The organism is Sphingobacterium psychroaquaticum, from assembly GCF_900177625.1.
Taxonomy (GTDB): domain Bacteria; phylum Bacteroidota; class Bacteroidia; order Sphingobacteriales; family Sphingobacteriaceae; genus Sphingobacterium; species Sphingobacterium psychroaquaticum.
This window is the reverse complement of record NZ_FXAU01000003.1, coordinates 346029-576714: the sequence shown is the minus strand read 5'-3', so window position 1 is coordinate 576714 and position 230686 is coordinate 346029. Positions and strand designations below refer to the sequence as shown.

The 230686-nt window shown below is 40.6% G+C and carries 205 protein-coding genes, 1 tRNA gene and 1 riboswitch (1 of these 207 running past the window's edge); of the genes, 79 read left to right on the top strand and 127 right to left on the bottom strand.

The features are described 5' to 3' along the window. From B9Y69_RS10885 to B9Y69_RS10835, 12 genes are all read right to left on the bottom strand, one after another. Positions 1-148 carry the start of a hypothetical protein gene (locus B9Y69_RS10885; protein ID WP_085472964.1) on the bottom strand. The gene continues 344 nt to the left of window position 1, outside the view, so 148 of the gene's 492 nt are visible here — the first part of the coding sequence; it begins with the start codon at positions 146-148; the stop codon falls past the left edge of the window. Between the two features lies 1 nt (position 149). After that, positions 150-308, bottom strand: a complete 159-nt coding sequence (locus B9Y69_RS19195; RefSeq protein ID WP_159451836.1) for a hypothetical protein — start codon at positions 306-308, stop codon at positions 150-152. A 50-nt stretch (positions 309-358) separates the two neighbouring features. After that, positions 359-781 (bottom strand): hypothetical protein, encoded by a 423-nt coding sequence (locus B9Y69_RS10880; protein WP_144036550.1) that lies wholly within the window; start codon positions 779-781, stop codon positions 359-361. A gap of 133 nt (positions 782-914) precedes the next feature. Continuing rightward, a complete protein-coding gene (locus tag B9Y69_RS10875; RefSeq protein WP_085472962.1) occupies positions 915-1451 on the bottom strand; it encodes a hypothetical protein in 537 nt (178 codons plus the stop codon). 42 nt (positions 1452-1493) lie between these two features. Continuing rightward, positions 1494-1931 carry a hypothetical protein gene (locus tag B9Y69_RS10870; RefSeq protein ID WP_144036549.1) on the bottom strand — a complete coding sequence of 146 codons (438 nt, stop codon included), beginning with the start codon at positions 1929-1931 and terminating at the stop codon, positions 1494-1496. An 11-nt stretch (positions 1932-1942) separates the two neighbouring features. Beyond that, on the bottom strand, positions 1943-2401 hold the full coding sequence (locus B9Y69_RS10865) for a hypothetical protein (protein WP_085472960.1): 459 nt from the start codon (positions 2399-2401) through the stop codon (positions 1943-1945). Between the two features lie 12 nt (positions 2402-2413). Continuing rightward, positions 2414-2701 (bottom strand): hypothetical protein, encoded by a 288-nt coding sequence (locus B9Y69_RS10860; protein WP_085472959.1) that lies wholly within the window; start codon positions 2699-2701, stop codon positions 2414-2416. After that, entirely contained in the window at positions 2695-3024 is a 330-nt protein-coding gene (locus tag B9Y69_RS10855) for a DUF6706 family protein (RefSeq protein ID WP_085472958.1), read from the bottom strand. The genes B9Y69_RS10860 and B9Y69_RS10855 overlap by 7 nt, the downstream gene beginning before the upstream one ends. A 1-nt stretch (position 3025) precedes the next feature. Beyond that, entirely contained in the window at positions 3026-3592 is a 567-nt protein-coding gene (locus B9Y69_RS10850; RefSeq protein WP_085472957.1) for a hypothetical protein, read from the bottom strand. Next, complete coding sequence (locus tag B9Y69_RS10845; protein WP_085472956.1) at positions 3585-4691, bottom strand: major capsid protein; 1107 nt, start codon at positions 4689-4691, stop codon at positions 3585-3587. The genes B9Y69_RS10850 and B9Y69_RS10845 overlap by 8 nt, the downstream gene beginning before the upstream one ends. 36 nt (positions 4692-4727) lie before the next feature. Continuing rightward, entirely contained in the window at positions 4728-5102 is a 375-nt protein-coding gene (locus tag B9Y69_RS10840; protein WP_085472955.1) for a hypothetical protein, read from the bottom strand. A gap of 12 nt (positions 5103-5114) precedes the next feature. Continuing rightward, positions 5115-5831, bottom strand: coding sequence for a hypothetical protein (locus tag B9Y69_RS10835; RefSeq protein WP_085472954.1), 717 nt, complete (start codon positions 5829-5831; stop codon positions 5115-5117). A 182-nt stretch (positions 5832-6013) separates the two neighbouring features. On the opposite strand from B9Y69_RS10835, the gene B9Y69_RS10830 reads away from it, so the two are divergent. Continuing rightward, complete coding sequence (locus tag B9Y69_RS10830) at positions 6014-6835, top strand: FRG domain-containing protein (RefSeq protein ID WP_085472953.1); 822 nt, start codon at positions 6014-6016, stop codon at positions 6833-6835. A 69-nt stretch (positions 6836-6904) separates the two neighbouring features. Here the strand turns inward: B9Y69_RS10830 and B9Y69_RS10825 are convergent, their stop codons facing one another. The 10 genes from B9Y69_RS10825 to B9Y69_RS10775 form a co-directional block, all read right to left on the bottom strand. Next, positions 6905-8467, bottom strand: coding sequence for a phage portal protein (locus B9Y69_RS10825; RefSeq protein ID WP_085472952.1), 1563 nt, complete (start codon positions 8465-8467; stop codon positions 6905-6907). 26 nt (positions 8468-8493) lie between these two features. Beyond that, entirely contained in the window at positions 8494-10008 is a 1515-nt protein-coding gene (locus B9Y69_RS10820) for a terminase large subunit domain-containing protein (RefSeq protein ID WP_085472951.1), read from the bottom strand. Further along, positions 10008-10757, bottom strand: coding sequence for a terminase small subunit (locus B9Y69_RS10815; RefSeq protein WP_085472950.1), 750 nt, complete (start codon positions 10755-10757; stop codon positions 10008-10010). The genes B9Y69_RS10820 and B9Y69_RS10815 overlap by 1 nt, the downstream gene beginning before the upstream one ends. Continuing rightward, complete coding sequence (locus B9Y69_RS10810) at positions 10750-11193, bottom strand: hypothetical protein (protein WP_144036548.1); 444 nt, start codon at positions 11191-11193, stop codon at positions 10750-10752. The genes B9Y69_RS10815 and B9Y69_RS10810 overlap by 8 nt, the downstream gene beginning before the upstream one ends. A gap of 8 nt (positions 11194-11201) precedes the next feature. Then, positions 11202-11834 carry a hypothetical protein gene (locus tag B9Y69_RS10805; RefSeq protein WP_085472948.1) on the bottom strand — a complete coding sequence of 211 codons (633 nt, stop codon included), beginning with the start codon at positions 11832-11834 and terminating at the stop codon, positions 11202-11204. Next, positions 11821-12693, bottom strand: coding sequence for a curlin repeat-containing protein (locus B9Y69_RS10800; protein ID WP_085472947.1), 873 nt, complete (start codon positions 12691-12693; stop codon positions 11821-11823). The genes B9Y69_RS10805 and B9Y69_RS10800 overlap by 14 nt, the downstream gene beginning before the upstream one ends. A gap of 367 nt (positions 12694-13060) precedes the next feature. Next, complete coding sequence (locus tag B9Y69_RS10790) at positions 13061-13465, bottom strand: hypothetical protein (RefSeq protein WP_085472945.1); 405 nt, start codon at positions 13463-13465, stop codon at positions 13061-13063. A gap of 173 nt (positions 13466-13638) precedes the next feature. Continuing rightward, complete coding sequence (locus B9Y69_RS10785) at positions 13639-13965, bottom strand: hypothetical protein (protein WP_085472944.1); 327 nt, start codon at positions 13963-13965, stop codon at positions 13639-13641. Between the two features lie 2 nt (positions 13966-13967). Then, positions 13968-14201 (bottom strand): hypothetical protein, encoded by a 234-nt coding sequence (locus tag B9Y69_RS10780; RefSeq protein WP_085472943.1) that lies wholly within the window; start codon positions 14199-14201, stop codon positions 13968-13970. Positions 14202-14438: 237 nt separating this feature from the next. After that, positions 14439-15101 carry a hypothetical protein gene (locus tag B9Y69_RS10775; RefSeq protein ID WP_085472942.1) on the bottom strand — a complete coding sequence of 221 codons (663 nt, stop codon included), beginning with the start codon at positions 15099-15101 and terminating at the stop codon, positions 14439-14441. Positions 15102-15218: 117 nt separating this feature from the next. Here B9Y69_RS10775 and B9Y69_RS10770 point away from each other — a divergent pair, with 117 nt between their 5' ends. After that, positions 15219-16325, top strand: a complete 1107-nt coding sequence (locus tag B9Y69_RS10770) for a hypothetical protein (RefSeq protein WP_085472941.1) — start codon at positions 15219-15221, stop codon at positions 16323-16325. Between the two features lie 2 nt (positions 16326-16327). On the opposite strand, the gene B9Y69_RS10765 is transcribed toward B9Y69_RS10770, so the two are convergent. The 8 genes from B9Y69_RS10765 to B9Y69_RS10725 all read right to left on the bottom strand — a co-directional run bounded on the left by B9Y69_RS10765 (position 16328) and on the right by B9Y69_RS10725 (position 22915). Further along, on the bottom strand, positions 16328-17062 hold the full coding sequence (locus B9Y69_RS10765) for an MBL fold metallo-hydrolase (RefSeq protein ID WP_085472940.1): 735 nt from the start codon (positions 17060-17062) through the stop codon (positions 16328-16330). Continuing rightward, the gene (locus B9Y69_RS10760; RefSeq protein ID WP_085472939.1) at positions 17062-18000 is read right to left on the bottom strand and encodes a recombinase RecT; all 939 of its coding nucleotides are present in this window, start codon (positions 17998-18000) and stop codon (positions 17062-17064) included. The genes B9Y69_RS10765 and B9Y69_RS10760 overlap by 1 nt, the downstream gene beginning before the upstream one ends. 175 nt (positions 18001-18175) lie before the next feature. Beyond that, positions 18176-18766: an NUMOD4 domain-containing protein gene (locus B9Y69_RS10755; protein ID WP_085472938.1), complete on the bottom strand. Its 591-nt coding sequence runs from the start codon at positions 18764-18766 to the stop codon at positions 18176-18178. Position 18767: 1 nt separating this feature from the next. Beyond that, positions 18768-20759, bottom strand: coding sequence for an AAA family ATPase (locus B9Y69_RS10750; RefSeq protein ID WP_085472937.1), 1992 nt, complete (start codon positions 20757-20759; stop codon positions 18768-18770). Positions 20760-20778: 19 nt separating this feature from the next. Then, entirely contained in the window at positions 20779-21630 is an 852-nt protein-coding gene (locus tag B9Y69_RS10745) for a phage antirepressor KilAC domain-containing protein (protein ID WP_085472936.1), read from the bottom strand. Next, positions 21627-21842: a hypothetical protein gene (locus B9Y69_RS10740; protein WP_085472935.1), complete on the bottom strand. Its 216-nt coding sequence runs from the start codon at positions 21840-21842 to the stop codon at positions 21627-21629. Before B9Y69_RS10740 ends, B9Y69_RS10745 begins: the two co-directional genes overlap by 4 nt. Positions 21843-21844: 2 nt before the next feature. Beyond that, a complete protein-coding gene (locus B9Y69_RS19100; protein WP_200811785.1) occupies positions 21845-22159 on the bottom strand; it encodes a hypothetical protein in 315 nt (104 codons plus the stop codon). 195 nt (positions 22160-22354) lie between these two features. Next, positions 22355-22915 (bottom strand): response regulator transcription factor, encoded by a 561-nt coding sequence (locus B9Y69_RS10725; protein WP_085472933.1) that lies wholly within the window; start codon positions 22913-22915, stop codon positions 22355-22357. Positions 22916-23035: 120 nt separating this feature from the next. Between B9Y69_RS10725 and B9Y69_RS10720 the strand changes: the two genes are divergently transcribed. From B9Y69_RS10720 to B9Y69_RS10710, 3 genes are all read left to right on the top strand, one after another. After that, complete coding sequence (locus B9Y69_RS10720) at positions 23036-23794, top strand: LexA family transcriptional regulator (protein ID WP_085472932.1); 759 nt, start codon at positions 23036-23038, stop codon at positions 23792-23794. Between the two features lie 44 nt (positions 23795-23838). Then, on the top strand, positions 23839-24234 hold the full coding sequence (locus tag B9Y69_RS19190) for a hypothetical protein (protein WP_159451835.1): 396 nt from the start codon (positions 23839-23841) through the stop codon (positions 24232-24234). A gap of 113 nt (positions 24235-24347) precedes the next feature. Next, positions 24348-24599, top strand: a complete 252-nt coding sequence (locus tag B9Y69_RS10710; RefSeq protein WP_085472930.1) for a helix-turn-helix domain-containing protein — start codon at positions 24348-24350, stop codon at positions 24597-24599. Between the two features lie 22 nt (positions 24600-24621). Here the strand turns inward: B9Y69_RS10710 and B9Y69_RS10705 are convergent, their stop codons facing one another. Next, on the bottom strand, positions 24622-25815 hold the full coding sequence (locus tag B9Y69_RS10705; protein ID WP_085472929.1) for a tyrosine-type recombinase/integrase: 1194 nt from the start codon (positions 25813-25815) through the stop codon (positions 24622-24624). A gap of 170 nt (positions 25816-25985) precedes the next feature. Here B9Y69_RS10705 and B9Y69_RS10700 point away from each other — a divergent pair, with 170 nt between their 5' ends. Then, positions 25986-27617: an ABC-F family ATP-binding cassette domain-containing protein gene (locus B9Y69_RS10700; RefSeq protein WP_085472928.1), complete on the top strand. Its 1632-nt coding sequence runs from the start codon at positions 25986-25988 to the stop codon at positions 27615-27617. Between the two features lie 50 nt (positions 27618-27667). On the opposite strand, the gene B9Y69_RS10695 is transcribed toward B9Y69_RS10700, so the two are convergent. Genes B9Y69_RS10695 through B9Y69_RS10685 form a run of 3 tightly spaced genes read right to left on the bottom strand, consistent with a single transcriptional unit; the run spans position 27668 to position 31398 of the window. Next, positions 27668-28315 carry an MgtC/SapB family protein gene (locus B9Y69_RS10695; protein WP_085472927.1) on the bottom strand — a complete coding sequence of 216 codons (648 nt, stop codon included), beginning with the start codon at positions 28313-28315 and terminating at the stop codon, positions 27668-27670. Between the two features lie 18 nt (positions 28316-28333). Then, complete coding sequence (locus B9Y69_RS10690) at positions 28334-30712, bottom strand: endonuclease MutS2 (RefSeq protein WP_085472926.1); 2379 nt, start codon at positions 30710-30712, stop codon at positions 28334-28336. Between the two features lie 14 nt (positions 30713-30726). After that, positions 30727-31398, bottom strand: coding sequence for a DUF4296 domain-containing protein (locus tag B9Y69_RS10685; RefSeq protein WP_159451834.1), 672 nt, complete (start codon positions 31396-31398; stop codon positions 30727-30729). A gap of 79 nt (positions 31399-31477) precedes the next feature. Here B9Y69_RS10685 and B9Y69_RS10680 point away from each other — a divergent pair, with 79 nt between their 5' ends. Genes B9Y69_RS10680 through B9Y69_RS10660 form a run of 5 tightly spaced genes read left to right on the top strand, consistent with a single transcriptional unit; the run spans position 31478 to position 35907 of the window. Continuing rightward, entirely contained in the window at positions 31478-32188 is a 711-nt protein-coding gene (locus B9Y69_RS10680) for a YggS family pyridoxal phosphate-dependent enzyme (protein ID WP_085472924.1), read from the top strand. Beyond that, positions 32166-32618: a GNAT family N-acetyltransferase gene (locus B9Y69_RS10675; protein WP_085472923.1), complete on the top strand. Its 453-nt coding sequence runs from the start codon at positions 32166-32168 to the stop codon at positions 32616-32618. The genes B9Y69_RS10680 and B9Y69_RS10675 overlap by 23 nt, the downstream gene beginning before the upstream one ends. After that, the gene (locus B9Y69_RS10670) at positions 32618-33448 is read left to right on the top strand and encodes a DUF3298 and DUF4163 domain-containing protein (RefSeq protein WP_085472922.1); all 831 of its coding nucleotides are present in this window, start codon (positions 32618-32620) and stop codon (positions 33446-33448) included. Before B9Y69_RS10675 ends, B9Y69_RS10670 begins: the two co-directional genes overlap by 1 nt. 11 nt (positions 33449-33459) lie before the next feature. Beyond that, positions 33460-34722, top strand: a complete 1263-nt coding sequence (locus tag B9Y69_RS10665; protein ID WP_085472921.1) for an aspartate kinase — start codon at positions 33460-33462, stop codon at positions 34720-34722. Further along, entirely contained in the window at positions 34723-35907 is a 1185-nt protein-coding gene (locus B9Y69_RS10660) for a class I SAM-dependent methyltransferase (RefSeq protein WP_085472920.1), read from the top strand. It abuts the gene before it with no gap. Here B9Y69_RS10660 and B9Y69_RS10655 read toward each other — a convergent pair. From B9Y69_RS10655 to B9Y69_RS10645, 3 genes are all read right to left on the bottom strand, one after another. Next, positions 35882-36613 carry a ThuA domain-containing protein gene (locus B9Y69_RS10655; protein ID WP_085472919.1) on the bottom strand — a complete coding sequence of 244 codons (732 nt, stop codon included), beginning with the start codon at positions 36611-36613 and terminating at the stop codon, positions 35882-35884. The genes B9Y69_RS10660 and B9Y69_RS10655 overlap by 26 nt on opposite strands. Before the next feature lie 406 nt (positions 36614-37019). Then, positions 37020-38093: a 3-dehydroquinate synthase gene (gene aroB / locus B9Y69_RS10650; protein WP_085472918.1), complete on the bottom strand. Its 1074-nt coding sequence runs from the start codon at positions 38091-38093 to the stop codon at positions 37020-37022. Positions 38094-38102: 9 nt separating this feature from the next. Beyond that, positions 38103-38309 (bottom strand): RNA-binding S4 domain-containing protein, encoded by a 207-nt coding sequence (locus tag B9Y69_RS10645; protein ID WP_085472917.1) that lies wholly within the window; start codon positions 38307-38309, stop codon positions 38103-38105. A 90-nt stretch (positions 38310-38399) separates the two neighbouring features. On the opposite strand from B9Y69_RS10645, the gene B9Y69_RS10640 reads away from it, so the two are divergent. From B9Y69_RS10640 to B9Y69_RS10595, 10 genes are all read left to right on the top strand, one after another. Continuing rightward, positions 38400-39593 carry a proline dehydrogenase family protein gene (locus B9Y69_RS10640; RefSeq protein WP_085472916.1) on the top strand — a complete coding sequence of 398 codons (1194 nt, stop codon included), beginning with the start codon at positions 38400-38402 and terminating at the stop codon, positions 39591-39593. Positions 39594-39928: 335 nt separating this feature from the next. Continuing rightward, positions 39929-40456 carry a GNAT family N-acetyltransferase gene (locus B9Y69_RS10635; protein WP_085472915.1) on the top strand — a complete coding sequence of 176 codons (528 nt, stop codon included), beginning with the start codon at positions 39929-39931 and terminating at the stop codon, positions 40454-40456. Between the two features lie 56 nt (positions 40457-40512). After that, positions 40513-40609, top strand: a riboswitch (TPP riboswitch). A 76-nt stretch (positions 40610-40685) separates the two neighbouring features. Further along, complete coding sequence (gene thiS, locus B9Y69_RS10630) at positions 40686-40898, top strand: sulfur carrier protein ThiS (protein WP_085472914.1); 213 nt, start codon at positions 40686-40688, stop codon at positions 40896-40898. 12 nt (positions 40899-40910) lie between these two features. After that, positions 40911-42725, top strand: a complete 1815-nt coding sequence (thiC, locus tag B9Y69_RS10625; protein ID WP_085472913.1) for a phosphomethylpyrimidine synthase ThiC — start codon at positions 40911-40913, stop codon at positions 42723-42725. A 2-nt stretch (positions 42726-42727) separates the two neighbouring features. Then, complete coding sequence (locus B9Y69_RS10620; protein ID WP_085472912.1) at positions 42728-43333, top strand: thiamine phosphate synthase; 606 nt, start codon at positions 42728-42730, stop codon at positions 43331-43333. Beyond that, positions 43306-44061 carry a hydroxymethylpyrimidine/phosphomethylpyrimidine kinase gene (locus B9Y69_RS10615; RefSeq protein ID WP_085472911.1) on the top strand — a complete coding sequence of 252 codons (756 nt, stop codon included), beginning with the start codon at positions 43306-43308 and terminating at the stop codon, positions 44059-44061. Before B9Y69_RS10620 ends, B9Y69_RS10615 begins: the two co-directional genes overlap by 28 nt. After that, complete coding sequence (locus tag B9Y69_RS10610; protein WP_085472910.1) at positions 44051-44692, top strand: thiamine phosphate synthase; 642 nt, start codon at positions 44051-44053, stop codon at positions 44690-44692. Before B9Y69_RS10615 ends, B9Y69_RS10610 begins: the two co-directional genes overlap by 11 nt. After that, positions 44667-45455, top strand: a complete 789-nt coding sequence (locus B9Y69_RS10605; RefSeq protein ID WP_085472909.1) for a thiazole synthase — start codon at positions 44667-44669, stop codon at positions 45453-45455. The genes B9Y69_RS10610 and B9Y69_RS10605 overlap by 26 nt, the downstream gene beginning before the upstream one ends. After that, a complete protein-coding gene (gene thiH / locus B9Y69_RS10600) occupies positions 45448-46566 on the top strand; it encodes a 2-iminoacetate synthase ThiH (protein WP_085472908.1) in 1119 nt (372 codons plus the stop codon). The genes B9Y69_RS10605 and thiH overlap by 8 nt, the downstream gene beginning before the upstream one ends. A 16-nt stretch (positions 46567-46582) precedes the next feature. Next, positions 46583-47290: a HesA/MoeB/ThiF family protein gene (locus tag B9Y69_RS10595; RefSeq protein ID WP_085472907.1), complete on the top strand. Its 708-nt coding sequence runs from the start codon at positions 46583-46585 to the stop codon at positions 47288-47290. Positions 47291-47453: 163 nt separating this feature from the next. Here B9Y69_RS10595 and B9Y69_RS10590 read toward each other — a convergent pair whose 3' ends face one another. Both B9Y69_RS10590 and panB read right to left on the bottom strand, forming a co-directional pair. Next, complete coding sequence (locus B9Y69_RS10590; protein ID WP_085472906.1) at positions 47454-48062, bottom strand: hypothetical protein; 609 nt, start codon at positions 48060-48062, stop codon at positions 47454-47456. Positions 48063-48070: 8 nt separating this feature from the next. Further along, entirely contained in the window at positions 48071-48886 is an 816-nt protein-coding gene (panB, locus tag B9Y69_RS10585; protein ID WP_085472905.1) for a 3-methyl-2-oxobutanoate hydroxymethyltransferase, read from the bottom strand. 178 nt (positions 48887-49064) lie between these two features. Here panB and B9Y69_RS10580 point away from each other — a divergent pair, with 178 nt between their 5' ends. The 11 genes from B9Y69_RS10580 to B9Y69_RS10530 all read left to right on the top strand — a co-directional run bounded on the left by B9Y69_RS10580 (position 49065) and on the right by B9Y69_RS10530 (position 59458). Next, on the top strand, positions 49065-49871 hold the full coding sequence (locus B9Y69_RS10580) for a phosphatase PAP2 family protein (RefSeq protein WP_085472904.1): 807 nt from the start codon (positions 49065-49067) through the stop codon (positions 49869-49871). A 53-nt stretch (positions 49872-49924) separates the two neighbouring features. Continuing rightward, the gene (locus B9Y69_RS10575; RefSeq protein WP_085473054.1) at positions 49925-50599 is read left to right on the top strand and encodes a response regulator transcription factor; all 675 of its coding nucleotides are present in this window, start codon (positions 49925-49927) and stop codon (positions 50597-50599) included. Further along, positions 50596-51903, top strand: coding sequence for a sensor histidine kinase (locus tag B9Y69_RS10570; RefSeq protein ID WP_085472903.1), 1308 nt, complete (start codon positions 50596-50598; stop codon positions 51901-51903). The genes B9Y69_RS10575 and B9Y69_RS10570 overlap by 4 nt, the downstream gene beginning before the upstream one ends. Before the next feature lie 152 nt (positions 51904-52055). Continuing rightward, the gene (locus B9Y69_RS10565) at positions 52056-52799 is read left to right on the top strand and encodes an RluA family pseudouridine synthase (RefSeq protein WP_085472902.1); all 744 of its coding nucleotides are present in this window, start codon (positions 52056-52058) and stop codon (positions 52797-52799) included. A gap of 10 nt (positions 52800-52809) precedes the next feature. Then, positions 52810-53409 carry a TlpA family protein disulfide reductase gene (locus B9Y69_RS10560; RefSeq protein WP_085472901.1) on the top strand — a complete coding sequence of 200 codons (600 nt, stop codon included), beginning with the start codon at positions 52810-52812 and terminating at the stop codon, positions 53407-53409. Between the two features lie 4 nt (positions 53410-53413). Continuing rightward, complete coding sequence (gene pyrF / locus B9Y69_RS10555; protein ID WP_085472900.1) at positions 53414-54247, top strand: orotidine-5'-phosphate decarboxylase; 834 nt, start codon at positions 53414-53416, stop codon at positions 54245-54247. A 202-nt stretch (positions 54248-54449) separates the two neighbouring features. Beyond that, a complete protein-coding gene (locus B9Y69_RS10550) occupies positions 54450-55130 on the top strand; it encodes a hypothetical protein (protein WP_234991200.1) in 681 nt (226 codons plus the stop codon). A gap of 10 nt (positions 55131-55140) precedes the next feature. Next, a complete protein-coding gene (locus tag B9Y69_RS10545; protein ID WP_134432302.1) occupies positions 55141-55734 on the top strand; it encodes an LEA/WHy family protein in 594 nt (197 codons plus the stop codon). A gap of 50 nt (positions 55735-55784) precedes the next feature. Next, a complete protein-coding gene (locus B9Y69_RS10540) occupies positions 55785-57101 on the top strand; it encodes a type IX secretion system plug protein (RefSeq protein WP_144036547.1) in 1317 nt (438 codons plus the stop codon). A gap of 13 nt (positions 57102-57114) precedes the next feature. Then, on the top strand, positions 57115-58542 hold the full coding sequence (locus B9Y69_RS10535) for an amino acid permease (protein ID WP_085472897.1): 1428 nt from the start codon (positions 57115-57117) through the stop codon (positions 58540-58542). A gap of 145 nt (positions 58543-58687) precedes the next feature. Continuing rightward, positions 58688-59458, top strand: a complete 771-nt coding sequence (locus B9Y69_RS10530; protein WP_085472896.1) for a methyltransferase domain-containing protein — start codon at positions 58688-58690, stop codon at positions 59456-59458. Positions 59459-59477: 19 nt separating this feature from the next. On the opposite strand, the gene B9Y69_RS10525 is transcribed toward B9Y69_RS10530, so the two are convergent. From B9Y69_RS10525 to B9Y69_RS10505, 5 genes are all read right to left on the bottom strand, one after another. Then, on the bottom strand, positions 59478-59927 hold the full coding sequence (locus B9Y69_RS10525) for a hypothetical protein (RefSeq protein WP_085472895.1): 450 nt from the start codon (positions 59925-59927) through the stop codon (positions 59478-59480). A 94-nt stretch (positions 59928-60021) separates the two neighbouring features. Further along, positions 60022-61626 (bottom strand): SusD/RagB family nutrient-binding outer membrane lipoprotein, encoded by a 1605-nt coding sequence (locus tag B9Y69_RS10520; RefSeq protein WP_085473052.1) that lies wholly within the window; start codon positions 61624-61626, stop codon positions 60022-60024. A gap of 11 nt (positions 61627-61637) precedes the next feature. After that, the gene (locus B9Y69_RS10515; protein ID WP_234991199.1) at positions 61638-64976 is read right to left on the bottom strand and encodes a SusC/RagA family TonB-linked outer membrane protein; all 3339 of its coding nucleotides are present in this window, start codon (positions 64974-64976) and stop codon (positions 61638-61640) included. 110 nt (positions 64977-65086) lie between these two features. Continuing rightward, complete coding sequence (locus B9Y69_RS10510; protein ID WP_085472894.1) at positions 65087-66181, bottom strand: FecR family protein; 1095 nt, start codon at positions 66179-66181, stop codon at positions 65087-65089. Positions 66182-66271: 90 nt separating this feature from the next. Then, entirely contained in the window at positions 66272-66829 is a 558-nt protein-coding gene (locus B9Y69_RS10505; protein WP_085472893.1) for an RNA polymerase sigma factor, read from the bottom strand. A 322-nt stretch (positions 66830-67151) separates the two neighbouring features. Between B9Y69_RS10505 and B9Y69_RS10500 the strand changes: the two genes are divergently transcribed. After that, on the top strand, positions 67152-68204 hold the full coding sequence (locus tag B9Y69_RS10500; RefSeq protein WP_200811784.1) for a hypothetical protein: 1053 nt from the start codon (positions 67152-67154) through the stop codon (positions 68202-68204). A gap of 27 nt (positions 68205-68231) precedes the next feature. Here the strand turns inward: B9Y69_RS10500 and B9Y69_RS10495 are convergent, their stop codons facing one another. The 3 genes from B9Y69_RS10495 to B9Y69_RS10485 all read right to left on the bottom strand — a co-directional run bounded on the left by B9Y69_RS10495 (position 68232) and on the right by B9Y69_RS10485 (position 72541). Further along, positions 68232-69389 (bottom strand): hypothetical protein, encoded by a 1158-nt coding sequence (locus tag B9Y69_RS10495; protein ID WP_200811783.1) that lies wholly within the window; start codon positions 69387-69389, stop codon positions 68232-68234. Between the two features lie 104 nt (positions 69390-69493). Next, on the bottom strand, positions 69494-70468 hold the full coding sequence (locus tag B9Y69_RS10490) for a hypothetical protein (protein ID WP_144036546.1): 975 nt from the start codon (positions 70466-70468) through the stop codon (positions 69494-69496). Between the two features lie 219 nt (positions 70469-70687). Then, entirely contained in the window at positions 70688-72541 is a 1854-nt protein-coding gene (locus B9Y69_RS10485) for an alpha-L-fucosidase (protein ID WP_234991198.1), read from the bottom strand. A 229-nt stretch (positions 72542-72770) separates the two neighbouring features. Here B9Y69_RS10485 and rnhA point away from each other — a divergent pair, with 229 nt between their 5' ends. Further along, positions 72771-73274, top strand: a complete 504-nt coding sequence (gene rnhA / locus B9Y69_RS10480) for a ribonuclease HI (protein ID WP_085472889.1) — start codon at positions 72771-72773, stop codon at positions 73272-73274. 18 nt (positions 73275-73292) lie between these two features. Further along, the gene (locus B9Y69_RS10475; protein WP_085472888.1) at positions 73293-74195 is read left to right on the top strand and encodes a DMT family transporter; all 903 of its coding nucleotides are present in this window, start codon (positions 73293-73295) and stop codon (positions 74193-74195) included. On the opposite strand, the gene B9Y69_RS10470 is transcribed toward B9Y69_RS10475, so the two are convergent. Continuing rightward, the gene (locus tag B9Y69_RS10470) at positions 74192-74926 is read right to left on the bottom strand and encodes an SIMPL domain-containing protein (protein WP_085472887.1); all 735 of its coding nucleotides are present in this window, start codon (positions 74924-74926) and stop codon (positions 74192-74194) included. The two genes, B9Y69_RS10475 and B9Y69_RS10470, sit on opposite strands and share 4 nt — an antisense overlap. A gap of 102 nt (positions 74927-75028) precedes the next feature. Between B9Y69_RS10470 and B9Y69_RS10465 the strand changes: the two genes are divergently transcribed. Both B9Y69_RS10465 and B9Y69_RS10460 read left to right on the top strand, forming a co-directional pair. Then, entirely contained in the window at positions 75029-77824 is a 2796-nt protein-coding gene (locus tag B9Y69_RS10465) for a S9 family peptidase (protein WP_085472886.1), read from the top strand. A 180-nt stretch (positions 77825-78004) separates the two neighbouring features. Beyond that, complete coding sequence (locus tag B9Y69_RS10460; RefSeq protein ID WP_085472885.1) at positions 78005-80194, top strand: glutamine synthetase III family protein; 2190 nt, start codon at positions 78005-78007, stop codon at positions 80192-80194. Positions 80195-80272: 78 nt separating this feature from the next. On the opposite strand, the gene B9Y69_RS10455 is transcribed toward B9Y69_RS10460, so the two are convergent. Next, positions 80273-81361: an SGNH/GDSL hydrolase family protein gene (locus B9Y69_RS10455; protein ID WP_085472884.1), complete on the bottom strand. Its 1089-nt coding sequence runs from the start codon at positions 81359-81361 to the stop codon at positions 80273-80275. A gap of 53 nt (positions 81362-81414) precedes the next feature. Between B9Y69_RS10455 and B9Y69_RS10450 the strand changes: the two genes are divergently transcribed. The 3 genes from B9Y69_RS10450 (at position 81415) to B9Y69_RS10440 (ending at position 83043) form a co-directional block, all read left to right on the top strand. Then, positions 81415-81972, top strand: a complete 558-nt coding sequence (locus B9Y69_RS10450; protein ID WP_085472883.1) for an NADPH-dependent FMN reductase — start codon at positions 81415-81417, stop codon at positions 81970-81972. A 111-nt stretch (positions 81973-82083) separates the two neighbouring features. Further along, positions 82084-82662, top strand: a complete 579-nt coding sequence (locus tag B9Y69_RS10445) for a DJ-1/PfpI family protein (protein ID WP_085472882.1) — start codon at positions 82084-82086, stop codon at positions 82660-82662. Next, positions 82663-83043, top strand: a complete 381-nt coding sequence (locus B9Y69_RS10440) for a hypothetical protein (protein WP_085472881.1) — start codon at positions 82663-82665, stop codon at positions 83041-83043. Between the two features lie 285 nt (positions 83044-83328). Here B9Y69_RS10440 and B9Y69_RS10435 read toward each other — a convergent pair whose 3' ends face one another. From B9Y69_RS10435 to B9Y69_RS10395, 9 genes are all read right to left on the bottom strand, one after another. Beyond that, positions 83329-84213: an AraC family transcriptional regulator gene (locus tag B9Y69_RS10435; protein WP_085472880.1), complete on the bottom strand. Its 885-nt coding sequence runs from the start codon at positions 84211-84213 to the stop codon at positions 83329-83331. Positions 84214-84321: 108 nt separating this feature from the next. Continuing rightward, complete coding sequence (gene pruA, locus B9Y69_RS10430; RefSeq protein ID WP_085472879.1) at positions 84322-85950, bottom strand: L-glutamate gamma-semialdehyde dehydrogenase; 1629 nt, start codon at positions 85948-85950, stop codon at positions 84322-84324. A 132-nt stretch (positions 85951-86082) separates the two neighbouring features. Continuing rightward, positions 86083-87810, bottom strand: coding sequence for a M64 family metallopeptidase (locus B9Y69_RS10425; protein WP_085472878.1), 1728 nt, complete (start codon positions 87808-87810; stop codon positions 86083-86085). 314 nt (positions 87811-88124) lie between these two features. After that, a complete protein-coding gene (locus B9Y69_RS10420) occupies positions 88125-88655 on the bottom strand; it encodes a DUF962 domain-containing protein (RefSeq protein WP_085472877.1) in 531 nt (176 codons plus the stop codon). Positions 88656-88724: 69 nt separating this feature from the next. Continuing rightward, on the bottom strand, positions 88725-91817 hold the full coding sequence (locus tag B9Y69_RS10415) for an efflux RND transporter permease subunit (RefSeq protein WP_085472876.1): 3093 nt from the start codon (positions 91815-91817) through the stop codon (positions 88725-88727). A 6-nt stretch (positions 91818-91823) separates the two neighbouring features. Then, complete coding sequence (locus B9Y69_RS10410; protein WP_085472875.1) at positions 91824-92921, bottom strand: efflux RND transporter periplasmic adaptor subunit; 1098 nt, start codon at positions 92919-92921, stop codon at positions 91824-91826. After that, positions 92922-94178: a TolC family protein gene (locus tag B9Y69_RS10405; RefSeq protein WP_144036545.1), complete on the bottom strand. Its 1257-nt coding sequence runs from the start codon at positions 94176-94178 to the stop codon at positions 92922-92924. It lies immediately after the preceding gene. A 72-nt stretch (positions 94179-94250) separates the two neighbouring features. Further along, positions 94251-95585, bottom strand: a complete 1335-nt coding sequence (locus tag B9Y69_RS10400) for a sensor histidine kinase (RefSeq protein WP_200811781.1) — start codon at positions 95583-95585, stop codon at positions 94251-94253. A 2-nt stretch (positions 95586-95587) separates the two neighbouring features. After that, positions 95588-96268: a response regulator transcription factor gene (locus B9Y69_RS10395; RefSeq protein WP_085472873.1), complete on the bottom strand. Its 681-nt coding sequence runs from the start codon at positions 96266-96268 to the stop codon at positions 95588-95590. 190 nt (positions 96269-96458) lie between these two features. Here B9Y69_RS10395 and B9Y69_RS10390 point away from each other — a divergent pair, with 190 nt between their 5' ends. Next, entirely contained in the window at positions 96459-97454 is a 996-nt protein-coding gene (locus B9Y69_RS10390) for an LLM class flavin-dependent oxidoreductase (protein ID WP_085472872.1), read from the top strand. A 31-nt stretch (positions 97455-97485) separates the two neighbouring features. On the opposite strand, the gene B9Y69_RS10385 is transcribed toward B9Y69_RS10390, so the two are convergent. Further along, positions 97486-98598 carry a peptidase associated/transthyretin-like domain-containing protein gene (locus B9Y69_RS10385; protein ID WP_085472871.1) on the bottom strand — a complete coding sequence of 371 codons (1113 nt, stop codon included), beginning with the start codon at positions 98596-98598 and terminating at the stop codon, positions 97486-97488. Between the two features lie 862 nt (positions 98599-99460). Here B9Y69_RS10385 and B9Y69_RS10380 point away from each other — a divergent pair. Then, entirely contained in the window at positions 99461-99952 is a 492-nt protein-coding gene (locus tag B9Y69_RS10380) for a helix-turn-helix transcriptional regulator (RefSeq protein WP_159451833.1), read from the top strand. Between the two features lie 315 nt (positions 99953-100267). On the opposite strand, the gene B9Y69_RS10375 is transcribed toward B9Y69_RS10380, so the two are convergent. Beyond that, positions 100268-102436 (bottom strand): peptidase domain-containing ABC transporter, encoded by a 2169-nt coding sequence (locus tag B9Y69_RS10375; protein WP_085472869.1) that lies wholly within the window; start codon positions 102434-102436, stop codon positions 100268-100270. A gap of 20 nt (positions 102437-102456) precedes the next feature. Further along, entirely contained in the window at positions 102457-103554 is a 1098-nt protein-coding gene (locus B9Y69_RS10370) for an HlyD family secretion protein (protein WP_085472868.1), read from the bottom strand. A 330-nt stretch (positions 103555-103884) separates the two neighbouring features. On the opposite strand from B9Y69_RS10370, the gene B9Y69_RS10365 reads away from it, so the two are divergent. Next, positions 103885-104535 (top strand): rhomboid family intramembrane serine protease, encoded by a 651-nt coding sequence (locus B9Y69_RS10365; RefSeq protein WP_085472867.1) that lies wholly within the window; start codon positions 103885-103887, stop codon positions 104533-104535. Here B9Y69_RS10365 and B9Y69_RS19185 read toward each other — a convergent pair. Then, entirely contained in the window at positions 104532-104672 is a 141-nt protein-coding gene (locus B9Y69_RS19185; RefSeq protein WP_159451832.1) for a hypothetical protein, read from the bottom strand. The genes B9Y69_RS10365 and B9Y69_RS19185 overlap by 4 nt on opposite strands. A 164-nt stretch (positions 104673-104836) precedes the next feature. Between B9Y69_RS19185 and B9Y69_RS10360 the strand changes: the two genes are divergently transcribed. Beyond that, positions 104837-105127 carry a helix-turn-helix domain-containing protein gene (locus B9Y69_RS10360; protein ID WP_085472866.1) on the top strand — a complete coding sequence of 97 codons (291 nt, stop codon included), beginning with the start codon at positions 104837-104839 and terminating at the stop codon, positions 105125-105127. 190 nt (positions 105128-105317) lie between these two features. Here B9Y69_RS10360 and B9Y69_RS10355 read toward each other — a convergent pair whose 3' ends face one another. Then, positions 105318-105584 carry a hypothetical protein gene (locus B9Y69_RS10355; protein ID WP_085472865.1) on the bottom strand — a complete coding sequence of 89 codons (267 nt, stop codon included), beginning with the start codon at positions 105582-105584 and terminating at the stop codon, positions 105318-105320. Positions 105585-105773: 189 nt separating this feature from the next. On the opposite strand from B9Y69_RS10355, the gene B9Y69_RS10350 reads away from it, so the two are divergent. Then, positions 105774-106496: an acyl-[acyl-carrier-protein] thioesterase gene (locus B9Y69_RS10350; protein ID WP_085472864.1), complete on the top strand. Its 723-nt coding sequence runs from the start codon at positions 105774-105776 to the stop codon at positions 106494-106496. A gap of 58 nt (positions 106497-106554) precedes the next feature. Here B9Y69_RS10350 and B9Y69_RS10345 read toward each other — a convergent pair whose 3' ends face one another. From B9Y69_RS10345 to B9Y69_RS10305, 9 genes are all read right to left on the bottom strand, one after another. Next, entirely contained in the window at positions 106555-107181 is a 627-nt protein-coding gene (locus B9Y69_RS10345) for a gluconate 2-dehydrogenase subunit 3 family protein (RefSeq protein ID WP_085472863.1), read from the bottom strand. Positions 107182-107192: 11 nt separating this feature from the next. Beyond that, positions 107193-108620 (bottom strand): Gfo/Idh/MocA family protein, encoded by a 1428-nt coding sequence (locus tag B9Y69_RS10340; protein ID WP_144036544.1) that lies wholly within the window; start codon positions 108618-108620, stop codon positions 107193-107195. Positions 108621-108635: 15 nt separating this feature from the next. Continuing rightward, complete coding sequence (locus B9Y69_RS10335; RefSeq protein WP_085472861.1) at positions 108636-110318, bottom strand: GMC oxidoreductase; 1683 nt, start codon at positions 110316-110318, stop codon at positions 108636-108638. A gap of 27 nt (positions 110319-110345) precedes the next feature. Next, complete coding sequence (locus tag B9Y69_RS10330) at positions 110346-111593, bottom strand: MFS transporter (RefSeq protein ID WP_085472860.1); 1248 nt, start codon at positions 111591-111593, stop codon at positions 110346-110348. Positions 111594-111673: 80 nt separating this feature from the next. Next, positions 111674-112591, bottom strand: a complete 918-nt coding sequence (locus tag B9Y69_RS10325) for a hydroxypyruvate isomerase family protein (RefSeq protein WP_085472859.1) — start codon at positions 112589-112591, stop codon at positions 111674-111676. Positions 112592-112609: 18 nt separating this feature from the next. Continuing rightward, entirely contained in the window at positions 112610-113566 is a 957-nt protein-coding gene (locus tag B9Y69_RS10320; protein ID WP_234991205.1) for an FAD:protein FMN transferase, read from the bottom strand. Positions 113567-113599: 33 nt separating this feature from the next. Beyond that, the gene (locus tag B9Y69_RS10315) at positions 113600-114913 is read right to left on the bottom strand and encodes a Gfo/Idh/MocA family protein (RefSeq protein ID WP_085472857.1); all 1314 of its coding nucleotides are present in this window, start codon (positions 114911-114913) and stop codon (positions 113600-113602) included. Between the two features lie 28 nt (positions 114914-114941). Next, positions 114942-115925, bottom strand: a complete 984-nt coding sequence (locus tag B9Y69_RS10310) for a formylglycine-generating enzyme family protein (protein WP_085472856.1) — start codon at positions 115923-115925, stop codon at positions 114942-114944. 81 nt (positions 115926-116006) lie between these two features. Then, positions 116007-116918 carry an AEC family transporter gene (locus B9Y69_RS10305; RefSeq protein ID WP_085472855.1) on the bottom strand — a complete coding sequence of 304 codons (912 nt, stop codon included), beginning with the start codon at positions 116916-116918 and terminating at the stop codon, positions 116007-116009. Between the two features lie 101 nt (positions 116919-117019). Between B9Y69_RS10305 and B9Y69_RS10300 the strand changes: the two genes are divergently transcribed. Then, positions 117020-118174 (top strand): acyloxyacyl hydrolase, encoded by a 1155-nt coding sequence (locus tag B9Y69_RS10300; RefSeq protein WP_085472854.1) that lies wholly within the window; start codon positions 117020-117022, stop codon positions 118172-118174. Positions 118175-118212: 38 nt separating this feature from the next. Here the strand turns inward: B9Y69_RS10300 and B9Y69_RS10295 are convergent, their stop codons facing one another. The 3 genes from B9Y69_RS10295 to B9Y69_RS10285 all read right to left on the bottom strand — a co-directional run bounded on the left by B9Y69_RS10295 (position 118213) and on the right by B9Y69_RS10285 (position 120181). Then, positions 118213-118770, bottom strand: a complete 558-nt coding sequence (locus B9Y69_RS10295; protein ID WP_085472853.1) for an NADPH-dependent FMN reductase — start codon at positions 118768-118770, stop codon at positions 118213-118215. A gap of 139 nt (positions 118771-118909) precedes the next feature. Next, positions 118910-119629, bottom strand: a complete 720-nt coding sequence (locus B9Y69_RS10290) for an AAA family ATPase (RefSeq protein WP_085472852.1) — start codon at positions 119627-119629, stop codon at positions 118910-118912. 12 nt (positions 119630-119641) lie between these two features. Further along, positions 119642-120181, bottom strand: a complete 540-nt coding sequence (locus tag B9Y69_RS10285; RefSeq protein ID WP_085472851.1) for a GNAT family N-acetyltransferase — start codon at positions 120179-120181, stop codon at positions 119642-119644. 234 nt (positions 120182-120415) lie between these two features. On the opposite strand from B9Y69_RS10285, the gene pdxR reads away from it, so the two are divergent. From pdxR to B9Y69_RS10245, 8 genes are all read left to right on the top strand, one after another. Further along, positions 120416-121840, top strand: a complete 1425-nt coding sequence (gene pdxR, locus B9Y69_RS10280) for a MocR-like pyridoxine biosynthesis transcription factor PdxR (RefSeq protein ID WP_085472850.1) — start codon at positions 120416-120418, stop codon at positions 121838-121840. A 75-nt stretch (positions 121841-121915) separates the two neighbouring features. Further along, the gene (locus B9Y69_RS10275) at positions 121916-122566 is read left to right on the top strand and encodes a 3'-5' exonuclease (protein ID WP_085472849.1); all 651 of its coding nucleotides are present in this window, start codon (positions 121916-121918) and stop codon (positions 122564-122566) included. 10 nt (positions 122567-122576) lie between these two features. Continuing rightward, positions 122577-124484 carry a DUF294 nucleotidyltransferase-like domain-containing protein gene (locus B9Y69_RS10270; RefSeq protein ID WP_085473048.1) on the top strand — a complete coding sequence of 636 codons (1908 nt, stop codon included), beginning with the start codon at positions 122577-122579 and terminating at the stop codon, positions 124482-124484. A gap of 131 nt (positions 124485-124615) precedes the next feature. Beyond that, positions 124616-124700 (top strand) — tRNA-Ser (locus B9Y69_RS10265). A 442-nt stretch (positions 124701-125142) separates the two neighbouring features. Continuing rightward, on the top strand, positions 125143-125781 hold the full coding sequence (locus B9Y69_RS10260) for a peroxiredoxin-like family protein (RefSeq protein ID WP_085473047.1): 639 nt from the start codon (positions 125143-125145) through the stop codon (positions 125779-125781). A 213-nt stretch (positions 125782-125994) separates the two neighbouring features. Then, positions 125995-126513 carry a Crp/Fnr family transcriptional regulator gene (locus B9Y69_RS10255; RefSeq protein ID WP_159451831.1) on the top strand — a complete coding sequence of 173 codons (519 nt, stop codon included), beginning with the start codon at positions 125995-125997 and terminating at the stop codon, positions 126511-126513. A gap of 97 nt (positions 126514-126610) precedes the next feature. Further along, a complete protein-coding gene (locus B9Y69_RS10250; RefSeq protein WP_085472847.1) occupies positions 126611-127132 on the top strand; it encodes a GNAT family N-acetyltransferase in 522 nt (173 codons plus the stop codon). A 33-nt stretch (positions 127133-127165) separates the two neighbouring features. Then, positions 127166-127894 (top strand): nitroreductase family protein, encoded by a 729-nt coding sequence (locus tag B9Y69_RS10245; protein WP_085472846.1) that lies wholly within the window; start codon positions 127166-127168, stop codon positions 127892-127894. A gap of 68 nt (positions 127895-127962) precedes the next feature. On the opposite strand, the gene B9Y69_RS10240 is transcribed toward B9Y69_RS10245, so the two are convergent. The 3 genes from B9Y69_RS10240 to B9Y69_RS10230 all read right to left on the bottom strand — a co-directional run bounded on the left by B9Y69_RS10240 (position 127963) and on the right by B9Y69_RS10230 (position 130616). Beyond that, positions 127963-128454 carry a cupin domain-containing protein gene (locus tag B9Y69_RS10240; protein WP_085472845.1) on the bottom strand — a complete coding sequence of 164 codons (492 nt, stop codon included), beginning with the start codon at positions 128452-128454 and terminating at the stop codon, positions 127963-127965. A 185-nt stretch (positions 128455-128639) separates the two neighbouring features. After that, positions 128640-129104: a cupin domain-containing protein gene (locus B9Y69_RS10235; RefSeq protein ID WP_085472844.1), complete on the bottom strand. Its 465-nt coding sequence runs from the start codon at positions 129102-129104 to the stop codon at positions 128640-128642. A gap of 24 nt (positions 129105-129128) precedes the next feature. After that, positions 129129-130616 carry an alpha/beta fold hydrolase gene (locus tag B9Y69_RS10230; RefSeq protein WP_085472843.1) on the bottom strand — a complete coding sequence of 496 codons (1488 nt, stop codon included), beginning with the start codon at positions 130614-130616 and terminating at the stop codon, positions 129129-129131. 185 nt (positions 130617-130801) lie between these two features. Here B9Y69_RS10230 and B9Y69_RS10225 point away from each other — a divergent pair, with 185 nt between their 5' ends. From B9Y69_RS10225 to B9Y69_RS10215, 3 genes are read left to right on the top strand one after another with little or no spacing between them, the layout of a single operon-like run. After that, positions 130802-131704, top strand: a complete 903-nt coding sequence (locus tag B9Y69_RS10225; protein WP_085472842.1) for a helix-turn-helix domain-containing protein — start codon at positions 130802-130804, stop codon at positions 131702-131704. A 53-nt stretch (positions 131705-131757) separates the two neighbouring features. Next, on the top strand, positions 131758-132405 hold the full coding sequence (locus B9Y69_RS10220) for a peptidylprolyl isomerase (RefSeq protein WP_085472841.1): 648 nt from the start codon (positions 131758-131760) through the stop codon (positions 132403-132405). Then, positions 132392-133540 carry a serine hydrolase domain-containing protein gene (locus B9Y69_RS10215; protein ID WP_085472840.1) on the top strand — a complete coding sequence of 383 codons (1149 nt, stop codon included), beginning with the start codon at positions 132392-132394 and terminating at the stop codon, positions 133538-133540. Before B9Y69_RS10220 ends, B9Y69_RS10215 begins: the two co-directional genes overlap by 14 nt. 20 nt (positions 133541-133560) lie before the next feature. Here the strand turns inward: B9Y69_RS10215 and tyrS are convergent, their stop codons facing one another. Beyond that, entirely contained in the window at positions 133561-134757 is a 1197-nt protein-coding gene (gene tyrS, locus B9Y69_RS10210; RefSeq protein WP_085473046.1) for a tyrosine--tRNA ligase, read from the bottom strand. Between the two features lie 466 nt (positions 134758-135223). On the opposite strand from tyrS, the gene B9Y69_RS10205 reads away from it, so the two are divergent. Continuing rightward, positions 135224-138586, top strand: a complete 3363-nt coding sequence (locus B9Y69_RS10205) for a DEAD/DEAH box helicase (protein WP_085472839.1) — start codon at positions 135224-135226, stop codon at positions 138584-138586. A gap of 9 nt (positions 138587-138595) precedes the next feature. On the opposite strand, the gene B9Y69_RS10200 is transcribed toward B9Y69_RS10205, so the two are convergent. The 3 genes from B9Y69_RS10200 to leuS all read right to left on the bottom strand — a co-directional run bounded on the left by B9Y69_RS10200 (position 138596) and on the right by leuS (position 142920). Beyond that, the gene (locus B9Y69_RS10200; protein WP_085472838.1) at positions 138596-139327 is read right to left on the bottom strand and encodes a DUF3307 domain-containing protein; all 732 of its coding nucleotides are present in this window, start codon (positions 139325-139327) and stop codon (positions 138596-138598) included. Then, entirely contained in the window at positions 139324-139914 is a 591-nt protein-coding gene (locus B9Y69_RS10195) for a hypothetical protein (RefSeq protein WP_085472837.1), read from the bottom strand. Before B9Y69_RS10195 ends, B9Y69_RS10200 begins: the two co-directional genes overlap by 4 nt. 222 nt (positions 139915-140136) lie before the next feature. Further along, positions 140137-142920 carry a leucine--tRNA ligase gene (gene leuS / locus B9Y69_RS10190; protein ID WP_085472836.1) on the bottom strand — a complete coding sequence of 928 codons (2784 nt, stop codon included), beginning with the start codon at positions 142918-142920 and terminating at the stop codon, positions 140137-140139. Between the two features lie 213 nt (positions 142921-143133). Here leuS and B9Y69_RS10185 point away from each other — a divergent pair, with 213 nt between their 5' ends. Genes B9Y69_RS10185 through B9Y69_RS10165 form a run of 5 tightly spaced genes read left to right on the top strand, consistent with a single transcriptional unit; the run spans position 143134 to position 146801 of the window. Continuing rightward, positions 143134-144012, top strand: a complete 879-nt coding sequence (locus B9Y69_RS10185; protein ID WP_085472835.1) for a cell division protein FtsX — start codon at positions 143134-143136, stop codon at positions 144010-144012. A 14-nt stretch (positions 144013-144026) separates the two neighbouring features. Next, positions 144027-144284 carry a DUF3098 domain-containing protein gene (locus B9Y69_RS10180; RefSeq protein ID WP_085472834.1) on the top strand — a complete coding sequence of 86 codons (258 nt, stop codon included), beginning with the start codon at positions 144027-144029 and terminating at the stop codon, positions 144282-144284. Continuing rightward, complete coding sequence (locus B9Y69_RS10175) at positions 144284-145078, top strand: undecaprenyl-diphosphate phosphatase (protein WP_085472833.1); 795 nt, start codon at positions 144284-144286, stop codon at positions 145076-145078. Before B9Y69_RS10180 ends, B9Y69_RS10175 begins: the two co-directional genes overlap by 1 nt. Next, entirely contained in the window at positions 145079-145801 is a 723-nt protein-coding gene (gene truB, locus B9Y69_RS10170; RefSeq protein WP_085472832.1) for a tRNA pseudouridine(55) synthase TruB, read from the top strand. Positions 145802-145823: 22 nt separating this feature from the next. Further along, entirely contained in the window at positions 145824-146801 is a 978-nt protein-coding gene (locus B9Y69_RS10165) for a bifunctional riboflavin kinase/FAD synthetase (RefSeq protein ID WP_085472831.1), read from the top strand. A 30-nt stretch (positions 146802-146831) separates the two neighbouring features. Here the strand turns inward: B9Y69_RS10165 and B9Y69_RS10160 are convergent, their stop codons facing one another. From B9Y69_RS10160 to recQ, 11 genes are all read right to left on the bottom strand, one after another. Then, on the bottom strand, positions 146832-147074 hold the full coding sequence (locus B9Y69_RS10160) for a hypothetical protein (protein WP_085472830.1): 243 nt from the start codon (positions 147072-147074) through the stop codon (positions 146832-146834). 167 nt (positions 147075-147241) lie between these two features. Further along, positions 147242-148027, bottom strand: a complete 786-nt coding sequence (locus B9Y69_RS10155) for a LytR/AlgR family response regulator transcription factor (RefSeq protein WP_085472829.1) — start codon at positions 148025-148027, stop codon at positions 147242-147244. A gap of 1 nt (position 148028) precedes the next feature. Then, the gene (locus B9Y69_RS10150) at positions 148029-149066 is read right to left on the bottom strand and encodes a sensor histidine kinase (protein ID WP_159451830.1); all 1038 of its coding nucleotides are present in this window, start codon (positions 149064-149066) and stop codon (positions 148029-148031) included. 274 nt (positions 149067-149340) lie between these two features. Further along, complete coding sequence (locus B9Y69_RS10145) at positions 149341-150981, bottom strand: PepSY-associated TM helix domain-containing protein (protein ID WP_085472827.1); 1641 nt, start codon at positions 150979-150981, stop codon at positions 149341-149343. Between the two features lie 4 nt (positions 150982-150985). Beyond that, positions 150986-151270, bottom strand: coding sequence for a hypothetical protein (locus B9Y69_RS10140; protein ID WP_085472826.1), 285 nt, complete (start codon positions 151268-151270; stop codon positions 150986-150988). Between the two features lie 5 nt (positions 151271-151275). Further along, positions 151276-151605: a DUF3325 family protein gene (locus tag B9Y69_RS10135; protein ID WP_144036542.1), complete on the bottom strand. Its 330-nt coding sequence runs from the start codon at positions 151603-151605 to the stop codon at positions 151276-151278. A 110-nt stretch (positions 151606-151715) separates the two neighbouring features. Continuing rightward, entirely contained in the window at positions 151716-152936 is a 1221-nt protein-coding gene (locus tag B9Y69_RS10130; protein WP_085472824.1) for a DUF4374 domain-containing protein, read from the bottom strand. Positions 152937-152962: 26 nt separating this feature from the next. Continuing rightward, a complete protein-coding gene (locus B9Y69_RS10125; protein ID WP_200811780.1) occupies positions 152963-155263 on the bottom strand; it encodes a TonB-dependent receptor domain-containing protein in 2301 nt (766 codons plus the stop codon). 170 nt (positions 155264-155433) lie between these two features. Further along, positions 155434-156144, bottom strand: coding sequence for a DUF4198 domain-containing protein (locus B9Y69_RS10120; protein WP_085472823.1), 711 nt, complete (start codon positions 156142-156144; stop codon positions 155434-155436). Between the two features lie 169 nt (positions 156145-156313). Then, a complete protein-coding gene (kdsA, locus tag B9Y69_RS10115; protein ID WP_085472822.1) occupies positions 156314-157129 on the bottom strand; it encodes a 3-deoxy-8-phosphooctulonate synthase in 816 nt (271 codons plus the stop codon). Positions 157130-157141: 12 nt separating this feature from the next. Then, positions 157142-159331: a DNA helicase RecQ gene (gene recQ / locus B9Y69_RS10110; RefSeq protein ID WP_085472821.1), complete on the bottom strand. Its 2190-nt coding sequence runs from the start codon at positions 159329-159331 to the stop codon at positions 157142-157144. Positions 159332-159432: 101 nt separating this feature from the next. Here recQ and B9Y69_RS10105 point away from each other — a divergent pair, with 101 nt between their 5' ends. From B9Y69_RS10105 to B9Y69_RS10090, 4 genes are all read left to right on the top strand, one after another. After that, positions 159433-160395 carry a KpsF/GutQ family sugar-phosphate isomerase gene (locus B9Y69_RS10105; protein ID WP_394365782.1) on the top strand — a complete coding sequence of 321 codons (963 nt, stop codon included), beginning with the start codon at positions 159433-159435 and terminating at the stop codon, positions 160393-160395. 113 nt (positions 160396-160508) lie between these two features. Beyond that, complete coding sequence (locus tag B9Y69_RS10100; protein WP_085472819.1) at positions 160509-160883, top strand: DUF1573 domain-containing protein; 375 nt, start codon at positions 160509-160511, stop codon at positions 160881-160883. 197 nt (positions 160884-161080) lie between these two features. Continuing rightward, positions 161081-162280 (top strand): pyridoxal phosphate-dependent aminotransferase, encoded by a 1200-nt coding sequence (locus B9Y69_RS10095; RefSeq protein ID WP_085472818.1) that lies wholly within the window; start codon positions 161081-161083, stop codon positions 162278-162280. A gap of 628 nt (positions 162281-162908) precedes the next feature. Beyond that, the gene (locus B9Y69_RS10090; RefSeq protein WP_085472817.1) at positions 162909-163499 is read left to right on the top strand and encodes a riboflavin synthase; all 591 of its coding nucleotides are present in this window, start codon (positions 162909-162911) and stop codon (positions 163497-163499) included. A gap of 45 nt (positions 163500-163544) precedes the next feature. On the opposite strand, the gene B9Y69_RS10085 is transcribed toward B9Y69_RS10090, so the two are convergent. Beyond that, on the bottom strand, positions 163545-165341 hold the full coding sequence (locus B9Y69_RS10085; RefSeq protein WP_200811779.1) for a chloride channel protein: 1797 nt from the start codon (positions 165339-165341) through the stop codon (positions 163545-163547). A gap of 7 nt (positions 165342-165348) precedes the next feature. Further along, entirely contained in the window at positions 165349-166290 is a 942-nt protein-coding gene (locus B9Y69_RS10080; RefSeq protein ID WP_085472816.1) for a hydrogen peroxide-inducible genes activator, read from the bottom strand. 114 nt (positions 166291-166404) lie between these two features. Between B9Y69_RS10080 and B9Y69_RS10075 the strand changes: the two genes are divergently transcribed. Next, entirely contained in the window at positions 166405-168573 is a 2169-nt protein-coding gene (locus tag B9Y69_RS10075) for a S46 family peptidase (RefSeq protein ID WP_144036541.1), read from the top strand. A gap of 39 nt (positions 168574-168612) precedes the next feature. Here B9Y69_RS10075 and B9Y69_RS10070 read toward each other — a convergent pair whose 3' ends face one another. The 6 genes from B9Y69_RS10070 to pdxH all read right to left on the bottom strand — a co-directional run bounded on the left by B9Y69_RS10070 (position 168613) and on the right by pdxH (position 175046). Then, positions 168613-170106 (bottom strand): M14 family zinc carboxypeptidase, encoded by a 1494-nt coding sequence (locus B9Y69_RS10070; RefSeq protein ID WP_085472815.1) that lies wholly within the window; start codon positions 170104-170106, stop codon positions 168613-168615. An 8-nt stretch (positions 170107-170114) separates the two neighbouring features. Further along, positions 170115-171170, bottom strand: coding sequence for a S66 peptidase family protein (locus tag B9Y69_RS10065; protein WP_085472814.1), 1056 nt, complete (start codon positions 171168-171170; stop codon positions 170115-170117). Between the two features lie 4 nt (positions 171171-171174). Beyond that, positions 171175-172512 (bottom strand): dihydroorotase, encoded by a 1338-nt coding sequence (locus B9Y69_RS10060; RefSeq protein WP_085472813.1) that lies wholly within the window; start codon positions 172510-172512, stop codon positions 171175-171177. A 184-nt stretch (positions 172513-172696) separates the two neighbouring features. Then, positions 172697-173887, bottom strand: coding sequence for an NADH-quinone oxidoreductase subunit D (locus B9Y69_RS10055; protein ID WP_085472812.1), 1191 nt, complete (start codon positions 173885-173887; stop codon positions 172697-172699). Positions 173888-173893: 6 nt separating this feature from the next. Then, positions 173894-174385: an NADH-quinone oxidoreductase subunit C gene (locus tag B9Y69_RS10050; protein WP_234991194.1), complete on the bottom strand. Its 492-nt coding sequence runs from the start codon at positions 174383-174385 to the stop codon at positions 173894-173896. 4 nt (positions 174386-174389) lie between these two features. After that, on the bottom strand, positions 174390-175046 hold the full coding sequence (gene pdxH / locus B9Y69_RS10045) for a pyridoxamine 5'-phosphate oxidase (RefSeq protein ID WP_085472811.1): 657 nt from the start codon (positions 175044-175046) through the stop codon (positions 174390-174392). 176 nt (positions 175047-175222) lie between these two features. On the opposite strand from pdxH, the gene B9Y69_RS10040 reads away from it, so the two are divergent. The 4 genes from B9Y69_RS10040 (at position 175223) to B9Y69_RS10025 (ending at position 179548) form a co-directional block, all read left to right on the top strand. Then, positions 175223-175789: a YqgE/AlgH family protein gene (locus tag B9Y69_RS10040; RefSeq protein WP_085472810.1), complete on the top strand. Its 567-nt coding sequence runs from the start codon at positions 175223-175225 to the stop codon at positions 175787-175789. A 62-nt stretch (positions 175790-175851) separates the two neighbouring features. Continuing rightward, positions 175852-177879, top strand: coding sequence for a M3 family metallopeptidase (locus tag B9Y69_RS10035; RefSeq protein WP_085472809.1), 2028 nt, complete (start codon positions 175852-175854; stop codon positions 177877-177879). 89 nt (positions 177880-177968) lie between these two features. Further along, positions 177969-178307, top strand: coding sequence for a DUF2853 family protein (locus B9Y69_RS10030; RefSeq protein WP_085472808.1), 339 nt, complete (start codon positions 177969-177971; stop codon positions 178305-178307). Between the two features lie 80 nt (positions 178308-178387). Then, on the top strand, positions 178388-179548 hold the full coding sequence (locus B9Y69_RS10025) for an MFS transporter (RefSeq protein WP_085472807.1): 1161 nt from the start codon (positions 178388-178390) through the stop codon (positions 179546-179548). Here B9Y69_RS10025 and B9Y69_RS10020 read toward each other — a convergent pair. The 3 genes from B9Y69_RS10020 to B9Y69_RS10010 form a co-directional block, all read right to left on the bottom strand. Further along, a complete protein-coding gene (locus B9Y69_RS10020) occupies positions 179513-180652 on the bottom strand; it encodes a DUF3810 domain-containing protein (RefSeq protein ID WP_159451829.1) in 1140 nt (379 codons plus the stop codon). The two genes, B9Y69_RS10025 and B9Y69_RS10020, sit on opposite strands and share 36 nt — an antisense overlap. Then, the gene (locus tag B9Y69_RS10015; RefSeq protein ID WP_085472805.1) at positions 180633-181691 is read right to left on the bottom strand and encodes a nucleoid-associated protein; all 1059 of its coding nucleotides are present in this window, start codon (positions 181689-181691) and stop codon (positions 180633-180635) included. The genes B9Y69_RS10020 and B9Y69_RS10015 overlap by 20 nt, the downstream gene beginning before the upstream one ends. A gap of 82 nt (positions 181692-181773) precedes the next feature. Then, the gene (locus B9Y69_RS10010; protein WP_234991192.1) at positions 181774-182679 is read right to left on the bottom strand and encodes a histone deacetylase family protein; all 906 of its coding nucleotides are present in this window, start codon (positions 182677-182679) and stop codon (positions 181774-181776) included. A 108-nt stretch (positions 182680-182787) separates the two neighbouring features. Here B9Y69_RS10010 and B9Y69_RS10005 point away from each other — a divergent pair, with 108 nt between their 5' ends. Next, the gene (locus B9Y69_RS10005) at positions 182788-183447 is read left to right on the top strand and encodes a YceH family protein (RefSeq protein WP_085472803.1); all 660 of its coding nucleotides are present in this window, start codon (positions 182788-182790) and stop codon (positions 183445-183447) included. Between the two features lie 233 nt (positions 183448-183680). Here the strand turns inward: B9Y69_RS10005 and B9Y69_RS10000 are convergent, their stop codons facing one another. The 17 genes from B9Y69_RS10000 to B9Y69_RS09920 form a co-directional block, all read right to left on the bottom strand. Beyond that, complete coding sequence (locus tag B9Y69_RS10000) at positions 183681-184886, bottom strand: purple acid phosphatase family protein (protein WP_085472802.1); 1206 nt, start codon at positions 184884-184886, stop codon at positions 183681-183683. Positions 184887-184946: 60 nt separating this feature from the next. Next, positions 184947-186683: a RagB/SusD family nutrient uptake outer membrane protein gene (locus tag B9Y69_RS09995; protein WP_085472801.1), complete on the bottom strand. Its 1737-nt coding sequence runs from the start codon at positions 186681-186683 to the stop codon at positions 184947-184949. 3 nt (positions 186684-186686) lie between these two features. Then, positions 186687-189956 carry a SusC/RagA family TonB-linked outer membrane protein gene (locus tag B9Y69_RS09990; protein WP_085472800.1) on the bottom strand — a complete coding sequence of 1090 codons (3270 nt, stop codon included), beginning with the start codon at positions 189954-189956 and terminating at the stop codon, positions 186687-186689. Between the two features lie 475 nt (positions 189957-190431). Then, positions 190432-191907 carry an alanine/glycine:cation symporter family protein gene (locus B9Y69_RS09985; RefSeq protein ID WP_085472799.1) on the bottom strand — a complete coding sequence of 492 codons (1476 nt, stop codon included), beginning with the start codon at positions 191905-191907 and terminating at the stop codon, positions 190432-190434. Positions 191908-192065: 158 nt separating this feature from the next. Further along, entirely contained in the window at positions 192066-193160 is a 1095-nt protein-coding gene (locus tag B9Y69_RS09980) for a serine hydrolase domain-containing protein (protein WP_085472798.1), read from the bottom strand. A 281-nt stretch (positions 193161-193441) separates the two neighbouring features. Continuing rightward, positions 193442-194575 carry a TlpA disulfide reductase family protein gene (locus tag B9Y69_RS09975; RefSeq protein ID WP_085472797.1) on the bottom strand — a complete coding sequence of 378 codons (1134 nt, stop codon included), beginning with the start codon at positions 194573-194575 and terminating at the stop codon, positions 193442-193444. 63 nt (positions 194576-194638) lie between these two features. Beyond that, the gene (locus B9Y69_RS09970) at positions 194639-196183 is read right to left on the bottom strand and encodes a RagB/SusD family nutrient uptake outer membrane protein (RefSeq protein ID WP_085472796.1); all 1545 of its coding nucleotides are present in this window, start codon (positions 196181-196183) and stop codon (positions 194639-194641) included. Between the two features lie 22 nt (positions 196184-196205). Then, on the bottom strand, positions 196206-199853 hold the full coding sequence (locus B9Y69_RS09965; protein ID WP_085472795.1) for a SusC/RagA family TonB-linked outer membrane protein: 3648 nt from the start codon (positions 199851-199853) through the stop codon (positions 196206-196208). Positions 199854-199960: 107 nt separating this feature from the next. After that, the gene (locus B9Y69_RS09960; RefSeq protein ID WP_085472794.1) at positions 199961-201127 is read right to left on the bottom strand and encodes a FecR family protein; all 1167 of its coding nucleotides are present in this window, start codon (positions 201125-201127) and stop codon (positions 199961-199963) included. A 98-nt stretch (positions 201128-201225) separates the two neighbouring features. Next, the gene (locus B9Y69_RS09955; protein ID WP_085472793.1) at positions 201226-201837 is read right to left on the bottom strand and encodes an RNA polymerase sigma factor; all 612 of its coding nucleotides are present in this window, start codon (positions 201835-201837) and stop codon (positions 201226-201228) included. Between the two features lie 89 nt (positions 201838-201926). Continuing rightward, the gene (locus B9Y69_RS09950) at positions 201927-202898 is read right to left on the bottom strand and encodes a Gfo/Idh/MocA family protein (RefSeq protein WP_085472792.1); all 972 of its coding nucleotides are present in this window, start codon (positions 202896-202898) and stop codon (positions 201927-201929) included. Beyond that, positions 202891-204099, bottom strand: a complete 1209-nt coding sequence (locus B9Y69_RS09945) for a M20 metallopeptidase family protein (protein ID WP_144036540.1) — start codon at positions 204097-204099, stop codon at positions 202891-202893. Before B9Y69_RS09945 ends, B9Y69_RS09950 begins: the two co-directional genes overlap by 8 nt. A gap of 44 nt (positions 204100-204143) precedes the next feature. Continuing rightward, complete coding sequence (locus B9Y69_RS09940) at positions 204144-205709, bottom strand: SLC5 family protein (RefSeq protein ID WP_085472790.1); 1566 nt, start codon at positions 205707-205709, stop codon at positions 204144-204146. Next, on the bottom strand, positions 205699-207084 hold the full coding sequence (locus B9Y69_RS09935) for a hypothetical protein (RefSeq protein WP_085472789.1): 1386 nt from the start codon (positions 207082-207084) through the stop codon (positions 205699-205701). Before B9Y69_RS09935 ends, B9Y69_RS09940 begins: the two co-directional genes overlap by 11 nt. A 1-nt stretch (position 207085) precedes the next feature. Continuing rightward, entirely contained in the window at positions 207086-207856 is a 771-nt protein-coding gene (locus tag B9Y69_RS09930; protein WP_085472788.1) for an SDR family NAD(P)-dependent oxidoreductase, read from the bottom strand. A gap of 16 nt (positions 207857-207872) precedes the next feature. Further along, the gene (gene dgoD / locus B9Y69_RS09925; RefSeq protein ID WP_085472787.1) at positions 207873-209051 is read right to left on the bottom strand and encodes a galactonate dehydratase; all 1179 of its coding nucleotides are present in this window, start codon (positions 209049-209051) and stop codon (positions 207873-207875) included. Between the two features lie 6 nt (positions 209052-209057). Then, complete coding sequence (locus tag B9Y69_RS09920) at positions 209058-210380, bottom strand: aspartate aminotransferase family protein (RefSeq protein ID WP_085472786.1); 1323 nt, start codon at positions 210378-210380, stop codon at positions 209058-209060. A 154-nt stretch (positions 210381-210534) separates the two neighbouring features. On the opposite strand from B9Y69_RS09920, the gene B9Y69_RS09915 reads away from it, so the two are divergent. Next, entirely contained in the window at positions 210535-211332 is a 798-nt protein-coding gene (locus B9Y69_RS09915) for an SMP-30/gluconolactonase/LRE family protein (protein ID WP_085472785.1), read from the top strand. A 27-nt stretch (positions 211333-211359) separates the two neighbouring features. Here B9Y69_RS09915 and B9Y69_RS09910 read toward each other — a convergent pair whose 3' ends face one another. The 4 genes from B9Y69_RS09910 to B9Y69_RS09895 form a co-directional block, all read right to left on the bottom strand. Then, positions 211360-211998, bottom strand: a complete 639-nt coding sequence (locus B9Y69_RS09910; protein ID WP_085472784.1) for a GntR family transcriptional regulator — start codon at positions 211996-211998, stop codon at positions 211360-211362. A gap of 60 nt (positions 211999-212058) precedes the next feature. Beyond that, positions 212059-214797, bottom strand: a complete 2739-nt coding sequence (locus tag B9Y69_RS09905; protein ID WP_085472783.1) for a hypothetical protein — start codon at positions 214795-214797, stop codon at positions 212059-212061. A gap of 61 nt (positions 214798-214858) precedes the next feature. Next, the gene (locus tag B9Y69_RS09900) at positions 214859-216472 is read right to left on the bottom strand and encodes a RagB/SusD family nutrient uptake outer membrane protein (RefSeq protein WP_159451828.1); all 1614 of its coding nucleotides are present in this window, start codon (positions 216470-216472) and stop codon (positions 214859-214861) included. Between the two features lie 11 nt (positions 216473-216483). Beyond that, positions 216484-219600, bottom strand: a complete 3117-nt coding sequence (locus tag B9Y69_RS09895; protein WP_085472781.1) for a SusC/RagA family TonB-linked outer membrane protein — start codon at positions 219598-219600, stop codon at positions 216484-216486. 361 nt (positions 219601-219961) lie between these two features. On the opposite strand from B9Y69_RS09895, the gene B9Y69_RS09890 reads away from it, so the two are divergent. The 4 genes from B9Y69_RS09890 to B9Y69_RS09875 are packed head-to-tail and all read left to right on the top strand — an operon-like array spanning position 219962 to position 224806. Further along, positions 219962-221482 carry a PQQ-dependent sugar dehydrogenase gene (locus tag B9Y69_RS09890; RefSeq protein ID WP_085473041.1) on the top strand — a complete coding sequence of 507 codons (1521 nt, stop codon included), beginning with the start codon at positions 219962-219964 and terminating at the stop codon, positions 221480-221482. Positions 221483-221488: 6 nt separating this feature from the next. Then, on the top strand, positions 221489-222715 hold the full coding sequence (locus B9Y69_RS09885; protein WP_085472780.1) for an Nramp family divalent metal transporter: 1227 nt from the start codon (positions 221489-221491) through the stop codon (positions 222713-222715). A gap of 10 nt (positions 222716-222725) precedes the next feature. Further along, a complete protein-coding gene (locus tag B9Y69_RS09880) occupies positions 222726-223748 on the top strand; it encodes an NAD-dependent epimerase/dehydratase family protein (protein ID WP_085472779.1) in 1023 nt (340 codons plus the stop codon). Next, a complete protein-coding gene (locus B9Y69_RS09875; protein WP_085472778.1) occupies positions 223748-224806 on the top strand; it encodes a dihydrodipicolinate synthase family protein in 1059 nt (352 codons plus the stop codon). The genes B9Y69_RS09880 and B9Y69_RS09875 overlap by 1 nt, the downstream gene beginning before the upstream one ends. Positions 224807-224885: 79 nt before the next feature. On the opposite strand, the gene B9Y69_RS09870 is transcribed toward B9Y69_RS09875, so the two are convergent. Beyond that, entirely contained in the window at positions 224886-227384 is a 2499-nt protein-coding gene (locus tag B9Y69_RS09870) for a cation-translocating P-type ATPase (RefSeq protein ID WP_085472777.1), read from the bottom strand. A 109-nt stretch (positions 227385-227493) separates the two neighbouring features. Beyond that, positions 227494-228090, bottom strand: a complete 597-nt coding sequence (locus tag B9Y69_RS09865) for a GNAT family N-acetyltransferase (RefSeq protein WP_144036539.1) — start codon at positions 228088-228090, stop codon at positions 227494-227496. 585 nt (positions 228091-228675) lie between these two features. On the opposite strand from B9Y69_RS09865, the gene B9Y69_RS09860 reads away from it, so the two are divergent. After that, the gene (locus B9Y69_RS09860; RefSeq protein WP_085472775.1) at positions 228676-230307 is read left to right on the top strand and encodes an ABC-F family ATP-binding cassette domain-containing protein; all 1632 of its coding nucleotides are present in this window, start codon (positions 228676-228678) and stop codon (positions 230305-230307) included. Positions 230308-230686 lie beyond the last annotated feature (379 nt).

The following is a 230686-nucleotide window of genomic DNA, read 5'->3' as shown; positions in this document are numbered from 1 at the left end:
CACCTGTTTTAAGCACTTTGGTGCGCTTCTTTGGTTTTGTGGCTATAGATAAGGCTTGAATAGAATTAGGCGGATATAGCACGCCATTAACCTCCACGTAGCCGCGTGACTTAATGTCTTTGATTAATGCCGTGCCCCAACCTTTCATATTAAACCCCTTTCCCTTCTGATATCCTTTTCCCTATATCAAAAAGGGAAATTGAACCGCCAACTGATTTTGAACCTGAACTATCTCCAACAGAACCACCTTCACCCGAATCCATATCGGGAATTACAGCATTATACATTAGGAGATTTCTCCATGACACACCCCATTTTACTGACTTTTCATCCCAACTGTAATACTTACAGATATTACCTACGAATGCCCAGGGACTGTGGGATCCAGGGTAAGGTTTAGATCCCTGATTTCTCGTATTGATCCCGTAATGCCGAAAAAAGTTTCGACGTCTAACCTCCGGTAGACTTCCAAAACAGCATCGTACAATTCAGAATTTGAAAATTGGTAGTTAAGGGCTTCATACAGCCATTGCGGAGGCTCCGACTCTGCATTGTGTATGCCAACGGCCAAAAACTCAATAAAGAGCGGGATATTGCCTTTCAGCATTTCAAACACCTCGCGATCGTCCGTCGTTCTTTCGGCCTTTATGTCGATTAGTGTGCCGAGCAATCTGTACACCGTAGCAGGCCACAGATCAGCGGTGTAAATATCTTTGTGTTTGGGAAGAATAAAAATAGCACTTAAGCATTTTTGCCAACGTGTTTTATACTGAACTTTCACTCTCTTTAGAAACGAGCGCTCACCAGTGATAGTTGAGACTATCTCTTTTTGTACTTTATTTGTCATATGGTTAGGAAAGTAAGCCCTACTCACCGCCTAACCTTCGGCTTTCGGGCTATTGAAATAATAATTGTTATCCTTCTGGAAGGGTCACGTCTACAAACTTGTAACCCCAAGGTGATACTGGACTACCAGTCCCATCTAAAGGTGTAGTGGTTTTTCCTGTAAAGCTCAATGCTAAGAATCCTGCTCTAGCAACATTGTTTTTAAAACCTGCAGATATTGCCGCTGAAGGAGCAACCCAAACCATTTTCTTACCTTCAAATGGCTTCGAGGTTAATCTGATTGCTAAATTGTGAATTTGGCGATTTTTGGCACTAAATTCGACCCCTGTAGCCCCAGCAACCCCATTAAAAAGCAAATTTGCATTGCTGATGGAAATATCGAGCGATGCTCCAGAAATTGCAGCTGGCTCTTCGTCTCCTTTTAAAACAAAACGAATACCATCAACATCTTCAACTCGAACATCAATAGTTGCTAATTCGGGGATATTAAGTGTAATACCTCCATCTTCAATATCTCTTAATTTTACCCAACCTGTTGTTGGGATGGCTCCGTTCACACCTATTGGGGCGAACTCCAAACTTTCGACACCTGTTACTGCTGCCATAGTATTTTTAAAATTATGACCATACGGCCGTTAATTATTCAGTTAATTTTTATCCTTACGTAAATAGAAATAGCGAACTACTATATTGTAATACCATTTGTTGCCATTGGGTATCACCTCGCCGGTAGAATCAAGATTCAAAAAGAAGTCAGCCCCGCGAAAACCATCTACAACATTCATCACATATCGGCCTATTTCCTCCATTCTTGCAATGTTTGGCTGAGTGTTATCACGGGAAGTCGGTGTTCCTGAACTTTGATTCTTCAGATTTGGTACATGGATATTTATGTTAAAAACACCTTCCGTCACCTGTTCAGCATTCGTCACTATGGTATTTAAAACGATATCCTCTTTGTCGGAATTAAGACGTTGGTTCATTAGCCTAATCTCTCCTGTCAAAGAGGTGTTAATCACAGTATCAGATAACTCTAATACCTCAACAATATCTTCCATAGCCCCGATGGCTGTCTTGAGATTCATATCTGCCATTCCTATTCAATTGTGCCGATTTCATTAAATGCTTGCTGTAAGATTTGGTCAAGTCCCATGTAAGCACCTCTTAAAACATCAAAACCTTTTGATTGAACCCAACTCGCATACTCCATTCCTGAAACCAAAACAACTGCATATCCCTGTGAAGGACGAAGCTCACTCAAAGCTGATTTTAATCCCTCACTGAGACCTGTTTGCTTGTCAGTTCCTACTGGACTCTCTTTAAAACTCTTGTGGACCACCTTACCATCCTTGGTAATTATAAAGCCGGTAGAGCTTCTAAGATTCCCAGTATGATCCTGGTAGGCGTCACCACCTTCAGAAATTTTGTTGCGTACAAGTTCAACGCTACGCTCTAACACAGCAGACAAATGTTTGATAGTCTCCTTCTCGATCTCCTTTTCCACCTCCTTCATCAAGGCGTTCATGTCCGTTGTAATTTGTAAACCTATATTCATAGTCTTTAAATTTTAACACCTCCCCAAACAGTGAAACGCTCCAACATGAAAGGAAAGGAGTTGTTGCTGGTAAATAAAGATCTCCCCTCTTTCGTTAATCGCATTAAAGACGGTTCCCAATAAAATAGACGGTGTACCATCTGGAAACGCAATGTCAAAAGAAACTTGCACATCGGTTCCATCTTTCATCTGGACAAACGTATTGCCCTTTGATGGTCTAAATCTGCATTCAAGCTCAACTAGCTCTCCGTGCTGGTTTTCAAACACCATTCTATCGGGATATTGCTCTGGTACTACCATAGGTCAGAAATACTTGTTATCGTTGCGGAATCATCCATTTCGTCCTCAACACCCCATCTTTTCAAAATCCCTTTGCGAATTTTAAGAAGACCCTCAATGCTGCGAGAGGTAAGCTGGTAATCCAACTCCTTAACGGATTCCGGGGAAAGCGATAAAACCAAGATTAGCGCTGCTAAGGCAAGGTCTACCCCGCGCCTACATTGTTCGTCTTGTGGCAAGTATTCGCCATCAGGATTGACACCTTGGTCAATCAAAACCTTCGTCACTGAGTTAGGCTTTACGCGGATACTAATATCGCTTAACAGCGCTTCTCTATTGGTCATATTACTTTACCTCCTTAACCAATTCGCGAGATACAAGGTCTTTTAAACGATCGGCGTCGAAGTGGGATACATCCGAATCGATTTCGAAAATACCTTCACCCTTTTGGTTGCCCCGAAACGCACTAACCACGACAAACTTTGCTGCCCCTGATTTCGATGCTTTCGACTGTTTACCGGTTTTAGCCAATTCAGCTTTTAGCTTTTCGTTTTCCGATTGGATCTTTTCAATTTCAGGCTTTAACTTTTCCTTGAAAGCTTTATGTTCCGCTTTTAAAGATTCGATTTCTGAATCTTTAGCAACCAATTCAGCTTTTAGCTTTTCGTTTTCCGATTGGATCTTTTCAATTTCAGGCTTTAACTTTTCCTTGAAAGCTTTATGTTCCGCTTTTAAAGATTCGATTTCTGAATCTTTAGCAACCAATTCAGCTTTTAGCTTTTCGACCTCATCATTTGAAGTATTCGGCGCTAAATCTAATTGCGCCTGATCAGTGGATTGAGTCCCTTCTACTGTAGAAGGAGTTGCCGGTGTTGTAGCTCCGGCTTTCTCGTTTTTGTTTTCGTTAGCCACCTGGTAGGATAGTTTTAAGTAAGAAAATAGACTTGCTGTTATTCAAGGTTGGAGTACAGTAAGCTGTACCTTTGGTAATAACAGTAATAGGGTCTTCTACTCCCCAAGTTTTGATTAACACGATGCCCGATTTGGTTTTTTGAGCCACCCCTGCTGCAACATACTCATCTGCTGAGGTTGTATGCTGTGTATTACCTAACTGTTCAGTAACAGAGAAGGTAACAACACCTTTTTCCCAACCGGTTACAACGGTCTGATTACCATTTTTCGATTCTTGAACCATTACCGATTCCCAAACTTTGAAAACAGGAAGACCTTTTGCACGTAAAGCACGGTTGATTTCTTCAATACCAGGTTCCTGTTGTAATCCTAACGCATTAGCAACATAAGTAGCTGTGAACTTTTGAACACCTGGGTTTTGTGCAACTTGCTCGATAGTTTCTTGCTCACACCACATGAATCTTGGTTCAGGAAGGTTTGCAAGTTTGGCCATTCGCTTGATTTTTTTGATATCCCCTATAATGTCAGCTGTCGGACTATTCCAGTCTACAGAAGCATTTACATTATTTGCAGCAGGAATCGCGAAATCGACATCAACAATTGATTGGATGCCTTGCTCGTTGTTTACCTGTGTAAGTTTGTATTTACCAGTAGATGCGATACGTTTAGCTAACCATTCGTTACGCGCTTCAACACCGTTACGCACAAACACTTGATCCTCGTAATGCCAATCAAGTACGCGCTGCGCGGCCTCTCTACGTGTTGGACCAGAAGGCAGACGGCGAACAGCATCTTCCAATTCACGAAGTGTATTGAAATCCGTTTCAACTTTATCGCGAGCAATCTCCAACTTAGGCATATCACCCTCAATTTTAGTCGGTAAATTGCGACCAAAACGAGGTGCACGGCTATTGAAGTCAACCACTGACGCCATTACTTTAGCACCAAATTGAGCCTCTACAGCTGACCATTTCAATGTAGGCTGGAATTGCAAAGGGAATGCAGCCTGATACTGAAGCGTTTCAAACGGATACGTCTCAACATAAGCTTGCGCATCTGCTCTGCGGAATTCCGGCACTAGTTCTTGTACATTTATCATTTATATGACTTTATGTTTTGTTTTAAATTCTGTTAATTACACCAAGGTGATACGCGGTAAGGCCTTAGCTAAATCAGCAGCAATAGTCTGCAATACCGATGGTAACGCTTTAATACGAGCAGTACCGCTAATTACTACACCATTTGCAAACGTATTGCCGCCGTCAGATACCTCTGAGGCTCGATGAGTCAAACCAATTGGCTTAATGGCCCCGTCAACAGCAGTCAACACCTTGCCTATTCCTGTTGCAGGATCTCGCCCCACCAAAGTACCCTCAGGTACATATCCATTTGGATAATCCGCTTTTTTAACATCGAGAATCAATCCTCCTGGAAGGGTATCAACAACGTTTTCAAAAACTACTTTTTGAAAGCCTTGGGTGCCCGTTCTTTTTACTCCAGTTAATCCCATTTAAAAAGATTTTTATGCGCCAGCTTTGGCTGCTGCCTCCACTTTGCGCTGTTCAACAATTTCTCTCATTGCAGGCGACACCTCGTCATCCTTCAATTTGCCACCACCAGCACCCCGAACAGGGGAATCAATTCCAAGACCAGCATCACTTGCAGCCTGAACTTCCTCAGCAACGTCTTGCTCCACTTCGGCCAGATAGTTAGCAAAGTCATCTTCACTATCTAATTTTAATCGGTCGAAATTTCGAAGTGTTTGCGCTTTGAATCGCTCAGGAGCGTCCTTCAATTTGGCTTCAAGTTGTTGGCGTCGTGATTGGGCTGTATTGCCGTTTTGAAGATTAACAACAGTTGTTGTTAAGGTTTCGATCACCTTATTTTGGCTTTCAACATGAGCCTTAAACCAAGCAGGCATTTCATCTCCAGAACCACCACCGCTTCCGCCTTCAGCCGCTGCTTTTTCCTCTGCTTCTTTTTTAGCTTTTTCAGCCTTTGCCGTTTCTGCTTCAGCGGCATTGTTGTCCGCATTACGCTTAGTATCGTCCAGCGCCGCCAATTCTTTGAAACTTAATACTTGATCTAGTTTGTCGATTTCACCGTCGATATCGTCCTCGTTAGTGATAATACCATCTAACTTGTCCGCTAGTCCGTTGATTCGAACATTTGAAAGATTGACACCCAATGCGGTTGCTTTCTCTTTCAATTTGGAAATGATTTTTGCTTTTAATGACATGTGTTTATGTTTAAAGGAGTCTAATCCGGAAAGCGATTCCGTGCTATCCTCGGTTAACTATTTTAAACACAAAATTAACCGTATGGATAAGTAGTTTTTAAAAGGTGATTTTGTAATTTGGGGGATTACAGAAAGATATATCTAGTTTTACTATTTTAGTAATACCGTACTAGACATATTATATGAATACAGAAATAATTGAATCAATAACACAATACATAGATAAAGTTAAATCAATAGATTTTGGTACTCACGCTTACAGTCATTACTTGTGGTTTAGAGCTGAAAATTCTAAGTATGAGGATACGTGCCTAACTCCTAACTTGTATAGGGAATATATACAGAATCCTAATGACGCTAGTGACTTTCACAAAAAAGATGCAAGCATTAGGGGTATTTTCAAAAATGAAGCGTATCAGTATCTAAAAGAATTTGATATTGTAAACAATGACCTTGGTACTACATTCATTATGCAGCATTATGGATCACATACGAGATTGTTAGATTGGACAGAAAATTCATTAATATCTTTATTTTTTGCAGTTGAGGATACAAACAGTAAAAACAATGCATTAATATGGATCTTAGACCCATTTATTTTAAATTCAGAAACAACAAAGATTGTTAATCACAACAATACTGAAGAACTTAAACTGTATGCATCAATTGATATCCAACAGGAGGTGTTTAACTATTTTGACATGGATATGCTGCATGCAAATGATGAAAAAATACAATACCCCATCGCTCTTAAGCCATTTTATATTGATGAACGCATGAAAAGGCAAAGCTCATGTTTCACACTTTTTGGATGTGAAATTAATGGCTTAACAAAACATCCATCTAAGGAAAACTTTCTCAAAAAAATAATAATTCCTTTTCAACATTTTAGACAAATTAAAAAAGACCTCTATAAACTTGGTTTCTCATATGATTCAGTGTATCCTGGTCTTGAAGGCATATCTAAAAAAATAGTGTATGCAATTAATGAGTCTCTTACTTAATGGGTATTTGAAGTAAAATTGCATGGTTACCGACATCAATGTCGGTAACCCTATGAATTTTTCATGTATCTAACTTTTAGGCAAGCCTTTAGTTACAGTATCTTCATCCTTAACTTGCTCAGCTTCCTCCTCCTGAATCTGCTTAAGTTCTTCCTCCGAGTTTTTGGTAAGGGGCGAATACTCAATAGCCGTTTTCTGGGAGATTACCTTTGCACCACCCGCAGCCTTTTGAAGTAAACCGACGGTTTCCGCATCGTCGTTAATCCGGTAAAGCGGAATATCAAAACCGATTGCCAGCGATTTAATAGCTGGGAGCAGACTTGTGTCTATAGCTCCACAAAAAGCAATCTGCAAATTAATATCTCGCTGGGTGCTCATTCCATACTCTCCGTCAATCTCATCGCGGGCGGCAAGGTGGGCGTCCATAAAAACGCGATCGAAAGCAACGCCGCTAAGAGCACCAAGGCCTTTCAAATCTTCCATAGCCATCTGTGGCGTTTGTGTACATGTGAAAACATAGTTCATAAGGGTGTCAAGCTCCATTTTGATCGCATCTGTTGCCTGGTCCCAAGTCACATACTTAGCGTCAGCTTTATCGCCGGTAATCTGAAGTGATTTACCTTGTTCTCCTTTTTCCAGCATTTTAGCACCAACATTTCCGAACATAGCAAACACCGGTGACGCGTGATAGTCGTTCGTGTCTCCCGCATTGGAGATCAAAGTTTCAATCCTCGCAATAGCGGATTGCACGGAAGCCCAGGGGGGCAAAGGCTTTGAATAGTACGTTACGGGAATCTTTCCATAAGAATGCGTTATTACAGAATCAACAATCCAACCGTTGTTGCTAGGTGTGGAAATGATTGTTTCGCCGGCTCTTGACTTGCGGAACTTATAGATATTTGTAGCCGAGTAGATATCAAATCGCTGGTCTTTATCGGTAGTTAGACCGGTAAAATCAGGATCCGAAACAATATCATTAAAGCTGCGTGAAGCTTGATAAATACGGCCAAAATAGATCATCTTGCCGTAATCGTCGAACACTGGCAAAAGGGTGTCTCCCAAATCTGGAGATAACACCTTACAACGCATTTTAAACTTTGCTTTTGGCGCGATGTCTCCCCAGTAGCCCGTTTCAACAGGTTCCGAAAACCAAAGCTTTGCAACCTGCAATTCACTAAGCATACGCCGAGCCACTTCCTTTTCTATGAAAGAAATCTTGTTATCATCACGGATTTTCTTCACCATCTGGTAAAGTCTATTCTCCTGATCATTTTGTGGATTAGCTTCTAATTGGATTTTAGATACATTCATAAACGACACACGACGCTTAACGATAAGCTCTTGTAAAGGCACTCCGATCCGGTTTACCTCGATACGCTTGGTATCATAAATCTTTTTGTTAGCCTTATCTAGAATTGGATTGCCCTCAGAGTCTTTTCTTAAACTTCGAACCTTCTTTTTAGGTCTATACCCTTCACCCTCATTAAATACATCGTGCTGCGTAACATCGTACTCCTGTTTTGCTGTTGCATAGGTAGGTGCCACAGTAGCCCCAACCGCTTCAACAATAGCTGGCAGTGCTGGAGTTGGCAGCTGCACTTCTTTCTTTGTTTCGTCTTTTTCTTTTACCATTAGTTTTTTGTTTAGCGGTTAGGGGGTTAGAATAAATCAAAAATTGAATCGTCGATTTCTTCTTGTACAGAAACTAAATCGAAGTATTTTCTCATTAAAATCAAATCTCGCCAATCCGGCGATCTACCTATTTGCTTTTTAACCTCTTCTTTTGGAAGGATCCTAAGTTTTCTTTCGTCATCAACTTTATAGGTTTTTAGCCAAGAGAACTCCTCGTTAATCTCCTGTTTATCAGATTCCGACTCTATACACTTAAGGAAAATGTTGTGCCCTGAAATATCATCAGCAAGCAAATAGGCACATTGTGTTTGTAGATTTTGGTAATTCTCTTTGTCTGGTGGCAACTCACCTCTACTATCTCCGTACATCCTAGTTTCATTCTCCCGGGCTTCATCTGTTACGATAGGTTTGGCATTATTAACGAACCCTAGAATACCACATAAATCGACTACACCACCACCTACGCCATCCTCATCAGCAATACATTGGTGCGCAGGGATGCCATACTTTGAGCGCATTGCATTAATGCATGCTTGAATATCCGTTGTTGATGATTTATCAAATGAATGATGCTCCATAAGAATCCATCCCCACCAAACACCTATCCTAGCCTTATCAGAACCAAATCGAGCAACATCGGCAGTTATGTACCATTTTGGTTTTACAGTTAAATTGTTGTATCGGTCCCACAAATGAATATTTGAGAACATAGCAAGCAAATCATCGTACTTACACATTGCATTTGGATCATCATCATACTCCCAATTGCCGTTTAAAAGACGTTCTTTCTTCGCTTTATCCTTAGTCCGTCGTAACCTTTCAACATAACCGTTATCGATGTGCGGATTGTCCTGAACAAAGGCCGCCAGGTACTTCATTAACTCTGGAAGCTTACCCTGCTTATTTGGAAGATAGAATGTTGTGTACATCCAGTTCTTCTTAGGGTTGCAGGTAATGAAAAGCTTACCGATAAGATTGTACTTTTCGTTATACTGACGGCCAATACGGGTTTTCAATACGTCATAGGCACCAAAATCAATCTCTCCACCTTCCTCTATCCATCCACCGGTATACTCTGTAGAACCAAATCTTTCATAAGCAGGGTCACGAGGTAAAAACTTAAGCTCTAACAAATCGATACGACTGCCATTTTTGAACTGGATAAAGTTCTTTTGTCCGTTGTACTTGAAGTCAATTCCGTTACGGATCCCATAAGCCGATGCGACTTTGAAAAAGGTTATTAGGGTTGATTCAGTGATACGCTTAAGCTCCTCACGGCCGATAAACCAACGTGTACCAGGGAAGTTAATGCATTGAAACATTAGCCAGCAGCAACCGGTCCATGATTTCGCGCCTCCTGCAGCACCACCATACAAAAACTCTTCCGTTACATTATCCGTTAGGATTTGAAGGGCTTGTTCCTGTTTTTCGTGCCTTCCCTTTGGCGTTTCGACAATAAAATCAAATATCCCTCGTTTGAAGGATATTCCTTGAAGATCTCTCACATCAAGGTTTGATAATATCAAGTCGACTTCATTCATTATTGCTTTTTAGCCAGCTTCATTAATTCGCGAATAGCGTCATCGCTTAGGTCGTTTGGATCAATTTTATTTTTATCATCAACCACCAAAGTATCAGTATACATTCCATTTACACGAGCAAGTTTATCAAGCATTCCATCAACAGGATAAAGTTCTACTTTGGGACCAAACTCTTTCATTTCAAAAGATTTGATTTTACCCGATTCTTTGTCAGATGCAAGCTTAACCAAGTCAAGACGGACCTCTTGAACAATTTCAAGTTCCATATCTTCAAAAATGGCATCAGGCTCACGCTCGAGACGAATCTCTAATCGCATTATTTCATCCTCTTGAGGCTCTAAACTTTCCAAGAATTTATCCATATCCTCTTCAATAAAACCTTTTCTCTCGGCAAATATATGCTGCCTTAAAAGAGATTCCTTCTTTCTGTCAATCAATTCTTGAAGAGGTTTTTTTACAGTTTTAGGCCGTTCAATTTCTATAACTTTGAAATAGTCATTAATATTGGATCCAGCAATGTCAGTCATCAACTTCATGACCTGATCAGCATTCATTCGTGAGTCCTTGAGTCGCGCGTCTATAAGCGCTTTTATCTCAGGTTTTTTCAATAATTCACTACCAATTGAATAAGCTGTCTTTTCGCTGTAACCTGCTTGAATAGCCGCTTTGGTGGCGTTAAAATGCATTAGGTAATAATCGATAAACAACTGTTGCTTAACGGTTAACCTCTTAGTTTGCTCCTCACTCATCCTTCACCTCCTTTACAAATCCATCAACTAGATGTTTAAACACCCTATCAACCTGATAAACCTCACGAGCCACCTTGATGCGATAAGATGCGCTCTGCTGGTTCACTCCAAGACTATTTTTGATAGCCAGGCATACGCCGTTTTCAACTTTCTCACTCAAAAGAATCGACTTTGGCGAGAACAGAAGTAGCACGCAAGCGGTAAACTGAATCTCCGAATTATGCTTTTTCTGACTAGGCTGAATCTTGTCGAATAGAGTTTTCAGTGCGGAATCGTCCATCTTTTGAGCCGTCAATTCCGCCCGATAATCCGCAAAGGGAACCTCGGGATTACGTTGCTGGGCCAATTTTAAAATGAATTTTTCCATGAAAGCAAAGCTATAAACAAAATTCAACTTAACCAAACGATTAAGTTTTAATTCAAAAAAGAACATCATTTGACATGTCATTTATCTTTGATAAAATTAATTTTGTTGTTAACTTTTCTTTCAATAAAATCCTCAATCGCAAATATTGATTTTCCAATTTTCAAGGCTCTAATGCCGATATTAATACCATACTTAGCAAAAAGATTATCAAATTGCTTCAGTGCCATTTTCTGAAATATTTCAGCTTTTGTTTGAGTTCTTGGCTCTATAGCTTCCGGTGAAAATGGTTTTTTGTCTCCTACAGCTTTTTTGATAGCGTCAATAACTAATGGATGATATCCATTTCCTATTGGATTATTTTTTACAATCTCCCTGTCTTGTTGAAGTCTAATTTGTTCAAATTCAGTCATTCGATCTTGATTGTAAACTTCCATCTTCTCTAATATCAACTGGCCATCCATCCTATCGTAAAAACTACCAAAATGACCCAACTTCATTTTATCAAAAAAAAGCTTAAGATCAGCTAAATTGAAATGTGGAAAATACTGAAGCGTGTACAATGCTGTTTGAGATACTTGTGAAGCGTTCATAATCTTTCCTACATTCAGAAACTCTACAAGATCAGTTATAAATTCAGCTACTACCATAGTAGCAATTTCAGGATCTTCTTTTCTAATTTTAGCAATTGACGGTAAATTACTTCGGATCACCTGTTGTATACTTCGATAGTCGTTCGGCAATAGCTTGCTGATTAGCGATCCTGAACTCACGAACTTCGTCAATTCTTTCTTGTCTTGATTGACTGCTGAAATTTGATTTTGCTTTTCCATTAAAATTTTTGTTTTCATTTTTTGACCAAGTAATTAATCTTCGCGATACGTCAAACACCTTTTCCATTTCAAATCGCATTTTTTTTCCGTCAGAATTTTTTTCTGTCCAATACCTCCAAAAGTCATTGAGCGTATCACTAGAATAATTTTCTTTGAATGGTTCAATTTTTAAACGAAATATTTCCAATCTAGATTCAATACTATTTTTTGTTTGCGTGGACGAAAATTCATTTTCGGCACTAACAAACTGTATAGATTCTTCTTTACATTCTTCTTCATTCTTTTCATTCTTAAGATTCTTTTCATTCTTGTTTGGTGTCGAACGCGTTTCATTTGCGTTTCCTTCCTGTTTCAAGTCTGTTTCATTTGCGTTTCCTTCCTGTTTCAAGTCCGTTTCATTTGCGTTTCTTGCATCTTGATAATCATCATAATTACAAACAGTTAAGCGTGTCGTCTTTAAAACATTTTCAGTTTTAATCATGCCGTCATCCTCAAGAAGAATCAAGAATCTTCTAACAGCAGATTTGTTCCAATTCCAACGCTTACCCCAACTATCTAAAGACAGTAAACTCTGCCCTCTGTTACAAATAATCAATGAATTTCCTATTACAATTTTAGAAGAACTATGATTGACATTAACTAGAATATCAATCCAAGCCTCATACTTAGAAAACACCCTCTTTTCAGAAAAAAGCCAATGCCCTTGGATTTTCCTATGTAACTTAATCCATCCTTCCATATTTAATATTCAAGTTGCTATTCATCTGAATTTTGGTAAAAATCATAGTTTACTATAGTAATAATGCTGTTTTTAGTACTAGTTTCGATTGTTATTTCGTTTGTTGATTTTAGTTTTTTTAACGATGTACGTAGTTGTTGAACTGAAAGAGAAGTTTCGAGCGATAAAACGTTAATTCCAGTCAATAATTGACCTCTTTTTATCGTATTTCCTTGAAATTTATTATCCTTAAAATTAGCCCTAATAAGAAGATGTAGGAATAAAGAACGTGTGTTAAGGTCTTTATACCATTCCCATTCTAAAAGGCTTCTATGGAGCTTTATCCATCCTTGCGCACTAGACATTATTACCTCCTTTACCTTTTTTTTTACCGTGAGAATTTAACATCGCATTTAAAAAAATTAAAATATATACTACGATCATTAAAAAGGTTTAGATTTAATTGTTTTATATGATGTCTGTTTTGTTCGTGTAATACTATTGTTGTTTGAACCATTGATCTTTCAATATTTCTATTAATTTTTTTCATTGCTTCTATCTCTATTTCTATATTTAACTTGCTTCTGATAGCTGTATCAATATGAGACTGATCTAAAGTGTCTCCTACAATTACTACATTAGAAGCTAATACACATCTAGGTTCAGTAAGCATACTTGTAATGATGGCAGAGGAATCTTCGTTCCTAATAATTTTTGGATTTTCTACATTTTCACCAGTAAATATGTGCAAACCGCCTTTTAAGATTTCATTAATTATTATTTCTCTATACATGATTATTAAGTTTTTTGATTAAAAAAGCCCTTGGCAGGAATCCCCAGCATCTCACAACCGGTTCATCCTATCAAGGGCTAAAATGTCTTTATACATTGCATGTATGTGAGATGATGCAATTAAGTAATTCAAAGCTAAACTAAATTCACAATTTAACCAAATGGTTATGTTTGTTATTTTAACAAATATGTTTTTGCCGTGTAAATCGCATCGCTAATACTCGAAAACACCTCTTTGCTAATTTTCCTTGATAAAGTCTTTAACAAAAGCTCAACCTCCCCTACAATATCAATCATTTTGTCCTGGATAGCTTCATTATCGACCAGCTCAATAAGGTCGTACAAAGCATCGATTTGCCTCCCTATAATGGAAATAAACATTGATACTTCAAATCCATACTCGGCATCATAAATACTCGCTTTAGCAAAAACATGACGTAGGTCTTCCCGGATAACTTCAACCTCGTTGATGTTACCAAAATTACTTGCAGTATGAACCATGGTTACGCTGCTTTAGAAAGTTGAGATTTTTTAAGGAAAAAAATAACAGTTTGTAGTTCGCAGATAGTATCGAAAACCTCTGCGTTATACTCTTCCGCTACTAAGTAATCAGGAAGCTCGCAAAGCGTCTCTATGACCGCTTTTAGTGATTTGATGGATTGTTCTAGCTCTTCAATTTTTGAAGCAATAGAGGGCGCCTGGATTGGCTTAATTGGGGTTGTTGTTATGTTTCGCATTTTATACAACTTATCGGCAACAAAAAGCCCTGCCGTGTGGGTCGCGAAACATAACAAAGCAAGTAGAAACTACTTAGAATTGTAACCACATCAACAGGGTTGATCTTATAGTTCAATACCTTGGTATTGATAAATATTTTTTTGTAAGTCTATTTTGGAAAGCTTCTTACACGCTTTGTTATGTTCGCTAATCCAAAGTTGATAAATATTTTTGAAATATGCAAGATATTATAAATATTAATCTCTAATTTTAATATCAGTAAATGTTTCTGTGATCTTATCAAATTTACCTAGCGCTTCACGTTCAACCACTAAACCTAGCCCATTCTTAGCTTTAAAACGCATTACTAATGCAATGTATCCACTATTTTTATTCATATACTTAGTTTCAATATACTCAAAACCATCGGGCTCTTGCAATTGATTCTTCACAAGCTTAGCAAAATCACTTCCTCTACCCGTAAATCTATTTAGAAATTGATCAGCAGGAGCACTCATTTTCGGATTAGGATTTAAAATGGGGTTTTCATGCAATTTATATCTTGTAAATGCTAAGCTACCATACTCTTTCATTTCTTGAGCCTCTAACTTATCCATAGATTTTTCATACATATGCTCAACTGAATCCAATTTATCTGACAATTTGTATTTTTTGTAAAAATCTTCTGCTCTAGATTGCACATCGAGAAATTGATTATCCTTAAAATCTCTTTTAATAACATTAAACAGCCGTAATTCATCTGAATTATCATTTATAGTTTGTTCCTTATTAGCAATAGATTCAGATTTAAGCGAAATATTATCTTCTGTATTTTCATATTCACTTATACCTTTTGACTTTTTCTCAACACAACCAACAAGACATGAACAAGCCATCAATAAAATCAATTTTTTTTTCATTCCTATACTTGAAATTAAAATTGCCCTAAGATAAGGCAAATACTAACTAAGTCTTAAACAATAATTTTAATAAATATAAAATATTCTATATTTTCAAGATTGATTAATTTATTTCTTATGGACAATAAATATATAGACGGTATAAAAACTACGGGGTTTATCTTAGAAAATGAAATTATACAAATACTAAAAAAAGAAAAGTGGAATATAATAAACAGTAAATACTATGAAGATGATATTGCTGATGCACCTAGAGAGATGGATATTCTAGGGTATAAAGTTGAGAAGGAAAAAGAGATTTTAGTTTATACCGTACTTCTTATTAGCTGCAAAAAAAGTGAAAATAATATTTGGGGATTAATTTCTAGACCAGGAAAAACTAGTGATCCAAATCATAACTATTGGCCAAACACAATTTGGTCCAATCATAAACCTATTCTCTATCAAAAAGGACAAAAAAATTTTAATGAAAACTACTATAAGTTTCATGAAGACCAAAAAACACATAACTTAATGAAACTACCCGATTTAGAAGTATTTGCGTTCCAAGAATTAAATAAAACTACAGGAAAACCGCAAAATGACAAAGCTATTTTTTCTTCAATTCAATCTCTAATGAAAGCCCAATCTTATGAAATGGGACTACTTGCGGGGCGAAAAAAAGAAAAATGTGTTTATCAATTCAATCTAATCTCAATTGTAGACTCTGATTTGATTAATTTCAATATTGAATCTAATAGTAAAATAACACAAAACTCAATTCAGACGGAACAATTTCTTTCGAGATATATTATTAAGAGAGAAGAACAGTTCTTTAGAATCCGTTTTGTTAAATCTGACTATTTTGAAGAAATAATTAAAGAATACAATAGATTGCATCTATCAAATATAAAGTTTTACAAAGAGCAGATATCTTTTTTTTATAAAGACGTTTTATATTCTTATGATAAAAAACAAATGATATATGAAGATTTTTTTTTCGAAATTTCGGAATACATTAATAAGGCAAGTAAATATAAATTAAATGAAGAAAATAAAATCCAATATCCATATTTAGCGAAATATAAAAGAACACTAGAAATAGGCATGACTGAAGATAAAAATATTAACAAGTTATTAAATGAAAACCAAATACTATTGACAAAAACCAAAGAGGCATTGAAAAAGCACTTTAATTATTCTGGAAATTTTATCTTTCATAGTGATGATTCACTTCCGTTCTAAATTTAGAACGGAAGTAAATCAAAGTTTTCAAGAGTCAGCCCTGCAGTAGCAATGCTGACAGTTTTTAAAGTTGCGTCCTCAATACGTTGTTTAAAAACCTTAGCGTCCGAGTTCCTATCGGACAAGTGGATAAGCACGATATTATTAACTGCCCGTAAATCGTTTGCTTTAAGTGTTTCAATACATGTTTCAATACTCATGTGGGATTGAATTACGCGGTTACGTAGAAACCTGTTTCCAGAAAGCTTTTCATCGATAATGTCTTGGCTATAGTTCGCCTCGATTAAGATGTTGTTTAAGCCACAGAATGAAAAATCGCAGTAAATAGTATCGGTTAAGAAAAGCGTGGTTCCCATTTCCTCATGCTTAATAAGGAAGCCGCAAGGTTCATTTACGTCGTGATGCGTATCAAAAGCTATTACAGAGAATGGACCTAGATTGAAAGCTTTACCTTTTGGTATCGCGATTAAACGATGGCTTTCGAACTTCAATCCTTTGATCGTTCCCACTGTCGCATAGACGTCAATCCCTGCTTTTACAGCATCCTTTGCGCCTTTGCAGTGGTCACCGTGCTCATGTGTAACCAAACTTCCTACTACCCTGCTTAAATCAAAATTCAAGGCTTGTTTAATCTTTTCGAAACGCACCCCACACTCGACAATAAGAGTGTTTCCCTCATTGTCGGTGAAAAGGTAGCAGTTACCATCACTATTGCTGTTGATGATGTGTAGACGCATTAGAAACTCATCTCAACTTGGTCGTCACTTGGATTGCTGTTCGGTTGGATCGCGCTTGGCGCTGGAATATCAACAGCCGGTTGAACTGGCGGCACTGTAGCTTTTACAGATGCTGGATTCAGTTCTTTGGTTTCAACAACTTCTGCATCCTCGAAAGATAATGCTTGCTTATTGGCATTCTTTTTAATTTCAGTCTGAACCTTACTTGCAGTTTCATCGAATGGCTTATCGTCATCCTTGTCAAACAAAATGCTATCATCTGACCCACGAATAAGCAACTTACACCCGCGGTTAATAACTGTTTTAATCGCCATTTGGTCAGTAAAGTTCTTATGAGCAACGCTGTTACCTTTAGATCCACCTTGCCCCCACGCCAATCTAATTTGTGTGATATTCATAATCTCAACATCCTTGGTGCCATCCGCTAACTCGTAGGCGAAATATGCCCCAACAACTTCACCGCCAATATTTTCCAAAGACTGCTTATGCTTTAGAATACGAGTACGGTAGGGAAATTCTAAATCAGTCTCAAATTCGAACTCATCACCTTTGAAAATTGCTCTTTGGTTATGACTAACTAACCCGCCATATCTTTTAGCTAGAACTAAGTTTCCGGTGTACTCTGGAGTAAATTCCAAAGTTTGCCCATAAGCAATAAAATCTCCTTGTTTTTTTAGAGGGGACAATCCCCATACCACCATTTTTAAAAGCGCATTAGCAATACTCTCTTTTGAGCACGATTGCAAAACGGGATTGCTATTCCGGTCCTTTGTTTCTTGAAGAATTAACATCGCGCTTTTTAAAGCATTTTCTGGACTGTAGTCTTTAGGAATTCGTAGCTCACCAGACTGTTGGAATGAGTTTACTTTTGCTAACACCGATGTAGTAATATTCTTTTCTTCTTGCTGGAGTGCTACTGCTGATTGTTGATTTGACATATTGATTTTTATTTTAAGTTTTTATAAATACACTGCTTTGGTTCATCCGCAACACGCGGCATTTTGATTTTGGCACACCACATTAAGACCGGATGTTCGCCCGGGTGCATGTATTTGCAACCCGAGCATGACACCGACGTGATTATTGGGTATGTCGTTGCTGGCTTTTTAGCCATTAGGCTCTTCTAAATTTGAATCCCTTTGTTTTACCAATTCGACCATTTAATACGCCAATGATAGAAGATGGATTTAGGTTAAATTCCCTTGCGGCCTCGTTGGAGCTCTCATGTCTAGATATTATTCGACCGCAATCGTCTATCCTGTAAATTGGTTTTGATCTAGGATTTGCAGCTCCGAACCTCCCATACATAGGATTTTTTTCACCTCTGAAATCAGAGTTTTTAACTCTACGTGATATTGCAGTTCCGTGGTTTATGTTATCTTTATGAGATATCCACTCAAGATTGGAAGCTGAATTATTTGACTTGTCCTCATCGATATGGTTAACTTCTAATTTCATATTACTATTTGGAATAAAATGTAATGCGACAAGACGATGTAAGCTAAACTGCTTTCTAACAGAATTTTTGCATAAGACAACAAAATGATATCCGTTTTTATACTTAGCGCATTTTAACATAGTGCTGACAAGTGATTTTTTCTTACCTCCTTTTTCTGTAACTACTCTTTCAATACTTTTAACATTACCCACATTACTCACTTGGTAATACCCTTCATATCCATTAATATCTGTCCAAACTTCCATACTACGCTACTCTTAGTTTTTCATCACCGGAAGACACAATTAAATTTATCACTTGAGAAGCTGTGTCTGGAATTACCGTAATAGACTCTCTATTATCTAACCAAATCGGAGCGATAACACCATAGTGTGCTGATAATGTTGAAATGATATCGATACCAACTAAGATTTTACCAGCAGTGTTAAGGTCTGAAAACGGCACGCCATTGTACGTTGTTTGGCAAGTCGGTTCCTCTCCGCCGTTAATTAGCGGTTTGAACAATTTGAATTTCGCGAACTTGAACATGCCGTTAACACGATTCTCCAATTCTTCGGACTTGGCTTTTTCGTATTTCTCAGCCGCGAACTCTTGTTTTTCAAGGGACGCAAGCTGTTGTGACATAGTTTTCTCCTGGTCCTTAAGCTCCTGAATACGCTTATCAGCCTTTGCAATAGTTTCAGACGTATTCAGTTTACGTTTTTCGGTATCTAAGTCAGCATTTACAGTTGCCTTTTTGATACGCAAATCACCGTAATCTACCGGAGTAGTCTCAAGTTGTTCTTGGAGCTCCGTGATTTTATTCATTTTAGTGACAATCGCATCGTCTTCCATTACGCGATCCTCGTAAGTCTTAACTACAACAGTTTTATTTTTTGCTAATTCAACTTTAGTTTGAACCTCCTCAAGTGATGCTTTCAGATTTTTCAGAGAGGTAATGATGGCCGATTTGGTAATCTCGAATTGCTCTTTAGCTTGCACGATATCCGACTTGCGCTTTTCAAGGTCCTTTTTCAAGCCTGCACCTTGAATATTTAAACCCTCAAGTTCTTTGCGTTTGATCTCATTGAACTTTGTTTGTAACTCGGCAATATTATGAGCCTCGTGTTCGCGACCACACTCCTTGCACACCTTATCATTTGGATTTAGTTCACGTCCATTTACAGAAATGAAAAGCGTTCTTAAACTCACTAAACGATCGTTGATATCCTGTTTATCGTGTTCAATTCGTGCAAGTTGATCGGCATGAGACTGCTCCAATTGCTTTAATTGATTTTCCTGCAAACGCAATTGGGAATCCAAATTGTTAAGCTTCGCCTTATCTTCATTCACACCCGAGTTAGCCGCATTTACATCCGAAGTATAAGCAGAACGATGCGCTGCTTCGATGTTTTGGATCTCCAATTTTAAATCATGGATATCTTTTTGGACAGCTTGAATACGAGAATTTTCCTTTTCGTTTGCCGCGTTTTTATCAACAATTGCCTGTTCCAATCCATCATATTCCGCTTGTAATTCTGCAATACGGGCATTTACTTCAGCTTCGTTTACCGGCTCCGGCTTGCCGCGCTCGGCCTCGTCAATTCGTCCGGGAATTTCAGCAAGCTGATCCTTAAGGTTTTTCTTATCCGAGGAAACCTTAGCCTTAAACTCTTTCAAGGTCTTTCCATCCAGTGCGTTCAGCAACTCCTGCAGCTCGGGATATTTCCCGGTAAGGAAGCTATCAGTAATTTCCCCAGCGAGCTCCGACAACACCGAGCGCTGGTCCTGCCATTTCTGAGAGTTGAAATAAAGCGGATTTGTTATAAGCTTGAATACATTCTCCGGAAGTAAATCGTTCACCTTTGCTTGAAATTCACCCGCGTTTACCGGCACATCGTTCCAAAAGTATAAATGTTCGTTACCGGTAAACTCCGCAACCTCCTCGCCTCTTTTCTTGGTCCACTTTTCCTTTTGTATGTGGCGAATTGTTATGTCTTGGCCATCTACCTCGAGTACAGCGGAAACCTCATTTTCTGTACGGTCTCTCGTTGTTCCGCTAGGGTCTAAGGGTTTTACATTGAAATCTTTGCGATCGGTTGAATCCTTTCCGAATAACAACCAGGTGAAAGCATCGAAGATGGTTGTCTTTCCAGATGCATTGGCACCATAGATGTTCGTGATAAAATTGAAATCAACAGTAAAGTTCTTTACGCCTTTGAAGTTGATCATTGTTAGGGTTTTGATTAGGATATTCATTGTCTTATTATTTTAAAGTTTAATTATCGTGTTTTTGAAATTCTGGATTTAACTTGCCATGAATAAAAGCTCTGCCTTTTTGAGTCCAATAGGTTTGTATTGACACTTGCTGAACGCCACTACTATCAAGGAAAGTGTGCGTCTTTGTTTTAGTAAAACCTTTATCCTGGTACTGAGAGTAGAGAACGAAATGACCGTTTTGCTTATATTGAATTTTAAGGTCTTTCAGTTTATTATTTAAAGTGACTGCAGAAAAACCTAGTTCTTTGGCTATCGTGGTTGCAGTTATCAGATTATCCGTCAACAAAACTTCATCCACATATCTAACTTTTGGAGCTTGCGTTAATATGGTTTGATTGGCTCTATCAATTTCAAGCTGTTTTGCTTCATTTTCAGCCCGCATTGCCTTTAACTTAGTTGCCATCTCAATAATCATATCAGGATTATCAACAAGCTCAGAAATAGAATGAGTTGTAGTCATACCGACTTTTAGAAGTTCTTTAATTCGATCGTTGCACCATAGTTTGAAGTCTACTGATAACCATTGAGCATACTCCAATGCAACATCTTCATGCATCCAAGTCCCCTGCTGTTGTAATCCACCTTTTACAACGATTAGTAAAGAAGGATATACTCTCGCTAACTCACTGGTATTTAACGAAGTCGGAATTTTCCCCATCGGTTTATAACCTCTTGCAAAAGCTAATGCATGTAGAAATTCATGTGTTTCTTTGTTTTCAAACCAATGTTTTGGCTCTTTACCTTTAAATGGCTTAGCCATATTATTAGCATTAACGTACGCTATTCCTTGTTCATTTCTAAAAGTAACCTCGTTACCTTGATAAGAAAATAATTGCACTATATTATTCATGATAAAAGATTTATTAACTGTTCCAGCTTTTCTTCCGAGTCTAGGGGAAGCGGCACATACTGCCCTTGCGTTGTAATTTCTACGGTAGTAAGGTTTGTGATTTCAATTGTAACTCCACCCTTTTTTAACTTGTGGTCACAAATCACAATACCATCTTCTGACCATTCAAACCGCTCAAAACCGAGCGCTTTTAGTTTTTTTTCTGTTAGCATAACTACTTCTTAGTCTTTATTTCGGCACCCTTATTTTTAAAGTATTGGCTATTTATGTACTCAGCGACTGTTCTTGAAGCGGCTAAAGCTTGAATCTCCACACGATCAATTCGCCAACTTTTATAAGTGTCACCTCGAGGGGTAAGTAGTCCATCCTTTATCCATCCATCAACTACCCCCCTTCCATACATCCGGTATGCTTCAGACTTATTCAGATATGGTTTTACTGCACCAGTCTCAGTAAGGGCTTTAGTTGCCCCAAGCTCTGCGGCCTTTGTGAGCATATTCCGCAATTCGTAATCAAATACAGACATCATTTAGGCTCCTTTCTTATTTCAATGAATCCACCTTCTCTGTTGGTAATAGTTGGGAAACGATAGTTAGGTTCAACATCCTTCATCTTTCTTCCTGCAGTTTCAACTACTTGCTTTCTATGTGATAGATCGAACCGAAGAACTTCCCCTGGCTTCATCTTCAATATGTGACTAACGACTGTTGGGGATGGCTTTATCTTAATTATTTTCATTTATCACTCCTTTCTGCATTGCATAAATAGCGAGCTGTGTCGAGTTCTTCAATCCCGTTTTTGACCGAAGGTTTTGCATGTGTGTAGAGACAGTTTCAACGGATATAAATAATCGGTCGGCTATTTCCTTATAAGAGAGAGAACTGTGTTTTAGAACCTCTAACTCCATCTTAGTAAGCACTCCGTAATCCGCCTTAATAGAACAGCACAATTTCCCTTCAAACCGGCACTTCCCACGTAGACCACACTCAAAATATTCCTTGTGGGAAATCTTACCTTCTGAACTTATATCAGGCTCATCATCAATCCCTCCGAAACGACACACGATGTATCTATACAAGTGATCCTCTGGCAAGAGATTCTCCCATTCAGAAAGTGCCTTCAATGCCTCTGGATATTTCAACATATCTTCCTCAATTAGAGAAACTACCTTTTCCGGGAAATTCGGCCACTCATGGGTTTTCCTCGCATGTACACAATAGAGCTTTCCTTCGTTCTTAATGAACTCGGCCCCATCATCAATTAAACCGGCGATTATCTTTTTCATATATGGTACTCTGTTGGGATAAGGTTTATTAACTTATTTATTAACTTTGTTTGTTCGTATGGTACAAATGTAATTACTACAATTACATTGTGCAAGTTGTAATATTACAATAATTTGTATATGTCTGTATATCAGGGAGAAAAAATTAAAACCTATCTTTCTAAAAATGGTGTATCGGTAATCGAAGCAGCAAAAAAATTAGGTGTTGCTAGGAATACTGTTTACCAATACTTTAGGACGGACAATCTCACTCGAGAGGTTGTAACCAATATAGTTACAAAACTTAACACAACAGAGGAAGAGATATTTGGTTCATCTGACAATAAATCTCCTGTAAAAAGGATTAATCAAAATGCACGGGACTTGGGTGATGTTACTATCTACGAAGAGGACGGAGACAATAAGTTTACCGAAATATCGCCAGGTAGGTACAGAATGGGGGTTGATCTTGTGCCTGTATATGCACAAGCAGGTTATTTAACAGGATACGCAGACAAGGAATATATAGAAGAGTTGCCTAAACATTATATTACTGTAGATAGATTTGTAAGGGGTAAGTATATGGCTTTCGAAATTTCGGGAGACAGCATGGATAATGGAGATATTAAGGAAGCGATGCCTCACGGCACAATTGCAACTGGTAGGGAAGTTAAAAGAGAGTTATGGTCCAGCAAGCTCCACAATCACCAGTGGCCTAATTGGATTTTGGTGCATAAAACAGAAGGCATTGTCGCCAAACAAATTACTAAGCAATGCTTAGAGACAGGAACTTTAACTTTACGATCGTTAAACCCAGACAAGGACCGATACCCGGACTTTGATATCCAAATTGATGATTTGGTTCAGATTTTTAATGTCGTTAAACGGGAGTTGCAATAGACATGGGCAAAGTCTGGAAAACTTCTCCGTTGGAAATAAAGGTAATGACTATTGTGAAAAAGTATTTGGAAGCAGAGCTTGGGCAATATGAGGGGATAATTGATGGAGGAATACACTTTAAGTATAAGCCTACTAAGATAAGGCTTAAGGTTATAGAACTCAATTCTATGAATTATAATCAGTCAACTTCCTTATCTACAATCGACGATTATTTGCTAAATATTAACTATCAGGATGAAAATCGTGACCTAGTCGAAGAAGTAACTGAACACATTTATAAAATCTTACACCTATCTGTAATTAGGAATATATACTTTGAATCTGACACTAAGCAAATTTTTAAAATATCACCTTACTTATGGCTAGGTAACAATATGTTTCAATTAACAAACAACACTATTTATAAAAAGAAAAAACACTATGACCGAACTGACTATTGAAAAAGACTTAAACCCGTTTAAGCCACAAGTTGGAAAAAGATTTAAGTAAAATCCTATTTTTTTACTATTGTCACCGGTATTTAGTTGATCTAACTTTGAAAAAAAAATAAGATATGAGCCAAGAAATTGAAGAAATTGAGAAAAAGCAAATAGGATTACGGTTTCGTGAATTTAGAAAATCGAATGGTATTCTTCAAACAGATCTTGAAGAAGGAGTGCCTACCACATTTGTCCAGATTTCCCGAATTGAAAACGGTCACAGGTACCCTAGCGTTGAAATCTTAATATACATGGCAAAAACACACAACATGGATATTAATTACATCCTTACCGGACAACGCCATGTAAAAGGAAATGCAAAATAGCACTTCCTTTTTTAGCTAAGGCTTACCTAAGCAAACTTAGCACCCCCTCCTGGACGTCATCAATAATTGACCAGTCCTTTGCGATATAGATATCCGTTATTGTACTTGAAGAGTGATTTAATGCAGCAGCTACATCATCTTTGCTAAATCGACATTCGTTTCGTGCCAAAGTAGCAAATGAATGCCTAGCAGAATAAAAGGTTAAATTTTCAATTTGCAGCAACTTTCCCATTTCGTTAAAAGAATCACTCAACCTGTTATTCAAGGACTTCACAGACTTATATCGCCTTTGTAAATATCCGGCATATCTTACAATTAAGTCTCTAGCTTCATTGGGAATCTTAATAGATATAAAAGCTTCATCTGAACGCCTACCTGAGGTCTTACTCCTATTGTAGTTTAATCTATCTATATTCGAACTCGTTAAATTGTGCATCAAATCCACCGAATTGATGCCGCAAAGGTAGAATGATAGCATAAATAGATCTCTTGATATTACATCGGTCTCCACTGTAAGCTCCAAATCTCGTATTGACTTTAACTGATCGATAGATAAATTCTTATTTATTGACTTCTTGGGTACGACTCTAATAAATTTTCTGAAAGGATCATTGGGAATTCTAATTTCTCCACTGTCTTCATCATTATACCGATCACGCATAAGATTGAATATCTTTTGTACATCCCCAATAATATTAACGATAGTTCTGTTAGACCTCCCTCCTCTACCTACCGTATCCTTCCTCAATGGTTTTTTAAGAAAATCCTGAAAGTCAGTTAAAAACTTCGTTTTAATATCAAGTGGAGATAATTCTGAATTTCCCACAAATTCTTGTAACCTAGCTATCGATGATCGCCGTCTAATAATTGTACTCAAGCTCCCCTTGTATTTGGCACAGTAATCTTCAAAAAATGAGAAAACTTCCATTACTTCGCCATTCTGCGTTAATATCTTTCTTATCTGTTCTGCACTCATGCTGTCAGCTCGAATACCCAGTAAATTCAAAGACTCACGTAAACGATTCAGCTCCACACTTAGATACTTGTCAATAAATACCTTTTTTAATCGTAACTTTGTATCCAGATCTTCTCTCTTTGCAACAATTGAGGTATCAACGTAAACGGACTTTCCTTTTTGTGAAATTCTAATTTTAACATTCCATAGTCCGTTTTGCTTTTTATGATGCTTTAAAATTGTCGCTGAAATTGAAGCCATATTGATTGTAAATATTGCTGTGAAATATTTGTAAAGTTTTCAGCAACAAAAGTAGCAAATAATGCTGTATTTTTTAGCATTCTAATTTCAATAAGCTAACAATAATAGCATCGCAACATGTTTAAAATCAGAGTTTTGCATTGTTTTTTACATAAAATATATAAGTTTTAATGATTAATGTATCCAACCTATCGCTTCGTTTTGGTAAACGTGTGCTATTCGAAGATGTAAATCTTAAATTCACGTCTGGCAACTGTTATGGTATTATCGGTGCCAATGGAGCTGGGAAATCTACTTTTTTAAAGATTATTTCTGGCGAAGTAGACCCATCGACAGGATCGGTAGCGTTCACTCCTGGCGAGCGGATGTCGGTTCTTAAGCAAAATCACTACGAATTTGACGAATTCTCTGTTTTGGAGACCGTAATGATTGGTAACCAGGAGCTATACAAAGTAATGAAAGAGAAAGACGCCATCTACATGAAGGAAGATTTCTCGGATGCTGATGGTGAGCGCGCTGGCGAATTAGAAAGTTTATTTGCAGAAATGGATGGCTGGAATGCGGAGAGCAACGCAGCTACCCTTTTAAGCAACTTGGGTATCCGTGAGGAACAACATTATAAGCTCCTGAAAGAATTAGACGGTAATGAAAAAGTTCGTGTGTTATTGGCACAAGCACTTTTCGGAAAACCTGATGTCCTTATTCTCGATGAGCCAACCAACGATTTGGATATTAACACAATCGCTTGGTTAGAGGATTTCCTGGCAAGCTACGAAGCTATTGTATTGGTTGTTTCCCACGACCGTCACTTCTTAGACCATGTGTGTACGCACATCGTCGATATCGACTTCAGCAAAATGACGATTTATACGGGTAACTACTCATTCTGGTACGAGTCGTCTCAATTAGCGTTAAAACAACGTTCAGATCAGAACAAGAAGATGGAAGATAAGGTTAAAGAGTTGCAGGAGTTTATCCGTCGTTTCTCGGCCAACGCTTCCAAATCCAAACAAGCTACTTCTCGTAAGAAAGCCCTTGATAAAATCAACATTGACGAGATCAAGCCCTCTAGTCGTAAATACCCAGCCATCATGTTCAACCAGATGGACCGGGAACCTGGAGATCAAATTCTACATGTAGAAGGACTCAGCAAGGTGATCAACGGAGAAACATACTTCAAGGATATTACCTTTATGATCAATAAAGGGGATAAAATTACCGTCCTTGCTGAAAACTCCCTTATAACCACAGCATTTTACGAAATATTAAGTGGTAGAGATCAAGATTTCGGCGGTGAATTCAAATGGGGTGTAACGATTACCCCGACAGATATGCCAATCGAAAACGCAGAATACTTCGAGGGTGTAAATGACAACTTGGTTGATTGGTTGCGTAATTACACCAATAAACCTGAGGCGGACGAGCAATTTATTCGCGGATTCTTAGGTAAGATGTTGTTCTCCGGCGAAGAGGTAATGAAGAAAGTATCTGTTTTATCAGGAGGAGAGAAAATGCGTTGTATGTTCTCCAAAATGATGCTACAAGGTGCCAACTTCTTAATCTTTGACGAACCAACCAACCACTTAGATCTAGAATCGATCACAGCATTGAACAATGGCATGAAAGATTTCCGTGGATCGATGTTATTTACATCACGTGACCACGAGTTAACTGAAACGGTTGCTAACCGTGTGATCGAACTAACACCAAATGGTATTATTGATAAGTTGATGACTTACGATGAGTATATCAATTCAGATGCTGTGAAAGCGCAACGTGAAGAGATGTACCGCAAAAAATAACAACAAATACTAATAAAAAAAGCCGCATTGTTTAATGCGGCTTTTTTATTTTAGATACTCGTAAAGGCATATACATAATCTAAGCTTACAATCTTCTCGTTCGCACGCCTTATATTTTTTCGCGTTCCCGTTACCTCATATAAAACCGTCAAATGCTCTCCCTCCTTTTCCATTCCTTTTCGGTTCAGCTTAATCTGATGTTCCTGCATAAACACTTCAAACTCGCGTAAATTAGACATTTGGATATCCTGAAAGGTAACACGGATATTCCGTATAAAGTACACATTCGCTAAAAGGAGTTCCATTTTTTGGAACAACGATAGGATGACGACCATGCTACCTGTCAGAACTAATGCTAAACCATAATGACCAAAGCCAATCATCATCCCAATAGCAGCCATTGTCCAGATGACAGCCGCAGTGGTCAATCCCTGTACCGAAAACTTACCGTGATAGATTACGCCTGCCCCCAGGAAACCAATACCGGTCACAATATTTGCTGCTATCCGATCATCCGAAAGGTGTCCCATTCGTGAAAGCAAAGTAAAAATAGTCGAACCAAAACAAATCAATATCAAGGTTCGAAATCCAGCTGATTTATTCTTAAACTCCCGCTCAAAACCAACGACAGCACCACAAACAATAGAAATTAAGATCGGTAAAATCTGGCTTTCGAAATCGAAGTCAAACGAGATCATAAATATAATAAAAGTTAACTAGTTAATATATGCATGTGTTATACCATCACCGCCCCGATCTGCGTGCTCATCCTCAAAATGTGATACGTGACTATATTTACGTAGGTACTCACGAACGAATTTACGAAGAATACCATCGCCTTTACCATGCACAATTTTTAAACTTGGATAACCAATCATAACGGCTCGGTCAAGAACCAGCTCTATTTGTCGTAAAGCATCTTCTGTACGCATTCCCCGCACATCTACTTCAGGCTGAAAATCGGCAGCCGACTGGGTGGAGGTTCCCCGATTTCGGCGAACAACTTTCGACTTCTCTTTGCCATGTAATTTCTCTACCTTATTTTTCTTTACTACAGTCCGAAGATCTCCCAATGCAATAATAAGGTTATTTCCTCTCGACACCTCCATCACCTGTCCTTCAGTCCCTGCGTCCAAAACGCGGACCCAATCTCCTACCTCAATCGTTTCATCGACCGTATTTACCAGCTTCGGACTTTGCGTCACCACGAGTTTATCGGTATGATTATCGATAGCCTCGTGTAAATTACGGCGAATAGCTTTCGTTTTGTCTCTATCCGCTTGTACAGATTTGATCTCCGAAATCGTATTCTCCACCAATTTATTGGCATCTTTCAAAATCTGTTTTGCCTTTTCCTTTGCCTCACGTAAAATCTGACGTTGGTTTTCTTCCAAGTGGGTTTGTAACTCCGAGACTTCGGCTTGCAAACTTTGCAATTCCCGTTCTCGTTTTGTTACTGCCACCTTTGTATCGTGCACCACACGTTTATCACGCTCTAAATCGACCAACAATGTATCAACCTTCTTTTGCTGCTTACCAATCTTCTGTTTCGCTGAATTTAGTATTTCCCTACTAAGTCCTATTTTTTGCGCAATTTCAAATGCATAGGAACTACCCGGCTTTCCAACCTGCAAAATATATAAAGGGCGCATCGCAACATTATCGAAAAGCATAGATGCGTTTTCCAAACCCGGTGTATTACTTGCAAAGACCTTCAAATTGGAATAATGCGTGGTAATAACACCTCGAATATTTTTCTTGTGCAATGCCTCGAGAACTGCCTCTGCAATTGGTCCACCAAATAAAGGGTCCGTTCCTGTCCCAAATTCATCAATCAAAACCAATGTTCGCCCATCCGCAAAAGTGGTAAAATGCTTCATCTTAGAGAGGTGTGCACTATATGTACTCAAGTCACTCTCGATGGATTGATCATCCCCGATATCGGCAAAGATCTGCTTAAAGACACCTACTTTCGAAGTTGATTCAGCAGGAATTAACACGCCTGCCTGTACCATCATTTGTAATAAACCCACTGTCTTCATACAGACCGATTTACCACCAGCGTTGGGTCCCGAAACCAGAATAACCCGATCTACGGCATCAATTTTTATATTTAGGGGAACAACCGTCTCTCCTTGCTCCTTTTTGGCGCCTAGCAACAACAGTGGATGCCTAGCGTTGACCAGACTTACTTCCGCCTCCTTAGACAATTCCGGCATCTCCGCCTCAATATCGATCGCAAACAGGGCTTTCGCACGTACAAAATCCAGCTTGCTCAATAGGCCGTGATACGACATTAACAACGGGATATGCGGACGCAGTTCTGTCGTTAATTCGGTCAATATCCGAATAACCTCACGGCGACGTTCAAACTCCAAATCCCGCACCTTATTATTGAGGTGAAATACTTCCTCAGGCTCAATATAAGCCGTTTGCCCTGTAGCGGACTCATCATGAATCAAGCCTTTCACCTTGCGCTTATTCTCAGCAAGAATCGGGATCACCAAACGACCATCACGGATAGTTAAGTTACCATCCGCCGTCCATCCATTATGCTGAGCTTGCTTAAATACTTGATCAATACGCTTGCGTGCTTCCTGTTCACTCTTGAGAATCTGTTGCGTCAAATTCAATAGATCACGAGATGCATTATCTTTCATCCGCCCACGGTCATCGATCACTTGTTCAATCTGGCGAACGATCTTTGTTTCTATTGGAAGGTGTTCAAATAATAACGTTAAGTGTGAATACTGCCCCTCACGGTCGTTAAAATAGCGAATGATTGCAAACACCGTGCGTAAGGATAAAAGAATACGATAGAATTCGTCCTCACCTAAGAAAGCTCCTTCGACCCGCGCTTTATCGGCCAATGGTTTTATAGGATACAAATGGTCCACTGGAAGTGGGGCGTCGTTCAAGAGTAAATCCTTAAACTCTTGTGTTTGACGCAAGAACCTATCTATTTGATCAAGTTTTACTTGCGGTTGAATCTTCGCGACCATCTCCTTACCTGGTTCACTCAGGCATTTTGCGGTAATAAGATTTTTTATTTCAGTAAAACCTAATTTATCTATTGCGTTTTGAGGGAAAATCATAAAAATAAAATCAATTATTGTGCTGGTCCGTTCGACTCGAGCTCAGCAGCCTTAAGAGTAGAATCCGCATTCACCGGGGCAACAACACGAACCTCTTGTCCAGACGTACCGACGGGTAATGCTTCGAGTGGTTTAGGACGCACTGGTGGAGCTACCTGCAACGGTATCTGCTCCCCATATACATTTAACGTCAATCCTGCCTCTTCCATAAAACGAGTAGCAGCGCTTTTATAGGTATACACTTCGCCAAACTCCTTACCCTTCAAGATCATCTTTTCGCCCTCATCCTTCAGCTTAGTAAAACGTTGCACTGTACGCATACTATCCATCACAAATACATTGCGGATCGAGTCCTCTGTTCTGTACCCGGCTTCGTATTTTGTTAAATTTTTGTTAACTTCGTCATACAGCGTCTTTGCAACATCGGGGTCACCTAGATAGTACGCTATATTTTTTTTGAAAAGGCTGGAATCTATGCCATGCTTCTCAAAAACTTGACCATAAAGACCATCAATAACTTTACGCGCACTATCCACATTTAGTCCATTGAGATAACCATCTATTAAGTGTATTTCCACCATCATATCGGTCATCTCACTACGTGACATAATCCCCTCTGGAACGGATTTTTTACAGGAAATTCCCAAAAAAAACGATGCGAATATAATGAGTAATAAGCGTTGCATTTCGTAAGTTTGTACAAATTTACAAAAAGGCATCTGAATAACCGCTTTTTAAGTTTTTGAACTTTGATTTTATACTAAAATGAGTATTGCTACAAACATAGAGTCTCTACAAGCGGAGCTCAAACCGATCGGTGTAACCCTTATTGCTGTTTCCAAAACTAAATCTAACGAGGAGATTATGGAAGCCTATCAAGCGGGCCAACGCATTTTTGGAGAAAACCAGGTGCAAGAACTCGTTGAAAAACAAGAACATCTACCTAAAGATATCGCGTGGCACTTAATCGGCCACTTACAGACCAATAAGGTGAAATATATCGCCGAATTTGTTACGATGATTCACTCAGTAGATTCTTTAAAGGTATTACAGGAGATTAATAAACGTGCAAAGCAACACGACCGTATAATTGATTGTTTACTGCAAGTTCATATTGCCGATGAGGAGGCAAAATTCGGTTTCGATCATGCGGAACTTATAGAGCTTTTGCGTAGTGAAGAATTAGTAGAACTACAAAATATCCGCATTTGTGGATTAATGGGAATTGCGACAAACACCGAGAACCAAAAGGTGATCAAAGAAGAATTCTATGAGTTGAAAATGCTCTTTGATGGTGTAAAAGCAAGTTACTTCCGAAAGGAAGATTTTTTTAGCATTCTTTCTATGGGTATGTCATCAGACTACCACTTGGCGATTGAGAAGGGAAGCAATATGGTTCGGCTAGGGAGTACGGTGTTTGGAAAGCGCGTTGTCAAACACTATAAACTGAAAGATGATAACAATACGAAAAGCTAAAGAGGCCGACTGTCCGGCCATGATGGAATTGATACAAGAATTAGCCACCTACCAAAGGGAACCGGAAGGTGTTTCCGTGACGATGGAAGAATTTGTGGCAAGCGGATTCGGCACTTACCCCGTATGGGGCGCTTTTGTGGCGGAACGCAACAATAAAATAGTTGGTATGGCCTTACACTACATACGCTACTCTACCTGGAAAGGACGCAGTTTGTATCTGGAAGATCTTATCGTAACCAAATCGGAACGTGGAAACGGAGTCGGCAAACTTTTACTGGATGCTACAATCGCCTACGCCAAAGAAATGAATTATAGTGGAATGACTTGGCAGGTCTCTACTTGGAATGATCCTGCTATTAACTTCTATAAAAAATACGAAACGGAGTTTGATAAAGAATGGATGAATGTATCTTTAACGTTTGCTGATTAATGTATCGCAACAAATTATATCTATGTTTATTGCTCGCAACAACGGGGTTGTGGGCGTGTGGGCCAGAAGGAAAGGTTAATAAGGTCGCCGAAGGTGCCACCTCTCCGGAAGCTATTTTTCCAAAGGACTCCTTGTCATACACGATCAAGAAGTTTGTGGACTTTAGTCCCTACTTCGCTGGCACCGAATCTACGTTGGATACGACTTCTTTCTCCGCAACTTATCCTGTCTTTAGCGAAGAAGTAAATGAGCTTGTAAAAGGCGCTTTATTTGTCGATGGCGAAGACTCTGTAGAACAGGTATCGGAAAGCTTTTTATCCAGCTTTAACGAGTATGCTGAAGATGAATTACACAGTGGAAACAAGGAGTTCCATGCGTGGTTTAAGGATCAACAAGCACGTGTCGTTTTAAACACAGGACGCTTCCTAACCGTAGCCAATGCCTTGACCGACTATACCGGAGGTGCACATGGCATGGAAGTAGAGCTGTGGTTCAATTACGATATCGCGAATAAAAAACGTCTTGCCCTTACCGATTTGGTGCAAGATACGACACGATTGAAAGAGATTGCCGAAAAACACTTTAGAAAGAAAGAAAACCTGAAAGAGACAGATTCTTTTGGTTCAGGATATTTTTTCGACAACAATCAATTCACCTTGGCAGACAACTACGGGTTGACCAGAGAAGGATTATTATTTCACTATAATATCTATGAAATAAAAGCATACTCTGAGGGATCTACAACGATAATTGTCCCATACAAAGAACTTAAAGGCCTAATGACCGAAGTCGGAAATCAACTGATTGACAGCCTTCTTCCTAAAAAATAATTCGTACATAAATGCAAGTATTCAAATTTGGCGGGGCATCGGTAAAAGATGCAGAGAATGTAAAGAATGTCGCCTCTATCATTGCAAACCATAAAAAAGATCAGCTTTTAGTTGTTGTATCCGCAACAGGAAAAAGTACCGATAAACTGGAAGAAGTAACACGTAACTTCGTGGAGAAAACGGGGCGTGCATTTGATCTGTTAGAGCAGGTAAAAGCAAGTCACCATGATATGTTGACGCAACTGTTTGACGACGTGACCCATCCCGTTTTTAATGAAGTAGCCAATTGCTTCGTCGAGATCGAATGGATCTTGGAGGAAGAGCCCCAAGACTCATACGATTACCTGTTTGATCAGATTGTCTCCACAGGTGAGATTGTTTCTTCGAAAATTCTTGCGGCATACGCAGCACATATTGGACTGCCTGTTAAATGGGTAGATGCACGTGATTATATCTTCACCGACAACACCTATAGAGAAGCAAAAGTTGATTGGGAAAAAACCGAAGAAAAGATCAGTCGTGACCTACCTCCTATCCTAAAGGATTATGTTGTCATCAGTCAAGGTTTTATTGGATCTACATCTGAAAACTTCACGACAACACTAGGACGTGAAGGATCAGATTACTCTGCCGCAATTTTTGCTTCCTGCTTAAATGCAACCGACATAACGATATGGAAAGACGTACCAGGGGTATTAAATGCAGATCCAAAATGGTTCGACCGTACTGAATTAATCCCAGAGCTGTCGTATACGGACGCAATCGAATTGACATATTATGGAGCAACGGTTATTCACCCGAAAACCATTAAGCCACTCCAAAATAAAAACATCGCATTAAATGTGCGTTCGTTTATTAATCCTACGGCCGTCGGTACTTGCATTCGTAAACTGAATCAAGGTCTGCCTATCCCTTCATTTATTTTCAAGGTTAATCAAGTATTTATTAATATCCAACCGCGTGATTTCTCCTTTATATTGGAAGACAATCTTAGCCATATCTTTAATCTATTCCACAAGCATCGGATAAAAATTAATATGATGCATAATAGTGCGATTAGTTTTTCGGTGAGCATCGACGATACGGGTAAAAATGTAGAAACATTGCTTCAAGAGCTGGAGCTACGTTATAAAGTAAATGCAGAACGTGGGTTGGAACTGATTACTATTCGTTACTTCAATCAAGAGACGATTGATCGTGTGCTCGTAAATAAAAAGATTATCCGCGAACTGAAAGACAGCTATACGTGTCAATTATTGGTTAAAAACCTATAAATGAACCTAGCAATCCTATCTGCAGAGGTTCAGGCCTATATCCAGTCGGAACGAAAATCGGACCCCGCAAAGCTTGCTTTAGCGAAAAGTCCTTTTGCTTCGGTTTCGTCTGCTGAAATTGCCCGCCAAGTGGACGGATTGCAACGTGCTTATCGCAAGGTGCCGTCATGGGTAGATAAAGCCTCGCTCTACTATCCAGATAAATTAAATCTGGAGCAAAGTTCATCTTCGGAGACGGCTCATTTTAAGGCGAGCCTCCTAGAAGAGGGCAAAACCCTAATCGATTTGACGGGCGGCTTTGGCATAGATAGTTACTATTTTGCCCAAAGGTGTAAGCACGTAACGCACTGTGAATTAAACGAGGAGCTATCGACTATTGTACGGCACAATTTTCATACTTTAGGAACACAGAACATCGACTTTCATCAGGGGGATGGTGTCGCATACCTGAGAGATCAGGTACAATCTATTGATTACATTTACATCGATCCCTCTCGGCGCGTTAAACAACAGAAAGTTTTTCGTCTGGAGGATTGTGAACCAAACATGGTGATCTTACAGGATTTATTTTTTGAGAAGGCACCAATAATCATCAGTAAGCTTGCCCCTTTGCTCGATATCTCTTTAGCTCTCAAGTCTCTTAAAAATGTACGGGATGTATATATCATAAGTATAGATAACGACTGTAAAGAACTTATATTCATTCAGGATAAAGAATATATAGGCACTCCTGTTATCCATGCAACCCTTCTCGATAAAAATGAATCGTCCCGCACTTTCTCCTTTACGCTAGAAGAAGAAAGAGAGACAGTTACAAATTTTCATCAACCTGAAAAGTATCTTTACGAGCCGGATGTTGCCATTAATAAAGCAGGCGCTTTCAAAATAATTGCAAAACAGTTTAACCTTTCAAAATTACACCCGCATAGTCATCTATATACGAGTGACACGATTGTTGAAAATTTTTTAGGAAAGACATTTGCAGTTAATCAAGTGGAGCTGTTTTCAGTATTCAAAAAGACTAAAACAGCACTAAAAGGTAACGTTATCGCCAAAAATTTCCCCCTTAAGGTGGAAGATATACGCAAGAAATTAAAAATTAAAGATGGTGGTTCACTTTATCTTTTTTTCACAACTCAGATGGATGAAACGTTGATTGTTATCTACGCGAACCGTCTTTCTTAAGTCCTAACGCATAACGGATCCCCCCGACTAGGTGTTTCTGAAAATTAGGTACGTCATAAGACTCTTCGGTATGTCCCAAACCTGTATAAAAAGATCTTCCGCCCTCAAATTCATGAAACCAGGCTACTGGATGAAATTTTCCCATTTGCCCCCCTTTATAACTTTGTTCATCTATAGTCATCAAAATATGTAAACCTGGTTGTACATCTTTGTAATCATACCATTCGTCCCGATGGATCCATGTTTTAGGTAAACTTTTCGTTGATAAATGCTTCGCATTAACCACCTCAAGTTTAGCCTCTTGAACGGCCGGATGACTTTTAAAATAGCCGCCAACGAGTTGACCGTACCAAGGCCATTCATATTCCGTATCCGATGCCGCATGAATTCCCACAAAGCCTTTTCCTGAACGTATAAATCCTTGTAAAGCTTCCTTTTGCGCTGTATTTAAAATAGAACCTGTTGTACTCAAAAAAATCACTGCGCCAAACTGCTTTAAGCTGTCCGTACTGATATAATTGGCGTCTTCACTATGCACACTCTGAATAGATTCAATGTTCAACAAATCCCGCAACGTGGCTGCCCCTTTGGGTATACTTTGATGCCTGAAACCAGCTGTTTTGCTAAAAATAAGCACTTTCTGTTGTGCGCTACTGTTGTGAAACCCGCAAAGCAAGAGAAGAGCCATACATATATTTCTGATCATTGGTATTTGGTTTAGGTTTAGGTTTAGGTTTAGGTTTAGGTTAATATTTATAAAATTTCCTTTTGCTAGCTCGAGTTTTCAACTCGAGCTTATACAACTTGGGACACGAGCTATAAGCTCGCGCCAGCAGAGAAAGCCGCGCGACAGCGGCCGATGATTTGCCACAAACGACTAGCATTATATGTAAATTCCTCCTCGTAGTCTCGTACGAAACGGCGTAGAGAGCACCAATTGCTCTCTCTGACTAACAATCAGCAACAAAATTTAGTTGCGCTGAGCCATTCTGGGTTTGCAACTTTACTAGCAATCAGCCACAAAATCTTGTGGCTCTACTAACTCCCCAGTATTCTCTATCAACGATTGTCTCCCCACTACTATCTACTATCTACTATCTACTATCTACCAACTACAATACAGCACTTGCCAAGTAAAAATCTAGACTTTCTTTAATAAGATCCTCCTCTACAAAACGATCGTAATCACAAGTACCTATAGCACTCAAAAGAGCAAATCCGAGCTTTTGTTGTTCGTTCTTCTTATCATTTCGCATTAAATCAATCAATGTAGCATAAATAGAAGCATCGAATTCATAACGTTCATATCGGCTTGTAAATAGAGAAACAATCTCTCCTAAAGCTTCAATCGACAAGCCGTTTACTTTATGCGAAATGTAAGCCTCACAAATCATCCCGATAGCAATAGCTTCACCATGTAATAATGGGTTACTATCAGTAACTAAAGAATGACCTTCAATCGCATGCCCAATAGTATGCCCAAAATTCAAAATCTTACGCAGCCCCTTTTCTGTTGGATCCTGCGTTATTACTTCGTTTTTAATGGCAACCGATCGGTGTACAATCGCATCTAGTTCATCCTCTTCGTAATCCAATGTTTTACACTGTTCAAAAAGATCTTTATCGAAAATTAAGCCATGCTTAATCACCTCTGCAAATCCTGAACGCATCTGCCTCGCATCCAACGTCTGAAGAAAAGCCGAACTAATAAAAACAGCTTTGGGCTGCGTGAATGTTCCTATTATGTTCTTAAGGTTACCTAGATCTATCCCTGTTTTTCCACCAACTGAAGCATCTACCTGCGATAATAACGTCGTAGGAATCTGTACAAAGTCAATTCCACGCTTAAATGTCGAGGCCGCAAATCCGCCCATATCGGTCACAACACCCCCTCCAAGATTAAGCATCAATGCCTTACGGTCCGCACCAAAATCGAGCATAGTATTCCATACACCAATACAGAAATCTATATTTTTATTTTCTTCCCCTGGGTCTACCTCAATAATATCGTAATCGACTAATTCAGGCAATGCCGCCTGTAAAACTGGTAAACAGTGATCATTAGTATTACGATCGACTAAGATTAAAATCTGGGAATAGTTTCCTTTATTTATAAATTCCTGTAAAGATTCCAGTTCTTTCTCAAAAAAAACCGTGTAACCTAAACTCGTTATATTGTTATTCATCTTTATTTGCTATATTATTTTTACTTCTTGTCCGTCAAACGAAACGATATCTCCTACCCGTACTTTTAAGCGTTTACGATAATCGATCTCACCGTTGTAACGAACCAAGCCTTCTTCCACGACCCATTGTGCCATGGCACCATGCTCTACCCAGTTCATCACCTTTAACAGCTGTATTAACTGGATAAAATCTCCTTTTAATGTAAATGTTTGCATATTTAGACCTCTTCTCCGAGGGTTCGTAAATATAAGGCTAATCAAAATAATTACTTACTTTTGAGTATTAATTTTTTTTTACCGCAGTATATGATTGAAAATAGCCAAATGAAACTGGATTTTAACAATACGGAGGTTGCATTCCGTAACAAAAGTGACAACGATTTAGAGAAGGCGTACTGGTTATTCAAGATGGTTGCTAGTAATTCCTTAATCAAAATTGGCACACCTTTAACCAATTTTGCCTTGAAAATAGGTCTTCCAATCCAAGGGATCATTAGAAATACGATTTACAAACAGTTTTGTGGCGGTGAGTCAATTGAGGGATGTGCCCGTGCAATTACTGAGCTTGGTGCTGGAAACGTAACCACAATCTTAGACTATTCTGTTGAAGGGGAAGAGTCAGAAGCAAGTTTTGATGAAACCTGTGCAGAAATATTACGAACCGTAGCATATGCTAAAAAAAACAGCTTAATTTCCTTTTGTGTTTTCAAACCAACAGGCTTGGGCCGATTTGACCTTTTTGCAAAAATCGATGCCAAAGAAACACTAACAGCAGCAGAACAGGCTGAGTTCGAAAAAGTACACCAACGCATAGATCAAATATGCAAGGCCTGTTACGACGCCAAAATTAAAGTATTAGTCGATGCTGAACATTCTTGGATTCAAGATACAATCGATGACTTAGCACGGGAAATGATGGAAAAATACAATAAAGAAGCTGCCATCGTTTACAATACATACCAGCTATACCGTAGCGATAAATTAGCCTCCCTAAAAGCTGATTTCGCCTATGCGCAGACTCAAAATTTCTACTTAGGTGCTAAACTTGTTCGCGGCGCTTATATGGAAATAGAACGTCAACGTGCGGGTGAAAACAACTATCCATCTCCTATACAGCCGACCAAGCAATCAGCTGATGCAGACTATAACGAAGCGGTAACTTTTTGCTTGGATCACGTCAATAGAATTGGCTTTATGGCCGGAACCCACAACGAAGAAAGCTCTCGTTTATTAGCAGAAGAGTTAGTATCACGTGGTTTATCTCCAAAAAATGATCATATTTTCTTTGCACAATTGCTGGGGATGTCAGATAACCTTTCATTCAACCTTGCAGCAGCAGGTTTTAATGTCGCGAAATATATGCCATATGGTCCTGTAAAAGCGGTTATGCCTTATCTATTCCGCAGAGCTCAAGAAAACACCTCTGTAGGTGGTCAAACAGGGCGTGAACTCGGATTAATTATGCGCGAAAAAGAAAGACGTCGGAAAGTTAAGGGTTAAAAAAAAGCTGTACCAAAATCGATTGGTACAGCCTATATGAAAAAAAGGATTGAGAATAAACAAATAATTAATTTTACTAACTATAACAATACAATAAGCCAGAATGTTTTGGATTTATTTGAAATCACCTGAAAAGTGATCATTTAATTCGAATAACAACAAAATGTTAAAAAAAGTTAAAGCGAAACAGCTATTGTACTATAAGTGAAGGTACCTCCGTTATAAGGGTATAATTTCATAATTTAGGTTAATAATTGGTTAGTAGTAAAACACCTTGAGCTCCCCGCTTAAGGTGTTTTTTTTATTACCTTTATGACGTTCTCAAAACGAAAGTTATGCGTGAAGTAAAAATCCGTCCAGAATCTCCAAATGATATACTTACTATACAAACAGTAAACACCGCTGCGTTCGGACAACCCAATGAAGCGCAATTGGTAAACAAACTGCGTGAAAATGCAACACATTTTATTCCAGAACTTTCATTGGTCGCCCTCATGAACAATGAGATTGTAGGACATATTCTCCTGACCACGAACAAAATCGTGGATGCCACCGGAAATGAGGTTGAAAGTCTCTCTTTGGCACCAATGGCAGTAGCACCGTTTCTCCAAAAAAAAGGAATCGGATCGCAGCTCGTCCAGCATGCAATTGAAAAGGCCAAGCAATTAGGTTATCATTCTATCATCGTATTGGGCCACGAAAAATACTACCCAAAATTCGGTTTTAAACCGGCATCAACCTTCGGTATAAAAGCGCCTTTTGAGGTCCCTGACGATGTATTCATGGCATTAGAGCTCACCACGGATGCATTGAAAAATGTAGCGGGAATGGTGCACTATCCCCATGAATTTATGGAGGTCTGAACGCGGATAAATACCAAATAATTTTTATTTTTAAAATATATCCTTTATACTTGCTGCAGATACTTTAGGGGTGTCTGCGATAAGCAGGCTGAGATTTTACCCTTGGAACCTGATCTAGTTCATACTAGCGTAGGGAAAAGTAGGATGACAATTTCTGTTTAGAGAGCTATATACCGAGCTCTTGTTAGATGCATTCCTAAAGTATTCATGAACATGTAAACTTTAGCTTATGCAAGTAACGATCAACAATCAAAAACATTCCTTAACGCTCCCCTATCCGCCTCATCTATTGGCGTTATTGGAGACATATGTTCCTGACTTAAAAGTCAAGGGCATTGCCGTGGCTCTGAACGATCAAGTCATACCACGTCCCCAATGGAGCAAAACCATCATCACCGATCAAGCAGATATTTTAATCATCACAGCCACGCAAGGCGGTTAAACCCTAACAACCATGAACGAACAAACCATTTCTACACAGCCTTTCCCAAATTCACGCAAAGTATACATCCCCGGAACACTTTATCCAATTTCGGTCGCTATGCGTGAGATAACGCTAAGCCCAACAAAACTAACCAACGGTCAGATCGAGGAAAACCCGTCTATTACAATCTACGATACTTCAGGCCCCTTTACCGATGCAGATAAAACGGTCGATGTACGCAAAGGAATCGATCGTATCCGCGAGCAATGGATCCACGATCGAAAAGATGTCGAAGTACTCCCCTCCATTACGTCGGAATACGGGTTGCAACGTCTGCATGATACCGCTTTAGCTGACCTACGTTTCGACTACCAGCATCAGCCTAAAAGAGCCAAGCCCGGACAAAATATTACGCAGCTACATTACGCAAAGCGTGGTATTATTACTGCTGAAATGGAATACGTTGCTATTCGCGAGAACCAACGTATTGAACAACTAAATAAAGCAACCCCAGGTATGGAGCAACAACATCCTGGCGAACGCTTTGGAGCACGTCCCGTCACAGATAAAATAACCCCAGAGTTTGTGCGCGATGAGATTGCTGCAGGACGCGCAATTATACCAAACAATATCAACCACCCAGAAAGTGAACCCATGATTATTGGTCGAAATTTCTTGGTAAAAATAAATGCAAACATTGGCAACAGCGCCGTCACCTCTAGTATTGAGGAAGAAGTCGAAAAAGCTGTTTGGGCATGCCGTTGGGGTGCAGACACCATTATGGATCTATCCACAGGAAAACACATCCATGAAACACGTGAATGGATAATCCGAAATTCGCCAGTACCTATTGGAACCGTACCAATTTACCAAGCCCTTGAGAAAGTAAAAGGTGTGGCTGAAGATCTTACTTGGGAAATATTCCGTGATACGTTAATTGAACAAGCCGAGCAAGGGGTTTCCTATTTTACAATCCATGCTGGCGTATTATTGCGTTACATCCATTTGACCGCTAAACGTGTGACCGGAATCGTTTCCCGCGGTGGTTCTATCATGGCTAAATGGTGTCTATTCCACCATAAAGAGAACTTTCTCTATACACATTTTGAAGATATATGTGCGATTATGAAGCAGTATGATGTTGCCTTCTCTTTAGGTGACGGCCTGCGTCCGGGGGCTATCGCCGATGCCAATGACGCAGCACAATTTGCTGAGTTAGAAACCTTGGGCGAACTTACCAAAATAGCTTGGAAGCATGATGTACAGGTTATGATTGAGGGCCCGGGACACGTACCTATGCAGTTGATCAAAGAAAACATGGAGAAACAACTGGAAACTTGTGCAGAAGCTCCTTTCTATACTTTAGGTCCCTTAACAACCGATATTGCACCAGGGTATGATCATATTACTTCTGCTATAGGAGCAGCCATGATCGGTTGGTATGGCTGCGCTATGCTCTGCTACGTTACACCAAAGGAACATCTCGGCCTTCCGAACAAAAAAGATGTAAAAGATGGCGTTATTACTTACAAACTCGCCGCACACGCCGCAGATCTCGCTAAAGGGCACCCTGGGGCACAATATCGCGATAACGCATTGAGCAAGGCGCGTTTTGAGTTTCGGTGGGAGGATCAGTTTAACTTATCTCTAGATCCCGATACAGCACGCTCCTTCCATGACGAAACCTTACCAGCCGATGCGGCTAAGGTGGCTCATTTTTGTTCTATGTGCGGTCCTAAATTCTGTTCTATGAAAATAACGCAGGAAATCCGCGATACAGTACAGGCTGGTATGGATGAGAAATCAATGGAGTTCATCAATCAAGGAAAAGAAATATATAGTTAATCATGCGTATTCTCACCTTACCCGAAAATACGAATGATGAAATCCAGATGTTGCGGATACTCTTAGAGCTCCCCGAGTTGCTCGTTCATATTCGAAAACCATTCCATTCTGAGAAAGAAATGGCGACATACATCATGCAGTTTACGCCGGATGAACGACTTCGACTTGTCATGCATCAACACCACGAAATAAGCATTGACCTGGGAGTCCGTCATCTTCACTTCCCCGCGGCCATGCGAGATAATGGGATTTCGATGTTTACGAACAAACGACATAGTGGAACTATATCGACGGTAAGGTGGAGCACATCAACCCATAGTTGGGAAGAATACCTTGCACTTTCATCGTCTTTTGATGCGGCCTTTATCAGCCCATTGTACCCTAGTTTTTCAAAACCTGGGTACGGAATGGGTCGACCGATTATCTGGGAAGATAAAAGGAGCAATCATACGACAAAGTTGATTGGCCTCGGTGGGATTAATGCAGAGCGATTGACAGCACTTAAAAACTCGACATTTGATGACTTTGCACTCTGCGGCGCCTTATGGTACGCGAGTGATACTATTAAAGAAGCCCAAACATGTTACAAGATTATCCATTCGTACTAAATATTGCGGGTTTTGACCCTTCCGCGGGTGCTGGAATACTCGCGGATATTAAAACCTGTGAACAGATCGGCGTTTATGGTTTAGGAATACTGACCTGCAATACGCTACAGACTGAACATCAGTTTCACAAACTCGACTGGATGCCTATGCAGCAAATTGCTACCGCAATTGACACCATGTGCAGGCAATATCCGATCGAAGCCGTAAAAATAGGTGTAGTAAAAGATATGTTCCAATTGGAGGCCATAATCCAGAATGTACGTACGCATCTTCCAAATACATTTATAATATGGGACCCCATATTGCGTGCTACTACCGGAGCAAACTTCTTCCAAAAGGATAGTCTTTCTGAAAAGGTTCTAGTAGATCTAGATCTTATTACCCCCAACTATCATGAAATTACGGCTTTTCTAGCTCGTGGTGAAGATATCGAATCGGGTTGTAAACGCATCGCCAAATCATGTGCATTATTGCTTAAAGGCGGGCACCATCCTACCGCCCCTGGATTAGATCAACTCTTTTACAGGTCGAAGGTCTGGAAATATCCACCACATACAACACTTCTAACCTATCCAAAACATGGTTCCGGCTGTGTACTATCAGCAGCAATAGCTGCATACATAGCGCAGGGGTACGATGTCGGCGAAGCTTGCGGAAGGGCAAAAGGATATACGGCAGATTTTTTAGCATCGAATCACACATTACTAGGAAACCATTATGTACAGTAAACTACAATACATCTCCGCTGGGAATACCCAAGCGGCACAATTTGAACAGATAAAGGCCGTGGTGGATCTCGGCATTGATTGGGTTCAACTTCGTTGTAAAACTCTGGGAGAGGTCGATTTCTTGCAACTGGCAGAACGCGTTAAAAAACTCCAAAGCACCTACGACTTCAAGTTGATTATCAATGACAACATCACGATTTGTAAAAGTATTGATGCAGATGGTGTTCATCTCGGACTCCAAGACACCAGTATACAAGTTGCACGTGCCGCACTAGGCCCTAAAAAAATAATCGGCGGAACCGCGAATACACTGGAAGATATCCATCAACGTATCCATGAGGGCTGTGATTACATTGGCTTAGGACCTTTACGCTTTACAAATACGAAGGAGAACCTCAGTCCACTATTAGGCTTTGAAGGATACAGAGCCATTTTTGATCAATTGCAAACGAGCCCCATTCCCCCTATCTACGCCATAGGCAGTGTCGATGCAGCAGATATTATAACCTTGCGAAACATAGGTTTGCACGGCATTGCAGTATCGGGTCTTGTGCATAACAACCTATCCAACAAAAACTTTATTCAACATCTACAATCGCTACTCCATGAACAACTTACATATACATCATAAATCATTTGCGAGTCGACTATTTGTCGGAACAGGTAAGTTCGGTTCCCCACAACAGATGGAATCTGCTATCCTAGCTTCACAAAGTGAATTGGTTACCGTTGCTCTCAAACGCATCGACCTAGAAACCGAAACTGATGACCTGCTTCAACATTTACGGCACACACATATAAACTTACTTCCCAATACATCGGGAGCCCGCACTGCAAAAGAAGCTGTCCTTGCTGCGCAGCTGGCACAAGATGCTATGGAAACCAACTGGATCAAGCTTGAAATACACCCTGATCCAAAATATTTAATGCCTGACCCCATTGAAACACTTGCCGCTTGTGAGTCGCTGGCAAAGCTAGGGTTTGTCGTCCTCCCCTATATTCACGCCGATCCGGTTTTATGCAAACGTTTAGAAGATGCCGGCACCGCAGCTGTAATGCCGTTAGGCTCACCAATAGGAAGCAACCAGGGATTGAGAACACTTGAGTTTTTAGAGATTATTATTGAACAAAGTCAAGTGCCTGTTATCGTTGATGCCGGCATCGGCGCACCGTCAGATGCCGCCAAAGCGATGGAGATAGGTGCCGATGCAGTACTGGTCAATACCGCTATAGCCGCAGCAAGCGATCCTGTCGCTATGGCATCGGCTTTCGCGATGGCTGTTAAAGCTGGACGTCTCGCATACGAGGCGCAACTTGCTCCGGTTGCGATGCATGCGTCAAAAAGTAGTCCGCTCACCGATTTTTTAACGACAGCATACCCCGGCAATGACTAACACATTTGTTGATCTATTTGAACAGTATAGTTGGGAGGATATTAAAGAGAAGATCTACCGGACAACAGATATAGATGTACGTACCAGCCTGCTACGTAAAAAGAAAACAGTTCATGATTTCTTAGTCCTTATTTCCCCTGCGGCTCAGCCTTATCTCGAGGAAATGGCGGTGCAGTCCCAACGTATAACGCAACAACGATTCGGCAAGAATATCCAATTATATGCACCGCTTTACTTGAGTAATGAATGCCACAACATATGTACGTATTGTGGTTTCAGTATGGATAATAAAATTCGTCGTCGTACCTTGAGCCAGGGAGAAATTCGCTTAGAGGCGCAAGCACTTAAGGCAATGGGCTACCAGCATATTTTGCTGGTCTCAGGCGAGGCAAATAACACGGTACATACGGACTATTTTATAGATGCCATAAAACAAATAGAAGATCTATGTGCTCATATATCAATTGAATTTCAACCTTTAGAAACAGCAGATTACAAGCGTTTACATGAATCAAAGGTTAACACTGTACTTGTATACCAAGAAACTTATCATCAAGAGGTATATCGCGCATATCATCCAAAAGGAAAGAAATCGAATTTCAAATATCGCTTGGATACACCCGATCGCATCGGACAAGCAGGAATACACAAAATTGGACTCGGCGTATTATTAGGTCTCGAAGATTGGCGTGTAGACAGCTTTTTTACCGCACTACATATCTCGTACTTACAACAGCGCTATTGGAAGACCAAATATTCGGTCTCTTTTCCGCGTCTTAGACCAGCTGAAGGAGTAATAACACCAAACTTCATCATGCAGGATCGAGACTTACTTCAATTAATATGTGCGTATCGTCTTTGGAATCCCGACCTGGAGATATCGCTATCCACCCGGGAGCATGCCTATTTCCGAGATCATGTAATTCCATTGGGAATCACCAGTATGAGTGCGGGTTCAAAAACGAACCCTGGAGGTTACGTCGTCGAGCCAGAATCACTAGAGCAATTTGAAATATCCGATGAACGTCCGGTAAGCGAGGTCGTTCACAAAATTAAGGCAATGGGTTACCAGCCGGTATGGAAAGATTGGCAAGCAGAATATATTGGTTAATGCAGTATACATCAACATGACTAGAGAAGAAATATTACGTTATAAAAAACAAATCTCCTTACCAGCTATTGGTCTTGAAGGGCAAAAGAAGATCTGTTCGGCCAAGGTTTTAGTTATCGGTGCTGGTGGATTGGGATCTCCTATTTTACTTTACCTCACGGCAGCGGGGGTAGGAACGATTGCATGCATGGATTTTGATTGTGTAGAAATACACAATCTGCACCGGCAGGTGGTCCACAGTGAGCAAAGTATAGGCAGCTATAAAGTAGAAAGCGCATCTTTACGACTACGTTCCTTAAATAGTGCGGTGCACTACATCCCGATTCCGGAACGTGCTACGGCAGTAACCGTAAACGATTATATATCGGAATACGATATAGTAGTAGATGGTTGTGATAATTTCGAAACACGGTATCTCATTAATGATGCCTGCTTATCGCAACAAAAACCTTTGGTTTATGGTAGTATATTAAACTTCGAACTCCAAATGGCGGTGTTCAATTACCAGGGCAGTAAAGATTTACGCGCTATCTTTCCAGAGCCACCTCACCCTGATGACGTTCCAAGTTGCGATCTGAATGGAGTTATGGGGACAACACCTGGTATTTTAGGGTTGATGATGGCGCAAGAAACGCTGAAGGTGATCGTGGGTCTTCCCACGTTGCGTAATGCTTGGTTAATTGTAGATACCTTGACTTGGGCAATACGGAAGATTCGCTTTTAAGGCATTTTTGGAAAAGCTTGGTAGAACACGAGCTGAAAGCCTGCCTACCGCAGGCAGACTCGCACCAGCAATGACGACTTTCTCTCTTCGCTGGCGCGAGCCTGTGGCTCGTGCCCTACCCTATAAATAGTTCGTGTCCCACTCATCACTTCTTTACAAAGAACTACACAATTGGAAACAACTTCGTTTCGACCTGAATCTTATACGTAGCATTCAGCACTTCAAAAAAAGCTTTATTATTCGGATTCGGATTTAGTTCAATCAAGTAAGGAACCACCACCACATCCCGCTGCAACCTTAGCCTATAATAACCAAACAAGACACCTTTATTCTTTTGTACTGACTTCACTTCAGTGACTTCGATCACATCACGCAGTAAATTAAACCGGAGTGCATCTTCTTTTAGGCGATCTACTAATACGTCATTAGTTGTTGGGTCAAAGAAAACACGTTGATCTTTCGTTGCTTTAATGTGGTTCGTATAGACAAAGAACTGCCCCATCAGATACAAGGTTAAAGGCAAAGCAATCCATATAATCTTAATCTTAAGCCCCAGTAAAAGAACAACAAGAAAAAGAATTAGACCGATGCCCACTGTCGTCATTGTATTTTTAGTAACCTGACTGATAACCTGTGCATTTGTGTCGACGAGACGGTATCCATTCTTTGCAGTTGCCCTTACGACAGCCGTCGTTGGTCCGCCCATAAAAAAACGACGCGCAATAAAATACACCAAAATCCCGACTAGGATAATAATCCAAAGAAACTTCATACAAAGATTTAGTACTGTTCAGATTCGTTCGGGTAGCTTCCTGCTTTTACATCAGCGGCGTACTGCGTTGCAGCTTCCACCACACCGTCATACATCTGCATATACTGGCGTAAGAACTTCGGTTTAAAATCCTTGGTAAAGCCCAACATGTCGTTGACGACAAGAACCTGTCCATCACAACCATTTCCAGCACCTATACCTACCGTAGGAATATCCAACATATCACTTACTTCTTTCGCCAATGCGGCCGGAATTTTTTCCAATACAATGGCAAAACAACCAATTTCCTGTAACATCAAGGCGTCCGATTTCAATTTGTCCGCTTCCGCTTGATCTTGCGCACGCACACCAAAAGTTCCAAATTTATTGATTGATTGTGGTGTAAGGCCTAAATGTCCACAAACTGGAATACCAGCATCCACAATCTTCTTAATATTCTCTTTTATTTCTATTCCCCCTTCTAATTTCAACGCATGTACGCCTGATTCCTTCATCATACGTACCGCTGCCTTAAAAGCATCCTCCGCTGTCCCTTGATATTCGCCAAACGGTAAATCCGCCAATACTAAAGCGCGCTTCGCTCCGCGTGCAACCGCGCTCGCGTGATAAATCATATTATCCAACGTGATAGGTAATGTTGTCTCATAACCTGCAAAAACATTCGCTGCAGAATCTCCAATCAACAACACATCAATCCCCGCTTCATCCAATGCTCTAGCCATCGAATAATCGTAAGCTGTTAACATAGTAACTTTCTCACCTTGGGCTTTCATCGCCTGAATTGTACTCGTTGTAATGCGCTTTATAACTTTATTTACTGACATCGCTTCATATTTTTAGAATTAACAAACATAGATAAATTTGGTTGGCTCTGCAAAACAATAATGGCGATTCCATGCCAGGAGTTGAAGGATTTTCATTCTTCAGAATTTATTCAGAATTGCGTTTTACGTTTGTCTCAAATTACACAAGTCAACGTACCATTAAAATAGGATTAACACCATGAGGTCTGTTTCATTTTGGATGATTAGCACCATCCTTCTACATCTTCACGCCGTCAGTGCCCACACCATCCCCACTTCTGCATCTCCCATCCAGATCGATTCCTTACAGCCCAGTATCACGATCATGCCTAAACAAGACACCTTGTCTGACTTTCATTTTACGTGGCCACGCATTGTTGCACCGGCTGTTTTGGTTGGCTATGGAATTGCGGGACTAAAGATCCCCGGGCTAAAGAAGCTAAATACATCCACACAGGATGAGCTATTTGAACATCAAGTTTCTGGCACAAAGTGGGATAACTACACTCAATATATGCCAGCCGCCATGGTTTATGCATACAACCTGGCCGGAATCCCGGGGAAGCACAACTTTCGAGATCGCAGCCTTCTTTTCTTAGGCAGCCAAGCTATGGCAGCCGCCATCTCCATTCCTTTAAAGCTAATTGTTCAAGAACCTCGTCCTGACGGCAGCAATAACCTATCATGGCCATCCGGACATACAACAACGGCTTTTGCTTCCGCCCAATTTCTATTCGAAGAATACAAAGAAACCAATATTTGGTTGAGCTTATCCGGCTATCCTTTTGCCATTTTCACGGGCGCTTATCGCGTGGTAAACAACCGACACTGGGTCAGTGATGTCGTCGCTGGTGCTGGTTTTGGAATCGCTTCGACCGAACTCACCTATTGGTTATATCCGAAAGTTTCGCGTTTACTCCATCAAACAGAAAAATCAAATAAGTTATTATTCTACCCTGTAATCAGCGGTCATCAATATGGTTTAGGCTTTGTGAAAAAGCTTTAATAAATGGGGCCAAACAATAAATTACTTCAAAATTGATTTCGTACATTCGGATGATGAAGATCTTAATCGTAGAAGACGAGATTCACCTAGCGGACAGCATGGTACGTTACTTATCAAACGAAAGTTATCGTTGTGAAGTAGCCTACAATTATGCAGAAGCAATAGATAAAATCAGTTATCATACATACGATTGTATCTTGCTTGACATCATGCTACCTGATGGTTCAGGGATGCAACTCTTGCAGGAGTTAAAGAAAGAGCCCCGCGACGAAGGCATCATTATCATCTCGGCTAAAGATGCACTCGATGATCGTATCGAAGGCCTTCATATTGGAGCGGACGATTACCTCACCAAACCTTTTCACCTGCCAGAGCTAGCGGCACGTATATTCTCCATAATCCGTCGAAAGCAATTCCAAAACACCAATATTGTACATCAGGATGGTCTACACATAGATTTGCTTGCCAAAACGGTGCGCTATAACGATACGCCTATCACATTGACGAAAAAAGAATTTGACCTGCTATTATTTTTCTTCGGCAATAAACATAAAGTGATTTCCAAGAACACACTCGCCGAACACTTATCAGGAGATTTTGCCGATATGCTAGACAATTATGATTTTGTGTATGCCCATGTAAAAAACCTGAAGAAAAAACTAGCGGAGGCGGGAACGCCATCTTTCTTAAAAACAATCTACGGAAGTGGCTACAAGTGGGAAGCATGAAAAATCTATTGACAAAAACCCTTACCCCCTTCACCATCTATGCTTTCATTGTCTTGGCGGCCAGTATTCCTGTTTACTTCTTCCTGGTAGACTGGATCTGGATCAATGAGTTGGATGAAAACAACCAATTAATAGCGCAACGCGTAGAGATCGAATTCAATGAACAGAAAATAAACACCGAAAAGCTCAAAGAAAGCATCGATTTTTGGAATGAGATACAGCCCGGCACACATATCGACTATATTGAAAAGCCATTGGCCAAAGACAGTACGTACTCCATATATCGCCAAAATCCGTATTACGAAAAATTTGGAGGCGATAAAGTCAATCGCTTCCGTGGATACATCACGACCATACAAATCAATGATCAACATTTTGCACTAACCGTAGAAACCAATGTCGAAGAAACCGAAGAGACCGTTGGTTACATCGCGGTCGTGACCCTTCTATTCTTCATTGTCTTAGTGCTCGGTTTTTGGTTAATGAACAAACGGCTGTCCAAGCAAATCTGGAAGCCCTTCCACCGCACCTTAGATCGCTTGAAAGACTTTCAGCTCAACAACCAAAAACAACTCACGTTTGAAAAAACAGATATCAAGGAGTTTCACGAACTCCATGTCGCACTTGAAAAATTGATATCGCAAAGCCTAAGGACCTATCAATCGCAGAAAGAGTTTACCGAAAATGCATCCCATGAGTTACAAACTCCTTTAGCTATTCTTAAACAAAAGCTCGATCTCTTTTTGCAAGACAAGCAGCTTACCGAAGAACAGTATACCTTAGTCGAAGATATGCAATACTCCTTATCACGTGCTGCCCGACTTAATAAGAACTTACTCCTGTTAACAAAGATTGAGAACGAGCAATTTCAAACGAAGAAACCAATTGACCCAGGACCTATCGTAGAAGAGACAATCGATATGTTCCAGGATTTCATCGAAGGAAAAGTGCTACAGATTCAATTTGACATCCAGGGTATTCCTGCGATCAAAGGTGATAGCTACCTGTTCGAAATCCTTATACAGAATCTGTTAATAAATGCCATCCGACATGCCCAACCGTCCAGTACGATTGTTATCATTCTCAATGAAACAACCTTATCGGTTTCAAATGGCGGCACACAAGCGCTCGATGACAAACAACTGTTCAAGCGCTTTGCAAAGCAACATGACAATCGGCAAGGAGCCGGATTAGGCCTTGCTATTGCTTACGAAATATGTCAATATAACCACTGGCAGCTAAGCTATACCTATAGCCAAAAACGTCACCAATTTACCATTACCTTCTTTCCCCAAATAATTTAAGGCTAAATACCAGAATAGAGTTAACAAGGAAAAGTACATGTTTTTCTCAATGCAAAGGATTTCTGAAACACAAGTTGCACGGATTGGCTATACTTACAAGTTTTAAGAGCTTCGTAAACGATTACTTCCTCACTTTTTTGTATTTTTGTCGGATGCAAGAGAAAGAAACTCGCTTATTTAAATTTCCAAAATTTCAGGATCTCATCATTTTTGAAGATGATAATCTAATAGTTATCAATAAACCACCCTTCGTCGCATCCTTGGATGACCGCAATGGTGGAGAGGTCAATATTCTTCGTTTAGCCAAGAAATATCACCCAGACGCACAAGTTTGTCACCGATTGGATAAAGATACATCGGGTTTATTGCTGATTGCTAAAAATCCGGAAACCTACCGTTTGGTATCCATCGAGTTCGAACGTCGCCGTGTAAACAAGGTGTATCATGCGATTATTGGTGGCACACATACCTTTGATAACCTGCTCGTTGATCTACCTATCCTAAACCAAGGGAACAAGAATGTTTCGATCGACCGTGCTAATGGAAAACAGGCTGAGACCATCTTTAATTCCTTACAGTACTTCAAACATTACACGCTAGTGGAGTGTAAACCGATCACAGGACGCATGCACCAGATACGTATCCACCTGGCAACGCAGCATGCTGCGATCGTAGGCGACGAGATGTATCGTGGTAAGCCGGTCTATCTATCGCAAATCAAGAAGCGTGGCTTTACGCTATCCAAAGATGAAGAAGAACTTCCTATCATGAAACGTTTTGCGCTGCATGCTAAGGCTGTAAGCTTTAAAATCGAAGGTAAGAGTTACGATTTTGAAGCCCCATATCCTAAAGATTTTGCTACCTTGCTCAAACAATTAGAGAAGTACGACACCTAAAAAAAGCAGTATGGCCGATAAAAAGAAAGTATGGAAAATAGCCAGCAATGTATTGTTTGGCGTTTTAATTATTGCTCTCGTTGTTCCCACCAGTCGGATGTGGATCCAACAAGGTTTAATGAAAATAGGTTTGTTTAAACCGAATTTAGAAACACCTAAAGCAGAAGCTACATCAACGGAGAACAAGCCCGCCAGTAACCAACCGGAGGTTTCTTTTACGGACGATAACGATAAAATCACCCATATCTCCGATTTAAAAGGAAAAGTTGTGTTTTTGAACTTTTGGGCAACCTGGTGTCCGCCGTGTAAAGCAGAGATGCCTTCTATCCAGCAGTTAAAAGAAAAATTTGCGGGTAACGATCAGGTTGTATTTATGCTGGTCGAAATTGAGCAGAATAAAGAAGGTGCACATGCTTTTCTAAAGGAAGGAAAACTTGACCTACCGATTTACTATCCGGCAACCGAAATACCGGCAAATTGGCTTGGTCAATCTATTCCAACCACCGTTATCCTGGATAAAGCAGGCAATATCGCGGCACACCACGAAGGGATGGCCGACTATTCGCGCAAAGAAGTATATAATTTTATTACCGAACTGATTAATAAGTAGAAGAATGACCAGAAGTGAATTAGTTGCGCAAATAAAAGCGAAGAAGAGCTTTTTATGTGTCGGCTTAGATACGGATATTACCAAAATTCCGGAACACCTTTTAGCGGAAGAAGATCCGATCTATACGTTCAACAAAGCCATCATCGATGCAACCGAAGATTTATGTGTTGCGTACAAGCCTAATATAGCTTTCTATGAGAGCTACGGCATTAAAGGGTGGCAATCACTTCAAAAGACATGGGAAGCATTACCAAAAGACTGCTTTAGCATTGCTGATGCTAAGCGTGGCGATATTGGAAATACATCTAAGATGTATGCGACAGCTTTTTTTGATGAAAAAGTATCTGGTTTAGGTTTTGATTCGATCACCATTGCTCCATATATGGGGAACGACTCCGTAACGCCTTTTCTTGAATTTGAGAACAAGTGGGCGATTGTCTTGGCCCTAACTTCAAATCAAGGAAGCAAAGACTTCCAGAACTTTGAAAATAAGGAGAATACGCAACTCTTCGAGTATGTTATCGATAAGGTAAATACGTGGGGGAGTCCAGAAAATATCATGTATGTTGTAGGCGCTACCCGCGGAGAAGCATTCTTAAAGATACGTGAACATGCCCCAGAGCACTTCCTTTTGGTACCTGGAGTTGGCGCACAAGGTGGCTCTCTACAAGACGTCTGTCAATATGGAATGAATAAAGACTGTGGTCTATTAGTGAATAGTACACGTGGAATTATTTATGCCTCCAAGGGAAAAGACTTTGCAGAAAAAGCACGAGAGGAAGCCCAAAAGCTTCAACAGGAGATGGAGCAGGAGTTGATTAAAGCCGGAATCATTTAACAATACATTAAAGCAAAACAACAACAGGTTAAAACAAGTTGTTAAACTATGCTAAAAGTGGCTCTATAGCTTTTAAAACGAAATGTTGGCACAATAATTAACATTGGACTGTAATTATTGATTCGATATGCATTTAAAATACTTCTACCCCTTAGCCTGTTTAGCCGTACTTGCTTGCTTTAGTAGCTGTAGTTCGATCTATATGCCCAACGTTCCCGCCACGCCTATGTTTAAAGAGCGTGGAGAGGTTTACGTCGCGGCACATAGTAATATAAAAGGTAATATAAGTGGAAATGCAGGTGTTGCATTTGCAAAAAACCTCGCTTTCATTGCTAATGGTTCTTTTATCGAAAATGGCAACAGTATACACAGCAATGATTTGTTTAAACAACAGCTAGTAGAAGGCGGAATTGGCTATTTTACCAAGGTCGGTAAAAACAAAAGACAGGTATTGGAAGTTTATGCAGGATATGGGATTGGTAAATCGCACGATGAAGATCGAAGGGCAAGCATGACGGGGATGGAACCCGTCGACGTACGCAAAATGGATTTCGACAAAATCTTCTTGCAGGTAAACTATTCCTCGACAAAGAAAGATAAGTTAAATCTTTTTGGAAAGAAAAGAGCATTGAGCTATGGCACAGCCATCCGTGTAAGTCGGATAGCTATGACCGATTTTACAATTAATGATATAACGGCAACAAAAGAGGAAGCTTTGTTTATTGAACCATTGTTTTTTACACGAATGGAGCTTAACAAAAGCTTTCAACTCCAGTACACCAACGGATTTAATATCAATGTAATGAGCAATGAATACCTGAAAGCAGGTAATGCTGTTTTTACACTTGGCGTCCTATATGGTTTTGGCGGAAAAAAGAAATAATCACATAACAATGAAATTAAAATTAATCGTGTTATCAGTTACTGCTTTGATAATCAGCAGCTGTTCAATCAACAAAGATCAAGTAGCAAACTTAGCGAAGTGCGACTACGACGTAGAATCCGTTCAGAATGTCCGTTTAGCAGGGAAAGGCATGGAGTCCTTCATGAACGGAGGAAGTGTTAACCTATCCTCGTTACCAGCTGTAGCAATGGCTATGCTAACAAAAGATCTACCATTGGAGGCACGTGTTAACATGAAAGTGTCAAACCCCAATAGTGCAAAAACAGTAATCAACTCCTTTAAGTATCTAATAGAGATCCAAGGAAAGCCTCTTTTTGAAGGTACCGTAGATGAAAACATCAATTTAGCACAAGGACAGAGTACTATCGTTCCGTTAACATTCAAAGCCAACATTTTTGATACCGCCAAAGAAAATGGCATCGACAATGTGCTGAATGAGATTTTCACGAGAAAGGGTGAAGGTTTTCTCGTTTTAAAGATCAAGCCTTCCTTTAAGTTGGCTGGCAAAAACATTTATTACCCAGGATACATTACCGTGGATAAAAACCTAGCAAAAAGTATCGGAAAGCTAATAGCAAAATAGAAATATCATAAAAACCGCTGCTTTATCAGCGGTTTTTTTATTTTTACAATATGAAGATACATCAGGTGCTAAAACAGGCCTTTCTTTTCTTTCTTGTATGCAGCACGACAGCCGTTCTAGCTCAAAAAAAGAAAAAGGAAAAGAAGGAATTCGAACGGTCTCCCCGACAGGAGCTCGTGTATAGCAACAAGGCGTACCTACCTTCTATTAAGACGGTACAGTTCTACCCAACAGGCAAGGAGAATAAACTTCCCATCTATGTTTTGGGCAGCAACGATTTACTATTGTTATCCTTCGACGATTTACGTGCCGACATACGAAACTTTTATTTCAGCATTGAACATTGCAATCAGGACTGGACACCAAGTCGTGCCTCCGTGCTTGATTACGTAGATGGATTTAACGAGGACCGACTAGAACAATTCACCGCATCGAAAGGAACTTTGCAACCCTATACAAATTATTCACTCTCCTTCCCGTCGCAGTATCTTAAGCCGAAATTAGCAGGAAACTACCTTCTTAAGGTGTATGAAGATGCAGATAAGGAGCGATTGATTTTAACACGTCGCTTCTATGTGTTAAATAATCTGGTTAATATAAGCAGCAATATACAATCGCCCCTACAGGTCGCCAATAGATTAAAAAACCAGAAACTTAATGTTACACTTAAAACAGGTTTGACTATAAATAACCCGCAGCGAGACTTAACACTATTGGTCAAACAAAACCAGCGGGATGACTATCAAATGGTGCTTCAGACGCCTAGTTTCTTCTCTGGAAATGAAATCAAATATAGCAACGCAGAAACATTAGATTTCAAGGGAAACAACGAATTTCGTTTCGTGGACCTACGGAGTTTCCGTTTAGCTGCTGAAGGCGTTCAAAAAATAAAAATAGACTCTCTGGCTGAAGTAAAAGTCTTAACCGATGAAGATAAATATGACCAAACCTATGCCGCGACATTTGATGAAAATGGTCGTTTCTTCATCCGTAACCGGGATTTAGAGGATCAGAATACAGAAGGTGATTATGCACACGTGACCTTTTCGTTAAAAAACAAAAGAGACTTCAAAGGAAAGGTCTATATTGTAGGTGGATTCAATGATTACCAACGTTCCGTAGAAAACCAATTAACATATAATGTGGAGGATAAGCTATGGCAGATTACATTGAAGCTCAAGCAAGGGCTCTATGATTACGAGTATGTGTTAGAAGATGAATCCGGCAAAATACAGACCGATTTCTTTTCGGGCACACACTTTCAAACCGGCAATGATTATCAGCTTATGATCTATACCCGCCGTCTTGGAACCTATTGGGATGAGCTCGTTGGCTTTGCCGAAAACAGTATAAATAACAGACAATAATCTAAATTAAAAATTGGAAAATTCTTCAGAAAACACAAAACTTAAGCGTGGCTTAAGCAATAGACATATTCAATTAATTGCCCTTGGTGGCGCGATAGGAACCGGTTTATTTTTGGGAGTCGGACAGGCAGCTGTTTTAGCAGGCCCTTCTGTAATATTAGGCTATGCCATCGCGGGAATCGTTGCTTTCTTTATTATGCGACAATTGGGTGAGATGGTGGTGCAAGAACCTGTCTCGGGAAGTTTCAGCTTCTTTGCTAATAAATACTGGGGATCCTTTGCAGGGTACGCTTCAGGTTGGAATTACTGGGTACTTTATCTCCTTGTGAGTATGGCGGAGCTTACTGCTATTGGTTATTATGTTCAATTCTGGTGGCCTGAAATACCATTGTGGGTTTCCAGTCTTTTCTTCTTTATTGTTATCAATGTGGTAAATCTTGCTTCCGTTAAAGTTTATGGAGAAACGGAGTTTTGGTTTTCCATCATCAAAGTAGTTGCCATTATTGCCATGATTATCTTCGGGACTTACCTTTTGATAACAGGAAAAGGAGGCGAACAAGCAACTATCTCTAATTTAGTAAATGATGGAGGTTTCTTCCCGAAAGGGTGGCTTTCTATGGGTGATGGCGGAAGTTATCAAGGACTACTGGCGGCATTAGTTATGATTATGTTTTCTTTCGGTGGCTTGGAGCTTGTGGGCATTACGGCGGCTGAGGCTGAAAACCCAGAAAAGAATATTCCAAAAGCAACGAATCAGGTATTATGGAGAATCCTGATTTTCTATATTGGCTCTTTGGTCATTTTGTTTTCCTTGATGCCTTGGCGTCAGATAACTCCAGATACAAGTCCTTTTGTCGAAGTTTTCGCCAGCTTAAAGGGTATGCAATTTGAGTTGTTCGGCAATACTTATTATTTCACAAATATTATTGCTAATGTCCTCAATTTAATCGTTCTTACAGCAGCTTTGTCCGTATACAATAGTTCGGTGTATAGTAATTCCCGTATGTTGTTCGGTTTGGCTGAACAAGGTAATGCACCGAAGTTTTTAAAGCGTTTAAACAAAAATCATTCCCCCGTTAATGCGATACTGGTATCAGCAGCGTTGGTTGCCGTTTGTATCCTAATCAATAAAATAATGCCTGAAAAGGCACTGGGCGTACTAATGAGCCTTGTTGTATCTTCCTTGGTCATCAATTGGATCATGATATGTTTAACACATATATTTTTCAAAAGAAGTATCATTGCGCGTGGAGAAAAGCCGAAGTTCCCTACCCTATTCTACCCGATAAGTAACTATCTGAGTTTACTTTTTTTGGTGGGTGTATTGGTTATGATGTGGTTTACCGGTCTTCAAATATCGGTTGAATTGATCCCTATCTGGCTTGTTATTCTTTACATCACGTATCTTATCGTTAATAGAAGAAAGAAAGCAAAAGCCTAACGCAGATATATTTAACCTGCAGTAATATACCATGGTTAGCAGATCAATAAGATTAATCTGACCAATAGCTTTCAAGGAAAATTTTACCAGGCTTGTGCAAAACAAGGATAAGTTGTATTTTGTATTTCTATATAAAATACAACTTATGGCTTGGAATCCTGAAATTTACAATCAATTTAAAGATATACGCTATAAACCGTTCTATGACCTCGCTTCACTTCTAAAAGAAGATACAAAAGGTACGGCCATCGATATCGGTTGCGGTACAGGTGAGCAAACGGCTATCTTAGCAAACCGTTTTCCCAACCTCTCTTTTATAGGGGTTGACTCCTCTCCCGAAATGCTCCAGAAGTCTTCCGGATACGTCGGTGATCGGGTTCTTTTTAAAGAGGCAACCATAGAAGAAACAGCACACAGTCAGCAACAATGGGATTTAATATTTAGCAATGCGGCATTGCAATGGGCTGATAAGCATGAAGAATTGTTCCCGGCTCTCCTTGACCGCATAAAACCGGGCGGTCAATTTGCCGTGCAGATGCCTTTACAGAATGAAAATATGTTAAACATCCTGCTGCGAGAATTAGCGGATGAGGCTCCTTACAAATCGTGGCTTTCTGGCTGGAATAGGCAATCCTCCGTCCTAACACTCGATGCATATGCACAAATGTTATTTGATGGTAACATGGTTGATATACAGTTGTCGCAAAAGGTGTATCCTATTATTGCCAATAGTCATCAGGAGTTATTTAATTTCATCAGCGGGTCGGCTCTTATCCCCTATCTGGAACGACTAACAGAACAACAAAAGCCGCTCTTTACAGCAGCTTTTATGCAAAAAATAAAAGAGGCATATCCGCAGCTTCCTGCGTTCTATGCCTTTAAACGGATTCTCATCTACGCGCAAAAAAACGTGTAATCATACATTGAAAAGTACATTACCTTAATTTAATGTACTTTTCAGTTATATGTTGTTTAACACCCAACTCTGGTATTTCCTCTACACCGTGCTGTACCAGTGTATCACCTTTAATCTCCAAAGTAAACTCGAACTGCTTACCCTCCCATGGTCGGTAGCTACAGAAATCCAATAACTCCGTATACTTATCTCCATCTCGAAAATAACGACCAGCTCCACTAACAAATAAAGCGGTACTGTCCACACCTTTCGACCGATCGTGATTCGTAAACGAGAAATGGCTTTCATTGAACATCTTGATCATCTCCGTCTTTGTGGTATCAACCTTATTAAAGAGAGTATCCTTTCCTTTGATGGTCGTACTTTCTAAAAGACGATAGCTACCCGTTAGCGTGTTCTGGTTAACAGCGGGTTCGCTTGGTTGACAAGCAACACATGAAACTACGGCAAGAGTAAATAGAATTCGCATGCGATTTATTTTAGGTTAATAATAGCAAAGATATAAAAACTGGCCCAGCAGAAATAAAACCCGCTGAGCCAATAAATTATTATATGGGTAATATTTATTTATCCCACCATACACGTCCTGTCAGCTTATCGCCGCCAGGAACAGCTGCCGCTGCCTCTTTGTAATGGACGCCATTTTCCGACACCTCAGAAACTGGATACGGGAAACGACGCGGAATTGTTCCCCCTGTAGCATTTCCAGGATAATTAATCATTACTAACTCCGGATAACCTGTCCGTTTCCAATTAGACCATGTTTCAATAAAATCTAATTGACTTACGGTATGCCCCCAATACTGTGTATTTATTTGTTTTAAAGCCTCAGCAGGCTTAAACGGATTTGCTGCAAGACAAGCATCTGCCGTCGCGTCAGATATTGCGATTTTTTCCGAGTACTGACCCACATTTGTTATGGCAGCCTTTACACCGTTCTTATAATGATCCTCCGCACTACCTCCTATTCCCCAACGGACTGCTGCCTCTGCCAATAAAAGCTCCGTAGCACCATATGTCAAAATAAATGTTGGGGCCTCCCTAGCAATCATAACAGGATGAGGAGATGAATAATCGCTAAAAGTCGTCCAATTTGGATCGCTTTTAACGTTAAATATCGGATTTGAACCTAAGTCCTTCCCATTCGGCATTCCCTTCTGAACAGCAGGATCCATACTAAAGTTTGGATTTTGACCGGCTTCATCTTTATCACTTTCTTTTAAATATAGGTTAGTTACCGTAATTTTCCCTAGTCGTGGATCCTTATGTGCCTTTAGAAAATCAATAAATGTTTTAGACCATTTTGTGTAATATGCCTCTGACCCTCCATCACCTAACAGGACCTGACTATTTCGATTTTGTGTAACCCGAGCTCCTGCGCGTGAATGCTTCACTAGTGCATTATCACTGTTCGAAGTAAAAGTTTTTCCCACCGCTTTCGCCGCATATTCTTTAGCTTTTGCCTCATCAACTTTAACTAAGCGCATAGCTAAACGTAACATAAAGGAATTTGCAAAACGTTTCCATTTGTTCAAATCTCCTCCATAAATGATATCCCCTTTTACAAAATCACCACCATCTTTAAAAGATTGAGATGCTTCATCCAACTCCTTCAGCATATCGTTATAGATATCTTGCTGCTTGTCATATTTCGGAGTATAGATTTTTTTATAGTACCCCAATCCTGCCTCCGAATAAGGGACATCACCATAAATATCAGATAGGCGAGAGAAAATAACTGCTTTCCATATTCGTGCCACATTATATAGATTGGAAGCTTCTGGTTTATCTTTAGTAAATTCAATCACATCAACGATAAAACGTACTTGTTCAATATACGCTCCCACCGCTGAAGTTCCCCAATATGCTGCTGTATACCCCTCATTCAACATATATTTATCACCGGCCCAATAACTAACAACCGTTGACATTCCTTGAATCATCCCTGAGGAATAAATAAGATTAGCGCGCCATGTATCATAAGCAAAATCTATACTACCGGTATAGTTTAATTGAGCACTACTTAACGTATAGTTGGCATCAAAATTTGTAGAGCCATAGGTCGCTGGGTTTGTATTGATATCAACAAAATCTTTCGTACAGCCTGTTATACTAAGTAATGCTACTGCACATAAAGATGGAATAAAGAATCTTTTAATATTTTTCATGGTTACAATCATTAGAATTTAACACTTAGGTTAGCACCAAAAGTCCGCACAGCAGGAACACCACCTAACTCCAATCCAGGAAATGTGGCGTTGTAGCTTGATTCTGGATCGACATTGTTGGTTTTTCTTTTTAACACAAGGAGATTTCTTGCAACCAAACTTACGCCTAGCGACTTCACTCTATTGTTAAACATGTTTGCAGGGAATTTATATCCTAAAATAACTTGTCTAAGTTTGATAAAGTCTGTACTATTTACAAAGCGTTTAGATACATTGTCTGCTACTGCACGATAATAAGTTGGAGCTAATGTCCCTAACTCTTCTCTTTTTTCAAGGGTTTCCTTATGTAAACCATTAATGAAACCATAATAATCAGTTGCAGAAAACATTTTCCCACCCCATTTGCCATCAATTAAAAATGATAAATTGAAGTTTTTATACATAAACTCATTATTCCAACCGGCAAACCATTTATTTATTGAAGAGCCATATGGCATTAATTCTCCACGTTCCGGGGTGCCGTCTGACTTATAAACAATTTCCCCATTAGCATCATACTTATAGTCAAAAGCCATCACCTGGTTAACAGGCATTCCTTTCACCATCATTAATGACCCAAACTCAGCTCTAGAGGTTGCAATAAGCTGTCTGTCCATGCCTTCGGCCAAAGACAAAACTTTATTATCATTGTAACTACCGTTCACTGACGAAATCCAACGAAAATTATCTTTCTTTATAATCGTCGCCGACAAGAGCATCTCTACCCCTTTGTTTTGAATTTCGCCAGCATTAAGTACTGCTGCTTCATACCCACTAGATGATGGCGTGGTTATAAAACTAATTTCATCTTTTGACTTTTTGTTGTACCACGTAACATCTAAACTTAATCGGTCATTAAGCAATCTCAATTCCGTACCAAATTCCAACTCTGAAGCAGACGATGCCTTCAAAGAGGTATTCGGAATACGCTTATTATCAATAATTCCCAACTGTTTACCATCTAGATTTTCACTTCTGAAATTATACATTAAAACTGTTTGATAGGGATCTGTTGCTTGTCCTACTTTTGCATATCCTGCACGGAGTTTACCAAAATTTAACCAAGATGGTTTCACATATTCAGAAAACACAAAGGAGCCGCTTACCGATGGATATACAACATTGAGTTTATTGTCAACTCCAGGTGTTGCTAACGTCGAAAACCAATCCGAACGTACACTTCCGGTCAAATAGAATATATCCTTATAAGCAAACTCTAATGTTCCATAAGTAGATTGAGTTTCCTCTTCTCTGTGGCCAATATCCACAGACTTATTCTCTGCATTTAAGAGATTATAAACACCAAAAACAGCAAAATCAACACCATTATTCGTTGTTACCGAACTCGTGGTGTGACGATAGCTAGCACCTAGATTTGGCGTGATGGAGTAGTCCCCTGCATTGAAGGTTTTACCTAGAAGAACATCCACATTGATATCTTCAAAGGTTGTTTGTTGCTCGGAAATTTTTCCTTTTTCATAATAGCCAGTTCCTGAAGGCACGACATGTTTGTATTGATCCGAATAACCATCACGACCAGCGCGTCCCTGGAAGAAAAGTCCATTTTCTAATGTATAACGCGCAGTGATTGACGAAATGTTACGATCACGTTTTGTATTATTTTGGAACTCATACGCCGCAAACCACGGGTTTGTATTATAGGTATTTCCTGTATTATACTTATTTTCGAAACCTTTTTCATCCTTCCAAGGTTTCAAATCATTTACATTAATACTGGTTGGAAGAAACATAACATTATAGTTTGCATTTCCTGCCCCATCCGATACCATAGGACGATTTTTCACACCTTCTAAAATCTGATTAATACGTGCATCAATAGTGAAGCGTTTAAATGGTTCAAAAGTTCCCACCAAAGAAAAAGACTGACGATCTAGACCTGAATTCGGCACGACAGACCTATTACTTACATCACTAGCTGATAAACGAATAGTTCCCCCCTCGAAAGATTTATTCAAAGCAATAGTATTTGTCCAAGTACTACCAGTACGATAAAAACGACCTAGGTTTCCTTTCTGATAAGAGTAAGGACGCATAGTACCATCAAACTGAACAACGTCGGAACCATCCAACTTGCCCCCCCAGCTTGACGCTCCCACTAAAGCCGCCGCCGCCGCACTAGTTGGTTTTTGTCCTTGAGTTCCTTGTCCATATGTCGTTTGCCAGTCGGTTTGGTCGATAATACGCTCACCCACAAAATTACTACTGAAATCAATCGAACTTCCTTTTCCAGTTTTTGTAGTAATAAGGATTACCCCCGCCTTCGCACGATAGCCATATAAAGCGGAAGCTGCAGCACCTTTTAGTACCGAAATACTCTCGATATCATCGGGATTTAGGTTGCCGATAGCATCCCCCAAATCAGGAGCGTTATCCCACTGGCTTCCTTTATTCCCTCTCGAATTAAGATTTCCAATACCGACAGGTCTACTTTCCATAGGTACACCATTAATAACATACAAAGGTTGATTTGTTTGATTCAAACTGGAAACGCCACGAATCGTAACATTAGATGCAGACCCAGCTCCACCAGCAGTACTAGAAATATCGAGTCCTGCAACCTTACCCACCAAGGAATTAATCACGTTATTCTCTCGCGCTTGCGTCAAAGATTCTCCTTGAACCTGAGTCACCGAATACCCTAATGAACGCTTTTCTTTGGCAACCCCCAACGCTGTCACAACAACCTCATTCAACATACGAAGATCTTGATGCAACACAATTTTCATTTCAGCAGAGCCTGCTGCAACCTCTTGTGTGCCATAGCCAGCAAAAGAGATTACCAAGGTGTTTGCCGAAGTGGCGTCAATACTAAACCGTCCGTTTAAATCGGTCGCGCGCGCAATTTGCGATCCCTTTACACGCACTGTAGCCCCCGCTAAACCGTTACCCTTCTCGTCGACGACAACACCACGCACCTGAGCCTGCTGTTTTTCAGTAACAACAACAAGTCCTTCCTCTGATACCGAATATTGAAGTCCAGTTTTATTAAACAGACGAGGCAAAAGGTCTACGACTTTCGCATTTTCGACATTTAAAGACAATTCCTTGTTCAAATTAGCGTTGGTTGCGCTATAGACAAAGTAATAATCACTTTTCTCTTCAATTAATTTAAGAATCCTACTCAACTTCGTCTTTTGGACATCCAAAGACACTTTTTGCTGAGAGTACGCATTTGCCATCGTATTGACAACAGCAAAGACAGTAATAATTAAGGTTAGTTTCATCCGGATAATGAATCTATAGTGCACACGATAATACGAATGCACTTGCATTAAGCCATTTTTAATCATATTTTAGTGGTTGGTTAAAGTTTATAACTTGGCAGCTTACTACTTGCAAGACGTCAACTGCCGGTTTTATTTATCCGATAGTAAGGATGGTGTTAGCGCATCATCCTTCTTTATTTCTCTTTAATAGTTATTTTTCTTCCATGTATTTCATATTTAAAGGGTTGAACTTTTTGTAATGCGATGAGCACCTGCTCAATATTTTCTCTGCTAAAGGTGGCGGTAAACCTATAATCCTGAAGCGCAGCACCTTCAATCGTAATATCGACATCATACCAACGCTCCAATGTTGGTTTTAGGGAGCTAAAGTCTTGATCCACCAAGACCAATCTGTTCTCTTTCCAAGCAATGTCCGCAACTAAATCTTCCCCTACTTTCTCTGCAACATCCTGAATCGCGATTTCCTTTACAGCAGCCTTCGGCACCGTTTTTTTAATCACATCGGCCTTCGGTTTAACGGCTGTAACTTGTCTATATATCGTTACTTTTTGATTCGGTTTTACAATGATAGAATTTTCATTCTCGCCTTTACTTTTCATCTCAATCAAACCTTCGACCAAAAGCGCTTCGGAACGCATCTCTTCTGGATATGATTTCACATTAAAAGTTGTTCCCAACACACGAATATCAAAATCATTGGTATGGAGAACGAAAGGTTTATCTTTATTCTTGGCTACTTCAAAAAATGCTTCTCCTATTAAATTTACATGACGGTCCTCCTGATTAAAAGCACCTTCAACTTCCAGTCTACTTCCTGAGTTCAACGTAACCTTCGTACCATCCTTTAGTTCGAACATTTTCTTTTCTCCCAGTTTCGTTTCGTAACGCGTAACATTAGCTGACATCTCACGTATCGGTTGCTCTGTAAGAGGTGCGCGACTAAACCATAAATATCCAAAGCCTAAGGCGACTAAAACAGCCGCAACTTTAAGGATATTCATGAAATTAGGACGAAAAGTACGTGGAGCAGACTCTTGCTCTGCAATAGTTTGCTTCATCGCTTCGAGCTGCTTATTCACAGGTTTTTTATGACCGGCAAGTATATGGAAAAGGCGTTTTGCACGCGCTATAGTTTCTGCTTGTTCAGGATGCGTAGCAATGTATTTTTCCCAATAGCTTATGCATTGCTCATTCTCTTCTGCACAATACGCTTGAAACGTATTATCTATCAAGAAATCTTCTACATCCCTGTATTCGTTGTGGTTCATTTCTTAGGCTTTTAATCTATAGTGCCCAGAATAGCACCGATTGCCTAAAGAAAAAGATAAAAAATTTACAATCAACTAAAAATCAATCAATTAAAATTCTTTTAATTCTTCGCGTAAAACTTTTAGCGCATCATATAAGGTGTTGTACGCGGTTTTTACGGTCATGTTTGTTGCTTCCGCAATTTGTTCGTACCCCATTCCTTCAAAAAATTTAAGGTGAACGAGTTGTTTTTGGCGGAACGAAAGTTTTTCTAACGCTTCTTTGAGTCGAAGCTGTATAATTTCATTCGTCTGTACCCGAATAATAAACTCTTCATAGGGCATCTCAATCCAATCATCCTCCGCTTTCACACTTTGCAAAGCCGTATTTATTTTATGTTGCTTCTCGAGCAGTCGCAACATTTTACGTTTTAGGAATGTCATCAGGTATGACTGTACATTCTCGACACGATCCAAATTTTCGCGCTTTTCCCAAATGGTCACAAAAACCTGATCGGTCGCTTCACCCGCAACATCTACGTCCCCGCACGTACGAATACCAAAATTCACCAATTCTTTATATAAGGCACTATAGAGATCAAAAAAAGCGCTTTCGTCGCCGTTTCTAATTCTCTCCCATAATAAGCGATACCCTAATTTACCTTTCATAAAGTTGTGTAGACAATAAAGTCAATTGGTTATTGAATGATAGCGAAGATGTTTATTTTTTTTAGAAAATTCAAAGAATAGGGATTTTTTATTTTTAAATTTTAATTAAAAAAGAGTTTCACCTGGTTACTAAGCTTTTACAAAACACCAAAATATCAAATAATATTTTTAAAAGAGGTATTCCCATATATCCCTGTTTTCAGCCATTTATCTATTATATGAGGTATTTAGTTGGTGGCTACTTCGAATACTTATATCTTCGCTCCAAATAATACGCAATAAATTTAGTCGTGAAGAAATGAAAAACGTATACTTCTTTTTTATGTCCTGTTTTCTAGTTCTTTCTGTGTCATGCAACTCACAAATCAAGACCGATCAAACGAATAGAATAGAAACCGAATCCAATAAAAAAACGATAACATTCGGGGATTTCAAAAAAATAAAAGGTGTCGATAATGTGCAAGAGGTCCCTTTTCAATTATTCACCAAACTAGATTCTGTTCGTTTCTTTACAGCACCAAACAAGGATAGTGCTTCTATGAAAATCGCGTATGGTAAACTTGATAATTACTATGGTTTTGAAGAATTTGAAGATTTCTATTCGATCCATTTTAGTATCGAAAACAACATATCAAACAGTATTGAGGCCTTTGTATTGAAGTCGGAGTTTACAGCTTCGTTCGATTTGACCCTGAAGGGGGTGAACCTGTTGGAGATCAGGAGCAGTACATATATGGATAAAACTGATTTTAACAACAAGTCTTACGCTCAGTATGGGACTGTGGAAGAAGTAACGGCAGATGAATATAATAGTGCCTTAAAATCAAAGATAGATGAGGTTTTTACCAAAAATCCAAATGTGAAACTGAAAGGGAATAATTGGATATCTGACAAAAATGGACAAGAGCAAAAGATTCAACAATACGAGAACCTGGTAACTGAAGATGGCGTATTATCTTACCAATATATTGGACATTCTAATTTCTTGGGGTTAGAAATATTCAAGGAAGACAATCAACATTCCAATAGCTCTTATTACAACTTTTACAATCCTGAAGAAGCGTTCGCAATGGATTTATTTACAGAAGGATATCCACACATTGTTGCCTCCATCAACAGGATTTCCTTTATCAGCAATAACCATGACACGGGTTCGGATTTTTTGGTAGCTCAGTATTTACCTGAATCTAAAAAACAGATCAACCAATTATATGTTAACTTTACTAATTTCAAGTTCGTCGATGAGAAAAAAGGTTTTTGGATAAACCATGACACGTTTTACGCACAAGTTTACCCGTTAAACTCCGCAGCTACAACTGGTAAAAAGCAAAAAACGGCATACATAAAAATCCAAGTAAGAGCTGAACTTTTTTAATGATACACAATAAATATAGATGCCCCTTTAACAGTTATAATACGCTTCAGGAATTATAACTTTTTTTCTTGTCAGTTGACGTAGCCGGGCAGCAAATTGATCGAAGTAATAGGTGTCTTCCGTAAAGATGTATAGATAGTTTCCCGTCGTGAGGTGGACCGTAAAGTCAGCATATCCACCTCCCTTCGCTGGAAGTACATTTTGAAATTCAAAGTGTGCAATTTGTCTACTATCTAAAACTAAGGCCGTATCCACACCTACAAATCCCACCTTTTGATTCAGTTGATCCACCCAAATGCCACTTTTAGCATTTAAAAGTGCCTTTGCTTTTGGTGGAATATGTTTAATGCCATCATTATCCATATGACTAATGCTAATATCCAGTGGCTTGCAAAACGACATAAAATCAGAAATTTCCATCACATCTTCATACGCTTTGTTTTCTAAAAAGGAGGGATATTCCCGAACATTGTAGAAATGAAGTGAGGTACTTCCATCATCATATCCCGACTCTTCGTCGTAGGTATAGCAAATTAAAGCATCTATACCATCCGTAAACTCGAACCGTAGATAACATTGGTCACTCCTTTCATAACCATATTGATCGATATCGACTCCCTCATCTATCCAGAGTTCACGAAGTTCTTTGTAACTCTTATCCGTATTGGTCTCATCATAAAGATCAACGAAATATTCCATGATTGGACGATTGGGAAGCACATTATCAACATACAATTCTAATTGATTGATCAATACCCCTTCGATTCGCACGGGATGTTTGAATCGTAAATATTTAGTGCCATAATCACTAAAATAACCTTCTACCAAACCAGATGCCTCTAGCTCTTCATACGTTGTGTCCCAAGTTATTGTTCTCTTAGGTTCTGTATAGACTTCATAACCTAGATCAGTGTTATTATCGTATTCACGTAATATCTGATAGTTTTGAGATTCCTTTTTTGCCCATATTTTCACTTTTTCATCCTCTTTTTTTTCTTTGCATACCCGCAGAAAAGCTTGGTTATCCAAAGGAAAAAGTTTGGAAAGTTCACGATATACGTCCTCAAAGCCTAGCAGCTCTGTCGAGATGTAATGTTGATGATCAGCAAAAAGAAATAAGTAAGGAACACCCCCTAAGACCTGTGCATAAGCATATCGGAGGGCACCAATATTTGCCGTTTCCATACCTCCCCTTTCTCTGTAAAAAAGCGTGTTATCCGTTATCCAAATTTCTTTATTATCCACTATTTAAGTTGTCTTAAAAATTTATTGAAGCGTCCTAATTTTATCTATTCTTCCGTTTTAAGTACAGTCAAGTTGCTGATTACACTTTTATCTTTTAATGCTCCATTCTCATAGGTTAGAACCTCGTACCCGCCTGATGTTAAAGAACTAATCACTTGACCTTCGTAGGGCTGACCTTTCGCATCATAATTCACCATGGCAAGATAGTTTTCTCTTTTATATGGAACGATATAAGAATCAAATATTCGACCCAAATCCGTTTTCTTTAAATTCTCTGCATCGCTAAAAAATAAATTGCAGATTTTCAAAACATCCACAAGATCCCCATTAAATTCGAATGAAAACTGTGTAAACAATAATGGTAAGAAATCGTCCTCTACTTCCTCTAAATCAGCAGATGTATGTATCACGCAAATAAACTCTTTTAATGCCTGCCCCTCTACATAGTAAACTTTGGACGCATAGGGTACAATCTGATCTTTTTTCTCTACGCTTCTTTTTGATTTTGCTATTAATTTTTTACGAACGTAGTATTCAGCCTCTAAGATCTCATTCTTTTTATAAACCCTAACCTCATTTTCTGTCTGTAAATTAGTAATGGACAACATATCCCCTTTCAGCTGAAAGCTCAATCTATTAAAATAATGCATAGCAAATAAATCCAGAAAAAAACCTACTTGCTTTCCTTCTTGATATTGCTCTATCAAAACTAAATTTTGAGGCAGTTCGCGATATACCGGTCCACTTATTACGTTGTTATCTTGATAGGTTGTTTTTAATGTATATTCAACAGGAATAGATGTTCCATCGGCTCGAAGATAGTCAATAGCATATTTTGCAACCAATGCTCCATTTTGGTAAAAATTGACATAATTCAATTCACCTAAGAGTTTTTCGTCGCTAATTTCATAGCCATTATATGGCTTATTATCTTTCAGTTCTAATTGATATACTTTTTTTGGATTATCAAAGATCCTTATTGTATTTGTTTCTTTTAAATTTGAATTTACTTGTATCATTTCGTTCCAATTTTGTGAACTCGTTACTCCATCCTCTTGCGCGAAAAGCATGACCGAACTGCAAGTGAGTAAAAAAAATATTATACTATATTTAAACATATTGTATCCTTTTATAAAATTACAGGGAATCGATCCACGGATTAAAGATAACGCAAAGCGCCCAATAAAAATATCCCTAGAAGTGGGGATATTTTTATTGGGCGCTTAAATTAGAATAAATTACAGATTACTTTCGATTGCCCCTACTTTCTCACGATATAATTCAATAGGTTTATCCAAGAGAACAGCAATTACCGTCATTTTCTTATCCAACCGTTCTTTTGGCACATCGATATAGATAATACCTGGTATCGCACTCCAATACAGCTTATTAAAGATTTGATGTGATAACATGGAGCCCTCTCCAACAATACGAATCCGTGCAATGGTATTTTTAACTCCTTTTAAAGCAATGGGGCCGGTTGGTACACCGTCTACAAAAAGATAAAGCCTCTGCTTATCTTTAGATAAGGCAGAATATCCCGTATAATGTCCACCAGGTATCCCCGCTGATGCATCATGCAAAATTTCTGCATGCTTCATTACCCAGTCCTTAACCTCGGGCGAGTTAAAGACTAAATCTTTACGCAATAGTTGACCATCCTCCGTGATTGCTCCCTCTAATAAATTAGCACCGAAATCACTCCACCGTACTACATCCTGAATAGCTTGACGTGCATCAGACTGGCTTAAAATTCCGGGCAACGATGGTTTTCCTACCGTTCTATTCAAATCAAAAACTGGCTTTTCCGCAAAATCGATGGCAACTACGGTCACCGCCTCATCAAAAGCTGCCGTCAAAAGATCTACTGTAAGGTCATATCCATTGTATGTAAAAGCCAAAGGTCTAGAAGATTTAGGCTGCCCTACCACACGGATTTCTTTAGGTTTCGATTGTAACCCTAGGAAAGAAATATCGGATGATTTCGCATCTAAGTAAACATAAAGGGTCTTTCCTGATTTCGAAAAGGCGGTCTTATGCCGACCAAATCGTTGATCTAATCCCGTTCTTGTCCCATAAATTGCCTCCCCATGTTTACCTGTCCATCGTTTTAATTCCTTTAAAATGGCAACTTGCTCTTCCGGAATAGTTCCATCTGCTTTCGGGCCGATATCTAACAACAGGTTCCCTCCCATAGCTATACAATCCGCTAACGTGCGGACAATCATATTCGGTGTTTTATAATGTGTATCAAAAGGTTGGTAACCCCAGGAATCATTCATCGTATAACACAACTCCCAATAACGGCTTTCCGGCTTTACCACCGGTACACCTTGTTCTGGCGTATCATAATCGCCATGGTGATTCAAACGTGAATTGATAATAATATTTGGATTGTACTTCCGTAATAAAGCTAGTGTTTGCGGTGCTTGCCACTCCGCGGAACTATGCTCCCAATCGCCATCAAACCAGATAAGGTCTGGGTTGTAATTTTCAGATATCTCCGTTAACTGCTTCTGGTAATAGTTTACAAAATTGTTCCAGCGCTGTGGTTCATCTTTAAGCAGATATCGTTTTCTGGTTCTTGTGTTTACATCATAATATGGATGACTCCAATCTGGGAGTGAAAAATAAATGCCCGTTTTCAAGCCTGCTCCTTTCAAAGCTCCTACAAAAGGGCTGAGTACATCTTTCCGCGCAGCGCTATGCTTTACCGTGGTCGTTGCTTGATCCGCCTTTGAATCCCACAGCGAAACACCGTCATGGTGCTTTGACGTAATAACGGCATACTTTGCACCGGACTCTTTGATAAGGTTGACCCATTCTAATGGTTTGTACCGAGAGGCTGTGAATCCTTCCAGCTGCTTCATATAATTATCATGACTAATATAATTATTAAAAAACGCCCATGATTCCGAAATCCCTTCTACAGCGTAAATTCCCCAGTGAATAAAAATCCCAAGCTTAGCATCATCAAACCATTCCATCTTCGGTTCCTCCTTTTTCGGCGCCTGTACTTTATCCTGCGCAAAACCGGATCCCCCAACCGTTAGAAGAAGCATTGCCAAACTTACTTTTTTCAATATTTTCATAAGTAACTAAATCGATTAATCTGCCATTAAGATATACATATATTTAGGAAGCAACAACAGTTAGAACGTATTAAAATCATGACAATCTCCTTAATCATTGCCAAACTCACTACAGGATAACTTCGCCGGCAATATAACGAACTAGAACTACGTGAAGGACAACATCTAAACGGACAAACAAGTTAATTCTGTTGTGAGTAAAAGCAAATTTATCTAAGTTTGGAACACAATGATAGAATTATATACGGATGGAGCGTCCAGCGGCAATCCTGGTCCTGGTGGCTATGGAACAATACTAAGAACCATTTATCAAGGATCTAACCCTGCATTTCAAGGCAAGTTGATAGAGAAGGAATTTTCGGGTGGTTTTCGGAAGACTACCAATAACCGAATGGAGCTTCTTGCGGTTATCATTGGACTTGAAGCCTTAAAAAATATACACCAACAGGTGACCATTTTTTCAGACTCCAAGTATGTGATTGATGCGATCGACAAAAAATGGGTGTACGGATGGATGCAAAAAGGATTTCAAGGCAAAAAAAACAAAGATCTATGGTTACGCCTCATGAATCTATATAAACATCACCACGTCAAGCTAGTTTGGGTAAAAGGGCATGCAGGGCATCCACTCAATGAACGCTGTGATCAGCTTGCGGTTAAAGCATCCAAAGACAAAGCAAACTGGAAAATAGATTCGGTCTTTGAAATGGAAGAATCAAAAGGACTACTTTAGTTCGCCAGCTTTGGGAAAATGAAGAAAAAAGCTATTCTAATTGGCCTCTTATCAGCCTTATTTTTTGCGGTGACCTTCGTCTTAAACAAATCAATGTCCGACGCCGGAGGCTCTTGGATATGGGCGGCAGCATTCCGATACTACTGGATGGCACTCCTTCTTTTTCCTATTATTCTAGGCCGGAAAGAACTCCACAGCCTTTGGGTTGTCATGCGTGAAAATATGGGGCAATGGTTGCTATGGAGCAGTATTGGCTTTGGCATTTTCTACGCTGGGATTATCTATGCAGCCTCTTATGCTCCCGCCTGGTTAGTTGCTGGAACCTGGCAGCTAACAATCATTGCAGGCATCTGTTTAACACCGTTCCTACAGCGTGGAGAGCGCATTTCACTAAAGACTTGGCTCTTTTCTTTACTCATTATTTCTGGCGTTGTTCTCTTGCAATTACCGGAAGCAAAAGCACTTTCTTTTGATCTATTTCTGAGTAGCGTAGTCCCGGTTTTACTGGCTGCTTTTGCATACCCTCTAGGCAACCGAAAAATGATGCAGCTAACGCAGGGTCGATTAACAACGATGCAACGACTATTTGGGATGACATTGGCCAGCTTGCCTTTTTGGCTATTATGGAGCGTCTATGGCTACTTTACACAACCAGCCCCCACCGTTTCCTTGTTAAGTCAAACTTTTATTGTTGCTCTTTTTTCTGGTGTCATTGCAACCTGGTTGTTCTTTAAAGCAACCGAACTCGTCCGTCAAGAACATAAAAGTCTCGCGGCTGTAGAAGCAACGCAGTCGACTGAAGTAATCTTCGCTCTTGTTGGTGAAGTGGTTATTTTACATGCAGCATTCCCGACACCAGTATCGCTCATTGGACTAGCGATAATAATCGCAGGAATGCTCTTACATAGTTTTAAATCTTAGTTCGCACCATAGCTGGACTTCACTGTAATATTAGCGGTCTTACTTCGCGAAGAGGTATTAAACGCTCCTCCATACGAATATTCCTCATTATCATTCTGTCCGGTGATCTGAAAAATACCTAAATCGGCTTTGATCAAATCCCCTAAGGAGGAACCCGCTTCTTTTGCAATATTGACAGCACGTTGTTTTGCATTTGCAGAAGCTTGTGAAATTAGTTCCAGCTTCAAATCTTCGAGCTTGGAATAATAATAGCTCGGTGAATTCGAACTCAGCTCTAGTCCTTGCGAGATAAGCGTCGATATTTCGCGCGAAGCGTTATCAACTTTATCTAAATCCTTAGACTCTACACTGACATTCTGTAGCAGACTATAGCCTGTAAATGTATTGTAGCTATTGCCACTTCCATCGGAGTGGTAAGAAAATTCTTTATTAATATTGACGGCATTAAATAAGATCTCTTTCGGATTGATTCCTTGCTTTTCCAAAAACTGTCTAACTAAATCTCGATCTTGCTTCAGCTGTTCTGAAGCTTGCGTTAGATCCATTGATTTACGACTATAGGAAGCAGACCATTTTACGATATCGGCTTCAAAATCCTTCTTCGCATTCCCCGTCACATTAACGGTGTTATTAACTTTGTATTTGAACTTATAGGCATTACCCAATACCCATCCAAATATAATTACAGATAGACCTGCAATAACGGCAATAATAATACTGTTTGATTTCATAACGACAATTACATAGAGTACAACGTGTAAAAATGTTAAAACACTAGGTTGAATCTACGCATTTTTATATATTTTACGTTCAAATTCGAAATTTTTTAATCTATGAATCTACAAAAAGCCGTTCTGGGCATATCCTTGCTTACCGTCAGTGTAAGCTATGCACAGAAGAAACCGCTGGATCACAGTGTGTATGATAGCTGGAAAAGTATCAGTAATGTTGAAGTGAGCAAATCGGGACGATTCATCAGCTTCCTTATCAACCCACAGGAGGGAGATGGTATTTTTGAAGTAAAAACAAAAGACAATAATATTCTGGTCCGTGTACCTCGTGCTACCAATGTAAAACTAGCAAAGAATGAAAGCTATTATGTCGGTAGTATTAAGCCTTTATTCCAAGAAACAAGACAGGCAAAAATAAAAAAGAAAAAGGCGGATGATATGCCAAAAGATTCGCTCTTTATATATAATACAAGTACAAAAGAGACCTGGAAAACTCCAGACGTAAAGTCCTTTAAGATGGCTTGGCAAAAGAATGATTTTGTCGCCTACCTAACGGATATTAAGATAGAAGCACCCGTTGATACCACCAAAAAGGAAAAAGCTGCAAAGCCAAAAACATTACCCGCTCTTGTGGTACGGAACTTGGCTACCGGAGATACCTTAAATTTCCTAAAAGCGGATCAATATACGTGGAGTCCCAATGAAAACTTCATCGCTTTTACCAAAAAAAATGAAGCAAAAGATACCGTTTCAAATGACCATGGTCTCTATCTATACAACCTAACAAGTAAAGAGCTTAAGAAAATAAGTAACGGCAAGGGTACATATAAAGAGTTAACTTTTGATGATCAAAGCACGCAACTAACTTTCTTGGCGGATAAATCTCCGGAAAAAGCTTTGTTAAAAGATTTTAAGCTATACTATTACACGCCGACACAAGATAGCGCTCGTGTACTGGCCCAACAAAGTACATCTGGTGTTCCTCAAAATTGGTATGTGAGTGGTGATGGAAAGCTTAATTTTAGCGCTGATGGTCAACGCTTATACTTCGGCCTCGCCCCTATTCCTGCTGTAAAAGACACCACTTTGGTCGACTTCGAACATGCGCAGGTAGATATCTGGCACTGGAAAGATGACTACTTACAGCCGCAGCAGCTCGTAAACCTCAAAAACGATCAGACGAAAAACTATCCGGCCGTTATTTCGCTACAAAGTGGGAACCGCTTACTCGCGTTAGTCGACGATAAATTTAACCGCTCTAGTATCTCTGAAACAGGTACGAATGAGTGGATGTTGGCAAGCAGTGATTTTGGTAATCGCATTGCATCCCAATGGGAAGCCAGCACCCTAAGTGATTTATACCTTGTCTCAACAGTTAATGGAAGCAAAAAAATTATCCTTAAAAATTTTGCTGGCCAAGCTTTCCTTAACCCAAATGGCACACATGTCGTTTACTTTGACCGCGAAAAAGGAAATTGGCACAGCTACGCTATAAGTACCGAAAAAAGTATTGTACTTAACGACGGTATTCCCGTTAGTTTTGTTGATGAAGAAAATGACTCACCAACCTACGCAAGTCCATATGGTACCATGGGATGGTCTGAAGACGGCAACCATATTTACATATATGACCGCTATGATATTTGGCGTTTCGCGCTAAATGGTAAGGATAAACAATTACTTACTAATGGCGAAGGACGTGCTTCTAAAACAGTATATCGTTATATTGATCTAACCAAGAACGATAATCCTCGTTATCGTACCACATTTATCCCAAGCAAGAAGGATATATATATCACAAGTTTTAATGAAAACAACAAATACAATGGTATTTCTGTGATAAATGCGGCAAAAACTCGAAAACCGACAGAATTAACAAGTGAATCTTATACTTTTAAAGCTTTTAATGCCTCAGAGGACGGAAAAACTATCGCTTTTACAAAAGAAAACTATAATTCTTCACCAGATTTATATGTAACCGATAATTTCAAGAAACAAGAACGTTTTACCACAATAAATCCGCAACAGGATGATTACAATTGGGGAACAGCGGAATTAGTGCAATGGACCACCCCTCATGGCTATGCTGCCGAAGGGATTTTGTATAAACCAGAGAATTTTGATCCGAATAAAAAGTATCCGATTATCGCTTATTTTTACGAAAAGTTAACGGATGGATTATATACGTACCAAGCACCGGCACCAACACCTTCACGATTGAATATCCCTTACTTCGTAAGTAACGAGTATCTTGTTTTTGCACCAAACATCAGTTATGAAATTGGGCACCCAGGTAAATCTGCCGAAGAGTACATTAATTCAGGCATGCGCTTTTTAGCACAAAACTCATGGGTTGACTCGACAAAAATGGCAATTCAAGGTCAAAGTTGGGGTGGCTATCAGGTTGCTCACCTGATTACCCGAACCAATATGTATGCTGCAGCATGGACTGGTGCTCCTGTAGTAAACATGACATCAGCCTACGGTGGCATACGTTGGCAGACGGGGCTTTCCCGTCAATTCCAATACGAACGCACACAATCACGTATCGGGAAAACGCTTTGGGAGGCAAAAGACCTGTACCTGGAGAATTCACCTCTATTTTATATGGACCGTGTAACGACACCGGTCGTTATTATGCATAACGACAATGATGGTGCTGTGCCATGGTACCAAGGAATTGAAATGTTTACGGCCTTACGTCGACTGGAAAAACCTGTTTGGATGTTAAATTATAACAATGATGAGCATAATTTAATGAAAAGACAGAATAGAAAAGATATCCAGATTAGACAAGCTCAGTTTTTCGACCATTATCTAAAAGGAAAAGCAGCTCCAAAATGGATAACAACTGGAGTTCCTGCAATAGAAAAAGGAATAGACTGGGGTTTTCAATAGAAAAATTAAAAAAATATTATCAAAAAAGGCTTATTGTTACAAAACAATAAGCCTTTTTACATTTTAAACATCACAATCCCTTTATTTTTACATTTTGTTATTGATTTTTTAAAAATTAATGTAATTTTACAAAACAAAACACCCATAAACTGTATAACAAAACTTAGTTTACCAAGAAAAATGTCAAGTTTAAGATTTAAAGCAACCGAATCAGCAGGATCAAGACTGTTGGATGAAGCAGAAAAAGTAGAGACCTTAAAAGCAACCGCTATTTACGCTAAGAATGTATTTACAATTGCTAAGATGAAAGATTATCTTTCGAAAAGCACCTATAAAGAACTCGTTCAGCGCATAGAAACAGGAAGCCAAATCTCCAGAGAGATTGCAGAGCATATCGCACAAGCAATGAAAATATGGTCTATTGCAAATGGTGCAACGCACTATACGCACTGGTTTCAACCACTAACAGGAACAACAGCTGAAAAGCACGATGCTTTCTTCGAACCGGATGACAATGGTGAGGCTATCGAAAAGTTTTCTGGTGATTCTTTGGTACAACAAGAACCTGATGCTTCTTCTTTCCCTAATGGTGGTATTCGTAATACATTCGAAGCTAGAGGTTATACAGCTTGGGATCCGTCCTCTCCTGCTTTTATCTTCGAAACAGTTGCAGGTAAAACGCTTTGCATACCAACGGTATTCGTTTCTTATACGGGTGAATCGTTAGACTATAAAGCTCCTTTATTAAAAGCTACTGCTGCAATCGATAAGGCTGCAACAGAGGTTGCACAATATTTTGATAAGTCAATCACGAAGGTAAATGCATCGCTTGGTATCGAACAAGAGTATTTCTTGGTTGACCTTTCTTTATACAATGCACGTCCAGATTTACAGTTTACAGGTCGTACTCTATTCGGCCACATGTCTGCAAAAGGGCAACAATTAGAAGATCATTACTTCGGCGCTATTCCGGAGCGTGTTCTTGCTTATATGGTTGATTTGGAAAATGAGGCCCTAAAACTAGGTATTCCATTAAAGACACGTCACAATGAAGTTGCTCCTTCACAATTTGAATGTGCACCGATGTATGAGGAAATGAACTTAGCCATCGATCACAATCAATTGTTGATGAACTTAATGGAGCAGATTGCAATCCGTCATCACTTCAAAGTATTGTTACACGAGAAGCCTTATAGTGGCGTTAATGGATCAGGCAAGCACAACAACTGGTCATTAATTACCAACACAGGCGTTAACTTACTATCTCCAGGAAAAACGCCTAAAAACAATTTGATGTTCTTAACCTTCTTTGTGAACACAATCAAAGCTGTTTTTGAATATGCAGATCTTTTACGCGCGTCAATAGCGAGCCATAGTAACGATCACCGTCTTGGTGCCAACGAAGCACCTCCGGCAATTATCTCTATTTTCTTAGGTTCTCAACTGGATGAAATCTTAGACGAGGTAGAGTCTGCTCGCGTAGCTAAAAAAGTAAAAAATGATGCCAACCTTTGGCATGGTATTCCTAAAATACCGGAATTAAAACTAGATAACACAGATCGTAACCGCACTTCTCCTTTTGCTTTCACAGGCAATAAGTTTGAGTTCCGTGCCGTAGGTTCTTCTGCAAACTCAGCACAACCAATGACGATCTTAAATGCAATCGTAGCGGCTCAGCTGATTGAGTTTAAAAATGAAGTAGATAAACAGATCAAAAAAGGCACGAAGAAAGATCTTGCTTTATTGAATGTTATCCGTAAATACATCAAAGAGTCTAAAGCAATTCGTTTTGAAGGAAATGGTTACAGCGATGAATGGGCGAAAGAAGCGGAAACTCGTGGTCTTTCAAACATCAAATCAACGCCAAAAGCATTAGATATTTATGTTAAGGACGAAACAATTGCGCTTTTCGAACGTTTAGGTATCTATAACAAGCGTGAATCAGAAGCACGCCATGAAATTTTATTAGAGAATTTTTATAAAAAACTACAAATTGAGGCGCGTATTATCGGTGAAGTTGTGACGAGCCAAATTGCCCCAGCATGTTTTGTATATCAAAATGAGTTAATTTCGAACGTTAAAGGTCTGAAAGATTTAGGATTGGCAAAAGAAGCTTACAGCTCACAGCTAAACTTAGTCGAACGTATCTCGAAACATACGAACATTATCTTGGAACAAGCGGAAGCAATGAGACAAGCGCGTAAAACGGCGAACAATATTGATGATATTCGTGAACGCTCTATCAGCTACGATGAAGTGGTGAAACCTTATTTTGATGAGATTCGCTACCACGTTAATAAATTAGAGAAGATTATCGACGACGCAAAATGGCCATTACCGAAATTACGTGAACTATTGTTCTTACGCTAATTTTAAGATAGACTACTAACCACCTATTATATCTAGACCCCTCCTATTTCTTGGAGGGGTCTTTTTTATAGGATCTTTCTACAATAATTTACGAAGAAGCTTGGTGTAAGCATCGGCGATCTTCATCATCCCAATATCATTGGGATGCACATAATCGACTGTAGAATTAATATCCAAACCAATTTCTCTGTTGCTAAGCAAGTAAATATTCTTAAAACCATCTCGCTTCAGGCGACGAAAAACCTGTTGTCCAACACGACTGGTTTGTTCAAATCTCGCATTAAGCTCATGGTTCAATATAGAACTATTAAAGCCGGAGCTATGCTCCGTAAGCACGATCGGTGTATGCGGATGATGCTTTCGTAGGTAGCTGAAGGCATGATACACCAAACTATCTAACTGTGCTTCAGATCGCTCCGGAATAACACCTAAATTTGGAAGACAATCTAATACAATTATACTCGGATCTGCCTTTGCTATAAGCTCCAAAATAGGATCTTCCAAACGACCATTCCCCGAAAAAGCGAGGTTAACCACGGGAGACTGTAAATTACGAGCTAAAATATTTGTCCACCCTAAACCCGGGCGAGAAGCACAAGCGCCTTGTGCAATGGATGTACCATATATAATAATGGGCTTTTTATTACTTTGCACTTCTTTAAAAATACGCCCTTCGGGTACACCGATCTCCATCCACTCCACCGTATTGTATAGGGGTAGATAAAGCTGATAAAGACGGTCTAAATCAGACCCTATGCTTCGAAAAGTATAGCTGATTGTATCCTTAAACGAATAGTTTCCAGCAGACCACAGCCACCCTCCTTTCTTGCGATCCAACATATAAAGATCAACTCCACTTACTCCGGTGGACGGCATATGTGGCATATTGAGTGCTCCCTTTACCTTGTAGCGCACAACAATAGAATCAGCATCGGTTGTAAAGTCAATATGCAAACCAGCACTATTCGTACCTAAATACCACACTGGAGGACGCACTTCCGCTTGTAAATTATCCGGTAAACGGCCATACTTCGCAGTAGCTTCTGTGGTGGTTTGTCCTTGCACAAATTCGGGAGTCCGCCACACAAGTTCGTTTTTCTTTTGTGAGAAAACAGATAAGCAGACTAGCAAACAAAAAAAGGTTAGGTTTAGATTTTTATTAGGCATAATGTGTGTTTATTTTGACCACACAAGATAAAAAAAATGTCTAAATTTAACGTATGAAAATATTAGCGTTTGCAGGGAGCAACAGCTCAAACTCTATCAATAAAAGGCTGGTAACAAGTGTCAGTAAATACTACAAGGAACCAGACGATGTGATTGAAATTTTAGATCTTAACGATTACGAGATGGCAATTTTCTCGAAAGATCGAGAAAAAGAGAGTGGTATTCCTCAACTGGCCTACGATTTTGCTGCAAAAATTGATGAAGCAGACTTTCTTTTAATCTCTTTTGCTGAGAATAACGGTAATTATAATGCGGCGTACAAAAACTTGATCGACTGGGTTTCGCGCATCCCCAATCGATTACCATATAAAGACAAAAAAGTATTTATCATGGCGACCAGTCAAGGTCGGCGCGGCGGACAATCGGTTTTGGATATCGCAACAGCGCGCATGCCCTATGATGGCGCGACAGTATTGGAAACCTTTAGCTTACCTGAATTCAACAAAAACTTCGAAGATGGCAAAGGTGTTACAGATGTGCTCCTCCGTAGTCAGCTAGAAGCAAAAGTTCGAAAAACAAAACGGATGTTAGCTGCAGAGTCTGCTGAGTAACGGTGTTAGAGCAGCAATCACGCGCAATATTTATTTCAATTGTGTGCTGGTTGTATATGCCTGTGTATAGATACTCTAGATAAAAGAAACATAAACTAAAAAATATATATTATGGCTAAGAGAGTTTTATTAATAGTTGGTGACTATGTTGAAGATTACGAAGCAATGGTACCATTCCAAGCAATGGGATCAATAGGTATCGAGGTCGATGCTATTGCGCCGGATCGTAAAAAAGGAGATGTCGTACCCACTGCGGTACACGATTTTACAGGAGACCAAACGTATAAAGAACTGCGTGGACATAATTTCGGAATCAATAAAGATTTCGATAGTGTAAATCCCGCGGATTACGATGGTTTATATATTGCAGGCGGCCGTTCAGCGGAGTATATCCGTTTAAACAAAAAGGTAATCGAATTTACACAACACTTTTTCGAGACGAATAAACCCGTTGCTGCAATTTGCCACGGAATACAAGTCCTCACAACAGCACGTGTATTGGGAGGGCGTACCTTAACCGCTTACGTAGCCGTTGGTCCAGATATCGAACTGGCAGGCGGAACATGGAAGAATATCCCAGCAGATCAAGCTATCGTTGATGGAAACTTGGTAACCTCGCCGGCATGGCCTGGACACCAAGCTATATTAAAAGAGTTTTACAAACTATTAGGAATTAGTATAACAGCGTAGATGACAAAGAAAAAACGGTATTGGTGGATTGTTATTGGTTTGGTAGCCATCCTCGGATATGGTATCTGGGAAGCTTTTAACCAGCCTTCCATCAAAGATCTACCTGGCAAGTTTGAGGAAGTCGCTTTTGTACGTAATGAACAAAACAAGGGTGGTATTATCCGAATTTATGCTGTCGCAGTCGGCGATATTGGACAGGCAGATTTTGAAGCCTGCGCAGATTTGTTTCCCACAAATGATTATGGCAGTATGACAAAGGTGTATTTCTTCGATAAACAAAAACCCTACCCAACTGCACTGACTATTGATACGCCACATTTTGACGGTAAACAATACGAAGCAATCATGATCCTGAAACGTTCGGGAAGTGACAAGAAGTAGTTGGTAATTGGTAATTGGTAGTTTGTAGTTTATAGTTTGTAGTTTGCTGTAGAGACACAAACCTCGGAGGACTCAGCGCAGCTATATTTTGTATCTGACGGTTGGTAGTGCGATAGATATTAATGGGTAGTTCCTAGTTTTAAGTAATCTTAGGGGCTACCCTTACAGTCCCCCACCTCCTACAAGCCTCCGCTGGCGCGAGCTTGTAGCTTGTGTCCCATATTACAATAAAAGCACAAGTTGAAAAACCTGCTTACACTTCTTACCCCCTTAACTTCTTCACTTTTATTCGTGCACGGTATGTGCTAAAATAAACTGGCTCGGCGATATTCCCATTATGCTTCGAAAAACGCGATTAAAATGAACTGCTGTATTAAAACCACATTGATAAGCAGCCTCTGAGATATTTTCCGTCCGTTTGTTCACCAACACCTGACACGCCTTTTCTATCCGAATTTCATTTAAGAATCCAACGAATGTTTTCTTTGTATGTTTCTTAAAGAACTTACAGAAAGCAGTGGGTGTCATATGGATCAAAGAAGACACCTCCTCCACGGTTACATTTCGTTTATAATTATCTAAAGCATGCTTAATAACAGCATTTATGCGAAGTCCATCTGAGTCTTGAAAATCAACCTTATTAAGGCCAGAATAAATGGAAACATAATGCTTCTCTTGAGCCAGTAAAAAACGAAAAACTTGAATAACCTTCAACAGCTTAGAAACTCCTTCTTCTGCATTTAAACTCACAAAAAGCTCTTTGATTGCATGCGCATAAGAGGCAGGTAACGACTTACTTGTATCCAAATTATAGAATAAATTCTTTACCGCATGTAATTCCGTCATATCAAAGAAAGAACGGAGCTTCTCGAGGGAGAAAAACAAATGAACGATATGAACCGTACTGTTATCGGCCAGACTTTCATCTTTAAAAAAAAGATGAGGCTCATTCGGCTTGATCAGGAAAAGTTCGTCTTCATCACAGGGTCTAATCAAATTTCCAAGCATCAACGACCCTTTACCTTTTACAATATAGCTTACTTGAAACTCCCGATGTCTATGGTAATAACCATAAAAATCAGTCCCGATATCTTCCATCGTGTAAAAAGCGCCATCACCATGTGCAGGGACCGTAAATTCTATCGGTTTCCGCGTTTCTTGATTTTTCATGTACAAATGATACTAGCCAAATATGTGCAGAACAGCAAGGAAAGGTTTATCAAAAAAGGTTGCTTAGTCCCTTTATACAAAGTGCCTAAGCAACCTTTAAACAGGTTATTAACCTAAGAAAGGATATCTATAATCTGTATCAGGATTAAACGTTTCTTTGATCGTACGTGGAGAAACCCAACGTAATAAATTGATCATCGACCCCGCTTTATCATTAGTTCCTGAACCACGAGCGCCACCGAAAGGCTGTTGACCTACAACGGCACCTGTACACTTATCATTGATGTAGAAGTTACCCGCCGCATTGCGTAACGCATTTGTTGCCTGGTCAATTGCATAACGATCTTGCGAGATAATAGAACCTGTTAAAGCATAGATCGATGTTTGATCAACGAGCTTCAAGGTCTCCTCCCACTTGTTATCATCATATACATAAATTGTCAAAACAGGGCCAAACAATTCCTCCGACAATGTTTCGTAATCAGGGGTTTTAGCTAAGATTACAGTGGGATGGATAAAGTATCCAGTTGACTTGTCATATTCACCGCCAATAACCACTTCAGCATCCTTTGAAGACTTCGCTTTATCAATGTAGCTCGTGATTTTATCAAATGCTTTCTCATCGATAACAGCATTAATAAAATTACTGAAGTCTTCTGTACCACCGATCTTAAAGGATTTAATATCTTTCTCCATCAATCCTTTCAACTCATTCCACAATGAAGCCGGTACATAAGCTCTAGAAGCTGCCGAACACTTTTGTCCTTGGTATTCAAAAGCACCTCTCACTAGCGCTGTATTCAACACATTGATATCTGCTGAAGGGTGTGCTAGGATAAAATCCTTACCACCTGTTTCTCCAACGATACGTGGATAGGTTTTATACTGATGAATATTTTGTCCGATTGTTTTCCAGATATCCTGGAATACACCTGTAGATCCTGTAAAGTGAATACCTGCGAAATCAGGGTGTTTGAAAATTACATCACCTGCATCAGGGCCCGAGACGTAGATCAAGTTGATAACGCCATCCGGAAGACCTGCTTCTTTAAAGATTTGCATCAATACATTTGCGGAATAAATCTGCGTATTAGAAGGTTTCCAAACAACAACATTCCCCATCATAGCAACACAAGAAGGTAAGTTACCTGCTATGGCCGTAAAGTTGAATGGCGTAAGTGCAAAAACAAATCCTTCTAGCGGACGTTGTTCTACCCTATTCCACACACCTTTACTATTTGCTGGTGGCTGTTGTGCATAGATCTCTGTCATATATGCGACATTAAAGCGCAAGAAATCAGTAAATTCACATGCCGAGTCAATTTCTGCTTGATATGGGTTTTTAGACTGACCCAACATAGTCGCCGCGTTTAATTTATAGCGATATTTCGAAGAAGCTAATTCAGCTGCTTTTAAGAAAATAGCAGCACGTTGCTCCCATGGTAGGTTTTCCCAATCAGCCTTAGCTGCTAACGCCGCATTAATTGCGTCTGTTACATGGCTTTTCGAGCCTTGGTGATATTGGCCCAATACATGCTTATGGTCATGTGGAGGCGTTAACTTACCTAACTTATCCGTGCGGATTTCTTTACCACCAATATACATCGGTACATCCACCTCTTGCGCTCGTGCTTCAGCAATAGCTGCTTGTAGCAATTCTCTTTCTTTAGTTCCAGGTGCATACGAATAAACAGGTTCGTTTGTCGGCACAGGAACATTAAAAAATCCTTTCAACATAGCTTATATTTTTTTGATATAAAGTTCGACTTTGTCGGGCAAAATATGTTAACACATACTAGTTAACAATATACGTATTTTGCCCAAGCAAATATTAAATCCTTCTTAAATAACGAAAAATACGTTATAATATTACTTAATTTCAATAATCAAAGGTGCACTCACACAGGTCATCTCATTATCGACTTTCTGCACCGATATGTGCTTTTCTCCATCCCCGATCTTTAACCGCATCACGTTGTTAAATTTCCCACTGCGTACGTATTCATCGCTGAACTCATCCCATTCATACAAAACTGTTCCATCCATCTTCTTCCATAAGAAGCTATACCGTGTGTCCGCCTTTTCCAACAATGTTATAGTAACAGTTTTTCCATCCTTTTGTTTCTCAACCTTATAGTTCTTAGGCGCTTGGATTTGCGGCAACACCTCCACACTAATTGGCACACGATCTGATTTTTTACCCTTCCAAACGCTCTCTACAAAATAGACTGTAGATTTCGTTAATTTCGGGCTCACCAGATTCGTACCTACTGCAAAGGGCGTTTTACCCTCAACACTATCGTACCAATTATACTGCACTCCGGCTTCTGGCTGTTTCATGCTCAGCGCCTGATAACCGGCATAGCATGTTTCCAAGGTATCGCCCCAAGTCGACGCAGGTAAACGCATAGCATATTCCATATTGGCATTAATATTCCACTTCACCTCATAGCTATAAATTTGCTTACTTGGTGTACGCACTAAAGTTGTCGTATCGCGAACCTCTGCACGTAGCACATTATTTCCAACATCAAACTGACCCGGGTTCAGATAAATAGAATCTAAATCGCTTGCGATCTGTATGTCGTTCAAAAACCATTTCACGCGTAACGTATTTGGAGAGGGCTTCAACAATTTTAAGGCAAACAACCCCACTGAAGCAGCATCAACTTGCGTATCTAAAGCAGGCTTCGTTCCAGCTATCGGATCGGCTTTTTGATGAATTGTTTCTACAAATACTTCTTGACAGACACTGCAGAAGGGGGCAACCAGATACTGCATTTTACAAAACTCATGTGGACGGAACCACTTGGCAGGCGAATTATTTCCACCATAAGCATAGATTCCCACCCCGTTAATACCTAACCAGTGCCTCCAAGGCACATGCTTAGGGTCGGCCGATTGTGTTCTATTAGGTCCTTCTATCGCATATTGATTCCCTGCCCAGTACTCATCAGCTAAAATCGCAAAAGAATGGCCGATCTCGTGTACCGCGATGTCGTTACTGGAGGCATTCACTGTGGCCGTTGCGTACTTCCCACCAGAGCCTCCATAAAATGGAGAATTAACCAATATAACAACCTGCGTATGATTGGGTATATTATCCGCTAAGACCTTTTCTATGACATCATTTTTCTGCGGAATTACAAGTCGGTGCAAGCCATAGTTGTCAAAGCTGCTACCAAAAATAGTATTCGGCTGTGCTTCTGGAACAGCGATACGTTTCGGAAAATCATTAAACCGCGCCGGCAAGTCTTTGTGCCCATGTTCAACCTTTGGACAATCATCTGCCGTTCCAGCGTGGGCCGCTCCCGATTCCTTCGAGGGCGTATTTATAGCAAACACATTAAAGAAATTGGTGTACTGACGAAAAGGCTCCGTCTTAAAAAAATAGTCTGTAAACCGTTTGGCATCTTCATGAAAAGCCCCCATCTCCTGTTGCGTGTAGCCATCCGCCAAAATAACCAAGTTTACCACCTTCTTATCGGTCCCCTGATACTGCAACGTATCGATTGGGTATTTTTGTGCGTATACAGCACAGGTTGCACCGATTAGCACCACAACCGTTGAAATCGCTCTATAAATTATTTTAAACATCGTGTATGAATAAAGAAACCTATCTCCGCACCCTTGTTGCAAAGATAGGTTAAAAATATAAGTCAAAATGTAAGTAAGGGTTCTGGATATAATACCTATCACAACTTAGCTATACCAAAAGTAGCAAGTTAAATACGATTCGTTTTAACACATATTCCCCACCCCTTAACCGAAATTATCCGTTTAAGACAGATATTATTCATTTCTAAGCAAGCAGGAACTATTAAGTGGTTATTTGAGGTATTGAACTAAAAAAAATCCCTCGACTATGGAAAGCCGAGGGATAGATAAATTATACTTATTTTAATGGGTTTCTAGTACTTAATTTTCAGTTTGTCAAACACTTTTGACCATAACCAAATCGGACCAATACATATCAAATGCCATAGATCCCGTCCGTAGACTGCTTTTTTTTCTTTTCGCGTGATGGCAAACAAACCACCGAGGCCAATCAATGCCAACAAAGCACATACTAACCACACTGCAGGCCCGCCATCGCGTTCCAGATATTCCAATTGCACCACAAAAAAACTCATAATACCGATCGTAAATAACATCGCATACGATAACGTGGGTGCCAACCGCAGATAGAGATAGATGACTACCGCAATATAGAACGAACCCCAGTTCAAAAAAGTATGCATATTCATACGAACTAAGAAATTAAATTGTGGAAATGGGATCATCCAGACCAACCCCATCACACCAAAAAACAAAAGAACAAGAGAAATCGCATAACCAATTTTACTACCTACAGCAAAATTCTGATCCAAATAATAAAAATGACGTTCTACAGGACGTTCAAACGTAGGCTCTTTCATTATCTTGCTATCCTTTTTCTTCATGGCGCAAAGGTAAGCATTATTGTAGGAAAAATTTCATTTTCAAATTATTCATCCGTCGTCCTAATGTCATCAATCGTGACTTTTGCGGTTTGCCAGGTAGAACACAATCGGCACGACCGTAAAAGAAAGAATCAAACAAATAATTAATCCACCTACAATCATAATCGCCAAAGGTTTTTGGATTTCAGACCCCATACTCGTCGACATAGCCGCAGGCAGTAATCCCATGGATCCCATTAATGCAATCATCACAACAGGACGTATCCTACTCTTCACACCAAGATCAATAGCATCTAACAGCCGCATTCGCTCCTTAAGATTATCCCGAATAACCCCGATCAACACAATTCCATCGATCGTGGCAACACCAAACAAAATGATAAAACCAATACCGGCAGATATGCCAAAAATAGTCCCCGTGGTCCAAAGGGAGATAAACCCACCAATAAAGGCAAAAGCAAGTGTCAACGAAGAAATTGCAGTATCCTTCAGATTTCCAAAATTAAAATACAACAACAGTAAAATCAGCACCAATGATATCGGAACGACCATTGCAAGCTGTTTTGTGGCGCGCTCCTTACTCTCAAACTCACCTGCCCATTCCATATGATTCTCTCGCGGGAGTTTTACTTCACGCGCAACGACTGACTTAGCTTCTTGGATTGTACTTCCCAAATCTCGCCCCTCAATACTAAAACCAATACCAATATACCGGCTATTACCCTCTCTATAGATAAATGCGGGACCAGTCTGATAGCCGATTGTTGCGATTTCCTGGAGCGGGATATTTTGTCCGTTGCTCGTTGTGATTAAAATATTACCGATCTTTTCTGGCGTATCTCGATATTGTTCCTCAAATCGGAGCACCACATCAAACTGTCGATCACCTTCGTAAAACTTAGTGGCCGCTTGTCCCCCAATAGTCATGGCAATTACGGCTTGAACATCCGCTGTACTCACCCCATACTTAGCCATTTTGCTATCATGCAACTGGATACGCAGTTCTGGAAGACCAATATTCTTATACACGTTAATATCTGTAACCCCCTCCACTTTATTGATCGATGCGGCAACTTTATTAGCGTACTTTTCAAGGTCAAATAAATCATCCCCAAAAATCTTAATAACTAAAGAGCTCTTTACCCCAGCGACATACTCTTCCACATTATCTTGTATCGGCTGACTAAATCCAAAATTGATCCCGGGGTAATGATTCAATCGGCTCCGCATTTCCTGAATGATCTCATCCTTACTGATCTTACGATCCCAAGTCTTTTCATCCTTAAGTTGAACATTAAACTCAATATTAAAGAAACCTGTAGGATCTGTTCCATCGTTCGGTCTTCCTGTTTGTGTGAAGATAAAATCTATTTCAGGCATATCTTTCTCCATGATGCCTTTCATCTCCTTGGCTAATCGCGTAGACTCTTTTAAGCTAATACTGTTGGGCAATGTTGCTCGTATATAAATAGCACCTTCATTCAGCTTTGGAAGAAACTCAGAACCATAATGCATAAATTTAAATACACAGAGCCCAAACAACAAGATAAAAACGGTGATCGATGCTCTCTTAAATCGAAAAGAAATACGATATAAACCGTAAATAGAACGGTTAAAGAAGCGTGTTACAAAGTTTTCTCGCTCTTCCATATTTTTGGTAAACAGCAATTTACACATAGCGGGCACGTAAGTCAAACTTAATAACAGGGACCCCAAAAGAGCATAGCCCAATGTAAATGCCAAGGGCGTAAACATCTTCCCTTCCACCTTTTGGAAAGAGAAAATCGGCAATAAAGCAACAATGAGAATGAGAAGCGCAAAGAAGATATAGGAAGCGACGCTTCCTGCGCTCTTTTTAATCGTTCCCAGTTTCGACATCTTTGCAAACCGTTCAGGTCCGACTCGGTGCGACAATGTCGCCATGGCCACAAAGACCGTCTCGACAATCACGAGGGTTCCTTCGAGCAATAAGCCAAAATCCAGAGATCCCATAGAAATTAAATTGGCGGGCAATCCCTGAATGCGCAACATAATAATTGCAAAGAGGAAGGATAGTGGAATAACCGAAGCCACAATCAAGGTTGATTTCCAGTTGTATAAGAAGATAAAAACAATCAGGGAAACCAGAAGAATTCCTTCCACAAGATTCTTTGAAACAGTTCGTACCGTGGTGTTGACAAGCTCGGTACGATCCACAATCGCTTCAATCTTGACATTGTCCGGAAGAACCCGTGTGTTTAACTCCTCCACCTTTGCTTTTAAATTTGCAATCACTTCGGACGGATTCTGCCCACGTAACATAATTACAATACCTTCCAACACATCATCCATATCGTTGTAACTCACCTGCCCTAGTCTCGGCTTGTGCGAGACCTTGACTTCGGCCACATTTTTTATTAAGATCGGTGTCGATCCGTTAAGGGCCACCGTTATATTTTCGATATCTTCCAACTTATCCAGCAGTCCGACCCCCCGTACGACGTACGCTTGATCACCTTGCTCAATAACATCCCCTCCTACATTAATATTAGACTTAGAAACGGCTTCGAAAACATCCAACGGTGATAGGTCAAAATTCTTTAATTCTGTTGGGTTAATTCGTATTTCATAAATCTTTTGTTCTCCACCAAAACTTACCACATCTGCAACCCCCGGAACGCCTAACAACTCCCGCTCAATCACCCAATCTTGCATGGCCGTGATTTCCTTTAGGGGAAGATCACTCTTAATGATGTAACGAAAAATCTCGCCCGTCGCACCCGATGGTGGTTCAATATCTGCATTAGCCCCCTCTGGCAAGTCGACACCACCAAGTTTATTGGAAACATATTGCTGTGCATAAAAATCATTCACCCCATCTTCAAACTGCACGGTCACGACAGAAAGACCGAACAACGAAATCGAACGAATATTTGATTTACGCGGGATACTGTTCATCTCCTTAGAAATAGGAAGCGTAACCAGTTTTTCCATCTCCTCGGCACTTCGTCCCGACCATTGGGTAATAATACGCGCTCTGGTATTTGTAACATCGGGAAAAGCCTCAATTGGCGTATGAAACAGCGCATATATTCCCGAAAAGAGTAATATAAATACACCAAATAAAACGAAAGTGGTATTACGCAACGAGAATGTCACGATATTCTGTACAAATTTCTTCATAATAACCTATTGATTTAGATGTTCATAGATCAACAGCGCGTTTGACGTCACGATCTTGTCTTTCGGCAACACCGTTTCTCGCACAAACACATATTCCTCATTGCTTGCTACGGGAGCAATTTGCCTCGTTTCAATGTGACAATCGTCGGTATAAACTAAGACATACTCCTTGTTGTTACTAAAAACTATCGCTTTCCTCGGGATAGGAATGCCCATGCCCAAATTATTCTTTTTATCGATAATAATATCCGCACTAAGGCCCGGTACGAGATTTAATTTTTGATTTTCAAGTACAACACGCGCCTTCAATACATGCTCATTATCATCAAACACATTATATATCTTGTCGATCCGCCCGTTGTATAGCTGATCTGGATAAGCTATAGTTCGTATCTTTACCTGATCCCCTGTATGCACAAACCGTAAGTTGCTGGCATAAATATTTACCATGGCCCAAACCTCTTTCAAATTAGAAATGGAGAATAATGGATCATCTTCCTTTGTAATAGCTTGCCCTGAACTTATAGACTTCTGAATAATATACCCTTTCTTTGGGGCTACAATGTGAAAAAGTCCGTTACCTGCCGCCTTAAACAATGTTAAAGATTCTTCAATTCGTTTAAGTTCAATCTTTGCTCCTTCTAACTCGTGTGTCGTCTCTAATAATTCAGGCGCTGAAATTAAACCATCACGTAATAGCGATTCTTTTGATAGCTTTTGCTGTTGAAGCAAGCTTATTTGATTCTGTTGATATTGCTGTTGACGATACAAATCTTGAATCTCAAGTGACTTAATCGTTGCCAAGACCTGTCCTTTGTTTACAAAATCACCGAGCTCAAAGCGTACTTGCTCTACCACGCCCTCTAGCAAACTCCGGTACGCAACCAAATCATTCTCATTATATTCAATTTTACCTGATAAGGTTAATTGCTCCGTAATAGGAACTTCGTTCATCTCGGATATTGTCGTAGATTTCTTTAGCTCAGCACTGAGACAAAAGGTAGGTGTCGCTATTTCTTTTTCTTCTGTCTTTTCTCCTTTTGATCCGCAAGAAGCCAAAATGGCCACGCCCAAGGCGAATAATGTATAGTGTCTCTTCATCATTTATTGAAAGTCTTTTCCTAATATATATTGTAACTCCTCATACGAATTCATGTAGTCCGATACCAGTTCTAGGTATACCTGTTGTGACTCTCGGAATGACCGCATAAAGTCGACATAGGTAACCAAGGATACCTTACCGTCTTGCAGATTACGCCTGTAGCTATCTACAATGGTTTTATAATCTTCGAACTTGTATTCATCCCATCGTGCCAGGGCTTCTTCATACTGGATGAGTTGTTGATGCAAACGTAACGCCGATTGCTCTACATCAAACTGAATAGATTGTAGCTTTTTCGTCTCGTGTTCTATTTGATAGGATACGGCCTTTATCTTACTTTTATTTCGGTTAAATACGGGTATATCAAAGCTCACACCGAGACCAATAAAGTCCTGCATAATATTTCCGCCCCGATCATAATTCATCTGAAAAGTTAGATCCGGCACGCGATTACTCTTTTCTATGGCAAACTCTTGGTTCGCTTTCGCCAACTCATTAGATTGTTTTTTTAAGGTCGTATTTTCACCAACATCAGTCAGGTTTGTCTGTGTCGAAACGCGTAATGATAATCCCACGGTAACAGTCGGCAATACCAATTTTGAAATTGTTAAATCTGGTATCTGAGTCAATACAATAAGTTTCTGTAACGATTCTCTCTTTTCCGCATCGAGGGCAATAACTTCCTTTTGGAGCGCTATCAACTCAGCTTGTATACGGTACACATCTGCCTTCGAAACATTATTACTTGTGGCTTGGTTACTGTATTGCTGATACAAACGTTGAAAACCTTCGTATATCCCTTGTAGCTGCTGCGATTCGCGTTCCTGTTGCCCCAGCGTATTGAATGTTTGCCGTAGATCTTTCTTGAGCTCCCGGATGAGATCCTCATAATCTAAAATTTCACTTTCCTTTTCCAACTTCCGGAGCGCGACCCTTTTCTTTCGCTTTCCGGCCGTTTCGATCATTTGTTCTAGTTCGAAGGCAATCTGTTGATGTTTACCATAATTTCCGAACAGATGAGGGAGCACCTCCGCGGTATTATTTTTCCAAATATTTACCTCGCTAATACTGAACGTCGGATTGGGCCATACGCGCTCCTGCACCATCTCGGCATCCGCACGTTGGATATTGAATTTCTGTGCAATAAGCTCATAATTGTTCGCTAAAAAATTAGCTTCTAGATCTGAAATTGTATATTCTTGCGCTTGTAAAAAGCTAATAAAGAATAACAACATGGCTGTTAAATAAATTCTTCTCACCTTATATTCATCTTTTGCGACAAAACTAAGCGCAGTAGATTAAGGGGATTTCTAAGATAGATTAGAATTTGATTAGAATAACAAATCGACGCGTGTACCGTCCTTCCCTGAGTGGATCTGTAATTGTATGTTATGCAGCGAAAAAATGATATTCGCCATGGATAAACCGATGCCTTTACCCTGAATCCCTTTCGTATTTTGAGCCCTGAAAAAATTATCTTTTATATGGTGTAGATCATCCTGCGGAATACCAATCCCTTGATCTAAAACGGACACGATCAACCGTCCGTCACATTCGCTCAAAGTCACTTTAATAGGCTTGTTATCGGAATACTTGACTGCATTTTCCAAGATATTGTTTATCGCCAACTCCAGAAGCTTATCATTACCTTCCGTCATGAGCAACGCATTATCTTTGACCAGGATTTCTACTTCTACTTGCGCTTGATGGTATAGGATCATATTCTCGATCACTTGCCAAACAATCTCATCTACACGAACCTCTCTAAACTCGAAACTTGTTTTTGCCCCGGAGAGCAACATCATCTGGTCCAAGGTTTCCTGAAGATCACTTGTATATTGCTTCAATTGGCGTATAGCTTCCTCGTGAACCTCGATAGAGCGAGGTCTACTACTTGTTACCTCTAATGTTCCGAGCAGAGCGGTAATCGGTGTACGTAGTTCATGGGAGACATAATCGATAAAGTTTTTTTGAATGGTGAATGTTTGCGCAATACGATCGACAAAATGATTGTACGTGGTCACTAGATCTTCAATCTCCGCATACGACCGCGCTAATTTCAGCGGCTCATTAAAATTTTTACTATCCCGTTCTTTGATCTGCTTTACAATATTTATGATGGGCTGATATGCGATATACCCCAAATATTGTGAAGAGAGAAAGATGATCAGTAAACCGATAAAAAAAGCAATCCAAAGCACCTTCATCAGCGAGGCCATCTGTCCATTAAACTCTTCCCGCGGCTCTCGGGTAATCACGACAAAATCACCTTGGTTATCTTCATAAAAGATACCATTATAGAAAAAATCAGGCGAATCAAAAAAAGCATTTTTCTGCTGCTCAACAAGCTTTATAAAATCCTTTGGAATTTCACCGTCCAGTGTCATATCACCATTAAATTTATGCCCCAAGCTATCGAATACTACGATATTCTTTCGAGATATGGCTTTGTTCAATTGGTTTTTAATATGCGTATGCTCTAGCACGGGGAGTTCGTCTTGCTCTAAATAATAGATAGCGGCCAACAAGGATTTGTTTTCCAATGACTTGTGCTCTTTCTGCACCATCTGTGCGTAATAAGAAAAGTAGATCAGGAACGCAACGACCAGCATAACGACAGTAAAAACCAATACAGCGTATAACGATAGTCTGTGTCTTAATTTCATAACTATGCTTTAAATATATACCCGACGCCTTTCACGGTAAAGATGTATTTTTCGCTCTCGCTCTCGATCTTATTTCGTAAATACGATATATATACATCCACAACATTGGTATGATTTTCAAAGGTAATTCCCCAGACAGCATTTAAGATCTGAATACGACTTACGGTCTTATTTCTATTTTCAATGAGATACATCAGTAATTTATACTCTCGAGGAGAGAGGTCCACATTAGAACCACTTAGAGTTACCTTATATTGTTCTAAGTCAACCTGGAGACTTCCAAAAGTAAAAGTAGATTTAGGTTGCTCTTGCTGCTGATATTGTTGCCGGCGCGTTAGTGCCTTAATCCTTGAAAGTAGCTCATCAAAGTGAAAAGGCTTCGTTAGGTAATCATCGGCCCCATAATCGAGCGCCGACACTTTATCCTGTACCGCATTGAGCGCACTTAACATCAATATAGGGGTGTAAAGCTTTTTGTAACGCAAAGTTTGCACCAATTGTATACCATCCATTCCTGGTAACATGACATCCAAAATAATCAGATCCCAATCCATTTGGATATAGTTTTTCTCTATTACCTCTTCTGCACTTTTACAAAGCGTCACGAGATAACCACATTCTTCTAATCCTTTAACCAAAAAAGTACTAATACGCTTATCGTCTTCAACTACAAGAATCTGCATAGCAACCTAATTTGTACAAAAATAGCCAAATTCATTCGTTTATCGTGAGCACAAGAAAAACTCTAATCAAACTTTAATGTTAAACGGTCTGACTCGCATGATTCGTCTCCCATACGTCATGTTTTTATCGCACTCCCGTAATTGACAAAAGCCTTACATTGATTTACACATAACCTCGTACTTTTAACGTATGAACACACTCAAACTTTCCGCATTGGATTTAGCCACCATCAGTAAGGGGTCTAATACCAAAGAAGCGATTGATAGATCGGTACAGTCGGCTCAATATATAGAACAATTAGGTTACGAACGCATCTGGTTCGCTGAACACCATAATATGGAGTATATCGCCAGCTCAGCGACTTCTTTACTTATCGGGCATGTTGCCAGTCAGACACATAAAATCCGTGTCGGTTCTGGAGGAATTATGCTACCGAACCATGCGCCGTTAGTTATTGCAGAACAATTTGGCACCTTAGAAACCTTATATCCTGGACGGATAGATTTGGGTCTTGGACGTGCTCCGGGAACAGATCAGTTGACAGCAATGGCACTTCGTCGGAATAATCTCAACACCTCCTTTTATTTTAAGGATGATATCCAAGCGCTACAACATTATTTTGAAAATGAAAACCCTACGGAAAAAGTACGTGCCTTTCCGGGAGAGGGGCTACATGTTCCCCTTTACATATTGGGTTCAAGTACCGATTCTGCCTACCTTGCTGCGGAACTCGGTCTTCCCTACGCCTTCGCCGCACATTTTGCACCGGCCATGCTAGGCCAAGCGGCAGAAATATATAAAGCAAATTTTAAGCCTTCACCCTATCTGGATAAGCCGTATTTCATGGTCTGCGTTAATATTGTTGCTGCCCAAACGACGGAAGAGGCGGCCTTTTTGGCAACCTCTTTGTTTAACCTTTTTGCGGGTATAGTAACCAACCTTCGCAGACCACTTTCACCGCCGACAGATCAGGTGATTTACCATGGAATTCCAGAAATAGAAAAAGCGGTACAAAGTATGGTTTCCTGCACCTTCGTAGGAGATAAAGAAGCTATTCGGGAGCAAGTATCCGGCTTTGTTGCGCAGTATGGCGTGGATGAGATAATCACAACAAACTATATTTTTGATATAGACAAGAAACTGGAATCCTATCGGATTACCTATGATGCATTACAAGGAGCTTAAGCTCCTTGTAATCACAGATTCAATTTTTATTTTATTCGATAAGCTTCAGTTTAGTTCCCAAATGTAGACCCAATGCCTCACTGACATCAGGAATTTGATGAGCCTTCAAATCTTCCCAAAACTTACGCTTAAATTGGCTCTTCATTGGCGTCTTATAAATATTACGTTCCAATTGTTTCTCTATTTTTTTGTATTCTTCCGCCGTTAAAAAAGATCGTTCCATCACATAGAATTCCGCTAGACCTTCATATGGAATATGTCCATATTCGTTTTTTCGCTTAATACTGCCAACTACATTTTGATATATATTTTGTAAGTCGGCCGGACTGCTCGCCGCCAATGGACGTTTGACAAAAGTTTCCAGATTAACCGCGTTTTTAATCTTTGCTTCTAGGCGAAATATTTTAGTGTGACGAATGGAATCAGGAAGCACGCCGTCTCTAAAATATTGCATCGTCTCTCCATCCGAACTAGGCCTAATATTTCCAACCTCAACATCGTTTTTTAAGATCTTAGTTATCCCAGTGTTGGATTCCTCTCGGAAGTTCAACTTTTCTAACCGTTCCCGTAGCCCCTTAGTAGAAAGGCTTGGGACGCGCTGAATCTGAAAAAAGCCAGACATCTTTTTGTCGTAATCCCGAACAACGGATGAATCTCGATATACGCGATAATCTATCAATTGGTACTTCATTTTTCCTTTTGTAAGTGGGATATAATACACTATAATGCCATCCGAGTAATACTTATGTTGTAAATTAAAGGTCTCCAACGCTCTGTAATACCCCCTTAGCACGACCACATCCCGGTGCTTACGATCCACCACAATTTCAGCAATAGTATTTGTACGTGGTATTAGTTCAAGGATTTGTGTCTTTTGGTTTTCTAAGAGCGTGAAACTTGCCCGCTCGTAAGAAACATGTTGCACAACAACCTCCCACGGCTTTGGAATAGATTCTTTGGCGCCCTCTAAAAAATTAAAAATACCATCCTTATCCGTAAAGCCAATAAGAGTACCATTCTTATGGTACACGTTCAGTGCTGGAATCCCTTGTTTATGCACGGCATCTACAAATGAAATCTGTGCCTGAACCGATAGACAAAAGATGTAGAGCACTAGGCTACTAAAAACAAACTTAAAGACCATAAAAAATTAAGAAACAACTGTTTAATATAAAACCAATTAGGATAGACGAAACTACTGATAAATGATAGATCGAAGAAAAAATTAACACTCTTTGACATAGGCAGTGGTTGTTATGGTTTTGCCCACACTCTTTTACATGCACATACATCCCCATCATAGCGATTCTCCCTAGATGGAATGGTCAATGCGACTATAAAAAAGCCTGTTCCATTGCTGAAACAGGCTCTACAGGTTACATTACGACCTCTTAGCGGTACATATGAACCAAATTGACTTACGCCGAGCCCGGGGCTCTTGACGGATTTTTATGGAAACCGGGCTTGGGTAAGTCGTAAATCAAAAACTACAAAAAAAAGGAACTCCCTTCATGTATAACACAAGACAATACAGATTGTCAGCAAAGACCCCCAGCGGACGTCCTGTATTGCTTGTGTATTTTAAAATACGCTTGGACTTCGGATACGAAGACTTACCAAAGCGGAACTATAACACGTACCGCAATGATAAATCTAACTTTCATGGGTAATTTCTTTCCATCACTTCGTATACTCATCCCATAAATCAAAGAGCTTAATATGCTACCTATATATAGCTGTTTAACCACACTGTTTATATTGTACCCCTACGCCCTATCGGTTATCATTCAAGCTTACAATACTGTATTATATTGAACGTAGGTAAAAAGACATTGTATAGCAGACGCACATTATTTGGTTACTTTCTGATAGCCCACTAATTCAAATATAGGCAATTAGAAACATATAGACAAATAAAAATAAAATAAAACACAACATTAATTGCACATTAATATATTATTATTTTCCTTTACTATTTTTGCGCAAAAAAACTATTTATTTGCTTTGTGTCAAACTACAACAAAGAAACGCTCCTTCGTATTGGTAAGCTTCTCAAAAAACATCGTGAAGAACGTTCGTTCTCACAAGGCGATGTCGCCACCATGACCGGCTTAACCATCACGACCATTTTTTCCGTTGAAAAGGGTCGAGGTACATCGCTGAGCAATTTTTTGTTGATTTGTCAGGCATTAGGTATCCAACCACGTGATATTTTCGTAAAAGATCTTGTTCTCACACCACCTTTTGAAGCCCCTCCTGGGGCCGGGTACCGCAATGAGACAGCCCGTAAACTAGATGAACTGGTATATTCAAACTTTTTTGACACACCAAAACGTGTTTCCGACGTATTAAGAGAGTTGGAAATCGACAAAAAAGACAGTAACAAATTCTCTGTTTACTTAACAGCGTACTGTAAAGAAGGTGCTTTGGAGTATGTAAAAGAGAAAAACATCAAAAAATATAGCAGAAAAAAATCCGGTAAGGCGAAGATTAAGTAAAAAGTGTCAAAGTCTAGTTGATTTTGTGTGCGTTTTGCTCTGATCAGTAATGGTCATAAAAAAGGAGGTGTTGAACGGACACCTCCTTAAAAGTAAATTATTTTTACCCATAAAAATAAATCACATCATATTTGAAAGAAATCGCTTCTAGATAGCCGAGTATGTTTACATCTACGCACTAAGATCCAAACCTTTTCGACACTTGCGTTTCTATAATACGCGCTTTCAACATTACAAAGATGCGAAGCCGGCAGAACTCTCACCACAACTACAGGTTATATTTTCATTTTTTTGAAAAAAAATTGAAATAACGACCTACCCACCAAGGTTTACCAGCTGCTTCTCCCACATTTTTTTGTACAAAGAATCATACTTCATTAACTCGCTGTGTGTCCCCTGCTCTGCAATCTTGCCCGCATCAAGAACCATGATGCAATCTGCGTGAGCAACGGTGCTCAACCGATGTGCAATAACGATCATTGTTTTGCCCGCATCTCTAAAGGACTGGAGCGTTTGTTGTATAACCTCCTCCGATGCAGAATCAAGCGAAGAGGTCGCTTCATCCAATATGAGTACTTCAGGATTTCGATATAGAGCTCTTGCAATTGCGATGCGCTGCTTCTGCCCACCGGAAAGCAAAGCTCCGTTCTCCCCTAAGTAGGTCTGAAAACCACTTGGTAGCTTTTCAATAAACGGAAGGATTCCCAATTTTTTGGTGATGTCGATGATACGCTGTAGATTTGGAAAATCTTCGCCTAAAGCGATGTTATCTATAATATTTCCAGAAAATAAATCAATTTGCTGGGGGACGACCGAAACCAGCTTACGCAACGAGTAATTAGAAAGGTAATTGATATCATAATCACCAATAGTTATTTTTCCACTATTGAGGGGATAGAGATTTTGGATTAAAGCGGAGATTGTGGTCTTTCCTGAGCCACTTTCTCCGACAATCGCTGTTGTTTTCCCCTTTTCAAACGTACAAGAAAACGCTTTAAAAATTTCAATACGGGAGCCGTAACTAAAAGAAACTTGGTTAAATACGATATCGCCCATCCCTTCGGGCGTAAGATCTAGTTTGTTTGTTGATTCTTCCCGCTCCAGATCCATAATCTCAAACAAACGATCCGAAGCTATCATCGCATTTTGAACGGTCTTATTCATCCCAATGAGCTGAGTGACAGGCCCTGTAAAATATCCGATCAATGCATAAAAAGAAAGCAACTCACCCGGCGTAATAATACGATCTATAACATACCGTGCGCCTACCCAAATCAAAACTATCGTGAAAATACGAGATAAAAAATCAGAAGACGATGTCGAGAACAAACTATTCATCACGGACCTGTATATGGTCTTTAAGAGTAAGGAAAATTTACTATCGGTCTTATCATTCGCAAATTGCTCGATACCAAATTGTTTAATTGTGCGCACCGCGTGCAGAGACTCCACAAGATGGGACTCCAATTCAGCTCCTTCTTCCATCATTCGTCTTTCTACCTTTTTATTGAGTTTGTTCGTTACCCAATACACTAAAAAGTAAAGTGGTATGACCAGCGCAATTATCAAAGCTAGCTTCCAGTAATAGGAAAACATTAAAGCAAAGGAAAAAAAGACAATAAAGATATTTACCACAATCTGGATTGCTGCATCGTTGATGAATGCCCGTATCTTTACCGCGTCATTTACACGAGAAATGATCTCTCCAACCTTCATGGTATCGAAAAAACGTTGAGGAAGACTCAGTAAGTGTTTATAATACCCCAAAATCAAATACCGATCAATCTGCTGCCCCGTTTGCAATACCATCACGCTTTTCATTCCTCCTATAAACAGTTGGAAAAGTAAAATAACGATCATAATCACAGAGAGTAGATTTAACAATCTCAAATTGCCATCCACCAAAACATAATCGGTTACCTTTTCCATGTAAATAGAAGTCGAAAGCCCGAGCAATGTATAGAATATGGCACCGATTAGTGCTTGAAAAGCGACCGATCGGTGTGGTTTTATCAGGTTCCAAAAGCGTTGATAAACCTGTGTCTTTTCGTTCCTTTGTTCAAAGTATACATTGGGTTCCATCAATATCAGGGCCCCGGACCATGCTTTATCAAAATTTTCTATCGATAGCTTTTCTATTTTTCCGGTAGCCGGATCCATATAGGTCACCTGACGTTTATCTACGTTGTAAAGAACAATATAATGAGGAACATTCTCTTTAAACTCGACGTGCGCTATGGCAGGTAAAGGTATACTTTTCAAAGCTGTAATCCCTCCTTTTACCCCTTTTGCCACAAACCCCATCGCGGTTAATCCTTGGATCATTCCCAATACATTTGTTCCACGCGTGTCTGTATGGCATAACTGCCTAATTTTAGCGATAGGCATCTGTAGGCCATAGAAAGCGGCTACTGACGATAAACAAGCGGCTCCACAATCGCGTACGTCATGTTGCTTTACCTTTGCATAATTTCTTTTGCCCATTCCGTTCGTTAGCTTAAGAGTTATTTATTGCTTGATGTATTACCAAGTGCAGGATTAAACCAATCGTCCACGCGATCAAACAGAAGTTGCCACAGCGTACGATCTAATAGGTAAAAACGCGCTACAAAACTATTTCCTTTACCAATTTTTGCTTGATAGCCATTACGCAGGGTCAATACATCCTGTTTCAGCTGACAACGAACCTTGAAGAAAGGTTCCGCCTGATCGGCTACTGAAACGTTGGGGTCAATATCTAGTACAACGGCCTCCACCATCCCCCACTGATTGTAATTATAGGTATCCATTTGCAAGCGCACTGCTTGTCCAGGGTGAATAAAACCAATATCCTTGGGTAAGACCAAACATTCGGCAATTAAATCATGATCCGGCGATAGATCGCCTAAATGCTGACCTTGAACAACCTGACCACCCGCCTGTAACCCTTTAAAATTAGTTAGACGCCCTGTTGCCGCCGCCGTCACGACATAGTTCTGGCTTTCTATGGAGAGGTCTTGTATATCTCCCTGCATCGTTGTAAGCCGTTGCTCAAGTTCTTGTTTCTTTCCCTGCCAAATAGCAGCTTGTTGTATAGGGATTGATTGGAATTGTTTACGGATTTGCTCATACGCATAATGACTTTTGTCATATTCGGCTTGCGAGATCACCCTTCGCTCAAAAAGCTGTTTATTACGGTCCCGCTCTCGTTCGGAAAGATTAAGTTGCGTCTCAACTTCTGCCATTTTACCTTGCATAGCATATAGCTCCTGCCGATACTGTCCCGTACTTATCTGATTATACCTACCAGCCAACAAATGGTTTAGGTCTGAAACTTGTGCTTTTATTTCTCCCAATAATTGATTTTGATTGCTTTGTTTGTTCTGAAGACCTTCTGTGGTAACGACAAGCAGCGTATCCCCTTGTTGTACAAGTTGATTATTACGGCTTAAATTACTCTTTACGACTCGCCCCGCTACTAAAGAGATAACGGCCGTATTTTCATCTGCTGCTCGTATACTGCCGCGCGCAGCTGTTGTAATGGGTACCTTTATAAGCGGTAACGATACAAAGACTGCAACCACCAATAACAATAAACATATATATAGCGTTGACGCTCTCATGGAGAAGGTTAATTTGTTTACGTGAAAAGCCTTAAAAGTAGTAAAAATCGAGTGTAGTCCGGTGAATTCTGGATGAATTAATTTTTATTTTTCTTGCCGTGTAGCGATAAATATAAAAGGAGCGTTATTACTGTAATACCGATTACAATAATGAAATATGATCCCCTTGTCTCATTTTCACCTTTTGTGATTTTTTGAAAAACAAAAACTAAAAAACAAGGGTTAAATTGATTAAGTATGAAGACAAAAAAACAGCCTATAGATACTAGAGGTTGGTTTTTTAAAAACTTCAACTTATCTTAATTCGATGAAAAACAACAATAAATAGGCATGTCAATATTTGATGTTCTACCGACTTTCCAAGAATCGCCTTGGACGTACATAATCGTACCTTTAATCTTTGTAAGTAGTATAATTGGCTTCTACTACAAACCCTATTTTTACAAGCTTGTACTGCATCCTTACGAAGTTTGCAGAGGTAAACGTTGGCATACACTGTTAACCTCTGCATTCGTGCATCGTAATTGGTGGCATTTGTTGTTTAATTTATTAGCTATTTACATACTGACGTATGATGCCTATGAATGTGTAAAACAAATTTATGGCAAGAATGTATCAATATGTCTAAGCCCGATAATTTATATCGTGTTAATTACCATTCCAAATATTCTTCAAACCCTTCGTAAAAAAGAAAACTTTCTTTTTACGACCATGGGTGCATCAGGTTTATCATTTGGACTTTATGGATTTTCAGGTCTTTTTTTTCCTACAGAAACTGTAAGCAGCTTTGTACTTCCATTCGTAGGCAATTTTTTCTTCAACTGGCTCTCCCTACTTCTTATACTGTTTCTACTAACTCGCGTTCGTAAAACAACCAGTCAAAACGTCTATCTTCACCTGTACGCCTTTTTATTCGGCGGCCTTCTAGCGTTTATTGTACGTCCAAATTCCTTTAAGGAAGTATTATCGCTTTTTATTTAACCTGTAACCAATGACCAAATAAAATCAACTAGATTTTTTTGTTTTTCATTTTCTCTTACTTCGCCACCACCATTGATCTGCGTTTGCTCTTCGATTGTCAATGCTGTTAATTCTACGTTTTCAAATTTCTTTTCCATGATGTTTTATCTTTAATAGTACACCACAAAAAACGATATAATAGCAAACTAGGGGTACAACTAAAAGTTGTATAGTAAAACTTATAGTATTATTACTCATATATTTTATAACTTCAGGTAATATTCTTAGCTTTGTATTATCCGACTAAGTTACTTTATTACAAATGGCACAGGCAGAAATTGGTATTTACATCAGACAGAAAAGAGAAAGTTTGAGAATTTCGCAAGAGGCGGTAGCCTTTATGCTCGATATGTCGCAAGCTGCTTATTCGAAAATCGAACGAAACGAAACCAAGGTTAAGGTCGATCAAGTGTACAAAATAGCCGATTATTTTGGCGTTAGCGTATACGAGCTCTTGCCCCCTTCTTTGGCGAGTGACGTAACAAGTGAAAGCATTTTTGGTTTGGTATGGCACTCTATCAAAAGGCTATTTCTCAAATTTAAGCGAAGTTAACGGTACGAACCGATATTTCTCGCTTTTTTGGAAAAAAAACACGGCACCTACGTTTTATTTAACGTAGGCTAGGTATTTTGTAGCCTAATTTGTAACAGAAAATCCTTAAAAAAAGGAAAAGTAGACCTCGATCTCACAAAAAAAGGTAGAAATATTTCTATTCCTACCTTCACATTAATACTAAAATTCTCTATAGTGACACTTCAATTATTGCCTTTAAGGGAATCAATACGCCATTTTTAATCTGTACGTAGTTTTCTGTTAATGACCAAACTGTGGTCTCTACCCTTTTTGGTCCATCTTCCGTCTGGAAGACAATCGTCGTTTTTGACTTAAACTCATTTCCAAGACGTTGTGCTGCGGTAAGGATGTCATGCAGTACCAATGACCGATCTACATCTGCTGGAATAATTTTAAAATCCTGGATATGCTCCTTCTCAATAATCTGTCCTATCATAGTGCGTAAATTTAAGTTGACGTTCAAATATTATATCTCGAATCATCGATAGTTAAATATAAATTTAGTTACTGAATTTTCATAGATAACAACAAATTATTTACAATACTGTTATATTCACAGAATAGAATCAGAATGTCCTGTATCAAACAAAATAAATAGAGAACCATAATCTTTAAGATAGAAACTATGCAACAAGCAATATATACGAAATCATTTACGCTCGACTTCACACACTGTTACGCCAATGGACTACTAAAATATAGTGCTTTAAGCAACATGCTTCAACTTACGGCTGCCGATCATGCAGAAGAGTTGGGCTTTGGTTACTTAGAAATGGCAAAAGCACACCAATCCTGGGTACTCAGTCGAATCAGATTTGAAATCGAAAAATTACCCCGCTTTTTAAGTAAAATAGAGGTGCAGACATGGATACATGATTTTCAGGGTAACCGATCCACACGTGAATTCGAAGTATCGGTAAACGGAAAAAAGATGATTGGTGTAACAAGCTTTTGGGCCGTCTTTAACACCAAAGAGCGAAAATCCGAACAGCTGAACAAGGAGATCGATCCAGACATTGTCCTAAAAGAAAAAACAGCTACACGTCTCCCCTACAAACGTATTGACGCCACCACACATTACGACCACAGTTTCGCCTATGAAACTAAGCTATCGGATTTAGATATTGTAAACCACGTAAATAATGTAAAATACACGGACTGGTGCTTAGACACACTAGATAGCGAGATGGTACTGGAGAAACCATTTCACGCGATCAATGTCAATTATATTAAAGAATTGCGTTTGGGACAAGCTGTTCAAATCAGACAACATATAAGTGATAGCATAATAAATTTTGGCATTACAAAGGAAGATCGAACCGTTTTTCTAATGGAAATAGAGCGATAGATTTCATTAAAAAAGGAGGCCTCTAGGCCTCCTTTTTAATATTTACATCATGTAAAGCTTATGCGAAAGCACGATCACCTTTTTTATACGGGAAATTACCATCGTATCTACCAGGAATCTTTACATACCGTAAAGCTTGTGTCATACCAACTTCGGAAGTAAAGAAGCCCGTAAGGGTAAGTTGCTTAAACATCTGGAAAAAGTGATTTGGCAATTGCTCAACATCTTCTTTTTTCTTTCCAGCTTTTTCAGCCTCAGCATAAAGTGCATCTTGTTTCTCACCACGTGTCTTTTGAAACTCTTTCGCTTCTTTATCGTAAGCATTCACAAATTTCAGTTTTTCATCTTTCGATAATTCTTGAAATTTCTTTCCAAACTCTTTCTTCGCGCGTTCATCCAAACCGGCAAAACCTTCTAAGAAAGCTTTCTGATCTTGTGGCGTATAACAATCGCGAATCATCACTGGTATAAATTCACCAACACCTGCTTCTTTCGCTCCAGGAGTCGACGTTTTAGGTAAAATAGCCTCTGCTAGATCTCCCAATAAGTCTGTATTTGTCTTATCAAACAACGCCGCTACATCTTTAGATGCCGATCGTGTACATCCTTCTAGAAACAAGTTTGCACCGATTACCGAACCACCAACAAGCATGGCGACACGTTGAATTGCTTCTCTTCTATTCATTTTAAATACTTTTAAATCGTATAATTAACCTCCCAGCCACTACGGTACTGGCGTTTCACAAATTGGTTGACTATATCAAAGTTAGTCACTTTCATCTGGTTATTATCCCATAACAATTTAAGATTTCGTCCAGGATACTTACCATCGATACGTAAATCAGCACCGCGAATAGCTAAATTAGCCATTAATAGAGCCTCCGTCAACGGTCCAGATATTTCAAAAGGCGCACTCACCTCTTTTTTACCATAACCAGCGATCGCAGCTTCCACCCACTGTCCATAATGTCCATTTGCTTTGCCTTCTACGCGTGCATATTTCTGTGCGACATTTGCTTTACGGCTCGTAGGTAACAGACGTGCATTATCGCCGTAGGTATCCGCAAGAATCTTGCCCTTCGTACCAATTAACAAAATACCATTTCCACCATCGCCAAACACTTCATTTGGTTCTAACTCATCCGGTCTTGCAGGCTGAATACCACCATCCATCCAATGAAGTGTTACTTGTCCTTGTGTTTTTGGCGTCTTAGGAAATGTCATTGTTACGTGGCTCGATGGCGGACAGCTTTCCGGATAATAAGCACGTTTGAACTCATCTGCATACACCGTTCCTACACTTGCTTGCACGTCCTGTAGATACTTCAGGCCTAACGTACTAAATGGTACTTCCAGTAAGTGACAACCCATATCTCCTAATGCTCCTGTACCATAATCCCACCATCCACGCCAGTTAAAAGGCACTAATTTCTCGATATAATCTTTGTTCGGAGCTGTTCCCAACCACAAATCCCAATCCAGTTCTTTTGGCACCTCGGCCGTTTGTTTCGGCCATGGAATACCTGAAGGCCATACCGGACGGTCTGTCCAACAATAAACCGTATGTACATCACCAATCAAACCCGCTTCATACCATTCCTTTATCTCACGAGGGCCATCATTGGACGCCCCTTGATTCCCCATTTGCGTTACTACCTTGTATTTTTTTGCAGCTTCCGTTAACACGCGAGCCTCCCACACATCGTGAGTCAAAGGTTTCTGTACATAAACATGCTTACCTAATTGCATCGCCGCAAGTGCTTGGATAGCGTGGTTATGATCCGGAGAAGATACCGACACAGCGTCGATATGCTTATGCTCTTTATCCAACATTTCACGATAATCGCGATAGTACTTCGCTTTCGGGAAAGATTTTACGGATCCCGCTGCTCTACGGTCGTCTACATCACAGAGAAAAGCAATTTCAGCTTTTCCGCTCTTATGGAAAGAGGCAATATCACTTTGTCCTTTACCCCCCACACCAATGCCAGCAATCATAAGTTTGTCACTTGGCGCAACAAACCCCGGACCACCCAATACATGGCGCGGAACAATCATGAAACCGGCGGCAGCCAACGCTGCATGCTTAATAAAACTTCTTCTGGAGTTATCTGTTTCTTTCATAATTATAGCTGGTTATTAAAGGTTACCTTTTTTAAGTTCTTCAACGGCAAAGTTTACTGCACGTGCCGTCATAGCCATATAGGTAAGGGACGGGTTTACACAAGCTCCCGATGCCATCGCAGCACCATCGGTCACAAAAACATTCTTTGCATCCCAAACCTGGTTATGTTTATTTAATACCGAATTTTTCGGATCCGTTCCCATACGTGCCGTTCCCATCTCGTGGATACCTTGTCCGAAACCATATTCATTTTCAAACGTATACACATCCTTCACACCAATCTTCTCTAACATCTCTTTCATCTCTGCCGTCATATCGACGCGCATTTTCTTTTCGTTATCCTTGATTTCCATATCCATGGATAACACAGGCAAGCCCCATTTATCTTTTTTGTCTTTATCCAAGAAGATACGGTTTTCGTGATAAGGTAAAATCTCACCGAAAGCGGTAAAACCAATAGACCAATCACCTGCCTCAAGCATGGCGTCCTTCCAGTCGCCTCCAACACTCATTTCAGCGACCTCACCTTGCCAGCGTCCACGACTTGCTGCCCCTTGATAACCAAAACCGCGAACATAATCTCGTTTCTTGGTATCTCCTTCAACATTTACAAAACGTGGCACATATAAACCTGTTGGACGACGTCCAAAGATATATTTATCTTCGTAACCTTCCACACGGCCTCCAGCCCCTAAGCGGAAATGGTGATCCATTGCGTTGTGGCCCAGCTCACCTGAACTACTTCCCAGTCCACCTTCCCAAACATCAGTTGCTGAGTTCATCAATACCCATGTGGAGTTAAAGGCAGAAGCACAAACAAAAATTACTTTTGCAAAGAACTCATAGGTCTTATTTGTTTCTGCATCAACAATCTCTACTCCTTTTGCCTTTTGTGTATCCTTATCATAGATAATTTTCGTCACGATAGAAAACGGACGAAGTGTCAAGTTTCCAGTAGCCACTGCAGGAGGCAATGTCGAAGATTGTGTACTGAAATATCCACCGAAGTTACAACCTAACCAACATTGATTTTGATACTGACAGTTAATACGGCCGTGGTGTGGTTTTGTAATATTTGCTGTCCGCCCCATGATAAAGTGACGTTTACCTCCATACTCTTGTTTCAAGCGGGCAGCTAGATCTTTTTCTACCACGTTGAAATCCATCGCAGGTAGAAAATCACCATCAGGCAATACAGCTAGCCCATCTCTGTTACCAGAAATACCAGCCCATTTTTCCGCGTAGCTATACCAAGGTGCCATATCCGCGTAGCGAATAGGCCAATCCGTACCGTGTCCATCTTTAGCATTTGCTTCAAAATCTAAATCCGAAAAACGGTAGCTCTGACGGCCCCACATTAAGGATCTACCACCAACATGGTATCCACGAAACCAGTCGAAACGTTTTGTCTCGGTATATGGGCTTTCTTTTTCATTCACCCAAAAATCAAGGTTTTTCTCATTCAATGGATAGTCCCGCTTAAGTACGGGATAATCAGCCTCCATTTGTTTGGTACGACCACCACGGTGCTCGTACTCCCACGTGTTTTTATTTGCGTGGTAATCTTTTACGTGTTCAACATTGCGACCACGCTCTAACATAATTGTTTTTAGCCCTTTCTCAGTCAGCTCTTTGGCTGCCCACCCCCCACTTATTCCAGATCCAATAACAATTGCATCATAAACATTATCTGCCATATCTCTTCTATATTAGTTTAGTTTGTTTTAATCGTTTACACTTTTTGTTTCTACTTTCTCGTCTTTAAACAAAACCAAGAAAATAATCAATACAACAAAAGCAATACCCGCAGGTACAATCCATGTCTGTTGCCAGAAGGCTGCTACATCTGTTGCTTTAATATCTTGATACTTCTCACCGATATACCCGGCTACCCAGAAACCGATCAGTTGTCCGATACCGTAGGTTGCTAACGTAATAAGTCCTTGTGCTGCACTTTTGTATTTAACACCAGCTTTGCTATCCGTATAAATCTGTCCTGATACAAAAAAGAAATCATAACAGATACCGTGTAAAGCAATACCTAAAATAAGCATGAAAGATAAGTCACTAGCATTTCCGTACGCAAATAATAAATAGCGTACTACCCAGGCCAACATACCAATCATAATCGTTTTCTTGAAACCAAAACGTACAAATAAAACAGGAAGAAGGAGCAAGAAAACCGCTTCAGACACCTGACCTATCGCCATCTTTCCTGTTGCATTCGTCAAGCCAATTTCCACTAAAAACGAATTTGCATTTTGGTAATAGAAAGCAAGCGGAATACAGATTAGAATCGAAGAAACAAAGAAAATAAGGTAGTTTTTGTCCTTCAACAGCTTAATGGCATCCAGACCTATCATAGAAGCAAAAGATGGCTTCTCATCTGCAGTAACCTTCACCGGAGGTGTTTTAGGAAGGATAAACGAAAATAATCCTAAAATCAAGGATGCGATAGATGCCATCAAAAAAGTGTTTTTCAATGCGCCTACAGCAGCTCCTTCAGCAGAATCCCAGCCTAGGAAACTAATCGTTAATCCGGCAATGATCCAACCTATTGTTCCCCATACACGAATACTTGAGAACTGTTTTTCAGGGTTCGTAAGCTGACGGAAAGATACCGAGTTTACCAGAGATAACGTTGGCATAAAAAGAATCATGTAGCTCAACACATACGGATAAAAGACGGTCACATCACTGGTATTATACATTTGGAACATTAAAAAAGCTCCAACTATATGCAAAATACCTAAGATACGTTCTGCATTGAAGTATCTATCAGCAATCATTCCAATGATAAAAGGCGCTATAATAGCTCCCAAAGACTGTGTTGAAAACACATTAGCAATCTCGTACTGAGAAGCTTTCAAATTTTGAATCAGGAACGTTCCCAATGTTACGAACCATGCTCCCCAAATAAAAAATTCGAGAAACATCATAAATGATAGTTTGAATCTTATTGATACTGACATTAGATTATAGGTTTATAAGAGATAAATATATCTACTTCTCACTAAATAAAAAAATTTTTGTTTCCTAAATTGGTTTGCGTTTAAAAGTTATCCACTTCACGATACGCTGCAACCAAAGCCTTTTCTCCTTCTACACCTGATTTAGACATACCGTGCTCCATACCTACAATACCGGTGTACCCTTTCTCTTTTAACCACTTAAAGACATTTTTATAATTGATTTCTCCTGTCGTTGGTTCTCGACGACCCGGATTATCACCGACCTGTACATACGCAATCTCGCTCCAACACAAATTCATTAGATTAATAAGATTACCTTCATTCTTTTGTTGGTGGTATGCATCGTAAAGGATCTTACATGATGGACTTCCCACCGCCTTACATATTTCGTACGTTTGATCGGTATAACGCAAAAAGAGATCCGGCGTATCACTTAAAGGCTCCAAAACCATGGTAACACCATGTGGTTCTAAGAGTTCAGCACCGCGCTTTAATCCTTCAATAACATTAGCTGTCTGTACACCGATAGGAAGGTTACGTTGATAATCCCCCGGCACAACAGTAATCCACTTCGCATTGACACGCTTCGCTATTTCGATTGACTGACGAATACCATTTAGAAAAATATCAACATGCTCTTTCTTTCCTGCAGCCAATGTATTCGCACCATTTCCTCCTTTAGGAACAACAAAGACGCCCATACGCATACCTAATTTCGCGAGCAGTTCGCCAACCTTTGTTTGGTCTTCTACCGAACGCCCCGGCATACCGTTATCTTCAATGCTACGAAAGCCTAGGTCATACATATACTTAATCTCATCTAAGAAATTTTTTCCTGCTGTTGCAGAAAACATGCCTTGATGTGGTGCATAATCTAGTTTAAACGTCGCATTTGTTGCATTTTTTGTCAATTGCTCATTTGCCATAGTCTGGTTATTTAACAAAACTGTACTTCCCAACAATGCGGCCCCATTTTTAATAAAATCTGATCGTTTCATATTTGTTTATAAACTTGGTTACTCTTGAATATATTTTTTAAAACCGGTCGAAAATGCCTCCCGAAAGAGATCACCTTCCTTATAGATGATATATAACTCGAGGTTTCTAATGGAATTAGCTAACTTCAATCCTTCTGCAACAGGGAGTGCCATAAATACGTTGTCATATGCATCGGCATCCATCGCTGTCTCCGCGATCACGGTAACACTCGCAATATTATTTTGAAGTGGATAGCCGTCATATGGATTGATATGATGGTGAACCTTTTTCCCGTCCACATCAAATGCCTTTCGATAATTTCCAGAGGTCGTTACAGCTTTATTAAAAAGACTCAACACAAACGATGATTCTACATCCCCCTCCGGTCGCTCTATTGCTACTTTATAGGTCTCTCCCCCTTCTTTCCGACCTTTGGTTTTGATCTCTCCGCCCAACTCCACCATATAACTCGTTACATGTTGTTTATCCAGAAAACGAGCTAATACATCTACGGAATATCCTTGTGCAATACCATTCACATCAATCGATACTTCGTTCCTCTTTTTCAGCAATCGCTTTCCTTTGACCTTTAATTTATCCATCCCAACAAATTCCATCACACTATCAATCTGCCCTTGTGTCGGCCATTGGCGAATACGTTCAGGCCCAAAACCCCACAAGGAGACTAATGGCTTTACGGTAAGATCAAACATCCCTTTAGATTGCTTATTTATATCGAACGAGCGACACACAACATCACGCATCATCCCATCCATTTCTATCTCGCGGGTCGTTGCCTTATTAAAGGAAGAAATCAAAGACTCTTTTTTGTATATAGACATCGATAAATCGATAGCGTGTAATATACTATCGATATCTTGTTTCTGGACAACCGCTGTAGGATGTTGATAAATAATCCTATAAGTCGTTCCTTGAGCCCTACCCTCCAAAAGGTATTTAGGTTGTTGCGCAAAAGCACAACAACCTAAACACAAAAAACTATATATCAAAAATAGTCTTATCAAAGCCTAGATATAAAGTTCCGTATTTTTGCCTGGCATTGGAACTGGGTACTCTCCCGCTGCATTAGGTAAAATCTTTGGCATCGCATCCCATGCGTATGTTGTCGGCATTAAGTCGACAGTAGACTCCAACGCTTTATCCCACTTAATTACTTTACCTGTATAACATGCAATGCGTCCAATAACACCAGTTAATGTACTGTATGCACCATACTCTGCATCGTTGAACTTATATTCTCCTTTAGCAATCGCTTCAAAAAGCTCCTTATGCTCTTGTTGATACGCATTAGGATTTCCTTTCGGGTCATGTCTGTAAATTTCGTTTCCTTTGGCATCCCATAATACCGCTTGATTACCAGCCGATAGATATACACGTCCTTTTGTACCTTGGAATGTTTCATCAACACGATTCGAAATCCCTTCGAAGTGACGACATTGACTATAAACTACTGAACCATCATCGTAGGTAAGCTCAATTGCGAAGTTATCATAAATCTCGCCGTATTCCTTCGCCGTTCTGTGCGCACGACTACCCGTTCCCTGGATTGAAACCGGATATTTACCTTTAACCCAGTTTGCGATATCAATATTATGGACGTGCTGTTCCACGATATGATCCCCACATAACCAGTTGAAATAATACCAGTTACGCATTTGGTATTCCATCTCCGTTTGTCCCGGTTTACGCGGGCGCACCCACACACCGCCACTATTCCAATATACTTGTCCAGAAACCACATCCCCAATAGCACCATCATGAATGCGTTTGATTCCCTCTCTATAGTTTGTCTGGTAACGACGTTGCAAGCCAACTACAACATTTAACTTTTTCGACTTCGCGATTTCCGCAGCAGCCAATACACGACGTACACCCGGGATATCTACCGCCACAGCCTTCTCCATGAAGACGTGTTTTCCTTGCTTCACCGCTTCTTCAAAATGTTGAGGGCGGAAACCCGGAGGCGTCGTTAACAACACCACATCCGCATCTTTAATAGCTTCTTTATAACCATCAAAGCCTACATACTTACGGCTATCTGGAACATCAACTTTATCTCCAAATTTTTCTTTTAATGTGTTATACGTTGAATCTAGATTATCTTTAAAAGCATCAGCCATAGCTACCAACTTGATATTTTGCCCGGAAGCAAAAGCATCAAAAGTTGCCCCTGTACCACGACCGCCACAACCAATTAATGCAATCTTGATTACGTCAGAACCAGCTGCAAAAACACTGCTTACGGGCGATGCCGCCAGCACTGTCGCGCCAGCTACGGCCGAACTGGCCTTAATAAATTCTCTTCTTTTTAAGCTTTCCATTGTACTTATGTTAGGTTTAGATAGTTTACTAAAAATCTTTAATCGGTGCTTTATCATAATAAGCCATAATTTCCTCGTGTGAAGGCGCTTTTGCCGGACGGACTAAACGGAGTCCTACAAATGGGGCTTCAGGAAACCACCAATTAGATTTAGGGATCTGTGGATCCAATTGTTTCCAAAAAGGATCAGACGCCAAACGCGAAGCCGATCTAAGGTCTGCGGGCTTGCTCTCAAAAGACCCACCACGCACACTATGCGGGTAAAGCGAGGTTGGTACTGAAACAGGGTTATCTGCTACTTTACCTTCAAATTGTTTATAGAAATCCTCTTTGTACTGATCAAAAGTCCATTCGGCAACGTTCCCGAGCATATCATATAAACCCCAGGCATTTGGTTTTTTCTTACCTACAACTGATGTTTGACCGTTACTATTTTCTGAAAACCAAGCATAATCGTTTAACTTCGTAGCATCTTCACCGAAATAGTATTCCGAAGTTGATCCAGCACGACAAGCATATTCCCATTCCGCTTCCGTTGGAAGACGATAGAATACTCCGGTACGCACATAAAGCCACTTACAAAACTGAATAGCATTATAGTGAGTCATCGCTAAAGCCGGGTGCCCCTCTTTTCCCATACCGAAAGTCATATCCAGATACGGTTTAGTCGGTCGTGTCACTGCATCGACCTTATCACTTACTTTTCCATCTGTTGTTTTCGTTACTTCGAGATCCTTATAGACAAAAGGTTCGTATAAGTTCCAAGTAACCTCAAAGGTACTCATCCAGAAGGGGCTGATTTTAACTTTATGAACAGGTTTTTCATCTTGTTTTGCCGATTTCGCACTTCCCATAGCAAACTCTCCACCCGGAATCGCTTCCATGGAGAACTCTAAATCTGTACCCGTTAATTTCTGTACATAACGTGCATGTTTCTGCTGGCCGGTAGCCAAAAAAGAGGTCGCTAACAAGGCAAAAGCCAAACTCCCCTTTTTTACTAAGTTTATACTCATTAATCTAGACTTTATAAATTGTGGTTAAATATAGAAATTATAATGTTAAAAGTACACTAAGATAGTTTTGCAATAAATTAGTTACAAAAACGTTTGCGTAAGTACAAAAAAGCCCCAAGTGGTCAATAAGCCTAAAATGATACTGACCCCAATAATAGCATTTCCGAGCTTAACATTCAGTTTAAATTCTTGCAATACCATACTCGTGGCCACCAAACTGGGCATAGCCATTTCAAACGCGGTAATACGTACGACATCTCCTTTTAGATCTAGTAAATAAAAAAGAAGAACAAGGAGTGCTGGCCCTAAAAGAAGCTTATAGCATAACGATAAAGACATGGTTACCACTTCGGATCGATAAAATGTAAAGCTCATTTGCATGCCAATAGAAAAAAGTGCCAATGGAGAAACCGTCGATGCCAATTGATGGAAGAAGGGCGACAGCGTGTCTATATTTATGAAGCGAGGTATAGAGAGTGCGAGTAAACAGCCGATCAAGGGAGGGAAAGAAAAAACGCGTTTCGCTATAGGCCGAAAAGAAATCGCCCCTCTTGGACCTAGTCCGCCCCGTAGTGCAATAACAATACCTACAGTAGAAAGAAGCATAAAAGTAACTTGATCACAGATAATCGCCCAACGTACCTGATCCTCGCCGAAATAGCTCGCTACAAGCGGAAAGCCGACAAAGGAGGTGTTACTCAATCCAGAGACAAGCATGAGCGTGTGCGCGGTCCGTTTAGACAAGCGCAAAAAACGCCCCAAAACCTTGACAAACATCACAGAGCCCAAAAGAATGAGCATCGGCGCAACCACCGCAACCAACAAGGTATTGTCCCATGCTAAAGTAGGCAGATACTTAAATGCTGTAGCTGGTAATCCAATATAAATTACCCATATATTAATGGCTTTATAGCTATCCGATGGCACTAATTTAAAGCGCCTTACCAAGTAACCGGCAAGTAAACAAAATGCAATCATCAAAAAATTAAACATACCGGAGGTTTTTGTTGTTATGCAATAGAGAATGTGACTAAAATCATGCACTATGAAGACAGACACTCTCTTAAAATTTTGGTATTTTTGTGGCCAAATTTATGGAATATTACATCTTTACGTCGAAAAAATTACTATTTAGTATTTGTACAACCTTTATTTTTTTACAACAGGCTACCGCACAAGTGGACAGCACAATACGGAACACCCCTGTCCGAAACCCTTTGATCATCGAAATTGAAGTAGAAAATGGGGGTATCCTCGCCTCAAAAGAGGTCAAAAATACGACCTTTCAGAGCGCGTACTATAATGGTGTAAACCTGAAAGTGGGTTGGAAGATTCAAAAGTCGGATGATCAATACTTTAAACTCTATAACAACCCCATTTACGGGATTGGTTTTTATAGTAGTACTTTCAACACTGAAATATTGGGTAGTCCTTATGCCATTTATGGTTTTGTACAAACGCCATTTGGAAACCTTCATAATAAAAAATGGGAGTTCGATTACCGCATAGGGCTGGGAATATCAGGTAATTTTAGACCGTATGATGAGGAAACAAACCCCTTGAACCTTGTTATCGGAGCTAAAAACAATGTTTATATCGATCTAGGCATTCGGGCACAGTATAAACTCACACCGGAATGGCGCACAGGAGTAGGTTTGGCCTTCCACCATTTTTCTAATGGTGCATTAAAGCTACCGAATAAAGGAGTGAACCTATTTCCATTAACGGCTTCCCTGACCTACCAACCTGGAGGCGGCTCCGTTCTACCCGATAAGCATGATATAAAAGCGTACACAGATAAATTATATATACACCTAAACTATGGCGTTGGCTGGAAGCAGATCGAGCGAGACCATGATCGTCGCTTTTTTAAATCTACTTTTAGTACCTATGTGAGTAAGCATGTTTCTCACAAATGGCGTATGGGAGGAGGTTTCGACGTGTTTTACTCTGCGTCTGGCAATAACGATGATATAGCTGGCGATGAAAAAGGGAAACTGAGTGCAAAACTATCAGGTGGGCCATCCTTCTACCTCGTGCATGTGCTCAATAACGACCTCGTTCTTAATGGTAACGTCGGCTATTACGTACACAAACAAGAGTTTAATGGAGAAATTCAACGAATTTTTCTTCGAGCTGGAGCGCGCTATTACGTCTATAAAAACTTAAATGCCGGTGTGTCTATTAAGGCCCATAAAGGTAAAGCAGATTTTATTGAATGGACCGTGGGATACACGTTAAATAGATAAAGAAGAGGGGTTGCGTCATTTAGATCAACCCCTTTTAATTACGCTACAATTTCTTTAAACCAAGTGATGTAAGCATCCACAGCTCCCTTCAAATAGTCCACCACACGTTTATCTGTAATATTACCGGCTTGGTCTATACACTGATGTATATTGGCTAAATACACTTCTGGTTGTTGCATGGTTGGCATATTGAGAAAGACCAAACTTTGCCTTAAATGATGATTTGCACCAAAACCAGAAAGATTACCTGGAGCATTACTAAATACGGCTGCTGGTTTGCCATCCCATACACTTTTACCATAGGGTCGGGAACCGACATCGACGGCATTTTTTAGCACGGCTGGCACCGACCGATTATACTCCGGTGTCACAAAGATAACCCCATCCACTCCACGTATAGCCGAACGAAACACAATAAAAGACTCAGGAACCCTGTCATGGTCATCAAAATCTTGGTTGTACATATCTAAATCAGCTATCGAAATAATCTTAAACGAAAAGCCTTTAGGTGCCATCTCAAGGAGTAAATTGGCAACTTTCTTTGAGAATGATTCTTTTCGTAAGCTACCTGCAATTATGCCTATTGTTTTATTCATGATTCTTTTATTTAGTAAAACGTGCGTTAACTTCTGCTAATGCACCTACTTACCATAACAAGTATTCCCGTACACTTGTTTTGATCCGTAAACAAAACACTCCCGATTTCATCACAAAATATAAACCATTACTAGATTATTAACCAATCAGTTCAGAAACGTTATCTAAACGATCAATAAGTTTCCTTTTCAGCTGCGTAAATGCCTTATCCTTCGCCTCTGCATAAGATATATTATACGTCCGATCGATAGACTGCATATCCTGCGGAAAAGTCTGCAACAAGTCGTCATAATATTGGTCCAATTCAACCTCACCAGGCATGCTGTAAGTAATTTTAACCTGAAACCGTCGCAGTAAGGCGTGATCGATAATTTCTACGTGATTGGTCGCACAGATTAATAAAGCTTTTTCTGGGAAATAATCTATAAGCTGTATCAGTGTATTTACCAGGCGCCTCATTTCCCCAACATCTTTATCATCACTCCCACGCGCTTTCCCGATCTGATCAAATTCATCTAGAAATAAAATGGCGCGATCTCGTGCCGCTTTGTCGAAAACAGCTTTTAAATTCTGGGAGGTCTCACCTATTCGAGCCGAAACAATCTGGCTTAAATTCAAAATAAACAAAGGCTTACCCAAAGCATGAGCGATTGCTTTCGCTGTTGTCGTTTTACCACAGCCTGAACTCCCGTATAGTAACACCTTATTGTTTACAGGAAGCCCGTATTGCTGCAATTCTGCTACATATTGATTTTCCTTAATCAATTGTGTTATTGCATTCCTGTTTTCAGCACTTAACACCACATCCGCTAAAGGGATTTCACTCTTGTCACTAATTAAAAAATCTGCAATATTCATTCTCTCTCTCTTTTACAGCGGTTTATTTTCCCAGTCCTCTTTTTCGATCTGATATACAAAATTAAGCCGTGAAGCCTCACCGAAATAGGCAACAACTTCCTCTTTAATCTTTTTTGCAGAAAGTCTCTCCATAGCGATTTGCGAACGCTTGTTCTCTGCACCAACATGGAAATACACAGCGGACACAAACCTAAATGCATAGTTTAACATCAGCGTTTTAACTTCCTGATTTATACCTTTACCCCATGATTTTAAACCATAAAACGTATACCCAATAAATATACTATCCGTTTCTTCATCGTAATTATAAAACCGACTACTTCCCAACACCGCGCCACTATCCTTATCCAGCACTTTGAAAGCCCCATTACTCGCTAGTGCTCCAGTAAAGAAGTTACGAAAAACAGACGCTTGCCACCTGTCTTTATTGGGATGTTGTTCCCATATCAGCGGGTCTGAAGCGACAGCATATAAAGATTCAAAGTCGTCCGCAAGCAGCGGTTCAAGCACAACTTTATTTCCCGTCAGCGTAGGTTGTTTATTAAAGTCCATTATAAAATTTATTCAAATGTAATGGATTTAAGCTATTATCACCCCATGCATGCTGGTACAGTTTGTAAAAAAAATAGCTGATCCAGTCCGCTCTTATCGTACCAGAATGTATCTTAAACATCACTTCTCGCCTCGACCTTACACACGTATGACTAAAAATAAGAACTGCCACCACTATTCTACCCTCATTGGACTATCTTTGCAACACAAATAAACAACAATAAAGCAGTCCAGATGTTACGACCTTGGAAATTAGAAATCACCTTAGAACCTCAATCGAGCAAAGCTTTATACCTTCAGATTGCCGATGCCATTGTTGCGGCCATACAATCTGGTCGCCTTAAAGCTGGCGACCCTTTACCTGGTAGCCGTCCACTATCGCAATTATTGTCTGTAAACCGGAACACGATTGTAGAGGCACTCAATGTATTACATTACGAAGGCTGGCTGCGTAGCGAGGAACGTAAAGGCACCTTTATTGCCGATATCTCCATGAAGGAGAAACCTACTACGATACCGCGGGCTCCTCACTCTACACCAGCGGAAGATAGAAAAGAGACAATTCCTTACCTTATTTTTGATGATGGGAACCCAGACAGCAAGATAGCCCCGAGCGCAGAGTTAGCTCGTGCTTACCGCCAGATTTTTACGCGTCAAGGAAAATGGCAAATGTTGCGTTACGGAAATGCGCAAGGCGATCCCGAATTTAGGTCGGCGTTAACACAAATGCTGAACCATCAGCGGGGCATGCATCTAAAAGAAGAAATGCTATGCGTTACACGTGGCAGTCAAATGGCAATTTACTTAGCTGCACAATGTATGTTCAAAAAAGGAGACTGTGTCGTTGTGGAAGATCCGGGATACAGTCCTGCATGGCATACTTTGGCTCACGTTGGTGTTACGCTAATACCGATACCTGTCGACGAAAAAGGACTACAGGTAGATAAGCTCGCAACACTTCTGAAAAATGGCACAAAGATCAAAGCGGTCTACACCACTCCGCATCGTCAATATCCCACCACTGTACCGTTGAGTTTACAACGTCGCTTAGCGCTAGTAAAGTTATCCAATAGTTATAGTTTTACTATAATTGAAGATGACTATGACAATGAATTTCATTATGGTTATAGACCGATCATGCCCCTCGCTAGTGATTCTAATTTGAGGAACTACATCTACATTGGAACTTTAAGTAAAGTCGTTGCCCCCGCTTTGCGCACCGGTTATTTAGCAACCAACGATACGGCTTTAATGTCCAAAATCATTGCGCTTCGCAAACTAATTGATGTACAGAGTGACAGTATTATGGAGCAAGCCATACTTCAGTTAATGAAAGATGGCACGTTAAAACGCCATATCAAAAAGGCCACATCACATTATAAAGAAAAGAGAGATTATACCGTACGATTATTAGAAACCTATCTACGTGATAAAATAACCTATCAAGTTCCCGAAGGTGGATTAGCCTTTTGGATCGTACCAAAAAAACAAATTGATTGGACACGACTCAGTCGTCAACTGATAGATAAAGGCGTAAAAATTGCGGGAATGAAGCAATATGGTTCAGATGGTGTGACTTATGGTTTTCGTTTAGGTTTTGCGGCGCTAACGAATGATGAGCTTGAAGAAGGGCTCAAGAAACTTGCTTCCGTCCTTTAGCTTTTTTGACGGCCAAACATAGTAGATGTATATAAATTTTACTAGTTTTAGTTTCGTAATTATACATTTAACCTCTTGGAACAAAACCTACTCTTTATAGATACCGAAACAACGGGACTTCCTCTTCGTTGGGATCGTCCATATAATGACACGACCAACTGGCCACAGGTCATTCAACTCGCATGGATCGTTGTTAATCCACAGCAGGAAGAAGTTAAGCGCTGCAATTATTACATTTACGAATCCGATATTGCCATCTCTCCAGAATCTGAGAAAATACATGGCATTACCCTTGATTTCTTAAAGAAAAATGGGAAACGTCGAAAAGATATTCTTCGAAAATTCGCTCATGATTTAAAAAAGTTCAATCCTTTAATTATTGGGCATTTTGTGGAACTTGATATCCAAGTTCTTGTAGCGGCATATACACAATGCAAGTTAAAAAATCCCTTTCTTGAGTCTCTATTTTTTTGTACTATGCTCAAAAGCGCGATATACGCGATCCGTCGACAATCCGATTATCTTCGTTTAGACCAACTTTATACACATCTCTTTTCGAGCGCTGCTACGGGGTTACACAATGCTATTTATGATGCTGAAGCTGCTGCAAGATGCTACCTTCACCTGTACAACAACCACACCATAACAGAACGACATATCGTAGAGCAAAACGAAAAATTCAACAAAAAATTCACCTTTAAGTCGGTTGACAAAGTTATTCCTTAATCTTCAATTTATGCATTCATTAGTTGATCTTCTCCGAAAAACCAAACCTTATGACCGTTTACCCGACAGTTTACTATATAGTTTAGCAGAAGCACTTACAAAAGTTACCTACAGTAAAGATACACTTGCCTATCGGCAAGGTGTAACAGACATGGCAGGAGTCGACATCATCAGTAAAGGAGAATATGAAACTTTCTTTTTTGACGGTTCCGAAAATCGACGGATGATAGAACGTCATAGCGAGGCGTATTGTTTCGGAGGAATCTCGGTATTGCTCAATCGAACAAAGGCCTTGAAATCAGTTATGGCAAAAAAAGGAACTGTCGTTTATAAATTGCCAAGCAAAGAGTTTCTTGAATTGTGTAATTCGAATGAGGATTTTTTTCAATTCTACACCTCCGATTACGGTGCGCGCATGTTAAATGATGAATTTTCCCACTTCGTAAAAGCACCGGCATCCTTTGAGGCCAGCTACATCGCAGCCGAACAACTATACTCTCGTCGAATAGACGGCATCATTTATAAAGATATTGTAGCCTGCCCGCTGAATACTCCAATTTTTGAAGCAGCGCAGCTTATGGCACAAAAGAGGGTCAGCTGCCTCTTTATAAAGGATACAGAAGGACATATTATTGGTTACGCAACCGACATCACCCTGCGTGATAAAGTAATCGCAGCTCAAATGAATCCACAAACTCCTATCGCAGAGGTAATGGACAATCCAATCGTTAGCATATCCCATCAGGCCTATCTTTATGAAGCTGTCCTTATGATGTTTCGTACAAAAACACGCTATCTCTTGGTTGAAAAAAACGGTGATTACGTTGGTTTTTTAAGTCGTAATCGACTTTTGAGTGAACAAGGTCAATCTCCGTTGGTCTTTATTCAATCCGTAAAATTAGCAGAGACAATTGACGAATTACGTCAAAAATGGCAGTATGTCCCCGAAATCATCAACCAGCTCCTGGGGCGCGGCGTACACGCCGAAATAACCAATCAGGTCATTACGACCATCGCTGATACTATTGCCGTTAAGGTGATCGAAAAGGTGATCCAAGAAGTCGGCCCCCCACCGGCCAAATTTGTCTATATGGTGACGGGTAGTGAGGGTCGCAAAGAGCAGACTTTAAAGACAGACCAAGATAATGCCATTATCTATGAAGACAAAGCCAATGAACAGCGGGAAACCGTCCGAGCGTATTTCCTTGATTTTGCGACCAAGGTTTCTGATTACCTAAACGATATTGGTTTCGTTTATTGCACAGGTGGTTATATGGCCAGCAACCCCGATTGGACACATTCTCTCTCCCACTGGAAAAGGAACTATAAGCAATGGATCGAAGAAACAGTTCCTGAAAACGCCATTAAGTTTTCGACCTTCTTTGATTGTCGCCTTCTCTATGGAGACCAAGGCATAATCGATGATCTTAAAATTTTCCTCAATGAGGAGCTACAGAAGCCAAACGATCGCTTTTTCGCTTACATTGCCAAGAATGCTTTGCAGTATGAGCCCCCTTTAACATTCTTTAATACGATCAAAACACAAACTATTGGTAAGGAAGCAGTATTCAATATCAAGAAAGCGATGACCCCAATTGTCGACCTGGTCCGTGTCTATGCACTTAAAAATCGTATCTATCAAGAAAATACAGGCGAGCGACTTCAGGCGTTAGTGAAGCTTGAAGTGTTTAAGCAAGCACAATATGATGAATTACATCAATCCTATTACTACCTGATGGCGCTGCGTCTACGAAATCAGGCAAATCAGATTATGGTGGAAAAAAGCGAAGCAGACAACTATATCCGAATAAGTAGTCTGACAAAAATAGAAAAAGCCACTTTAAAGGAAATTTTTAAGACAATTAACAACTTTCAAACCGGAATAAAAATGCGTTTCACGAACAATTTACTAGGTTAAATGCTGTTTAATGGCGGTTTTAAAAGAAATATTTAAGCCTTTTAAAAATTAATCTTCCTCATTTTCAAAGCCTAATGCCTCGATGCACAAATATGTTTTGCAGATCAGCTCAGAATTTCTACTTTTGTGGCGGAGAGTTGGCAGAGTGGTCGAATGCGGCAGTCTTGAAAACTGTTGACTGTCACAGGTCCGGGGGTTCGAATCCCTCACTCTCCGCAGAAAAATAAAGAGAAGTTCAATCCACAAGATTGGACTTTTTTTATGCAATAGTGTTAAGGGATGAGTACCCTCGGGTTCGATCCGAAGGAGGTTCAGGGCTGTATTTGGGGTTTGTGGGGCTGAACCAATCCCTCACTCTCCGCAGAAAAATCCTTCATCGAAAGATGAGGGATTTTTTGCGTTTGAGAGGGATGAGTACACTCGGGTTCTATCCACAATCTAATAATTAATTACTATTTCCCCCACTTATATACCTCGCAATCGGAACAATCCTTTCCCACGAACCGTACCAGCAAGAAATATCGAGAGACAAATAACTTCTTTTATCGCTCCCTCCTACCTTTTCGTAAAATTGACTTTTTTATCCCATAGGGACAATTATATGCGGTATTGTGATTCTGAGTTTACTTTTAAAACTTTGCAAAAAAGTATTCAAAATATGAAAAAAATCGCCCAACAGATTGAGGAATTAAATGAAAACTTGGCACAGCAACTTCCGAGAGAAATCTTAGAAGTATTCGCAAAATCCATTGCAGACTTGAAAACACTAAGCATTGAAGACCATGCGATCAAAACAGGAGAAAAGTTTCCTGACTTCAGCTTGCCAAATACAAATGACAAAAACGTATCGTTAAAAGAGCTGCTAAAAAGAGGGAAAGTAATTATTGCTTTTTTCCGAGGCAGCTGGTGTCCCTATTGCAATATCGAATTGAAAACGCTACAAGACAATCTAAAACAAATCACCGATAGAAATGCAACACTGGTGGCCATCTCCCCACAAACCTCTTATTATAATGAAGAATTAAAGAATAATCACCATCTAGACTTTGAGCTAGTGACAGACAAAAACAATGCTTTAGCTAAGCAGCTGGGCATCTCATTTGAGCTTCAAGACTTCGTAATTCCAGCATATCGTAATTTAGGAATTGACCTATCAGAATACAACAAGAACAACACGAATGAACTACCCACCCCTGCTATTTTCGTGTTAGACCCAAATGGCACTATTACATACCGGTTTGTTGACACCAACTATATGAACAGAATAGATATGCAACAACTTATAGAACAGTTGTAACCGAAGCAAGAAAAGAGACGCGAGCAAGAGCATCAACCAAAAAAGCAGTAGACTAAATTAGGCATCTCGTATAGAAAAACAATCGCTATTCGCTTTATCGAATAAGAGAAGTGAATAAATACGTAGATTGCCTTATTTATTGTTATGTACGAAACCTTGCAACAAAAATTTAGGGAAAAGATAGCCTCATATTCTCCAATTTCAGAGTGTTCCTTGGAGAAGCTTTTAGCCTTAGCTACAGTAATCCACGTAAAGAAAAATGAAGTCTTGGTACAGCAAGGCTTTGTGGCACGTCAGTTTTGTTTTCTACACACCGGATATGTTATCGCATATATCACGGATGATCGCGGAAAGAAATACACAAAAAATATCGCAACGAACAATGATTTTATTGCATCAACTGTTTCCTGTATCTTACATGAACCTTCCAAGTTCACCATAAAGGCAGTAACCGATTGTACACTACTCAGCTTACCCTATAGACCGTTCAGAGAGCTCCTTTTTCAGGTGGATGACCTCAAACTATTTTATATTCATTATCTTGAGAAAAACTGGATCATTGCAAAAGAAGAAAGGGAAATATCCATCGTCATGGAAGAAGCACAGGTACGCTATGAGAAGCTACTAAAAAGTCACCCTGCCATTGAGAAACATGTTGCTCTACAAGACATTGCTTGCCATCTCGGCATCACCCCGACACAGCTTAGCAGGATACGGCGGCTCCGAAAATAAAATTATTCTCAACATATGTAAAAAACAATACTATTTCAGCGCTGTACTTTTGTTCCTCAAAGTCAAGCAAAAAGTAGACGATTAAAGGTTTATAACAATGATACTAAAAAGTCAGCCATCCGATTTTAAGGATATTTACGAGATCATAAACGATGCTTCCGTAGCATATAAAGGCATTATCCCCGCGGACAGATGGAAAGATCCCTACATGACAGAAAAGGAGCTCCATGAACAAATCTTGGAAGGAGTCGAATTTTGGTGCTACCATCAGGACGGTCGCATTCTCGGCGTGATGGGCATTCAGCACAGAGGTGATGTAACTTTAATTCGTCACGCTTATATCCGAACTGTAGTGCGTAACCAAGGAATTGGAGGTACTTTATTAAAACACTTGTCTACCCTTACCCAAAATCCAATTTTAATTGGAACCTGGGCCGATGCTTCTTGGGCCATAAACTTTTACCTCAAAAATGGCTTCCAGCAAGTATCATACACCGAAAAGGAACAGTTGTTGCGCAAGTACTGGAATATCCCGTTTCGGCAAATAGAAACGTCAGTCGTACTCGCTAGTTCTACCTTTTACAAACAGCATATAAAAAACACGAAGAAGAATAAGTAAATAACAAAAAGCCCGTAAAAAGGTTAAACCTATATGACTTTAGAAGAAGCACTCCATCATCGGCGATCCGTACGCGTTTACGACAAAGAAAAAGGTATCGATACGCAAAAAGTTAAGCATTGCCTTGAGCTCGCAACACTCGCGCCCAACAGCTCCAACATGCAATTGTGGGAGTTTTACCACATTACAGATCCCGATCTGCTCGAAAAGTTCATTAAACCCTGTCTTGATCAAAAAGCAATTTCAACTGCGCCCGAACTCGTCGTCTTCGTTACCCGTCAGGATCTACACCGCAGACGAGCCCATGCCGTACTCGAATTTGAGCGCGGCAATATAGCGCGAAACAGTCCGCCCGAACGACAACACCGCCGCATCAAAGACCGTGAAATCTATTATGGTAAGTTAATGCCAACGCTCTACAGTCGCTTTTTTGGCATACTCGGTTTCTTTCGCAATATCCTGTTAACGACAATAAGCCTCTTCCGCCCTATTGTTCGTCAAGTGACTGAAGCTGACGTGCGGGTCGTTGTACATAAGACCTGCGCACTCGCTGCGCAAACCTTTATGATTGCCATGGCTAACGAAGGGCTAGACACTTGCCCCTTAGAAGGTTTTGATAGCGGTCGTGTAAAAAAACTATTGCAATTACCACGAGGGGCAGAAATTAATATGATTATCTCATGCGGAGTACGCAAGGGCAATGAAGGAATATGGGGGGAACGCTATCGCGTACCTTTTGCAGAAGTATACCACAAGCGGTAGCTAAGGACTAAACAAAAAGTCGTATCCAAAAAATGAATACGACTTTCACGCTAAAAAACACGCCAACATTAGGATGCTTCAGCGAGATCTATAGCTGCACGGTACTCCTTCTCTGTGACTGTTTCATGCCACTTGATCAATGCATCAGATTTCTTAGAAGTTACGCTAATGAATTCCAATCCCGATTCCGGCGTTGCACCCACCCAGTGATATAATCCCGGGAATGTTTCAATCGTATCGCCCTTCTTAATTCGAACAACATCCTTTCCTTTCGACTGATAAAACCCTTCACCTTCCGTCACGATAATTACCCGACCACCAGGCATCGTTTGCCAATGCAAATAACTTCCTTCCTCAAGCTGAATATTTGCAACATGAAGATCACTTGTTAAAGTGTCAGCCGTGAGAACTTGAAGTAAGCCCAACCCTATAATTTTATCCGAACCAATCTGCTCCTGCTGAAGTCCTGCTTCAATACTCGATTTTGTACACTTCTTGCAAGCCAACTGCCTTGTGGTGAACCCCACAACAGCCACTAAACCCAAAGAAATCACTAACATATATACACACTTTCTCATCATCATTAAATTTTTATGATAGGTGCTATTCCTATCGGTTTAACTTATTGATACAAAGATCGTCAGTAGCATTGCAATAAAACTACCCGGATTACGGAAAGAATAACCCAAATCACGGATTAACAAAAATTAACAGACTCTCCAGGCTCTAAAGAGGATACACGTTCCTATTTATGGTACTCCTCATCTGTCACTGCATGCAACCAAACAGTTTCGCCTTTCTCACGTCCTGTAATCGCAACTTGCACAAACTTCTCGTCTGCACTAGCCCCATGCCAATGTGGAATATCGGCCGGACATTTAACGACCTCCCCCTTACGTACAATGACTTTAGGCTGTCCTTCCTCTTGGTAGTAACCTACACCATCAATTGCGATAATAATCTGTCCGGCAGGATGCGAATGCCACTTCGTCCGTGCGCCCGGTTCAAAGGTAACCGAACCAACCGCATTCTGGTTACTACTATCCGCGACTACCATATTATGCAGGTAAACAGCGCCTGTAAAATTATCATTGGTGATCTTATCCCCTTTAGGAAAGATTAACTCGACCTCATTCTGCATTGTTGTTGATTTTTCACTGCACCCCATTACAAACAAAGGCGCCATCAATATTCCATATATTTTACTCATATCACAAGAATTACAATTTACAAACTATGGGTTACTACGCACAGGCACAGACACCTTCGTGAAAGACAAAGAGCCGAGCTTCCATTCTGTGCCTTTTTTCACGTATACCTCAGTTACTATAAATGGATTTGTCACCTCATTCCCCCCAACAACAGCCAACAGATCAATACGATTTAACACGACAGCTGTTTGATCCATAATATGCACCGATACCTCATGCACATCCGCTTTTTTATACCAAATACCACCACTTTTAATAACCTGCAACTCCTGCTCCTTACCCCATGATCCTCCCATGTGGACAAAAACTGACGCCGCATCAAACAGATGGTCCAACAGCGCCGTATTCTTATCGGCCATCCATTGCCACTTTTGTTTAGAAAGTTTTATCACCTGTTGCTTTTCGAGATCAGCCATATCTCCAACAGCCACATCTTGCACCAAACCTTTCCGATTCAACCATTCCCACAAATGATCCGCTACCTCCTTATTATTTAAGTCCGAAAATGGAAAATGCGTATTCCCCTTTATCCCTACTTCAGGTAAATGAACCACCGTTGCATCGCCACCATATTTATTGATAGTTGCCGCCCATAACTTTGCCATCTCTAATCCCGATCGCCAATGGTCCATATTCCAAACGGCGCTCGATGTAGATGCGATATTATCGCCATAATATATAACAATTGGAATCTTTGTAAGCTTCAAAAAATCAGCCTTAGGAACCTCTCCCCCTTTTAATGCTCCAAACAGCCCTGTAGAGGCTATTGGTGCGGGCGCTTCACCTTCAGGAAAAACAAAGCCACTGTAGGGTTCGTATGCCACAATCGCTTTGACATGTTCATTCCTCATCGCCGTAGACCAACCAGGTCCTCCGCCTTGAGAGTGTGTAACCAAAATGCCGTCACCAACTTTCGTAAAAAGTTCCGATAGTGCATCGGTAACAACAACGCCATCAAAACTACCTGTGTTTGGCGTCATCTGACGGAAGAACTGTATCAATGCATCTTTATCTTTAGGGAACTGAACATTAGGGAAAAAGTCCGGATAATTACCAATTCTAAATTGTGTAAACCAAAACTGTTCATCCGCAATTGGCGTGATCGTCGTACCAACCATACTCTTGCCGGCAGCTCCACGTCGGGGTTGATCCAAAAGGTAAACCCCAAAACCACGCTTCAGAAAAATATTCTGAAAACCCTCACGTCCGTCGGGAGTCGACTCCCAGGTTTTCTTCGATTGACCGGCGCCATGTAGGAAAACTAAGGGTAAACGATGTGCCTGCTTCGGCATTTGATAAAAAACATAAGCATGGTCACCATGAAAAGTTTGTCCTTGGGGATTCATGGCATCACTTAAATCGAATGTTCCCTCCGCCTGAAGCACACGACCTCCAACCGCAAAACTTCCTTGCTGAGCCAACACGATCGTGTTTTGTTGTTCCTGCGCATGCAGCATAACACAACTAGTCAAACTCCATGCACATGCACTAAAATATTTCAATACTTTCATTCCTTTTATGTTCGTTAAAGATTCGTTTCGTTAAACAACTACTACATAAACAAAGTTCTTAATTCGTTCCCTGCATATTGGTATACAAATTACTGATTTTACTACCATCTTTACGGATACGTTCTACAGTAATAGTTTGATAATCAAAGAATGTTTAAGTTTGTATTAAACAAAGGAAAGCGGAAATGGAAAAAGCATATACATTCGATACGATTCATCAATACAATGTTTTCAATAATCACGAGACATTGAACCCATTAGTGAGCGTTATCGACTTTTCAAAAGCGCATGAACGCACGGGATCTCGTATGACCTTTGGTCTATATTGTATTTTTGTTAAAGATATTAAGTGTGGTGACCTTAAGTACGGATGTAACTACTATGACTATGAAGAAGGCACCTTAGTCTTTATTTCTCCTGGGCAAGTGATTGATGTTGAAAACAAAGTTGACCTGTACCAACCAAAGGGATACGGCCTAGTTTTCCATCCGGACCTGATTAAAGGTACTGCGCTAGCCAACCTCATGGATGATTACCATTTTTTTAGCTATAACACAAACGAAGCGCTTCATCTGTCTGCCGAAGAACGAAAAATCGTCTTCGATTGCTTTGCTAAAATCGAATATGAGCTGAGTCATTCCATCGATAAACACAGCAAGAAGCTTATCGCATCCAACATCGAGCTTTTCTTAAACTATTGTGAACGCTTCTATGATCGTCAATTCATCACACGGGAAAACGCAAACAAAGGAATTTTAGAAAAATTCGAACAGCACTTAAATACATACTTTAATTCTGAAAACCCGTACACCATTGGCTTGCCAACGGTAGCCTACTTCGCTGATGAGCTGCATTTGTCCGCTAATTATTTTGGCGACCTAATAAAAAAGGAAACAGGTAAATCGGCTCAGGATTATATTCAAAACAAAACCATCGATATCGCAAAGACCAAAATTCAATCCGGCGACAAGACCATAAACGAAATTGCGTATGAATTAGGTTTTAAGTACCCGCAACATTTTAGCCGATTGTTTAAAAATCGAGTAGGTATGACGCCCAATGAATATCGCAATGTAGGTAACAATTAGTGGCAAAAAAAGAGTAATTTAGCTCTTCAAACAGTGTTTTAACAAAACCCGACATGAAGAAAATATTGCTCTTACTAACGCTATTTATCTGTACAATTGGTCTCCAGGCGCAAACATACCGCTTATCCTTTGAGACGCATTATGGCGTTTTTAAAGTTCAACTGTATGATTACACACCCCAGCACCGAGACCTCATACTCAACGCGATAAAAACGGATGTATATAAAGACGCGCTATTCAATCGTGTCATCAAGAATTTTGTGGTTCAAGGTGGTGAGCATGATATTGATATTGAGAAGCGTGAAGCAGCTGATCCGGCGCAAGGAAAGCCTCGCTTAGCGCCCGAATTTGATGCACGGGCTTTTCATAAGATGGGGGTACTAGGTGCCGGCCGTGACAACAACCCGTCAAAATCCTCTTTCTTAAACCAAATCTACTTTGTGGTCGGTAAACCCGTTACCGAACAAGAGCTCAACGAACTTAGTCGGAAGAAAAACCACGAATTTACAGCAGAGCAGCGCGCAGAATACCTCAAAAATGGAGGTCTTCCACGTTTAGACGGAGACTACACCGTATTCGGAGAGGTGTATGAAGGTTTTGACGTACTGCTTAAGATCAGTGGCGTCGCTACCGACAAGTTAGATTACCCCGTAGAAAAAATTCCATTTAAATTACAGATCATCAAAGATGAAGCAAAATAGTTTTTTACTCCTTATCTGCTGTTTCTGGATGCAAAAGCTAAGCGCACAACGCCCGTTTAAACCGTTGGAAGTTGATCTTGTAATCGAGTCACTTATTCAAAAAGAGGGACCCGGACTTTCCGCTCTTGCAACAGAAAAAGGAACAGCGATCTATAGCGAACAACGCGGGGTTACGGCTTTAGATAATCAGACAGCAATCGAAGCCAAAAGTCACTTTCGGATGGCATCAATCAGTAAGCACGTAACGGCCTTTAGCCTCTATAAGCTCATCGAAACAAGAAAAATAACATTAAATCAAACCATTGGTAAATACTTCCCAAAGCTACCTTCTCGTGTGCAGCAAATTACCATCGCGCAATTGCTCCAGCATAGCTCCGGTATCTTGGATTATGAGAACCTTTTACCATCGACACAGCGTGAACAAATACTAGATGCCGATATTTTACCTTATCTCGAAACAACCGACTCCCTGTACTTTACGCCTGGAACGAAGTTTCGATACAGTAACACGGGATACTGTCTCCTTGCCCTTATCATAGAACAGGTCTCTGGATTGCCTTACCCCCAATTTGTTAAAAACCATATATTTACACCTATCGGCTTAACGGATGCATTAATATATCAAGCTAACGCATCCATTCCTGATCGTGCGTACGGTTATCACCCCGAAGGAAGCGTCTTTCATTTTGCCGATCAGAGTATAACCAGTGCCACCAAAGGTGATGGGGGCGTTTATTTTTCCAGCAACGATTTCCACCAATGGGCACGACATATTGGTAAGACCTACCTATCCGATGCTTCTTTCAAACCATGGTTTCTGAAAAACAGCATACGAGTGATAGGACAAATTCGATATAGCATGGGGCTCTTCTACTACCAAGACAAACTTGGCAACCTCTATTGCTTTCACTCCGGTGAATCCACCGGTTTCAATAATATCATGTATATCGACGTTACGCGCGACCTCATTGTCAGCATATTTTCAAATCGCGACGACGCCGTTGTTTCCAGACCGTTCGAGGACATTATGCTTCGCGTTGACAAAAACAAACTAAAGAAAAGCTATATACAGGAACCATTATTCGACTGGTTAAGCAAGGTTTATACAAACGAGCCAATGGTCGTCAGCCATTAACTCGTTTAAAAACATAAGCCCTATCCTACTAATTCGAAAAAATCGCGTTTCCCCATTTTCACCCGCACCTCTTTACCGACAGGAATGAGGAAATCTGCATCACCCATTTTAACCCCATCCAGTTGGACAGCTCCTTCTTGGATCAGTCGACGGATGGCGGATTTGCTCAATGAGGGCTTCAGCTGCACGCAGAGATCAACCAGCGCAATCGCAGTAGCATTGACTGTTAAATCACGCCATGCCGTTGACAAAAAGCTTTTCGACTCGAATTGTTTATTCTGAAACTGTGTCCTAAAAAAATCAGCTGCGGTTGTAGCTGCATCCAAACTATGGTACTGCTTAATGATGTTTTCTGCGATCATCTGCTTGACGAGCATCGGATTTACACCATCAGTCAACTGCTGTTTAATACCTTGCTTCTCTGCCTCGGAGAAATCCGTAGTTAGATCCAAATATTCTTCCAACAGGGTATCAGGGACAGACATCATCTTACCATACATATCATTCGGCTCGTCTGTTAACCCGATAATATTGTTTAAGGATTTGCTCATCTTCTCCTTTCCGTCAAGCCCTTTCAATAACGGCATACACATCACGACCTGTCCGTCCACTCCCATTACCTCCTGAAGCTGTCGTCCCATCGTGCAGTTAAATAACTGATCCGTTCCGCCCATTTCAATATCAGCGTTTATCTGCACCGAATCATAACCTTGTAAAACCGGGTACACCAACTCATGCATCGCAATAGGTGTGTTCTCGGTAAAACGCTTATTGAAATCGTGCCGATGCATCAACTGGGCCACCGTAACCTTTGATAGTAGTTGAATAACATCCGAAAAGGATAATGTATCTAACCAATCGGAGTTAAAGACGATTTTCGCTTGAGCGACATCAATCACTTTCGATAATTGGTTGATATAAGTCTCAGCATTGTAGGTCACCTCTTCGGTATTAAGGGGTTTGCGACTTTTGTTTTTCCCCGTGGGATCGCCAATACGTGCGGTAAAGCTCCCTACTAAAATCACAACCTGATGACCCAAATCTTGAAATTGCTTCAGCTTTTTGAGCACCACGGCATGTCCCAAATGTAAATCAGGCGCAGTGGGATCAAACCCCAGTTTAATCGTGAGCGGACGATTCTCTTTTAGTTTTAGCTCCAAACCTTGTTGTGGGAGCATAATCTCTACATTTTCCTGTAACCTTTCTAATGCATTCATTTTCATGTTATATTATTTGTTTCTATTTCATTTACCACCACAACGACTCCTCGCTTCTGGCGCATTCAATGCCTGTACAACGGATCTAGCCAAGAGACCAAATAGTTCTAAAACTAATTCAGAGTTTTGCTGCCCCGGTTTTTAGGGCACAAAAAAAGCCCGGACATGACTGCCCGGGCTTTGGATATGCTGTATATTTTTAATTCAAAATGTCAATTTCGATATTCTTGTTCAAAAACATAGGCATAGCCAGTCCGAGCACATACCGAACGATAATAAGTGCTGAAAAATGGAAGGCGTAATATGCTGTTCAAGAATTTCATTTCGCATACAAAGATAGGCTTTCTTCAGAAAGAAGCAAAATATCATAAGAGCACAACACCCACAAGACTCCTCTTTTTTAACAGAGATAATAGCATATACACGAGATTTATCTATGTTTGCAAAAGACAGGGAAAGAATATAAATGAGAAACAATTTAGGCAGCTACGAGCTGAAAAACATGAACTTTGCAAACATAAACCGTTATGCTTTGCTGGTCCATGTTCAATCGGCCCTGTTTCTCAACACAAAAGAGTACCAGTATTTTACAGCGACAGATTTAACAATCGATCGAGGTATTTTCAGTCGCGGCAACACGGTTAAACAACCTCTATCTAATGCTACATCAGACTCTATCCCTTCGGTAACAATTGTTCAGGATACCGACGGTATTGTGGTTTCTTGCACTTGCGCGCACGATGGCAATAAGCTTTGCGAGCATGCAGCACAAGCGCTTTTCTGTGTTATGGAAAGTACGCTATATCGTCCGTTCTTCGATCATGCCACCCGGCATCGATTGATGCTGCCAAGTGCTAAAAAATATGGTCTCGATCAAGAGTCAAACTTGGATGCATTTTTCTCCTTAACATGGGAAACAGGACAAATCATAATCAGTCCAAGCATCAAAGAATTGCTTCCAATAGATTACCCTCTATTCAAGCAAACATTGCTTGCACCGAAGGAGGAACGTCAAGCCTCCTCTACCCCGCAATCGATCCTTGTAATTGGGCGACACCGCTACTATAACCAACTGTATTGCCAGGTAATGTCCGCCGAGCGAACTCAAAATGGCACATTGAAGAATCCGATTAATCCATTAGACGTATCTACCCATATATGGAAAAGCAACAACCATCAGGAAGTTAAATTTTTCACGGCGATAGCGACACTTCAAAACCAATATGGTGAAACAGACGAAGAAATGGATTACAATCTTCTACGATCTCTAGTTGCCAACCCGTTGCAACTGGAGGTATATCACCACAATCGGAACATTTCAGAAAAAATAACAGCACGCACATTAGTTCCAATAAAACTTATTGATGCGAATGCATACATAAAGCTATCCGTTTTTCAAAAAGAGCCCTTTTATGAAGTTACAGGAGAATTAGTGCTTGCTGACGAGCATATCTCGTTTACAGAGGTAGCTATTCGATATGGTTGCTTTATTTTCTATAATGACACCTTTCACTTACTGCCTAATGCCGCAGTATTACGTGTAATCAAGTTCTTTAAAAGTAATCACGAAAAACTACTTATCCATCCATCCAAGTATGAGGAGTTTTCGACCAATATATTGGCACCATTAGAGCACTATGTACAGGTACATTACAGCTACATTATAGCCGCGACAACTGCTGCAGAAAAAACTAGGGAACAAACAGCTCCACAGCCGATTATTTATTTAGAGCAAGAAGGAAACTTTATCGGCATCACCCCTGTTATGAAGTATAGTCGCTTAGAGGTTCCTGTATATTCGAGAAAAGAGCTGTACCAGACAGATGCTAATGGTAATACAGTCCATGTGGCACGTCATTTGGATGCCGAAGCAAAACTCTTAAAGACAGTGCTCAAACAACATCCCGATTTTGAAGAGCAACGAAAAGAGATTACATATTTCTACCTCCATAAAGATAAATTTTTCGAAGACGATTGGTTCTTGAATGCGTTTGAGGATTGGCAACATGAAGGTATTACTATTTTGGGATTCGATAGCATAGAAAATAATAATCTAAATCCGAATCGAGCCAAAATTGATATTCAAATACTTAGTGGAGAGGATTGGTTCAATGCCGATCTTCGCGTAAAATTTGGAAAACAAAAAGCTTCCATGCGACAATTGATGAAGGCTATCCGACACAAACGTAAGTTTGTAGAGCTTGGCGATGGTTCGCACGGGATGTTACCGGATGAATGGCTACAAAAAATTGAACAGTACTTTCGAATCTTTGAAGTGGACAAGGAACTATTTAAGATCCCGAAAATCGGTTTTTCTGATTTAGCTACGCTTTTTGAAAAGGATGTGTTTCTAAACGAAGCACGCAATGAACTCACGCTTTTACAAAAGGATTTTTCAAAAGCCAAGAAAAGACCCAATGTACCAACTCCCCTAGGCCTTAAAGCCACCTTACGGACTTACCAACAAGAAGGACTTAATTGGTTGGCTTTTCTAGATAATCGCAATTTTGGTGGCTGCTTAGCCGACGATATGGGGCTTGGAAAAACCCTTCAAATTATTGCTTTTATTTTATACCTACGAGAAAGAAACGGTGCACGAACGCACCTCATTGTTGTTCCAACGTCTTTACTATTCAACTGGCAGGAAGAAATACGCAAATTTGCACCTGATCTAAAAAGTCTGACTTACCACGGAGAAAAACGCAACAAAAACCTATTATCAGGCAAAGAACACGACGTTATATTAACCAGCTATGGAACTATCCTTTCGGATATTGACCATTGGAAAAAAGCATCTTTCGATTATATATTCGTTGATGAGTCGCAGGCTATTAAAAATCCCAATGCAGAACGCTACAAAGCATTGCGGCTTCTTGATGCGCGTAATCGTATTGTTATGACAGGAACACCGATCGAGAACAATACCTTTGATATTTACGGGCAAATGTCTTTTTGCTGTCCTGGATTACTAGGGAGCAAGCTCTATTTTAAAAATACGTACGCTATTCCTATCGATCGTTTTGGCGATAATAAAAGAGCAAAAGAACTTTTCGAAAAAATAGCTCCATTTGTATTACGTCGCACCAAAAAGCAAGTAGCTAAAGAATTACCGGAAAAGACCGAAATCGTACTTTATTGCGAGATGGAAGAACAACAACGCGCTCTTTACAATGAATTAGAAGAGGAACTCCGTTCCTTTGTGGCTGAAAGAGACGAACAAGAGGTACGGGAGCAACGGATCCATGTACTAGCGGGTCTGACAAAATTGCGGCAAATCTGCAATTCTCCACGCTTACTAAAGGAAGGTCACACAGGAGAGCATGCCGCTAAGGTAGAAGTTCTCCTATCAGAAATTGAAAACAAAGTAACAGAGCATAAAATCCTGATCTTCTCCCAGTTTGTAGAAATGCTTGACATTATTAAAGAAGCATTACAGACTCGCAATATAGGCTTTGAGTATCTTACGGGACAAAGTAACGATCGCGGAACAAAAGTAAATAATTTCAAATCTAACGATGCGGTACGTGTATTCCTAATCAGCTTGAAAGCGGGAGGTGTCGGATTAAACCTAACTGAGGCAGACTATGTTTACCTGGTCGATCCGTGGTGGAATCCTGCTGTTGAGAATCAGGCAATTGACCGCGTGCACCGTATTGGACAAAACAAACCCGTCATGGCGATACGCCTAATCTGTCAGGACAGCATCGAAGAAAAAATGATGCGTTTGCAACAGCGCAAACGAATGTTAGCACAAGACCTGATTAAAAGCGATAAGACAGCGCAGAATGATTTAAGTAAAGAAGATCTCTTAACGTTATTAGGGAAATAAACAACACCGCTAAGTCAAGTGTTTTAAACTCAACAATAAGCCATAGCCAATAACGATTGCCAACATAAAGCTGGCTAGCGTACCAAGCAAGACATACTCCGTAAATTTGGTATCTTTTGCATTAGCAAGATCACCAAACCTAAAAATTGATTTTGCGGCAAGCAAAAAACCAACCCCCGATAAGAAACTGATCTGAATAAAAAATACAATAAGTAACCGCTCCATAATACCGATAAGCATTCCAGCATCAACAAGCGAGTTTACTTCTTTTGTTTGCATCTCCTTTTCTTGCTTCCACCGACTAAAAAAGACATTCAGCAAAATAGGACTTACACAAGTTGTCAGTAAAAAAGCAATGACATAGAGCATTGTCTTGACCGAAAGTAATTGTGGGATCCAGTCGGACGGAAAGCCAAAAACAAAGATGGTAAGTCCCGCGAGTACCAACATATGTAAGAATTGGTCAATCAGGAAGGCGCTCAATGGTTTAAGATTCAATGTCCGTTCCATCCATATTTTAAAGCTATCAATCACCAAATGGGAACATATTACAAATAACAAAGCTTGCCAATGCACCGAAAGTTCCTTTATAAAAAGTATGGCTAGCAGTACAGTATGCACTGCTATATGGAGTAACAGATAACCTACGTTATACTTTCTCTTTTCTACCCAACCACGGGGTTGAAATAGAAAATCTCCCATTATATGCGCTAAAAAAAGCTTTAGAAAAAAAACGATCATATCTTCAGTAACTCATTTGTACAATAATCAATTGCCTTTTTCACATCGTGAAATGCAGCTCTCTGTAACTCTGCACTCACTTGACTCTGGTATTTTCGGTTTAGTTTTTTTGACAATTCTTGTTGGTTTATCTCGGGGTACTGCAACGATACCATCACCGTTTCTGCCATATTAATTGTCCAGCGAGAAGCCAAACTTGTTGATAGCCCCATCATCACATTGCACATGTCATCATACGATGGATTGGATGATTTTATGCGTAAGGTATCTTTTTTAAGGGCGTCAAAAGCCTCTCCTGAAAATAATAAACCCGAACCAAAACTATGCTTGACATGTGAAGCATTAACGTCTTTATTCCCAATACCAATCCCGATACGAGCATCTAATTGAACGGTCATCAAAGCCGCCTTGATATAAAAAGCCGCCACAAAAGTATCTTTCAAAGATACTTCAGCCTGAAAACTATCTCCTCGAAAAATATCAAACTTAAAGGAATATACACGTAAAGACTCCTCTAATAAAGACAACCAAATTTTTGAATCAACAGTTCTTGACCCAATAACATCTCCTGTTAATATTGCTATCATAATCAAATACCTTACTCAAACTTAATTATTTTACCCCAAAATACTACTATCGCCTGGCGATTAATATCCATAAAGCCGTTATTACATATTATCATGAAATAAGATAATAACTAACATTATTATCAAATATAGTGATATTTTAAATTATCACTATATATCATGATAAAAAAAAAGAGGACTTAGGCATAACCCAAATCCTCTTTAACATATAATAAGGGGTAATTACACCACAATATTAATAATCTTACCTTTTACAAAGATCAGTTTCTTAACGGCCTTTCCGTCCAAATAGCGTTGTACATCTGCGTTTGCTAATACTGTCTCTTCTACAGTTTTCTGATCCAAATCAAGAGCTAGTGAAAGGTTCATTTTCATTTTTCCATTCACTGATACCGGATATGCAAACTCTGATTCAACAAGGTATGCAGGGTTAAAGACAGGATAAGCAGCATAAGAGATACTACCCGCTTTATGTCCCAATAACGACCATAGCTCCTCGGTAATATGTGGCGCATAAGGTTGTAGAACAATCAAAAGATCTTCCAGCACTTTACGCTTATCACTCTTGAGGTCTGTCAGTTCGTTCACACAGATCATAAAAGCAGAAACAGAGGTATTGAACGAGAAACGTTCCACATCATCCTCTACCTTTTTAATAATTTTATGCACGGCCTTAAACTCTGCTTTAGTCGGCTCTTCATCTGACACGTGGAAGTTTCCTTCTGCATCATGGAACAACCGCCAAACCTTACGTAAAAATTTATAAACGCCTTCAATACCATTTGTATTCCATGGCTTAGCTTGTTCTAATGGACCTAAGAACATTTCATAAAGACGTAGTGTATCCGCGCCATACGCACTAATGATATCATCTGGGTTCACAACATTGAACTTCGACTTCGACATCTTCTCGACCTCAGTTCCACAGATGTATTTACCGTTTTCTAAGACAAATTCAGCAAGTGCATAGTCTGGTCGTGAAGCTTTAAATTTCTCCGTATCCAACACATCGTTATGTACAATATTCACATCCACATGCAATGCAATCGTTTTGTACGAATCTTTTAATCCAAGGGATACAAACTGGTTCGTTCCTCTTCCTTCCTCATCCAACACACGGTATACAAAACTAGAACGTCCCTGAATCATTCCTTGATTAATCAATTTCTTGAACGGTTCTTCTTCGTTGTGGAAGCCTAAATCTTTTAACGCTTTGTTCCAAAAGCGTGAATATAACAAGTGACCTGTAGCATGCTCAGAACCACCAATATATAAATCTACAGATTTCCAATACTCCACAGACTCCTTTGACGCAAAAGCATCCGCATTTTGAGGATCCATGTAACGGAACCAATACCACGAAGAACCTGCCCAGCCTGGCATGGTGCTTAACTCATACTCGTATTGGTCTTGATATTTCCAATCTGTTGCACGCCCTAACGGTGGTTCACCACTTTCGGTAGGCAAGTACTTATCTACTTCAGGCAAAAGTAATGGCAACTCTGCTTCATTAATCAAGTACGGTAAACCGTTCTTAAAATATACAGGCACAGGTTCTCCCCAGTAACGCTGACGACCAAAAATAGCGTCTCGCATACGGAAGTTAACCTTCGCTTTACCCAACTTCAACTCTTCCAGTTTTGCGACTAAAGCAGGCACTGCCTCCTCATATGTCATTCCATTAATAAAGCCTGAATTGATATATTTACCATCTTTGTTTGCATCCGCCGCCTCATCCAATTGCTGGGTATCAGAAATGGGTACGATCGGTAAATTAAAATGCTTCGCAAAAACATAATCACGCTGATCACCAGAAGGTACCGCCATGACAGCTCCTGTACCGTATCCAGCTAGCACATAATCGGCAATCCAGATCTGTACATCTTCCCCTGTAATTGGGTGTTTCGCAAATGAACCCGTGAAAGCGCCCGATACCGTTTTGGTATCCGCCATCCGATCAAGTTCTGATTTCTTTGATGTTTTATCAATATAAGCTTCTATTTCAGCCCTCTGTGCTTCCGTAGTTAAAGTCGAAACAAGATCATGCTCTGGCGCCAACACCACGAAAGACACGCCGAAAATGGTATCTACACGCGTCGTAAAAACTTCAATATCTGTATTAATTTGAGGGACTGGAAACTTTACGGATGCCCCCACTGATTTTCCAATCCAGTTGCGTTGCATCTCGACCAAAGGCTCCGGCCAATCAATCGTATCAAGACCACGCAACAAACGGTCTGCATACGCAGTAATGCGCATAGACCATTGCATCATCTTTTTCTGTTCTACCGGATAACCACCTCGTTCTGAAAGACCGTTGATTACCTCATCATTCGCCAATACAGTGCCTAGCGCCGCGCACCAGTTCACTGTACTTTCACGTAGGTAAGCCAACCGATATTTTAAAAGCTCACGTTGTTGCTCCTCCTCCGAGTAAGCCCCCCATTCTGCTGCCGTAAACTCATTTACATCCTCATCGGAAACAGCTTTAATACCCAAAGAACCAGAAGTTTCGAACTTCTCAATTAATGTATTTATGGATTCCGCTTTATCACTATCTTTGTTATACCAAGCATCAAAAAGCTGCATAAAAATCCACTGCGTCCACTTGTAGTAATCTGCATTGGAAGTTCTGATCTCACGCGACCAATCATACGAAAACCCGATATTATCCATCTGCTCACGATAGCGATTGATATTCGCATCCGTGGTAATCGCAGGATGTTGTCCTGTTTGTATCGCATACTGTTCAGCAGGCAGTCCAAAAGAATCATACCCCATCGGATGTAACACATTAAACCCCTTCAGTCGTTTATACCGTGCGAAAATATCTGATGCGATATAACCCAGCGGATGTCCTACGTGTAGCCCCGCTCCTGACGGATACGGAAACATATCCAACACGTAATACTTCGGCTTATCAGTCGACTCCGACGGTTTAAACGTTCCATTATCTGCCCAGAAATGTTGCCATTTCTTTTCTAAAGATTGATGATTGTATTCCATAATTGACCTGTTCTGCTAATCTCAAAGAGATGCGAAAATAGCTATTTTACGTCAAAATAGACATAAAAGTTTCATTTTAAACAATATTTACAGATATTAGATGTTAAATGCCTTAGGAAGGTTTAATATTTCGCGGTACTTATTCCACGAAATATGTTTCTTAAATGCACATTATTATTTACTTTCGCAACAAATAACATTTTACATTAGCGTATGTCGGCTCACGAAGAAAGTTCACCAAGAAAAAAAACGAAGTCTGTTTACGTCTCAACAGTTATCAGTATCGCATTGGTATTGTTAATGACGGGACTTTTAGGATTAATTCTTGTTCACGCAAAGAATCTCTCAAAATATGTGAAGGAGAATATTGTCCTGAATATTATTGTTAACGAAAATGTGAATGAAGGTGATGTCCTTGCGATGCAGAAGGACCTCGAAAAAGACCCCTATGTTTTACGCACAGAATATATCAGTAAAGAATTAGCTGCAAAAAACTTAAAAGAAGACTTAGGGGAAGACTTTGTCGAATACCTAGGACACAACCCCCTATTGCCGTCGATTGATGTATACATGAAGGAACAATATGCCAATACCGACAGTATCCAAACGTTTATTCAAAAAGCATCAAAAAACAGCCGTGTTAAAGAGATTATATACCAAGAATCTCTGATTGACATGGTAAACAAGAACATACGCATTATCAGTATGGTTGTATTGGCATTTACAATTGTATTACTTGTTATTGCAGTTGCTTTGATCAACAACACCATTCGTCTAGCCATCTATTCACAGCGTTTCTTGATCAAGAGCATGCAATTGATTGGTGCAACTAAAAACTTCATCCGTAAGCCTTATATCTTCTACGGTATATTTCACGGCTTGCTAGGGGCGTTGATTGCGATCCTATTATTGATTTTCACCCTGCAATTTGCACAAAAACAAATTCCAGATTTGGTGTTCCTACGTAACTGGTACGAATTTGGAGCGATCTTCTTGGTCGTTGTTATCTTGGGCGTTTTAATTTCTGGTTTCAGTACTTATTTTGCTGTAACCAAATACCTGCGAGCTAAATCACACAGCTTATATCGTTAATATCCATTTTAGATATGTCTGAAAAAAAACAAAAAAATTCATCGGTAAAATCCGATTCCTCAAAAGTGAATTTCGCTTTTGAAAAAGTAAATTATCAACTTTTTATTGCAAGTATTGCTGTTGTTGCCCTAGGTTTCATATTAATGATGGGAACAGAGGATATTTACAGCTTCACTAAAATAACATTAGCTCCGCTTGTTGTTGTTCTTGGTTTTGCGTTGGGATTTGTGGCTATTTTGTATAAACCTAAAAAGAAAAACATTCAAGAATAATGACCTATTTTCAAGCGATTGTTTTAGCAATCATTGAAGGGCTTACTGAGTTTCTACCTGTCTCCTCTACGGGACACATGATTATTGGTACAGCACTTATGGGGATGGAACCCTCTCCTTTTGTAAAATTATTTACGATCGTGATACAGCTAGGCACGATCCTGTCCGTCTTAGTACTATACTTTAAGCGCTTTTTTAAATCCATGGATTTCTACTACAAGCTTGTTGTAGCAGCAATTCCAGCATCGATATTGGGTTTAATCTTGAACGACTTCATTGACTCTTTATTAGAAAGCCCATTAATGGTTGCGGTTATGCTGGTCGTTGGCGGGATTATCCTTCTTTTCGTTGATAAATGGTTCAACAAACCTACGATCGAAAACTCAGACCACATTTCGTATAAACAGTCATTCATCATTGGTTTATACCAATGTTTAGCGCTTATCCCAGGTACATCGCGCTCGGCGAGTACGATTGTCGGGGGAATGACGCAAAACCTGACGCGTAAGGCCGCTGCAGAATTTTCTTTTTTCTTAGCCATCCCTATGATGTTAGGTGCTTCAGTCGTGAAGCTTTACAAATTTTTTAAAGAAGGACACACGTTTACTGGCGAGGAGATCAACCTTTTGATCGTTGGAAATATTGTTGGTTTTATTGTGGCAATCGTTGCAATTAAGACATTTATTGACGTGTTGACCAAATATGGATTCAAAGCCTTTGGTTGGTATCGAATTGTGGTTGGATTAGTGATTATTGGATTATTATTGAGCGGACATAGTCTGCAGATTATATAAATGACAAATTTAGAAGAGACAAATTCTTCTCCATTTCAGTTTGCGGAAGGTGAATTACTACTGGTAGATAAACCTTTGGAATGGACAAGTTTTGATGTGGTAGGTAAACTTCGCAATACCATGAAGCCGCTCAAGCTTAAGGTTGGCCATGCAGGAACCTTAGACCCTTTAGCAACCGGGCTATTAATTATATGTACCGGTAAGTTAACCAAGAAAATAGACTCTTTTCAGGCGGAAGATAAGGAATACACAGGCTGTATTACTATCGGTGCAACAACCCCTTCCTTTGATTTAGAGACTGAAATAGATCAAACTTTCGCATACGATCATATCACCGAAGCCGATTTGTTAAAGGCGGCGAAGTCTTTTGAAGGTGAAATTGAGCAGTATCCCCCAGCCCACTCTGCTATCAAAGTGCAGGGTGAACGCCTTTATGAAAAAGCAAGGCGTGGAGAGGAAGTTGAATTAAAGACACGTAAAGTTATTGTCAATTCCTTCGAAATCGAGAAAATTGAAGGACCAAATGTTTACTTTCGCATCAGTTGTTCAAAAGGCACCTATATCCGATCTATTGCCAGCGATTTTGGCAAAGTATTAGGCATCGGTGCACACCTCAGTGCTTTGCGCCGGACAAAGAGTGGAGACTTTCATGTCGATAAGGCCTGGAAGCTGGAAACTCTTATTGAAGAGATTAGGAAGCAAAAGGTGGACAATCAACAATAATTACTTATCCTATTAAAAAGGAATGAAGATATATAGAAGCTTAGATGAATTTACTCCCCTATCGAATGCAGTCGTAACGATAGGCACATTTGATGGAGTACATATAGGCCACCAGAAGATCTTATCTAAATTAAGAGAATGTGCAGAGGAAAACAATGGTGAAACAGTATTGCTTACCTTTTTTCCGCACCCACGTCTCATTATCAATCCGGATGACGACAGTTTACGGCTGATTAATGATATTGAAGAAAAAGCACATCACCTAGCCTTAGCTAAGATAGATCATTTGATTGTTACCCCATTTACACGGGATTTTTCCAATCAAACTCCCGAAGAGTATATCAGTAATGTATTAGTCGGTAAATTGGGCACGAAACAAATCGTAATTGGTTACGATCATCATTTCGGAAAAGACCGAAAAGGTTCGATGAAAGATTTGAAACATTATTCCAGTATTTACGATTACCGTGTAGATCAGATCCCGGAGCAAGACATTGAAGATGTCGCTGTTTCATCGACACGAATCAGAGAGTCTCTCATTAAAGGGGATATTGAAACGGCCAATAAGTATCTAGGGTATCCTTTTGAACTGACAGGAACTGTTGTTCGGGGTGACCAGATTGGGCGCGAGATCGGCTTCCCGACCGCAAACCTCAATATCCATGAATCTCATAAATTGATTCCTGCATACGGTATTTATGCTGTAGAAGCCGAAATATACCCACATGTACCCACTATCGGTAGTGGCGATTATATACATCCGGAGCCTGAGCGTGTGGCGCGAGGTATGGCTTATATTGGTACAAGACCAACAGTGGATGGCATGAATAGGAAAATCGAAATCAACTTATTGGACTTTGAAGACGATATCTATACCAAGACAATACGGGTGAAATTTCTAAAATTTATCCGACATGATCGTTGGTTTGAGTCATTGGATGCGATGAAGGAACAGATGAAAAATGACGAATTAGAAATACGAGCTTACTTTAACAAGTAAAAGCATAAAAGAGGGCAATTTTGCCCTCTTTTATGCTTTTACAGGATACCCATATAAAAAGGTTCCAAGCTCCTCACAGTAAAACTTATTACTGTTCAGCGCCTCTATAATAGTTCCTGTGATATTTTTCTTCGACTCCACCCGTAATACACGGTCTTCATCGCTTAAGTCAAGGGTCACCGATAAACGGACACCTAAATTCCGGAGTACTTCAAAAATAGAGAGTTTATCCTTCTTGTTACTCGCAGTAGTTTTAAAAATGGAAACAAACATAACGACTATATTTACAAACTTTTTAATGTCCTATAAAGTTGAAGAATAGCGTTATAAATGCAAAAGCTTTTAGGTGTGAAACGGACAAAATGAAGGGTGAACCGAACAATTCATCATCCGCGCAGCGATCCCGAAAAACTGCACTACATCCGAATCGATTTGGAACATTAATCGTACCCGACGCCACGCTCTAACCAACGCAGAAAAGAAGATGACTTTTCACGGCTTACATAAATGCGTTCACGGTGCTCAACAATCAAGTCTAAGGCCAATTTACGTGCTAACGTATAGCTTGCATGTCGCAAAACATGACGCGAAAGAAGATGTTGCCGATTTGCACGGTAAAAATCAGCACCTAATTGTTTTTCAAGCTCATCGAGCGTCTTTATAACCAGAAAATCCTTTCCTTTAAATGTTTTGATAAACACATTCTCATGTTCAATGTAGCACAGCGCTATATCATCCAGATTCAATGGGATAATACGATCTTGCTGATGGACAAGGATGGAAGAAGGTTTGGGTTTAACCTGATCAATAAGATGCTGGTACACGGGAGATATACCGCCCCCTTGGTTTCCCATTTCCTTTACCAAGACTTTCTGTAAACTGAAATACTTATTCATCGTTCCCCGAATAGCCGTATCCGAGATTGGTTTTAAAATATAATCAATACCATTGGTCTTAAAAGCATCTAAAAGGTAATCATCATAGGCAGTACAAAAAACAATGGGTACCAGAACCTCTACCTGATCAAATACTTCAAAGCTAATCCCATCCCCTAATTGTATATCTGAAAAGATCAAGTCTACGTCTTGGGCTTCCTTAAAGTAGTCTATAGCTTCCTTCACGGAGTTAAGATGTGCCAAGATAGACACCTCTGGCGCAACACGCTGCAAGGTTTGTGAAAGATCTTCCGCAGCAAGCATTTCGTCTTCAATAATAACGACATTCATACTATAGCAATTTTATTTTCACATTAAATCGATTCGAGGTGTCTTCGATAACAACCCCTTGAAGCAAGTAATTACCATAACGATCCATTAAATTCCGAAGGCCACTTCCATTGGATTCTACGGCAATCTTTTTCACGTTCTTACGGTTACTGACAATCAACCAATCATCGGTCTCCCTAATTTCAATGCAAAGAGGTTCATCAATGGTAAAGGCATTGTGCTTTAAAGCATTGTCGACCAGCGGTTGAATAGAAAAGAAAGGAAGCCGTTTTTCAAGCACAGATTCAGGAATTTCGATCTGGTAATTCAAAGCTTCGCCGAACCGCATCTTCTGCATATCTAGGTAATCTTCACACAACTTAATCTCTTGTTGTACGGAGGTCAACTCTTCTGTTTTCGTTGCCGCTATAGTAATCCGTAAAAAATCGGACAAACGCACCAGGTAATCTTCGGCCAAGTCCGAGTCTTTCCGAATCAATGACTTCAACGTCGCCAATGCATTAAACAAAAAGTGCGGCTGTATTTGTTGGCGTAACATTTTGTTTATCGCTTCTTCTGTTGATTTTTCCAACCGACTGCGCTCCAGTTGATGCTGCGCTTTAAAGTGATCTGACATCAAAAAGTAAAGCCACAGTAATACAATAAAATTCAGCAAACAGGCTTGAATACTAATTATAAAATAATTCCGCCAAGGGCTTTCTAAAATCAGGTCACGTATTTTGGGATCTTTTACATTTAAAGCATCTTCGAGTAGATCGAAACAAAAGATCACAAATACAGAAGTCGTAAAACTAGCCAGCTTAACGTGAAAAGGCGACTTAATAGGATCCTCTACCCTATTCTCCACGTGGATAAACAAGTTACATAAAGCAACAATCAGAATAATCAAGAAGGTAAATGAAATCTGATAAACAGCGTTCATACTCATCAATCCCGCCGTATATGTAGCCAAAGCTATCAATGCGGTAGTGGTTAGCGCAAACACCAAAGATCGTTGAATCCATATTTTTACAGGGTAGTCATACCGTTCACATCTCATGAATACGAAATAATTATTTCCTAAAATAGGGAAGCAAGATAAGCAATATTTTAAGGTCATTCTTACATGAAAATGTAAAGAAGGAAATGATCCGTAAAAAAGTAAGCGTTTTATAAAAACAAAACACAAGATTAAAATATTTTACAATAAATTAATAAAAATCAAAGATCAGATGTTTTATGGCATAGATATTGCGAATAGTTTAATTCATAATTTAGGTTAATAATTGGTTTGAAACCTTTGCTATCGCCCGGTAGCAAAGGTTTCTATTTTTTTAACTTTTTTGCGTTTTCAAAATCTTAAACTCCTTACCATCTTTTCTCACTTTAATAAAGCCCAGAACACTACAAACGCTGAGCACCAAGAATAGCATATCGATAAATAGAATATCAAAAGCGCGCACTGTTATGGCGTTCCAGAACCATAAATTCGTTACGATCCCGTTCGCTACAGGTACGGCGAAGCACAATATCGCAGATAGTAAAAGAACATGCTTGTTCACAACAGTGAGGTTTCGCCAAAGCATCAGATAGATGGTCAGCACCAACCAACTGTAAAAGTAAGCCGAAAAAATGACCGTCATATTCACCGTTGGAAGTACTTTTACCACGATAAAAGTAAAGGCGGTAACGGGTAACATAGCCAAACACATCGACAGAAAGAAATTAGCCGCCCAAAAGTTAAACTTTCGTTTGTACGCTGGCACATTGACTTTATCTCGGGCTACCAACCAAATCATGATTCCAGAGATAATAACGACACATCCCATTAAACCTAATACAAAGAATACAATGCGCAAAGGCTTTCCGCCAAAATCGCCGAAATGAAGGTGATAGATTAAACTTTTAACACGGTCGATATGATTTCCATCGGTATAAGGGGACTTTTCTTCCACAATCTTCCCCGTAGCAATCTGCACACGTGTATACCCAGACCCTGCAAAACTCGTTTGGCTGAAAGGTGTAGACTCCAAAATGACTTCCATACTTTCATCCATATAGTTCCGTATATATACACGTGTAACCTGACTTTTCCCCCATTTTTGCTGCCATGACGCTACAAAAGCATTGAGGTCGAAATCCTTTTGCATCGGGTTATACGTATAGGCAACCTCTGCTCCTCTCGTGTATTGCAAGTCTCGATACAATTTATCTTGATCCCCTTCATACAATAGCTTACTAAAAGGTGAAATGAGCACAAAGTTGACAATCAGTATAACGCCGGTAACGGCAAAAACAAACTGAAATGGAAAACCGATAACGCCAAGCGCCGTATGCATATCGGTCCATACTGTTTTCCATTTGCTCCAGGGCCGGAAGATGAAGAAATTACTCTTTATCTTATCCCAATGCAAAAATAATCCGGTGATCAATGCAAATAAAAACAAAAATGACACGATACCTGCGAGCAAATAACCAAACGGCGTACCGATCCGAATCGGAATATAGTTGACTTGAGCAAGAAAATGTAAGCGATACAAAAATTCGCCCATATCATAGCCTTCATCATAAGAACTTTGGCTTTTATCTGTAAAATAGTGTAAGAAGTAAGCTGAATCACCGTCCTTATCCCGTCCTCTACGACGTCCCTTTCGTTCCTCTTTAGGTTTTGGTTTGCTAATCGTTGTGTCTTGCGATGTACTCATATTGACATACGTGCCATGCCCCTGTCGCAACACATAGAAGTCAAAATTTCGTCCCTTCGTATTGTATTTTTCCCCAAGAGAATCCAACAAGTAGTTATAATCGGCGTCAAGTTTTTGGTTTGCTACGGACTTCCCTTTTTGCCAGGCTGAGATATCATCCCTAAAAAAGGAAAAAGACCCTGCAAAAAAAATAACATACAGTAAAGCGGCAATAATAATTCCGCTAATTGTATGGGTATGAAAATATATATTATACCGTCTTTGATTCATTTTATTAGGTTAGTTTAAAAAGATAGGGTAATGCAAATAGAAGCGTCAATCCGAGGTAAGTGGCATACAATCGCCAAACCTTGGTTTCCAGAAAAGCCCATAGAAGCAAGAAAGCCCATAATATATACCCGGTAAAGAAAGCTGTTGCTATAACATCTTCTTGCGGAAAAACATACGTTAGGCAATAGTGAAAGCTCACCATTACGGCATAACCTCCCGCAGTTCCGGCAAGGATACGAGAAAGACGTACCCATGGAGATTTGGTTAAGTATTTTTTATTAGCTGGCATATCACTTAAAAAGATAGTTCAATAAGAAAACAAAGGAGAAATAACACGCCTAACCACCTTACATTCAAATACTGGAATGGAAATAATAAAACCACCAGACTTCCCATTGCCATTAAGATAACAATACCCGCAAAGATCCCAGCCCCAAAACCTAACGTTACGACGCAAAGCGAAAAAGCAACACATAAGATCAGCGTAGCGATATACTTTGTTCGTTGGGGTTTCTGTGCCAGTTGGTCAAATAACTTCCCTTTGTTTTTCCAGTTCACTTTTTTAGATGTACACATCCAAACCAGAAAGGCTGTAAAAAAGAGTAAACATATTAATGTTGTCATAATTGTTAATTGTTGTAATGAAAAAGTGCCCTTCGTTAGATACCGTACAACACACACAGTATCAAACGAAGGACCTTTTGTAATTTAGACGTAGGCGTTAAAACAGGCGGTTAATCGACCCGTGTAACAGCTGTAATCGAACCTCCTTCGACGCGGAGTCCTTGTGTCGCAGTTGCTGTACTCGCATTAATTCTATACACAAAGCTTGTTGCATCTTTCATGGCAACACCGATATAGGCCGAACCGTCTTTTGCAGAATAATTATTCGTTGTAATGTCCTTGATCAAATCTAAATCAGGCATCCCGGTAACATCTTTAAAAGTCTTATTGTATACATCTACAATACCAATATGCTTCCCTGACTCATAGGCGCCTTTTTCTTCTTTTGTTGTCATTAAAACAACAAACTTGCCTTGTCCAACGTAAATCCAATCTGTAATATTTTTCCCCGCACTAACAGCTTCCACATTGAAATAATAGTTCTTATCAAACTCTGTGCTTCCTGAGGCGATCTTTAGAATTGCAGATGGTTTTGTAGATGTAATTACCTTATTCTTTGTTCCGATACTTGACGAAAATGCATATACATCTCCTTTTTCATCTACACCTAATCCATCCGTAAAGTAACGTCCCACAAAACTCATTCGGTTATCTTTTATAACTTTTTCCAATTTCATATCCGGATACGAGTAAACAGCAACCCAGGCACTATCTGGGTATGCCGTTTCAAATGCGGCATTACAACAAGCTTGGATAGACATATACGGAGCATACACCTTACTTCCAACCTGCTTTATCCAAGTGAAAAATGCAGATTCACCATTGCCGGCTACTTTCTGAACATCTAAAGTACCTTCTCCAGAAATCAACAAGCTATTGGTATTCACTTTATAGTAGTTAGCCAGTGGATTGGTATTACTGCGTGGGATCTTCAGCATCAAAATATCTTCGTTTACCGGAGCAAATGCCTGCACCGTTTCCGACTGAAAATCAGACAGCTTTTTTAGTTTTCCTTCTTGTACACTATATGTTGTAACAGCCCCCGGGTTTCCTTGTCCATAAAGCATGCTGAAGAACTTATTGTTATGTGTCACGTAATACCGATAAGTACCATCTTGCTCGACACCATTTCCTAAAATTGTAGTTGATCCGGATTCCAGATTATCAACTGTTACCAAATAATCAGCAACACCAGTTGAAGCAATTGGAGTAACTGCGAGCACATAATTCCCTTTGTTTGTAGGTAGATCAGGACTATCACTTTTGCAAGAGTATGCACTCACAGAGACTGACGCGGCAAGTGCTAAACTCGCCCATTTTGTATTTTTCATGTATTTGTATTTAGATGTATGTTTTATTATTTAACCTGTTGAAAATAATACCGTAGATTCACTGCAAAAGAGCGTCCCGGCTTCTGTAAGCCAAAATTATCGTAGAGTTGTGCATCTGCTATGTTGCGTATTTCTGCACCAATATTGTAACGACCGTTGTTCAAGCTATATCCAATCCGGAGATCGTGGGCTAGCTGCCCCGGCACTTCCCTTTTTTTGTCATCTGCACTTGTGCCGCCCATCGTTGGCCAATACAGCCAAAAGCGATGGACATATAACAAGTTATAATTCACATTAAGCACATTGCCTTTTTTTCCGAAATCACGAAAAACCAAACCCAGATCTGTATTACCGAACAAATACGGAATATTAGGCATCTGCGCATTAAACAATGGGCTAACTCCTGTGTACCCAGGTTCTATCTCTTGCTTATTCTGTAAATACTGGTAGGTTAAAGAACCACCTAGGGTCAGGAAGTTTTTATACGAATAATTGAATTCCATATCTGCCCCTCGGGTGCTGACGCCCTCCCGGTTGTCTGCAATCAACTTCGATTGATTATTGTTAAGACGCGTGAAAATAAAGTCAAACGCATAACGGTAGATAAGATTTCCACCGATACGGAAACGATGATCCTCATTGATCTTCCAGCCATAATAGGCACCCAGGTTTATATTATGGCTTCTTTCCGGTTTTAAATCAGGATTCGCATCTTGATTCTCCACATCACCAAACAGTTCATAAGCTGTAGCCATGCGATTGGTCAATTCATAGGATGCTTTCAACTGGAATTCCGGATCGAGGAAATAAGTCGTTGCCAAACCGTAACCAAAGCGGTTCATATTCATGGTAGGCCGATCGCCATCCTTATTACTCTGGAAAATATACTTTCCAAACAATGTCGCACTCCACACATCTTTAACATCATAGCTATACCCCAGCCCCATCATGTTTTTGAATGTCCGCTTGGTTACTTCGTAGTTGTTGGCTTGCGGATTCAATTCATTTTCGCCTTCACGCTTGAAGGTGGTTGCTGTACTACTCAGGGCAATGGACTGCTTTTCCGTTACTTTATAATTAGCGGCCAACGTTGCTATCCCTTCATTATTCTTATAAACATAGAGCTGCTTACTTCGCTCTCCACCTGGATTAGGTTTACTTTCACCAAACCAGCCAAAACGACGATCCAATGTATCAATGTTCTTCTCTGTCCCGAAATTATAATTCGCATTTACCGTTACGTCTAGGCCATCGATCAGATTCATTTTCTGGTATTTCAATGTCGGCATTAAAGTCGTTCCGCGACGATGTATCCCGCCGTAGGCTACTTTCATACGAGCGTCAGCTTGGATTTCCTTATAGTTCTTACCGGCTGTAAAACCGACAAGAAGACGGTCCGCATAAGGTTTGTTAACCACGCCTACCTGCGCAACAACAGCTTCGTTATGGTATTGATCATGAAAACGACGTAGCTTAATATTTTCCGAATAAGCCCCTGTGTTTATATCTGCTACAGAGAGTGTAACCTTGTAATCATTGTCTGAAAAATTTTGATAAGCATTCAGTAAAAAAGTAAATCCACTTTTGCTTGTGGTACCAAGATTCACGACAGTACGATGTGTATTAAAGGAACCGTATGAATAAGAGGCGTCTACAAAATTACGGGGCTTCATAGAGGTTACAATATTAATAGCTCCACCTAAGGCATCAGAGCCCAACCAAATAGGAACAACGCCTTTGTAGACTTCTACACGTTCGGCTAGATTGATGGGAATATTATTGATCTGAAAAGAAGACCCCATATTATCCATCGGTATCCCATCAATAAAATAACGGACATGATTACCTGAAAAACCGTTTAACGACAAGTTGAAGTTCGAACCCACACCGCCCGATTCCCGAACCCGAACACCAGCTACGCGATCCAACGCATTAGCGATGTTCATCGTCGTATTATAAAGTTTGGTCGCATCGATAGCGGTTACATTGTATGCTTGACGATTTACTTCTTTCACAGGCGTAAAGCCCAGCACCGAAACTTCATCAATCGCCGTCTCCCGACCTTGCATCGAAAACGTATACACCTCGCCCGCCTTTCCCAGCGTCAGGGCTTGTCGCAAATGTTGAAAACCGAGGGCTGAAACAGAAACATCAACAGAAGAACCACTTACGCCAGAAAAGGTAAAAGCACCATTTTCATCTGCCCGAATAGTTTTTTTATCAATTTTCACACTAGCATCGGGAACCGGTTGACCGTTCGAGCGAACGAGTCCTTTGTAAAAATTTGATGGTTGTTGAGCATGACCTCCTAAAACACATAGGAGCATGCAAAATGTTAGTAAAATTTTGTTATTTTGGCTCATCTTTAATTGTAACACATTATGGATAACACTACGCGCTTAACGTAGTAAATGGGTTAGCCTAATTGCCGTTAGGCTAACCTGGGCGTCGCAAAGAATTGCCGTTCAGAGCGACGCCTTTTTTGGGTAAAACCCTATTATTGAACTATGAAACTCGTCGTTAATCCTTGCCAATTCTTTTTATACGTCTTTCCATGCCAGTCCCCTTCTTGCTGCATCATATTTCCAAACTCTACGACATAGCGACCAGACCATAACGTAGGAATCGAAATAAAACCCTCTGCATCGCTTTTGTACGTTTTACTCCATCCACTTGGAGACATCACAGAAACATCCTTCTTAGACAGTGGAGCGCCGTTCTCTGTCAACTGAATGCGAACGGTATCGTTCTGCTTATAAGTTTTCGGCGCTACTTGTAGCTGATAAACTAAGGGACATTTTCCCGCCACAGCCACGTTTCCAACTTGGACCGTTGCCTGGCTTACAAACTCGTAGCGTGTATCTCCTCCAAGATCTTTCGTTGCATGGCTCGTGAATATAGCGTAGTGTCCATCACTAGTTGGTACAAAGGCACCTTCTAAAAAGTCTCCTTTATCGGTTAAAGGAAGTGTGGAAACCGAACCATCGGGATGCACAATAGAAACAGTCAGCTCCCTTAAATCGGAATACCAATCTTTGGTCGCTTCATTTTCACCGGTTTCGTATTCGCCATAATAAACACGTACGGACTGCGATTGATTTTTAATTCCCGTAGTGTTGCTCTCCAGCCACACCGCATGGGCGTTAACGACTTGGTTGCCGCCAAGTACGATTAAGGATAGTAGTAAAATGCGCTTAACAAAATTCATATTCTTTTTATTTAGACTTATTTTAAATAGATAGGCAAATATAGGGCTATTTCAAAAAAACGCAAGTTCATAATCAGAAAAAGAATTTCAGAATCGGAAAAAAATAAAAAAATCCCTTACATTTTTTAGTGTAAGGGATCCTTTGCGCTACGCACCTGATAGCGCGCTATTATAAAATAGCTTCGCGTACACGTACTAGCTTTTCTAATAAACCATCTAATAGATCCAGATGAAGCATATTAGCGCCATCAGATTTTGCATTAGCAGGGTCTGGATGTGTCTCTATGAATAAACCATCTGCGCCTACGGCAATTGCCGCTTTTGCAATCGTTTCAATCAACGCTGGCTTCCCTCCTGTTACACCGGAAGTTTGATTCGGTTGTTGTAAGGAATGTGTGCAATCCATTATAGTAGGAACCTCAAAACCACGCATTTCAGGAATTCCACGAAAATCTACAATCAAATCTTGATAACCAAAAGTGTTTCCACGATCCGTCAAAAACACTTTATCATTCCCCGAATCCTTTACTTTGTCCACCGCAAATTGCATCGAACCAGCAGATAAAAACTGTCCTTTCTTAATATTGACAACTTTACCTGTCTCTGCAGCAGCGACAAGCAGTTCCGTCTGACGGCACAGAAATGCAGGAATCTGTAGTACGTCTACGTAAGCAGCGGCCATAGCAGCCTCATGACTTTCATGAATATCCGTCACGGTTGGGACACCAAAAGTTTTCCCGACTTTTTCCAAGACTTTAAGTGCTTTCTCATCTCCAATACCTGTAAACGAATCTACGCGTGAACGATTTGCTTTGCGGTAAGATCCTTTAAAGATATACGGTATATTGTATTTATCCGTAATGGTGACAATACGCTCAGCAATACGTAACGCTATTTCCTCGCCTTCGATTGCACACGGACCAGCCATTAAAAAGAATTGCTTTGAATCGCCATTCTTAATTCCCGGTAAATAATTCTGAATCATATATATTATTAATTAATTTCCTAACTCTGACATAAACTTGATTCGCATCAGCTGAATATCCTCGAAAGAATAGTCGGCCTCGCCAAGCACATTTAATGCCTCTTCTATTGAATCTACTTCCGCAGTTTTAAAATAATCATAAACCTCATCCTGACGATCCTGATCAATCATTTCATCAACAAAGTACGATAGGTTAAGCTTAGTTCCTGAGTTTACAATAGACTCCACCTCTTTCAACATATCCTCGTAACTGATTCCTTTAGACGATGCAATATCTTCTAATCCGATTTTACGATCTATATTCTGAATAATAGAGACTTTTAATGCGGACTTGTTTGCCGTGCTCTTTACAATCAGATCCTGTGGACGATCGATGTCTTTTTCTTCGACGTAGGCTTTAATCAGTTCTACAAAGGGTGCCCCAAACTTCACCGCTTTTCCAGCACCAACTCCTTGAACTTGTTTTAACTCCTCCAAGGTAATAGGATAAAGCATGCACATCTCATCCAGCGATGGATCCTGAAAAATAACAAAAGGAGGTAATGATTTTTGTTTTGCGATTTTCTTACGAAGCTCCTTTAACATCTTCAGAAGTTCAGCATCTAAAGCGCTACTCCCTTGAACAACCTCATCACCACCGTCATCTTCCGCCTTTTCCATAGGCCGATTCAGAATGAATTTTAAAGGGTATGGATTATTGATATATTTTTTTCCACCCTCGGTGAGTTGCAAAAGACCATAGTGATCAATATCCTTCTTCACGAAATCATTTAACTCCGCTTGGCGGATTAATGAATTCCAATAGTTTACACCATTCTCTTTTCCTTTTCCAAATAAAGGATGCTGATCATGTTTATAAGCCGATATCGGTTGGTTATTCTGACCGATCAAAACATTAATAATGTGGTGATCATCAAACTTACCCCCTTCATTCTTAATGAAATTTAACACCTCTAACAACGATTGTTCGCCGTCAAAATATGTTTTCTGTGCTCGACAATTATCACACATATTGTTGCAGCCCATCTCATCGAAACGCTCCCCAAAATAGTGCAATATTTGTTTACGTCGACAAACCGATGATTCCGAGTAATCAATTACTTCTTTAAGTATCTGCGTACCAATTTCTCGCTCAGAAACGGGTTTATCTTTCATAAACTTGGTCAGCTTCTCCACATCCTTCTCCGAGTAAAACGCCAAACAGTATCCCTCTCCTCCATCACGCCCCGCGCGTCCTGTCTCTTGGTAGTAACCTTCCATAGACTTCGGAATATCATGGTGGATAACGTACCGTACATCCGGTTTATCAATCCCCATTCCGAAAGCAATCGTAGCCACGATCACATCCACATCTTCCATTAAGAATTTGTCCTGTGTATCGGCTCTCGTCTTTGCATCAAGACCGGCATGGTACGGTAAAGCTCTGATTCCATTAATATTTAGAACCTCTGCGATCTCCTCTACCTTTTTTCGGCTCAGGCAATATATAATACCGGTTTTACCCGAATTACTTTTAATGAACTTGACAATTTCTTTTATAACGTTCTTTTTGGTTCGCACCTCATAATAGAGATTCGATCGATTAAATGACGACTTAAATAAGACGGCGTCATTCATCTGCAAGTTCTTACGAATATCCGACTGTACTTTAGGGGTCGCAGTCGCCGTAAGCGCAATAATAGGAATACCTTCCCCAATACCGTTAATCACCTGTCTGATTTTACGGTATTCCGGTCTAAAGTCGTGCCCCCATTCTGAAATACAATGTGCCTCATCTACGGCAACAAAGGAAACTTTAATCTGTCTTAAAAATTGTACGTTTTCCTCCTTGGCTAAGGACTCCGGTGCGACATAAAGCAACTTCGTTTTGCCGGAACTAACATCTTGCTTCACCCGCGTAATATCGCCCTTATTCAGAGACGAATTTAAAAAATGTGCAATACTATCCGTTCCTCCAAAGGCACGAAGTTGATCCACCTGATTCTTCATTAAGGCAATCAATGGAGAGATAACAATGGCAGTCCCCTCACTCATCAGTGCTGGCAACTGGTAACAAATAGATTTTCCGCCTCCTGTAGGCATTATAACGAACGTGTCCTTTTTATTGAGAAGGTTTGTTATAATAGCTTCCTGATCCCCTTTGAAGGTATCGAAGCCAAAAAATTCTTGCAGATTGTCAAATAGTGACTTTTCAATTTCCATCGACTGTAGAACAAAAATTAGATAGACCTGTGACTCTTTTGAGTTTTAAATAACTTACTTTTGCAGTTATATTTAATATAAAAATAGATATTTTTTCCGTGATACACAACATCGATATAAAAAAGACAGCCATCGAAGCGATTGAACTTGAAGCCCGCGCTGTCCAAAATTTAACGAACCACATTAACGCCGATTTCGTAACCGTTGTCAATAAGATTCTTACGCTTAATGGTCGCGTTATTGTTACAGGAATGGGCAAAAGTGCAATCATTGCACAAAAAATCGTAGCGACGTTCAACTCGACTGGAACGCCTGCTATTTTTATGCATGCCGCAGATGCTATACACGGTGATTTAGGTATTATCCAAGCGAATGATCTTATTATTGCGATCTCTAAAAGTGGAAATACACCAGAAATCAAAGTCCTTATTCCTTTCCTAAAACAAACGAACAATACACTGGTTGCGATTGTGGGTAATCTGGAATCATATCTGGCCCAACAAGCAGACTTTGTCTTAGACACCACGGTAGAGCGTGAAGCATGCCCAAATAACTTAGCTCCAACCACGAGCACCACAGCGCAGTTGGCTATGGGGGACGCCCTTGCTGTTTCTTTACAGACCTGTAGACAGTTTTCGGATCGCGATTTTGCAAAATACCACCCGGGAGGAGCACTTGGAAAACAATTGTACTTGCGTGTCGGTGATTTGTCGGAAGGCAATGGCGCACCTCAGGTAACACCGGATACCCCAATTCGGGATACCATCATAACGATTACCAAATTTAGGCTGGGTGCGACTGCTGTCATAGAAGGCACTAAAATCCTGGGTATCATTACAGATGGTGACATCCGTCGGATGCTCGAGAAATATGATAATTTCACAGCCCTGTCAGCGCAAGACATTATGGCAAAATCGCCAAAAACAATAGATCAATCTGAATTAGCTGTGGAAGCATTGCACAAAATGCGTCAAAACAACATATCACAGCTACTTGTCACTAACAATCAGATATACAACGGAATAGTACACATACAAGACTTATTAAAAGAGGGTATTATATAAACCTTTATGTAATATTTTTGTGTAATTTGTTCGCTTATGAACGAAACAAAAAGGTTATACTTAATTTTGGCTTATAATTTGATAGTTGTTTAATAACTAAACGTAGAGATAAAATGAAAAAAGCTTTAGGAATATTAACTGTTTTAGTAGCTATTATCGGTTTCACTTCAATGGCCGTAGCTATCGGTGAATTTAGATTTGAAAAAGAAACACATGACTTTGGTTCTATTGCACAAAATAAACCTGCGTCTTACGATTTTAAATTCTCGAACAACGGAGATGCTCCGATCATCATCACAGAAGTAAAACCTTCTTGTGGATGTTCAGTGGCCGAATTTACGCGTACACCGATTAAACCTGGTGATGCTGGTACCATTACAGTAACATATAATGCAGCGGCTAAAGGACCTTTCACCAAACAGTTTACGGTAAAGTCTAACACAAAGACTCCAATCAAGACCTTAACGGTTAAAGGTACTGTAGAATAATATTTCACAAGAAATTAATAAAGAAAAAGAGCCGTCTCATTCATGAGATGGCTCTTTTTCTTTATTCTTGTTTTTAGGAATAAAAGTCAATAGAAATCCACTAAGACCAACATTACCCTGCTTCTGTGCAAAGAAAAGCGAACAATACATTCTTTTTAGTACTTTTGCGTATTCAAAACAAAAAATTCAGAACCATAATGCCACAGATTTCACAAAAGGGCATAGACATGCCTGCTTCTCCAATCCGAAAGCTGACTCCCTTTGCTGATAAAGCAAAACAGGATGGAAAAAAAATATATCATTTAAACATTGGTCAACCGGATATTGAAACGCCGGAGATCATGCTAAATGCGTTAAAAAGTGTACCTTTTAAAGTTTGGGCGTATACGCCTTCAGAAGGAACAGCTTCTTACAGAAACAAACTAGCGCAATACTACAACAAACTAAACTACAATATTGAGCCTACCGATATCCTTGTCACCAATGGTGGATCGGAAGCCATTATATTTGCCATGCAATCTTGCCTTAATCCGGGTGAAGAAGTTATTATTCCAGAGCCGTTTTACGCAAACTATAATGGTTTTGCGTGCTCATCAGATGTTGTTGTAAAACCTATCATGTCGTATATCGACAATGGTTTTGCTTTACCCTCGATCTCGGAATTCGAAAAGGTAATAACAGAGAAAACAAAAGCCATCGCCATCTGCAACCCAAATAATCCAACAGGTTATTTGTATTCACGCCAAGAGCTTGAAGCCCTGAAGGAACTGTGTCTTAAACACGACCTATACCTGTTCTCGGACGAAGCTTACCGTGAGTTCTGCTACGATGGCAGAGAGTTTATTTCGCCGATGCACTTAGAAGGTTTGGAGGATCATGTTGTCGTGTTCGATACGGTATCGAAACGTTATTCGGCATGTGGCGCCCGTATCGGATGTTTGATCACTAAGAATAAAGCACTGTACCAAACCGTCCTTAAATTTGCACAAGCACGCTTGAGTCCGTCATTGGAAGGACAAATAGCCGCAGAGGCAGCCGTTGACACCCCAGATGCTTATTTTACCGCTGTATCTGAAGAATATACCGCCCGTCGCGATACACTTGTTAGCGGACTAAACGCCATCGAAGGTGTGTACTGTCCAAATCCAGGAGGTGCTTTTTATGTGGTCGCAAAATTACCGATCGACAATGCAGACAAGTTCTGCCAGTGGATGCTTGAGGATTTCAGTCATGATAATCAAACCGTTATGATGGCTCCTGCCACAGGCTTTTACAGTACAGAAGGCGCTGGATTAAACGAAGTACGTATGGCATATGTATTAAATCAGAGTGACCTGAAAAATGCATTAATTTGTCTAGAAAAAGCCCTTGAGGTATATCCTGGTCGTCAGGTATAAATACAAGACTAAATGAATAAAAAAAGACACAATTGCTTGTGTCTTTTTTTATGGATCATCCAGAGCTTTGGCCCCCGGAGCTTGTCGAAGTGTTAATCCGCCCCTGCCATCGCTAGCTCGAGCCTGCATATCGCAGACAAGCTTTTAGCTCGGCTTCTTAAAATGAAAGACCACGAGCTGAAGGCTAGCACCAACACGACGGACTTCAACTTTACGTTAGAACGAATAAACCTATTGTAACAAGCAGAGATTTTTTCGAAAAAAAAAGGTGGAAAAGTAGGCAAAAAAACAAAGCCTGAGATGATCGGGCGACCTCTCAGGCTTTTAATATAACCTCTTTGTTAAGAGGTAATCAACCTAAACCTATCACAAAGGTATAATATATATTCTACAATTTGAAAACATTTGAAGACAAAAAAAACGCTAAATACTTGATTTTAAGGCTAAACAACTGATAATCAGGCATAAAAAAAAGGTTTTCAAACGGGGAGAATGAAAACCTTTATAACCAATTATAAACCTAAATTATGATACCACAAAGATAGTGTATAATTCACACTATTCAAAATCTTTTTTCGATTTTTTTTTCGACCCCATATCTGTACCTTTGTTTAAAGGAACAAAAACTATGTTTACAGGCATTATCGAGACCTTAGGAAAGGTCGTAAAAATTGAAAAAGAACAGAGTAATATTCATTATTTTATCCAATCTCATATATCTCCAGAGCTTCGTATCGACCAAAGTGTATCTCACAATGGAGTATGCTTAACTGTTGTCGCGATTGACCACGATACACATAAAGTAACAGCTATTGAGGAAACCCTTCAAAAGTCGAACTTAAAGCAACTAAGCGTGGGAGATGTCGTAAATATCGAGCGATGCACTGTTGCTAATGGTCGATTCGACGGACATATTGTTCAGGGACACGTGGATCAAGTCGCCACCTGCATCTCCAAGGAAGATCAGGATGGTAGTTGGTTGTTTACGTTTGAATATACGCCACGTCTTGATAACATAACCGTAGAAAAAGGCTCTGTTGCTGTCAACGGAATAAGTCTAACCGTTGTCAATTCGCAAGAAAATCGGTTCTCTGTCGCTATTATTCCATTTACATTAGAACATACCAACTTAGGTACCGTCGAGATTGGTGACACCGTAAATATTGAATTCGATATTATTGGCAAATACGTTGCCAAGATCATGGCAATGCGCGGATAGTTATCCAGTTAAGCGAAAGGAGTATGACTCCTTTCGCTTAACATATTATTCTAAATAGTGTCCTTGCCGAACCAGCAGTGCCCTGTATTTATTAAAGACACTCGCCTTAGAAACAAAACCTAGGTACCTATTGTCTGCATCGACAACCGGCAGAATCCAAACATCATCTCGATTCATTTTCGCCATGACAACTTCCATATTTTCAGACTCCCGAATAATATCATTAGGTTTCTGAACCAGCTTATCAAATGTCTTATCGGCTCCCTCCTCTTCCCCTAATAAGAGTTCGAAAAGTCGCTCACTATAAATAATTCCCAACAACACGCCTTCCTGATCAATAATTGGAAATATATTACGCTTAGAGTGTATAATATCGGACTTCCGATCAATAGGTGTCTCCCACGGATATAACTTCACAAAATTACGCTCTACGACATACCGCAATTTCATCATACTTAAAACTGTTCTATCCTTATCTTCATAAGACAGTAAATCCCCTGACTCGGCCAAGACCTTCGTATAGATGGAGTGCTTCAAAACGGACCTGTTGATTAGATAGGAAATTGATGTTACCAACATCAATGGCACCATTAACGTATAACCGCCCGTTATTTCGGCAATCAGGAAAAGCCCCGTCAAAGGGGCATGCATCACACCCGCCAGCGCCCCGGCCATTCCAGCCATGACAAAGTTTGGCACATTAAGCTGTATAAGCTCCGTCTGATTCATGCCATAAGCAAACGCAAAACCAATCAATCCGCCCATCACCAAACTTGGTCCAAACACGCCGCCGTTTCCGCCTCCATTTAAGGTAAAGAGTGCGGCAAAAGATTTTGCAAACAAGGTGAGAACCGTATAACAAACGACCACCCAGGCCATATCTTTATAATCAGAAAAAAGACTATTCTTGACAATAGCATCAAATTGTCCATCTAAAATTTGCTGTATCGTTAAATAACCTTCTCCATAAAGCGTAGGAAATAGTAGAATAAGTACCCCTAAGGATATGCCGCTGACCCAAACTTTATTATAAGGATTGGTAATCTTTGTAAACCAGCCCTTGACAATCGTACTAATCTTCGCAAAGTAAACACTATAGAGACCAACGACTACAGCTAGAAGCAAATAGAAAAACAAGGCTTCTACTTCCCATTCGGTACTAGCGGTATGGAAGAGTGGTTCACTATACAATAATCGGGAGACTACAGATGCCAAAGCCGCTGAAATCAATAAAGGAATAAAGGCAGGAATAGAAAATTCAGGCAATAAAATCTCAATAGCGAAAATCATTCCAGCAATTGGACTATTAAAAGCACCCGATATACCAGCTGCCGCTCCACATGCTAAGAGCATGGTAATCTCTTTATACTGTAAACCAAAGAATCGTCCTGTATTAGAACCAATAGCAGCGCCACTGTAGGCAATTGGAGCTTCCAAACCGGACGACCCACCGAAACCGACGGTCATCGCACTGGTAATAATCTGAGAATATACATTATGCAATTCGATACGACTAGATTTTCGAGAGATCGAATAAATGATTGGCGTTATCCCGTGTTCAAATTTTTTACCTTTCAAGAACTTGCGGACATACAGAACACTTAAAAGAATACCGATTAATGGAAAAACTAAGTAGAATGAATACTTATAGTGCCATTCAATATCGTCTTGAAGTGTAGACGCTATAAAATGGGTCAGCCCCTTTAAAAGGGCTGCCGCTAATCCTCCAATAATACCAACGGCAAATGCCAGAATGATCATAAAATTTCGATTAGAAATTTTCTGCATCCGCCATCGATTTACCTGTTCTAATTTTTTACGAAACGATTCTTTAATTCTCATACATTAATCACAGTTCAAAGCCCATCACTTCTTTCTTTTTCTTGGTTTTAAAACGCTCAGGTACTACGGCTAATATTTCCATTTTAAGCGCATTGATCGCTTGCTTCTTCACAAAGTTCTGCGGCGTTACAAGGCTGATTTCCCGTACCGGTTCTGGGGATTTAAAATAACGCACCTGATTGAGCTGATCTTCATCATACCCCAAAATACTCATCTCCGGTAAAATTGTTAAACCTCCATTAATATCCACCATTCGTTTCAATGTTTCCACACTTCCAGTATTGTAAGCAAAAGTACCGCTGCCCGCTTGGTTATGCTTATAGTGACAAAGGTTCAACACCTGTCCCCGCATACAATGCCCTTCATTGAGAAGCCACAGCCGCTCGTCGGCCACTTCATCTGTGGTAACCATCTTCTTCTTGAACAAACTACTCTTTTCAGAAACATAGGCCACGAAAGTCTCATAATACAACGGTATTTCTTCTACTCCGCCATCATGTAAAGGGGTCGATAAAATCCCACAGTCCAAACGTCCTACCTTCATTTCCTGCAAGATTCGTTCCGTTGTATACTCCCAAATCTGTAATTCTAGTTTTGGGTATTTTTTCAAGAACGTCGTCAATACATCCGGCAACAAATAAGGGGCTACGGTGGGAATGACGCCAATCCGCAATTCGCCAGATACCTCCCCCTTCTCCTCTTGCAACAATTCTTCAATTTTTTGACTCTCATTTAGAATCACACGGGCCTGTTTAATAATTTTTACACCAATTTCAGTCGGGATAACAGGCTGACGACTTCGATCAAAAATCTTTGCACCAATGGATTCTTCCAACTTTTGAACCTGCATACTTAAGGTTGGTTGCGTCACAAAACAATGCTCCGCAGCCGCCACAAAACTACGATAGGTATCGACAGCTATAATATATTCTAATTGAACAAGCGTCATCTTATAAATTTTAACTATACAAAGATAGCCATTTATTCCCCAAATTCTATGATAAAGCCGTTCTCCGAGAAGGAAATGTTTTATTACCTTTGGGTAAAGTAAAAATGGTTGATTATGATAAAACTAAAATCTAAACACAGTCTCCTGTGCGCGATGTTGTTAGGAATTGGTGCTTTTAATTTTTCTGCTTCGGTGCCCGACGAGGGAATGTTCCCTTTGAGTGAGCTAAGCCGGGCTGGTCTTAAAAAAGCAGGATTAAAGATTTCTGAAAAAGATATTTACAATCCGGGACAAGTAGGTCTCGTAGATGCTTTGGTACAGGTTAGTGGCTGTACAGGTTCTTTCGTTTCTCCGAATGGACTTATTATCACCAATCACCACTGTGCTTTCAGTGCCGTGCAACTTGCCAGTTCTCCAGAATTCAACTACCTAAAGAACGGCTTTGTCGCAAATAATCTGGAACAGGAAATAGAGGCGAAAGGTCTAACGATTCGAATCACAGATTCATACAGTGATGTGTCCAAAGATATCCTTGATGCCGTAGCGAATATCAGCGATCCCAGTGAACGCATCAACCTCATCAACAAAAAAAGAGTAGAACTCGCAAAACAAGCGGAAGCAGAAGACCCAACGATCAAAGCAGAAGTTTCGGAAATGTTCATCGGAAAGAGCTATGTTCTATTCCGATACAAAACCATTGAAGATGTTCGTTTGGTCTATATTCCAAGACAAGACATTGGAGAATTTGGTGGAGAAACTGATAACTGGGTATGGCCGCGTCATACCGGTGACTTCTCTTTCCTTCGTGCTTACGTATCTCCCAAAGGGGCTTCGGCAAAATACGCAAAAGAGAATGTCCCGTATAAACCCAAGAAGCATTTAAAAATAAATCCACAAGGGGTTAATGAAAATGATTTTGTATTTATCCTCGGATACCCGGGACGTACGTTCCGTCACCGTCCTGCGCAGTACATGGATTATCAACAAAAGTTCTTACTACCCTATACATCGGAGCTTTACGACTTTCAAAACCAGGAAATGTATAAAGCAGGCAAGGATAATGTAGCGACAGAGCTTGCTTTGGCAACCCGTATTAAACGCAATGCCAATGTAATGAAGAACTACCGAGGGAAACTCAAAGGCCTTCACAACCTGAGTTTAGTTGCCGGAAAGCAACAAGAAGACCAAGCGCTAGCTCAATTTATAGCCAGCAAACCCGAACTGAAGGCGAAGTATGGTACTTTAATGTCAGATATTGACAACCATTATAAAACGGTATTTCAGGTCGCAAATAAAGAGCTATGGTTCAACAACCTTTACAGTAGCACCACACTCTTGCGCGTTGCTAATACAATCAATGGTTTTAAAAATGTAGTCTTCAAGCAGAACGGCCTAAAGGCACAAGAGGAGGTTTTCAACCTCAACATCGAACAAGTTAAAAGACAGTTGGATGGATTCTATGAAAGCTATAATGCACAGGTAGATCAAGCCATCGCTCAACGTATGTTCCAAGATGCTTATCAATTACAAGATGAAAACCGTATCGCTTATTTCACTAAAAAAGGTTTTTTTAACAAAGAAGATGCGGGTAATTATGTAATCGATGCCTTACAAAAATCGAAATTGAACAGTAAAGAATCATTATACAATACAGTACTAAAAGACTTTACCTCTTTAAAGAGCTATAACGACGAACTGTTAAGCATACAAAGCACACTTGGTGAAGAGATGGATACCTTTAACACGGAACAAAAGCGACGTGAAGGGGTGTTAAACCGATTAATGGGCGACTATGTGGCGGTAAAAGAGATTTATCAAGCAAAAAGCTTTATCCCAGACGCCAACTCAACATTGCGGTTAACCTTCGGTAATATCAAAGGCTACAGTCCAGCTGATGCCACGATTATGAAACCCTTCACCACAGTACAAGGCTTGATCGAGAAGGGAAATTCAGGCCTTCCGGAATTTGAATATCCTGAAACCATCAAAAATGCATGGTTAGCGAAAAACTTTGGTGCCTATGCGAAGAAAGAATTAAATGATGTCCCAGTCAATATCCTTTATAACATGGATACAACAGGAGGCAACTCAGGGTCACCGATCATGAACGCTAACGGAGAGCTGATTGGGGTTAATTTTGACCGCTCTTACGATGCTACTATCAATGACTTTGCCTGGAACGAACACTACAGTCGGTCAATTGGCGTAGACATCCGTTATGTATTATGGATTGCCGATAAGATAGATAATGCCAAATTCATCTTAAAAGAAATGGGCATCTAATAAAAAAGAAAGGCGGATTAAATAATCCGCCTTTCTTTTTTAGTTCACTCTGTTCTTAAAGAAATCCGACTTCGGCTTCTCTTCCAGATTTATCAAATAGCCATTGACGACAGCATATTTGAGCTTCGCCCCTTTTCCTAAAAAGAAATTGGTGGGCCCACTCAACACCAAATTTGGCGCTGCCGTAAAACGTTGCTGTGTAAACAATACGAGGGGCAAATTATGCAACCGTCCATCGCTAATATCTTTAACCTTTACTGCCATATAACCTTCCTTAAGCAGATTCCAAGCATCATCGAAGGACAAGACACTTACGGAATCAATCTCACGCGACCATGTTTTTCCTTGCACCAATTCCAGTCCTTTTGCATCGAACTCATCGTAGCCATATGATTCATCTAAGTCCCCGATATCCTCTACACGTCCACGAACAAAATAATCGCGCCCTACAGTTACCTCACCACGTCGGATCGCGATATCTGTTTTTAATGGAACGGTATCATTACCGAGATCCACATTACGGATCACTACATCGTGCATCTGCGATGCATTGAATGGAATCGCCTCATACGCTTTGTAATCATATTGTTGGTAGGTTCCTTGCGCAATCTCTATTAACGCATTCAAAATAATGATGAAATTCAATTTTCTGATTTCTTGCTTTTCGGGATCTCCTTTCTTACCCCCGGACTCAATCAAGACGGTACTTGCTCCCCACCCTTGAAAGTTATCCCCAAACCCCCGTGGCGTATGTGTATCATCATATTTTGCCACCGCATCCGGAATATAGGCTTGCAGTATCTTATTCATACCGACAATAAGTTGCATCGCTCCCTGCCGAATATCATTGATATCCCGTTCGTAGTTATAGGCCGGGGCTAGTAACGAAATGGTAACCGGATTTTTCGTCTCAGGAACATTATAATAGATATTCTGATCGTGCAGATTAAAGGCATAACGCGGTTTAATTTCCTGCGCCATTTTTCGCAACAAGGCGCCTTCTACCGTCTGTCCATCACGTGCATCCCTATTCATATCAATAAACTGCGCGTTTCGACGCATATAACGTTCCGCTCCATCCGGATTCAGCATCGGAATAAAGTGTAATGTTAAATTCTCCTTCAATAAAGACCGTACAGTATCAAAACCGTCATCCTTCCCTTCCAAAAAATTAAAAAGATCAAACAATGCCATGGTAGCTGTCGGCTCATCGCCATGCATCTGTGACCAAAGCATCACCTTCTTCTTACCCGCGCCATATTGCAGTTTATAAATAGCACGCTGTTCCACCGATTTACCAATCTCCTCCGCAGCGATAATACCCTTTTGCTTATGCTGCTGAATCAACGAATCAACATCACTATGCTTAAAGCGACGATGAAACAAGGCTTTCTCTCGGTATGTCGTAAATGCTGTATTAAACTGTGTTGTATCTAAAACCATAGCGTTTGCATAATCTTCTTTCGAGCGAAACTCATTGGAGCAGGCGCTCAAGCTTGCAAGTAGTGTTAATGTAAAAAATATCCTTTTCATACCTTATGTTAGAGCAAGGCTTGTTCCAATAGTTCAATCGTTCCTTTATCGGCATCCATCCGGGCACGCACACCAACCGGAAGAATAAACTGATTGCTTATATGTCCGATACGTGCTCCCGTATATGCCGGTATTCCCAAAGGTTTGATATAATCATGGAACAGATCCTGAAAAGATAAAGAACCATATCCAGAAGCTGGCTTACACCCGGTGCAATTACCAAAAATAAAGCCTTTTATTTGACCGAGTACGCCAGCGTTCTTCAATTGACAGAACATACGATCTACGCGATCTATATTTTCATCTACCTCTTCCAGAAAAAGGATAGCGCCCTTAAAATCAGGTAAAAATTCAGAACCACATAAACCTGAAATCAACGTCATATTTCCACCCATCAAACGTCCCTCCACGATTCCGGGTCGAATAGTTGTTATCCGATCATTGTAAGGAATCAGACTATCTCCTTTATCCAGTGGATTTTCATATCGCTGCAATTTATTTTGAATAAACTGTTCGTCAAACGCTTTTGCCAACTTATTGGTCCATGTGCTTGAACCCACAGCACCATGAAAGGAGACCAGCCCAGTTTTCGCATAAAAGGCCATAATTAAAGCCGTTACATCGCTATAACCAAGTAATACTTTAGGATTTCTCGCGATTAGATTATAATCAATACGATCCAGCAAACGCGAAGCCCCATTGCCTCCACGCACGCACACAATCCCTTGTACTTCCGGATCAGCAAACATCTGGTGAATATCAGCGATTCGCTGTTCATCGGTTCCTGCTAAATTGCCATAGCGTGCACGAATATGCGCACCTTCTTTGACCTTAAAGCCAAGTGCCTGAAAAACTTCCTTAGTCTGTGTAATTGGCTCTTCGTCTGTCAATGCGCCTGCTGGTGTTATCAAACCAATAGTGTCGCCTTTTTCGAGCGCCCTTGCACGTCGTATTTTAGGATCCGAATCCATGCGAACCTCAGCAGCTAATGTTCTCGTAGATGCTGTTGTCGCATAGGCCGCTACACCGAACCCAAGTGTTTTGAGAAAATCCCGCTTATCCATTAGATTAGCGGTTAAATAACAAGCGATGCCCTGTTCCAACCTCTACGATCTTTCCATCGCTATACGCCACATTTCCGGAAACTAATGTATGCACAATGGTAGACGAAAAAGTATGCCCCTCGAAAGGAGACCACCCACACTTAGACAATATATTGCTCTTTTCTACAGTATAAGGTTGATTTAGATCAACTAAAACTAAATCTGCCCAATAGCCTTCACGTAGGTACCCTCTGCTTTCAATCTGAAAAAGGGTCGCCGTGTTATGCGCCGACTTTTGAACCAACTGTTCCAAAGTAAGCTTCCCTGCTTTCACTAAGTCTAGCAGCGCTTGTAAAGCATGTTGAACCAAAGGTCCGCCTGATGGAGCTTGGAGGTATGGTTGTGCTTTTTCATCCGCCGTATGGGGTGCGTGATCTGTTGCGATCACATCGATATGTCCGTCTAAAAGTGCTTTCAAAATACCATCTCTATCAGCCTCTGTCTTCACAGCTGGATTCCATTTAATAAGATTTCCCTTCGTCACGTAATCCTTATCCGAGAACCACAAGTGATGCACACACGCTTCGGCTGTAATTTTCTTCTCCGCTAAAGGAATAGTATGATCAAACAACTGTGTCTCTTTTGCCGTGGAAATGTGCAATACATGCAGGCGGGCACCGTGCTTTTTGGCTAATGCAACGGCTTTTGAAGAGGACAGATAACAAGCTTCCTCCGAACGAATCAAAGGGTGCATGGTCGCATCAAGGTTCTCCTCGCCATACTTCTCTTTAAATGCAGCCAAGTTCCGCTGTACCGTTTCTTCATCTTCACAATGTACCGCAATTAATGTCGGTGCTTGTGCAAATATTTTCTCGAGAGTCGCTTCGTTATCTACCAACATATTACCGGTAGAGGATCCCATAAAAATCTTGATACCACAAACGTCACGTGGATTTGTTTTAAGCACCTCATCAATATTATCATTGGCAGCCCCCATAAAGAAGGAATAGTTCGCCAAAGAGGTATCTGCCGCAATATCAAACTTATCCTGCAACAATTTCTGCGTTAACGTATTGGGAACGGTATTGGGCATCTCCATAAAAGAGGTCGTACCACCAGCAACGGCCGCTCTACTCTCGTGCCAAATATCGCCTTTATGTGTAAGTCCAGGTTCTCTGAAATGAACCTGATCATCAATAAGTCCAGGTAACAAATGTAACCCTTTCGCATCGATCACTTGATCGGCGGGATGGTTAATCTCTTCGGCAATCATTTCGATGCGTCCATGATTCACGTAGACATCCGCAGTAAAGACTTTTCCTTCGTTAACTAATTGTGCTGATTTAATAAGAATTGATGGCATGTTTTTGTTCTTGTTTGATAAACAAACTTACGAAAAAAAACATTTTTAAAAGAGAAAAAGCCCGCAATCGGGCGATTGCGAGCTTTCCTATTAACCAATTATAAACTTAAATTATGAGACTGCAAATATACATTTTTACCCTATACACTGCAAGACTTTTTTGCGTTTTTATGCATCTTTATGCCTATCTATCCACTTCTCCAAGCACAATATCGATGGACCCCAATATGGCTATCAAGTCCGCAATAAGCTGTCCCCGCCCGAGCTCCGGCAGCACGGAAAGATTATTAAAGCTTGGCCCTCTGGATTTTACACGCTTTGGAATATCCGTTTTCTCTTGCGTTACAAAATAAAAACCCAGCTCTCCTTTAGGATTCTCTGCTCTTACGTAATAATCTTGTGATTTTAAATTGACCTTTTTAGGTACCATGGCCCGTGGGTCAAAATCTGGTGTCCTGTGAAAGTCAGACGCCAGCCTAGCTAAACACTGTTCAATAATCTTCACTGATTCTCTTACCTCGTCAACGCGTACCTTATAGCGATCCCAGCAATCTCCCAATACCCCCATCTCTCCTTTTCCGACGGGAATATCAAATTCTAACTCAGGATACACGGAGTATCCGTCAACACGACGAAGATCCCACTTTATACCTGATGCACGTAGCATCGGACCGCTACAGCCATAATTGATCGCTACATCGGCTGGCAACGCTCCTATATTAGCAGTTCGGGATATAAAAATTTGGTTGTTCGACAACAGCTCATCGAGTTCAACCAATTTCGGTTTAAAGTAATCAATAAACTCCTTGCAACGTTCCTCGAAGCCTACAGGCAGATCATAGAAAAGACCACCGATCCAAATGTAATTATACAACATGCGCGAGCCTGAAGCCCACTCCAGCATATTCATGATATGTTCGCGGTCACGGAAACACCACATAAAAGGGGTGAAAGCTCCAATATCAATCCCGTAAGTTCCAATAGCAATTAAATGAGAAGCAATTCTGTTTAATTCACAAACCAAGACACGGATGTATTCGATCCGTTTCGGAATCGCTCCTTCTATCCCCAGCATGCGCTCTACTCCCATCACAAAAGCATGGCTATTATTCATAGAGGCCAAATAATCTAATCGGTCTGTAAATGGAATGCTTTTCGTATAGTTCATGGACTCTGCATGTTTATCAAAGCAACGATGCAGGTAGCCCAGATGAGGAATAATATCTTTAACGATCTCTCCATCTGTGATAAGCTCCAGGCGTAGTACGCCATGTGTCGAGGGATGTTGTGGTCCCATGTTTATCACCATCTCTTGCGAGGAGATGGAGGCGATCTTCTCTTTGTATTTATCTAATCCACTGGTATAAATAGACATGCTGTATTATTTAATTGAAATACCGTGATATGTTTCAGGATCCTGATAGTCCTTGCGTAAAGGAAATCCTACCCAGTCATCCGGTAATAGGATACGACGCAGATCGGGATGATCGGTAAAGAAAACCCCCATCAAGTCAAAAGCCTCTCGTTCGTGCCAGTCCGCTGTGCGCCACACCTTGGAAACCGAAGGTACTTCCGGCAACTTATCCATTGTTCGCTCATTCTCCACATCAACTTTGAGTACCAGTTGAGTCTGATAGGGAATAGATGTGATATGATAAACGACACTGAAGCGATTCTCAGGATAATGATCTACCGCAGATATATTCGCCAGGAAATCAAAATAAAATCCTTCTGAGTCGCGCAACAACTTGGCAATAGACCGCAAAAAGAAGGGCGACACCTGAATAGCGGGCTGCAACCCATTTCGTTCCACAGCGACAATAGCAGCATCCCCAACATGCGCAGTAATTAACTCTATTACTTTATCCATCATATTTTTAAGGTGCTATTCTAAATCGTGTCCACTGCAGTTCTGCATCACGTTCATACACGACACGATCATGTAACCGGCTACTGCGTCCTTGCCAAAACTCCACATAAACAGGCTCTACAAGATAACCGCCCCAATGTTCAGGTCGCGGGACCGCGTCTTCCGTTTGATAAATCGCTTCCAGCTCAGCTACACGCTCTTCCAAAACCGACCGATCCTTAATTACATGACTCTGGGGCGATGCAATAGCACCGATTTTACTCATCTTAGGACGTGACGCAAAATATTCGTCCGAATCCTCTTGTGGTAATTGACGTACCAATCCCTCAATCCGCACCTGCCTTTGCAACTCCGGCCAAAAGAATAAGAGACTCACTTTGTTATTCCCTAACATGGATATCCCCTTCTTACTTTTATAATTTGTAAAAAAACTAAACCCTTCGGGCTTGATATCTTTTAGCAATACGACCCGAGAAGATGGGTATCCATCGGTACTGTTAGTGGCCAATACCATCGCATTGGCTTCAATTACCTCCGCATTAACGGCCTCTTCGAACCACTTCTTAAATTGTTCAATCGGTTTCGCCAACGTATCCTTTTCATCCAGACTATATTTACTATAATCTTCACGGATCGCGGCTATATCTTTATGGATAATGGACATATAAATCGTGTTTTATACTGTATACAAACTTAACTAAAAGGCATGGAAAACGACGCATAAAAACAGATAGATTAAATAGGGTAAAGCTCATTTTTTTGGAGTCAGAAAAAAAAGTTGTTAAATGAAGCAATTTGTTTTAACTTGATGATAGTTTTAAGGCTTTAAAAAAATAAGATATGTTTAGCGCATTTAACCCCAAAAAAGGTAGCTTGTTGTTGTCTGAGCCTTTCATGCTAGACAGTAATTTTAAGCGGTCTGTTATTTTACTTTGCGAGCATAATACCGAAACCGGCAGCATGGGTTTTATCTTGAACCACCGCTCGAGTTTACTTCTCCAGGATGTTGTACCCAACATAGAGAACGACACGATCCCAATTTACATCGGTGGCCCTGTAGAGATTGAATCATTATTTTTTCTGCATCATATACCAGACAAAATTCCTGGTGGCACCCATCTGATCGACAATATTTATTTTGGAGGGGATTTCAACCAGGTAACATTTTTACTCAATGCCAACATGTTAACCGTGGACGAAGTAAAATTCTTTATTGGCTACGCGGGCTGGGGCAATGACCAACTCGCGCAAGAAATAGAAGAAAACAGCTGGGCCGTACATAATAAATTCCCCAGCGACATTCTTTTTCTGACCGATGGCGAAGACCTTTGGAAAGAAGCACTCATCAGCTTAGGCCCCAAGTATGCGCATGTGGCTAATTTCCCACAGAGCCCGGACTTAAACTAAGCGGCATTTCAAATTACTATTTACCTTTTTTGGGTATTGCCAAAATACCCTAACTTTACCTCATGAGTATATTAAACAGCGTATTTAAGACGGTGCATGATACAGCACCCTTTTCTCAGATAAAAACGAGCGACTACCTACCTGCTTTTGAGCAAGCACTTGCTCTAACGCGAGCAGAAGTAAATCGTATCGTTAACAATACCGAACCTGCATCCTTTGAAAATACGATCGAAGCCATGGCCTTTTCGGGCATGCAATTAGATCGTATCTCTACGATCTTTTTCAACTTACATTCGGCGGAAACGAATGACGAGATGGACCGTATCGCTCAAGAGGTGGCGCCACAATTGGCTGAGCTGGCGAACGACATCACACTGAACCAAGACTTGTTCAATCGAATAAAACAAGTCTACGAAAACAGAGAAAACTTAACATTAACTCCTGAGCAAGAAACACTGCTAGAAAAGTCGTACAAAGATTTCACCAGGAATGGAGCTTTACTCGGTGATGATGATAAAGAGAAATTGCGTAAGATCGATGCTGAATTAGCGGTTGTCAAGTTAAAGTTTGGTGAAAATGTACTGGCCGAAACAAATGCTTATCAATTACATATAACAAAAGAAGAAGACCTACAAGGATTACCTGCCGGTACCGTTGAAGCCGCACAAGGGCTCGCAGAAAGCCTGGAAAAAGAAGGTTGGATTTTTACATTAGATTACCCGAGTTATATCCCTTTTGTAACCTATGCGGATAATCGCGATCTACGAAAAGAAATAACAATTGCGGCGGGCAGCAAAGCCTTTCAAGCCAATGAGTACAATAATGAGGCACATGTACTAAAGATTGTTAATTTGCGTTTCCAACGCGCACAACTCTTAGGATACAACACGCATGCAGACTTCGTTTTAGAAGAGCGTATGGCACAATCGGCAAATAAAGTCAATGAATTTCTAGAAGACCTGCTTGTAAAGGCGAAACCAGCTGCCCTGCGGGAATTTGATGAGCTGCAACAGTTCGCGCGCGATAAAGATGGTATTACCGCTCTTGAAAAATGGGACGGTGCATATTATTCGGAGAAATTAAAACAACAAAAATTTGATCTAGATGATGAGAAATTAAAACCTTACTTCAACTTAGAATATGTTCTTTCTGGCGCTTTCCAGGTTGCGGACAAGTTATTCGGGCTGAAATTCACGGAAGTGGACAACATCGACAAATACCATCCCGATGTACAAACCTTTGAAGTACGTAATGAAGATGGTTCATTGACCGCTATTTTTTACGCAGACTTCTTCCCTCGAAAAGGAAAACGAAATGGTGCGTGGATGACTTCCTTCAAGCCGCAATATAAGTTGGATGGCAAAGAGGAACGTCCGCACGTTTCGATCGTTTGTAATTTCACAAAACCGACAGCGACCCGACCTTCTTTACTCACATTTAATGAAGTAACAACGCTCTTCCATGAGTTCGGACATGCCTTGCATGGTATGTTAGCTAATACTACGTACCCTAATTTATCGGGAACATCGGTCTTCTGGGATTTTGTAGAACTGCCTAGTCAGATTATGGAAAACTGGTGTTATGAACAAGAATGTTTAGCCCTCTTTGCCAAACATTACGAAAGCCAAGAATCCATCCCGATGGAGCTGATCACTAAAATAAAAGAATCGGCCTCCTTCCAGGAAGGCATGGCAACTATGCGACAATTGAGCTTCGGTTTGCTGGATATGGGATGGCATGGTCAGGATCCCTCTACGATCTCGCAAATAAAAGCGTTCGAAAACCAACATTTTGCTTCTACAAAGCTATACCCTGATGTTCAAGAAAATGCGATGAGCCCGTCCTTTTCTCATATTTTCAATGGTGGCTATGCTTCGGGTTACTATAGCTACAAATGGGCTGAAGTTTTGGATGCCGATGCATTTGATTACTTTCAACAGCATGGCATCTTCAACAGGGAAATAGCTGATAAATTTAAAGACAATATCCTTTCAAAAGGAGGGACAGAACATCCGATGATTCTTTATAAAAGGTTCCGCGGGCAAGAGCCTCGCGTAGAGCCATTACTAAAAAGAGCAGGCCTCCTTTAGGTGACAAAAAAACTAAGAAAAAAGCTTTCTTTTAAGAAAAATCATCTGTAACTTTAAGGACAATCATTGTATATCTTAAAATTAAATTTATGAGTAAATTAGATGAAAAAGTAGCAGAATACGCTGCTGAAGCAAAAAAATTAGGCTTATCTATTGATGAGAAATTACTGGCTGCAGTTACCAAAGGTCTAGGTCCTTCTATTTACAATGAAGATTCGGAAACCATCGCGGCGACAGACCCAGAAGAGATTGCACGTGTTAAAAACAACTTCTTAATCAAAAAATTAGGATTGAGTGATGGAGCAGATCTGGATAAAGCAATTGACGAGGTTATTGATCAGGTAGGTCGTTCCAACCGAAATAAGTATAGAGCGATTGTGTATACCTTATTGGTTACGAAATTTAAGAAAGAAAGCGTTTACGCATAAAGAAAAAAAGGTGAATCTAAGATTCACCTTTTTTTATCTCCCGCAGAAAGGCTACCTTTGGCCTCTTATCAACTTACTCCATGAACAAAGCACTTATTGCATTAGCATTTGGCGGCTTGGCCATTGGCATGACCGAGTTCACGATGATGGGAATTCTTCCCGATATTGCTAAAGATATTGATGTCGACATTCCTACCGCCAGTAATCTGATTGCTTTATATGCATTAGGCGTCGTCGTGGGAGCTCCCACCCTCGTTGCTCTTACTTCCAAACAATCACCTAAAAAAGTATTGCTCTTTTTGATGCTTTTATTTTTTGTGTTTAACGGATTCTTCGCATTTGCCCCGAGTAAAGCGCTCTTGTTTATAACGCGTTTTATTTCTGGTTTACCGCATGGCGCATTTTTTGGTGTCGGATCTGTTGTGGCAGCACGATTAGCGAAACCCGGAAAGGAAGCACAAGCCATATCGATGATGTTTACAGGCATGACCATCGCCAATCTTGCAGGGGTACCCCTTGGGACATATATCGGCCACCATTACTCCTGGCGTATTACCTATGCTGTCATTAGTTTACTCGGCTTGTTGACCTTTCTGGCTATTTATGTGTGGATGCCTAAGTTCGAAGCCAATAAAAACAACAATATCCTCAAGCAGATACGTTACTTCACACGGTGGGATGCTTGGCTTATGGTGGGAGTAATCGCTATTGGTACCGGCGGTCTTTTTGCCTGGATCTCGTATATTGCTCCACTGGTGACACATGTATCAGGACTTGATCCGGATCGGGTTCCTTTTATTATGATCTTAATCGGTCTGGGTATGTTCTTTGGAAATATTATTGGTGGTAAACTTGCGGACACCATATCTCCATCAAAAGCCGCCATAACAAGCTTTTCCGCGATGGCCATTTGTTTGGTGGTCGTCTTCTTCACCGCACATATCCAAGAATTAGCATACCCTATGGCTTTTGTTACGGGGATGATTTCTTTTACGATTGGTTCTCCCCTTCAGATGATGCTCATCAATAACGCAAAAGGGGCCGAAACATTTGCCGCATCAGCGGGACAAGCTAGCTTTAATATCGGGAATACCTTAGGAGCGTATCTAGGGGCTATTCCGATATCACTTGGCTATGCCTATAACTATCCCTCCTTAATTGGTGTAGGGATGGCAACGATTGGAGCCTTGCTAGCCTACGTTTTTCTAATCAAGGTCGTTCGTCCACAAATGAATGTTTAAAGTTTTTTTAGCTTTTTGCTGAACCTCCCATGCAACAACCATTCGGCTCATCATAGAATAACGTTCTATCCCTTCCGGCTGGTTGTTGTGTTGCAGGTACCCGCTATAGAGATAACTGGTCAGCCCTTCAACCCAACCGCTGTATTTTTTCCAGAATGCGCGCTCTGTCGCTATATCAGCTAGCACCAAGGGCGATAGCTTTTTGTAATAGATCTTGAACAGTGCTTCATCCTCGGCGCGCAGATTCCGCAGTAAATACTGCACAGTTTCATACGCCGCCGCATAGCGATACCAGGGTTCAGGGTGATCCACTAATTTTAAGAAAGCCGCAAAATTACATTCATCCTCAAAACCAATACCCATTTGATGACCGAGTTCGTGTACCACTGTAAATGGATAGGAAACAATAGGCATTTTTTCATTCACCTGCACCTCATGGGTAAAAGGATTAAAATATCCTGTCACAGTGAAATATGATACGAGCGTACTTGATAAAGGAGACTTCGCCTGTACCTGTGTATGTGATAGTATAGGGCTCAAGTCCGTGTCTTGCTGCATTAAAGCCTGTAACTCCATTTTTGCTTTATCCTTATCTAATTGTTCCGGCACAATATCATTACGCAATGAATTACAGCGATCTATATATTTATCCAACACAAATAGATAATCACTTTTTTTCAAGGCATCAACTTGTAGATCGAGATGATGCACCATGGGGATTCGGTAGTAATTCAGGCCCCAGCTGAAGTAAAAGAAAAGATATAAACTGAGAACAGTTAGGGTGAGCTTTAAGAGATAATGCCAAGCAGCTTTAAAATGACGACGCCACACTTCTCGGAGCAATTGTAAACACAGTAGCACTATAAAAACAACTACCGCAACATAAAAAAGATCTCCGAAACTAAAGGGCAGCCATCCAAAGAGTACTTTGGGTACATAACTGAAATAGCTGTAAAAGCCTTGACTGTAATATTTCTCGATCCAGGATGGATAGTGCTTGGCCAACTCACAACCGATGAGCAATAGAAAGCATATCCCAATCCCCCAGTAAAGCGAATTGGAATATGATTTATGATTTTGTTTTCTACTGACTCTCGTTTTCAAAATACAACTTGTAGTAGTTCATACCCTTGTCTTCATCGAAGCCTGTCTCCAAGTACTCCCGCTTTCCATGGACATAAATATGAAAGTTCTTATCCAATTTGATGACTGATTTATACGAAGAAGCCATCTTTTTGACCGCTGGATTGGCAATTTCAAAATTCGCTTGAAACGGACTGTCAAATTCATCAGCAAAAGATTGCTTATATTCTTTAAACAAGGAAGCCGCCTGTGGGTTAGCGATTACTTCTTCTTCAAATTCAGCTTCATCAAAGGTCTCCTTCGTCTTAAAATAATCCATGGACCGATTTAACAGATCAATCTTATCTGCTTTCTCTAACTCAAACACTTCATCAAGTTTCTCGGTCACGAAGTTTTTATAAACCTTCATCAAATTACCGGTCTGCTGAAAATTATCGTTTCTAGGTCTTATTTTTAAAAAATCATCTTTCCAATAGACCGCTTCGGATTGGTTCGTTTGGTCTACGACTAATACCTTATACCCCTCCTCTTGATCGACATTCACGATAACAACACCTTTATCTAGTTTGTTTATATTGATTGCTTCCTGCTCGTAATCGACTTGAAAACCACCTGTATTCGGATAAACCTTTAAGTAAGCTTCCTTATTTTCAGATTTAAAGAAACCAATAGCACGATGGTCCTCACCTTCCATTTGCACATTTTTTAGGGCTACAACATATACTTCACCGGCTTTAATCTTCGGGTGGTCAGAAACTTCATACAAATGCTTTGCAAGCTGTTCCGACATATCATGGAAAGACATTTTATCCTCAAAATACTGTTTAACAAAGTAATAGACTTCATTCAGTTGCAGGTCGTCATTGGGATGATAAAAACGATACACCTCATTTGCTTTACTGAAAGGCTTCATAAAATATTGCATCAGTAAATCAGGTAATACCTCATCTTCAGATAGATCTACCGGATTATCCGACAACACATAAAACTCATCTTGGGCTTTGTTTCCAACACGGTGAATGGACAACGACTCAAAAGTAGCATCTTGGTGAAAAAACATATAATTCTTATTCTATTATTTAAATAATGATACAGGCAAAATACTCAAAAAAGGTAGAAAATCCCGTCTAATCTTTCCTTTACTATAGGTTGTAACAAGCAATCGCGGCTTTAAAGGTCGCGACATGCGCATTAACAATATCCTTGATATCAATGGAATACCCCCCTCCCATACTTACCTGAATAGGAGTTTTATAGTTTTTTGCATAGGAAAAAACAAGAGCATCCCTGCGCTGGCAACCTTCCGTGGTCAGCTTAAGCTTACCAAGTTTATCGGTTGCGAGGACATCGACCCCAGACTGATAAAACACAAAATCCGGACGGATTTCCTCAAAAAGTTCAAAAAGGTGTGTTTCCAATAAAGACAAATAGGATGCGTCATCAATACCATCTTCCAAAGGGACATCGCGAAAGGAACGTTCTTTGATAAAGGGATAATTTTTATCCGCATGCATGCTAAAGGTAAATACGGATGAGCTGCCAGCAAAAATATGCGCTGTACCGTTTCCCTGATGTACATCGAGATCGATGATCAAGACCCGGGCGGCTAGCTTCCGCTCCCTTAAAAAGCATGCTGCTACCGCTTGATCATTGACCAAACAAAACCCTTCTCCAAAATCCCGTCCCGCATGATGGGTACCTCCCGCCGTATTAAAAGCGATACCATGCTCCAAAGCATAGAGGCTTCCTTTCACGGTTCCGTCAACCAAGTATCGTTCACGATCTACCAGAGCTTGAGTCAAGGGAAAACCAATACGGCGAATCATCTTTTCGCTCAGCTTCAAATCCAGTAAATCATCAATATACGACTGATCATGCGCCATATAAAGAACTTCTTTTGTAGCCAAAGATGGTTCAAAAAAATCAGCCTGAGACACGACACCTTCGCGCAGTAATTGGGCAGGTATCAGCTCATACTTTAACATCGGAAAACGATGTCCTTCACGTACTGGATGTATATAGGCGGGGTGATGGGCAATATGTAACACAAAATTCTTTTATAAGAACGAAGGTACTAAATCCTTTCTCTTGCTGTGTCCGAATTTTGAAAAGTGTTTATTTTTCCTATCTTCGGTTCACATCAAATCAATTAGACAATGGAAGAGAATAACAACCTACCTATTTTAAACGCTGAAGAACTTCGTGTGTTAGGCTCATTGTTAGAAAAGTCAAAGACGACACCAGAGTATTATCCGATGACATTGAACAGTCTACAGACGGCTTGTAATCAAAAAACATCGCGCAAACCTGTTGTCTCTTACGATGAGGGAACCGTTATTCAGACATTGGATAGTTTGCGTAAAAGAGGCCTCGTATCCACTGTTGTTGGCGGAGGTAGTCGCGTTACTAAATATAAGCACAACCTGGCCATCCAGTTTCCACTCATACCACAGGACCTAGCCGTATTATGCTTACTGATCTTACGTGGGCCGCTTACGGCTGGTGAAATAAACTCAAACGCAGGTCGATTGTTTGATTTTGAAAGTATTGAAGAGGTTCAAGAAGTGTTAAATAGACTAAACGAACAAGAGCCACCTTATGTTAAGTTATTGCCAAAGCGTCCCGGACAAAAGGAAAGCCGATATGTACATTTACTAGGCGATGTGAATGAAGAGGACTACGACCTGAGCAACCCCGTATCCGACAATCAGTCTGGATCCAAAGTGCAAGCGCTAGAAGAACGTGTCCAAACATTGGAAGAACAACTAGCGACACTCCGTGAAGAGTTTGATAAATTAATGGAACAGTTGAGTTAATATGTCACCGCTTTTCAGGCAATAATAGGGTTCGATTTTAGATTTTCTTTCTACCCAAAGAAAGAAAATCTAAAATCGAACCACTACTTAGGCACACATTTTGTTAAGGTAGTGTTAAGCAGCATAATTAACACCTTAACATGAAAAGAACACCATTAACGACCTTTATATTACTTGCCGTAATTGCATTTATTATGATTTTTGCCACAACTTGTTCTGGCCTTGCTTAACAATTAAGGCTTTACCAATACCTCGTCGACTGTTTTCCCTTGTTGATCCAATACTTTAAATAAACCTCTACTTGGGTTCAAATCTACCTGTATCAAATTATTATTTGAATTTACAATGATGGGGAAATGTACCTGATTATTAGCTTTTTGGATTATGTGTTTATGGAGGTGTCCGGAAAGCATAATCTGAACGCCTGCCTTATTTAATATCGGAACAAACTTTTCCAGAATCTCCAGCTCACCATGCCATCCTCCAAAGGGAGGCATATGACAAATTACCACTTTATAACGGGCAGAGATAAACGCAGGATCTTCAACGGCCTTAGCAAGCCACTTTGCTTGTTGGGTCCGATAATTATCCATATCCACAATACCGCTATACTCCATATCGGAATCAGGCTTATCCTCACCGCAGTCCAATACAATGAAGGCAGCATCACCCTGACGAAATTGATAATACAATTTGCCTGTCGGGGTGGGGAAATATGCAGGATAGGAAACCGCAAAAGGGCCTCTCGTTTCATGGTTACCCCGTGCATAATACATCGGTTTTTCACTCGCAAAACGCTTTATAGCCGTATCCATAAAATCTTGAAACATCTGGTCCTCGCTCAATAGACTATTAGCCATATCACCGTTAAAAACAATGAAATCCATCGCTGGAAGATTAGATTGATCCAACAGCGTCTGCATCACCTCATTACGCCCATGTATATCATTGATCACCGCAAACTTAGTGGATGCACTATTGCCTAATGTCTTAAACTGAAGCGGAGCTTTTTGATAGACCCCTGTAGCAACTGTTCTGCCATAATCCACATTCACGCCAACATGTTTTAAGACCTCCGTACTATACACCCGATAGCGGTATGTTGTACCAGGTGTTAGTCCTTCAAGATTAACCTGATGCACGGTGCCAACATTTTTAAAGCCATAATTCGTTGCGAAGAAGCGCGGACGCTCTACCCGGTAGAAATGCGATGAATCATCAGGCGCCAATTCAACCCATGCTATTGCAGGCCGGTTTGTTGTCCATATGACCGATACGGAGGTTCCAGTAAGTCCCTGTATATAGGGTTGGTGCGTTATCGTTATTGGACTTTGCGTTTGTCCGTTTACTGCTGTGATAAACAGTAACGTCAAAACACTGCACAAAAGCAGTAAGGAGTAGTATTTTTTTAACACAATAAAAAGATTTAGGTTTAACATAATAAAGATAGGTATTTCCGCAGGATGAACATGGAAAATACCTATCTCATTATCTATTGATTACTTCCAGTTTGGATTCTGTTCCAAGTTAGGATTCAATTCAAGCTGATCTATCGGTATTGGATAGAGATAATCTTTACTTTCATCAAAAGCCTTTTTAATATGTGAGTTCACGACTACATTTCCTTTTTTCCCTTCTTCAAGTAGAATTTCGGATCCCAGTTTCAATAACTGTATGCCAGTCGCTGTAGGCTTCGTATCTTCATATATCCAAACATCATCCTTACCGTCACCATCAAGATCATACTTACCAATACCCGGAAAATACATACCCTTGAACTGTTTGGTTACCAATTTACCAGCCTTCCAGCGTAAGATATCATCCCAGCGGAAAGATTCCATCACTAACTCAATCCTTCGCTCTCGCCTAATTTCCAAGATCGGCCCTTGAAAAGCCCCGGTTACCAAGGGATAATCATTGGCCATAAAAGCATCCACTGAAGCTTTCGCCGCAGCGAGATCCATATTAGGCATGCCAGCGCGATCACGAAGGGGTTTTATGGAAATATTGATATCCTCCTGCGTTAATTCACCCAGCTCTGCCCTTGCTTCCGCATAGTTTAACAACACTTCGGCATATCGAAATACTGGCATGTCGTTCTCAGACCGATTAAAGTTATCGTACTTCGGATCGCCGACATATTTTATCAACTGATAGCCCGTCACAGAATTACCAAAATTCGGCGCTAATGTTGCGGCACCACCAATACGTTTGTAGCCCGGTGTACGGATCGTTTGACTTAAGCGTGGATCACGATCTTTTATCTCCTGAAGGAAAGTCATCGTTTGGTAGTTCGCTTTGTCGGTAAAACGAGACCCATCCTTCATTAGGTAAGAATTCACAAAATGCTTATCCAATCCAGGTTTACCATAAGAGGCCGTAATCGTATAATAATTTACATTATGCCAAATCTGCAAAGCATCTGAGAATTTACGGGCTAAAATAATCTCTTGCGGCAAACTATTCACCGAATAAAACAGTGCCCCATAAGAATTATCGCCAGCTCCCATATAAATACTATATTGCTTTCCATCGATCACCTGCTTAGCTGCCTCAGCAGCTTTTTCCAACAATTCTTTCGCATTCGGCAGCGTTAGGTTCGTATGATATTTGCGAAAGGTTCCTTCAAATAAGGCTATACGAGATTTTAAAGCCAATGCAGTCCATTTCGTTACTTTTTCGTCCGAAGCCTTCGTCTCTAGATTTTTGATCGCAAAATCTAAATCTTGCATAATAGAATCCACGATAAGCGTGCGCGGATCTCTCTTTTTCTTCAAGAGCTCTTCATCGTCTGGGTTTAACACCGTGTTATACCAAGGAACATCACCAAATCGCTTTAATTTATCAAAGTAGAAATAGGCTCTAAAAAAGCGTGCTTCGGCAATATAGGGAGCCGCTGTGGCAGCCGATAGCGTGTTTGTAGCATTCCCTAAAAAGAAATTAATATTACGGAGGTTCGTCCAGGTCCAACCGCCACCATTTACAGGAACCTGTCTTTTACCTGTTAACTCATCATCAAGTGTGTTTTTAACAATGTTATCCACCGACTCGTTGTATACGCCTTCTGCTGATGGCAATACCTCGTAAAAAGATTTTGTAAACAACTCCAGATCTTTAACGGTCTTAAAAGAAGCTTCAGGAGAAATGGTAGATTCTGGATCACGATCCAAATAGTTTTTGTCGCAACCTTGCAAACAAAGCCCAATAGTAATATATAAAAAGAATAATTTTTTCATGTCTTAGAATGTTAAGTCCAAACCAAAAGAAAATGATTTTGAAATGGGATACGAACGCCCATTGGTTTCCTGCGCAGCCTGCTCCGGATCGATATATTTGGAGCGTAATTTCGTCGCTGTCCATAGATTTTCTCCAGAGACATAAATACGCGCATTACCGAGTTTCACCCGTTGCAGCAATTTCTGCGGAATGCTATACCCAACCGTTAGGTTTTTCAATCGGATATAAGCCAGGTCCTGAAGATAACGATCGCTCTTAACGTTCAATGAACCTCTATCATTCAATGCGATATAGCCGCGCAATAAAGGATAATAAGCATCTGTATTTTCAGGCGTCCACACATCTGCTTCAAAATCTTTCGGTACAAAAGAATAATACGGACGAGAATAAGGACCCCAGAATTTATCTGCATTCGCACCAGGCCACCAATGCTGTCTTCCTATCCCTTGAAAAAATGCAGACACATCAAATCCTTGCCAGTTTGCACCCAGGTTAAAGCCAAATGTGTAACGCGCTCTACTATTTCCGATTATCATTTGATCCCCCGGATTCGTCAATGTATTTCTACCGTTGTTCACCTTACCATCTGGCGCTCCATCCGGTCCGCCCCCGATATCCACAAACTTGAGATCGCCGGCTTGTAGTTTAGTCCAATCTCCTGAAGCACTTAAACGCACATTATCCACATAGTCTTGGTTTATTTTCCAGTTGGCTGCCTCCTCATTAGACAGGAAGAAACCATCTGTTTTGTACCCCCAAATCTCCCCTAACGTTTGCCCCACGTAATAGTTACTCAACAACATCTCTTTATTATCAAAACGGGTAATCTTCGCTTTAGAGTCAGATAGGCCGATACCAATATTGTACCCAAAAGGTTTATTGGCCACCATAAATTGATCGCGCCATGCAAGTGACAATTCCCATCCCTTATTCTTCAAATCGCCAGCATTCGTCTTCGGCGATGCGGCACCAAATACCGCTGGAAGCGTCTTACCTGCAATCAGCATATCCAAAGTTTCGCGAATAAAGTAATCGAATGAAGTCGTTAAGCGTCGGTTTGCAAACTCCAAATCAACACCATAGTTTAAGGTACTGGTACGCTCCCAGGTAAGGTCCGCCGAAATTGGGGTCGGTGCACTTAGATATTGTGTTTTAGTACCTTTAGTAATATAATTAGAAAGACCTGTATTTAGCTGCTGTATATAGCCGTAGGGATCCGCTTCGACTGCATTCCCCAACGCCCCATAAGACATCCGAAATTTAGCCTCATTTACGATCGGTTTGATCGACGCCATAAAAGGCTCTTCCGACACACGCCAACCGGCGGAGAACGAAGGAAAGAAACCATAGCGTTGCCCTACCGGAAATTTAGAGGTCCCGTCATAGCGACCATTCACCTCAATCAGATACTTCCCTTTATAATCATAATTCACACGTCCAAAATAACCTTGAAGTGCCCAGGTATTCGCCCCGCCAAGCAACTGCATCTGCCCGGTTCCTAAGGCGAAATCGTTTAGATCTTCAGATAATAGATTATTGTGCGTTCCACCGATACGCTTATACCCCGTCTGCTCTCTGTTAAACCCTATTGTAGCGCCCAGATGATGATCTCCCAGCTGCGTATTGTAGTTCGCAAATAAGTTCAGTGAATGCTTGGGCTTATTCTCGATTATTTCTGTGAAGGTATCGTTCCCCAACGTATTGATCACGCCCGGAAACACAGACCAAGGGGCTGCAACACGTCGCGTAAACGACTGGATCGGATTATAGGTGAATGTATAATTGGCGGTTACACTTAAATCTTTATGCAGTTGGGCCACGGCCTCAAACATATTGATAAATTCATATTTCTTTTGCCCACCTTTTGATTTGCCGTACAAAAGATCGGCATAAATACCATCTCCAATATTGTAGTTATTCAACTCTGTTCTGTAGGTTGCTGTACCGTCCGGATTCACCGGCACATAGGATGGTAAGGCGTGTACCGTGGTGGAGATAAAGTTGTTATTGTTGTCCGGATTTGTTGCCCATCCCGGGAAGGTGTAATTTTGATAATTCAACTGCGAATTACTGCTCACTTTCAACCAAGACGTTACCTGTGCATTGATTCGCGAGCGGACATTGTATGCATCGAACTGATCTTGATTGAGCTTCATCAATCCCCCCTTTTCATACAAACGGCCTGAAATATAATAATCGATCTTTTCATTACCTCCCGAAAAGTTCAGGTTATGCTCCATCCCAGCTTGATTCTTCCGATACATCTCATTCCACCAATCTGTATTTCCATAGTACACATATTGATCCTTACCATTACGATGCTGTATCACGACCGACGGTAGGGATGGATCTGTTTTGCGCTTCAGCAATTCGGCATAATCCTCAGCTGTATACCCCGTATAGCTATTGCCGGTATGGCGCATAAACGCCTCATCGTTTAATCTTGCCGCATCATAGCCGGATGTCATAAAGTCCGTGCTAACCGTTAACCCTGCCCAACTAAAGTTATTACTATAGTTGATATTCATCTTCCCTTCTTTTCCTTTCTTAGTGGTTACCAACATTACCCCAAAAGCACCTCGTGCTCCATATATAGCGGCGGCTGATGCGTCTTTCAAGACCGATATCGATTCAATATCGCGTGGATTGATGGTATTTATGTTTCCCGGCACACCATCGATCAGGACCAATGGAGAAGCATTTGCTGAATTAATAGAAGCAAACCCACGTATATTAATATTTCCCTCACCCCCCGGACGGCCATTGGTAAATGTAATGTTAAGGTTAGGAACCGCTCCTTGCAAGGCTTGCGCGGCATTAGCTACCGGTCGGTTGTCCAGAATCTTGGAATCGATCTGCGTCACCGCCCCCGTTAGATTTACTTTCTTTTGGCGTCCATAACCAACAACCACAACCTCATCCAATGATTCGTCCGACCGCTGTAAGGTTATTTCTTTCCGGTTCCCATCTGCTTTGATTACTTGACTCTTATAGCCGACCATAGATACACGGATATCAACCCCTACGGCAGCAATAATTTCAAATATCCCATTATCATCTGTTTGCACCGTTTCTTTGGTCTGGAGGTTTAACACAGAAACACCAGACATCGACTGTCCGTCCTCATTACGAACGACACCCCGAAGCTTTCCCTGCACATAAACAGTAGCGTGATAATTCGGATCCAGGTCTAATAGCCGCGCACTGGCGTTTGACCAAGGATAAAGCGATAGGCCTATGAAAACAGGCAGCAATGCATAATTCCTTTTCATGTAGATTTAGTTAATTTCTTTGTTCGGCAAAGAAAGAGTTTATAAAATTGGGTTAATATTATCCTTGTGTTAATAAATATTAAACAGATAAAATGAACATTAACGCGCGGCACAATGTAACATCAACTTAACATTGAGCACAATACGAGAACTAATTCAGTATTTTTCTTAAATTTTGGCTGATGATTAAAAGGTTATTTAATCAATTATAAAGAAATAATTATAGATAGAAAAGAAAAAATAAAACACAATCGATTGCGCAAAAAAAACAAAACGAAAGTATTAGAAACCAAATGAATAAAAAAAAGGTTATTAGAGGTTGTTAATGAAAGATTTCGCACCACAAAAAAGACTGTGGTGCACTTACAACAAATATCAATAGAGAACTTGATGACCTTACGGTATTCGTACCACCAACATTTTCTACAATGACTTGTTCAGATTTAGGTTAAATATTACGGTTTACAACCGTATGTTAATCCCAAAAATCGGCATTCTTTATACCAATTTCTTTTGCACTAAAAGTCGGATCCTTTATGCCTGCTTTTCGTTTGTTTTTATAGTCTTTCCATACCTTCATTGCCGTTTTACTCAATAATAAAATCGCAATGAGGTTGACCCATGCCATTAATCCTACTCCAATATCGCCGAGATCCCAAGCTTGGTTGGCTGTTTTAACTGTCCCGAGGTAAGTCGCTCCTAAAAAACTGATACGAAGCAACCAAATAACGGGCTTGAGGAAACGACCTTTAAATATATATGTCACATTAGTTTCCGCATAATAATAGTAAGCCATGATAGTCGTAAAAGCAAAGAAAAACAAAGCTACTGCAACAAATTGATGCCCGATAGCAGGAAAATGTGAGGCGATGGCAGCCTGGGTAAATCCATCGGCTTCTATATTGGGAACATTATTTACAATATACGTTTGTGCCTTACCACTTTTATCAAAGGTTTCTGCCGTATTGAACATATTTGTGAAAAGGATCATTAACGCCGTCGCGGTACAAACAAACAGTGTGTCTACGTAAACTGAAAAAGCTTGCACCAATCCTTGTTGCGCGGGATGTCTGACATCCGCTGCCGCGGCCGCATGTGGTGCTGTGCCTTGTCCTGCCTCGTTTGAATAGATCCCTCTTTTCACTCCCCAAGCAATAGCCATCCCAACAATGCCACCAAAGGAAGCATCCAGGCTAAAAGCCGACGAAAAAATAAGCTTGAAAACAGCTGGAATTTCTGAAAAATTCAAACCTATAATAACAATAGCCATCAGAATATACGCTCCCGCCATAAAAGGAACGATAAACTCTGATGCTTGTCCCAATCGCTTTACACCACCAATAATAATAACCGCCAAAAGTACGATAATTGCTAACCCAACGATACTTAAAGGAAATTCGATTCCAAGAAAGGGAACAATACTGTTCTGGTAATCGAAGGCATTAGAAATCGTGCCATTGATCGCATTACTCTGCACCCCTGGCAAGAGAAGTCCTGTACTTACGATGGTCACAACGGCAAATAGTACGGCGTACCACTTTACACCAAGTCCTTTTTCAATGTAATAAGCCGGTCCGCCTCGATATTCACCATCAATCACCTGCTTATACAACTGTCCTAACGTCGCTTCAACAAAAGCAGATGCTGATCCAAGAAAAGCTATAGCCCACATCCAGAAGACAGCACCTGGTCCACCCATATAAATAGCGGTAGCAACACCAACAATATTCCCTGTTCCGACACGCCCCGAAATTGCTAAAGCAAAAGCCTGAAAGGAAGAAATTCCCTTATCCGATTCCCGTTTTACAAAAAGCAAACGCAACATCTCCCGAACATAACGCACTTGCAAGAAACCTGTCCTAATGGAAAAATAAAGGCCTGTAAATAGACAGAGATAAATGAAAAAGTCGCTCCAGACAATATTTGAAATTGCTTTTATTGTGCTTTCCATAATTAATGGTATCGGTTTTATACTTTTGTTTTACATCATAAAGAACGCATTTTTTATCCAAAAAAGGCAAAAAATCCGAAAACATTTCAAACAATCTGCCTCAACATAGACTAATCGATTACTAACCTTTACTAGATGACTTACTGAATGTCGATTTATTAATCGATCAATAACTTTTGGAACTCTTTTCCGATAAATGGATTAATGATATGTTGAAAATCCTTTTGCAAGGTAAAAACAGTAATCGTTGCATCAGATTGCGGAGAATAAATCACATCTGTCCCCCACCAACCGCCATGGTAATACGCATTAAATCCCATATCAAAATGATAGAGTCCTAAGCAATATCTGGATTGTTCTGGCGGTAAAACATGGGTATGCATAGCTTCCAGAATCCTTTTATCTTTTATGATTTTCCCGTCGAACAAATACTGAAAAAACAAAGCACACTCTTTGGCTGTTGCAGCAATACCTCCACCTCCATACAAATCCCAAGACGGATCTATATCGAAAGAATCCCAACCATATTTACGCGCATATTGATGCGCAAGTGAAAGAGTATTCTTAGGAAAATTTTCTAAGTCAACGAACCATGTCTTTGTCAGATTCAATGCATTAAACTTTAACAGATTTCGAATCGCTTTATAAAATGGTTGATGCGTTTTCTGCTCAATAATTTCAGTTAAAAGCAAGTAATTAATATCTCCATAGCTAAATTTTTCGCCTGCTGGTTCGGGACTTCCCAAACCAACCGATCTTTCCATTTGCTCTTCTCTTTTCCATTTATAGGTAGGATTTCGATTCACAAAATCGAAATATGCTTCATTGACATAGTCTACAATGCCAGAGGTCTGTGATAACAAGTTTTTCACCGTTATCTTATTCAAATCATACCCCCCATTTTCGAACAATTCACGTGTTTTTTCCGATAGCAACGTGCGAATAGGTTGATCAATCCGTATCATTTGTTTTTCGACCATTCTAAGTATTGCTGCCGCAACGTATGGCTTAGTATTACTGGCGACCAAAACAGGTTGCTGATCCTGTAGTGGTTCATTTGTTTTGATATTCGACACCCCTATCGCATAGCTCCACGAAATACCTCGTTTCGGTGCCTCCACATGAACAATGATTCCTATGGCATCTTTATTTTTATCAAAAACCGAATCTACTTTATTCTTAAAAACGATCTCTAGTTGAGCAAACCCTAGAATTGGCATACACACCAACCATAATGATATTATTTTCTTCATACTAAATATCTTATAAACGACTGAGGAACAGGATAAATATTCTCTACCTATTCTTTATCTCAATCGCCATTGTCTTATTGATCATCAAGCGAATATAAAATAGTTTTTTCACATAAATCGGACAAAACTTCACACCTTACATTTGATATGGATTGATGGTTATTCAAACTGTCCACAGGCTTAGACACAGGGGCAATCCGGTATCATCTATTCAAACAAAAAATCCCGCTAGCGGGGAGCTAACGGGACATTTTTTTAATGTTATATTCAGCAGCTTTGCCTTATTCGCCTAACAATTCAATAAGTTTCTTCTCTAGTCCTGCGCCACGAAGGTTTGTTGCTAAAATTTTTCCATCAGGACCGATCAAGTAATTTTGTGGTATTCCGCGCACCCCATACAACGTAGAAGCAGCATTTTTCCATCCCTGTAGATCACTCACTTGTGTCCACTCCAATTTATCATCCGCTACCGCCTTTAACCAATTATCTTTCTTACCTGGATTATCAAGAGAAACACCAAGCACCGTAAAATTCTTTCCTTTAAATTTATGGTATGCTTCGACTACATGTGGATTTTCAGCACGACAAGGACCACACCAAGATGCCCAGAAATCTAAAAGCACATATTTACCACGAAAATCAGACAATTTCACCGGCTTATCGTTTGGATCATTCTGCGTAAAGTCAGGAGCTATAGCGCCAATTGCAGTAACCTTTGCGGTGGCGATACGTTTCTTCATCGCTTCCCCTGGAGCTGAATTTTGTACCGCGGCAGAAAGTGCCTTAAAAGCAGGTTCAACAACGTCTAAATCCATCTGATAACCTGCGATATCCTGAAGGGCCATCAAACTTGCAATAGAATTTGGGTTTGCTGCAAGATATTCCTTTTGCAACGCCAACTTCTGCTCCCCTAACGGCTTCATTGCAGCGCGCACACGTTCCATTAATTTAGGATCCTTACGTTGTTCATCGGTCGCATCATACCACATGTTCTCCGCCGCCCGAGTTGCCGCAGTAACCTTTTCCAATTTCTTCGCATAGCCCACATAATCCAAGCCTACTTGAGGGCCGGAGAAAGAAGCATTTTTGATTGAATCATTAGCTGCCAATTTGTTTAAGCCCGTATGCACATATAAACTATAGCTATCACCGCCACCGTTCGCGCTCGGTTTATCTCCGACACGTTGTACGCGTACCGTCATTAATGTAGGGCCAGCCACATTACCGTTGAACGCAAATTTACCGCCTTTCAACTCAACAGAGTCAGTAACATTACTATCAGGCGTGCGGTAAGACAAGAACACTTTCGCATTCTTTGGTGCTTTTTTAAGTGCACCTTCAATTTTAAAATTTTCTTGCTGCGCCCATACACACATCGGTAGTAAGAACAGCGTACTTAAGAGTGATTTTTTCATTTTTCTAGATGGTTAAGAAATCCGGATACCCCACCCCGATGGGAAGGACTATCCGGATTAAAATTAGTTTTTTATTGGTAAATAAGTTGTATTATTTGGCTGCAAGCCCCATTGCGGATTAAGATTAATCGTAGGGTTGTTTATCTCTAACGTATAAAACTTCGAATTAACCTCCGCCGAGTACGTTTTACCGCCTACAACATGGTCGATTTTTGTTTTTGCCCACGGCTTACCGGTATCTAGCGCCAAGCGTTTAACATCCATTGTCCGTTGGTATGTACCAAGTGGCAACTCGCGACGACGTTCCTTTAGGATCTCTTCCAAGAGTTGATCTTGGCTTAAAGAAGCACCGTTTGGCAAATTTTTATTCGTTCCCGCATAGCGGTATTTACGAAGCAAATTTAAATCTGCCAATGCAACCGAGAGCTTATTCAAGCGCGCATTTGCTTCTGCTTTCATCAACAAGAGCTCTGGATTGGTAAGCCCTTGGTTATCGACCATTTTCGCATCTCTATAGTAATATACTTTAATACCATCATCATACTTAACACCTCCAACCGTTATAGAATAGCCTAACGATTTTAAGGCAAACAATTTATAGCGAAGGTCGTTCGTTTTATCGAAAATTGATAAGAATTCATCCGACGGATAATGTCCAGAACTTGACGGCGTCATGCGGTAGAACAGCTGCTCACGGTTGTCCGTCTGACGAATAAAATTATCCTGCCCAATTAGCTCTAATCCGACTTCGACATCCGTACCCGGTGAAGGAGAAGCATTGGGATCTGGTTTGTAATAGAATTTGTTATAATCATAAATTGCATTATCTACCGACCCTTTGTTCGCTAAAACTTTGGTCCAAGCCAACTCCGCATTCTCGGACATTTTAGCCCAATCCCTTTTGAACATATAAAACTGAGCAAGAAGACCATGAACAGCTGCCAAGCTGGCGCGTGATGGATTCCCCACATTATCCGGAGCTGTACGCGCTTCCATCAAATCTTGCTCCACCAAATCCATAATCTCCTTTGTCGTTGCTAAATCCGGGTTTGCCACAATCGGTGAACTCGCCTTCCGATATGGTAAAACCTTCTTATCATTCGCAGCACCTGGATCATACATCGGTCCGTAAGCTAGTCCGCCTACCATATACGACCAAGCCCGTCCCGCTTTGGCCTGACCAGAAATAATTTTACCCAAATCGGAACCCTCCGCTTTTAAATTCGTCACCTCATCGATAACCGTATTGAAAATCGCTGTTGCGCGATAAATCCCCCACTCCCAAGCATATTGAGGTTTAGTAGGATCTGAATAAGGATGATAAAAAGTATAGGCCGCATAGCGATCCACATTGGGATGCGTACTCAGGTACAAATACTTTTCTTGGTTGACACTGATCTGAAGGTTATCCCCTAGAAAGGCATAAAATGAACCTCTGTTATTATCGATAAAGTGGTAGTCAATCGTACGCGTATTATTTAGTAGATTCTCTAAATCTTCCACTTTTGTAGGTATCAATTGCCCGACCGGTTTCACATCCAAAAACTTCGTGCAAGAACTGCTTACAAGCGCTCCTGAAACCAGTATGGAATAAAATATCTTTTTCATATTAAATGCTATTGATTAATGATTAAAGGCCTATACGTAATCCAATAAAGAACTCACGCGGCAAAGGCAATAATGTGTACCCCTGTTCGGTGGCCGCTCCCGTTCCTGAAGTTAAGTTTACTTCTGCCGTCTCTGGATCGATGTCTACACCTTTACCTGTTATTCTGAACAAATTACGTCCCTGTACATACAGTTGTGCATTCGCTATCTTCAACGATTTAGTCCATTTGCTTAAATCATAGGACAAGGTTACGTCACGAAGTTTAGCATAGCTGGCATTCCCCAATAAAATATCCGTATATGGGAAAGTGAACATATCCATATTCCATGATTGTAGTGCCGGATAGATAGCATGCGCTTCATCTCCCGGTTTCTTCCAGCGTTCACCGACGTGTCTGTTTTGGAAATTAGAACCTAAGAAACCATCTTTTCTATATTTATGTCCAAGCTTCGCAATAAACATAAAGGAAAGACTCCAATCGTTATACTTTAATCTATTCGTTAAGGCAAGGTCCCATTTCGGACGGAATGTTCCTTGATACGAAACATCCTCGATCAATGCATTTCCGATCAACTTCACATCGTTGTTTTTACCATAGATTTGTGTTTGTCCTTTATCATTTAAGCCTGCATAACGGTATCCCCAAATACTAGCTGCAGGATAGCCGGCCGCTAAGATCCCTTGTGATGTCGTATAGCTTGAAGGATAAGCACGTGTCACATTGTAATGGTTTACCTTATTGAAGTTGTATGCAATATTCGGAGATACCGTCCATCTAAAATTATTGGTATTCACCACACGCATATTCAGACTTAATTCGAAACCATGGTTACTCATCTCACCTACGTTCTTAACCAGTGATGTGTAGCCCAATGTAGGATCAATAGCATCAGCTGCCAATAAATCGGAACTTTTCTTGTTGTAATAATCCAATGTACCTTCCACCGCATTGTTGAATAAACCAAAATCTATCCCCACATTTGATATTTTGGTTTTCTCCCAGCGCAGCTGATTGTTTGGTGGCGAGGAAACACCATAAGAAACACCGCCCGTCGTTTGCGAGAAAGTTCCCACGCTAAGAATCAAGAACGGACCATTATTCAAAGAAATATTTCCGTTTATACCATACGAACCACGTAAGAACAATTTGTTAACCACATCACTGTTCCAGAATTTTTCATTGCTCAGTTTATACGTAGCACCAAGCGACCAAAGCGGTTTGTAGCGATACTCTTTATCCGTTCCAAAGAAGTTCGTTAAGTCCAAACGCATCGATCCACTAACGATAAAACGGTTATCATATTCGTAAGATCCATTAGCATACCAAGATACGAAGCGGTTATCCGCATAGCGAAACTCCCCATTTGTCATCCCTTGGAAGGAAGATGCAAATAACATGTCCGAACTATAGATCCCTCCAAGGTAATCCTTTAAGTTCACTGGAATAAAAGAGCCTGCCGTTGGGTTATATCCTAAGCGCGTAGCGAGCTGATTGTTGTCCGCAGTAATTTTACGGATCTCATTTCCAACCAACGCATTCACACGGTGTTTATCCCCTAAGAAGTTCTTATTATAGTTAACCTGTGAACGTAATGTCCACGACTCGTTCATATCTCTGTTTTCGTTGATAACGGCTCCATCCGGAAAATAATGGTTGGCTTTGTTTGCTTTGGATGTTGCATCATTGTACGCAATACGTACGGCATAAGCATCTGCCCCTTGTACACCTTTTACATGGGTGTTACCACGTACCCAGTTACCACCAAATTCGGCGGTAAGCCCATCGATAATCTGTGCTCTAACGAAACCTGTAAGACGCGATGAGAACGACTTTCTACTATAATTGTTATCGTTGATATCCTGCATTGGGTGGTATCCCCATTGTTTCATACCCGGCGTATTTTTGTAGGTATTCACCTTATACTGGCTTATCCCCCAGATATCGGCTGGATCGCCATTCTCGTCCCAAAGGTTCGTATAAGGTCTCAAAAGAGAGGCACTACCGTACGCTGTTAAAGTCGAAAAATGATTCCCAACGTAGGAAGGCCCTGTGCTTGTATTAACCAACATCCAACTGGAAGAACCATTGTCTACCGTAAAATTAGCAGATGCACCAGCCGTTAAGAATGAAAAGGGCTTCCACTCGTTTTTCAAATCGAAAATAATCCGTTTACCATCGTTATTGATCAAATTCTCTCTCGTATTTTGGTAGTTAACGGCGATATTATAGTTATACTCCTCCGAACCACCTAAAATACCGAGGTTATGTTGATGGGTGATTTTCTTCCGGAAGAAAGCATCTTCAATCTGCTTCATCCCGTCAATTTTACGCAGACCATCGATTTCCGCCATAGCTTCTGCTTCGGTAATCTTCTTTTCGCGAACCTGCATCAGCAAGTACGTAACACGGCTCATATTTCCGGTACTTAACGTCGAAGGACCATTTGGGTTTAAGTTAAACAGGTCAATTTCTGCATCAATATAGTCCGAGCTCGATGCACGGTTCAGGTACTTCAGATCCGGACGTTGCACGATATTTACAAATCCAGAATAGCTTACTTTCGGTTTACTACTTCTACCTGTTTTCGTGGTCACTACGATTACCCCATTGGCGGCACGTGACCCGTAAATAGAAGCAGCCACACCGTCCTTCAGTACAACAATACTCGATATATTCATCGGGTTAATGTCATCAATCGATCCTTCAATTGGATAGCCATCAACGACTACTAAAGGGGTCTTTTGTGCATTAAAAGTCGATATACCGCGGATTTCAATATTACCGGACTTATCAATTACAACCCCTGCAGCTTGTCCTTCTAGTGCATTTTTCAATCCCGTTGCAAGCTTGCTTTCCAATTGCTCTCCACTGATATAGCTAAACGCCCCCGTCATCCGTTCCCGCGCTAGACTTTGATATCCCGTGTTCACGCGAACCGTACCGCCATCAACCACGCGGTCGTCCGGAATAAGGGTAATATTCGCACCATTGTAACTTGCTTTTACGTTTTGACTGGTATAACCTACATAGGAGATCAAAAGAGTCGCCCCCTCTTCCACACCAAGTATGGAGAAAGCACCATCAGCATCCGTCAATGCGCCCAATTTCTTTCCTTGAACGGTCACCGTAACGCCAACCATCGGTTGGCCTTGCTCGTTAACCACCTTTCCGCGAATAGGACGCTGCTCTTCAACCACCACAACTGGCATGTTTTCTTCTACATTTACATTTGCGTTGATCGCCTTTAATGCAGGTCGTTGTTTCACTCGGATCACATTATCGGCAACCTCAAAAATCACCGGATTCTTGCGTTGGATATCTTCCAGGACATCCTGTACAGAAAGATTCGTATAGGCGGCCGAGATCTGCGTCTCTGGATTTATATTTTTAGCGGTCCATAGATAATGATAACCCGCTTGTCTATTTATTTCTTGTAAAATTTTTCTAAAAGAGATATTCTTCTCTTTTATATTGATCCGTTGCGCATGTGAGGAAGCGTATCCGCCCATCACCCCCAACAGCATCATGGCATACGCTAAAGAAAAACGTTTCACATTTTTTGTAAACATCTTACTCTTTACATTTGTGGTCTCCTTATCGTCGGTTAGTGGAACAGAAGTACCCAAGAGGGATGTAGGCATCCCCTTTCTCGTAAAAATCTTGTACATTAGTTAGGTATTTATTTATTTTAATAATGGTGTTAGTAGTGCGTTATTCACCGGTAACGCAAGCCGCTAAATTTCTCTCCTTATTTTCCTCCTTTCTGTATTAAATATTAGTATATCGTCACTTTTTTTCCTTCCACAGTAAAACGAACCAACCCAGACTCCTGCAGGAGATCAAATAACTCCTTGGCGGACGCGTATCGCGGTAAGATTCCTTCTATCTTTTCTTTTTTCAGCCTAGGTTCTTTAAAGGTGTATTCGAGATCATACCAACGGGCGACTTTTTCCATAACCGATGATAAAGGTTCTCCCGCAAAAACAAACTCATTTTTAGTCCACGCGATTGTGCTAAACACATCGACCTTTTGCGTATATATTTCCTGCTTACTATTGGTGGTGGCTCGATATCCAGGCTCCAGGATGACGCACTGTTCCTGTGCGCTTTGGGTGCATACTGAAACACGCCCCTCGACAAGTGTGGTTGCCGTTTCATTATCGCTCGCATACGCAGAAACGTTAAACTGCGTTCCCAGCACTTGAATTTTTTGATGTTTTGTTTGTACGAAAAAAGGCAATCGCTCTGATTTTGCATCCAGTACTTTCGCGACATTAAAATAGGCTTCTCCAAAAAGCTGAACTTCACGCGGCGCTTTTGTAAAGCGTTTAGGAAACCGTAGAGATGATCCCGCATTGAGCATTACTTTTGTACCATCAGATAATACAATCTTATATTCCCCTCCATAAGGAACCGTTATTTGCACGGTATCATCCATAGCCTTAGACGCGTCTGTATTTACCAAAACAGTAGATCCATCCGCATATTGCATGCTATCCAGGAAGATAATTTCTCCTTTCGATTCATTCAAAGCAATATTCTCCTGTCCATTCACGGTGATATATGCTTTACTCGTTCCGGGTTGTATAATCGAGGTCCTATCGGTATTATGACGTGCCCACCAGAGTACAGCAAGAATGGAAATAGCCAAGATGCATGATGCGATGGCGAGTAAACGACGATCTAACCGTATTACTTTTGGTGCCTGTTTTTCGATTTCCATCCGTTTGCGGACTGCGTCCAGTGCTGCAATGGTATCGATCTCACCGAGTAGCGTTACATCTGCCCGAATATCCTCCCGACGGATTATCGCCTGGTAGATATCCTCATTCTGACGAGTCAACTCACGCCATTCCTGTAGCATTAGCGCTTCTTCAGGGCTAAGGCTATCTATTTTCGCAGCCGCAATCAAGGCAGCTATTTTACGCGGTACAATCTTCATAATCTTTTTCTGGCAGTCAGTTAATGGATACAAACAGAACTGCGGTAAGAAATTACTACGCGTTAACCAATAAACTTTACAAGAAACTGATTAACAGGTTAATAATTTTTAAAAAAACCAGTTATTAGGAGAGAAATAAGGACATAGTCTTCTGGATTGAGGTATGTCTTAAGCAGGCTTATACCCTTTCGCTTCTGCGCATAAACGGTACTTCCTGCAATCTGCAATTCTTCGGTAATTTCGGCAACCGTTAAGCCGTCTATATACAACATCAGCATAATCTTTGCGCATTGCTCCGGCAATTGCATAATACCATCATGCAAGGACTTAACCATCTCGGCGTATACGATCATTTGGTGTTGCTCCGCTGTCAGAGGGATAGTATGTGCCTCAGCTTCAGCATCGGTCAAGAAAAGTTCACGGTTTTTGAGCAGACGTTTGTTTTTATCCAAAAGATTAAAGGTGGCGTTACGTGTGCTTACATAGAGAAAAGCACGCATCTTTTCTACATCCTGAAAGTCATTTTTTTTATTCCATAGCTGGAGCAGTACATCTTGAACAATCTCTTCCGCCTCTACTTTCTTGATCTTAAATTGAAGCGCAAAGAGACATAAGGGTTGATAATAGCGATGAAAGAGAAGTTCGTAGTTTGCCTCATCCCCAAATCTAAAGCCCTCAAACTGCTTTATTTCTTCTTGACTAGTATCCATGTGTAGATTGATATTGGATGGCAATTAAAGAAAAAAAAGAGAAATTATGAAATTTAGAAAAATCGAAACTTCACTGTAGACCTCCACGACTACCTTTGTACGAGCTTAATGGACACCCCTCCTTGGAGCTTACTGGCATAAGCGGCATCAATAAATGAAGCGATGGCTAATGTTTCCTCAGCATCCACCGGGCTAATACCCGTTTCGAAAAACGAAAGTATGCGATCCAACAGCGGGGCATATCCAACAAACTTACCAAGTGTAAAAATCTCATCCGAGAGGAAAACAGTTCCGCCAAAATCATCCTTCCCCTTCCGAATACCGCGCAATGTAGCCACCCGACCGTCCGCCCAACTGCCGACATATACATCCGCATCGGCACCGTTGATAGTTTGAACGGAAAGACAGTCCTTCCCCATCAGTGCAAATAGCATCTCTACACCGTGTATTCCATACCAAAACAAGTCTTTATGCGACGGTTCCGTGGTTGCTGGCGTATAGATATCTGCCCCTCGTACCTTCGATTTATCCATGTCCGCTAAGCCACCGATATAGCGCAGGGAGCTGGTTGAAAATACAGGACACTGGTATGCCTTTGCCGTCTCCATGATTTGAAGAGCATCAGCATACGAATTAGCGATAGGCTTGTCAATAAACAACGGTTTTCGCGCACGAATAACAGTCAATGCCTGTTCTAGATGAAGATTGCCGTCATTCGTTTCGAGCATCACATAGTCTACCTCTCTGATTAGTTGTGCGATGCTTTCCACCATTTTGACACCGTACTTTTGGATTTCTTGTGTAAACTTCGGAATACGATCTATACTAAGTGGAATAGTGCGGCTTCCATACGGAAAAGCGGTAGTAACACGAAAATTGCTATACGTGCTCCCAGCGACAGCTTCATTTATAGCCTTTGTAAAAGCGATAGCATGCGTGGTGTCCAGTCCAATAATGCCAATTCGTTTTGACCTTTTACTCTCGGGTACTAAAGATGTGGCGGACAACGAATACCCCACCCCAAGTCCTGCCAAGGATAACATAAAGCCCTTTCTATCCATTCGATGTGTTTAACAGATGTAACACGGATTGTATCAACACGGGAATGCCAACATGAAATGCATTTTCATCCAGATCAAATTGTGCGTTATGTAAGCCGTATTGTGTAGAGGCATTCGTATTACTGGTTCCCAATAAAAGAAACAACGAAGGGTATTGATGCGAGTAATAAGCAAAATCTTCCGCCGCCATCCAGATTCCAGGGTCTACGACATGTATCTGATCTAAATGATTGCGTAACACTCGCGTAAGCTCCTGCGCCAAGTGGGGATCATTTTGTAAAACAGGATACCCATGTCTCACTTCGCACGTAACCTCCGCACCTAATGCGACCGGCAAATTGGCAATCAATGTTTCGATATGATGCAATGCTTCTTTACGCCATGGCTCATCCATTGTTCGAAAAGTACCTTCCAACAGCACCTCTTGTGGTATCACATTTGCCGCCCCATCACCAATAAATCGGCCAAAAGTGAGGACAGAAGGGATACTTGGATCAGCCTTCCGACTGACGATTTGTTGCAGTGCATTTAACAGCTGTACACCAATCATAACGGGATCAACTGCACGATGTGGTTCGGCAGCATGCCCCCCTTTCCCTTTAATTCGGATATAAAACTCATCACTGGATGCCATGAACCGACCCGGCTTGATACCAATGGTGCCTAGCGGTAAGCGGGGACTAACATGAAGCCCCAAAACGGCCTTAATCGTCCCCTCAAATGATTCCAGCACCCTCGATTCAACAATCTGTTTAGCTCCCCCAGGAATACGCTCTTCTGCCGGTTGAAAAAGAAGAATTATCTTCCCCGAAAAAGTGTCCAACATATTAACCAATAGCGTCGCAGCACCCAACAGGTTTGCGGTGTGAAAATCATGTCCACAAGCGTGCATTATTCCGTCGTTATTGGATTTGTAGGACACTTCATTTTTTTCAAATATTGGCAAAGCATCAATATCAGCTCGCAAAACTACAATCGCATCGGAAGTCTCCTTACGCCCTTCTAAAACAGCAACAACGCCTGTTTCCATAACGACTTGAAAAGGAATGCCCAACTTCGTTAGTTCCTCTTGGATATAGACGCTCGTTTGATACTCCTGAAACGATAGTTCCGGATTTTGATGCAGATGTCTACGGTGCTTCACGACCGTATCGAATATTTCTTTTACACGCTGGTCCATGGTATTCCCCATTATGTTCATTACTTAACTAAAAATTATAAACTCTTCCTTTTCCGTTATCACTTCTAAAAATAACGAATATAAAAATAGAGTACCATCGCGGTAATAAGCGCCCACCACAAAGTCGGGTTTTTAAAACCACTGTATTTCGCCTTATCGCTGGCAGATCTTCTAAAATTATCCTTTGTCAAGATCAGATTCTCCAATCGATCAGCAGGTACGGCCGGCGTACATAGACTCACAATCACACAGACCAACATACAGGCCCAAAAGACAATCCCAGTACGGTTAAAGAAAGGCATTTCCGGTAGAGCAAACTCCAAGATCAAGGAAAGTGGTATCGTTAATAACCCCGCAGCGAGTGCCCCTTGCGAAGTCGTGCGTTTCCAAAATACCCCCATGAGGAACATCGTGGCAATTCCTGGCGTAAAAAGCCCGTACAGGTTCATTAAATAGAGAAACACAGGCTTATCGGCATGACTAATCAACACAACCGCACTCATAATCCCTAAAATAATGATGGCTACGCCAGCTCTCTTTCCAAAACGAATAGCTTCTACATCGGTCGCTTTCTTATTAATATATTGGCTGTAAACATCGACTGTTAGGATGGTTGTACAGGAATTTATAGCGCCCGAGATATGCGACATAATAGCCGATATCAATCCAGCCATTACTAACCCGACCAAACCTTTAGGGAGTAATGTCTCCACCAATGTCGCGAAAAGTAAATCAGGTTGATCCAAATGCGGCAAAAATTTAGGCGCTACCAAGGCAGGAATCGTAATAATCAGTGGTACAAAAAATTTCAGGTAATCACCAAATATAACGCCCATTCTACCATGCCACTCATTCTTAGCCGCTAAAACGCGCTGTACAATAAACTGGTTTGTCGCGCAATAAAAAATACTAATACAAAGTAAACCACCGAGGTACATCGTCCAAGGAAAATCCGGATCCGAAGCTGGATAGAACATCTTCCAATCCGTAGAAGAATCTACAACGGCCTGAAAACCGCCTGCAGCATCAATGGTAGCAAAGGTGAGAACAATTCCGCCTAAGACCAAAATCACCAATTGTACCATTTCGGTCCATATTACTGCTTTTAAACCTCCCAAAACGGTATATAAACCGGTTAATACCGCCATTCCGAAAATACTATAGAGAATCGGAATTCCAAACAGCGCATGGAGCGAAAGTCCGCCTAAATACAAGACGGCTCCAATTTCAACAAATACATACGTAAAAAGGATTAAGACCGCGTAGAGCGTCCGTGTTCCATTTCCGTAACGTTTTTCTAAATATTCAGGGACGGTATAAAAGCCGTTACGAATATAAAAAGGCAAGAAAATCCATAACAACGCGTTAAAGCCAATCAATATGGCTCCCCACTCCAAGGTGATGGCAACAAAGCCACGGCTATAAGCCGCTCCCATGGCACCCACTAAGTGGTGGCTACTAATGTTGGCAGCAATTATACTTCCGCCAATCATCCACCACGGTAATTTATCACCCGCTAAGAAGTAGTCTCGTTTCGATTTGGAACTCTGTCGGGACGCGTAGAGCCCGAGCAATACAATTCCTACAATATAGACAACAAATATGGTGATGTCAATCCATTCAAGTTTCATTGGTTATAAGTTTATGTATAGCGGCCTTAGTTTCTTCAATTAATATCTCGAGACTTCCTTTTTCATATGGGCTCTGCCATACGGCATAGATATCTTTACCATACAGCTCTTGCGGAGCAAGATACCCCACATATCCATTCGCGATATTGACAAAAGCGATACAATACGCAGGAAATGCGGCACGGACAGCCTGTTGATACATCGAATAAGCTTCATTGGCCTGCGCCACAACAATTGCATTTCCCATTTTCCAAAGCCATACCGGTATCGTCGCCGTTTGCCGATCACCAATGGACATACGCGTGTTATACTTACGCCATAGTCTATCTTTTAAGACACGATCGGTACAAGCTTCATACTCGGCCAAGATGGTTTCTGCATGGTCCATCGTTTTGTAAGGAACTTCAACATGCTGTATCTTTTGGTCAACCGTATTATGGGGTACCTCCTCTTCAAAACGCCAGCAAGCAAGCGGAGCCCCTGAAACCAACGCCTTTTCAAATACCCAGCGTTGCGTGGGATGTTCCATCTGCGCTACTGTCGCCAATACAGCGTACCCCAATTGTTTGCCATTGGCCTCTACTAATTTAGGATCTTTTACATACTGTTTTTTCGGAGCAAGATCTCCCGAAGCACCTTGCAAAAAGAAACAAGGAACCTGGAGGGAGCCTGTGACCGTTTCCCGAAGTTCCCCCACAAAATCTGGCGATATCAATTCATTTTCATGGGCAAAGCTGGTCGGATGGCAAGCATAATTACAGATAATAGCACGTCTTTGATGGGTTAAATCATGTAATTGTCCAACCAACAAGGTCTGATCAGCCGCTTCTGCTGGGTTATAACCGATTAGATAGTCATCGCCAACTTTCAGATCACGATTTGTCGCCAAATCACAAACGCCATACCCCCAGGTTAGTAACCCTTCAAAAAGGTTTTCACGCGCCTCTTCCACACAAGCTTTAGCCTGCTCCTCGAGGAAAAGCAAATACGGTTTAATCAACGATCCTCCCGGTTGTCCTTCATCCGTCGAACAAATACTAGGGCCAGCATGTGTATGTGAAAGCGCGAAAATAAGTTGCGATTCATCCCACTGAAAATACGACAGTAAAGAAAAACGTAGAGTTTGCTCATCGGCTGCATTTTTCCACCACCCCAGATCTGCAGTAATCAAAACGACAGGTTTTCCGCCCTCGCTTTGGGTGTATAAACATTGCATCATCAAGTCTTGGTGTATACCGGTCGCTTGATCAAATTTAGCCGCCCCCCAATTACGAGAGTAGATCCCTAATGGTGGTGTAATAACACGTGAAGCAAGACCAAATTTTGCATGTAAGTTTGTCGCTCGGTCTTTCAACTGTTCCTTTTGCTCTTTCATCTTAGGGCCTGATTAAGGATAAACCACCGTCCAACACAATAGAAGCACCAGTCATTTGACGACATGCACTGGAACACATCCATAGCACCTGGTCGGCAATTTCTTCGCTTTCCAAAATCGTCCCCAATGGTACTACTGCCGCTGCCTCGGTTTGCAACCGAGGATCTTTAGACCATACCACTTTGCTTAAACCCGCATTCACGTAACCCGGAGCAATCTCATTCACCCGAATGCCCTGTGCAGCATACTCCAGCGCCATGGTTTGACAAAGCATCCGAACAGCGGCCTTCGAAACACTATAAGCAGGTAAATTTTCATGCACAGCATGCGCTGCCCAACTTCCTAGGAACACAATATTTCCCGGAATTTTATCTGTAACAAAAGCACGAGCGCATGTGTTAGCAACAAAAAAGGCGCCATCAAGATTTACGCCCATTTCATCCTTCCACTCGCTGTTCGAGATCTCGCTATATTTTTTCAATGTCACCCGTGCAGCATTGGCGATGCATATAGATATCCCACCATATAGCTTACGGCAGTCTGTAATCCATGTCTCTACCGAGAGTGGGTCTGCAACGTCCACGGTATGGTAACTCACTCTACTAGTCGCTTCCCCCAAAAAAGGCCACCTTTCGATAGCCTCTGCCATGCTCGATTTATCCCCGATACAAACAATGGCTTCTGCAGCAAGAAAAGCTTGGGCAATAGCTCTTCCGATATCGCCCAAACCTCCGCTGATAACAACGACTTTATCTTTAAATTCTTGTATCATAAACGGTTTACCGGTTTTACCAATCCCCTACGCTACCATCTTTATAAAATGTACGTTGTAAGATTTCTTGTTGAAATGGATGTTTCTTGACTTCTTCCTCATTAATTTCGATCCCTAACCCAGGTCTATTGTTCGGTAAAACGATTCTTCCCTTTTCCTGAACAGTAAACCCTTCGGAGACCACATCTTGGCGCCATTCGACATCTTTATGTACACTCTCACAGATAATGTACGAAGGTGTGGCAAACCCCAATTCGATAGAGGCGGCCGTACTCACTGGCCCCTGCGGATTATGTGGCGCCATAGAAACACGATATGCATCCGCTAAAGCCGCAATCTTCCGGGCTTCCGTCAAACCGCCACAATGCGTAATATCAGGCTGAATAACGCTTACCGCTCTCTTTTCTAACATATCTCGAAAGGCGTGAACACCAATTAAACGTTCACCTGATGCAATCGGTGTGGTTACCGAACGCTGGATCAGCGCAATATCATCCATTACCTCCGGCCAGCAAGGTTCTTCGAAAAAGTAGAGTCCGTATGGTTCCAATGCTTTTGCAAACTGCAATCCCATACGAGGACTAGGACGAGCATGACAATCCACCATAATATCAATATCATCACCCACGGCCTCACGCATCGCTCGTACACAGGCTTCCGCATATTTTATCGGACGAAGTCCTTCCAAAGACATCGTCTCCGGAACGGCCATCGATTTAAATGCCGTAAAGCCTTCCGCTACCGCTTCCAGTGCCAGATCGCCAAAACGTTTCGCATCATCGGGTGCAGTTTCATAAAAATCCTCCATACGTCCACCACCAAGGTGACAATATAGGCGGATATAATCGCGCACGCGACCTCCCCATAACTCGTGACACGGAACATTATGTATCTTTCCTAATATATCCCACAGGGCGATATCGATACCACTGATGGCCGTACCCCGTACGACACCGTTTCCATGCCAGAAGTGCTGACGGTACATCATCTGCCACAAGTGCTCAATGCGACGCGGATCTTCGCCGATCAATAGTTGTGAGATGTCCTTGATCGCACCTACGACACTTTGGGTATGCCATTCCAAAGTAGCTTCTCCCCAACCCCATAATCCTGGCTGGTCCGTCACCACCTTCACAAAGATCCAGTTTCTCATGCGCGCATGGCACACAAAGGTTTCAATAGCAGTAATTTTCATAGTAGGCTATAATTTATTGATCGCATTCACTGTTGCTTCCAATGTTTTATGGATATCTTCTTCCGTGTGCGCAAAGGAGATACTTCCTTGTTTAATCGCTGCCGGGAAATTAAAAATCCCTTCTTTAATTAATTGCTTCCGATAGCGTAGATCCAAATCAAAGTCGTGATTATCTAAGATATCATGGAAATTAACAGGTGCATGATCCATGAAATAGGTACAAAAAGCAGACCCCTGTCTCGCCACATAAAATGGTACACCTAATTTAGGAAATATTTCGTTATACCCTGCTTCTAAAAGTGCCCCTAAACGCTCTACATGTGTATAAACCTGATGTTCAGGGCTAGAAAGTTTCTTTAATGTAGCAATTGCTGCAGCGGTTGTCAACGGAAAAGCATTGAATGTACCCGCAATCATAACGCGTTTCTTACGGTCAGGATCAACAAAATAATCCATGTATTTTTTCTTACCAGCGATTACCCCAAGTGGATAACCATTCGCAACAGCCTTACCAAAAGTCGACAAGTCTGGTTGTACACCACATAACGACTGGTAACCACCAAGAGCATGCCTAAAGCCGGTTTTGACTTCATCGAAAATCAGTAAAAACCCAAGCTCATCGGCTAAAGCGCGAAGCCCTTCCAGGTAACCTGGTTCTGGTTTTACAATACCTACATTCTGCAAGATTGGCTCCAATAAGATACACGCGACTTCATATTTTTCAACCACATAACGCACACTCTCCAGATCGTTAAAATTAACAACATGAACCAAATCACTATGATTTTTCGGCACGCCTGCACTCAAAGAATCAAAAGGATATTCACCAGGAGAAGTATAGGCGCCAATATCAGCCTTCTGACTGATTACATTACAAGCAACATCATTGTGCCAACCATTGTATCCACCTTGCATGACAATAATATGATCACGAGAGGTCACCGCACGAGCAATACGAATCGCATGATATGTCGCTTCAGATCCAGTTGTTGTAATCTGTATACTTTCTGCATTCGGAACCGATTCGCAGAACAATTTTGCAAACTCCCCTTCCAAAAGAGTAGGTCCAGCTCCCATCAACACCTGTTCTTCCTGCAAGGTTTGTAATACTGCAGCATTGACATCAGGATCATTATGCCCTAAAAAAGAAGCCGCAAAACCCGCTTGATAATCGATGAAACTATTTCCGTCAATATCGACAACCTTACTCCCAGAACCTTTCACAAAACAGATATTTGGATCTGATTTACGATTTAGTGATACCACACCTCCTGGTATCCACTTTGAATTTTCCCGCAGTATAGCGGTTGATTTTTCATTTACTTGCATGCTTATTCTAAACTTTTGCTATTATTATTTTACAATTGGGTTCTCTTTTTGCTGGTATACCTCCTTAAAAAGAGAAATAAATACACCAACGTTTTATGTATACTAATTTATGATATTTTTGTATACATTTAAAAATAAATTTTAAATAATTATTATGCAAACACTAATTGAAGGTTTAAATTTCCCAGAAGGCCCTGCATACGATAAAAAGGGTGCGATTTGGCTGGTCGAAAAGGAAGCTGGAAACCTGATTTATTACAACAATAAAGTAACAGAACGCATATTTGTCGACGGACACCCTAACGGAATTGCAATAGATAAAGAGGGAGTTATTTGGTTTTGCGATTCCAAACAAAACAGTATTCGACAGTATGATCCGCTTACAAAAGAGACACAAACTGTTATTGACGAAATCGAAGGCGTCCCCTTAAAAATGCCAAATGACCTTTGCTTTGACCGTGTTGGGAATTTACTTTTCACATGCCCTGGAGACAAATTGGAAGATGGCACGGGATACATATGCTGCCTCACCCCTGAAAGACAAATCATAAAAATATACAACGGACTGTACTACCCCAATGGGTTAGCCTTTGGCACAGACGGCAACACCCTATTTGTGGCGGAAACGGGAACCCAGTGGTTATGGAAAATGCAATGGAACATACTTTCAAAAAAGATTGAAAACGCCATTAAACTATGTTACGTTGGCGGAAACGTAGGACCTGACGGTATTGCTATAGACACAACTGATCATATCTACATCGCACTTTATGGCTCCGCTAAAATTGACGTTTACAAACCTGACGGAACAGCAGTAACCACAATCAGCACCTTGGGAAGAAACCCAACAAACTGTGCGATAGCCCCTTTCGGAGAAACAGGCTTAATCATCACAGAGGCTGAAAAAGGAACATTACTACAAATTCCAACCACAAAAAAAGGCCTGTTATAAACAGGCCCCCTAAGGTTTTCGGTTTTACTAAATCAACTCTAGCGCTTCATGCTCACCTCGATCTAAATGGTTAACCAACGTATCATAGGCTTTTTCCCAATCATCGGCTTTTAAAGCCTGAACCAAGCTTTTGTGTTCTTCTTCTGTATCTTTATAATCCTCCATCTGCCCCATAATAGCACCGAGCTTCATATGAAAAAGCGGAATATTACTATTCTTATAGATTGCAATTAATCGTGCATTTTCGGTCCCTTCAATAATGCGTTCATGAAAACGCACGTCAGCCTCACACGCCCCGCCATAATACCCCTTACTTACCATCTCCGAAAAATCGTTACAGATCAACTCCAGATCCCGGATTACCTCTTTATCTTTCTTCGCAAATAAAATTTTCAAGGCACCAACCTCCAATAACTCGCGTAACTCCCGAATATCCTTCACATCCTCGGCGGTCATCTTCTTCACAAAACACCCACCTTTCTCACCAAACTCTACTAAACTCTCTCCGGCCAAACGCATAAAAGCCTCCCGCACAGCAACCCTACTCACCGCCAACTTATCCGCCCAAACGCTCTCTACTAAACGCGCCCCTCCAACGAGTTGACTGGACAAAATTTTCTTACGTACCTCCGAGTAGACCTTATTGGCTAGCGAATCTTCTTTCATATTGTATACAATTTAATGCAAAAATAAGAATACAAAATCATTTAGAAAAACAATCGTCACTTAGAATGTTTCAGATTTCCCTTCTTGGGCACCATATACCCGTTCGGGCGTTAATAGAAATGTTCCTCCGCTAGATTTCCAACTGGTTGTATGATTACTTTTTAGCACATTTAAGTTAAAGTTACTATTTTTTGCGGTATTTCTCACATTCCAAAAACCTTCCTGTAGACCGACTATGATAACCTCATACGTCTGATCAGTTGGCACTTCGAGCTGCACCGACTCCCGCAAGAAAACATGTGCCTTTGCCATTACTATAACTTTATCCGCTACCTTAAAAAGATAATAGTTCTCTTTCTCCTCAAAAACAACTGGCAGCTTCGGCGTTTCGCCCTCTGCCATTTGAAAAATACTCAAATAGCTTGCTGTTGTTTCTTTTTTCGTGGGACGCACCATAATACGAGTACCTTTTGCTTCCGGCCAAGGAGATTTCACCTGATACAGATCTCCAAAAACAAATGCCGAAGAGTCTCCACTCCACAATAACGCTTCACGATCCCCTGCTTTTGGCTTTAACATATCAACATATGTGGTCCCCTTCTTTCCCTTAAACTCACTTGTTAATTGAAAACCAGCAGGAACGACGGTTGGCTTTTCTAAGGTATTGATCTGCCAGAAAGGTTCAAAATCAGCATTATTACTTGTTAACTCATCCGAAAGAATAATCAAGGCTGGAACATCCTTACGCTCCAGGTTCACAAAGAGGAAACTTTTAACATAAGAACGGACTTTTGCTGTGTACGCTGCTGTTAAGTCCGCATTGAAGAAACTATAACTCGGTTTTAGCTTATCTTTCCCTACTGCTGTTGCCCGTATCTCTCCGGTATGGAACCATGCATCGGATAGCACTTCTTCAGGCGTTTTCGGAAAACGTTGACTGAAACGGGTTCCTCCATCGTTTGTTTTTGTGCGGAAAAGCAAAGGCTCCGCAGGATCCCGCAGCAGCATCATACTATGCGAAGCCGAACGTTTATTGAAATTGAAATCATACGGAGATCCATAGGAAAGATAAAGTCCTAAATCGCCGACCTGAATACCGTGATGGTAAATCTGCAAAGCACCCGCATCGGCATGCTGATGGTTCCCGAAGTGGTAACCGCCCCCTTTTATCTCGGCAATCACATCCCCACTCTCCCGATCTTCGCTCCAACCGGTACGCGCAACCATTCCGCCAAGTATTGGACCAAAATCTTTGGTCAACGGCAACTGATTAAGATCATAATCAGCTTTTAGCTCCGGATCATTTAACAACAGATACAATACTGGATTATTAGGTAAACCACCTTGCTTTTTAAACTCACCTTTAATGAGTCTATTCCCCGAAAAAGCATAACACAACAGCATCGTTTGCGGGTTCTTCCAATAGAACTCATCGCTCCCCGAATACTTCACATTAAACATATCGCCATCGCGCAGCATCTTCCCATCTGGCGTCCGCATATACAACCAATAATCCGACATATTCTTGATGTTATCATCAAAAACAGAATATCCCAGCATACGATAATACAGCCACACAGCGTGCATCTCCCAACCAAAACGATAACCACCGTAGTCTACACCTTGATTGTGCCTAGGCGACTGGTATTCGAACTTCCGCATAGGAACGAGTTGCTCCAATATGGTATAAGAAACGTACTTGTAAGGCTCAGGGTCTTCATCGTACACCGCTAAACTCCAAGACAACATATCTCGACAGATTTGCGCCTCATTACCATGCCCATTGATAATACTCTCTAATCCATAAAAAGGAGGCCAACCAATTTCCATATCATGCACCAAACGTGTAAAATCTCCGCGCATTGCAGTTTTCGTTGCATCATCGATCAGCCCATAGCACCAGTCATACACCAACGCACCGGTATAAATTGCACGTCCAAGTTCGCGTGTGATATCACCGTAGCTTACATTTCCAAACTCGAGCACTGACATATACTTCACCATCAAATCCACCGCTTCACGACCTACCTTTTCATCTTGTGTCATTAAATAGTAGAATGCTTTTTGCTCGATGACCTGTTCTAGCTTTTCATCATAAAACATCTCCTGATCCGCACTGAATGCAAACGAATAAGGTGTCAACGCGACCACTTTGACCTGATCCCAAGCCTCCTTATTTTCTACCGACAACAAGCGCCCGCGCACGATAGGCAAGGTTTCTTTATTCACCCACAATCGAGGTCTAGCCAAGCTTGGCAGCACTTTTGGTTTATACACCTCAGCGGCTTCTGGCGCCACGGGAGCGACATAGGGAACAAGACGAACCTCCTGTAAAGCCAGGTTATTAGGAAGCCATACTTTTAGACGCTCACTAGGTCCTGAAAACTCAAATTTTCCCAGTTCTTGTTTACCTCCTTTTGCATTGTCGTAGACTATTCGTTTTGTTATTCGTTGTGCTCCCAATTGAAAATAAGCTACGCGCGTCAAGCGCCCCGTTGCATCTTCCTTCTTGAGCTGCTCCAACACACGTGGTGCCGCTACCGTCTCCAAAACATAACGTCCCTTTTTGGGTACCTGAAGCACAATTTCCACATCGGACACGCGCTTAGGATAACCCTCTTCGACGGAATGTTTCAAAACCAACCCCACCCCGGAATACTCCTTTCCTTTCTCCAGAACCGCCGTTTTCTTATTCACCTTCCATTGTTCACGCGGAACAATGGAGACTTCCGTAGTTTGCCCCTGGGAAACGGATATCAAAAAAAACAAATAAACTAAACCTAAATATCTACGCAACATCGAATTAAATTACCAAGAAAAATATAAAAAATCTACACGTTACAAAAGGGTTGGGAGTATATTACTCCCAACCTGGATTTTGCGTCAAAGCTGTATTCAAATCTCTTTCAGCCTGCGGAATCGGCCATAAATAATAATGATCCGGGAACCCACGCTGTCTGATTTGTGTTCCATTAAAATCTGTCATCCACACCTTATCAACCACATCTTTTGCAATCTTCCATCTTCTGATATCAGAATAGCGTTGCCCTTCACCACACAGCTCTACCATACGCTCCTGACGGATTTTTTCACGCATCTGATCTTTATTTAGACCCGAAACATTCGGCATACCGGCACGCTTGCGCACCGCATTGACTGCATCAAAAACACTTTGATCTGGCGCTCCCAGCTCCTCATTCTTAGCCTCTGCGTACATCAACATCACATCGGCCAAACGAACTAATGGGAAATTCTGTGGCATATTATCCTGCAACACGTAGACAGATCCCGTTTCTACAAACTTACGCCAAGCATAGCTACCATTCGTCCATACTGGCACATATGCCGAGGCATCACTCGTAACAACAGGGAATCGGTACAAAAATGTTGCGCCGCCTTTACCCACAAAGGTTGACCACGGTAAAACGATCGATTGTTGAAGGCGTGGATCCCGGTTTTCAAATAATTTGCGAACCGAAGCTTCATCTTTCCAATCTTCTACACTATTCGGATTAAATTCACCTCCTTTGGCATTTTTATAATTTTTAAAATCGAACGGAGTACCGTCTTTCATCTCAAAGGTATTAACCAGCTTTGGTGTCGGACGTGTACGTTGTGATCCTGTGGTAGCACCACGCGCGTTACCATAATTACGATCTGTAGCAATACCGTGTCCCTGTTCCGCTATATACTGCACATCAAAAATAACCTCACTGTTGTTATTTCCCGCTACGCGGAATAAGGTATGAAAATCCGCCAGAAGTTTACGATCGCTTTTCTCCATCAACTCTTTAAAATCGGCTGCCGCTTTTGCATACTCTTTCGCCCACAAGTGTGCCTTTCCGCGCATAGCTAAGGCCGCCCATTTTGTTACCCGCCCCTTGTTGGAAGCATCATACGTTTCAGGCAAAACCGCATAAGCCTCCGTCATATCCTTAACGATGAACTCGTACACTTCTTTTTCCGTGTTCCGTGGTTTGTAAGATTCATCCACATTCATCGGAGTATCATACAACGGAACACCACCGAAATAATCCCACAGTTTAAAGTAGAAATAACTTCTAAAAAATTTAGCCTCACCAATGCTTCGGTTCTTAATCGCTTCATTCATCGAGATTCCTGGTAAATTTTTCAATGCTGTGTTAGCACGATAAACGCCTTTGAAAAAAATCCCCCAAGAAGTCAAATAAAAACCTGCGTTGGTCGGAAAAACACCCGTTGTTAGTCCCGTCGCAAAGGATTGGTATGATATATCCGTAAAATCATCCATCATACCATAGATAACAATACTGTTCGTAAATTCTTTGTTTGCGCTATAGAGCGTGTTTACACCCATTATAGCATCCTGCTCGGATTTCCAAAAACTATCTTCTGATAAACCCACCAACGAATTTCTATCCAGGAAGTCGCTACAAGAGTTCAAACCTGTGACCACAAGTAAGGCCACTACTATTTTGTAAAATTTCTTAATCATGGCTTTTCCTTTTAAAATGTAACATTTAAACCGACTACCCATTGTTTCATTAAAGGATATGCGACACTCGCATTCTCTGGATTGTAGCCTTTAAACTTCGTAAATGTGAAGTAGTTTTCTACGTTCGCAAATACCCGTAATCTATCCACTTTAAACCGTTGTGAAGTATGTTGTGGCAATGCATAGCCCAATTGAATCGACTTGATTCTAAAGAAAGATGTATTGTGCAACCAGTAATCGCTATAAACGGTATTCAAAGCACTGCCAGAGGTACGTAAACGCGGATATTCTGTTGATTTATTTTCTGGTGTCCACCGATTTAAGATCGTTGTACTCTGTAAAAATCCCTCATTGATATTAAACGTATTGAATCCATCATTGCCCCAGTATTGGCGCACCCCTGAAACCCCATGTCCAACAACATTTAAGTCAAAACCTTTATAACCTACATTCACCTGAAGTCCGTAGGTAACTTTCGGCATAGCGGAATAATCCTTCACCACGCGATCTTGGTCATTGAACACCTTATCGCCGTTCGTATCCTTATAAAGCATATCCCCTGGCTTAGGCTCTCCGCCGACATAGGTTCCAAATGTATAACCATCTGCCTTCAGTTGATCGATCTCCTCTTGACTCTGCAAAATGCGATCAAACTCTAACATATAAAAACTATTAAACGGCTTGCCTTCCATGGTGATATAGCTTTCATTAATGGATTTATTACCATTAAACTTAATCACTTTGTTATCAATAAACGAGATGTTTCCATTAACACCGTACGACCAGTCGCTCCCTATCTTACCCATGTATCCCGCTTGAAAATCAAAACCCCTATTACGCATCTCCGCAATATTCTGCCAAGGTGGCGAGAAGTTACCCAATACCATTGGGATTGGAATTTTCGTCAAGATGTCTGTCGTATTTCTATTGAAATATTCCGCACTGAAAGTCAATCTATTATTCAACAAACCTAAATCTAAACCAATGTTAGAAATTGTTGTTGTTTCCCATTTGATCTTGCTGTTAGCAATATCTTTAGGAGCTACCCCCTGCTTTAATTGTCCACCGAAAGGATATAGATAGGAACCATAAACTACCTGATAGGTATAATCACCGATACGGTTATTTCCTAAACGTCCCCAAGAACCACGTAATTTAATTTCATCAAAGACAGTCTTCAAAGGCTGTGCGAAAGACTCTTCAGTTATACGCCATCCTGCAGAGAAGGAAGGAAAGAATCCCCATCTATTCTCTTTCGCAAAACGTGAAGATCCATCATAACGCGCATTTGCTTCAAAAAGATATTTACCTTTATAATCGTAATTAACCCGTCCGAAAAATGACTGTAAAGCATCATCTGTGCCTGAACCGGTAATTGATTCTAGATTTGCCCCTGCATCCATGATATAGATCGCATCGTCCCCTAAAATATCATTCTTTTTAGCATCGAACTTATCCATCCGATTATATTGCTGATCAAAACCCGCTAACAAAGCCAGATGGTGATCTTGTGCAATAGTTTCCCGATAGCGCAAGAGTGTATTTACAACGGTCGTGTAGTTTCGAATGCTTCCATTAAACAAACTGTTTACACTAGGTTTTTTCTGATATTCGAAATTGGTTTGTAGATTCCATAAGGAATAAGGGCGCACATACTCCCAGTTTCGGTTATTGTTAAAGTTAAAGCCAAAACTAGTTTCCCATTCCAAGTTTTTCATGAAATTTACAACACTGAAAAACTTAAGGCCTAATTTTTGGCGTTCGTAATCGCCCCGTATATTATCCACGTAAGCGCGCGGGTTAGATCCCTGTGGTAAACCAGGAAACATTTCTCCGCCATAACGACCGTCTTCATACTGCGGCACCACCCCCGGAGTTGTATTCCGAATGGTGGAGAAGAAACTATTGACATCCAATGGTTGACGATTCGACCAAGAACCGAACACATTTCCTCCTAAAGTCAAAAAGTCTTTTATCTTCGTATCAGCATTAATCCGGAAATCATACTTTTTATATCCTGAGTTATCAATTATCCCCGGATTATCCAAGATGCCCAAAGACATTGCAAAATTACCTTTCGCACCTCCGCCACGCACGGACAAAGTATGTTCGGTCAATGGGGAATTATTTAACATCTCTTTATACCAATCCGTATTCGGATAAAGCGGGTTACCGGCAGCAGACTCTGTACGCCAGGTTTCAATAAGCTTTGGATCGTACTTCGCACGTCCCTCCGACTCATTAACCATCTCCATATGCGTAGCCATATCCGTAATAAAGTCCAGATTTTTAGCCGCTCGCTGTCTACCGTAATACCCGTTATAGGTTACAGTAAACTTATCTCCTGAACCACGCTTTGTTGTCACCAAAATCACCCCGTTTGCGGCACGAGAACCATAAATAGCTGCTGAAGAAGCGTCTTTCAAAACAGAAATACTTTCAACATCATTTGGATTCACATCATTCAACGCACCGGGTACCCCATCGATGACCACCAAGGGTGACGCATCATTCATCGTTCCCTTTCCACGTATCAACAAATCGAAACCTTCCGCTCCCGGCGTTCCGGAAGTTTGCGCAATATTCAATCCTGACGCTCGACCCACTAAAGCTGAAGCCAAGTTCATATTTGGTCGACTTACAGTCGACTCATCAAACTTAACACTAGATACTGAACCCGTCAGATTTTCTTTCTTTTGCTTACCGTACCCCACCACAACGACTTCATCCAACGTACTTTCACTCGTTTCTAAAATGACAGATCGCACATCTTTTCCGGCTACTTCTTTGGTTTTAAAACCGATCAGTCGAAATCGCAACGGATCTGACTCCGCGCCTTCCAACCGAAATCGACCTTCCTGATCCGTTACGGTTACTGCATTACGCTTCAGATTGCGCACTTCCACGCCGGCCAAGGGCTGACCGTTGCCATCCAAAACTTGACCGACAAGTTGTTGCTGGAAAACACTGACTTTGCTGTGCGCATGAGCCATGGAAAACACAGAAGCGGAAGTATGGAATGATCCATGCCCCGTATCGGCCATCGCACTAAATGAAATAAACGGAACACCCACTAATAGGTATTTCCAATTTACAGCATCCCTGATTTTAAACTGCTTTAGTTTCATTGTTACTCAGGTTAAAATGATTAATTAAATGATTTATAATTATCTAGTTTCTTTTGGGTTACGACAGGCCAACGCGGTTAACGATTGGCGATATTTTCGAAACACCTATATCATAATGAATACAATAATAGATATATTATGTATACAAACAAATATTTTTTTACTTTTTTTATTTCCCTTGTTGGTGATTTTTCAAAAGTTATACTCCAAAAATTCCACCCAAACAGTCGTTAAACCAATTTAGCGTATTTCAAGCAAAAAATATTGTATACATTTTTAAGTATTTTTTGTATATTAATTTTAAATCACTTAGTTTTGATTCAACCTAATTGAGTTTATGTATAACCAGGTAAACCCTCGCATGATGAAGCGCAAGATTTATATTTGCTTTGCCGCTATACTACCGTTTCTATCTTCCTGTTTGCAACAGAGAGAAAAGGAACAGCCTATTATCAGTGCTGTGCAACTTGACAAGAGTATCCTTTCACTAACCCGAGAGGCAACGAACTTGCACGTACCTTGGGATCTACAATTTGATCAACTCAATAATGCGATCATATTTTCTGAAATTGGTGGTACAATTCGTCGACTGAACCTCACGGACAAAACAGTTACACTAATAGATAGTATCGAAGATGTATACCATCAACGAACACTAGGCCTCTTAGGCATGGCGCTCTATCAACCTAAAAATGAACAAGCGTACCTCTACCTATCCTACACCAGTAAGAAAGACAGTACTATTTATTCTAACCTTTTTCGGTATAACTATAGTACAAAGGGCACCTTATCGGAGCCCAAACTATTACTGCAGATCCCTGGTAACACGGGGCACAACGGCTCGCGGGTAATTGTATCGACGGACAAAAAAGTTTATTGGGCGACGGGTGATGCCGCCAGCGACACCTTTGCACAGGATAGTACGTCCCTAAATGGAAAAATCCTGCGTTTGGAACTGGATGGAAGTATTCCGGACGATAATCCAATAAAAAACAGTTATGTCTATGCTTGGGGTTTCCGGAACATGCAGGGATTATGCCATAGTCCATCCGGAATATTATATACCTCTGAACATGGCGATGCCATCGAAGATGAAGTAAATCTCATAAAACCTTTAAAAAACTACGGCTGGCCCCTCATTGAAGGCATGATTGATACCGAAAAGGAGAAAGCAACAGCAGCGATCCTTCCTATTCAAGAACCTATAAAATCATGGACTCCGGTTATCGCACCTTCTGGTATGGCCTACTATGGATCAACCATGATTCCTGAATGGAACAACAGTTTGATTCTTGCCACGTTAAAGAATCAGTCGTTACGCATCCTTAAACTATCCGCCGACGGAGGCAAGATCATCGACGAACAAGTTTTATTTAAAGATCAACTTGGCCGTTTACGATCTGTCCTGACGCTTCCTAACGGCGATGTATACTTTTGTTCCAGCAACCGAGACTGGAATCCACAAAAGGGTTTTCCAAAACCAGAAGATGACGCAATTTATCGTCTACGTGTCACGGACCAAGTTAACGGCCCGGTGATACGCCCTGAGAAAGCACAAGTATTAGCACAGATAAAGGACGGCAAAGCGCTCTACGAATCTTACTGTGCCTCCTGTCACAAAAGTGACGGTAAAGGATTAGATAAGACCTTTCCAACATTGTCTAAATCGGCACTTGTCATCGGAGACGAAAAGCCATTACTTCATGTGCTTCTTCATGGTTTACAGGACAAACCGATCAATGGAGTACGCTACGAAGGCGCGATGCCCAACTTTGCATTCCTAAAAGACGAAGAAGTTATCGCTATCGCAGATTACATTCGTCAAAATTTTGACAATAGCGCTCCTCCAATATCATTAAAATCACTAACCTCTATACGATAATGCCTTATGGAAAATAAGAATAAAACATCGTTTCTTAAAAACTGGCTCTCGATTTTGGGTCCCGGAATTATTACCGCTGCCTTGGTTTTTGGGCCCAGTAAAATGACGATCACGTCGAAGATGGGTACCGACTACGGATTTGCCCTTTTATGGATTATCGTCGTCGCCGTTTTCTTTATGATGGTGTTCACCAATATGGGAGCTCGGATTGGCTTGGCACGAGAAGAATCCTTGCTATCCCTGATCAACCAAAAATTTGGTAAAAGTGTGTCCATTATTATTGGACTGGGGATATTTCTTGTAGCGACATCCTTCCAATCAGGAAATGCAACTGGTGTTTCCATATCCATTTCAGAAGCAACTGGAACGAATCCGAAAATATGGATTATCGTGTTCAATGTCATTGGAATTCTTCTCTTATTCTTTAAGTCTTTTTATGTTATACTAGAAAAGTTGATGCTTGGTCTGATTATCCTGATGCTTTTTGCTTTTCTATCTACAGCAGTAATGATCCAAACACCGCTAGTCGATTTCTCGAAAGGTTTTATTCCTACTATTCCAGAAGGCTCCCTCGGTTTAATTATTGCTTTTACAGCCTCTTGCTTTTCGATTGTTGGTGCTTTTTATCAAAGCTACCTGGTACAAGCTCGCCGGAAGGCTTCTGGAGCGCCATTGGATGCTAGTCGGCAGTTACTGGGTAGTCGTGTTGGTATCACAATTTTAGGTATCATGAGTGCTGCTGTCATGGTTTGTGCAGCTAATACTTTGCACCCTTTAGGGATTAAACTGAGCTCGGCAGCAGAGATGGGAAAAGCACTGGAGCCATTATTAGGTAGTTATGCCTCACACCTTTTCTTCATCGGTCTTTTTGGAGCCTCATTCTCCTCCCTCATTGGGAACGCCGTATTGGGAGGATCGCTCCTGGGGGATACATTTGGTTATGGCAATAACCTAAACAACCGCATGGTGAAGCTATTCATCTCCTTGGTCATGATTTTCGGTTCGATCATCGCGCTAGTGTTTGGGAAACTACCTCTAGAATTGATTGTCTTCGCACAGAGTATCACTATTTTCCTGGTACCCTTTATTGGCATTATCATGTTGCTTATCGCTAACGATAAAGAGATCATGGGGGATTTTAAAAACAAAACATTAACAAACATATGGGCTGTTCTTGGGCTTATGGTTTTGGTGGTTCTGGCCTACCATAGCGCGCAAAGTCTAATCAAATAATTTACAAACTATGCAAAACAAAACTTTAGAACAACTTGAAGCAGAAATCCTCGCTCCTTCGCAGCGCCTGATTGAGGATATCAAAAAAATACAAGGCGATATCATGCTTTTAGGTATCGGTGGTAAAATGGGACCGAGCATGGCTAAACTTGCTGTTCGTGCATTAGCCGCAGCAGGTATCTCCAAGCGAATAATCGGGGTATCTCGCTTTTCCGATAAAGCGCTGCAACAAGAGCTTGAAGAGATCGGAATTGAAACTATAGCATGCGACTTATTAAATGAAGAGGAACTGAAGCAACTGCCGCAGGTTCCGAACATCATTTACTTAGCTGGACATAAATTCGGAACAACAGGGAACGAAGACTTTACTTGGGCCATGAATGCGTACCTCCCTGGTCTTGTTGCCTCCCACTTTAAGCAAGCTAATATTGTTGCTTTTTCTTCTGGAAATGTCCTTCCTTTTGTTCCTGTGACAGACGGTTGTGTATCGGAAGAAACAACACCGGAACCTGTTGGCGAATATGCACAATCATGCCTTGGACGGGAACGTATCTTTGAATATTTCTCAAAAAAGAATAATACTCCGACATTGATCTACCGCTTGAACTACGCTGTAGACTTTCGTTATGGTGTATTGGTAGAGATTGCAAAGGCCGTGCGCGAAGGGCGTCCAATCGATCTGACGAGTGAAAACGTAAACGTGATTTGGCAAGGAGATGCGAACGAAATTGCTTTGCGCGCTTTACTGCACTGTGAGTCGCCGGCGAAGATGTTAAATGTTACCGGTCCGGAGACTTTGTCGACACGCTGGATTGCGGAACGCTTTGCGGAACATTTTGGCACAACCGCAACTTTTGTGAACCAAGCGGCGGGTACAGCTCTGCTAAATAACGCATCGGAATGCCACCGTTTATTTGGATATCCAAACACGACAATTCGCGAAGCGATAGACATCACAGCAAAATGGCTTCTGGAGGGTGGACAACTTTGGAACAAAGACACACACTTTCAAGAAAGAAAGGGAAAATTCTAATGAAAACACTAACAAAAGAACTTAGCGCTCACCTTTGGGAAGGCACAGTTATTCCGGCGCATCCGCTAGCACTAAATGCGGACCGAAAGATAAACGAGCAATATCAACGATTATTGACGCGCTACTACATGGCAAGCGGCGCAGGAGGCATTGCAATAGCGGTACACTCCACGCAGTTTGAAATCCGTGATCCAGAGGTCAACCTTTTTGAAACGGTTCTAAAATGGGCGAGCGAAGAAATTGAACAAGCCAACCTTGACCGTCCTTTTGTTAAGGTGGCAGGCATCTGCGGCCCAACGGAACAGGCTACCCGTGAGGCGGAAATAGCCGTACGTTACGGTTATGATATTGGATTATTGAGTATGGGCGGACTTCAAGGTTGGACAGAAGAGGAAATCCTTGAACGTACACGTGCTGTTGCTGCCATCCTGCCCGTATTTGGGTTTTACCTCCAGCCTTCGGTAGGTGGACGTATTTTTAGCTACGAGTTCTGGCTCGAATTTGCAAAAATTGAAAATGTCGTCGCGATTAAATGTGCTTCTTTTAACCGTTATCAAACAATCGATGTTATGCGTGCTGTTGCCAACTCGGGGCGACACGATAAAATTGCGATGTATACCGGTAATGATGATAATATCGTCAATGATTTGATGACAACCTATCGTTTTCCTGTTAACGGCCGTACTATCGCTGTTGACTTCAAAGGTGGTCTTTTGGGACATTGGGCGGTGTGGACACAGAAAGCTGTTTCGTTACTTGCCGAAACGAAGGCATACAAGCAGAACCCAACTAATGCCACAGCAGATGCTTTGCTGAGCAAAGCAATAGCCGTAACGGAGAGCAATGCGGCATTTTTCGATCCATCACACGACTTCCATGGTTGCATACCAGGGATTCATGAAGTACTTTACAGACAAGGCTTAATGGAGGGTATCTGGTGCCTCAACCCCAAAGAGGTTCTTTCTCCGGGACAAAGCGAAGAGATAGACCGTATGTATCGGGAATATCCGGAACTGAACGACGATGCATTCGTGCGTGATTTTCTGAGTCAACAATAAATAAAAACACCTGCTGAAGCAGGTGTTTTTATTTATTGCAAATACCTTTCACTTTTCTTATGTTTGATGGTACGGACGATTACTTCCTCTTTCCTCGCCCATACCACTTAACCCCCTCAAACCACAATACAGAAAGCGCACCTACAACTAAACTAAAAAACCATTTTTCCATAGAGAGACTCGTAAAACCAAAGAAGCTTGTAAAAAAAGGAATCAAAAATAAGGACATTACCAAAAGTACAGTTGCACTGATAACAAGAGGCACCAAATTATTTTTATAGCGTAATGTATACCAAATCGAATAAAAAAACGAGCGATTGACCAAGGTTAAAAAGATATTCGCATTAATCAATGTAAGGAAAACCATACTCCGCACCTCACTCTCCGACGCACCTCTCGAAACACCCCATTGATACGTTATTAAAATACCAAGGGTAATCACCAGCCCCTGCACGACACTCACCATAAGCTCCTTTCCTTTCAGAAAAGTACGAACATAGGAACGAGGAGGTTCATTCATCGCATTTTTTTCTAACGGTTCATTCTCGAAAACAATAGAGCACGTTGGCCCCATAATCAACTCCAAGAAAATAATATGCATGGGCGTAAAAATATGGGGATATACCCACCCCAATATCAACGGAAGTAAAACCGTAAGTATAATAGGAATATGAATAGAGATTATATACTGAATGGCTTTCTTCAAATTCGAGTATATCCGCCTTCCCATCGCTATTGCGTCGACCATTCGAGAAAGATCATCTTCCACTAATATCAATGAGGCAGCCTGTTTCGCAATATCAGTTCCTTTATGTCCCATCGCAATGCCAATATGCGCTGCACGCAGAGCAGGGCCATCATTAACACCATCTCCTACCATAGACACAATATGTCCTTGTTTTTTCAACAGATTAATAATCCGCAACTTCCCTTCCGGAAACATGCGCGCAAAAACAGCCGTGTTGGACAACTGCTTAGACAGTTCCTCATCCGTCATTTCCTGTATTTGCGCCCCGATCAAACCATTTTCAACTTGTACAAGCCCGACCTGCTGCGCAATCGCTCTTGTAGTCAACAGATTATCACCCGTGATAACTTTAACTTCAATACCTGCTTTACGGAAATCGCTAAGCACTTCTCGAATATTCGCTTTGGGCGGGTCATAAAATGCAACTAAACCTACAAAGGCAAAATCAAACCCCCATTGGTCTGGTGGGAAATCGGCAGTATCCAATTCTGTACATGCGACCCCCAGTAATCGATATCCATTTGACGTCAGCTCATCCATTACTTTAGTAACCACAGCAACCTCAGCATTACTCATTTTACAAGCCGCAATAATTGCTTCCGGAGCCCCCTTAGAGGCTGCCAAAAAGCGACCATCGGGCTTCTTGTATACATGCGTCATCATGGGCGGTTGCCCGCTGAGCGGGTAATCCTCTACCAAGGTATAAGTATCCCGTTGATCGGTCTCCTGCTGCTCCAAATAAGCTTTATGCAGCGCCTTTTCCATTCCATCGAAAGGCATAGATTCGCTCGCCCACATCGCAACGGCGACCACCTCTGCCCCATGAGCATCAGCCTTACCCTCATAGTAAAAAATCTCCTTTTCAACAGCGGAATAAGTGGCGGACAACTGCATCTTGTTCTGTGTAAGAGTTCCTGTTTTATCTGCACAAATTACCGTGGCGCTACCCAATGTCTCCACTGTTTTCATATTCTTAACAACCACATCTACCTTCATAAGACGCCAGGCCCCCAACGCCATAAAAGAGGTGAAAGCAACAGGTATCTCTTCCGGTAGGATACTCATAGCCAATGTCAACGATTTCAATAGGCTGTCCACAAAAGACCGCGACTCGAGATAATTAATTAACAACACCGTTCCAAATACCAACGCGCCAACTAGCACCATCTTACCAACAAAGTTGTTTATCTGCACCTCTAATGGCGTTTTCTCCACTTCAATTGCCGTAATTGAAGTTCCTATTTTGCCGATCGCAGTAAAATCTCCCACCGCTGTAACTCTTGCTGTCGCTGTACCCGTCGCCACTAAAGTACCTTTAAAGATTTTGTTCTCACCGGAGGTATTTTTAAAAACAGAAAGAGACTCCCCCGTTAAAACAGCCTCATTAACCGAAAAATCATGGAAATCCAAAACCAAAGCATCAGCAGGAATTGCGCCCCCTTCTTCCACCACCATCACATCACCCACAACCAATTCCTCGCTCTGTATATAAAACCTTTCCCCATTACGATATACCAGAGTCTTAGGCTGCGACAAATCCTTCAGATTTTCCATGGCGACCTTCGTTCGCATGTTTTGAAAAATCTCTATCGCCACCATAAATAAAATCGCAAATGCCATAAAAATTGCATCATCATACGATCGGTTAAGCAAATATATACTGCAGGTTACCAATAGAAGGATGATCATAGGCTCCTTTAACAAGCCCAAAATAGTATGTAAAAAGTGCCACCTTGTCGTAGACTTCAATTGGTTGGAGCCGTGCTTTGCGCGAGATTCGATGACCTCATCGTCATGGAGCCCCAGGTAAGGTTGTTCTTTTTTACTCATAATATAACACAGGAGGTATGTACTTATTATCTTTTCAAATTAACCAACCTACGCATCATTTTGTTTTTAAAAAACAATAAATAAAAACACCTGCCAAGGCAGGTGTTTTCTACAATTCCAGAATATACATCAGTTCATCATCGACAGTCCCATCGGGCCATTGCGTTTGTTCCGTGTGTGTATAAATAAATCCATACCGCTGATTAGCCGCCATGGAAGCGTCATTACCTTGTCGATGAGACACCACCACCGCGGCACATCCCTGGGATCTGGCCCACTCAATTCTAGCTTCATAGAAAAGCCGTGACAAGCCTCTTGCACGGTGCTCCTCTTTGATAAATGTCGAATACAGAATCGCTTTGGTTGGATCATCTCGATGAAGTGCCACAGCCGTCAAACCGACGATCTCACCTTGCCTCCATAAGCCAAAAATAGCGCGCGTCGAATCTGCTAAAAAAGAAACCCAATTTTCTTGTGTATACAGCACTTCTTTCGCGTAGTTACTTCCAAACACTTCCGGGTTGGTCTGGAGGGCTTCAAGCCGGATACTTTTATAAAGCTCCCACTGCGAAGGCACCATATGTTCCAAAGTATACCTGTTGCCTGATCTTGTATTTTCTGCGGACATTTGTATCGATTTGTTCTTAATAATAAAGATATACATAAATAGGTAATACCTATAATGGTGAAAAGATTCAAATCGCAAAATAGAAGGTAAAATTCTCACCTTTGTATTCGAGACGATCAAAGGTGAGAATTATTATAATGTGATGGTTTTCTATAAATTATCTGATCGCTTTTCAAGTATGATCTTCCCGTCTTTTAACGATACGCCAACCAATGCAAATGGGTATTGTCTCGGGGAACACTTTGAAACTCTGATATCAGATTTATTGATTTTTAATTCTGAACCATCCTCCGTTGTAACTCTTATCTTTTTCATAGGCTTAAGAATTTATAGATGATTAAATATCTATTATTTTAATTCAAAAGCAATGCCGAAAGACTTAAAAAAATATCATTTAACATTTTTTAAACCTTTCGCAAAATTAAAGACCTTTGAAATCGATGCATTTGTATTATTTCAGCATCTTATGACCATCATAAAAATCTATCTGTTAAAAATCTTTTTTAATCGTAACTTTGCGCCCAAATACGCTTAGCTACATAGTTTGTATTGACAAAAGCCGTTTGCCTAACGTTATGCACGCCACGCTAACAAAAGCCGACTGTTTCAAAAACAAAGAAGTAGCCGCTATAAATCAGCCAGCACAGGCTTTTAAGAATAAAAATGGTCAACGTAAACAACATCTCCGTTTCTTTTGGTGGAACGACACTTTTCAGTGATGTATCATTCTCGATCAATGAAAATGATAAAATAGCCCTTATGGGTAAAAATGGTGCAGGAAAATCCACACTATTAAAGATTATTGCGGGGGCTGGAAAGCCAACAACAGGTAATATATCAGGACCCAAAGATGCTGTAATCGCCTACTTGCCTCAGCACTTACTTACCACGGATGGCATGACTGTCTTTGAGGAGACATCTAAAGCATTTGATGAAGTATATAAAATGCGGGATGAGTTGGAAGAATTGAACGAACAGTTAAATATCAGAACCGACTACGAAACCGATGATTACATGAAGTTAATCGAGCGTGTTTCAGAATTGAGTGAAAAGTTCTATTCTATCGAAGACACCAACTACGATGCAGAGGTAGAAAAAGTATTAAAAGGTTTAGGTTTTGAGCGTGCCGATTTTAGCCGTCAGACCTCCGAATTTTCCGGTGGATGGCGCATGCGTATTGAATTAGCAAAAATCCTTCTGAAAAAACCTGATTTAATTTTATTGGATGAGCCTACCAACCACATGGATATCGAAAGTATTCAATGGTTAGAGGATTTCTTGGTCAATTCTGCAAAAGCAGTAATCGTTATTTCCCATGACCGTGCCTTTGTGGATAATATTACCAACCGTACTATTGAGGTAACGATGGGTCGCATTTACGACTATAAAGCTAAATACAGTCACTACCTAGAATTGCGCAAAGAGCGACGTCAGCACCAACTAAAAGCGTACGAAGAGCAACAGCGTTTTATCGCCGACAATCAAGAGTTTATCGATAGATTCAGAGGTACTTACTCCAAAACGCTACAGGTGCAGTCGCGGGTGAAAATGCTCGAGAAACTAGAGATTATAGAAATCGATGAGGTCGACACCTCTGCACTTCGTTTAAAATTTCCACCATCTCCACGTTCAGGACAGTATCCACTGATTGTAGAAGATCTTACGAAGGCATATGGAGATCACCTGGTGTTCGAAAAAGCCGCAATGGTGATCGAACGCGGAGAGAAAGTCGCTTTCGTTGGAAAAAATGGTGAAGGAAAGTCTACGATGATCAAGGCTATAATGGGCGAAATCGACTTTGAAGGCTCTCTTAAAGTAGGTCATAATGCAAAAATTGGTTATTTCGCACAAAATCAAGCCGCGTTATTGGACGAGGAATTAACCGTATTCGAAACCATAGATCAAATTGCCGTCGGCGATGTACGCGTTAAGATCAAAGACCTACTTGGCGCGTTTATGTTCAGCGGTGATGACACAACGAAAAAAGTAAAAGTATTATCGGGTGGTGAAAAGACGCGGTTAGCTATGATTAAGCTCTTGCTGGAGCCGGTGAACGTTTTGATTCTCGATGAGCCAACCAACCACTTGGATATGAAGACAAAAGATATTATCAAAGATGCATTACAAGACTTTGATGGTACATTGATTCTGGTTTCACACGACCGTGATTTCTTGGACGGCCTGGCGAAAAAAGTTTTTGAGTTTGGCAACAAACGTGTTCGTGAACATTTTGAAGACATCAAAGGCTTCTTAGAATACAAAAAAATGGCAAGCCTTAAGGATATTGAAAGATAAGGAGTTCGCGCCATACGGCGCGAACCTCACTTCCTCCCCCAAAAATACAAACATCAGCGCTCTTTTATACATCATTCCAACACGAATGATGTAGCGTCGCTACCAAACCTCCCCCACTCCTCCTCTCCTTCGCTAAACTGCCGCAGGCATCATAGTACGCTATACATCATTCCTACCGATAGTTTTCTTTACACGATAACGTGCAGAAAGAGCTTTTAAGATTGGAAAGAGCATTAAAATATCTCAAATTTCTACCGTCATCTCAAAACCTAAAGCTTATTAACACCCGAACACTATACAATGAGCTCACCATAGGCAAATCTTAATTTTATTTGTCTAAACAAACATAAATGAAACAAAACGAAATACAAGAACGCAA

Bases quoted from the DNA above. Each gene is read 5' to 3' on its own strand.
- B9Y69_RS10225 (WP_085472842.1), top strand. From the start codon at position 130,802: ATGGAAAAAGCATATACATTCGATACGATTCATCAATACAATGTTTTC.
- B9Y69_RS10815 (WP_085472950.1), bottom strand. From the start codon at position 10,757: ATGAGTGAGGAGCAAACTAAGAGGTTAACCGTTAAGCAACAGTTGTTT.
- B9Y69_RS09950 (WP_085472792.1), bottom strand. From the start codon at position 202,898: ATGGATAGAAAGGGCTTTATGTTATCCTTGGCAGGACTTGGGGTGGGG.
- B9Y69_RS10060 (WP_085472813.1), bottom strand. From the start codon at position 172,512: ATGCCATCAATTCTTATTAAATCAGCACAATTAGTTAACGAAGGAAAA.
- B9Y69_RS10150 (WP_159451830.1), bottom strand. From the start codon at position 149,066: ATGAGATGTGAACGGTATGACTACCCTGTAAAAATATGGATTCAACGA.
- B9Y69_RS09890 (WP_085473041.1), top strand. From the start codon at position 219,962: ATGATGAAGCGCAAGATTTATATTTGCTTTGCCGCTATACTACCGTTT.
- B9Y69_RS10645 (WP_085472917.1), bottom strand. From the start codon at position 38,309: ATGCAAACATTTACATTAAAAGGAGATTTTATCCAGTTAATACAGCTG.
- B9Y69_RS10330 (WP_085472860.1), bottom strand. From the start codon at position 111,593: ATGTCAGTATCAATAAGATTCAAACTATCATTTATGATGTTTCTCGAA.
- panB (WP_085472905.1), bottom strand. From the start codon at position 48,886: ATGTCAGTAAATAAAGTTATAAAGCGCATTACAACGAGTACAATTCAG.
- B9Y69_RS10545 (WP_134432302.1), top strand. From the start codon at position 55,141: ATGAAATTAAAATTAATCGTGTTATCAGTTACTGCTTTGATAATCAGC.
- B9Y69_RS10425 (WP_085472878.1), bottom strand. From the start codon at position 87,810: ATGTTTAAAATAATTTATAGAGCGATTTCAACGGTTGTGGTGCTAATC.
- B9Y69_RS10605 (WP_085472909.1), top strand. From the start codon at position 44,667: ATGAACAACTTACATATACATCATAAATCATTTGCGAGTCGACTATTT.
- B9Y69_RS09985 (WP_085472799.1), bottom strand. From the start codon at position 191,907: ATGGAAAGCACAATAAAAGCAATTTCAAATATTGTCTGGAGCGACTTT.
- B9Y69_RS10215 (WP_085472840.1), top strand. From the start codon at position 132,392: ATGAAGCAAAATAGTTTTTTACTCCTTATCTGCTGTTTCTGGATGCAA.
- B9Y69_RS10520 (WP_085473052.1), bottom strand. From the start codon at position 61,626: ATGAAAAATATTAAAAGATTCTTTATTCCATCTTTATGTGCAGTAGCA.
- thiH (WP_085472908.1), top strand. From the start codon at position 45,448: ATGACTAACACATTTGTTGATCTATTTGAACAGTATAGTTGGGAGGAT.
- B9Y69_RS10590 (WP_085472906.1), bottom strand. From the start codon at position 48,062: ATGAAGTTTCTTTGGATTATTATCCTAGTCGGGATTTTGGTGTATTTT.
- B9Y69_RS10475 (WP_085472888.1), top strand. From the start codon at position 73,293: ATGAAGAAAAAAGCTATTCTAATTGGCCTCTTATCAGCCTTATTTTTT.
- B9Y69_RS09900 (WP_159451828.1), bottom strand. From the start codon at position 216,472: ATGATTAAGAAATTTTACAAAATAGTAGTGGCCTTACTTGTGGTCACA.
- B9Y69_RS09965 (WP_085472795.1), bottom strand. From the start codon at position 199,853: ATGTACAAGATTTTTACGAGAAAGGGGATGCCTACATCCCTCTTGGGT.
- B9Y69_RS10245 (WP_085472846.1), top strand. From the start codon at position 127,166: ATGACTTTAGAAGAAGCACTCCATCATCGGCGATCCGTACGCGTTTAC.
- B9Y69_RS10680 (WP_085472924.1), top strand. From the start codon at position 31,478: ATGAGTATTGCTACAAACATAGAGTCTCTACAAGCGGAGCTCAAACCG.
- B9Y69_RS19185 (WP_159451832.1), bottom strand. From the start codon at position 104,672: ATGGAAAAGAAATTTGAAAACGTAGAATTAACAGCATTGACAATCGAA.
- B9Y69_RS09915 (WP_085472785.1), top strand. From the start codon at position 210,535: ATGCAAACACTAATTGAAGGTTTAAATTTCCCAGAAGGCCCTGCATAC.
- B9Y69_RS09880 (WP_085472779.1), top strand. From the start codon at position 222,726: ATGCAAAACAAAACTTTAGAACAACTTGAAGCAGAAATCCTCGCTCCT.
- B9Y69_RS10355 (WP_085472865.1), bottom strand. From the start codon at position 105,584: ATGATAGGACAGATTATTGAGAAGGAGCATATCCAGGATTTTAAAATT.
- B9Y69_RS10420 (WP_085472877.1), bottom strand. From the start codon at position 88,655: ATGAAGAAAAAGGATAGCAAGATAATGAAAGAGCCTACGTTTGAACGT.
- B9Y69_RS10595 (WP_085472907.1), top strand. From the start codon at position 46,583: ATGACTAGAGAAGAAATATTACGTTATAAAAAACAAATCTCCTTACCA.
- B9Y69_RS10290 (WP_085472852.1), bottom strand. From the start codon at position 119,629: ATGAATATTGCAGATTTTTTAATTAGTGACAAGAGTGAAATCCCTTTA.
- B9Y69_RS10540 (WP_144036547.1), top strand. From the start codon at position 55,785: ATGAAGATACATCAGGTGCTAAAACAGGCCTTTCTTTTCTTTCTTGTA.
- B9Y69_RS10240 (WP_085472845.1), bottom strand. From the start codon at position 128,454: ATGTTAGTGATTTCTTTGGGTTTAGTGGCTGTTGTGGGGTTCACCACA.
- B9Y69_RS10580 (WP_085472904.1), top strand. From the start codon at position 49,065: ATGAGGTCTGTTTCATTTTGGATGATTAGCACCATCCTTCTACATCTT.
- thiC (WP_085472913.1), top strand. From the start codon at position 40,911: ATGAACGAACAAACCATTTCTACACAGCCTTTCCCAAATTCACGCAAA.
- B9Y69_RS10030 (WP_085472808.1), top strand. From the start codon at position 177,969: ATGAGTAAATTAGATGAAAAAGTAGCAGAATACGCTGCTGAAGCAAAA.
- B9Y69_RS10495 (WP_200811783.1), bottom strand. From the start codon at position 69,389: ATGGAAACGGCAAATATTGGTGCCCTCCGATATGCTTATGCACAGGTC.
- B9Y69_RS10725 (WP_085472933.1), bottom strand. From the start codon at position 22,915: ATGAAAAAGATAATCGCCGGTTTAATTGATGATGGGGCCGAGTTCATT.
- B9Y69_RS10550 (WP_234991200.1), top strand. From the start codon at position 54,450: ATGCCCAACGTTCCCGCCACGCCTATGTTTAAAGAGCGTGGAGAGGTT.
- B9Y69_RS10575 (WP_085473054.1), top strand. From the start codon at position 49,925: ATGAAGATCTTAATCGTAGAAGACGAGATTCACCTAGCGGACAGCATG.
- B9Y69_RS10145 (WP_085472827.1), bottom strand. From the start codon at position 150,981: ATGAATCAAAGACGGTATAATATATATTTTCATACCCATACAATTAGC.
- pyrF (WP_085472900.1), top strand. From the start codon at position 53,414: ATGACCAGAAGTGAATTAGTTGCGCAAATAAAAGCGAAGAAGAGCTTT.
- dgoD (WP_085472787.1), bottom strand. From the start codon at position 209,051: ATGAAAATTACTGCTATTGAAACCTTTGTGTGCCATGCGCGCATGAGA.
- B9Y69_RS10340 (WP_144036544.1), bottom strand. From the start codon at position 108,620: ATGAAAGAAACAGATAACTCCAGAAGAAGTTTTATTAAGCATGCAGCG.
- B9Y69_RS10005 (WP_085472803.1), top strand. From the start codon at position 182,788: ATGGAAGAGAATAACAACCTACCTATTTTAAACGCTGAAGAACTTCGT.
- B9Y69_RS10610 (WP_085472910.1), top strand. From the start codon at position 44,051: ATGTACAGTAAACTACAATACATCTCCGCTGGGAATACCCAAGCGGCA.
- B9Y69_RS10790 (WP_085472945.1), bottom strand. From the start codon at position 13,465: ATGTATAGAGAAATAATAATTAATGAAATCTTAAAAGGCGGTTTGCAC.
- B9Y69_RS10635 (WP_085472915.1), top strand. From the start codon at position 39,929: ATGCGTGAAGTAAAAATCCGTCCAGAATCTCCAAATGATATACTTACT.
- B9Y69_RS10570 (WP_085472903.1), top strand. From the start codon at position 50,596: ATGAAAAATCTATTGACAAAAACCCTTACCCCCTTCACCATCTATGCT.
- B9Y69_RS10820 (WP_085472951.1), bottom strand. From the start codon at position 10,008: ATGAATGAAGTCGACTTGATATTATCAAACCTTGATGTGAGAGATCTT.
- pdxR (WP_085472850.1), top strand. From the start codon at position 120,416: ATGTTACGACCTTGGAAATTAGAAATCACCTTAGAACCTCAATCGAGC.
- B9Y69_RS10155 (WP_085472829.1), bottom strand. From the start codon at position 148,027: ATGAATGTCGTTATTATTGAAGACGAAATGCTTGCTGCGGAAGATCTT.
- B9Y69_RS10125 (WP_200811780.1), bottom strand. From the start codon at position 155,263: ATGCTCCTATGTGTTTTAGGAGGTCATGCTCAACAACCATCAAATTTT.
- B9Y69_RS10755 (WP_085472938.1), bottom strand. From the start codon at position 18,766: ATGGAAGTTTGGACAGATATTAATGGATATGAAGGGTATTACCAAGTG.
- B9Y69_RS09940 (WP_085472790.1), bottom strand. From the start codon at position 205,709: ATGAAACTTGAATGGATTGACATCACCATATTTGTTGTCTATATTGTA.
- B9Y69_RS10685 (WP_159451834.1), bottom strand. From the start codon at position 31,398: ATGCAACGCTTATTACTCATTATATTCGCATCGTTTTTTTTGGGAATT.
- B9Y69_RS10415 (WP_085472876.1), bottom strand. From the start codon at position 91,817: ATGAAGAAATTTGTACAGAATATCGTGACATTCTCGTTGCGTAATACC.
- recQ (WP_085472821.1), bottom strand. From the start codon at position 159,331: ATGGAAATTGAAAAGTCACTATTTGACAATCTGCAAGAATTTTTTGGC.
- B9Y69_RS09870 (WP_085472777.1), bottom strand. From the start codon at position 227,384: ATGAGTAAAAAAGAACAACCTTACCTGGGGCTCCATGACGATGAGGTC.
- B9Y69_RS10365 (WP_085472867.1), top strand. From the start codon at position 103,885: ATGTCAATATTTGATGTTCTACCGACTTTCCAAGAATCGCCTTGGACG.
- B9Y69_RS10845 (WP_085472956.1), bottom strand. From the start codon at position 4,691: ATGATAAATGTACAAGAACTAGTGCCGGAATTCCGCAGAGCAGATGCG.
- B9Y69_RS10775 (WP_085472942.1), bottom strand. From the start codon at position 15,101: ATGAAAAAAAAATTGATTTTATTGATGGCTTGTTCATGTCTTGTTGGT.
- B9Y69_RS10235 (WP_085472844.1), bottom strand. From the start codon at position 129,104: ATGAGTAAAATATATGGAATATTGATGGCGCCTTTGTTTGTAATGGGG.
- B9Y69_RS10695 (WP_085472927.1), bottom strand. From the start codon at position 28,315: ATGATCTCGTTTGACTTCGATTTCGAAAGCCAGATTTTACCGATCTTA.
- aroB (WP_085472918.1), bottom strand. From the start codon at position 38,093: ATGAATAACAATATAACGAGTTTAGGTTACACGGTTTTTTTTGAGAAA.
- B9Y69_RS10080 (WP_085472816.1), bottom strand. From the start codon at position 166,290: ATGACGCTTGTTCAATTAGAATATATTATAGCTGTCGATACCTATCGT.
- B9Y69_RS10660 (WP_085472920.1), top strand. From the start codon at position 34,723: ATGAACCTAGCAATCCTATCTGCAGAGGTTCAGGCCTATATCCAGTCG.
- B9Y69_RS10810 (WP_144036548.1), bottom strand. From the start codon at position 11,193: ATGATGTTCTTTTTTGAATTAAAACTTAATCGTTTGGTTAAGTTGAAT.
- B9Y69_RS10530 (WP_085472896.1), top strand. From the start codon at position 58,688: ATGGCTTGGAATCCTGAAATTTACAATCAATTTAAAGATATACGCTAT.
- B9Y69_RS10615 (WP_085472911.1), top strand. From the start codon at position 43,306: ATGTTACAAGATTATCCATTCGTACTAAATATTGCGGGTTTTGACCCT.
- B9Y69_RS10270 (WP_085473048.1), top strand. From the start codon at position 122,577: ATGCATTCATTAGTTGATCTTCTCCGAAAAACCAAACCTTATGACCGT.
- B9Y69_RS10515 (WP_234991199.1), bottom strand. From the start codon at position 64,976: ATGATTAAAAATGGCTTAATGCAAGTGCATTCGTATTATCGTGTGCAC.
- B9Y69_RS10770 (WP_085472941.1), top strand. From the start codon at position 15,219: ATGGACAATAAATATATAGACGGTATAAAAACTACGGGGTTTATCTTA.
- B9Y69_RS10370 (WP_085472868.1), bottom strand. From the start codon at position 103,554: ATGAGAGCGTCAACGCTATATATATGTTTATTGTTATTGGTGGTTGCA.
- B9Y69_RS10485 (WP_234991198.1), bottom strand. From the start codon at position 72,541: ATGAAAATATTGAAAAAAGTAAGTTTGGCAATGCTTCTTCTAACGGTT.
- B9Y69_RS09990 (WP_085472800.1), bottom strand. From the start codon at position 189,956: ATGAAAAGGAATTATGCATTGCTGCCTGTTTTCATAGGCCTATCGCTT.
- B9Y69_RS10325 (WP_085472859.1), bottom strand. From the start codon at position 112,591: ATGAAACGATCAGATTTTATTAAAAATGGGGCCGCATTGTTGGGAAGT.
- B9Y69_RS10870 (WP_144036549.1), bottom strand. From the start codon at position 1,931: ATGAATCTCAAGACAGCCATCGGGGCTATGGAAGATATTGTTGAGGTA.
- B9Y69_RS10165 (WP_085472831.1), top strand. From the start codon at position 145,824: ATGAAGATATATAGAAGCTTAGATGAATTTACTCCCCTATCGAATGCA.
- B9Y69_RS10470 (WP_085472887.1), bottom strand. From the start codon at position 74,926: ATGAAATCAAACAGTATTATTATTGCCGTTATTGCAGGTCTATCTGTA.
- B9Y69_RS10655 (WP_085472919.1), bottom strand. From the start codon at position 36,613: ATGATCAGAAATATATGTATGGCTCTTCTCTTGCTTTGCGGGTTTCAC.
- B9Y69_RS10055 (WP_085472812.1), bottom strand. From the start codon at position 173,887: ATGTCTATTTATACCAGTGGATTAGATAAATACAAAGAGAAGATCGCC.
- B9Y69_RS10345 (WP_085472863.1), bottom strand. From the start codon at position 107,181: ATGAATAGAAGAGAAGCAATTCAACGTGTCGCCATGCTTGTTGGTGGT.
- B9Y69_RS09945 (WP_144036540.1), bottom strand. From the start codon at position 204,099: ATGAACATAATGGGGAATACCATGGACCAGCGTGTAAAAGAAATATTC.
- B9Y69_RS09955 (WP_085472793.1), bottom strand. From the start codon at position 201,837: ATGGATACTAGTCAAGAAGAAATAAAGCAGTTTGAGGGCTTTAGATTT.
- B9Y69_RS10410 (WP_085472875.1), bottom strand. From the start codon at position 92,921: ATGATGAAGAGACACTATACATTATTCGCCTTGGGCGTGGCCATTTTG.
- B9Y69_RS10400 (WP_200811781.1), bottom strand. From the start codon at position 95,585: ATGAAATTAAGACACAGACTATCGTTATACGCTGTATTGGTTTTTACT.
- B9Y69_RS10640 (WP_085472916.1), top strand. From the start codon at position 38,400: ATGATTGAAAATAGCCAAATGAAACTGGATTTTAACAATACGGAGGTT.
- B9Y69_RS10500 (WP_200811784.1), top strand. From the start codon at position 67,152: ATGTCCTGTTTTCTAGTTCTTTCTGTGTCATGCAACTCACAAATCAAG.
- B9Y69_RS10525 (WP_085472895.1), bottom strand. From the start codon at position 59,927: ATGCGAATTCTATTTACTCTTGCCGTAGTTTCATGTGTTGCTTGTCAA.
- B9Y69_RS10465 (WP_085472886.1), top strand. From the start codon at position 75,029: ATGAATCTACAAAAAGCCGTTCTGGGCATATCCTTGCTTACCGTCAGT.
- B9Y69_RS10035 (WP_085472809.1), top strand. From the start codon at position 175,852: ATGAGTATATTAAACAGCGTATTTAAGACGGTGCATGATACAGCACCC.
- B9Y69_RS10785 (WP_085472944.1), bottom strand. From the start codon at position 13,965: ATGGTTCATACTGCAAGTAATTTTGGTAACATCAACGAGGTTGAAGTT.
- B9Y69_RS10040 (WP_085472810.1), top strand. From the start codon at position 175,223: ATGTTTAGCGCATTTAACCCCAAAAAAGGTAGCTTGTTGTTGTCTGAG.
- B9Y69_RS09960 (WP_085472794.1), bottom strand. From the start codon at position 201,127: ATGAAGATTGTACCGCGTAAAATAGCTGCCTTGATTGCGGCTGCGAAA.
- B9Y69_RS19100 (WP_200811785.1), bottom strand. From the start codon at position 22,159: ATGATGTCTGTATTTGATTACGAATTGCGGAATATGCTCACAAAGGCC.
- thiS (WP_085472914.1), top strand. From the start codon at position 40,686: ATGCAAGTAACGATCAACAATCAAAAACATTCCTTAACGCTCCCCTAT.
- B9Y69_RS10720 (WP_085472932.1), top strand. From the start codon at position 23,036: ATGTCTGTATATCAGGGAGAAAAAATTAAAACCTATCTTTCTAAAAAT.
- truB (WP_085472832.1), top strand. From the start codon at position 145,079: ATGACAAATTTAGAAGAGACAAATTCTTCTCCATTTCAGTTTGCGGAA.
- B9Y69_RS09895 (WP_085472781.1), bottom strand. From the start codon at position 219,600: ATGAAACTAAAGCAGTTTAAAATCAGGGATGCTGTAAATTGGAAATAC.
- B9Y69_RS09975 (WP_085472797.1), bottom strand. From the start codon at position 194,575: ATGAAAAAATCACTCTTAAGTACGCTGTTCTTACTACCGATGTGTGTA.
- B9Y69_RS10260 (WP_085473047.1), top strand. From the start codon at position 125,143: ATGAAAAAAATCGCCCAACAGATTGAGGAATTAAATGAAAACTTGGCA.
- B9Y69_RS09860 (WP_085472775.1), top strand. From the start codon at position 228,676: ATGGTCAACGTAAACAACATCTCCGTTTCTTTTGGTGGAACGACACTT.
- B9Y69_RS10745 (WP_085472936.1), bottom strand. From the start codon at position 21,630: ATGAATAATATAGTGCAATTATTTTCTTATCAAGGTAACGAGGTTACT.
- B9Y69_RS10160 (WP_085472830.1), bottom strand. From the start codon at position 147,074: ATGTTTGTTTCCATTTTTAAAACTACTGCGAGTAACAAGAAGGATAAA.
- B9Y69_RS10185 (WP_085472835.1), top strand. From the start codon at position 143,134: ATGTCGGCTCACGAAGAAAGTTCACCAAGAAAAAAAACGAAGTCTGTT.
- B9Y69_RS10700 (WP_085472928.1), top strand. From the start codon at position 25,986: ATGATTAATGTATCCAACCTATCGCTTCGTTTTGGTAAACGTGTGCTA.
- B9Y69_RS10875 (WP_085472962.1), bottom strand. From the start codon at position 1,451: ATGGCAGCAGTAACAGGTGTCGAAAGTTTGGAGTTCGCCCCAATAGGT.
- B9Y69_RS10395 (WP_085472873.1), bottom strand. From the start codon at position 96,268: ATGCAGATTCTTGTAGTTGAAGACGATAAGCGTATTAGTACTTTTTTG.
- B9Y69_RS10835 (WP_085472954.1), bottom strand. From the start codon at position 5,831: ATGTCATTAAAAGCAAAAATCATTTCCAAATTGAAAGAGAAAGCAACC.
- B9Y69_RS10100 (WP_085472819.1), top strand. From the start codon at position 160,509: ATGAAAAAAGCTTTAGGAATATTAACTGTTTTAGTAGCTATTATCGGT.
- B9Y69_RS10455 (WP_085472884.1), bottom strand. From the start codon at position 81,361: ATGCCTAATAAAAATCTAAACCTAACCTTTTTTTGTTTGCTAGTCTGC.
- pruA (WP_085472879.1), bottom strand. From the start codon at position 85,950: ATGTTGAAAGGATTTTTTAATGTTCCTGTGCCGACAAACGAACCTGTT.
- B9Y69_RS10780 (WP_085472943.1), bottom strand. From the start codon at position 14,201: ATGCGAAACATAACAACAACCCCAATTAAGCCAATCCAGGCGCCCTCT.
- B9Y69_RS10070 (WP_085472815.1), bottom strand. From the start codon at position 170,106: ATGAAAAGGATATTTTTTACATTAACACTACTTGCAAGCTTGAGCGCC.
- B9Y69_RS10295 (WP_085472853.1), bottom strand. From the start codon at position 118,770: ATGAATAAAACAATAGGCATAATTGCAGGTAGCTTACGAAAAGAATCA.
- B9Y69_RS10505 (WP_085472893.1), bottom strand. From the start codon at position 66,829: ATGAAAGGTAAATTAGGGTATCGCTTATTATGGGAGAGAATTAGAAAC.
- B9Y69_RS10390 (WP_085472872.1), top strand. From the start codon at position 96,459: ATGAACACACTCAAACTTTCCGCATTGGATTTAGCCACCATCAGTAAG.
- B9Y69_RS10180 (WP_085472834.1), top strand. From the start codon at position 144,027: ATGTCTGAAAAAAAACAAAAAAATTCATCGGTAAAATCCGATTCCTCA.
- B9Y69_RS10450 (WP_085472883.1), top strand. From the start codon at position 81,415: ATGAAAATATTAGCGTTTGCAGGGAGCAACAGCTCAAACTCTATCAAT.
- B9Y69_RS10750 (WP_085472937.1), bottom strand. From the start codon at position 20,759: ATGAATATCCTAATCAAAACCCTAACAATGATCAACTTCAAAGGCGTA.
- B9Y69_RS10140 (WP_085472826.1), bottom strand. From the start codon at position 151,270: ATGCCAGCTAATAAAAAATACTTAACCAAATCTCCATGGGTACGTCTT.
- B9Y69_RS09970 (WP_085472796.1), bottom strand. From the start codon at position 196,183: ATGAAAAAGATATTTTATTCCATACTGGTTTCAGGAGCGCTTGTAAGC.
- B9Y69_RS10200 (WP_085472838.1), bottom strand. From the start codon at position 139,327: ATGATCGTTTTTTTTCTAAAGCTTTTTTTAGCGCATATAATGGGAGAT.
- tyrS (WP_085473046.1), bottom strand. From the start codon at position 134,757: ATGAATGCATTAGAAAGGTTACAGGAAAATGTAGAGATTATGCTCCCA.
- B9Y69_RS10205 (WP_085472839.1), top strand. From the start codon at position 135,224: ATGAGAAACAATTTAGGCAGCTACGAGCTGAAAAACATGAACTTTGCA.
- B9Y69_RS10360 (WP_085472866.1), top strand. From the start codon at position 104,837: ATGGCACAGGCAGAAATTGGTATTTACATCAGACAGAAAAGAGAAAGT.
- B9Y69_RS10445 (WP_085472882.1), top strand. From the start codon at position 82,084: ATGGCTAAGAGAGTTTTATTAATAGTTGGTGACTATGTTGAAGATTAC.
- B9Y69_RS10385 (WP_085472871.1), bottom strand. From the start codon at position 98,598: ATGGTCTTTAAGTTTGTTTTTAGTAGCCTAGTGCTCTACATCTTTTGT.
- B9Y69_RS10440 (WP_085472881.1), top strand. From the start codon at position 82,663: ATGACAAAGAAAAAACGGTATTGGTGGATTGTTATTGGTTTGGTAGCC.
- B9Y69_RS10705 (WP_085472929.1), bottom strand. From the start codon at position 25,815: ATGGCTTCAATTTCAGCGACAATTTTAAAGCATCATAAAAAGCAAAAC.
- B9Y69_RS10670 (WP_085472922.1), top strand. From the start codon at position 32,618: ATGTATCGCAACAAATTATATCTATGTTTATTGCTCGCAACAACGGGG.
- B9Y69_RS09980 (WP_085472798.1), bottom strand. From the start codon at position 193,160: ATGAAGAAAATAATATCATTATGGTTGGTGTGTATGCCAATTCTAGGG.
- B9Y69_RS10305 (WP_085472855.1), bottom strand. From the start codon at position 116,918: ATGTTTAATTTTTTGATGATTGCATTTTGTTTACTTGCCGGTTACTTG.
- B9Y69_RS10025 (WP_085472807.1), top strand. From the start codon at position 178,388: ATGAACAAAGCACTTATTGCATTAGCATTTGGCGGCTTGGCCATTGGC.
- B9Y69_RS10065 (WP_085472814.1), bottom strand. From the start codon at position 171,170: ATGGATAAGCGGGATTTTCTCAAAACACTTGGGTTCGGTGTAGCGGCC.
- kdsA (WP_085472822.1), bottom strand. From the start codon at position 157,129: ATGATTCAGAATTATTTACCGGGAATTAAGAATGGCGATTCAAAGCAA.
- B9Y69_RS10250 (WP_085472847.1), top strand. From the start codon at position 126,611: ATGATACTAAAAAGTCAGCCATCCGATTTTAAGGATATTTACGAGATC.
- B9Y69_RS10130 (WP_085472824.1), bottom strand. From the start codon at position 152,936: ATGAAAAATACAAAATGGGCGAGTTTAGCACTTGCCGCGTCAGTCTCT.
- B9Y69_RS10090 (WP_085472817.1), top strand. From the start codon at position 162,909: ATGTTTACAGGCATTATCGAGACCTTAGGAAAGGTCGTAAAAATTGAA.
- B9Y69_RS10825 (WP_085472952.1), bottom strand. From the start codon at position 8,467: ATGGTAAAAGAAAAAGACGAAACAAAGAAAGAAGTGCAGCTGCCAACT.
- B9Y69_RS19190 (WP_159451835.1), top strand. From the start codon at position 23,839: ATGACTATTGTGAAAAAGTATTTGGAAGCAGAGCTTGGGCAATATGAG.
- B9Y69_RS10195 (WP_085472837.1), bottom strand. From the start codon at position 139,914: ATGATAGCAATATTAACAGGAGATGTTATTGGGTCAAGAACTGTTGAT.
- pdxH (WP_085472811.1), bottom strand. From the start codon at position 175,046: ATGTCCATTATCCATAAAGATATAGCCGCGATCCGTGAAGATTATAGT.
- B9Y69_RS10710 (WP_085472930.1), top strand. From the start codon at position 24,348: ATGAGCCAAGAAATTGAAGAAATTGAGAAAAAGCAAATAGGATTACGG.
- B9Y69_RS10310 (WP_085472856.1), bottom strand. From the start codon at position 115,925: ATGAGTATAAACTTAGTAAAAAAGGGGAGTTTGGCTTTTGCCTTGTTA.
- B9Y69_RS09885 (WP_085472780.1), top strand. From the start codon at position 221,489: ATGGAAAATAAGAATAAAACATCGTTTCTTAAAAACTGGCTCTCGATT.
- B9Y69_RS09910 (WP_085472784.1), bottom strand. From the start codon at position 211,998: ATGAAAGAAGATTCGCTAGCCAATAAGGTCTACTCGGAGGTACGTAAG.
- B9Y69_RS10175 (WP_085472833.1), top strand. From the start codon at position 144,284: ATGACCTATTTTCAAGCGATTGTTTTAGCAATCATTGAAGGGCTTACT.
- B9Y69_RS10085 (WP_200811779.1), bottom strand. From the start codon at position 165,341: ATGAGAATTAAAGAATCGTTTCGTAAAAAATTAGAACAGGTAAATCGA.
- B9Y69_RS09920 (WP_085472786.1), bottom strand. From the start codon at position 210,380: ATGCAAGTAAATGAAAAATCAACCGCTATACTGCGGGAAAATTCAAAG.
- B9Y69_RS09995 (WP_085472801.1), bottom strand. From the start codon at position 186,683: ATGAAAAAATTATTCTTTTTATATATTACTATTGGGCTTTGTTTGCAA.
- B9Y69_RS10050 (WP_234991194.1), bottom strand. From the start codon at position 174,385: ATGATGGATAAAGTAATAGAGTTAATTACTGCGCATGTTGGGGATGCT.
- B9Y69_RS09875 (WP_085472778.1), top strand. From the start codon at position 223,748: ATGAAAACACTAACAAAAGAACTTAGCGCTCACCTTTGGGAAGGCACA.
- B9Y69_RS10510 (WP_085472894.1), bottom strand. From the start codon at position 66,181: ATGAACCACAACGAATACAGGGATGTAGAAGATTTCTTGATAGATAAT.
- rnhA (WP_085472889.1), top strand. From the start codon at position 72,771: ATGATAGAATTATATACGGATGGAGCGTCCAGCGGCAATCCTGGTCCT.
- B9Y69_RS10665 (WP_085472921.1), top strand. From the start codon at position 33,460: ATGCAAGTATTCAAATTTGGCGGGGCATCGGTAAAAGATGCAGAGAAT.
- B9Y69_RS10490 (WP_144036546.1), bottom strand. From the start codon at position 70,468: ATGATACAAGTAAATTCAAATTTAAAAGAAACAAATACAATAAGGATC.
- B9Y69_RS10690 (WP_085472926.1), bottom strand. From the start codon at position 30,712: ATGATTTTCCCTCAAAACGCAATAGATAAATTAGGTTTTACTGAAATA.
- B9Y69_RS10800 (WP_085472947.1), bottom strand. From the start codon at position 12,693: ATGGAAGGATGGATTAAGTTACATAGGAAAATCCAAGGGCATTGGCTT.
- B9Y69_RS10230 (WP_085472843.1), bottom strand. From the start codon at position 130,616: ATGAAAGTATTGAAATATTTTAGTGCATGTGCATGGAGTTTGACTAGT.
- B9Y69_RS10375 (WP_085472869.1), bottom strand. From the start codon at position 102,436: ATGGGCAAAAGAAATTATGCAAAGGTAAAGCAACATGACGTACGCGAT.
- B9Y69_RS10285 (WP_085472851.1), bottom strand. From the start codon at position 120,181: ATGGACTTTAATAAACAACCTACGCTGACGGGAAATAAAGTTGTGCTT.
- B9Y69_RS10765 (WP_085472940.1), bottom strand. From the start codon at position 17,062: ATGCGTCTACACATCATCAACAGCAATAGTGATGGTAACTGCTACCTT.
- B9Y69_RS10000 (WP_085472802.1), bottom strand. From the start codon at position 184,886: ATGTTAAACCTAAATCTTTTTATTGTGTTAAAAAAATACTACTCCTTA.
- B9Y69_RS10015 (WP_085472805.1), bottom strand. From the start codon at position 181,691: ATGTTTTTTCACCAAGATGCTACTTTTGAGTCGTTGTCCATTCACCGT.
- B9Y69_RS10855 (WP_085472958.1), bottom strand. From the start codon at position 3,024: ATGACCAATAGAGAAGCGCTGTTAAGCGATATTAGTATCCGCGTAAAG.
- B9Y69_RS10675 (WP_085472923.1), top strand. From the start codon at position 32,166: ATGATAACAATACGAAAAGCTAAAGAGGCCGACTGTCCGGCCATGATG.
- B9Y69_RS10565 (WP_085472902.1), top strand. From the start codon at position 52,056: ATGCAAGAGAAAGAAACTCGCTTATTTAAATTTCCAAAATTTCAGGAT.
- B9Y69_RS10135 (WP_144036542.1), bottom strand. From the start codon at position 151,605: ATGACAACATTAATATGTTTACTCTTTTTTACAGCCTTTCTGGTTTGG.
- B9Y69_RS10075 (WP_144036541.1), top strand. From the start codon at position 166,405: ATGATAAAACTAAAATCTAAACACAGTCTCCTGTGCGCGATGTTGTTA.
- B9Y69_RS10460 (WP_085472885.1), top strand. From the start codon at position 78,005: ATGTCAAGTTTAAGATTTAAAGCAACCGAATCAGCAGGATCAAGACTG.
- B9Y69_RS10435 (WP_085472880.1), bottom strand. From the start codon at position 84,213: ATGAAAAATCAAGAAACGCGGAAACCGATAGAATTTACGGTCCCTGCA.
- B9Y69_RS10860 (WP_085472959.1), bottom strand. From the start codon at position 2,701: ATGGTAGTACCAGAGCAATATCCCGATAGAATGGTGTTTGAAAACCAG.
- B9Y69_RS10300 (WP_085472854.1), top strand. From the start codon at position 117,020: ATGGAATATTACATCTTTACGTCGAAAAAATTACTATTTAGTATTTGT.
- B9Y69_RS10760 (WP_085472939.1), bottom strand. From the start codon at position 18,000: ATGTCAAATCAACAATCAGCAGTAGCACTCCAGCAAGAAGAAAAGAAT.
- B9Y69_RS10350 (WP_085472864.1), top strand. From the start codon at position 105,774: ATGCAACAAGCAATATATACGAAATCATTTACGCTCGACTTCACACAC.
- B9Y69_RS10560 (WP_085472901.1), top strand. From the start codon at position 52,810: ATGGCCGATAAAAAGAAAGTATGGAAAATAGCCAGCAATGTATTGTTT.
- B9Y69_RS10620 (WP_085472912.1), top strand. From the start codon at position 42,728: ATGCGTATTCTCACCTTACCCGAAAATACGAATGATGAAATCCAGATG.
- B9Y69_RS10740 (WP_085472935.1), bottom strand. From the start codon at position 21,842: ATGCTAACAGAAAAAAAACTAAAAGCGCTCGGTTTTGAGCGGTTTGAA.
- B9Y69_RS10840 (WP_085472955.1), bottom strand. From the start codon at position 5,102: ATGGGATTAACTGGAGTAAAAAGAACGGGCACCCAAGGCTTTCAAAAA.
- B9Y69_RS10220 (WP_085472841.1), top strand. From the start codon at position 131,758: ATGAAGAAAATATTGCTCTTACTAACGCTATTTATCTGTACAATTGGT.
- B9Y69_RS10830 (WP_085472953.1), top strand. From the start codon at position 6,014: ATGAATACAGAAATAATTGAATCAATAACACAATACATAGATAAAGTT.
- B9Y69_RS10335 (WP_085472861.1), bottom strand. From the start codon at position 110,318: ATGGCAGATAATGTTTATGATGCAATTGTTATTGGATCTGGAATAAGT.
- leuS (WP_085472836.1), bottom strand. From the start codon at position 142,920: ATGGAATACAATCATCAATCTTTAGAAAAGAAATGGCAACATTTCTGG.
- B9Y69_RS10095 (WP_085472818.1), top strand. From the start codon at position 161,081: ATGCCACAGATTTCACAAAAGGGCATAGACATGCCTGCTTCTCCAATC.
- B9Y69_RS10315 (WP_085472857.1), bottom strand. From the start codon at position 114,913: ATGGAAAGCTTAAAAAGAAGAGAATTTATTAAGGCCAGTTCGGCCGTA.
- B9Y69_RS09905 (WP_085472783.1), bottom strand. From the start codon at position 214,797: ATGTTGCGTAGATATTTAGGTTTAGTTTATTTGTTTTTTTTGATATCC.
- B9Y69_RS09935 (WP_085472789.1), bottom strand. From the start codon at position 207,084: ATGAAAGAGCAAAAGGAACAGTTGAAAGACCGAGCGACAAACTTACAT.
- B9Y69_RS09930 (WP_085472788.1), bottom strand. From the start codon at position 207,856: ATGATACAAGAATTTAAAGATAAAGTCGTTGTTATCAGCGGAGGTTTG.
- B9Y69_RS10865 (WP_085472960.1), bottom strand. From the start codon at position 2,401: ATGAATATAGGTTTACAAATTACAACGGACATGAACGCCTTGATGAAG.
- B9Y69_RS10120 (WP_085472823.1), bottom strand. From the start codon at position 156,144: ATGAATTTTGTTAAGCGCATTTTACTACTATCCTTAATCGTACTTGGC.